Annotated in this window: 180 protein-coding genes and 1 tRNA gene (2 of these 181 running past the window's edge); 98 read left to right on the top strand and 83 right to left on the bottom strand. The window is 72.9% G+C overall.

The genetic code is table 11. The features are described 5' to 3' along the window. On the bottom strand, positions 1 to 169 hold the beginning of the coding sequence (locus tag OHT74_RS10190; RefSeq protein ID WP_266662864.1) for a DUF3093 domain-containing protein. It extends 287 nt beyond the left edge of the window; the window shows 169 of its 456 coding nt (coding positions 1-169); it begins with the start codon at positions 167 to 169; its stop codon lies off the left edge, out of view. 58 nt (positions 170 to 227) lie between these two features. Between OHT74_RS10190 and OHT74_RS10185 the strand changes: the two genes are divergently transcribed. The 7 genes from OHT74_RS10185 to OHT74_RS10155 all read left to right on the top strand — a co-directional run bounded on the left by OHT74_RS10185 (position 228) and on the right by OHT74_RS10155 (position 6779). After that, the gene (locus OHT74_RS10185; protein ID WP_266662862.1) at positions 228 to 812 is read left to right on the top strand and encodes a PaaI family thioesterase; all 585 of its coding nucleotides are present in this window, start codon (positions 228 to 230) and stop codon (positions 810 to 812) included. After that, a complete protein-coding gene (gene dut / locus OHT74_RS10180; protein WP_266633983.1) occupies positions 812 to 1348 on the top strand; it encodes a dUTP diphosphatase in 537 nt (178 codons plus the stop codon). The genes OHT74_RS10185 and dut overlap by 1 nt, the downstream gene beginning before the upstream one ends. 1 nt (position 1349) lies before the next feature. Continuing rightward, complete coding sequence (locus tag OHT74_RS10175; RefSeq protein ID WP_266662859.1) at positions 1350 to 2129, top strand: DUF3710 domain-containing protein; 780 nt, start codon at positions 1350 to 1352, stop codon at positions 2127 to 2129. 169 nt (positions 2130 to 2298) lie between these two features. Then, complete coding sequence (locus OHT74_RS10170) at positions 2299 to 4896, top strand: sensor histidine kinase KdpD (RefSeq protein ID WP_328620085.1); 2598 nt, start codon at positions 2299 to 2301, stop codon at positions 4894 to 4896. Next, positions 4893 to 5579 carry a response regulator gene (locus OHT74_RS10165; protein ID WP_266662855.1) on the top strand — a complete coding sequence of 229 codons (687 nt, stop codon included), beginning with the start codon at positions 4893 to 4895 and terminating at the stop codon, positions 5577 to 5579. Before OHT74_RS10170 ends, OHT74_RS10165 begins: the two co-directional genes overlap by 4 nt. Positions 5580 to 5603: 24 nt before the next feature. Continuing rightward, positions 5604 to 6023, top strand: coding sequence for an OB-fold nucleic acid binding domain-containing protein (locus OHT74_RS10160; protein ID WP_266662853.1), 420 nt, complete (start codon positions 5604 to 5606; stop codon positions 6021 to 6023). Between the two features lie 3 nt (positions 6024 to 6026). Then, complete coding sequence (locus OHT74_RS10155; RefSeq protein WP_266662851.1) at positions 6027 to 6779, top strand: DUF3159 domain-containing protein; 753 nt, start codon at positions 6027 to 6029, stop codon at positions 6777 to 6779. Between the two features lie 165 nt (positions 6780 to 6944). Here OHT74_RS10155 and OHT74_RS10150 read toward each other — a convergent pair whose 3' ends face one another. Next, positions 6945 to 7607: a potassium channel family protein gene (locus OHT74_RS10150; protein ID WP_266662849.1), complete on the bottom strand. Its 663-nt coding sequence runs from the start codon at positions 7605 to 7607 to the stop codon at positions 6945 to 6947. After that, a complete protein-coding gene (locus tag OHT74_RS10145) occupies positions 7604 to 8272 on the bottom strand; it encodes a potassium channel family protein (RefSeq protein WP_266662847.1) in 669 nt (222 codons plus the stop codon). Before OHT74_RS10145 ends, OHT74_RS10150 begins: the two co-directional genes overlap by 4 nt. Before the next feature lie 197 nt (positions 8273 to 8469). Between OHT74_RS10145 and OHT74_RS10140 the strand changes: the two genes are divergently transcribed. The 10 genes from OHT74_RS10140 to OHT74_RS10095 all read left to right on the top strand — a co-directional run bounded on the left by OHT74_RS10140 (position 8470) and on the right by OHT74_RS10095 (position 21248). Then, on the top strand, positions 8470 to 10518 hold the full coding sequence (locus OHT74_RS10140; protein WP_266662824.1) for an APC family permease: 2049 nt from the start codon (positions 8470 to 8472) through the stop codon (positions 10516 to 10518). 154 nt (positions 10519 to 10672) lie between these two features. Beyond that, on the top strand, positions 10673 to 12004 hold the full coding sequence (locus tag OHT74_RS10135) for a class I SAM-dependent RNA methyltransferase (RefSeq protein ID WP_328620084.1): 1332 nt from the start codon (positions 10673 to 10675) through the stop codon (positions 12002 to 12004). Between the two features lie 237 nt (positions 12005 to 12241). Beyond that, complete coding sequence (gene leuC, locus OHT74_RS10130; protein WP_328620083.1) at positions 12242 to 13645, top strand: 3-isopropylmalate dehydratase large subunit; 1404 nt, start codon at positions 12242 to 12244, stop codon at positions 13643 to 13645. A 14-nt stretch (positions 13646 to 13659) separates the two neighbouring features. After that, entirely contained in the window at positions 13660 to 14247 is a 588-nt protein-coding gene (gene leuD, locus OHT74_RS10125) for a 3-isopropylmalate dehydratase small subunit (RefSeq protein ID WP_266662786.1), read from the top strand. Between the two features lie 54 nt (positions 14248 to 14301). Beyond that, positions 14302 to 14892 carry a cysteine hydrolase family protein gene (locus OHT74_RS10120; RefSeq protein ID WP_328620082.1) on the top strand — a complete coding sequence of 197 codons (591 nt, stop codon included), beginning with the start codon at positions 14302 to 14304 and terminating at the stop codon, positions 14890 to 14892. A gap of 59 nt (positions 14893 to 14951) precedes the next feature. Beyond that, the gene (locus OHT74_RS10115; RefSeq protein ID WP_266662782.1) at positions 14952 to 15959 is read left to right on the top strand and encodes a TauD/TfdA family dioxygenase; all 1008 of its coding nucleotides are present in this window, start codon (positions 14952 to 14954) and stop codon (positions 15957 to 15959) included. 88 nt (positions 15960 to 16047) lie between these two features. Continuing rightward, complete coding sequence (locus OHT74_RS10110) at positions 16048 to 17235, top strand: LeuA family protein (RefSeq protein ID WP_328620081.1); 1188 nt, start codon at positions 16048 to 16050, stop codon at positions 17233 to 17235. Next, on the top strand, positions 17232 to 18098 hold the full coding sequence (gene pheA, locus OHT74_RS10105; protein WP_266662778.1) for a prephenate dehydratase: 867 nt from the start codon (positions 17232 to 17234) through the stop codon (positions 18096 to 18098). The genes OHT74_RS10110 and pheA overlap by 4 nt, the downstream gene beginning before the upstream one ends. After that, entirely contained in the window at positions 18095 to 20008 is a 1914-nt protein-coding gene (locus OHT74_RS10100; protein WP_328620080.1) for an FAD/NAD(P)-binding protein, read from the top strand. The genes pheA and OHT74_RS10100 overlap by 4 nt, the downstream gene beginning before the upstream one ends. 55 nt (positions 20009 to 20063) lie before the next feature. After that, the gene (locus OHT74_RS10095) at positions 20064 to 21248 is read left to right on the top strand and encodes a pyridoxal phosphate-dependent aminotransferase (protein WP_328620079.1); all 1185 of its coding nucleotides are present in this window, start codon (positions 20064 to 20066) and stop codon (positions 21246 to 21248) included. Between the two features lie 76 nt (positions 21249 to 21324). Here the strand turns inward: OHT74_RS10095 and OHT74_RS10090 are convergent, their stop codons facing one another. From OHT74_RS10090 to OHT74_RS10080, 3 genes are all read right to left on the bottom strand, one after another. Further along, the gene (locus OHT74_RS10090; protein WP_328620078.1) at positions 21325 to 22131 is read right to left on the bottom strand and encodes a response regulator transcription factor; all 807 of its coding nucleotides are present in this window, start codon (positions 22129 to 22131) and stop codon (positions 21325 to 21327) included. 235 nt (positions 22132 to 22366) lie between these two features. Then, positions 22367 to 23137: a helix-turn-helix transcriptional regulator gene (locus OHT74_RS10085; RefSeq protein ID WP_328620077.1), complete on the bottom strand. Its 771-nt coding sequence runs from the start codon at positions 23135 to 23137 to the stop codon at positions 22367 to 22369. Beyond that, positions 23127 to 24602: an MFS transporter gene (locus OHT74_RS10080; protein WP_328620076.1), complete on the bottom strand. Its 1476-nt coding sequence runs from the start codon at positions 24600 to 24602 to the stop codon at positions 23127 to 23129. Before OHT74_RS10080 ends, OHT74_RS10085 begins: the two co-directional genes overlap by 11 nt. 64 nt (positions 24603 to 24666) lie before the next feature. Between OHT74_RS10080 and OHT74_RS10075 the strand changes: the two genes are divergently transcribed. The 4 genes from OHT74_RS10075 to aroC all read left to right on the top strand — a co-directional run bounded on the left by OHT74_RS10075 (position 24667) and on the right by aroC (position 28629). Then, the gene (locus OHT74_RS10075; RefSeq protein ID WP_266662766.1) at positions 24667 to 25446 is read left to right on the top strand and encodes an ArsR/SmtB family transcription factor; all 780 of its coding nucleotides are present in this window, start codon (positions 24667 to 24669) and stop codon (positions 25444 to 25446) included. 204 nt (positions 25447 to 25650) lie between these two features. Continuing rightward, entirely contained in the window at positions 25651 to 26058 is a 408-nt protein-coding gene (locus OHT74_RS10070; RefSeq protein ID WP_266662764.1) for a cupin domain-containing protein, read from the top strand. Continuing rightward, complete coding sequence (locus OHT74_RS10065; RefSeq protein ID WP_328620075.1) at positions 26055 to 27389, top strand: class II 3-deoxy-7-phosphoheptulonate synthase; 1335 nt, start codon at positions 26055 to 26057, stop codon at positions 27387 to 27389. Before OHT74_RS10070 ends, OHT74_RS10065 begins: the two co-directional genes overlap by 4 nt. A gap of 28 nt (positions 27390 to 27417) precedes the next feature. Beyond that, entirely contained in the window at positions 27418 to 28629 is a 1212-nt protein-coding gene (aroC, locus tag OHT74_RS10060; protein ID WP_328620074.1) for a chorismate synthase, read from the top strand. Positions 28630 to 28649: 20 nt separating this feature from the next. Here aroC and OHT74_RS10055 read toward each other — a convergent pair whose 3' ends face one another. Beyond that, the gene (locus tag OHT74_RS10055) at positions 28650 to 29099 is read right to left on the bottom strand and encodes an Lrp/AsnC family transcriptional regulator (protein WP_266662758.1); all 450 of its coding nucleotides are present in this window, start codon (positions 29097 to 29099) and stop codon (positions 28650 to 28652) included. 132 nt (positions 29100 to 29231) lie between these two features. Here OHT74_RS10055 and OHT74_RS10050 point away from each other — a divergent pair, with 132 nt between their 5' ends. Continuing rightward, positions 29232 to 30236 (top strand): asparaginase, encoded by a 1005-nt coding sequence (locus tag OHT74_RS10050; protein ID WP_266662756.1) that lies wholly within the window; start codon positions 29232 to 29234, stop codon positions 30234 to 30236. A 78-nt stretch (positions 30237 to 30314) separates the two neighbouring features. On the opposite strand, the gene meaB is transcribed toward OHT74_RS10050, so the two are convergent. From meaB to OHT74_RS10035, 3 genes are read right to left on the bottom strand one after another with little or no spacing between them, the layout of a single operon-like run. Continuing rightward, positions 30315 to 31301 carry a methylmalonyl Co-A mutase-associated GTPase MeaB gene (gene meaB / locus OHT74_RS10045; RefSeq protein WP_266662754.1) on the bottom strand — a complete coding sequence of 329 codons (987 nt, stop codon included), beginning with the start codon at positions 31299 to 31301 and terminating at the stop codon, positions 30315 to 30317. 9 nt (positions 31302 to 31310) lie between these two features. Beyond that, positions 31311 to 33512 carry a methylmalonyl-CoA mutase gene (gene scpA / locus OHT74_RS10040; protein WP_266662751.1) on the bottom strand — a complete coding sequence of 734 codons (2202 nt, stop codon included), beginning with the start codon at positions 33510 to 33512 and terminating at the stop codon, positions 31311 to 31313. Continuing rightward, the gene (locus OHT74_RS10035; protein WP_328620073.1) at positions 33509 to 35386 is read right to left on the bottom strand and encodes a methylmalonyl-CoA mutase family protein; all 1878 of its coding nucleotides are present in this window, start codon (positions 35384 to 35386) and stop codon (positions 33509 to 33511) included. Before OHT74_RS10035 ends, scpA begins: the two co-directional genes overlap by 4 nt. A gap of 901 nt (positions 35387 to 36287) precedes the next feature. Here OHT74_RS10035 and OHT74_RS10030 point away from each other — a divergent pair. The 6 genes from OHT74_RS10030 (at position 36288) to OHT74_RS10005 (ending at position 42128) form a co-directional block, all read left to right on the top strand. Next, positions 36288 to 37223: a TauD/TfdA dioxygenase family protein gene (locus OHT74_RS10030; protein ID WP_328620072.1), complete on the top strand. Its 936-nt coding sequence runs from the start codon at positions 36288 to 36290 to the stop codon at positions 37221 to 37223. 58 nt (positions 37224 to 37281) lie between these two features. Continuing rightward, complete coding sequence (gene ssuE, locus OHT74_RS10025) at positions 37282 to 37845, top strand: NADPH-dependent FMN reductase (RefSeq protein WP_266662746.1); 564 nt, start codon at positions 37282 to 37284, stop codon at positions 37843 to 37845. 36 nt (positions 37846 to 37881) lie between these two features. Then, positions 37882 to 38913, top strand: coding sequence for an ABC transporter substrate-binding protein (locus tag OHT74_RS10020; RefSeq protein ID WP_328620071.1), 1032 nt, complete (start codon positions 37882 to 37884; stop codon positions 38911 to 38913). Positions 38914 to 38918: 5 nt separating this feature from the next. Further along, positions 38919 to 39764, top strand: coding sequence for an ABC transporter ATP-binding protein (locus OHT74_RS10015; RefSeq protein WP_266634081.1), 846 nt, complete (start codon positions 38919 to 38921; stop codon positions 39762 to 39764). Beyond that, entirely contained in the window at positions 39761 to 40699 is a 939-nt protein-coding gene (locus OHT74_RS10010; RefSeq protein ID WP_328620070.1) for an ABC transporter permease, read from the top strand. Before OHT74_RS10015 ends, OHT74_RS10010 begins: the two co-directional genes overlap by 4 nt. Before the next feature lie 97 nt (positions 40700 to 40796). Then, a complete protein-coding gene (locus OHT74_RS10005) occupies positions 40797 to 42128 on the top strand; it encodes an LLM class flavin-dependent oxidoreductase (RefSeq protein WP_266997503.1) in 1332 nt (443 codons plus the stop codon). Between the two features lie 75 nt (positions 42129 to 42203). Here OHT74_RS10005 and OHT74_RS10000 read toward each other — a convergent pair whose 3' ends face one another. Beyond that, positions 42204 to 43124, bottom strand: coding sequence for an NADP-dependent oxidoreductase (locus OHT74_RS10000; protein WP_266662740.1), 921 nt, complete (start codon positions 43122 to 43124; stop codon positions 42204 to 42206). Between the two features lie 36 nt (positions 43125 to 43160). Continuing rightward, on the bottom strand, positions 43161 to 43874 hold the full coding sequence (locus OHT74_RS09995) for a DUF2470 domain-containing protein (protein WP_328620069.1): 714 nt from the start codon (positions 43872 to 43874) through the stop codon (positions 43161 to 43163). 160 nt (positions 43875 to 44034) lie between these two features. Between OHT74_RS09995 and OHT74_RS09990 the strand changes: the two genes are divergently transcribed. From OHT74_RS09990 to OHT74_RS09975, 4 genes are all read left to right on the top strand, one after another. After that, complete coding sequence (locus OHT74_RS09990) at positions 44035 to 44430, top strand: cell division protein SepF (RefSeq protein ID WP_266662736.1); 396 nt, start codon at positions 44035 to 44037, stop codon at positions 44428 to 44430. Positions 44431 to 44497: 67 nt separating this feature from the next. After that, complete coding sequence (locus tag OHT74_RS09985) at positions 44498 to 45721, top strand: ATP-binding protein (RefSeq protein ID WP_328620068.1); 1224 nt, start codon at positions 44498 to 44500, stop codon at positions 45719 to 45721. Between the two features lie 23 nt (positions 45722 to 45744). Then, positions 45745 to 46113 (top strand): nucleotide pyrophosphohydrolase, encoded by a 369-nt coding sequence (locus OHT74_RS09980; RefSeq protein ID WP_328620067.1) that lies wholly within the window; start codon positions 45745 to 45747, stop codon positions 46111 to 46113. Between the two features lie 123 nt (positions 46114 to 46236). Further along, complete coding sequence (locus tag OHT74_RS09975; protein ID WP_328620066.1) at positions 46237 to 46722, top strand: DUF6099 family protein; 486 nt, start codon at positions 46237 to 46239, stop codon at positions 46720 to 46722. A 66-nt stretch (positions 46723 to 46788) separates the two neighbouring features. Here OHT74_RS09975 and OHT74_RS09970 read toward each other — a convergent pair whose 3' ends face one another. Beyond that, positions 46789 to 46935 (bottom strand): hypothetical protein, encoded by a 147-nt coding sequence (locus OHT74_RS09970; RefSeq protein ID WP_266662729.1) that lies wholly within the window; start codon positions 46933 to 46935, stop codon positions 46789 to 46791. Positions 46936 to 47132: 197 nt separating this feature from the next. Between OHT74_RS09970 and OHT74_RS09965 the strand changes: the two genes are divergently transcribed. Further along, entirely contained in the window at positions 47133 to 48056 is a 924-nt protein-coding gene (locus OHT74_RS09965) for an LLM class F420-dependent oxidoreductase (RefSeq protein ID WP_266662727.1), read from the top strand. A gap of 16 nt (positions 48057 to 48072) precedes the next feature. Beyond that, complete coding sequence (gene mmuM / locus OHT74_RS09960) at positions 48073 to 49008, top strand: homocysteine S-methyltransferase (protein WP_328620065.1); 936 nt, start codon at positions 48073 to 48075, stop codon at positions 49006 to 49008. Here the strand turns inward: mmuM and OHT74_RS09955 are convergent. Next, positions 48987 to 50003, bottom strand: coding sequence for a PASTA domain-containing protein (locus tag OHT74_RS09955; RefSeq protein WP_328620064.1), 1017 nt, complete (start codon positions 50001 to 50003; stop codon positions 48987 to 48989). The two genes, mmuM and OHT74_RS09955, sit on opposite strands and share 22 nt — an antisense overlap. A 212-nt stretch (positions 50004 to 50215) precedes the next feature. Here OHT74_RS09955 and OHT74_RS09950 point away from each other — a divergent pair, with 212 nt between their 5' ends. The 7 genes from OHT74_RS09950 to OHT74_RS09920 all read left to right on the top strand — a co-directional run bounded on the left by OHT74_RS09950 (position 50216) and on the right by OHT74_RS09920 (position 60770). After that, positions 50216 to 51679 carry a 3' terminal RNA ribose 2'-O-methyltransferase Hen1 gene (locus OHT74_RS09950; protein WP_328620063.1) on the top strand — a complete coding sequence of 488 codons (1464 nt, stop codon included), beginning with the start codon at positions 50216 to 50218 and terminating at the stop codon, positions 51677 to 51679. After that, the gene (locus tag OHT74_RS09945) at positions 51676 to 54222 is read left to right on the top strand and encodes a polynucleotide kinase-phosphatase (RefSeq protein WP_328620062.1); all 2547 of its coding nucleotides are present in this window, start codon (positions 51676 to 51678) and stop codon (positions 54220 to 54222) included. Before OHT74_RS09950 ends, OHT74_RS09945 begins: the two co-directional genes overlap by 4 nt. A gap of 271 nt (positions 54223 to 54493) precedes the next feature. Then, positions 54494 to 54961: a hypothetical protein gene (locus tag OHT74_RS09940; RefSeq protein ID WP_266997513.1), complete on the top strand. Its 468-nt coding sequence runs from the start codon at positions 54494 to 54496 to the stop codon at positions 54959 to 54961. Between the two features lie 100 nt (positions 54962 to 55061). Continuing rightward, positions 55062 to 56288 carry an arginine deiminase gene (locus OHT74_RS09935; RefSeq protein WP_266634105.1) on the top strand — a complete coding sequence of 409 codons (1227 nt, stop codon included), beginning with the start codon at positions 55062 to 55064 and terminating at the stop codon, positions 56286 to 56288. A 143-nt stretch (positions 56289 to 56431) separates the two neighbouring features. Further along, entirely contained in the window at positions 56432 to 57469 is a 1038-nt protein-coding gene (gene argF, locus OHT74_RS09930; RefSeq protein WP_266662715.1) for an ornithine carbamoyltransferase, read from the top strand. A 195-nt stretch (positions 57470 to 57664) separates the two neighbouring features. Next, a complete protein-coding gene (locus OHT74_RS09925; protein WP_266997516.1) occupies positions 57665 to 58492 on the top strand; it encodes an enoyl-CoA hydratase family protein in 828 nt (275 codons plus the stop codon). Between the two features lie 4 nt (positions 58493 to 58496). Continuing rightward, the gene (locus OHT74_RS09920; protein WP_328620061.1) at positions 58497 to 60770 is read left to right on the top strand and encodes a bifunctional salicylyl-CoA 5-hydroxylase/oxidoreductase; all 2274 of its coding nucleotides are present in this window, start codon (positions 58497 to 58499) and stop codon (positions 60768 to 60770) included. Between the two features lie 54 nt (positions 60771 to 60824). Here OHT74_RS09920 and OHT74_RS09915 read toward each other — a convergent pair whose 3' ends face one another. The 3 genes from OHT74_RS09915 to OHT74_RS09905 form a co-directional block, all read right to left on the bottom strand. Then, the gene (locus tag OHT74_RS09915) at positions 60825 to 61664 is read right to left on the bottom strand and encodes a GNAT family N-acetyltransferase (protein WP_266662708.1); all 840 of its coding nucleotides are present in this window, start codon (positions 61662 to 61664) and stop codon (positions 60825 to 60827) included. Positions 61665 to 61735: 71 nt separating this feature from the next. After that, a complete protein-coding gene (locus OHT74_RS09910; RefSeq protein ID WP_266662706.1) occupies positions 61736 to 62542 on the bottom strand; it encodes a PaaX family transcriptional regulator in 807 nt (268 codons plus the stop codon). A gap of 28 nt (positions 62543 to 62570) precedes the next feature. Beyond that, positions 62571 to 64199, bottom strand: a complete 1629-nt coding sequence (locus OHT74_RS09905; protein WP_266662704.1) for an AMP-binding protein — start codon at positions 64197 to 64199, stop codon at positions 62571 to 62573. 138 nt (positions 64200 to 64337) lie between these two features. Between OHT74_RS09905 and OHT74_RS09900 the strand changes: the two genes are divergently transcribed. From OHT74_RS09900 to OHT74_RS09890, 3 genes are all read left to right on the top strand, one after another. Beyond that, positions 64338 to 65459, top strand: coding sequence for an acyl-CoA dehydrogenase family protein (locus OHT74_RS09900; RefSeq protein WP_266662701.1), 1122 nt, complete (start codon positions 64338 to 64340; stop codon positions 65457 to 65459). Further along, the gene (locus OHT74_RS09895; RefSeq protein ID WP_328620060.1) at positions 65456 to 65881 is read left to right on the top strand and encodes a RidA family protein; all 426 of its coding nucleotides are present in this window, start codon (positions 65456 to 65458) and stop codon (positions 65879 to 65881) included. Before OHT74_RS09900 ends, OHT74_RS09895 begins: the two co-directional genes overlap by 4 nt. Positions 65882 to 65970: 89 nt before the next feature. Beyond that, entirely contained in the window at positions 65971 to 66471 is a 501-nt protein-coding gene (locus tag OHT74_RS09890) for a hypothetical protein (protein ID WP_328620059.1), read from the top strand. Positions 66472 to 66520: 49 nt separating this feature from the next. Here the strand turns inward: OHT74_RS09890 and OHT74_RS09885 are convergent, their stop codons facing one another. After that, a complete protein-coding gene (locus OHT74_RS09885; protein WP_328620058.1) occupies positions 66521 to 67918 on the bottom strand; it encodes an aminopeptidase P family protein in 1398 nt (465 codons plus the stop codon). Between the two features lie 173 nt (positions 67919 to 68091). Between OHT74_RS09885 and OHT74_RS09880 the strand changes: the two genes are divergently transcribed. The 16 genes from OHT74_RS09880 to OHT74_RS09805 all read left to right on the top strand — a co-directional run bounded on the left by OHT74_RS09880 (position 68092) and on the right by OHT74_RS09805 (position 86205). Then, positions 68092 to 70488, top strand: coding sequence for a collagenase (locus tag OHT74_RS09880; RefSeq protein ID WP_328620057.1), 2397 nt, complete (start codon positions 68092 to 68094; stop codon positions 70486 to 70488). A gap of 103 nt (positions 70489 to 70591) precedes the next feature. Then, positions 70592 to 71743 (top strand): NAD(P)/FAD-dependent oxidoreductase, encoded by a 1152-nt coding sequence (locus OHT74_RS09875; RefSeq protein WP_328620056.1) that lies wholly within the window; start codon positions 70592 to 70594, stop codon positions 71741 to 71743. A 199-nt stretch (positions 71744 to 71942) separates the two neighbouring features. Further along, positions 71943 to 72257 carry a (2Fe-2S)-binding protein gene (locus tag OHT74_RS09870; protein ID WP_266662689.1) on the top strand — a complete coding sequence of 105 codons (315 nt, stop codon included), beginning with the start codon at positions 71943 to 71945 and terminating at the stop codon, positions 72255 to 72257. Further along, positions 72238 to 73638, top strand: coding sequence for an FAD/NAD(P)-dependent oxidoreductase (locus tag OHT74_RS09865; RefSeq protein ID WP_328620055.1), 1401 nt, complete (start codon positions 72238 to 72240; stop codon positions 73636 to 73638). The genes OHT74_RS09870 and OHT74_RS09865 overlap by 20 nt, the downstream gene beginning before the upstream one ends. 75 nt (positions 73639 to 73713) lie before the next feature. Beyond that, positions 73714 to 74646: a dihydrodipicolinate synthase family protein gene (locus OHT74_RS09860; RefSeq protein ID WP_266662685.1), complete on the top strand. Its 933-nt coding sequence runs from the start codon at positions 73714 to 73716 to the stop codon at positions 74644 to 74646. A 16-nt stretch (positions 74647 to 74662) separates the two neighbouring features. Further along, positions 74663 to 75667, top strand: a complete 1005-nt coding sequence (locus OHT74_RS09855) for a proline racemase family protein (protein WP_328620054.1) — start codon at positions 74663 to 74665, stop codon at positions 75665 to 75667. Further along, positions 75664 to 76710: a proline racemase family protein gene (locus OHT74_RS09850; RefSeq protein ID WP_266662681.1), complete on the top strand. Its 1047-nt coding sequence runs from the start codon at positions 75664 to 75666 to the stop codon at positions 76708 to 76710. The genes OHT74_RS09855 and OHT74_RS09850 overlap by 4 nt, the downstream gene beginning before the upstream one ends. Beyond that, on the top strand, positions 76707 to 77669 hold the full coding sequence (locus tag OHT74_RS09845; protein WP_328620053.1) for an ornithine cyclodeaminase family protein: 963 nt from the start codon (positions 76707 to 76709) through the stop codon (positions 77667 to 77669). Before OHT74_RS09850 ends, OHT74_RS09845 begins: the two co-directional genes overlap by 4 nt. 55 nt (positions 77670 to 77724) lie before the next feature. Continuing rightward, positions 77725 to 78435, top strand: coding sequence for a GntR family transcriptional regulator (locus tag OHT74_RS09840; RefSeq protein ID WP_328620052.1), 711 nt, complete (start codon positions 77725 to 77727; stop codon positions 78433 to 78435). 162 nt (positions 78436 to 78597) lie between these two features. After that, the gene (locus OHT74_RS09835; RefSeq protein WP_328620051.1) at positions 78598 to 79314 is read left to right on the top strand and encodes a scabin-related ADP-ribosyltransferase; all 717 of its coding nucleotides are present in this window, start codon (positions 78598 to 78600) and stop codon (positions 79312 to 79314) included. Positions 79315 to 79583: 269 nt separating this feature from the next. Next, positions 79584 to 81326, top strand: a complete 1743-nt coding sequence (locus OHT74_RS09830) for an ABC transporter substrate-binding protein (protein WP_328620050.1) — start codon at positions 79584 to 79586, stop codon at positions 81324 to 81326. A gap of 22 nt (positions 81327 to 81348) precedes the next feature. Beyond that, on the top strand, positions 81349 to 82353 hold the full coding sequence (locus OHT74_RS09825; protein WP_266662671.1) for an ABC transporter permease: 1005 nt from the start codon (positions 81349 to 81351) through the stop codon (positions 82351 to 82353). Continuing rightward, positions 82350 to 83339: an ABC transporter permease gene (locus OHT74_RS09820; RefSeq protein WP_328620049.1), complete on the top strand. Its 990-nt coding sequence runs from the start codon at positions 82350 to 82352 to the stop codon at positions 83337 to 83339. The genes OHT74_RS09825 and OHT74_RS09820 overlap by 4 nt, the downstream gene beginning before the upstream one ends. Continuing rightward, the gene (locus OHT74_RS09815) at positions 83336 to 84403 is read left to right on the top strand and encodes an ABC transporter ATP-binding protein (RefSeq protein ID WP_328620048.1); all 1068 of its coding nucleotides are present in this window, start codon (positions 83336 to 83338) and stop codon (positions 84401 to 84403) included. The genes OHT74_RS09820 and OHT74_RS09815 overlap by 4 nt, the downstream gene beginning before the upstream one ends. Positions 84404 to 84501: 98 nt before the next feature. Continuing rightward, positions 84502 to 85437, top strand: a complete 936-nt coding sequence (locus tag OHT74_RS09810; protein ID WP_266672609.1) for an ABC transporter ATP-binding protein — start codon at positions 84502 to 84504, stop codon at positions 85435 to 85437. Positions 85438 to 85536: 99 nt separating this feature from the next. After that, positions 85537 to 86205 (top strand): HAD family hydrolase, encoded by a 669-nt coding sequence (locus OHT74_RS09805; RefSeq protein WP_266662665.1) that lies wholly within the window; start codon positions 85537 to 85539, stop codon positions 86203 to 86205. A gap of 14 nt (positions 86206 to 86219) precedes the next feature. Here the strand turns inward: OHT74_RS09805 and OHT74_RS09800 are convergent, their stop codons facing one another. Beyond that, a complete protein-coding gene (locus OHT74_RS09800) occupies positions 86220 to 88337 on the bottom strand; it encodes a prolyl oligopeptidase family serine peptidase (RefSeq protein WP_328620047.1) in 2118 nt (705 codons plus the stop codon). A gap of 97 nt (positions 88338 to 88434) precedes the next feature. Between OHT74_RS09800 and OHT74_RS09795 the strand changes: the two genes are divergently transcribed. After that, positions 88435 to 89982 (top strand): MFS transporter, encoded by a 1548-nt coding sequence (locus OHT74_RS09795; RefSeq protein WP_266662661.1) that lies wholly within the window; start codon positions 88435 to 88437, stop codon positions 89980 to 89982. Positions 89983 to 90029: 47 nt separating this feature from the next. On the opposite strand, the gene OHT74_RS09790 is transcribed toward OHT74_RS09795, so the two are convergent. From OHT74_RS09790 to OHT74_RS09775, 4 genes are all read right to left on the bottom strand, one after another. After that, positions 90030 to 91412 (bottom strand): cytochrome P450, encoded by a 1383-nt coding sequence (locus tag OHT74_RS09790; protein ID WP_328620046.1) that lies wholly within the window; start codon positions 91410 to 91412, stop codon positions 90030 to 90032. A gap of 115 nt (positions 91413 to 91527) precedes the next feature. After that, entirely contained in the window at positions 91528 to 92148 is a 621-nt protein-coding gene (locus OHT74_RS09785) for an excalibur calcium-binding domain-containing protein (RefSeq protein WP_328620045.1), read from the bottom strand. A 198-nt stretch (positions 92149 to 92346) separates the two neighbouring features. After that, on the bottom strand, positions 92347 to 93876 hold the full coding sequence (locus OHT74_RS09780) for a helix-turn-helix domain-containing protein (protein WP_266997556.1): 1530 nt from the start codon (positions 93874 to 93876) through the stop codon (positions 92347 to 92349). Positions 93877 to 94066: 190 nt separating this feature from the next. After that, positions 94067 to 95995 (bottom strand): amidohydrolase, encoded by a 1929-nt coding sequence (locus OHT74_RS09775; RefSeq protein ID WP_443047333.1) that lies wholly within the window; start codon positions 95993 to 95995, stop codon positions 94067 to 94069. A 104-nt stretch (positions 95996 to 96099) separates the two neighbouring features. Between OHT74_RS09775 and OHT74_RS09770 the strand changes: the two genes are divergently transcribed. From OHT74_RS09770 to OHT74_RS09750, 5 genes are all read left to right on the top strand, one after another. After that, positions 96100 to 97104 (top strand): LacI family DNA-binding transcriptional regulator, encoded by a 1005-nt coding sequence (locus tag OHT74_RS09770; protein ID WP_328620043.1) that lies wholly within the window; start codon positions 96100 to 96102, stop codon positions 97102 to 97104. A 184-nt stretch (positions 97105 to 97288) separates the two neighbouring features. Further along, a complete protein-coding gene (gene acnA / locus OHT74_RS09765) occupies positions 97289 to 100018 on the top strand; it encodes an aconitate hydratase AcnA (protein WP_328620042.1) in 2730 nt (909 codons plus the stop codon). 295 nt (positions 100019 to 100313) lie between these two features. Further along, positions 100314 to 101738, top strand: a complete 1425-nt coding sequence (gene ngcE, locus OHT74_RS09760) for an N-acetylglucosamine/diacetylchitobiose ABC transporter substrate-binding protein (RefSeq protein WP_053691397.1) — start codon at positions 100314 to 100316, stop codon at positions 101736 to 101738. A gap of 22 nt (positions 101739 to 101760) precedes the next feature. Further along, positions 101761 to 102705 carry a carbohydrate ABC transporter permease gene (locus tag OHT74_RS09755; protein WP_266662644.1) on the top strand — a complete coding sequence of 315 codons (945 nt, stop codon included), beginning with the start codon at positions 101761 to 101763 and terminating at the stop codon, positions 102703 to 102705. Between the two features lie 13 nt (positions 102706 to 102718). Continuing rightward, a complete protein-coding gene (locus tag OHT74_RS09750) occupies positions 102719 to 103654 on the top strand; it encodes a carbohydrate ABC transporter permease (protein WP_266662642.1) in 936 nt (311 codons plus the stop codon). Positions 103655 to 103722: 68 nt separating this feature from the next. Here the strand turns inward: OHT74_RS09750 and mgtA are convergent, their stop codons facing one another. Continuing rightward, positions 103723 to 106470: a magnesium-translocating P-type ATPase gene (gene mgtA, locus OHT74_RS09745; RefSeq protein ID WP_328620041.1), complete on the bottom strand. Its 2748-nt coding sequence runs from the start codon at positions 106468 to 106470 to the stop codon at positions 103723 to 103725. 584 nt (positions 106471 to 107054) lie between these two features. Here mgtA and OHT74_RS09740 point away from each other — a divergent pair. The 6 genes from OHT74_RS09740 (at position 107055) to OHT74_RS09715 (ending at position 115649) form a co-directional block, all read left to right on the top strand. Next, a complete protein-coding gene (locus OHT74_RS09740) occupies positions 107055 to 108257 on the top strand; it encodes an ROK family transcriptional regulator (RefSeq protein ID WP_266662638.1) in 1203 nt (400 codons plus the stop codon). 117 nt (positions 108258 to 108374) lie between these two features. Next, complete coding sequence (locus OHT74_RS09735) at positions 108375 to 109490, top strand: ABC transporter substrate-binding protein (RefSeq protein ID WP_266662636.1); 1116 nt, start codon at positions 108375 to 108377, stop codon at positions 109488 to 109490. A gap of 280 nt (positions 109491 to 109770) precedes the next feature. Continuing rightward, the gene (locus OHT74_RS09730; RefSeq protein WP_266662634.1) at positions 109771 to 110559 is read left to right on the top strand and encodes an ATP-binding cassette domain-containing protein; all 789 of its coding nucleotides are present in this window, start codon (positions 109771 to 109773) and stop codon (positions 110557 to 110559) included. Beyond that, the gene (locus tag OHT74_RS09725) at positions 110556 to 111848 is read left to right on the top strand and encodes a sugar ABC transporter permease (RefSeq protein WP_443047330.1); all 1293 of its coding nucleotides are present in this window, start codon (positions 110556 to 110558) and stop codon (positions 111846 to 111848) included. The genes OHT74_RS09730 and OHT74_RS09725 overlap by 4 nt, the downstream gene beginning before the upstream one ends. Positions 111849 to 112113: 265 nt before the next feature. After that, a complete protein-coding gene (gene dxs, locus OHT74_RS09720; RefSeq protein WP_266662632.1) occupies positions 112114 to 114030 on the top strand; it encodes a 1-deoxy-D-xylulose-5-phosphate synthase in 1917 nt (638 codons plus the stop codon). A gap of 131 nt (positions 114031 to 114161) precedes the next feature. Then, entirely contained in the window at positions 114162 to 115649 is a 1488-nt protein-coding gene (locus tag OHT74_RS09715; protein ID WP_266672605.1) for an amino acid permease, read from the top strand. An 87-nt stretch (positions 115650 to 115736) separates the two neighbouring features. On the opposite strand, the gene OHT74_RS09710 is transcribed toward OHT74_RS09715, so the two are convergent. Next, entirely contained in the window at positions 115737 to 116804 is a 1068-nt protein-coding gene (locus OHT74_RS09710; RefSeq protein WP_328620040.1) for an LCP family protein, read from the bottom strand. Between the two features lie 221 nt (positions 116805 to 117025). Here OHT74_RS09710 and OHT74_RS09705 point away from each other — a divergent pair, with 221 nt between their 5' ends. Beyond that, a complete protein-coding gene (locus tag OHT74_RS09705) occupies positions 117026 to 118078 on the top strand; it encodes a hypothetical protein (protein ID WP_328620039.1) in 1053 nt (350 codons plus the stop codon). 75 nt (positions 118079 to 118153) lie between these two features. Here OHT74_RS09705 and OHT74_RS09700 read toward each other — a convergent pair whose 3' ends face one another. The 12 genes from OHT74_RS09700 to OHT74_RS09645 all read right to left on the bottom strand — a co-directional run bounded on the left by OHT74_RS09700 (position 118154) and on the right by OHT74_RS09645 (position 133787). Then, entirely contained in the window at positions 118154 to 119755 is a 1602-nt protein-coding gene (locus OHT74_RS09700) for a glycosyltransferase family 2 protein (RefSeq protein ID WP_328620038.1), read from the bottom strand. 16 nt (positions 119756 to 119771) lie between these two features. Continuing rightward, positions 119772 to 120572: an Ig-like domain-containing protein gene (locus tag OHT74_RS09695; protein ID WP_328620037.1), complete on the bottom strand. Its 801-nt coding sequence runs from the start codon at positions 120570 to 120572 to the stop codon at positions 119772 to 119774. Then, a complete protein-coding gene (locus OHT74_RS09690; RefSeq protein WP_328620036.1) occupies positions 120569 to 121387 on the bottom strand; it encodes a rhamnogalacturonan acetylesterase in 819 nt (272 codons plus the stop codon). The genes OHT74_RS09695 and OHT74_RS09690 overlap by 4 nt, the downstream gene beginning before the upstream one ends. A 2-nt stretch (positions 121388 to 121389) precedes the next feature. Beyond that, positions 121390 to 122895: a bifunctional cytidylyltransferase/SDR family oxidoreductase gene (locus OHT74_RS09685; protein WP_266997576.1), complete on the bottom strand. Its 1506-nt coding sequence runs from the start codon at positions 122893 to 122895 to the stop codon at positions 121390 to 121392. Positions 122896 to 122988: 93 nt separating this feature from the next. After that, positions 122989 to 124983, bottom strand: coding sequence for a hypothetical protein (locus tag OHT74_RS09680; protein WP_266662618.1), 1995 nt, complete (start codon positions 124981 to 124983; stop codon positions 122989 to 122991). 170 nt (positions 124984 to 125153) lie between these two features. Next, positions 125154 to 126194 carry a phage baseplate protein gene (locus OHT74_RS09675; RefSeq protein ID WP_328620035.1) on the bottom strand — a complete coding sequence of 347 codons (1041 nt, stop codon included), beginning with the start codon at positions 126192 to 126194 and terminating at the stop codon, positions 125154 to 125156. 164 nt (positions 126195 to 126358) lie between these two features. Next, a complete protein-coding gene (locus OHT74_RS09670) occupies positions 126359 to 128488 on the bottom strand; it encodes a 3-hydroxyacyl-CoA dehydrogenase NAD-binding domain-containing protein (RefSeq protein WP_266662614.1) in 2130 nt (709 codons plus the stop codon). Beyond that, positions 128485 to 129711, bottom strand: a complete 1227-nt coding sequence (locus OHT74_RS09665) for a thiolase family protein (protein WP_266997582.1) — start codon at positions 129709 to 129711, stop codon at positions 128485 to 128487. Before OHT74_RS09665 ends, OHT74_RS09670 begins: the two co-directional genes overlap by 4 nt. 190 nt (positions 129712 to 129901) lie before the next feature. Continuing rightward, on the bottom strand, positions 129902 to 130645 hold the full coding sequence (locus OHT74_RS09660; protein ID WP_328620034.1) for a ferritin-like domain-containing protein: 744 nt from the start codon (positions 130643 to 130645) through the stop codon (positions 129902 to 129904). A gap of 119 nt (positions 130646 to 130764) precedes the next feature. Next, positions 130765 to 132036, bottom strand: a complete 1272-nt coding sequence (locus tag OHT74_RS09655) for a ribonuclease D (protein ID WP_266997586.1) — start codon at positions 132034 to 132036, stop codon at positions 130765 to 130767. 125 nt (positions 132037 to 132161) lie between these two features. Next, positions 132162 to 132824 carry a helix-turn-helix transcriptional regulator gene (locus tag OHT74_RS09650; RefSeq protein ID WP_007267191.1) on the bottom strand — a complete coding sequence of 221 codons (663 nt, stop codon included), beginning with the start codon at positions 132822 to 132824 and terminating at the stop codon, positions 132162 to 132164. Positions 132825 to 133130: 306 nt separating this feature from the next. Further along, on the bottom strand, positions 133131 to 133787 hold the full coding sequence (locus OHT74_RS09645; RefSeq protein ID WP_266634219.1) for a DUF3000 domain-containing protein: 657 nt from the start codon (positions 133785 to 133787) through the stop codon (positions 133131 to 133133). 91 nt (positions 133788 to 133878) lie between these two features. Here OHT74_RS09645 and hemE point away from each other — a divergent pair, with 91 nt between their 5' ends. After that, positions 133879 to 134982, top strand: coding sequence for a uroporphyrinogen decarboxylase (gene hemE, locus OHT74_RS09640; RefSeq protein ID WP_443047328.1), 1104 nt, complete (start codon positions 133879 to 133881; stop codon positions 134980 to 134982). Positions 134983 to 135075: 93 nt separating this feature from the next. On the opposite strand, the gene OHT74_RS09635 is transcribed toward hemE, so the two are convergent. Next, on the bottom strand, positions 135076 to 136473 hold the full coding sequence (locus tag OHT74_RS09635; RefSeq protein ID WP_328620033.1) for an FAD-dependent oxidoreductase: 1398 nt from the start codon (positions 136471 to 136473) through the stop codon (positions 135076 to 135078). Positions 136474 to 136533: 60 nt separating this feature from the next. Then, a complete protein-coding gene (locus OHT74_RS09630) occupies positions 136534 to 137526 on the bottom strand; it encodes a DUF4349 domain-containing protein (protein WP_328620032.1) in 993 nt (330 codons plus the stop codon). A gap of 192 nt (positions 137527 to 137718) precedes the next feature. On the opposite strand from OHT74_RS09630, the gene hemG reads away from it, so the two are divergent. Next, complete coding sequence (gene hemG / locus OHT74_RS09625) at positions 137719 to 139179, top strand: protoporphyrinogen oxidase (RefSeq protein ID WP_328623291.1); 1461 nt, start codon at positions 137719 to 137721, stop codon at positions 139177 to 139179. A gap of 23 nt (positions 139180 to 139202) precedes the next feature. Continuing rightward, positions 139203 to 139916, top strand: coding sequence for a hydrogen peroxide-dependent heme synthase (hemQ, locus tag OHT74_RS09620; protein ID WP_328620031.1), 714 nt, complete (start codon positions 139203 to 139205; stop codon positions 139914 to 139916). A 131-nt stretch (positions 139917 to 140047) separates the two neighbouring features. Here hemQ and OHT74_RS09615 read toward each other — a convergent pair whose 3' ends face one another. From OHT74_RS09615 to OHT74_RS09600, 4 genes are all read right to left on the bottom strand, one after another. Further along, complete coding sequence (locus OHT74_RS09615) at positions 140048 to 141730, bottom strand: alpha/beta fold hydrolase (RefSeq protein WP_328620030.1); 1683 nt, start codon at positions 141728 to 141730, stop codon at positions 140048 to 140050. A 165-nt stretch (positions 141731 to 141895) separates the two neighbouring features. After that, positions 141896 to 142978 (bottom strand): TIGR04222 domain-containing membrane protein, encoded by a 1083-nt coding sequence (locus tag OHT74_RS09610; RefSeq protein ID WP_328620029.1) that lies wholly within the window; start codon positions 142976 to 142978, stop codon positions 141896 to 141898. Continuing rightward, the gene (locus OHT74_RS09605; protein WP_443047327.1) at positions 142975 to 144279 is read right to left on the bottom strand and encodes a DUF692 domain-containing protein; all 1305 of its coding nucleotides are present in this window, start codon (positions 144277 to 144279) and stop codon (positions 142975 to 142977) included. The genes OHT74_RS09610 and OHT74_RS09605 overlap by 4 nt, the downstream gene beginning before the upstream one ends. A 103-nt stretch (positions 144280 to 144382) precedes the next feature. Then, entirely contained in the window at positions 144383 to 145174 is a 792-nt protein-coding gene (locus OHT74_RS09600; protein WP_328620028.1) for an aminoacyl-tRNA hydrolase, read from the bottom strand. A gap of 71 nt (positions 145175 to 145245) precedes the next feature. Between OHT74_RS09600 and OHT74_RS09595 the strand changes: the two genes are divergently transcribed. From OHT74_RS09595 to OHT74_RS09580, 4 genes are read left to right on the top strand one after another with little or no spacing between them, the layout of a single operon-like run. After that, positions 145246 to 145920: an AIM24 family protein gene (locus tag OHT74_RS09595; protein ID WP_266662595.1), complete on the top strand. Its 675-nt coding sequence runs from the start codon at positions 145246 to 145248 to the stop codon at positions 145918 to 145920. After that, positions 145917 to 146732 (top strand): ABC transporter ATP-binding protein, encoded by an 816-nt coding sequence (locus tag OHT74_RS09590; protein WP_328623289.1) that lies wholly within the window; start codon positions 145917 to 145919, stop codon positions 146730 to 146732. Before OHT74_RS09595 ends, OHT74_RS09590 begins: the two co-directional genes overlap by 4 nt. Beyond that, on the top strand, positions 146729 to 147382 hold the full coding sequence (locus OHT74_RS09585; protein ID WP_328620027.1) for an ABC transporter: 654 nt from the start codon (positions 146729 to 146731) through the stop codon (positions 147380 to 147382). The genes OHT74_RS09590 and OHT74_RS09585 overlap by 4 nt, the downstream gene beginning before the upstream one ends. A gap of 14 nt (positions 147383 to 147396) precedes the next feature. Next, positions 147397 to 147597, top strand: coding sequence for a hypothetical protein (locus OHT74_RS09580; protein ID WP_266662591.1), 201 nt, complete (start codon positions 147397 to 147399; stop codon positions 147595 to 147597). An 18-nt stretch (positions 147598 to 147615) separates the two neighbouring features. On the opposite strand, the gene OHT74_RS09575 is transcribed toward OHT74_RS09580, so the two are convergent. The 5 genes from OHT74_RS09575 to zapE all read right to left on the bottom strand — a co-directional run bounded on the left by OHT74_RS09575 (position 147616) and on the right by zapE (position 152986). Continuing rightward, a complete protein-coding gene (locus tag OHT74_RS09575) occupies positions 147616 to 148536 on the bottom strand; it encodes a polysaccharide deacetylase family protein (protein WP_328620026.1) in 921 nt (306 codons plus the stop codon). Between the two features lie 83 nt (positions 148537 to 148619). Beyond that, positions 148620 to 149582: a PPK2 family polyphosphate kinase gene (locus OHT74_RS09570; RefSeq protein ID WP_328623288.1), complete on the bottom strand. Its 963-nt coding sequence runs from the start codon at positions 149580 to 149582 to the stop codon at positions 148620 to 148622. 75 nt (positions 149583 to 149657) lie between these two features. Beyond that, positions 149658 to 151010 carry an alkaline phosphatase PhoX gene (locus OHT74_RS09565; protein ID WP_328620025.1) on the bottom strand — a complete coding sequence of 451 codons (1353 nt, stop codon included), beginning with the start codon at positions 151008 to 151010 and terminating at the stop codon, positions 149658 to 149660. A gap of 368 nt (positions 151011 to 151378) precedes the next feature. After that, positions 151379 to 151804: an OsmC family protein gene (locus OHT74_RS09560; protein ID WP_030154574.1), complete on the bottom strand. Its 426-nt coding sequence runs from the start codon at positions 151802 to 151804 to the stop codon at positions 151379 to 151381. A gap of 69 nt (positions 151805 to 151873) precedes the next feature. Beyond that, positions 151874 to 152986: a cell division protein ZapE gene (zapE, locus tag OHT74_RS09555; protein ID WP_443047325.1), complete on the bottom strand. Its 1113-nt coding sequence runs from the start codon at positions 152984 to 152986 to the stop codon at positions 151874 to 151876. Between the two features lie 36 nt (positions 152987 to 153022). On the opposite strand from zapE, the gene OHT74_RS09550 reads away from it, so the two are divergent. The 5 genes from OHT74_RS09550 (at position 153023) to OHT74_RS09530 (ending at position 160950) form a co-directional block, all read left to right on the top strand. Further along, positions 153023 to 153841 carry a pyrimidine reductase family protein gene (locus OHT74_RS09550; RefSeq protein ID WP_266997607.1) on the top strand — a complete coding sequence of 273 codons (819 nt, stop codon included), beginning with the start codon at positions 153023 to 153025 and terminating at the stop codon, positions 153839 to 153841. 148 nt (positions 153842 to 153989) lie between these two features. Next, positions 153990 to 154457 carry an indole-3-glycerol phosphate synthase gene (locus OHT74_RS09545; RefSeq protein ID WP_266662583.1) on the top strand — a complete coding sequence of 156 codons (468 nt, stop codon included), beginning with the start codon at positions 153990 to 153992 and terminating at the stop codon, positions 154455 to 154457. Positions 154458 to 154539: 82 nt separating this feature from the next. Next, entirely contained in the window at positions 154540 to 155937 is a 1398-nt protein-coding gene (murC, locus tag OHT74_RS09540) for a UDP-N-acetylmuramate--L-alanine ligase (protein ID WP_266662581.1), read from the top strand. A 21-nt stretch (positions 155938 to 155958) separates the two neighbouring features. Further along, positions 155959 to 156366, top strand: coding sequence for a peptide-methionine (R)-S-oxide reductase MsrB (msrB, locus tag OHT74_RS09535; protein ID WP_266997609.1), 408 nt, complete (start codon positions 155959 to 155961; stop codon positions 156364 to 156366). A gap of 339 nt (positions 156367 to 156705) precedes the next feature. Next, positions 156706 to 160950, top strand: a complete 4245-nt coding sequence (locus OHT74_RS09530; protein ID WP_328620024.1) for a serine protease — start codon at positions 156706 to 156708, stop codon at positions 160948 to 160950. Between the two features lie 26 nt (positions 160951 to 160976). Here the strand turns inward: OHT74_RS09530 and OHT74_RS09525 are convergent, their stop codons facing one another. The 4 genes from OHT74_RS09525 to OHT74_RS09510 all read right to left on the bottom strand — a co-directional run bounded on the left by OHT74_RS09525 (position 160977) and on the right by OHT74_RS09510 (position 163819). After that, positions 160977 to 161720, bottom strand: coding sequence for a hypothetical protein (locus OHT74_RS09525; RefSeq protein ID WP_328620023.1), 744 nt, complete (start codon positions 161718 to 161720; stop codon positions 160977 to 160979). Positions 161721 to 161739: 19 nt separating this feature from the next. Further along, entirely contained in the window at positions 161740 to 162669 is a 930-nt protein-coding gene (locus tag OHT74_RS09520) for a hypothetical protein (protein ID WP_328620022.1), read from the bottom strand. Between the two features lie 89 nt (positions 162670 to 162758). After that, a complete protein-coding gene (locus tag OHT74_RS09515) occupies positions 162759 to 163187 on the bottom strand; it encodes a helix-turn-helix transcriptional regulator (RefSeq protein WP_328620021.1) in 429 nt (142 codons plus the stop codon). Beyond that, positions 163184 to 163819, bottom strand: coding sequence for a helix-turn-helix transcriptional regulator (locus tag OHT74_RS09510; RefSeq protein ID WP_266662569.1), 636 nt, complete (start codon positions 163817 to 163819; stop codon positions 163184 to 163186). The genes OHT74_RS09515 and OHT74_RS09510 overlap by 4 nt, the downstream gene beginning before the upstream one ends. Before the next feature lie 322 nt (positions 163820 to 164141). On the opposite strand from OHT74_RS09510, the gene OHT74_RS09505 reads away from it, so the two are divergent. From OHT74_RS09505 to OHT74_RS09495, 3 genes are all read left to right on the top strand, one after another. Next, positions 164142 to 167369, top strand: a complete 3228-nt coding sequence (locus OHT74_RS09505; RefSeq protein ID WP_328620020.1) for a type 2 lanthipeptide synthetase LanM family protein — start codon at positions 164142 to 164144, stop codon at positions 167367 to 167369. Between the two features lie 41 nt (positions 167370 to 167410). Beyond that, positions 167411 to 167641, top strand: a complete 231-nt coding sequence (locus OHT74_RS09500) for a hypothetical protein (RefSeq protein WP_266634258.1) — start codon at positions 167411 to 167413, stop codon at positions 167639 to 167641. Positions 167642 to 167771: 130 nt separating this feature from the next. After that, complete coding sequence (locus tag OHT74_RS09495; protein WP_328620019.1) at positions 167772 to 170690, top strand: helix-turn-helix transcriptional regulator; 2919 nt, start codon at positions 167772 to 167774, stop codon at positions 170688 to 170690. A gap of 44 nt (positions 170691 to 170734) precedes the next feature. On the opposite strand, the gene OHT74_RS09490 is transcribed toward OHT74_RS09495, so the two are convergent. The 9 genes from OHT74_RS09490 to OHT74_RS09450 all read right to left on the bottom strand — a co-directional run bounded on the left by OHT74_RS09490 (position 170735) and on the right by OHT74_RS09450 (position 194839). Further along, positions 170735 to 172006 (bottom strand): MFS transporter, encoded by a 1272-nt coding sequence (locus OHT74_RS09490; RefSeq protein WP_328620018.1) that lies wholly within the window; start codon positions 172004 to 172006, stop codon positions 170735 to 170737. A gap of 22 nt (positions 172007 to 172028) precedes the next feature. Further along, positions 172029 to 173396: a cytochrome P450 gene (locus OHT74_RS09485; protein WP_328620017.1), complete on the bottom strand. Its 1368-nt coding sequence runs from the start codon at positions 173394 to 173396 to the stop codon at positions 172029 to 172031. Continuing rightward, complete coding sequence (locus tag OHT74_RS09480; protein ID WP_328620016.1) at positions 173393 to 180721, bottom strand: non-ribosomal peptide synthetase; 7329 nt, start codon at positions 180719 to 180721, stop codon at positions 173393 to 173395. The genes OHT74_RS09485 and OHT74_RS09480 overlap by 4 nt, the downstream gene beginning before the upstream one ends. A 52-nt stretch (positions 180722 to 180773) precedes the next feature. After that, complete coding sequence (locus tag OHT74_RS09475) at positions 180774 to 187118, bottom strand: non-ribosomal peptide synthetase (protein WP_328620015.1); 6345 nt, start codon at positions 187116 to 187118, stop codon at positions 180774 to 180776. A gap of 189 nt (positions 187119 to 187307) precedes the next feature. Then, the gene (locus OHT74_RS09470) at positions 187308 to 189608 is read right to left on the bottom strand and encodes a lantibiotic dehydratase (RefSeq protein ID WP_328620014.1); all 2301 of its coding nucleotides are present in this window, start codon (positions 189606 to 189608) and stop codon (positions 187308 to 187310) included. A 10-nt stretch (positions 189609 to 189618) separates the two neighbouring features. Then, positions 189619 to 189900 carry an acyl carrier protein gene (locus OHT74_RS09465; RefSeq protein ID WP_266662555.1) on the bottom strand — a complete coding sequence of 94 codons (282 nt, stop codon included), beginning with the start codon at positions 189898 to 189900 and terminating at the stop codon, positions 189619 to 189621. Between the two features lie 60 nt (positions 189901 to 189960). Beyond that, complete coding sequence (locus tag OHT74_RS09460) at positions 189961 to 190989, bottom strand: threonine ammonia-lyase (protein WP_266662554.1); 1029 nt, start codon at positions 190987 to 190989, stop codon at positions 189961 to 189963. Further along, positions 190986 to 192488, bottom strand: coding sequence for an amino acid adenylation domain-containing protein (locus tag OHT74_RS09455; protein WP_328620013.1), 1503 nt, complete (start codon positions 192486 to 192488; stop codon positions 190986 to 190988). The genes OHT74_RS09460 and OHT74_RS09455 overlap by 4 nt, the downstream gene beginning before the upstream one ends. Further along, positions 192488 to 194839: a lantibiotic dehydratase gene (locus tag OHT74_RS09450; RefSeq protein ID WP_328620012.1), complete on the bottom strand. Its 2352-nt coding sequence runs from the start codon at positions 194837 to 194839 to the stop codon at positions 192488 to 192490. Before OHT74_RS09450 ends, OHT74_RS09455 begins: the two co-directional genes overlap by 1 nt. Positions 194840 to 195088: 249 nt before the next feature. Between OHT74_RS09450 and OHT74_RS09445 the strand changes: the two genes are divergently transcribed. Beyond that, a complete protein-coding gene (locus OHT74_RS09445; RefSeq protein ID WP_266662551.1) occupies positions 195089 to 195292 on the top strand; it encodes an MbtH family protein in 204 nt (67 codons plus the stop codon). Between the two features lie 99 nt (positions 195293 to 195391). On the opposite strand, the gene OHT74_RS09440 is transcribed toward OHT74_RS09445, so the two are convergent. The 6 genes from OHT74_RS09440 to OHT74_RS09415 form a co-directional block, all read right to left on the bottom strand. After that, complete coding sequence (locus OHT74_RS09440) at positions 195392 to 196054, bottom strand: hypothetical protein (RefSeq protein WP_328620011.1); 663 nt, start codon at positions 196052 to 196054, stop codon at positions 195392 to 195394. A 156-nt stretch (positions 196055 to 196210) separates the two neighbouring features. After that, entirely contained in the window at positions 196211 to 197209 is a 999-nt protein-coding gene (locus OHT74_RS09435) for an NAD-dependent epimerase/dehydratase family protein (RefSeq protein WP_328620010.1), read from the bottom strand. Continuing rightward, on the bottom strand, positions 197206 to 198645 hold the full coding sequence (locus OHT74_RS09430) for a cytochrome P450 (protein WP_328620009.1): 1440 nt from the start codon (positions 198643 to 198645) through the stop codon (positions 197206 to 197208). The genes OHT74_RS09435 and OHT74_RS09430 overlap by 4 nt, the downstream gene beginning before the upstream one ends. Further along, positions 198642 to 200165, bottom strand: a complete 1524-nt coding sequence (locus tag OHT74_RS09425; RefSeq protein ID WP_328620008.1) for a class I adenylate-forming enzyme family protein — start codon at positions 200163 to 200165, stop codon at positions 198642 to 198644. The genes OHT74_RS09430 and OHT74_RS09425 overlap by 4 nt, the downstream gene beginning before the upstream one ends. After that, the gene (locus OHT74_RS09420; protein ID WP_266662546.1) at positions 200165 to 200911 is read right to left on the bottom strand and encodes a glycosyltransferase family 2 protein; all 747 of its coding nucleotides are present in this window, start codon (positions 200909 to 200911) and stop codon (positions 200165 to 200167) included. The genes OHT74_RS09425 and OHT74_RS09420 overlap by 1 nt, the downstream gene beginning before the upstream one ends. Continuing rightward, positions 200908 to 201930, bottom strand: coding sequence for a 3-oxoacyl-ACP synthase III family protein (locus OHT74_RS09415; protein WP_328620007.1), 1023 nt, complete (start codon positions 201928 to 201930; stop codon positions 200908 to 200910). The genes OHT74_RS09420 and OHT74_RS09415 overlap by 4 nt, the downstream gene beginning before the upstream one ends. 201 nt (positions 201931 to 202131) lie before the next feature. Here OHT74_RS09415 and OHT74_RS09410 point away from each other — a divergent pair, with 201 nt between their 5' ends. The 3 genes from OHT74_RS09410 (at position 202132) to OHT74_RS09400 (ending at position 204615) form a co-directional block, all read left to right on the top strand. Further along, a complete protein-coding gene (locus tag OHT74_RS09410) occupies positions 202132 to 203628 on the top strand; it encodes a hypothetical protein (RefSeq protein WP_328620006.1) in 1497 nt (498 codons plus the stop codon). Positions 203629 to 203653: 25 nt separating this feature from the next. Next, the gene (locus OHT74_RS09405; RefSeq protein WP_266662542.1) at positions 203654 to 203980 is read left to right on the top strand and encodes a hypothetical protein; all 327 of its coding nucleotides are present in this window, start codon (positions 203654 to 203656) and stop codon (positions 203978 to 203980) included. Positions 203981 to 204111: 131 nt separating this feature from the next. Continuing rightward, positions 204112 to 204615: a hypothetical protein gene (locus OHT74_RS09400; RefSeq protein ID WP_328620005.1), complete on the top strand. Its 504-nt coding sequence runs from the start codon at positions 204112 to 204114 to the stop codon at positions 204613 to 204615. Between the two features lie 60 nt (positions 204616 to 204675). On the opposite strand, the gene OHT74_RS09395 is transcribed toward OHT74_RS09400, so the two are convergent. From OHT74_RS09395 to OHT74_RS09360, 8 genes are all read right to left on the bottom strand, one after another. Continuing rightward, complete coding sequence (locus OHT74_RS09395; RefSeq protein ID WP_266662538.1) at positions 204676 to 206007, bottom strand: protein kinase domain-containing protein; 1332 nt, start codon at positions 206005 to 206007, stop codon at positions 204676 to 204678. Next, positions 206004 to 206897, bottom strand: coding sequence for a PP2C family serine/threonine-protein phosphatase (locus OHT74_RS09390; protein ID WP_328620004.1), 894 nt, complete (start codon positions 206895 to 206897; stop codon positions 206004 to 206006). The genes OHT74_RS09395 and OHT74_RS09390 overlap by 4 nt, the downstream gene beginning before the upstream one ends. Positions 206898 to 207001: 104 nt before the next feature. Then, a complete protein-coding gene (locus tag OHT74_RS09385) occupies positions 207002 to 207664 on the bottom strand; it encodes a vWA domain-containing protein (RefSeq protein ID WP_030294174.1) in 663 nt (220 codons plus the stop codon). 36 nt (positions 207665 to 207700) lie between these two features. Then, positions 207701 to 207829: a hypothetical protein gene (locus tag OHT74_RS09380; protein WP_266634302.1), complete on the bottom strand. Its 129-nt coding sequence runs from the start codon at positions 207827 to 207829 to the stop codon at positions 207701 to 207703. 57 nt (positions 207830 to 207886) lie between these two features. Further along, on the bottom strand, positions 207887 to 209563 hold the full coding sequence (locus tag OHT74_RS09375; RefSeq protein WP_328620003.1) for a TRAFAC clade GTPase domain-containing protein: 1677 nt from the start codon (positions 209561 to 209563) through the stop codon (positions 207887 to 207889). Next, the gene (locus tag OHT74_RS09370; RefSeq protein WP_328620002.1) at positions 209554 to 212091 is read right to left on the bottom strand and encodes a GTPase-associated protein 1-related protein; all 2538 of its coding nucleotides are present in this window, start codon (positions 212089 to 212091) and stop codon (positions 209554 to 209556) included. The genes OHT74_RS09375 and OHT74_RS09370 overlap by 10 nt, the downstream gene beginning before the upstream one ends. Continuing rightward, on the bottom strand, positions 212088 to 213398 hold the full coding sequence (locus OHT74_RS09365; protein WP_266662529.1) for a TRAFAC clade GTPase domain-containing protein: 1311 nt from the start codon (positions 213396 to 213398) through the stop codon (positions 212088 to 212090). The genes OHT74_RS09370 and OHT74_RS09365 overlap by 4 nt, the downstream gene beginning before the upstream one ends. Before the next feature lies 1 nt (position 213399). Next, entirely contained in the window at positions 213400 to 215547 is a 2148-nt protein-coding gene (locus OHT74_RS09360) for a hypothetical protein (RefSeq protein ID WP_328620001.1), read from the bottom strand. A 313-nt stretch (positions 215548 to 215860) separates the two neighbouring features. Here OHT74_RS09360 and OHT74_RS09355 point away from each other — a divergent pair, with 313 nt between their 5' ends. Continuing rightward, positions 215861 to 217921, top strand: a complete 2061-nt coding sequence (locus OHT74_RS09355; protein WP_328620000.1) for a phosphocholine-specific phospholipase C — start codon at positions 215861 to 215863, stop codon at positions 217919 to 217921. On the opposite strand, the gene OHT74_RS09350 is transcribed toward OHT74_RS09355, so the two are convergent. Continuing rightward, entirely contained in the window at positions 217908 to 218672 is a 765-nt protein-coding gene (locus OHT74_RS09350; protein WP_328619999.1) for a hypothetical protein, read from the bottom strand. The two genes, OHT74_RS09355 and OHT74_RS09350, sit on opposite strands and share 14 nt — an antisense overlap. Before the next feature lie 73 nt (positions 218673 to 218745). Here OHT74_RS09350 and OHT74_RS09345 point away from each other — a divergent pair, with 73 nt between their 5' ends. Further along, positions 218746 to 219501, top strand: a complete 756-nt coding sequence (locus OHT74_RS09345) for an alpha/beta fold hydrolase (RefSeq protein WP_266662521.1) — start codon at positions 218746 to 218748, stop codon at positions 219499 to 219501. 60 nt (positions 219502 to 219561) lie between these two features. Here the strand turns inward: OHT74_RS09345 and OHT74_RS09340 are convergent. The 3 genes from OHT74_RS09340 to OHT74_RS09330 form a co-directional block, all read right to left on the bottom strand. Further along, positions 219562 to 219634 (bottom strand) — tRNA-His (locus tag OHT74_RS09340). Positions 219635 to 219708: 74 nt separating this feature from the next. Further along, positions 219709 to 220452, bottom strand: coding sequence for a CTP synthase C-terminal region-related (seleno)protein (locus OHT74_RS09335; RefSeq protein WP_266662519.1), 744 nt, complete (start codon positions 220450 to 220452; stop codon positions 219709 to 219711). Between the two features lie 88 nt (positions 220453 to 220540). Further along, positions 220541 to 221059, bottom strand: a complete 519-nt coding sequence (locus OHT74_RS09330) for a hypothetical protein (protein ID WP_266662517.1) — start codon at positions 221057 to 221059, stop codon at positions 220541 to 220543. 98 nt (positions 221060 to 221157) lie between these two features. Between OHT74_RS09330 and OHT74_RS09325 the strand changes: the two genes are divergently transcribed. Then, positions 221158 to 222003, top strand: a complete 846-nt coding sequence (locus OHT74_RS09325) for a LysR family transcriptional regulator (RefSeq protein ID WP_328619998.1) — start codon at positions 221158 to 221160, stop codon at positions 222001 to 222003. A 39-nt stretch (positions 222004 to 222042) separates the two neighbouring features. Then, positions 222043 to 223164 (top strand): aminopeptidase P family protein, encoded by a 1122-nt coding sequence (locus OHT74_RS09320; protein ID WP_328619997.1) that lies wholly within the window; start codon positions 222043 to 222045, stop codon positions 223162 to 223164. Between the two features lie 18 nt (positions 223165 to 223182). Here OHT74_RS09320 and OHT74_RS09315 read toward each other — a convergent pair whose 3' ends face one another. Continuing rightward, positions 223183 to 223953 (bottom strand): class I SAM-dependent methyltransferase, encoded by a 771-nt coding sequence (locus OHT74_RS09315; RefSeq protein WP_328619996.1) that lies wholly within the window; start codon positions 223951 to 223953, stop codon positions 223183 to 223185. Between the two features lie 57 nt (positions 223954 to 224010). After that, a complete protein-coding gene (gene treZ / locus OHT74_RS09310) occupies positions 224011 to 225765 on the bottom strand; it encodes a malto-oligosyltrehalose trehalohydrolase (RefSeq protein ID WP_266662509.1) in 1755 nt (584 codons plus the stop codon). A gap of 111 nt (positions 225766 to 225876) precedes the next feature. Here treZ and OHT74_RS09305 point away from each other — a divergent pair, with 111 nt between their 5' ends. After that, positions 225877 to 226440 (top strand): DUF1707 and FHA domain-containing protein, encoded by a 564-nt coding sequence (locus OHT74_RS09305; RefSeq protein WP_266662506.1) that lies wholly within the window; start codon positions 225877 to 225879, stop codon positions 226438 to 226440. A 45-nt stretch (positions 226441 to 226485) separates the two neighbouring features. Next, positions 226486 to 226998, top strand: coding sequence for a GNAT family N-acetyltransferase (locus OHT74_RS09300; RefSeq protein ID WP_328619995.1), 513 nt, complete (start codon positions 226486 to 226488; stop codon positions 226996 to 226998). Here the strand turns inward: OHT74_RS09300 and OHT74_RS09295 are convergent. Together OHT74_RS09295 and treY are read right to left on the bottom strand one after the other, a co-directional pair. Beyond that, positions 226988 to 228298, bottom strand: coding sequence for a M14 family zinc carboxypeptidase (locus tag OHT74_RS09295; protein WP_266662502.1), 1311 nt, complete (start codon positions 228296 to 228298; stop codon positions 226988 to 226990). The genes OHT74_RS09300 and OHT74_RS09295 overlap by 11 nt on opposite strands. 227 nt (positions 228299 to 228525) lie before the next feature. Continuing rightward, positions 228526 to 230686, bottom strand: the 3' portion of a protein-coding gene (gene treY / locus OHT74_RS09290) for a malto-oligosyltrehalose synthase (protein ID WP_328619994.1). Its footprint extends 155 nt past the window's final position; only the last 2161 of its 2316 coding nucleotides appear in the window; its start codon lies beyond the right edge, outside the window; the stop codon is at positions 228526 to 228528.

The following is a 230686-nucleotide window of genomic DNA, read 5'->3' as shown; positions in this document are numbered from 1 at the left end:
TCACCAGCATCCCCGCCAGCGCGGTGCCCCCGACCAGCCCGGCCAGCAGCGGCAGCGTGCCCAGCGGCAGCAGCATCAACGCGCACGCGAGGCCGATGAGTACGGCGATGGCCCACCACGAGCGGGGGGCGGTCAGACGTTCGTCGTGGTGCGCGGGGGAGAGCTGCATGGCAGCAAGCCTGCCACGAGGCGACCCGCGGGTAGCGGCGCGGGTAAGGTCTGCGGCTGTGAGTGGACGAAACACAGCGTTGACGCCCCCGGCCGATGCCGCCGCGCCGGTCCGGCACCCCGACGCCCCGGCACCCGGCGAGCTGCTCGGTGCGCACTACGAGCACTGCTTCGGCTGTGGCGACGGCCAGGCCCACGGACTCCACCTGGAGGCCCGTGCGGGTGAGGGCGTGCGCGTCACCGCCGAGTTCACCGTCAAGCCCGCCCATCAGGGCGCTCCCGGCCTCGCCCACGGCGGCGTGCTCGCCACCGCGCTCGACGAGACGCTGGGCTCCCTGAACTGGCTGCTGCGCGTCATCGCGGTGACGGGACGGCTGGAGACGGACTTCGTGCGGCCGGTGCCCGTGGACACCGTGCTGTACCTGGAGGCCGAGGTGACCGCCGTCGCCGGGCGCAAGATCTACTCCACCGCGGTCGGCCGGATAGGCGGGCCCGAGGGCCCGGTCGCCGTGCGCGCAGACGCGCTCTTCATCGAGGTGAAGGTCGACCACTTCATCGACAACGGTCGGCCCGAGGAGATCCGGGCGGCGATGTCCGACCCGGACCAGGTCAGGCGCGCACGCGCCTTCGAGGTGAACCCCTGATGTCTGACAACAACCCCGCGCCCGTCGACGTGCTGATCCGCCGCGTCGACCCCGAGGTGCCCCTGCCCGCGTACGGCCACCCCGGCGACGCCGGCTGCGACCTGGTGACCACCGAGGCGGCCGTGCTGGAGCCCGGTGAGCGCACCGTGCTGCCCACGGGCGTGTCCATCGCCCTGCCCGACGGGTACGCGGCCTTCGTGCACCCGCGCTCGGGCCTGGCCGCCCGCTGCGGGCTCGCGCTCGTGAATGCCCCGGGGACGGTGGATGCCGGGTACCGTGGGGAGATCAAGGTGATCGTGGTCAATCTCGACCCGCGCGAGAGCGTCCGGTTCGAGCGCTTCGACCGCATTGCCCAGCTGGTTGTCCAGAGGGTCGAGAAGGTGCGCTTCCACGAGGTGGCGGAACTTCCCGGCTCGGCCCGGGCCGAGGGGGGTTTCGGCTCCACCGGCGGTCATGCGGCCGTGGCCGGATCCGGCGCTGGTCAGCAGGGTGGGAATGGCTACGCTTCGGTCGTATCCGACCGGGAAGGACAGTGACGTGTTCGGACGTCGCAAGAAGAACGACTCCGCCAAGGACGGCGGCGCGGCCGAGCAGGTCGTGGACGGCGTGGCTGCCGATGAACAGGACGGCGGCGAGGAGCAGGACTCCGCGCCCCGCAGGGTGAATCTGCCGCCCGCCCCGCGGCCCGACGGTCCCTGGGACGTCTCCGAGGTGCCCGGTGCGCCGGACGAGGGTCGCGTCGACCTGGGCGGCATTCTCGTACCGGGTGTCGAGGGCATGGAGCTGCGCGTCGAGGTCGCCGGTGACGCGATCGTCGCCGCGACGGTCGTCCTCGGTGACAGCGCCGTACAGCTGCAGGCCTTCGCGGCGCCCAAGAAGGAAGGCATCTGGGGCGAGGTCCGCGAGGAGATCGCCACGGGCATCACCCAGCAGGGCGGCATCATCGACGAGGTCGAGGGTCCGCTGGGCTGGGAGCTGCGCGCCCAGGTGCCCGTACCCATGCCCGACGGCCAGACCGGCGCCCAGCTGGTCCGTTTCGTCGGCGTCGACGGCCCCCGCTGGTTCCTGCGGGGCGTCATCTCCGGCCAGGGCGCGGTGCGCCCCGAGTCGGCGGGCGTGCTCGAGCACGTCTTCCGGGAGACCGTCATCGTGCGCGGCGACGGCCCGATGGCTCCGCGCGACCCGATCGTGCTGAAGCTGCCGAACGACGCCCAGATGGTGCCGGACGGCGTGCAGACCGAGGACCAGGAGGGCTCCCGCTTCTCCGGCGGCATGGGCCAGCTGGAGCAGGGCCCGACGATCACCGAGGTCCGCTGACCCGGCGGATCCCGGCGACGCCTGCTCGGCGACTGTTTCCGGCCGCGGGCCGTACCCCTTCGGGGGTACGGCCCGCTGTCGTACCCGCGGGGTGTCAGAGATCCGTCAGGGATGGGCGGACGGCCGGGAAAAGTGCATGATCGGCGGAAACGTCCCGGAGAATGGGCGCATGGGACGCGGCAAGCTACGGATCTACCTCGGCGCGGCACCCGGTGTGGGCAAGACCTACGCGATGCTCTCCGAGGGCCACCGCCGGGTGGAGCGGGGTGCCGATTGCGTCGTCGGCTTCGTCGAGCACCACGGGCGGCCGCGCACCGAGGTGATGCTGCACGGGCTCGAACAGGTGCCGCGCAAGGAGCTCTCGTACCGGGGCGCTGCATTCACCGAGATGGACGTGGACGCCGTACTGGCGCGCCGGCCGGCCATCGCGCTCGTGGACGAGCTCGCGCACACCAACGTGCCCGGCTCGCGCAACGCCAAGCGCTGGCAGGACGTCGAGGAGCTGCTGCAGGCGGGCATCGACGTCGTGTCCACCGTGAACATCCAGCACCTGGAGTCGCTCGGCGACGTGGTGGAGTCCATCACCGGCGTGCGGCAGCGGGAGACCGTGCCGGACGAGGTGGTACGGCGGGCCGACCAGATCGAGCTCGTCGACATGTCCCCGCAGGCGCTGCGCCGGCGGATGGCGCACGGGAACATCTACCGGTCCGACAAGGTCGACGCGGCCCTGTCGAACTACTTCCGGCCCGGCAACCTCACCGCCCTGCGCGAGCTGGCGCTGCTGTGGGTGGCCGACCGGGCCGACGAGTACCTCCAGCAGTACCGGGGCGAGCACGGCATCCGCTCCACCTGGCAGGCCCGCGAGCGGATCGTCGTCGGGCTCACGGGCGGGCCCGAGGGGCGTACGCTCATCCGCCGCGCCTCCCGGATGGCCGCCAAGGGCTCGGGCAGCGAGATCCTGGCCGTCTACATCGCCCGCAGTGATGGGCTGACCGCGGCCTCGCCGAAGGAGCTCGCGGTCCAGCGGACGCTGGTCGAGGATCTTGGCGGAACGTTTCATCATGTGATCGGCGACGACATCCCCGACGCGCTGCTCGAATTCGCCCGGGGCGTCAACGCCACCCAGATCGTGCTCGGCTCCAGCCGCCGCAAGGCCTGGCAGTACGTCTTCGGCCCCGGCGTCGGCGCCACCGTGGCCCGCGACTCGGGGCCCGACCTCGACGTGCACATCGTCACGCACGAGCAGGTCGCCCGGGGCCGCGGCCTGCCCGTGGTCCGCTCGGCGGCCCGGCTCGGACGGACCCGGATCATCGCGGGCTGGGTCGTCGGGATGGTCCTCCCCGCCCTGCTGGCCGTGCTGCTCACGCATGTGAACGCCGACCCGGGCCTGGCCAACGAGATGCTGCTGTTCCTCTCGCTGACCGTGGCCGCCGCGCTGCTGGGCGGGCTCTGGCCGGCGCTGGCCTCGGCCGCCTTCGGCTCGCTGCTGCTGAACTACTTCTTCGCCCCGCCCGTGCACCGCCTCACCATCTCCGACCCGAAGAACATCGTGGCCATCGCCGTCTTCTTCGGGGTGGCCGTCTCCGTGGCCTCGGTGGTGGACCTGGCGGCCCGGCGCACCCACCAGGCCGCGCGGCTGCGCGCCGAGTCCGAGATCCTCTCCTTCCTGGCCGGCAGCGTCCTGCGCGGCGAGACCACGCTGGACGCGCTGCTGGAGCGGGTGCGCGAGACCTTCGCCATGGAGTCCGTGGTCCTGCTGGAGCGGGCGGGCGACGTCGAGCCCTGGAAGCGGGCCGGCAGCGTCGGCCCGCGCCCGGTCGGCCGCCCCGAGGAGGCCGATGTGGACATGCCCATCGGGGACCACATGGCGCTGGCCCTCTCCGGCCGGGTGCTGCCCGCCGAGGACCGCCGCGTGCTCGGCGCGTTCGCCGCCCAGGCCGCCGTGGTCCTCGACCGGCAGCGGCTGGTCGGGGAGGCCGAGGAGGCCCGCCGGCTGGCGGAGGGCAACCGGATCCGGACCGCGCTGCTGGCCGCCGTCAGCCATGACCTCCGTACACCGCTGGCCTCCATCAAGGCCTCGGTGTCGTCCTTGCGCTCCGACGACGTGGACTGGTCCGAGGAGGACCGGGCCGCGCTCCTCGAAGGCATCGAGGACGGCGCCGACCGGCTCGACCACCTGGTGGGCAACCTGCTCGACATGTCCCGGCTCCAGACCGGCACCGTGACCCCGCTGATCCGGGAGATCGACCTCGACGAGGTGGTCCCGATGGCGCTGGGCGGCGTACCGGAGGACAGCGTGGTGCTGGACGTCCCGGAGACGCTGCCGATGGTGGCGGTGGACCCGGGGCTGCTGGAACGGGCCGTCGCCAACGTGGTGGAGAACGCCGTCAAGTACAGCCCGGCCGGGGAGCCGGTGGTGGTCGCGGGCAGCTCCCTCGGCGACCGGGTCGAGGTGCGCGTCGTGGACCGCGGGCCCGGGGTGCCCGACGAGGCCAAGGACCGGATCTTCGCCCCCTTCCAGCGGTACGGGGACGCCCCGCGCGGCGCCGGGGTGGGCCTCGGCCTCGCGGTGGCCCGGGGCTTCGCCGAGGCCATGGACGGCACCTTGGCGGCCGAGGACACCCCGGGCGGCGGCCTCACGATGGTGCTGACGCTGCGGGCCGTGACACGCGACAGTGGACCGGCGGACGGCGCGCCGGACGACGGAGCACGCACCACCGACCTCATGGATCTCGACCCGATACGACAGAAAGCAGGACCTCGATGACCCGGGTGCTCGTGGTGGACGACGAGCCGCAGATCGTCCGAGCCCTCGTGATCAATCTGAAGGCACGCAAGTACGAGGTCGACGCCGCGGCGGACGGGGCCGGCGCCCTGGAGCTCGCGGCCGCCCGCCACCCCGACGTGGTCGTCCTCGACCTCGGCCTGCCCGACATGGACGGCATCGAGGTGATCAAGGGCCTGCGCGGCTGGACCCGGGTGCCGATCCTGGTCCTCTCGGCCCGGCACACCTCCGACGAGAAGGTCGAGGCCCTGGACGCCGGGGCCGACGACTACGTCACCAAGCCCTTCGGCATGGACGAGCTGCTGGCGCGGCTGCGCGCCGCCGTCCGCAGGGCCGAGCCGTCCGCGGGCGCCGGCGAGGACGAGGTGATCGTGGAGACCGACGGCTTCACGGTGGACCTGGCCGCGAAGAAGGCCGTGCGCGAGGGGCGCGACGTACGGCTCACGCCCACCGAATGGCACCTGCTCGAGGTGCTGGTCCGCAATGGCGGCAAGCTGGTCAGCCAGAAGCAGCTGCTCCAGGAGGTCTGGGGGCCCTCGTACGGCACGGAGACGAACTACCTGCGGGTCTACATGGCCCAGTTGCGGCGCAAACTGGAGGCGGACCCTTCGCACCCGCGGCACTTCATCACGGAGCCGGGCATGGGATACCGCTTCGAGAGGTAGCGGGGGCGCCGGTACGCTTCCTGTATGAGTGCTGAACCGCGTCCCGAGAAGTCCGCCAAGCCGGTCAGGCCGGCGGGCCGGTTCCGGCGGATGATAGAGCGGCTGTCCACCTCGCAGGAGGAGCTGCATTCGGCGGAACTGCAGGAGGACGCAGAAGCCGCGGGGTGCACGCGGATCTGCGACTGCCACGACCGCCAGATAGTCAAGGTGACGGGAACCCTGCGTACCGTCACCCTTCGGCCGCGCGCGGGAGTGCCCGCCCTGGAGGCGGAGCTCTTCGACGGCTCGGCCGGGCTGGACGTGGTCTGGCTCGGGCGTCGCTCGATCGTGGGAATCGAGCCCGGCCGGCGCATGATCGCCTCCGGGCGCATCTCCATGAGCCACGGCCGCAGGGTCCTCTTCAACCCGAAGTACGAACTCCGACCGCTCGGACAGGAGCACTGACCGGTGACGTCATTCGACAAACCGACCACCCCGGACCCCGCGGGCGGGCCGTCCCCGGATCCGGCCTCCGACCAGAAGGCCGTGACCCAGGCGGCGCTCTTCGACGCCTTCGGCGGCGTCCGGGGCACCGTGGAGACGATGCTCCCCGGGCTGCTCTTCGTGATGATCTACACGGTCAACAAGGACGTGAAGATGTCCGCGATCGCGGCGGGCGCCGTCGCGGTCCTGCTCGTGATCGTGCGGCTGCTGCGCAAGGACACCGTGAAGCACGCCTTCAGCGGGGTCTTCGGCGTGGGCGTCGGCGTGGCCTTCGCCCTGTTCACGGGCACGGCCAAGGGCTTCTACCTGCCCGGCATGATCTACGGCGCCGGACTGGGAGTGGCCTTCACGCTGTCCGCGCTCGTCGGGTTCCCGCTGCTGGGCGTGATCCTCGGCCCGGTGTTCAAGGAGAACCTGTCCTGGCGCACCCGCAACCCCGGGCGTAAGAAGGCGTACACCAAGGCCAGTCTGGCCTGGGGGCTCATCTTCCTGGCGAAGTACGCGATCCTCTTCCCGCTGTACTGGTGGGGGGACGCGACGCAGCTGGGCTGGGTGCTCATCGCGCTGAAGCTGCCCCCGATGGTGCTCGCGGTGTACTTCACGTGGGTGTTCCTGGCGAAGGCGCCGCCGCCGATCGACGTGATCGCGGAGTGGGAGGCCAAGGACGCCGCCGAGGAGGCCGCCAAGGCCGCTGCCGCTCGGGAACACAGGTCCTGACCCGGTTCCGCCGGCTGGGTGCGGCGCCGTCGCCGGGGGCGCTGCCCCCGGACCCCCGCGCCTCGAACGCCGGTGGGGCTGGGTGGTTTGCCGGACTGTGACGCGAAAAGGGGCGGGCCCGACCATCGAATGGTCGGGCCCGCCCCTTCGTCGTGTCGCGTGCCGTCAGTTACGGGCCTGGAGGAGGTCCTCCAGCTGTTCCTCGCGGGCCTGGGCGGCCACGAAGAGCAGTTCGTCGCCCGGCTCGAGGGTCTCCTCCGCGTGCGGGGTCAGGACCCGGTTGCCGCGGATGATCGTGACCAGCGAGGTGTCCTCGGGCCAGGTGATCTCGCTGATCTGGGTCCCGGCGACCGAGGAGTCGGGGGGCAGGGTCAGCTCGACGAGGTTGGCGTCGCCGTGGCTGAAGCGGAGCAGCCGCACCAGGTCGCCGACGCTGACGGCTTCCTCGACCAGGGCCGACATCAGACGCGGCGTGGAGACCGCCACGTCGACGCCCCAGGACTCGTTGAAGAGCCACTCGTTCTTCGGGTTGTTCACGCGGGCCACGACCCGGGGGACCCCGTACTCGGTCTTGGCCAGGAGGGAGACGACCAGGTTGACCTTGTCGTCGCCCGTGGCGGCGATGACGACGTTGCAGCGCTGCAGCGCGGCCTCGTCGAGCGAGGTGATCTCGCACGCGTCGGCCAGCAGCCACTCGGCCTGCGGCACCCGCTCCACGGAGATGGCGGTCGGCGCCTTGTCGACGAGCAGCACCTCGTGCCCGTTCTCCAGCAGCTCGCCCGCGATGGAACGGCCCACCGCGCCGGCTCCGGCGATCGCGACCCTCATGCGTGTGCCTCCTCGGGGCCCTCGGTGAAGGCCGCCTCGACCTTGTCGATCTCGTCCGTACGCATCATCACGTGGACGAGGTCGCCCTCCTGCAGCACCGTCTGGGACGTCGGCAGCATCGCCTCGCCCAGTCGGGTGAGGAAGGCCACGCGGACGCCGGTCTCGTCCTGCAGCTTGCTGACCTTGTGCCCGATCCAGGCGGCGGAGGTGTGCACCTCGGCGAGCTGGACCCCGCCGCTCGGGTCGCGCCACAGCGGCTCGGCCCCGGACGGCAGCAGCCGGCGCAGCATCTGGTCGGCGGTCCACCGCACGGTGGCGACGGTCGGGATGCCCAGGCGCTGGTAGACCTCGGCGCGCTTCGGGTCGTAGATGCGGGCGGCGACGTTCTCGACACCGAACATCTCGCGCGCCACGCGGGCAGCGATGATGTTGGAATTGTCACCACTGCTGACGGCTGCGAAAGCGCCCGCTTCCTCGATCCCGGCCTCGCGCAGCGTGTCCTGGTCGAAGCCGACCCCGGTGACGCGGCGGCCGCCGAATCCGGCTCCCAGCCGGCGGAATGCGGTGGGGTCCTGGTCGATGACCGCGACCGTATGCCCCTGCTGTTCCAAGGTCTGCGCGAGGGCGGAGCCCACCCTTCCGCAGCCCATAATGACGATGTGCACGGCCGTCCTTCCGGCTGTCAGCGCTCGCTGGTTCCCAGCCTCATTGCATGCTCTGGCTTCACAGGGTCTCAGACCATGGCCCAAGCTACACACGGGCGGTCCCCGTTGTGACCTTTGCGGCGCAGACGACGACTCATTGCCCTGGAATACCGGCGGGGGGTTCGTCAGCCGGATTTCGAACGCATACGATCCTCTGCGTGTCCAAACTGACCGACGTGCCCAAACGGATCCTGATCGGCCGGGCGCTACGCAGCGACCGCCTCGGGGAAACGCTCCTCCCCAAGCGGATCGCCCTCCCTGTCTTCGCTTCCGACCCGCTCTCCTCGGTGGCATATGCCCCCGGCGAGGTCCTGCTGGTCCTGTCGATCGCGGGTGTGTCGGCGTACCACTTCAGCCCCTGGATCGCGCTCGCGGTCGTCGTGCTGATGTTCACCGTGGTCGCCTCGTACCGCCAGAACGTCCACGCGTACCCGAGCGGCGGCGGCGACTACGAGGTCGCCAACACCAACCTCGGGCCCAAGGCCGGACTCACGGTGGCGAGCGCCCTGCTCGTCGACTACGTCCTGACCGTCGCCGTATCGATCTCTTCCGGAGTCGAGAACCTCGGCTCCGCCGTCGATTTCGTCATCGAGCACAAGGTGCTCTCGGCGGTGATCATGATTCTTCTGCTCACGCTGATGAATCTGCGCGGCGTGAAGGAATCCGGGAAACTCTTCGCGATCCCGACGTACGTGTTCGTCGGCGCCGTCTTCGTGATGATCGCCTGGGGCGCCTGGCGCGGCCTCGTCGCCGGCGACACCATGGAGGCCCCGACGGCCCACCTGGAGATCAAGGCGGAACACCAGGGGCTGGCCGGCTTCGCGCTCGTCTTCCTGCTGCTGCGGGCCTTCTCCTCCGGGTGTGCCGCCCTGACCGGCGTCGAGGCGATCAGCAACGGCGTCCCCGCCTTCCGCAAGCCCAAGAGCAAGAACGCCGCCTCCACCCTCGCCCTGATGGGCGCCCTGGCGGTCACCATGTTCTGCGGGATCATCGGCCTGGCCATGGCCACCGACGTGAGGATGGCCGAGGCGCCCGCGACCAACCTGCTGGACAACGGCGTCCCCGTCGGCCCCGAGTTCGTCCAGCACCCGGTGATCTCCCAGGTGGCCGAGGCCGTCTTCGGCAACGGCAGCTTCCTGTTCATCGTCCTGGCGACCGCCACCGCGCTCGTCCTGTTCCTGGCCGCGAACACCGCGTACAACGGCTTCCCGCTGCTCGGCTCGATCCTCGCGCAGGACCGCTACCTGCCGCGCCAGCTGCACACCCGCGGCGACCGGCTCGCCTTCTCGAACGGCATCGTGCTGCTCGCCGGCGCGGCCATCCTGCTCGTGTGGCTCTACGACGCCGACTCCACCAAGCTGATCCAGCTCTACATCGTCGGCGTGTTCGTCTCCTTCACGCTGAGCCAGATCGGCATGGTCCGGCACTGGAACCGCCACCTGCGCACCGAGAAGGACCAGGCCGCGCGGCGCCGGATGCACCGCTCCCGGGCGATCAACACCTTCGGCGCGATCTTCACCGGGCTGGTCCTGGTCGTCGTCCTGGCCACCAAGTTCACGCACGGCGCCTGGGTCGCCCTGCTGGGCATGGTGATCTTCTACGGCACGATGACCGCGATCCGGAAGCACTACGACCGGGTCTCCGCCGAGATCGCCGCCGCGGAGGGCCCCAGCGACGACAGCGTGCGGCCCTCCCGGGTCCACTCGATCGTCCTGGTCTCCAAGGTGCACAAGCCCACGCTGCGCGCCCTGGCCTTCGCCAAGCTGACCCGCTCGGACACCCTGGAGGCGCTCAGCATCAGCGTCGACGCGGCCGAGACCAAGGCGCTGAGGGAGGAGTGGGAGCGGCGCGGGATCAACGTACCGCTCAAGATCCTCGACTCCCCGTACCGCGAGATCACCCGCCCGGTGATCGAGTACGTGAAGGGCCTGCGCAGCGAGAACCCGCGCGACGCCGTCAGCGTGTACATCCCGGAGTACGTCGTCGGCCGCTGGTACGAGCACCTGCTGCACAACCAGAGCGCACTGCGGCTCAAGGGCCGCCTGCTGTTCACCCCTGGCGTCATGGTCACCTCGGTGCCGTACCAGCTGGAGTCCTCGGAGCTCGCGAAGAGGCGGGCGAAGAAGCGGCAGGAGTGGAACGCCCCGGGCGCGGTGCGCCGCGGACCGGTGGACACCCCGCGCCCGAAGGACCGCGCGGGGAAGTAGGCCCGGGGAGGCAAGCCCGGGCGCCGAGTACGGCGTGGCAAACGGCCGGACAGGATCCACGTAAACTGGTGGGTCGGCTGTCCGGCCGTTGTACATGAAGCATGAACATGAAGCATGAACCTTGACGACCTTTGAAACTTGGAGTCTCCCCACCATGACCGAGCAGAACGAGAAGCAGTCACTGGTCGGGGAGGAGTACGAGGTCGAGGTCGGCCCCGTCGCGCACGGCGGGCACTGCATCGCCCGGACCTCCGACGGGCGGGTCCTGTTCGTCCGCCACACGCTGCCCGGCGAGAAGGTCATCGCGAAGATCACGGAGGGCGAGGCGGACTCCCGCTTCCTGCGCGCCGACGCGATCACCGTCCTGGACGCCTCCAAGGACCGCGTCGAGGCCCCGTGCCCGTACGCCGGACCCGGCAAGTGCGGCGGCTGCGACTGGCAGCACGCCAAGCCGGGCGCCCAGCGCCGGCTCAAGGGCGAGGTCGTCGCCGAGCAGCTGCAGCGGCTCGCCGGGCTCACCCCGGAGGAGGCCGGCTGGGACGGCACGGTCATGCCGGCCGAGGGTGACAAGCTGCCGGCCGGGCAGGTGCCGCAGTGGCGCACCCGCGTGCAGTTCGCCATCGACGAGGACGGCAACGCGGGTCTGCGCAAGCACCGCTCGCACGACATCGAGCTGATCGACCACTGCATGATCGCGGCGCCGGGCGTCAGCGAGCTGGGCATCGAGAAGCAGGACTGGCCCCAGATGGCCACGGTCGAGGCGATCGCCGCCTCCGGCTCCGGCGACCGTCAGGTCGTCCTCACCCCGCGTCCCGGCGGCCGTCTCCCCCTCGTGGAGCTGGACAAGCCGGTCTCGGTCCTCCGGGTCGAGGAGAAGGACGGCGGGGTCCACCGGGTCCACGGCCGCCCCTTCGTACGGGAGCGCGCGGACGGCCGTACGTACCGCGTCGGCATGGGCGGTTTCTGGCAGGTCCACCCGCAGGCCGCGGACACCCTGATCAAGGCCGTCATGCAGGGCCTGATGCCGCGCAAGGGCGAGATGGCCCTCGACCTCTACTGCGGCGTCGGCATCTTCGCGGGCGCACTGGCGGAGCGCCTGGGCGAGGCGGGCGCGGTGCTCGGCATCGAGTCCACGAAGCGCGCGGTCGAGGACGCCCGGCACAACCTGGCGGACTTCCCCCGGGTCCGCATCGAGCAGGGCAAGGTCGAGACGGTCCTCCCGAAGACCGGCATCACGGAGTGCGACCTGGTCGTCCTGGACCCCCCGCGCGCCGGAGCCGGCAAGCAGACGGTCCGCCACATCGCCGGCCTCTCGGCCCGCCGCATCGCCTACGTCGCCTGCGACCCGGCGGCCCTGGCCCGCGACCTGGCCTACTTCAAGGACAACGGCTACAAGGTCCGCACCCTCCGCGTCTTCGACCTCTTCCCGATGACCCACCACGTGGAGTGCGTCGCGATCCTGGAGCCGGTCCGCGACGACGTCTGAGAGGGCGACGGGTGCTCTCGTGCCCGTTGCATCGGAAGCCCTGGTGGTCCGGTCGTGTGTCTGCACGCGACCGGGGCGCCGGGGCTTGTTTCGTTGGTGGCTCCAGCGGTGCTCCGTCTGTTCTCAACCTCGGGAGGATCGGTTCTCCACCTTCGGGGGAGGGGCGGGGGTGAGGGGCGGGGGGTCTCAGCCAACGGCCGATGACCGGGGGGCCGGGACGAACCAGTGTTGGTGCACATGGGTTCGACACTGGCAAACAAGATCTGGGATGAGCACACCGTCCGACGGGGGGATGGCCGAGAAGACGACCTCGTATTCATTGACCTGCACCTGCTGCACGAGGTCAACACGCCTCAGGCGTTCGACGATCTGAGGGCGTCGGGCCGGCGCGTGCGCAGGCCGGACCTCACCGTTGCCACGGAGGATCACAACACTCCGACACTGTCCCTGAACAGGATGATCAGTGATGCGGCGGGGCGCCGGCAGTCGATGCTGATCCGGCAGAACTGTGCCGAGTTCGGCATCCCGCTGCACCGGCTCGGCGACCCGGGGCAGGGCATCGTACATGTCATCGGGCCCGAACTCGGGTTGATCCGGCCGGGAATGACCGTCGTCTGCTGCGATTCGCACACGACGACCCTGGGGGCCTTCGGGGCGCTCGCATTCGGTATCGGAACCAGCCAGGTCGAGCACGTGCTGGCCACCCAGACGCTGTCCATGCCGCGGCTCAAGGACATGGCGGTCACGGTCAACGGGCGGCTGGCCGACGGCGTGACCGCCAAGGACCTCGTGCTGACGCTGATCGCGCAGCTCGGCACCGCCGGAGGCCAGGGGCACGTCATCGAGTACCGGGGCGAGGCGGTCTCCGCGCTGTCCATGGAAGCCCGGATGACCCTGTGCAACATGTCCGTCGAGGCCGGTTCGCGGGCGGGGCTGATCGGGCCCGACCAGGTGACGTTCGACTACCTGCGCACGCGTCCCGGAATGCCCCAGGGGGCCGACTGGGAAGCGGAACTGGCGTACTGGGCGTCGGTGCGGACCGACGACGACGCGGTCTTCGACAAGGAAGTCGTCATCGACGCCGCGACCGTGGTGCCGTACGTCTCGTGGGGCACCAACCCGAGCCAGAGCGTGCCGATGCACGGCCGGGTGCCCGCCCCCGGCGACTTCGCCGATGCGCAGGCGCAGGTGGCCGCGGAACGCGCCCTGGAGTACATGGACCTGCGGCCCGGCACGGCGATGCGGGACATCGCCATCGAGACCGTGTTCGTCGGCTCCTGCACCAACGGGCGGATCGAGGACCTGCGCGAGGTCGCGTCCGTCCTCGAGGGGCGCCGGGTGGCGGACGACCTGCACATGCTCATCGTGCCCGGCTCGGCCGCGGTGCACCGGCAGGCGCTGTCCGAGGGGCTCGACCGGGTCTTCGCGGAGGCGGGCGCCGACTTCCGTGCGGTGGGCGGCTGCTCCATGTGCTGTGCGCTGAACGAGGACCGCCTGCGGCCCGGCCAGCGGGCCCTGTCCACCAGCAACCGCAACTTCGAGGGGCGGCAGGGCAAGGGGTCGCGCACCCACATCGCCTCCCCGGCCGTCGCCGCCGCCACCGCTGTGGCGGGCCGCATCGCCGGCCCCACCGACTTGTGAGGTTCCGTCACACCATGGAGAAGTTCACCGTTCACACCGGCACGGCACTCCCGCTGCGCCGCAGCAACGTCGACACCGACCAGATCATCCCGGCGCGCTACGTCCCGTACTTCAGCAAGACCGGTCACGCCAATGCGCTCTTCGCGGACTGGCGCGACGACCCCGAGTTCGCGCTGAACCTGCCGCAGTACCAGGGTGCCACCGTGCTGATCGCCGGCAACGAGTTCGGCACCGGATCCTCCCGCGAATCCGCAGTGTGGGCCTTGCAGAAGTTCGGCTTCCGCGTCGTGCTCGCACCCCGCTTCGGGGACATCTTCCGCGGCAATTCCCTGATGAAGGGACTGCTCACGGTCGAGTGCCCGGTCGAGACGATCGAGTACCTGTGGCAGCAGGTCGAAACGGATGCCTCGGTGCCCGTCGTCGTGGACCTCGAGGAGTGCGAGGTGCGCTGCGGGAAGGTCGTCCAGCCGTTCACGCTGACCGATGCCGCCCGGCAGCGGCTGCTGGAAGGCCTCGACCCGATCGACGTGACGCTGCAGTACGAGGACGACATCGCGGGGTACGAGCGAGCCCGCCGGCGCAGCCTTCCCGTCACCTTCTGAGTTCTCGGTTACTCCATTACTCCATTACCCCGTTACCCCACTTGTGAGGTTGTCATGAAGAGGATTCCTGCCCTTCTCGTACTGGACCTGATCAACGCAATCGCCCATCCGGACGGCGGCTACGCCGACGTGTGCCTTCCCCAGATCATCGAACGGGGGGTGATCGAGCGTACGGCCAAGGCCATCGAGCAGGCCCGCGAGCAGGGTGTTCCGGTGATCTACGTCGTGGTCGGGTTCTCCCCGGGCCATGCGGACTGGCCCGCGGGGTCGCCGCTCTTCGCGGAGGCACGGGACGGCGACCGGCTGGTGCTGGGCACGTGGAACACGCAGGTGGTCGATGCCCTGAAGCCGGCCGCCGGCGAGCCCGTCATCGAGAAGCGGCGCGTCAACCCGTTCCACGGCACCCACCTCGACCTGGTGCTCCGGGCGCACGGCGTGAACACCCTGCTGCTGACGGGAGCCACCACGGACCTGGTCGTGCTCTCCACCGCGCGTGAGGGCCACGACCGCGACTACCAGGTCGAGGTGCTCGAAGACGCCACGGTGACCGGGGACGCCGAGCTCCACGAGGCCGCGCTGAAGCTGCTGGCCCGTACCGCGACCGTCACCACCGTCGACCAGGCGTTCGCGGCGCCGGTGGCCTGAGCCTGCCCGGGCGCCGCCCAGTGTCCACGAATTCAACGTCTCTTCAGGAGTGATGGGAAATGCAGCCTTTTTACGTCATCTCGGATGCCGACCGGGACGCTCTGTACTCGGCACTTGAAAACACCAAGGGCAACCCCTACGACGACTACCCCGCGTTCTCCCGTTCCGTGGCGGACGTGATCGACCGCAAGGAGGTTCCGGACTTCTTCGTCGAGGTGGCCCGGCAGGTGCGGGCGGAGCGGGAAGCGGGCGTCTCCGACACCCACGTCCTGCGCAACTGCCCGCTCGACAAGGAGATTCCGGTACTCGGGCACGACGACCCGCAGGCCGACAAGCGTGCGCTGAAGAAGACCTTCATCAGCGAGGCCTTCCTGGAGCTCTTCGGACAGCTGACCGGGACACCGCTGCTGTCCTACGCCACGCGCTTCAACGGCGACTTCTTCACCGACGTCTTCGCCATCAACAAGTACAGCGGCAAGCAGACCGGTTACAGCGACGGCGAGCTCGTCTACCACAACGACCGTACGGCCCACCCCGTGCGGGCGGACTTCATCACGCTCCTCGGCATGCGCTGCCCCACCGAGGAGTTCACGTACACGAGCCTGGTCGAGGGCCGGACACTGCGCGCCGGGCTCACCGCAGACGAACAGCGGATCCTGCGCGAAAGCCACTTCGTCACGCCGTTCGACGTCGTCTCGCGCGACAACAACCAGGGCCTGACCGTCTCCGATCAGCACCCGATCCTCGAGGGCGACTACGGGATCCGCTACCTCGACACCCACACCACCGTCGCGCCCGGGGCGCCGACGGAGGCCAAGGACGCGCTCATCGCGCTGAAGAACGCGCTGACCCGGGCCGAGAAGAAGCGCCACCGCATCCTCGAGGGCGACCTGCTGGTGTTCGCCAACCAGAACGGCCTGCACAGCCGCGAAAAGATCGAGGTGATCGATCCGGAGCGCTCGCGCTCGCGCTGGCTGCTCAAGACGTACGCCTTCCGCGACCAGGCCGCCGCCGATCGGCACGCCGAACGCTGGGTCGACGGCGTCGCCGGCCGCGTCGGCGACTGAACCGCTTTCCGGCCCTGCCCCGCGGGACCACCGTCCCGGCGGGGCAGGGCCGGGCCAACCAGTGTCTTTCACTATGCATGGGGGAAATGTGAGCAAGCTGGCCGATCGCCGACGTATTTCCGTTTTCGATACGACACTCCGCGACGGGGAACAGGCCCCCGGCAATGCGATGTCGCCCGAGCAGAAGCTCGAATTAGCGCTGCGTATCGCCGAGTTGGGCGTCGACTGCGTCGAGGCGGGATTCCCCGCATCCTCTCCCAGCGATTTCGAGGCGACGCGGCTCATCGCCAAGCACCTTTCCGGTACCCGGTTCGCCACGTTCTCCCGGACCACCAGGAAGGACGTGGAGACGGCGGTCGAGGCCGGAGGCACGGCCAACCACGAGGTGCAGATGGTGGCCACCGGCAGCCGGATCCACCTCGAGAACAAGCGGGGCATCACGCGGGAGGCCGCGATCCGGGAGATCGTCGACACGGTCGCGTTCACCAAGTCCCTCGGCATCCAGCACATCTCGGTCGGTATCGAAGACGCCAGCCGCGGTGACGACGAGCTGCTCCGGGCGCTCACCGAGGCCGCGGTCGACTCGGGCGCGACCTGCATCATCCTGGCGGACACCACGGGGTGCCACACCCCGCAGGAGTACGGGGAGCTGATCGCCAAGATCCGCGCCTGGGCGCCGCCGCCGATCCGCGTGTCCACCCACTGCCACAACGACTTCGGCCTCTCCCTGGCGAATGCCCTGGCCGGCCTGGAGGCCGGCGCCGACGAGGTGCAGGCCACCCTCGGCGGCATCGGCGAGCGGGCGGGCAACACGCCGCTGGAGGAACTGGCCGCGCTGCTCGCGTACAAGCAGGACCGGCTCGGGATGTACACGGACATCAAGCTCGATGCGCTGTACGGGGTGTACGGCAGGCTCCGCGAGATCATCAAGCTGGAAGAGCCGCGCAACAAGCCGATCTTCGGCAAGTACGTCTTCGGCACCGCCGCCGGAATCCACCAGCAGGGCATCCTGAGCGACCCCGCGACCTACGAGTTCGTCGAACCGTCGCGGTTCGGCCGCGAGCGCTCCCTCCTGATCGGGCGCCACTCCGGCCGCGCCGTGCTGCGCCACATGCTCGGCGAGCTGGGCCTCCGGGTCGGCGAACAGGAGCTGGCCGAGTTGTACCGCGTCCACGTGAGCGAGCGCGTGGACGGCGACTGCGAGGACCTCCAGGTGGTCAAGCAGCGGCTCGCCCGCGAGCTGGCCGGACGCGTCCTGGAGCCGGTCGGCCGATGAGTTTCGGATATCTGGGCCCCCGGGGCACGTTCACCGAATCGGCGCTGCGCCTGGTCCCGGCCGCCTCGGGGCTGCCTTCCGTGCCGTACCCGACCGTCACCGCCGCACTGGCCGCCGTCCGCAGCGGTGACATCACGGGCGCGGTGGTGCCCCTGGAGAACTCCGTCAGCGGCACGGTGCCGGCCACCCTGGGCGAACTCGTCTCGCACGCGGGACGGCTGGCCATCGATGCCGAGGTCGAGGTGCCCGTGGTCTTCGCCCTCATGGCGAAGCCCGGTACGGCGCCGGGCGACATCAAGCGGGTACTCAGCCACCCGCACGCACTCCACCAGTGCCGCCGGTGGATCGCCCGGCACATCCCCCAGGCCGAGGTGGTGGTCTCCTCATCGACCGCGGCGGCAGCGCAGCACGTGGCCGAGTCGGGAGCGGTGTGGGACGCGGCGGCGGCCGCCCCCGAAGCGGCGCGCCGGTACGGCCTGAAGGTCCTGGCCGCGGGCATCGGCGAGCGGAACGACGCGGCGACCCGCTTCGTGTCGGTCCGCCGTGCCGGGCCCCCGCCGGGGCTCACGGGCCGGGACCGCTCCACGCTCGTGGTCACGGCCGACGACGCGGGGCCGGGCACGCTCGCGAGCGTGCTGGCCGAGCTGGCCGAGCGCAACGTGAACCTCGCCTGGATCCAGGCCTGGCCACTCGGTTCGCCCCGCGGCCGCTACAGCTTCGTACTCGAAGTGGACCGGCACATCGAGGAGGCACAGCTGTCGGAGGCGGTGGCGGTGCTCCGGCGCAGGGCCACCGTCGTGTCGCTCGGCAGCTATCCCCGGATCGTCCGGGCGTTCAACAGCACCAAGGAGGTGGCAGCATGACGGCCCGTCGGATCGCGGTGGTCGGCAGTGGACCGCGCGGCATGATGGTCGTGGAGCGGCTCGTCAGCCGGCTGGCGGCCGAACCCGAGGGGGAGGGCAGGGCGACGGAGCTGTATCTGATCGATGCGGTCGAGGTCGGCGCCGGCCGGGTCTACCGCACGGATCAGCCCGACTGGTTCCTGATGAACACCGTCGCAGGCCAGATATCCGCCTTCTCGGGACTGCCCGACACGGACCGGCCGCGGGCCGGATCCGGCCCCTCGTTCGTCGAGTGGTGGCAGTCCGTGGACCCGGACTGCCCCGGCCGCGACGGTTACGCGCCGCGCGCGCAGTACGGGCGCTACCTCCGCTTCGTGCTCGATGCGGTGGAGGCCGCCCTTCCCGCAGGCGTGAGCCTGCACCGCGTCCACGGCAGGGTGGACGACCTGGACCGCACCGGGACGACGTACCGGCTCACCCTGTCGGACGGCAGCCGGCTGGACGCGGACCGCGTCGTCCTCACCACGGGGCACTCCCTCAACAGTCCGAGCGGCTGGGAAGAGGAACTGGCCGGGTTCGCCGCCGGGCACCCCAGATTGCGCTACATCCGGGGGGACTCGGCGGCCGACATGCCGCTGTCCGCCATCGCCCCGGGCACCCCGGTCGGTGTCATCGGCCTCGGCCTGTCGTTCTTCGACGTGATGGCCGCGCTGACGGTGGGCCGGGGAGGACGGTTCACCGATCAGGGGAACGGGAAGCTGGCCTACCGGCCGAGCGGCGCCGAACCGGTGATCGTGGCCGGGTCCCGCAGCGGCCTGCCGCTGCCGGCCCGCGGACGGAACCAGAAGCCGCCCACCTACTCCTACCCGCCCGTCCTGTTCACCCCCGAGCGGGTACGGCGCGGCCACCCCGAAGGCCCGCTCGACTTCAGGAGCCAGGTGCTGCCCTGGCTGCGGGCCGAGATGGACCTGGTCTACTACGGGACGGCGCTGCGCTCCCGGTACGGGGCCGACGTACGCGAGCGCTTCATCGCGAAGGCCGCGTCGGCGGCGGCCGGGACCGAGGTGCCGGACGTGTCCGCCATCGCCGCCCGGTTCGGCGTCGGCGACCTGCCGCCGCTCGACCTCGACGCACTGGCCCGGCCGTTCGAGACCACGGAGTTCGCGTCACCGTCCTCGTACGACGACATGCTCAGGGCCGTGCTGGAGCGTGACCTCGGGCATGCGGTCCAGGGGAACGTCGACTCGCCGCTCAAGGCGGCGCTCGACGTGATGCGCGACTGCCGCTGGGTGCTCCGCACGCTGGTCGACTTCTCGGGCCTGGCCGGGGCGTCCCACCGGGAGGACTTCCTCGGCTGGTACGTGCCACGCGCTTCGTTCCTTGCCGCGGGGCCGCCGGAGGTCAGGATCCGGCAGGTCCTGGCGCTGATCGACTGCGGGCTCCTGCGGCTGGTCGGCCCCCGGACCGAGTTCCGGACCGACCCCGCCGAGGGCCGGTTCGTCCTGTCCTCCCCCCGGGTGGCCGGCTCGCAGATCGCGGTCGACACCCTGATCGACGCCCGCATCCCGAACCCCGACGTGCGCACCGACCTCAGCCCGCTCACCGGCGCGCTGCGCGAGCGCGGGGTGTGGACCAGCTACGTCAACGGCACGGGAGCAACGGCCTTCGACACGGGCGGCGTGGCAGTCGGCCGCAGCCCGTACCACCCGCTCGGCCGCGAAGGAGCTCCCGACCGGGGCCTGTACGTCCTGGGCATCCCGACCGAGCACACCCGCTGGTTCATGCAGGTGGGCAGCAGCCGGCCCGGCATGTGGAGCGACTTCGTGCACGACGCCGACCACATCGCCGCGGACGCGGTCGGCGCCGCGGCCGCGGACCGGGAGGTGCCGCGTACGCCGGCCGCGACGGGTTCCGCGGGCGGACAGACGTGACCGGCGGGCCGTCGACGGTTCACGCATCCCCACCACCGGCAAGGAGGTTCAGGCCGTGAGCCCGCGCATCGCACAGCGCCTTTCCCAGGTCGAGCGCTCGGCCACTGTCGCCATGCTCGACACCGTCCACCGTCTGCGGGCGACCGGCGTCGAGGTCCTCGACCTCGGCGGCGGGGAGCCGGACTTCGAGACGCCGCCGCACATCGGTGCCGCGGCGACGAGAGCCCTGCAGGAGGGCGACACCCACTACACGCCCAGCCGCGGGCTTCCCGAACTCCTCCGGGCGATCGCCGCGAAGCTTTCCGCGGAGAACCGGATCACCGTCGACCCCGCGGCGGGTGTCATCGTCACGCCCTCGGCCAAGCACGCGCTGTTCGTGGCCCTGATGACCGTGCTCGACCCGGGGGACGAAGTGATCGTCCCCACCCCCGCGTGGGTCAGTTACGCGGCCATGGCCGGCTTGGCCGGAGCCCGGGCCGTATCCGCCGAGCTGCGCGCCGAGGACGGCTTCCGCATCACCCGGCGGCTGCTGGAATCGTGCGTCACCGCACGCACCCGGGCCGTGCTGGTCACTACGCCGAACAACCCGACCGGGCGGGTGCTGGACCTCGCGGAGGCCGCGGACATCGTGGCGTTCGCCGTCGACCACGACCTCGTGGTGATCACGGACGAGATCTACGAGAAGATCGTCTACGACGGCCGCGAGCACCTCAGCATCGCAAGCCTCCCCGGGGCAGCGGACCGCACGCTGACGGTCAACGGCTTCTCCAAGGGGTACGCCATGACCGGCTGGCGGCTCGGTTACCTGGCCGGGCCCGAGGCACTGGTCACCCCGGCGCTGAAGGTCCACGAGCACACGGTCAGCTGCGCCTCCTCCTTCGTCCAGCGCGGCGGGATCGCGGCGCTCACCGGCCCCCAGGACGGCGTGCACGCCATGGCCAAGGAGTACGAGGCCCGCCGCGACCTCGTGGTCGGGGCGCTGAACGCCCTGCCCGGGGTGAGCTGCGCCCTGCCGGAAGGCGCGTTCTACGCGTTCGCCGACATCCGGGCCACGGGGCTCACCTCGGCGGAGTTCGCCCAGTGGCTGCTGGCGCAGACGGGTGTCGTGGTCGCGCCGGGCACGGCGTTCGGCGCCGGCGGCGAAGGGTGCGTCCGGCTGTCGTTCGCGGCGTCCCGGAGTGTGCTCGAGCGTGCGGCGGAGCGTATGGCGTCCGCACTCCCGGGCCTGCGCACGGGCTGAGCGACGAGAGAGAGCAGGGGCCACCCCGACAGGGGTGGCCCCTGCTCTCGTTTCTCGTGCTGCTCGGGCGGCATCCTCACGGATGGGCGCGCTGCTCCGGCTCGTAGTCGAGGGAGCCGGTCTCGCAGAACAGGGCCCGCTGCACCATGAGGACGGCCTCCACCCGGTTCCTGGCGCCCAGTTTGGTCAGCGCATGCGACACGTGGCTCTTGACCGTGGCGGGCGAGACACCGAGGCGCGCGGCTGCCTCGACCGTGGACACCCCTTCGGCGAGGACCCGCAGCACGTCCTGCTCCCGAGGGGTGAGCTGTGCGAGCAGGCGGGCGGGATCGGGCTGTCGGCCGTCCGCGGACGGCGTGGCGGAGGCGGGGCGACGGGGCGCTGCGTACAGGTGCCGCAGCTCGGGAGCGATCAGGGTGTGTCCGGCGGCGACGGCCCGGGCGGCGGTGCCCAGGCCGGCCAGCTTGGTGTCTTTGACGAGGCATCCTGCGGCTCCGGCGGCGAGCGCGTTCCGAAGTCCGGCCCGGGTCCAGTCGGTACCCATCAGCAGGACGGGGACGTCCTGGCCGCGCAGTTCGCGGATGACGGGAACAGGGTCCTCTCGGGGGCCGATCGCGAGCACCACCACGTCGACCCGGTTCAGCGGCCACTGCAGGGGCGGCTGCCGGCTGTCGAGCGAGTCGACGACGTCGAGACCGCAGGTGCCGCGCAGGACGCTGGCGAGCACGTGCCGGGATATCGGGTCGGGGTCCGCGATCAGCACGCGGATCTGGCGGTCCGATTCGATCAGGTCCCGCAAGCCCTGTTCGATGGATACGAGTGCCTCGCTCAGGTGCTCCGTGTCACCCGGCCGGCGAGGGAGCCCGGCCATCTGCCGGCTCACGTGAACTCCAGCCGGTCCTGCGGGCCGCCCTCTAAGTGGCATCTGATCGTAGCCATGGAGTCCCCCTCAATTCGGCATCACTTCTGCAATACTGCTGGCTGGTCGGCGGGTTCACCTCACCACCGTCACCCACGGAAACGCTAGTCGAAGCCCGCGGTTTCAAGATCATCGAGCCGGTGCATTTGCAAAGAAATTTAATTGATCTTGACTATCCTTTGGGTAGATTCGTCCGATGTCAACGATCTGCAACATGCGCCGTCACGTTCCGGGCCCGGCTGTCCGGGGAGGAAGTCTTCGCGATCACGGAGCGGTTCCATGTGCCGCGGTCGAGCCACCGCCGCATGAGAAGCACCGCCTCGAGGCGGTTGCGCACCCCCAACTTGGCGAGGATGTGCGAGACATGGCTCTTCACGGTGGCCGGCGCGACCTTGAGCCGCGCGCCGGCTTCTGCTGTCGAGGCCCCCTCCGCCAGCACGTGCAGCACCTGGAGCTCCCGGTCGGTGAGCGACCGCATCAACGTGCCGACGTCACGGCCGCCCCCGGCGGGCGGAGCGGCGGCGGACGTGCCGGGCCCCGTCATGTGGAGATCGTGCAGCTCCGGCGAGAGCACCGTGTGACCGGCGGCCACGGCGCGTACCGCCGCTCCCAGCGCGGCGATGTCGATGTCCTTGGTCAGGCACCCCAGCACTCCCGACGCGAACGCCTCGTCGAGCAGCTGCCGGGTCCACCCGGCGCCGACCACGAGCGTCCGGATCCGGCGGGCGGCCAGGGCGCGGACGACGGACGGGTCGCCGAGGGGGTGCGCCGTGAGCAGGGCGACGTCGATCCCCTCCAGCGGCCAGTACTCCAGCGGCTCGTCGGTACCGACCCAGGGCATGACGTGCAGCCGTACGTCGCGCCCGAGCGCATGGGCGACCCAGTGCCGGCAGACCGGATTGCGGTCCGCGAGGAGCACGCGGATCCGCCGGGGGACGGCCTCCCGGCGGGTTGTGGGATCAGCGTTCACTGCCGGTGCCCAGCCGTCGCACCGTGACGCCGGCGAGAACGGAGCCGATCAGGAAGGCCCCCGCCGCGATGAGGGCGGACACATGGAGGCCGGGGAGCCGGCCCGTGGCGCCGATGAGCGTGCCGAACAGGGCCACGCCGATCGCATTGCCCGCCTGGCGCGACACGTTGAACACGGCCGAGGCCACACCCGCGCCCTCGGCCGGAGCCGCCTCCATGATCGCCACGGTTGCCGCCACCACGGTCACCGGAGTCGCGAGGCCCGTCGCCATGAGGGCGAAGAGCAGTACGGGGTACGGGGTTTCCGGCCCGGCGGTGAGCCAGCCCAGGAAGCCGGCCACACCGAGCAGCAGCGCTCCGGTCATCGGGACGTACGGCCCGGTCCGGGCGGTGACGCGGCTCGACAGCGGCGCCGCGAGGAAGCCCATGCAGACGGACGGCAGCAGGGCCAGACCGGTCTCCAGTGCGCTGAAGCCGCGCTCCTGCTGGAAGTACAGCGTCGCGACGAAGAGCATTCCGTAGTAGCCGAGGCTGAGCAGCAGGCCGATGACGTTCGTCGTGGTGAGCCGGCGGTCCCGGAACAGGGAGAGCGGCAGCAGGGGCTTCCTGCCCTCCGGCCGCACGGCGAGACCCTTCTCCAAGTGCCGTTCCACCAGGACGAAGGCGATCAGCGCCGCGACGCCCAGGACGAAGGCGGTGACCACCCGGGGTGAGGTCCAGCCGGCCGAACCCGCCTCGTTGAGCGCGCCGGCCACCCCGACGAGTCCCAGCACGCCGAGCAGCTGGCCCGCCGGGTCCATGCGGCCGGTCTGCCGCTTGCGGGCCGGTGCCTGGACGTGGCGCAGCGTCATCGCCGCGGCGAGCGCCGCCACCGGCAGGTTCACCCAGAACACCCACCTCCAGTCCAGCCCGGAGACGAGCAGGCCGCCGACCGCCGGTCCGGCGCCGAAGGCTACGGCCGAGACCAGCCCCCAGATGCCCACCGCCCGGGCGCGCAGGGCGCGATCCGGGTAGGCCGCCTGCAGCAGGGCGAACGAAGCCGGTACGAGAAACGCCGCCCCGGCGCCCTGGGCGAGCCGGGCCGCGATCAGTACACCGTCCACCGGAGCCAGGGCGCAGCCGACCGAGGCCACGGTGAACACGGCCAGTCCGAAGAGGTAGAGGGGCCGGTGCCCGAAGCGGTCGCCGAGACCGCCCCCGAGAAGCAGCAGTCCGGCGAAGAAGGTGCTGTATCCGTCGACGATCCATTGCAGGCCGGAAGGCCCGACGTCCAGCGAGCTCTGGATGCTCGGCACCGCCACGTTGACGACGGTGACGTCGAGCATGACGAGGAAGTAGCCGAGGCTCAGCGCGACGAGCGGCGGCAAGGGCAGCTTCGGGCGCTTCGGAGCGGCTGCTGCGCCCTGCTGAACGAGGGCGTCCGATCCGTCGGGGACGGGTGAGGCTGAGAAGTCGGTAGAACTCATGCCGTCAGTCTCGACGCCGAACGCTTCGCCGGCCGGCGAAGTGTCACGCGCATAGCATGGGCCCATGCCCATCGCGAGCAAGCCCCACGGTGACCAGCTCAACCGCCAGCCCGACATCGCCCGTACGGCCGCCCTGATCGCAGATCCCTCCCGCGCGCGCATCCTGAAGTCACTGAGCGACGGCCGCGCCCTGTCGGCCAAGATGCTCGCCGCGGAGGCGGGGGTCGGCGCTCCGACGGCGAGCGTCCACCTGGCGAAGCTGGTCGAGGCCGGCCTGATCACGGTGGAGAGCATCGGGCGCAGCCGGTACTACCGGCTGGTCGGGCCCGAGGTCAGCCTCGCCCTGGAGGCCCTCGCGGTGATCGCGCCCCCGCTCCCCATCACGACCCTGCGCGAGAGCAGCAGCGCGAACGCGCTGCGCCGGTCCCGCACGTGTTACGACCACCTCGCCGGCCAGCTCGGTGTCGCCCTGATGGGCGCTCTGCTCGACCACGGCATCCTCACCGGGCACGACGGCACCCACCGTCAGGCGGAGGCGGTGCGCGACCAGGCGTCCGGCTACGGACACGACCGCGACTACCGGCTCACGCCGGCCGGCCGGGACGCGCTGAGCCGCTTCGGCGTCGAGGTGGCCGGACTGCCGGGACGCCGGCGGCTCGTCCGGTACTGCGTGGACTGGAGCGAACAGCAGCACCACCTGGCCGGGGCGGTGGGGGCGGCCATCACGGCGCGGCTGTTCCAACTCGACTGGCTGCGCTACGGGGTGAGCCCGCGCGTCGTCCACCTCACCGACGCCGGCGTCGGCGGGGTCGCCGAGTGGCTCGGACTGCAGCTGGACGGCTGACCGGGCTTCGCCGCCCGAGGTGGAGACGGCCGGGCGACCGGCCGGGGCGGGCTCCACTTTCAGCCGATGGACTACCCCTGCGGAGGAGGACGCGCTCGCCGTGTCCGCCGGTCAGCCGATGCCCCGGGCGGCCTCACCGGCGGAAGCTGGGCTCACTCCGGCCCATCTTCGACCATCCCCGTACAGGGGAGGGACAGGACGAGAATGTCTCTTCCAACGCCCGCATACGAACCGCAGGACCGCAGCGTGACAGTGGTCCGCAACCTGATGTCCGGCGAGGTGCTCGACTCCCTCGCGTGGCAGCGCTGGGACGAGCCCGGTCGCACCGGTACGGCGATCCACGCCCTCTACACCACCGAGGCACCCCAGCAGGCCTCGGCCCAGCTGATCCGATTCGACCCGGGAGCCCACGGGGACCTGCACGAGCACCTCGGGTACGAGCTGATGTTCGTACTGCAGGGGGAGTTGGTCAACGACAACGGCGACCGGTACACGGCGGGCGACCTGATCATCGAGGAGCCCGGCAGCATCCACCGGATCGGCACCCCGACCGGCTGCACGCTGCTCGGAGTCCGGGAGGCCCCGGTCGTGCCCAGAAGCCAGACGGCATGAGTGCTTCCGCCGTTCCCTCCTACCGCGGCCTTCCCGCTGCCCAGCAGCCGAGCTGGCCGGATCCTGCGGCCCTGCGCGGGGTCGTGGCCGACCTCGAGTCCTACCCGCCCCTCGTGTTCGCCGGTGAGTGCGACCTGCTGCGCGAGCGGCTCGCCGAGGTCGCCGAGGGCCGGGCGTTCCTGCTCCAGGGCGGCGACTGCGCCGAGGCCTTCGACGCGGTCACCGCGGAGCACATCAAGAACAAGCTGAAGACCCTGCTCCAGATGGCGGTCGTGCTGACCTACGCGGCATCGGTGCCGGTGGTCAAGGTCGGCCGGATCGCCGGCCAGTACTCCAAGCCCCGCTCGCAGCTCACCGAGGTGCGCGACGGCGTCGAACTGCCGGTGTACCGGGGCGACTCGGTCAACGGGCCGGAGTTCACCGCGCAGTCCCGCCGCCCGGACCCGGAGCGGCTCAAGCGGATGTACCACGCCTCTGCCGCGACGCTGAACCTGGTCCGCGCGTTCACCACGGGCGGCTACGCCGATCTGCGCCAGGTGCACGCCTGGAACCAGGACTTCGTGGCCCTCTCCCCGTCCGGAGAGCGCTACGAGAAGCTGGCCCGGGAGATCGACGGCGCACTGTCTTTCATGCGGGCCTGCGGCGCCGAACCGGAGGAGTTCGCGACGACCGAGTTCTTCGCCAGCCACGAAGCGCTGGTGCTGGACTACGAGTCGGCACTGACCCGGGTGGACTACCGCAGCGGCGAACTGTACGACGTGTCGGCGCACATGGTGTGGATCGGTGAGCGCACCCGCCAACTGGACGGCGCACACATCGAGTTCGCGTCCCGGATCCGTAATCCGATCGGCGTGAAGCTCGGCCCGGCCACCACGGCCGACGACGCCCTCGCGCTGATCGACAAGCTGGACCCGGACCGGGAGCCCGGCCGGCTGACCTTCATCACCCGGATGGGAGCCGGCAAGGTCCGGGACCTGCTGCCCACCCTGGTGGAGAAGGTCACCGCCTCCGGCGCCCGGGTGGTGTGGCAGTGCGACCCGATGCACGGCAACACCTTCTCGTCCGACAGCGGGTTCAAGACCCGCAGGTTCGACGACGTCCTGGGCGAGGTGAAGGGCTTCTTCGAGGTGCACCGCGGACTCGGCACCCACCCGGGAGGCATCCACGTGGAGCTGACGGGCGACAACGTCACCGAGTGCGTCGGAGGAGCCGACGAGATCACGGACGCGGACCTCAAGAGGCGGTACGAGACCGCCTGCGACCCGCGGTTGAACCGCAGCCAGTCGCTGGACCTGGCGTTCCTGGTCGCGGAGATGTACCGCGACCACTGATGTGCCGACCGGAGGAGCAGGGAACAGCATGGGTACGTTGCGGTGGCTGACCGCGGGGGAGTCGCACGGTCCCGCACTGGTGGCGACGCTGGAGGGGCTGCCGGCCGGTGTGCCGGTCACCACGCAGCTGGTGGCGGACCACCTGGCGCGCCGGCGGCTCGGCCACGGCCGTGGCACGCGGATGAACTTCGAGCGGGACGAGGTCACGTTCCTCGGCGGGGTCCGGCACGGCGCGACCCTGGGGTCGCCGGTCGCGGTCATGGTCGGGAACACCGAGTGGCCGAAGTGGGAGAAGGTCATGGCGGCGGACCCGGTGGACCCGGCCGAGGTGTCCGCGCTGGCCCGGAACGCGCCGCTGACCAGGCCCCGCCCCGGGCACGCGGATCTGGCGGGCATGCAGAAGTACGGCTTCGACGAGGCCCGGCCCGTTCTGGAGCGGGCCAGCGCCCGGGAGACGGCGGCTCGGGTGGCCCTGGGCGCGGTGGCCCGTTCGTTCCTCCGGGAGACGGCGGGGATCGAGGTCCTGTCGCACGTCGTGGAACTGGGATCGGTCACCGCCCCGTACGGGGTCCACCCGACGCCGGCGGACGTCGAGCGGCTGGACGCCGACCCGGTGCGCTGCCTGGACCTGACCACCTCGAAGGAGATGGTCGCCGAGATCGACGAGGCCCACAGGGAGGGAGACACGCTGGGGGGTGTCGTCGAGGTGCTGGCGTACGGCGTGCCCGTGGGACTCGGCTCGCACGTGCACTGGGACCGGCGGCTCGATGCCCGGCTGGCCGCCGCGCTCATGGGGATCCAGGCGATCAAGGGAGTGGAGGTGGGGGACGGGTTCGGCCTCGCGCGGGTGCCCGGCTCCCGGGCGCACGACGAGATCCTCGCAGCCGGGGACGGGGTGCGGCGGGCGACGAACCGCTCGGGCGGCACCGAGGGCGGTCTGACCACGGGTGGGCTGCTTCGGCTGCGGGCCGCGATGAAGCCGATCGCGACCGTGCCGCGTGCACTCGCCACCGTCGACGTCGCCACCGGCGAGGCCGCCACGGCGCACCACCAGCGGTCCGACGTCTGCGCGGTTCCGGCTGCCGGAATCGTGGCCGAGGCGATGGTCGCGCTGGTCCTGGCCGACGCGGTGGTGGAGAAATTCGGCGGCGACAGCGTCGCCGAGACCCGCCGCAACGTCCGGTCGTACCTCCGCCACCTGGCCGTCCGGTCCGCGGAACCCCGCCTTGCCGCGGTGTGATCAGGGCGTCCCCGTCCGGCTCAGACGGGCAGGCCGGTCGGTTCCTTGATGCGCTTCATGATGATCTGCGAGTTGACCTCGGTGACCCCGGAGAGGGCCGTCAGCTGCTCGATCCACAGGCGCTCGTACGCGCGCAGGTCCGCGACGGCGATCCGCAGCAGGCAGCCGGGGCTGCCGAAGAGGCGGTAGGCCTCGATGACGTCGGGGATGCCCTGGAGGGCGGCCTCGAAGGCCTCCACCGCGGCGCGGTCGCGGCGCACCTCCACCGAGACGAGCACCTCGAAGCCGCGGCCCACCGCCTCGGGGGAGATCACGGCGCGGTAGCCCTGGATCACCCCGTCCTGTTCCAGCTGGCGCACGCGGCGCATACAAGGGGAGGGGGTCAGGCCCACGCGCGCGGCGAGCTCCTGGTTGCTGAGGCGGCCGTCGGCCTGGAGCTCGCGCAAGATTTCACGGTCAATGGCATCCATGGCGCAATTATCGCCGAGCCTGTTTGAACGGATCGGCAGAAACTGGCAATCGTATTGCGCGTAGATCTCACTATCATTGCCACTTACGGCACATCTGTGCGATATATCGCCCGTACGTGAGAAAGGGTGGCCATGGGACGGATCGTCGTCATCAGCACCGGTGGGACGATAGCCAGCCGCTGGCAGGGCTCCGGCTTCGCGGCGGACGCCGACGGCAGCGAGGTCGTGGCCACGGCGCCGCTGCCCGAGGACATCACCGTCGAGGTGGTGGACCTGTTCAGCGTGAACAGCCCCCGGCTGACCACCGCCCACCAGCTCACCCTGCTGCGCACCGTGCACGAGGTGCTCGCCGACCCGGACGTGGACGGCATCGTCGTCACGCACGGCACCGACACCCTCGAGGAGTCGGCCTTCCTCGTCGACCTCCACCACCACGACGCCCGCTCCGTGGTGTTCACCGGCTCCCAGCGCCCCATGGGCACCGCCGACGGGGACGGACCGGGCAACCTGTACGACGCGCTGCTCACCGCCGCCACCACGAGGGGGCTCGGCGTACTGATCGCCTTCGGCGGGCGGGTCCACGCGGCCCGCGGGACGGTGAAGACCCAGGCGGTCGCGCTGGACGCGTTCGCCGACCCCTCCGCCGAGCTCTTCGGGAAGATCGGCTTCGGCAAGGTCACCATGCTGCGCACCCCGCAGCGCCCGGAGCCGCTGCCGCTGCCCGCGATGCCGGAGCTGCCGCCGCGGGTGGACATGGTGATGCACCACGCGGACGGCGACCCGGTGCTCCTGAACGCGGCGGTCGCGGCCGGTGCGCGGGGCATCGTCCTGATCGGCACGGGCGCGGGCAACGCCACGCCGGAGATCGTGGACGCGGTGAAGGACGCCGTGGCGCGGGGCGTGCTGGTCGCGCTGACCACGCGGGTTGCCGCCGGGCCGGTGACGGAGATCTACACCCACGGCGGCGCAGTGGACCTGGTGGCGGCGGGAGCGGTCCCGACGGGCACGCTGCGCGGCCCGCAGGCCCGCATCGCGGTCCTCTCGGCGCTGCTGGCCGCCACGGATCCGGCGGAGCAGGGGCGCGTCCTGCGGCGCACCCTGTCCTCGACGGACCCGGCCGCCCTGGTCACTGTCTGACCCCGGCCGGGTGCCGCTGCGGTCGCTGCCCGGCCTTGACCGGGTGCCGCTGCGCGCTGTCGTCCCCCCGCGCTGCGGCTACCCCCGGCCGAACGCCGAGAGGATCCGGTCCGCCGCCGACGTGGGGGTGACGCTGCCCGCGCGGACGGCGGCCTCCAGGCCCGGGGCCAGGTCCCGGACCGACGGATCGGCACGCAGCCGCTCCAGGAGCTCGTCCCGGACCATCGACCAGGTCCACTCCACCTGCTGCGCCGCCCGCTTGGCGGCCAGCCGGCCCCCCGCGTCCAGCAGCCGCCGGTGCTGCTCCAGCCGGTTCCACACCTCGTCCAGACCCGCCGACTCCCGCGCACTGCACGTCAGCACCGGTGGCGTCCACGCCGCGTCGGCGGGGTGCATCAGGCGCAGCGCGCCCGACAACTCCCGCGCCGCCGCCTTCGCGTCACGCTCGTGCGGGCCGTCCGCCTTGTTCACCGCGAGGACGTCCGCCAGCTCCAGGACGCCCTTCTTGATGCCCTGGAGCTGATCTCCCGTACGGGCCAGGGAGAGGAGGAGGAAGGAGTCGACCATGCCCGCGACCGTGGTCTCCGACTGGCCCACGCCGACCGTCTCGACGAGGACGACGTCGTAGCCCGCCGCCTCCATCACGATCATCGACTCCCGCGTGGCCTTGGCGACCCCGCCCAGCGTCCCCGCCGAGGGGGACGGGCGGACGAAGGCCGAGGAGTCGACGGCCAGCCGCTCCATCCGGGTCTTGTCACCCAGGATCGAGCCGCCCGTACGGGTGGAGGAAGGGTCCACGGCCAGGACCGCGACCCGGTGGCCCAGCCCCGTCAGCATCGTGCCGAACGCATCGATGAACGTGGACTTGCCGACGCCCGGCACCCCGCTGATACCGATCCGCCGGGCCCGCCCCGAGTGGGGCAGCAGCTCCGTCAACAGCCCCTGCGCGAGCGCCCGGTGAGCGGGCAGGGTGGACTCGACGAGCGTGATCGCGCGCGCGATGAACGCGCGCTTCCCGTCGAGCACCCCCTTCGCGTAGGCCTCGATGTCGATCTTCGGAGGCATCGGCCGCGCCTACAGCTCGTGGCCCAGATCCGCGGCCAGCCGCGTCACCAGGTCGTGGGCCGCGTCCGGGATCACCGTGCCGGGCGGGAACACCGCCGCAGCGCCCATCTCCAGCAGCGTCGGCACATCGGCCGGCGGGATCACCCCGCCCACCACGATCATGATGTCCTCGCGCCCCTCCTCCGCCAACTGCTCGCGCAGCGCCGGTACGAGGGTCAGGTGGCCGGCCGCCAGCGACGACACGCCCACCACGTGGACGTCCGCCTCGACGGCCTGACGGGCCACCTCCGCCGGGGTCTGGAACAGCGGGCCGACGTCCACGTCGAAGCCCAGGTCGGCGAAGGCGGTCGCAATCACCTTCTGGCCGCGGTCGTGGCCGTCCTGGCCCATCTTGGCGACCAGGACACGCGGACGGCGGCCCTCCGCCTCCTCGAACCGGTCGACCAGCGCACGGGTGCGCTCCACGTTCGGGGACTCGCCCGCCTCGGTGCGGTACACACCCGAAATCGTACGGATCTGGCTCGCGTGCCGCCCGTACACCTTCTCGAGTGCGTCCGAGATCTCACCCACGGTCGCCTTGGCCCGCGCCGCGTCCACCGCCAGCGCGAGGAGGTTGCCCTCCATGCCCTGCCCGGCCCCCCGCTCGGCCGCGTTCGTCAGCGCCCGCAGCGCGTCCTGCGTGACGGCCTCGTCGCGCTCCTCGCGCAGCCGCCGCAGCTTCTCGATCTGCTGCGTGCGCACCGAGGAGTTGTCGACCTTGAGCACGTCGATCAGCTCGTCGTTCGCCACCCGGTACTTGTTCACGCCGATCACCGGCTGGCGCCCCGAGTCGATCCGCGCCTGCGTACGGGCCGCGGCCTCCTCCACGCGCAGCTTCGGGATGCCCGCGTCGATCGCCTGCGCCATGCCGCCGGCCGCCTCGACCTCCTGGATGTGCTGCCAGGCCCGGCGCGCCAGGTCGTACGTCAGCTTCTCGACGTACGCGCTGCCGCCCCACGGGTCGATCGACCGGCAGGTCCCCGACTCCTGCTGGAGCAGCAGCTGGGTGTTGCGGGCGATGCGCGCCGAGAAGTCCGTCGGCAGTGCGAGCGCCTCGTCGAGGGCGTTGGTGTGCAGCGACTGGGTGTGCCCCTGGGTCGCCGCCATCGCCTCGATGCACGTACGCGTCACGTTGTTGAAGACGTCCTGCGCCGTCAGCGACCAGCCGGAGGTCTGCGAATGGGTGCGCAGCGACAGCGACTTGGCGTTCTGCGGGTCGAACTGCTTGACGAGCCGCGCCCACAGCAGCCGGGCGGCGCGCAGCTTCGCGACCTCCATGAAGAAGTTCATGCCGATCGCCCAGAAGAACGACAGGCGCGGGGCGAACGCGTCCACGTTCAGCCCGACGGCCTGTCCGGCGCGCAGGTACTCCACGCCGTCCGCGAGGGTGTACGCGAGCTCCAGGTCGGCCGTGGCGCCGGCCTCCTGGATGTGGTAGCCGGAGATCGAGATGGAGTTGTACCGCGGCATCTTCTGCGAGGTGAACGAGAAGATGTCGGAGATGATCCGCATCGAGGGCTTGGGCGGATAGATGTAGGTGTTGCGGACCATGAACTCTTTGAGGATGTCGTTCTGGATGGTCCCGGCGAGCTTCTCGGGGGAGACGCCCTGCTCCTCCGCCGCCACGATGTACAGCGCGAGGACCGGCAGCACCGCGCCGTTCATCGTCATCGACACCGTCATCTTGTCCAGCGGGATGCCGTCGAAGAGCTGCCGCATGTCGTAGATCGAGTCGATCGCCACGCCCGCCATGCCGACGTCGCCCGTGACGCGCGGGTGGTCGCTGTCGTAGCCGCGGTGCGTGGGCAGGTCGAAGGCGATCGACAGGCCCTTCTGGCCGGCCGCGAGGTTGCGCCGGTAGAAGGCGTTCGACTCCTCGGCCGTGGAGAAGCCCGCGTACTGGCGGATCGTCCAGGGCTGGTTCACGTACATGGTCGGGTACGGGCCGCGCAGGTACGGGGCCATGCCCGGGTAGGTCTGCAGGAAGTCCAGGCCCTCCAGGTCCCGGCCCGTGTACAGCGGCTTCACGCCGATGCCCTCGGGGGTCTCCCACAGCAGGTCGCCGGCGGCGGTCCCGGTGGACTCCTTCACCGCCGCACGCCACTGGTCCTCGGAGCCTGCCGCGCAGGCGCCGCCGCCCAGAGCGAGCGCGGAGAAATCGGGGATGCTCACAGCGCGATTCCCATCCGGTCGAGTACGGAGGACAGCACGGCGACCGCATCGCAGCCGGCGAAGACGTACTCGTCCACGGCGCCGGCCGAGGTGCCGGGCTTGCCCGCGAGGAACACGGTCGTCGCACCGGCCGCGCGCAGGGCCTCGGCCACCGCCTCGGCCTGCTCCTCGTACAGCGCGTCGCTGGAGCACAGCACGGCCATGCCGTCCGCGCCGCTCGCGGCGTAGGCCCCGGCGGCCGTCGCCGGGTCCACCGACACCGGGTCGTGCACCGCCTCGATGCCGCCCGCCTGGAACAGGTTCGCGGCGAAGGTGGCGCGCGCGGTGTGCGCGGCCGCCGGGCCCAGCGCGGCGAGGAAGATCCGCGGGCGGTTCCCGGTCGCGGCCAGGTGGGCGTCGCTGCGGGCGCGCAGCGCCTCGTACGCCTCGTCGCGCCGTACGCGGGGCAGCCCGCCGGTGGGACCCGCCGGGGCGGGCTCGCGGTCGAGGGGCTTCTCCGAGAGCAGCGGGAACTCGCTGACTCCCGTGATGGGTTCGCGGCGCTTGGCGAGCTTCTTGGAGCGCTCGGCCCAGGTCGCGGCGAGCCGGTCGGCGACCAGGCCGGAGCGCAGGGCGGCGGCCAGGCCGCCGGCCTTCTCGATCGTCTGGAAGAACTCCCAGGCGGCGTGCGCGAGTTCGTCGGTGAGCTGCTCGACGTAGTACGAGCCGCCGGCCGGGTCGATGACGCGGGCCAGGTGCGACTCCTCCAACAGGATGGTGGAGGTGTTGCGGGAGATGCGGCGCGCGAAGGCGTCCGGCAGGCCCAGCTCGTGGTCGAAGGGGAGCACGGTGACCGAGTCGGCCCCGCCCACGCCCGCCGCCATGCAGGCGACGGTGGTGCGCAGCATGTTCACCCAGGGGTCGCGGCGGGTCATCATCACCGGCGAGGTGACGGCGTGCTGGCGCTGGGCGCCGGCGTCGGGGGCCCCGCAGGCCTCGGCGATCCGGGCCCACAGGCGGCGGGCGGCGCGGAACTTCGCGATGGTGAGGAACTGGTCGGCGGTCGCGGCGTAGCGGAACTCGAGCTGGCCGAGGGCGGCTTGGACGTCGAGGGTGTCGGCCGTGCGTTCGCCGTCGGTCAGAGCGCGGAGGTAGGCGACGCCGGTGGCCAGGGACAGCCCCAGCTCCTCGGCTGCGCTACCGCCGGCCTCGTGGTACGGCAGGGCGTCGACGGCGAGGGCGCGGACGCCGGGCCAGTGCGCGGCCACCTCCCGGGCGAGCCCGACGGCGCCGGCCAGGTCCAGGACTTCACCCGTACGGGCCTCGTGGCCCAGCGGGTCGGCGCCGAGGCTCGCGCGGGCGGCCTCGGGGGCCACCCCGCGCTCGGCGTACAGGCGCAGCAAGGCGCGGGCGGCTCCGGCGTATTCGGCTCCGGCGTCCAGGGAGACGGGCGCCAGGTCGAGGTAGACGCCGTCGAGGGCGCGGGGGAGCGCGTCGACCGGGAGCCCGCCGGGTCCGCCCAGGGACAGCCAGATGGAGGTGACCCCGTTCTCGAGGTCGGTGAGAACGGCCTCGTTCACCCGTGCGGGATCACTGCCGAGGTGCCGCTGCCGCACGTCCCAGCCGCCGGCGGCACCGCCCGCGGGGCTGCCGCCCCGGACGAACGGAGCGAACCCGGGGAAACCGGTTTCGGCGGCCGTTTCGGGCGCGGTGTACAGCGGGCGGGTGGTGAGCCCGTCCTCGAGCTTTGTGGACAACGCGTCTTCTGCAGCATCGCCGGATACATCCTTGCCGGACTTGCGTAGAACGCCCTCTACCAGGCGCTGCCACTGCTCATGCGTCGCGTCAGGGAACTCGGCGGCCAAGGAGAGCCCGTCATCAGGCAGGACCGTCATGGCTCGAATGCTAGGGGGGTCACCTTGGGAACCACTATAACGACAGGGTGTGATCTCGCCCTCTCATGTGAGACGGGTCGGGTCACGAAAGAGCGCCCTGAGCGGGCGAGCGCCTGGCGGGTGCGGGCTCGGTCCCGAGGGCATCCGAACCGGCGGCAACGGACCGCGGTGTCGGCGAACGCGTGGCGGTCGCGTTGCAGGGGCATGAAATCCGGCCATGGTTTTCGGCCGTCGCGGAGTATGGCGCGACGCATTCCCGGGATGGCATAGGGCCAGGTCAGAGCCAGTGTGCCGCGGCGGGTGGGAGCTTCGGGCGGGGGTCGTTCCGGCCTGCCGGGCGGGGCTTGACCGCTGCCCGGGCCGCTGACAGTCTCCGAGCCATGACCGCGTTCGAGCTTCCCGCCCCGCGGCTCCACACCCCCGGCTCCTGTACCGCGCCGGGTTCGTGTCCGGGCCGCTGTCCGGCCCCGCGCCGCGCTTAGGCGCCGCCCCGGGCCCGGACCGATGACCGTTCGGCCTTCCCCCGAACCGGCCGTCGGCCATCCGGCCCAGAACTGCCCGGCTCCGCGCCGGCCTCTCCCCTCTCTCCTCTCGCCGACCGCCCTGCGGCCCTGGTCCACGAGCGTCCGGTCCGTACGGCCCCGGCCTACCGGCCACCGGCTCGATCCGGCCACCCAGCCCAAAGCTGACCCGGCCTCCCGCTCACCAGCCTCCGGCCGACCCGGCCCGGCCTCCGGCGCTCGCCTCGCCGTCAACCGGCGCAGGGCCGACCTCGCTCGCGGCACCTCTGTCCCTGTCCATGGCCTCGGCCTCGGTCAACCGGCCCGGCCCACGGTCCCCGGCCAACAGGTCTGCCCGTGCGTCCTTCCTCCACTACGGACACCAACCCCAGGGAGTTCCCATGAGCACTGCCACCCGTACCCAGCTCACCGTCACCCGGATCGGTGGGCGGATCGGTGCCGAGATCGGGGGTGTGCGGCTCGATGGGGAGCTCGGTGGCGATGTCGTCGCCGAGATCCGCGCCGCGCTCCTCGCCCACAAGGTCGTCTTCTTCCGCGACCAGGACCACCTGGACGAGGCCGGACACGAAGCCTTCGCCCGACTCCTCGGCACGCCCGTCGCCCACCCCACCGTGCCCTCCGCCGACGGCCGTTACGCCCTTGGCATCGACTCCCACCACGGCGCCCGCGCCAACCAGTGGCACACCGACGTCACCTTCGTCCCCGCCTACCCCGCCTTCTCCATCCTCCGCGCCGTCACGATCCCCCCGTACGGCGGCAACACCCTCTGGGCGAACACCGCCACCGCCTACGCCAACCTCCCCGAGCCGCTGCGCAGCCTCGCCGACAGCCTGCGCGCCGTGCACTCCAACGCGTACGACTACGCCGCCCTCAAGCCCGACGCCCTCCCCGAGGCGCTGGCCCAGTACCGCGAGGTGTTCACCTCCACCGAGTTCCTCACCGAGCACCCCGTCGTCCGCGTCCACCCCGAGACCGGCGAACGCACCCTGCTGCTCGGCAACTTCGTCCAGCGGATCAAGGGCCTCACCGGCCGCGACTCCCGTGCCCTCCTCGACCTCTTCCAGGCGCACATCGAGAGCCCCGAGAACACCGTCCGCCGGCAGTGGCGGGCCGGCGACGTCGCGATCTGGGACAACCGGGCCACCCAGCACTACGGCGTCGACGACTCCGACGAGCACGAGCGCACCCTGCGCCGCGTGACGGTGGACGGCGACGTCCCGGTCGGCCCGGACGGGGTCCCGTCCCGCCTGATCAGCCCGCAGACCGTGCCCGACCCGTCCTTCGGCATCCCCTCCGGCGCATCCGCCGACGCCTGACCCGCCGGCTCCCGACCCGCCCCGCCCGCCCGCTCGTACGACGCCCCAAGGAGGCCCCGTGCCCACCCTGCTCGCCCTCTCCGGCAGCCCCTCCCCGCACTCCCGTACCGCCGTCGTCGCCGACCACGTCCTGCGCCGCCTCTCCCACGCCGGCTACGACACCGCCCACCTCGCCGTACGGGAGCTCCCCGCCGCCGACCTCCTCTCCGCCCGCCGCGGGGAGCCGGAGATCCGCCGGGCCCTCGAAGCCGTCGCCGAGGCCGACGGGATCATCGTCGCGACCCCGGTCTACAAGGCCTCGTACACCGGCCTGCTCAAGGCCTTCCTCGATCTGCTCCCGCAGGACGGGCTGGCCGGCAAAACGGTTCTGCCGATCGCCACCGGCGGCAGCCTCGCCCACGTCCTGACCCTCGACTACGCCCTGCGCCCGGTACTCGCCGCCCTCGGCGCCCGGCACGTCACCGCCGGGCGGTTCGTCCTGGACTCCTCCGTGGAGCGCGGGACCGGCCCCGGCCGGCTGCGGCCCGAGGCGGAGCTGGACCTCTTCCAGGCCGTCGACGAGTTCGCCGAGGCGCTGAACGCCCGGTCCTCCGCCGCCCCCTTCGCGACGACCGCCCCGTAGCGGCCCCGAAACCCCCGATTCCCGACAAGGAACCCCATGTCCGCAGCCCTCGCCTCCACCCCCACCTCCCGACGCCAGTTCCTCACCCTGCTCGGCATCTCGGCGGCCGCGGTGAGCTGCGGCACGGCCACCGCCTCCGGCGGATCCGGCAAGCAGGTCACGTCCCTCAAGTACCAGGGCGCCGTCGGCACCGTCCTGCTCCCCGAACTGGCCGCGGACCTCGGCCATCTGGGCGGCCTGACCCTCGACTGGGTCGGCAACACCATCAGCGGTCCCCAGGACATCCAGTCCGCCGCCACCGGCCAGACCCACTTCGGCGGAGCCTTCAACGGCGCGATCGTCAAACTCGCCTCGAGCAAGGCCCAGATCCAGTCCGTCGTCTCCTACTACGGCTCCGACAAGGACACCTACCTCGGCTACTACGTTCTGGAGGACAGCCCGATCCGCTCGCCCCGCGACCTGATCGGCAAGAAGGTCGGCATGAACACCCTGGGCGCCCATGCCCAGGCCCTGCTGGACATCTACCTGGAGCGCAGCGGCCTCTCCAGGGCCGAGGCCGCGAAGGTCGAGTCCCTCGTGGTCCCGCCCGTCAACACCGAACAGGCGCTGCGCCAGAAGCAGATCGAGGTCGGGGTGCTCAGCGGCGTCCTGCGGGACAAGGCCCTCGCCGCCGGCGGCATCCGCCCGCTGTTCAAGGACTTCGAGCTGCTGGGCGCCTTCAGCGCCGGGTCGTACGTGATGACCCGGCGGTTCATCAAGGAGAACCCCGACACCGTACGGACCTTCACGACCGGTGTCGCCAAGGCCATCGAGTGGTCCCGGACCACCCCGCGCGAGGAGGTCATCGCCCGGATGACCGAGATCGTCAAGAAGCGCGGCCGCAACGAGGACACCTCCACCCTCCAGTACTGGCGCTCGTTCGGGGTGGCCGAGACCGGCGGCCGCATCGCCGACAAGGAGTTCCAGCTGTGGATCGACTGGCTCGGTGAGCGCGGCGAGATCAAGAAGGGCCAGCTCAAGCCCTCCGACCTGTACACGAACGAGTTCAACGACCAGGGGAAGGGCTGAGCACCATGGCGAAGATCGTGTTCGAGTCCGTGACGAAGACCTTCCCGAGGAAGCAGGCCAAGGGCAGGAGGGCCGGGGCCCTCGGCGACGGCGGCAGCTTCACCGCCCTCGACGGAGTGGACCTGGAGATCGGGGCCGGGGAGTTCGTGGTGGTCGTCGGCCCCAGCGGCTGCGGCAAGTCCACCCTCCTCGACCTGCTCGGAGGCCTGACCCGGCCCACCTCCGGCAGGATCCTGCTCGACGGCGAGCCGGTCACCGGACCGGGCCTGGACCGGGGCATCGTCTTCCAGCAGTACGCGCTGCTGCCCTGGCGCACGGCGCTCGGCAACATCGAGTTCGGGCTGGAGGCGACCGGCGTACCCCGCCGCGAACGCACCGAGCGGGCCCGGGAGTTCCTGGACCTCGTCGGCCTCACCGGCTTCGAGGACCGCCACCCGCACGAGCTGTCCGGAGGGATGCGCCAGCGCGTGGCCATCGCCCGGTCCCTCGCCTACGACCCGGACGTCCTGCTGATGGACGAGCCGTTCGCCGCGCTCGACGCGCAGACCCGGGAGTCGCTCCAGGACGAGCTGCGCCGGATCTGGCAGCGCACCGGCAAGACGGTCGTCTTCATCACCCACGGCATCGAGGAGGCCGTGTACCTCGGGCAGCGGGTGGCCGTGATGACCTCCCGCCCCGGCCGGATCAAGGAGGCCGTCCCCGTCTCCTTCGGCGACCGGGCCACCGGCGCCGGCGGGGAGGAGCTGCGCTCCAGCCCGGAATTCGCCCGCTACCGCCACGAGATCTGGACCCTGCTCCACGACGAGGTGGCCCGCGCCCAGCAACTGGAGAAGGAGGAGGCCACCGTATGAGCACCGGAACCGATACGAAGAGCACCGCGGCCGGGGCGGAAGCGGGTCCGCAGGACCCCGTACGCACCCCTGCGCCCGCGCCGGTACGCGAACCGGCGCCGGTACGCACACCCGCGCCGGCACCGCCCGCCCCCGCCCCGGCTCCGGCTGCCCCGCCCGCCCTGCGGGCCATCGCCCGGTGGCTGCGCGCGGCGGCCCTCCGCTCGGCGGCGATCGTCGCCCTGCTCGCGGTCTGGGAGGCGGCGCCCCGGCTCGGGCTGGTGGACTCCACCTTCCTCCCGCCGGTCAGCGAGGTCGCCGCGGCCTGGTGGGAACTGGCGGGCAACGGCCGGCTGGCCGAGCACACGCAGGCCAGCCTGATCCGCTCCTTCGGCGGCTTCGGCATCGCCGTCGTCGTCGCCGTCCCGCTCGGCCTGCTCATCGGCTGGTACCGCCCCGTCGCGGCGCTGCTCGGCCCGCTGTTGGAGGTGTTCCGCAATACGGCGGCTCTCGCGCTGCTGCCGGTGTTCGTACTGCTGCTGGGCATAGGCGAGACCTCGAAGGTCTCCATCGTCGTCTACGCCTGCGTCTGGCCGATCCTGCTGAACACCATCAGCGCCGTCGGCAACGCCGACCCGACGCTGGTCAGACTCGCCCGGTCCATGGACCTGTCCACACCGAGGCTGTTCCAGAAGGTGATCCTGCCTGCGTCCGTACCGGCCGTCTTCACCGGCATCCGGCTGGCCGGAGCCGTCTCGATCCTGGTCCTCGTCGCCGCCGAGATGATCGGGGCCAAGGCGGGGCTCGGCTATCTGATCAACGCCTCGCAGTACAACTTCGCGATACCGGAGATGTACGCGGGCATCGTCACCATCTCCGCCATCGGCGTGACCTTCAACCAGTTGCTGGTCGTGATCGAACGCCGCCTCAGCCTCTGGCGCGTGCCGGCCGCTTGACGCCCTACGGGCCCGGACTCCCAGCCCGCGCCTCGATCGCCGGCGGGGCTGGGCTCGGGCCCGGCACATCAGACTCACCGACCCGAGGAACACCACCATGACCGCACCCCGGACCCTCCACCTCAACGCCTTCCTCATGAACGCCGGTCACCACGACGCCGCCTGGCGGCACCCCGGCAGCAACCCCGAGCGGGTCACCGACCTGCGGTACTTCCAGGAGCTGGCGCAGACCGCCGAGCGCGGGCGGCTCGACTCGGTGTTCTTCGCCGACGGGCTCGCCCTCTGGGGCAAGGCCCGTTACAACGCCCTCGGCGGGTTCGAGCCGCTCACCCTGCTCTCCGCCATCGCCGCCGTCACCGAGCACATCGGGCTCATCGCCACCGTCTCCACCACCTTCAACGAGCCGTTCCACCTCGCCCGCAAATTCGCCTCCCTCGACCACATCAGCAACGGCCGCGCCGGCTGGAACATCGTCACCTCCGGCACCGTCGACGAGGCCCGCAACTTCGGCCGGGACGAGCACCTCGAGCACAGCCTCCGCTACGACCGCGCCCGCGAGTTCCTCGACGTCGCCACCAAGCTCTGGGACAGCTGGGAGGACGACGCGATCGTCCTCGACAAGGAGCGCGGCATCTACGCCGACACCGACAAGCTGCACCCCGCCGCCCACCGCGGCACGTACTTCGGCGTGGCCGGCCCGCTCAACGTGCCCCGCTCCCCGCAGGGCCACCCGCTCCTCGTGCAGGCCGGGTCCTCCGAGGACGGCAAGGAGTTCGCCGCCCAGTACGCCGAGGCCGTCTTCACCGCGCAGCAGACCCTGGCCGACGGGCAGACCTTCTACAAGGACCTCAAGTCGCGTCTCGCCAAGTACGGCCGCACCGGGTCCGACCTGCTCGTCCTCCCCGGCATCGCGCCCGTCATCGGCTCCACCGAGGCCGAGGCGAAGGCCCTGGAGCAGGAGCTCACCGACCTCCAGGTGCCGGAGTACGGGCTCGCCCAGCTCTCCGGCATGCTCGGCACCGACCTCACCGGCCACCCCCTCGACGGCCCGCTGCCCGAGCTCCCCGAGGAACGGGACATCAACGGCAACAAGAGCCGCTTCACCCTCGTCGCCGAACTGGCCCGCCGCGACGGCCTCACGCTGCGCGAGCTGATCGCCCGCCTCGGCGCCGGCCGCGGCCACCGCGTCTTCGCCGGCACGCCCGAGCAGATCGCCGACCAGCTGGAGGAGTGGTTCACCCAAGGCGCTGCCGACGGCTTCAACATCATGGCGCCCGTCCTGCCGACCGGGCTGACGGCCTTCGTCGACCACGTCGTGCCGATCCTGCAGAGGCGCGGCCTGTTCCGTACGGAGTACACCGGTACGACCCTGCGCGAGAACTACGGCCTCCCGCGCCCGGCGAACCGGTACGCGCAGGCCGCCTCGTGACGGACCCCGCGCCCTGACCCGCCCTGCCGCGGACCGCCGGAGACCCGTACTCCGGCGGCCCGCGGCGCAGCGCCGTCAGACCGTCAGTACGATCTTGCCGCGCGTGCGGCCCGCCGCGCTGAGTTCCCAGGCCTTCGCGGCCTCGGCGAGCGGCAGTGCGTGCTCCACGTTGACCGTGAGCTTCCCCGCGTCGGCCAGTTCCCCGAGGAACGTCAGGTCGGCGGAGTCCGGGCGCACCCACAGCTGGTGCGCGCCCTTGGCCGCGGCCTCGTAGTCGGCGATGGAGACCACCCGGCTGCGCTCCTTGACGAGCGACTGGAGGATCTCGACGGCGCCGTCTCCGAAGAAGTCCAGCCCCGCGTCGATGCCTTCGGGGGCGAGCGCGCGGATCCGGTCCGCCAGGCCCTCCCCGTACAGGACGGGCTCGGCGCCGAGCGAGCGCAGGTAGTCGTGGTTGTGCGCGCCGGCCGTGCCGATGACGCGCAGGCCGAGCGCTACGGCGATCTGCACGCCGAGGGAGCCGGTGCCGCCGGCCGCGGAGTGGATGACCACGGTCTCGCCGGCCTTGAGGCCCACGCGGACGAGGGACTGGTACGCGGTGAGGCCGGCCAGCGGGATGCCCGCGGCCTGCTCGAAGGTCAGCCCGCGCGGCTTGCGGGCCAGCGTCCGGACAGGGGCGCTGACCAGTTCGGCGTAGGTGCCGAGCTCGACCCACTCCTTGCGGACGTACCCGTAGACCTCGTCGCCGACCGCATGGTCGAAGGTGTCGGGGCCGACGGCCTCGACGACTCCGGCGACGTCCCAGCCGGGTATGACCGGGTAGCGGACTTCGAGGATCGGGTCGAGATATCCGGCGGCGAGCTTCCAGTCCACCGGGTTCACGCCGGCTGCCTTGACCCGGACCAGCACCTCGCCCGGGCCGACCTTGGGCTGCGGTACGTCAACGAGCGTGAGGTTCTCGGAAGTTCCATATGCGCTGTACGTGATTGCCTTCATGATCGTCCCCAACGGAACCCCGTACGGACGTATTCCTCAGGCGGGCAGGCTGTTGCGGTGCGAGCTCCGCCGGGCCGCGCTGAACAGGGCCTGGATCTGCACCCCGGACTGCTCGACGTCGTCGAGGGGCGAGGGGAACGGCAGCCGTACGTCGCGGTGTCCGCGCCGCTGCTCCAGGCGCAGGGTGATCCCGTACCGGTCCATGGCGAGCGGCAGTACGCGCAGGATCGCGCCGGTGGGCAGCGGCTGGACCAGGCGCAGCAGGAGGGTGACGAGTTCGGCGTGGTCGTCGAGGAGGTGTGTGAGCATCCCGGCCTCGAACGGCGCGAGCGGGTCGGGGCAGGCCGCGTCGAGCTCTTCGAGGCCGACGTACGAGCGGCCCTCCGCGGTCTCGAGGACGGCGCGGCCGAATTCCATGCAGGTGGAGTCGGCGCCTTCGTCCGTGTAGGGCGAGAGCAGCCGGCCCAGGATCGTGACGCGGGCGCGCACCCGGTCCCGTACGGGGGTGGGGGCGATGTCGGTGAACTCCAGCCGGATCGAAGGCCGGTACTCGCCGTCGCCGCCGGGCTCGCCGGGGTGCAGGTGCAGCCGGCCCATCGGGTCCGCCCCGTCGAGGTGGCGGACCTCGCTGCGCAGTCCGTCGGTGACCACGGTCATGGAGTGTGCGGCGACCAGGACCGACCGGACCCGCTCGGCGTCGGTGGGCCGGCCGGCGGCCGGGGTGGCAGGGGCAGCACCGGACATGCGCATGCGGGTCTCCATCGTCCTGGGCGAGTGACTTAGGCATGCCTAACCTAACCTATTCGCTTTCGCAGGAGTACCCTGCGTCGCTCGTGTCGTTGTTGGGCTGAACGGGTGAAACGCGAGAGGATGGCGGGATGCACATGAAGCGCACGGCCGAGGCGGCCCGGTGAGCAGGTACGACGTCACGGACGAACAGTGGGAGGGGCTCGCGCAGGTGGTCCCCCTGCGCAGTCGCAACGAGTGGCCCTCCCGGGTGGACCACCGCACGATCCCCACGGCGCCGGGAGCTGCCGCGGCGGAACAGCGGCGCTTCGTCGTGATCCGGGTCCAGATCTTCGCCGATGCCAGGGAGGTGGCCGAGTACCTGATCGCGCAGATCCCGGTGCTGCTCGACCTCACCGGCGCGGACGGCGAAGTGGCCAAGCGGATCCTCGACTTCAGCAGCGGCGTGGTCTTCGGACTGGGCAGCGGGATGCACCGGGTCGACCGGAACGTCTTCCTGCTGGCGCCCGTCGGGACCGAGGTCGAGGGGATCGCGGCCGCCGCCGTCCCCCGATCGTAGGAAGGTCGCCTCGGCGGAACGGTTCGCCGGGCCCACCAGGGGTCCGGCGGGCCGTACCGTCCGGCGCATGGACGCCACCTTGGACTTGGACGCGCAGGGAGCCACGGCTTCTGCGCGTGCCGGGTTATCCGCCGTACCTGCCGACCATGTGCTCCCGCCTGCCGTCGTGCACCACCGTCCCGCCGTCACCGAGTTGCGGCTCTCCGCCTTCGGGGCGCACCGCGCGGCCGTCTTCCCGCTCGGGCCCGTGACCTTCCTGACCGGGCCCAGCGGCAGCGGCAAGTCCCAGGCCTTCGCCGCCTACGAGGCCCTGGCCGGGCTCGGATCCGGGGCCACCCTGGAGGAGGCGTTTCCCGACCCGCGGGCCCGGATCCCCGACCGGGCCCTGCCCGACGGCGAGGGGCGGCGCGGATTCCGCATCGGCTGCACCGTCGACGGCCCGGCCGGGCCCGTCCGCCTCGACCTCGCCGTCCAGGCCGAACCCGCACTGCGGATCGTCGGCGAACGGCTCTCGGTGGGCGGGCAGATCCTGCTCAGCACCGCCCTGCGCGACCCCGGCCGGCGCTCCGTCCAGGCCTCTTGGCTGACCGGCGGGGCCATCGGCGTCACCCGGGCCCCGCTGCCCGACGACCGGCTCGGCACCGCCCTGCTCCCGCTGCGCGTGGCCGGCGCCACGGCCGGACAGCGGCAGGTCCTCGCCGCCGCCGAGCAGGTGGTGGTGGCCCTGCGCTCGGTGTTCCCCTGCGACCCGCGCCCCGATCGGATGCGGGCCCCCGTCCCGCCGGGCGCGGGCCGGCTGCTCGGCGACTGCGCCAACCTGGCCGACGTGCTGCGCCGGACCCGCCACGAATGCGGCACCCGCCATGCGCTGCTGGCCGCGGCGGCGCGGACCGGCTGTTCGGGCCCGGTGGCGGGTCTGGACGTACGGGCCCCCGCGCACGGCCCGGTCACGGCGCTGCTGGACCGCGGCTCCGCCGGGCCCGCCACGGAACTGGGCCGGCTGGGCGCGGGCGAGCTCCGGTTCCTCGCGCTGGCGCTGGTCCTGCTGACCGGTCCGGGGGTACTGGCCATGGATCCGGCCGCCGAACTGCTCTCCGCCCGGCAGACGCTGACCGTCCTCGCCGACGGCTTCGACCGCGGCCTGGACCGGCGGCAGAACGCCGAGCTGCTGCGGCTGGCCCTGCTGTGCTGCGGCCGCGGCCATGTCCGCCTGGTCGCCGCGGTGGGGGAGGAGACCGCCGCGGCCGCCCGTGTGACCCCGGGGGTGACGGTGGTAGACCTGACGCCATGAGCGATGAGCAGGACGTACAGCACGTGGACGAGCTGCACCCGGAGGAGCGGCTGCGGCAACTGCAGCGGCGGCTGGCCGAGTTCGCTGCCGTGCGCGGCTGGGAGCCGTACCACACGCCCAAGAACCTGGCCGTGGCGCTGAGCGTGGAGGCTTCCGAACTGGTCGAAATCTTCCAGTGGCTGACCCCGGAACAGTCGGCGAAGGTCATGGAGAAGCCGGACACCGCGCACCGCGTGGCCGATGAGGTGGCCGACGTGCTGGCGTATCTGCTGCAGTTCTGTGAGGTTCTCGGGGTGGATGTGCTGGATGCGCTCGCCGCGAAGATCGAGAGGAACGAGCTCCGCTTCCCGGTGACGGGGCCTCCGACATCGAATTGTCACTCTTCGGAGTGATGGCGTCGTCCACAACCATGTTTGTGTCCATAGATTTCCGAATACCCCTGGCTTTACTGGCTCATTGCCCTCACTCTGGGTAGTGGTGAGAACGGTGGATGTCGTGCGGACGGGGGACGGCATATGGATGCGGTACGGCTCATCGCGGCCGGCCGGCACGCGCTGGCACAGAGCGGGGCGGCGATGGACATCGTGGGCGAGGCCTGGCAGGCCCAGGCGCTCGCGCAGGGGATAGGGAGCTGGCTGGCGGTCACCGGGCCGCCGGAGCTGAGATCGGAGGCACGGGGACTGGGCGAAGCAGGGGGCAGAGGCTGCGGGGTGCTCGACAGAGCCGCCCTGCGCGGCGAGGGCAGCGCGCCCGACTATCCGCCGAGAGCGGCGCAGCTGACCGAGGTGGTGGATGTCCGCCAGGCTCTGCTCGGACTGCAGGCGTTGCTCGGCGAAGTGGGGATAGCCCTGGTCGGGGTGGCCTGTGCGACGGACGACGAAGGCCTGTACTGGCAGTGCATAGAGTCCATCGACGCGGCCGACGAATCGAGCGACCGGGTCCGGGCCGTCCTGCGGCGCCTGGCGGTCCGCGAACGGGGGTCCGCCTCGGGCGTGGCCTGACGGGAGCGGACGTACGACGGGAGAACGGGGTCGAGGGTCCCGCCGCGCGCGACGGGACCCGCACGGTCAGTACGACCGGTAGGACGGGCGCTCGCTCTCGGGGGTACGGCTGCCCGGGGCCGACGGCGCGCCGGGGGTGCGGTCCGTGGAGGACTGGAGGTCGGCGTCGAGCTGCGACAGGTCGGCGTTCAGCGCCGCCATCAGCTCTTCCATCTGCTGCAGCAGGCCCTTCGGCGCGCCGCCCTGGGCGGCCGTCGTGGGCTCCTGACGTGCGTGGTCGTGTAACGATCCCCGTCCGGGCCGGTCACTGGCCGGGTGCGGGGTGGACCGCCGGGTTGACGCAGATTCACCCCGCCGGGGTGGGACGGGGGCGCCTGCCGGAGGCGGCCGGGGGAGGCAGGATGGGAGGTATGGATCTCCGTATTTTCACCGAACCCCAGCAGGGCGCCAGCTACGACACCCTCCTGACCGTCGCGAAGGCCACCGAGGACCTGGGCTTCGACGCGTTCTTCCGGTCCGACCACTATCTGCGGATGGGATCGGCGGACGGCCTGCCCGGGCCCACCGACGCCTGGATCACCCTCGCGGGCCTGGCCCGCGAGACGCGGCGGATCCGGCTGGGCACGCTGATGACGGCCGGCACCTTCCGGCTGCCCGGCGTACTCGCCATCCAGGTGGCCCAGGTCGACCAGATGTCCGGAGGCCGGGTCGAACTGGGCCTGGGAGCGGGCTGGTTCGAGGAGGAGCACAAGGCGTACGGCATCCCGTTCCCGGCGGAGCGGATGGCCCGGCTGGAGGAGCAGCTGGCCATCGTCACCGGCCTGTGGGCCACCGATCCCGGCGCCACGTTCGACTACGCCGGTACCCACTACCAGGTGGAGAAGTCCCCGGCGCTGCCCAAGCCGGCCCAGGCCAAGGTGCCCGTGCTCATCGGCGGCCACGGCGCGAAGCGCACCCCGCGCCTCGCCGCCCGGTACGCCGACGAGTTCAACATGCCGTTCGCGTCGATCGCGGACAGCGAGCGGCAGTTCGGCCGGGTGCGCTCGGCCGCCGAGGAGGCAGGGCGCAAGGCCGACGACCTCGTCTACTCCAACGCCCTCGTGGTGTGCGTCGGCAGGGACGACGCCGAGGTCGCCCGCCGCGCCGCCGCCATCGGCCGGGACGTGGACGAGCTCAAGGCCAACGGCCTGGCCGGCTCCCCGGCCGAGGTCGTGGAGAAGATCGGCGCCTACGCGGCCGTCGGCAGCTCCCGCGTCTACCTCCAGCTGCTCGACCTCGACGACCTGGACCACCTGGAGCTGATCTCGGCCCAGGTGCTGTCCCAGCTCGGCTGAGGGAGGCGCACGACCGATGCCCCGCGCGTCCGGCCCGCTCGCCGAAGCCCTGGCCCGCAGGGTCGTGCTCCTGGACGGCGGGCTGAGCAACCAGCTCGCCGACCAGGGCTGCGACCTGTCCGGCGGCCTCTGGTCGGGCCGGGTGCTCGCCGAGCGGCCGGACCAGGTGGAGGCCGCCCACACGGCGTACGCGCGGGCCGGCGCCGAGGTGCTGATCACCGCCGGCTACCAGGTGGGGTACGAGGCCTTCGCCGCCCACGGCCACGACCGGGCCGCGACCACCGCCCTGCTGCAGCGCAGCGTCACACTCGCCGCCCGGGCGGCCGAGGCCGCGGACCACGAGGTCTGGGTCGCCGCCTCGGTCGGCCCGTACGGGGCGGTGCTCGCGGACGGCTCCGAGTACCGCGGGCGGTACGGGCTGAGCGTGCGCGAGCTCGCCGCCTTCCACCGCCCGCGCATCGAGGCACTGCTCGAGGCGGGCCCCGACGTCCTGGCCCTGGAGACCGTCCCGGACGCCGACGAGGCCGAAGCCCTCCTCACCGTCCTCGCCGGCACCGGCGTGCCCGCCTGGCTGAGCTACACCGTGGCCGACGCCCGCACCCGCGCCGGCCAGCCCCTCCCCGAGGCCTTCGCCCTCGCGGCCGGGACCCCGGAGATCATCGCCCTCGGCGTCAACTGCTGCGCCCCGGCGGACGTGCTGCCCGCCCTCGAGGCCGCCGCCTCCGTCACCGCCAAGCCGCTCCTGGCCTACCCCAATGACGGCTCCGTCTGGGACGCGGCCACCGGCGAATGGCACGCCCCCGCCGACCCCGCCCCCTGGCCCACCGCCGCCTGGACCCGCACCGGCGCCCGCCTCATCGGCGGCTGCTGCCGCATCGGCCCTGCGGGCATCGCCGAACTGGCCGCCGGGATTTCCCGGGGTGGGACCAATCAGGGGCGCCAGCGGGGCTGACCGGGACCCTTGCAGGTGTAGGAGGTGCCCTTCTTGCTGACGCCGGTCGCCCCGGCCGGGGAGCAGAACGCACCGGGCGTCACGGTGTTTCCGCCTCCGCCGCCGCTGTCGGACCCGCCGGAGGAGGAAGACCCCCCGGAGGAAGACCCTCCCGAGGAGGACCCCCCGGACGTGGATCCCCCGGAAGAGGAGCCGCCCGACGCGGAGCTGCCGGAGTCGTCGTCATGCGTCGGCACCGGCTCGGGGTGGAGCCGGGTGTTCGGTGCACCCGGGCAGGTGGTCCCGGGAGACACGAGCTTCAGGGAGGCCGAGGTGGTACCGGGCGCGCTGATTTCCTTGCCCTCTTCGGGCTCCTGGAAGCAGACGGCCCAGTCGTCCACGGCGGCCGACAGGGTGACGTCCGTGAACGCGCTCTGCGGCTCGATCTTCCGGAAGCCGATCGGCTTGAGCGTCTCGGACGCCTTGGCGAAGGTCAGGCCGACGATCTTGGGCATCTTCGGATAGAGGATCGGATCCCCGTCCTTCGCGGGGCACGGGGCGTCGGTGCGGACCACGCCGAAGTCGAGCGCGGGTATCGCACCGGCCTTCTCGGTGACCAGGCTCTGGAAGCACACCTTCCAGTCGTCCTCGGTCACTTGGGCGGCGCTCCCCTCGGACGCGTCGTGCGAGAGCACCTGGAATCCCGCGGCGAGCGCGGTGGCTCTCGCCTCCTTGAGGTTCCGGCCAACGAGAGCGGGCGGCTCGGTCCGGCTGGGGCTCGCACTGGGCGAGGCGGACGCGAGAGCGGCCGGCTTGGCGTCGGCCTCCGCCTTCTTCGGCGGGTCGCCCAGGAAGGGCGTGAGGAACCACAGACCGGCCAGGACCGTCGCCACGATCTTCTTGGCCTGCCCCCACCGGCTGGTCCAGGCGAGCGCGATGCCCGCGGGCGGGATCACGACCAGCAGGGCGATGATCAGGGCGGGATGCTGCCACCAGCGGCGCACGGGCGCGGGCATGGGTGGGTAAGGCTGCGGCGGGTACACGAGGGGAAGCCCTCCTGGGCGACGGGGCTGCGGGGACACGGGAACGACGTGTTCCGGGGACCGTACAGCGCCGTCCGCGCGGGCGTCGGGTACTTGGCCGGATCGGGATCCGAGGGTGGGGCGGGGGGTGGCCGAGGGGGAAATTCGGTGGCCCCCGACAACGGGCTGCATCCATGCTGAGCTGCATGTTCCTGACGATCTCCACCACTGGCAGTGCTGAGCACCCGGCTACCGACCTGGGCTTTCTGCTGCACAAGCATCCTGGGAAGGTGCAGGCGTTTTCCACCTCCCATGGCACCGCCCACGTCTTCTACCCCGAGGCCACGGATGCGCGGTGCACGGCGGCTCTGCTGCTGGAGGTGGATCCCGTCGCGCTCGTGCGGCGCGGGCAGGGCAAGGGGCGGGGCGGGGCGCCCGACGCAGCGCTCGCGCAGTACGTCAACGACCGCCCGTACGCGGCCTCCTCGCTGCTCGCCGTCGCGCTCAGTTCCGTCTTCCGCAGCGCGCTCAAGGGCCGGTGCACCGCCCGGCCCGAGCTGCCGGAGCAGGCCCGTCCGCTGCGGATCGAGATCCCGGCGCTGCCCGCCCGGGGCGGGGCGGCCCTCGTGCACCGGCTGTTCGATCCGCTCGGCTGGGACCTCGTACGGGCCGAACCCGTACCGCTCGACGAGCAGTTCCCCGAGTGGGGGGAGTCCCGGTACGTGCGGCTCGTGCTGGAGGGCGAGCTGCGGCTCGCCGACGCGCTGCGGCAGCTCTATGTTCTGCTGCCCGTGCTCGACGACGCCAAGCACTACTGGGTCGCCCCCGACGAGGTCGACAAGCTGCTGCGCGCCGGAGACGGCTGGCTGGCCGCGCACCCCGAGAACGGGCTCATCAGCGCCCGCTACCTGGCCCGCCACAAGCGGCTGACCCGCGACGCCCTGGAGCGGCTGGAGCTGGTCCGGCTGGCCGAGGCCGACGGCAGTGAGGTCGAGGAGCTCGACAACGCCGTGGGTGAGACCGAGGAGAAGCCCGTGCCGCTCGCCGTGCAGCGGCGCGAGGCGATCCTCGCCGCGCTGCGCACCGCAGGCGCGGCCCGGGTCCTCGACCTCGGCTGCGGACAGGGCCAGCTGGTGCAGGCGCTCCTCAAGGACGTGGCCTTCACCGAGATCGTCGGCGTCGACGTGTCCATGCGGGCCCTCGGCATGGCCGCCAAGCGGCTGCGCCTCGAGCGGATGGGGGAGCGGCAGAGCAGCCGCGTCCAGCTGCTCCAGGGCTCGCTCGCCTACACCGACAAGCGGCTGGCCGGGTACGACGCGGCCGTGCTCAGCGAGGTCATCGAGCACCTCGATCTGCCGCGGCTGCCCGCCCTGGAGTACGCGGTGTTCGGCTCGGCCCGCCCCCGCACCGTCCTCGTCACCACCCCGAACGTCGAGTACAACGTCCGCTGGGAGACCCTGCCCGCAGGGCACGTCCGGCACGGCGACCACCGCTTCGAGTGGACCCGCGCGGAGTTCCGTACCTGGGCCGGCGAGGTCGCCGAACGGTACGGGTACGCCGCCGAGTTCGTTCCCGTCGGCGACGACGACCCCGAGGTGGGGCCGCCCACCCAGATGGCCGTCTTTTCGCAGATCAGCACCGATATCCAGAAGGAGGGTGAGGTCGCATGACCACGACCGGCACGCGCGTACTTCCCGTCACCGACCTGTCCCTCGTCGTCCTGATCGGGGCCACCGGATCCGGCAAGTCCACCTTTGCCCGCAAGCACTTCAAGCCCACCGAGGTCATCTCCTCCGACTACTGCCGGGGCCTCGTCTCCGACGACGAGAACGACCAGAGTGCGAGCCGGGACGCCTTCGAGGTCCTCCACTACATCGCCGGCAAGCGGCTGGAAGCCGGCCGCCTCACCGTCGTCGACGCGACCAGCGTGCAGTCCGGGGCCCGCCGGCAGCTGGTCCAGCTCGCCCGCGCGCACGACGTACTGCCCATCGCCATCGTCCTCGACATGCCCGAGGAGGTCTGCGCCGAACGCAACGCCGGCCGCCCCGACCGGGCCGGGCTGCCCCGCGCCGTCATCCAGCGGCACCGCCGCGACCTGCGCCGCTCGCTGCGCGGACTGGAGCGCGAGGGTTTCCGCAAGGTGCACGTGCTGCGTTCGGCCGAAGAGGCCGACAGCGCGGAGGTGGTACGGGAGAAGAGGTTCAACGACCTCACCCACCTCACCGGCCCGTTCGACATCATCGGCGACATCCACGGCTGTTCCTCCGAGCTGGAGACCCTGCTCGGCAAGCTCGGGTACGAGGACGGCGCCCACCCGGAGGGCCGCACCGCGGTCTTCGTCGGCGACCTCGTCGACCGCGGCCCGGACAGCCCCGGCGTCCTGCGCCGCGTGATGGGCATGGTCGGGTCCGGCAACGCCCTGTGCGTGCCCGGGAACCACGAGAACAAGCTCGGCCGTTACCTCAAGGGCTCCAAGGTCCAGCAGACCCACGGGCTGGCCGAGACGATCGAGCAGCTCAGCCACGAGCCGGAGGAGTTCGTCCAGGAGGTGCGGGAGTTCATCCGCGGCCTCGTCAGCCACTACGTCCTCGACGGCGGCAAGCTGGTGGTCTGCCACGCCGGCCTGCCCGAGAAGTACCACGGCCGCACCTCCGGCCGGGTCCGCTCGCACGCCCTGTACGGGGAGACCACGGGCGAGACCGACGAGTTCGGCCTGCCCGTGCGCTACCCGTGGGCCGAGGACTACCGCGGCAAGGCCGTCGTGGTCTACGGCCACACCCCGGTCCCGAACACCGCCTGGATCAACAACACCATCTGCCTGGACACCGGCGCCGTCTTCGGCGGGAAGATGACCGCGCTGCGCTGGCCCGAGCGCGAACTGGTCGACGTGCCGGCCGAGAAGGTCTGGTACGAGCCGGTCAGGCCGCTCGCCACCGAAGCACCCGGCGGGCACGACGGGCGCCCGCTCGACCTGGGCGACGTCCACGGGCGCCGGATCGTCGAGACCCGGCACCTGGGCAACGTCACCGTGCGCGAGGAGAACGCGGCGGCGGCCCTGGAGGTCATGAGCCGCTTCGCGGTGGACCCGCGGCTGGTCCCGTACCTGCCGCCCACCATGGCGCCCACGGCGACCTCGCAGGAGGGCGGCTACTTGGAGCACCCGGCCGAGGCCTTCGCCCAGTACCGCAAGGACGGCATCGCCCAGGTCGTCTGCGAGGAGAAGCACATGGGCTCCCGCGCCACCGTCCTCGTCTGCAAGGACGCCGAGACGGCCCGCGAGCGCTTCGGCGTCGAGGGCCCGACCGGGTCCGTCTACACCCGCACCGGCCGGCCCTTCTTCCACGACCCCGAGGTCACCGAGGAGGTCCTCGCCCGGCTCCGCGGCGCCATCACCGACGCGGGCCTGTGGGAGGAGCTGGCCACCGACTGGCTGCTGCTGGACGGGGAGCTGCTGCCCTGGTCGCTGAAGTCCACCGGCCTGCTGCGCAACCAGTACGCCGCCGTCGGCGCGGCCTCCCGCGCCGTCTTCCCGGACGCCCTCGCCGCCCTGGCCGCGGCCACCGGGCGGGGCATCGACACCGGCGACCTGCTCGCCCGCCAGCAGGACCGGGCCGCCGACGCCGAGCGGTTCACCGACGCCTACCGGCGCTACTGCTGGACCACCGACGGGCTGGACGGCGTACGGTTCGCGCCCTTCCAGCTCCTGGCGGCAGCCGGGCGCTCACTGGCCGACGTAGCGCACGACGAGCAGCTGTTCTGGCTCGACCGGCTCGTCGCCGCCGACGAGGCGGCCGGCACCGGGCTGCTGCGCCGCACCGGCCGGATCCTGGTCGACACCGCCGACGAGGACTCCGTACGGGCGGGCACCGACTGGTGGCTCGCCCTGACGGCCGCGGGCGGCGAGGGCATGGTCGTCAAGCCGCTCCAGGCATACGCCCGGGACGGCAAGGGCCGCCTGGTCCAGCCCGGCATCAAGGTCCGCGGCCGCGAGTACCTGCGGATCATCTACGGGCCGGAGTACACGCGTCCGGAGCAGCTGGAGAAGCTGCGCCAGCGGTTCCTGGGGCACAAGCGCTCGCTGGCCCTGCGCGAGTACGCGCTCGGGCTGGAGGCCCTGGACCGGCTGGCGGCCGAGGAGCCGCTGTGGCGGGTGCACGAGGCGGTCTTCGGGGTGCTCGCCCTCGAATCGGAGCCGGTCGACCCCCGGTTGTGACGCAGCGGTGTTCCGAGGTGTGACGCGGAGGCTGTGACGCGGAGGCTGTGACGCGGAGGCTGTGACGCAGAGGGTGACAGCGCGTCGCACGCCGCCGTAAAGGTGAGGCCCCCGTACGGCCCCGAATTAGGTCGTATGGGGGAACTTTCCCGAAGAACGCCGGGAAAACCATCGGCGGGATCGTTCATCCAGGGCAGCGGAATGTCCGCGACCCTGGAAGGACGGAACGTCACCTATGAAGATGACCGCGCGCGGAAGCATTGCGGCACTCATGACCTGTATGGCTGCGGCCGGCGCGGCCACCCCGGCCGTGGCCGACTCGGTGCCGGTGGCCGTGCCCCTGGATGCGGTGAAGACCACGCTGGGCGTGGACACCCCGCGCGTGGCCACCGCGGTGCCGGTGCCGGTCGTCGGCGCCCCGGAGGCCCCCCGGTACCACACGGGCGATCTGCTCCCCAGCCCGATCCTCCCGGTGCTGCCGGTCAGCACCGAGCTCGGCAGCACCCTGGTCGGCACGCCGGTGCCGAACCTGCTCGGCGACCCGAAGACGGACGGCGAGGGCACGCTGGAGTCCCCGGCCACCGACCTGCTCGCCCGCACCCCCGGTGCGGTCGTCGGCGCCCCGCTGACGATGCCGAACGGCGACAATTTCGGGATCCCGGACCTGACCGTGCCCAAGCTCGGCCTGACCACCCCGGAGCTGATCGGGACCCCGACGGCACTCCTCGGTCTGCGCTGATCCCACGGGGGCTGCCGGGCCTGCAGGGGCTGCCGGTTCCGCTCGGTCTCCTGAGCGAACGCCACGTCAAAAAGCCGTCCGGTCTGCGAACGTGTACGCCATGGGATTCCATGTCGACTCCGAGACCGGGCGGCTTCGCCGCGTCATCCTCCACCGGCCCGACCTGGAGCTGAAGCGGCTCACACCCAGCAACAAGGACGCACTCCTCTTCGACGACGTGCTGTGGGTGCGCCGGGCCCGCCAGGAGCACGACGGCTTCGCGGACGTCCTGCGCGACCGCGGCGTGGAGGTGCACCTCTTCGGCGACCTGTTGTGCGAGGCCCTGGACATCCCGGAGGCCAGACACCTCGTACTGGACCGGGTGTTCGACGAGAAGGAGTACGGGCCGCTCGCCACCGACCACCTGCGCGCGGTCTTCGACCAGCTGCCGGCGACCGGGCTGGCCGAGGCGCTGGTCGGCGGGATGACCAAGCGCGAGTACCTGGAGCGGCACGCCGAGCCGGTGTCGGTCCGCTTCCACGCCATGGAGCTGGACGACTTCCTGCTGGGGCCGCTGCCCAACCACCTGTTCACCCGGGACACCTCCGCCTGGATCTACGACGGGGTGTCCATCAACGCGATGCGCTGGCCGGCCCGGCAGCGCGAGACGGTGCACTTCGAGGCGATCTACAAGCACCACCCGCTCTTCACCTCCTCGGGGGCCTTCCACTACTGGTCGCAGGGGCAGGCGGACTACCCGTCGACGATCGAGGGCGGCGACGTGCTCGTCATCGGCAACGGCGCGGTGCTGATCGGGATGAGCGAGCGGACGACGCCGCAGGCGGTGGAGATGCTCGCGCGCGGCCTCTTCGCGGCCGGCTCGGCGACCACCATCGTGGCGCTGGACATGCCGAAGCGGCGGGCGTTCATGCACCTGGACACGGTGATGACGATGGTGGACGGAGATACGTTCACCCAGTACGCGGGCCTCGGCATGCTGCGCTCCTACACGATCGAGCCGGGCGCCGGCCTGCAGGAGCTGAAGGTGACCGACCATCCGCCCGAGCACATGCACCGGGCGATCGCGGCAGCGCTCGGGCTGGACTCGATCCGGGTGCTGACCGCGACGCAGGACGTGCACGCGGCGGAGCGCGAGCAGTGGGACGACGGCTGCAACGTGCTGGCCGTCGAGCCGGGGGTGGTGGTGGCGTACGAGCGGAACGTGACGACCAACACACACCTGCGCAAGGAGGGCATCGAGGTCATCGAGATCCCGGGCAGCGAGCTGGGGCGGGGCCGGGGCGGGCCGCGGTGCATGAGCTGCCCGGTGGAGCGTGACCCGGCCTGACCCGGAGGGGGACCGGAGGACCGCGCAACCGAGGACCGGCGGAAACGGAGGCCGGCGGACCGGTGGATGGGGGGCTGTATATCAATGCAGGAGAACGTATACACTTCCAACATCCCCTGTCAGTGCGACCCTGGAGTACCCCGATGGCCACCGACCTCGTCGGCCGCAGTTTCCTCAAGGAGCTCGACTTTTCCGCCGCCGAGTTCCGCGGCTTGATCGAGCTCGCCGCCGACCTGAAGGCCGCCAAGAAGGCCGGGGCCGAGCAGCGCCGCCTCGAGGGCAGGAACATCGCGCTGATCTTCGAGAAGACCTCGACGCGCACCCGCTGCGCGTTCGAGGTCGCCGCCGCCGACCAGGGCGCCCACACCACCTACCTCGACCCGGCCAGCTCCCAGATCGGCCACAAGGAGTCGGTCAAGGACACGGCGCGGGTGCTCGGCCGGATGTTCGACGGCATCGAGTACCGGGGTGACAGCCAGGCGGCCGTCGAGGCGCTCGCCGCCCACTCCGGCGTGCCGGTCTTCAACGGGCTCACCGACGACTGGCACCCCACCCAGATGCTGGCCGACGTGCTCACCATGACCGAGCACTGCGCCAAGCCGCTGGACCGGATCACCTTCGCCTACCTCGGCGACGCCCGCTTCAACATGGGCAACTCGTACCTGGTGACCGGTGCGCTGCTCGGCATGGACGTACGCATCGTCGCGCCGAAGGCGTACTGGCCGGCCGAGTCGGTGGTGTCGGAGGCGCACCGGCTCGCGGCCGCCAGCGGGGCCCGGATCACGTTGACCGAGAACGTCGCCGAGGGCGTGGCCCAGGCGGACTTCGTCGCCACCGACGTGTGGGTCTCCATGGGCGAGCCCAAGGAGGTCTGGGACGAGCGGATCGGCGCCCTGGCCCCGTACGCCGTCACGATGGACGTACTGCGCGCGACCGGGAACCCGGACGTGAAGTTCCTGCACTGCCTGCCCGCGTTCCACGACCTGGGCACCAAGGTTGGCCGGGAGATCCACGAGCGGCACGGGCTGGAGTCGCTGGAGGTGACGGACGAGGTGTTCGAATCCGCGCACTCCCTCGTCTTCGACGAGGCCGAGAACCGGCTGCACACCATCAAGGCCGTGCTCGTCGCGACCCTCGCCCGGCCGGTCGGCGCCCAAGGGCTGTCCCGTAGTTCGGGCTGACACTGCGTGGCGCCGCATAGTCATGCGGGCCGGGTCGGCAGCTCGGTCGGGGCGTCGCCGTAGGCCACCCCGGCGCCCGCGGCCGCGGACGGCGGTCGGGGCGTTCGGGACTTCCGGCGAGCGTGGGGCGCATACCCTCACCCATGTGTCGCGCTTCTGTGACGGCAGTCACGATGCAGTGATACCGTCGATCGTGTGAGCCCCTTCATCGGTTCCACAGCAGCGACCGAACGGTGGCGCCACCTGCGGGTGACCCGGCAGGACGGCGTGGCCACCGTCACCCTCGACCGCCCCGAGAAGCTCAATGCCCTCACCTTCGGCGCCTACGCCGACCTGCGCGACCTGCTCGCCGAACTCTCCCGGGAGCGGTCCGTACGCGCCCTCGTGCTCGGCGGCGAGGGCCGCAGCTTCTGCTCCGGCGGGGACGTCGACGAGATCATCGGCGCCACTCTCGCCATGGACACCGCCCAGCTCCTCGACTTCAACCGGATGACCGGCCAGGTGGTGCGGGCCGTCCGCGAATGCCCCTTCCCGGTGATCGCCGCCGTGCACGGGGTCGCCGCCGGGGCAGGCGCCGTCCTCGCCCTCGCCGCCGACTTCCGGATCGCCGACCCCACCGCCCGCTTCGCGTTCCTCTTCACCCGCGTCGGCCTCTCCGGCGGCGACATGGGCGCCGCCTACCTGCTGCCCCGCGTCGTCGGCCTCGGCCACGCCACTCGGCTGCTGATGCTCGGAGAGCCCGTACGCGCGCCGGAGGCCGAGCGCATCGGCCTCCTCAGCGAGGTCACCGAGGAGGGCAAGGCCGGCGTACGGGCCGCCGAACTCGCCGCGCACCTCGCGGCGGGCCCGGCCCTCGCGTACGCGCAGACCAAGGCGCTGCTGACCGCCGAGCTCGACATGCCGCTGGCCGCGTCGGTCGAGCTCGACGCCAACACCCAGGCCCTGCTGATGAACGGCCGGGATTACGCCGAGTTCCACGCCGCCTTCACCGCGAAGCGGCCCCCGGAGTGGAAGGGCAGGTAGCGCCATGGCTGCGGGCACCACGCGGGTCGGCAGCGCATTGCGGGTCGCCGTCGTCGGCGGCGGCCCGGGGGGCCTGTACGCCGCCGCACTGCTGGCCCGCCGGGGCCACACCGTAGAGGTCTGGGAACGGAACGCCCCCGAGGACACCTTCGGCTTCGGCGTGGTGCTCTCCGACGAGACCCTCGGCGGCATCGAAGCGGCCGACACCGTGGTCTACGCCGCCCTCGGCGCGGAATTCGTGCGCTGGGACGACATCGACATCGTCCACCGCGGGCGGCTGCTGACCTCCGGCGGCCACGGCTTCGCCGCCATCGGGCGGCGCCGGCTGCTCGAGATCCTGCACGAGCGCTGCGCCGGGCTCGGGGTGAAGCTCCGCTTCCGCACCGGGGCGCCGGCCGCCGCGCTGCTGGCGGCCTCGTACGACATGGTGGTCGCGGCCGACGGGGTGCACAGCGCGACCCGGCAGAGCGGCGCCGCGCACTTCCGGCCGACCCTGACGAGCGGGCACTGCCGCTACATCTGGCTCGCCGCCGACTTCGCCCTCGACGCGTTCCGCTTCGAGATCGCCGAGACCGAGCACGGCGTCATGCAGCTGCACGCCTACCCGTACTCGGCGGACGCCTCCACCGTGATCGTGGAGATGCACGAGAAGGTGTGGCGGGCCGCCGGCCTCGACCTGTGCGACGAGGACGAATCGGCGGCCCGCTGCGCCAAGATCTTCGCCGAGGCCCTGCGCGGCCGGCCGCTGCACGGCAACCGCTCGGCGTGGACGGAGTTCCGTACGGTCGTCAACGAGCGGTGGTCCCACGGCAACGTCGTCCTGCTCGGCGACGCGGCGCACACCGCGCACTTCTCCATCGGCTCCGGCACCAAGCTGGCGGTGGAGGACGCGCTCGCGCTCGCCGAAGCCGTGGCCGCGCAGCCGGACGTGCCCGCCGCCCTGGCCGCGTACGAGGCCGCACGGCGGCCGGCGGTGGCCTCGACCCAGCGGGCCGCCGCCGCCAGCATGCGGTGGTTCGAGGAACTCGCCGGGTACGTGGACCAGCCCGCCCGGCAGTTCGCATTCAACCTGCTCACCCGCAGCCGCCGGGTGACCCACGACAACCTGCGGCTGCGCGACGAGCGGTTCACCCGGGCCGTGGAACGGGACTTCGGCTGCCCGGACGAGGACACCCCGCCGATGTTCACGCCGCTGAAGCTGCGCGGGCTGACCCTGCGCAACCGGGTCGTGGTCTCTCCGATGGACATGTACTCCGCCAAGGACGGCGACGGGACGCCCGGGGACTTCCACCTGGTGCACCTGGGCGCTCGGGCCCTCGGCGGGTCCGCCCTGGTGATGACCGAGATGGTCTGCGTGTCCGCCGAAGGCCGGATCACCCCCGGCTGCACCGGCCTGTACACGGCGGAGCAGGCCGCGGCCTGGACCCGGATCGCCGACTTCGTGCACACTTCCGCGCCCGGCACCGCGCTCGGCGTCCAGCTCGGCCACTCGGGTCGCAAGGGCTCGACGCGGCTGATGTGGGAGGGCATGGACGACCCCCTCCCGGAGGGCAACTGGCCGGTCGTGGCGGCCTCGGACGCGCCCTACCGGCCGGGCGTCTCGGCTGTCCCGCGCGCGCTGACGGCGCAGGACCTGGCGTCGATCCGCTCCGACTTCGCGGCCGCCGCGGTACGGGCCGCCGGCTGCGGGTTCGACCTGCTGGAACTGCACTGCGCCCACGGCTATCTGCTGTCCGGCTTCCTGTCCCCGCTCACCAACCACCGTACGGACGCCTACGGAGGCCCGCTGGAGAACCGCCTCCGCTTCCCGCTGGAGGTCTTCGACGCGGTCCGCGCGGTCTGGCCCGACGACCGCCCGATGACCGTCCGCATCTCCGCCACCGACTGGGCCCCGGGCGGCACCTCCGCCCGGGACGCGGTGGACATCGCGGCCGCCTTCGCCGCCCACGGCGCCGACGCGATCGACGTGTCGACCGGCCAGGTGGTGGCGGACGAGGCCCCCGAGTACGGGCGCTCCTACCAGACCCCGTATGCGGACCGGATCCGCAACGCGCTGGGCGTCCCGGTCATCGCCGTCGGCGCCATCTCCTCCTGGGACGACGTGAACTCGCTGCTGCTGGCGGGCCGCGCCGACCTCTGCGCCGTCGGCCGCCCCCACCTGTACGACCCGCACTGGACCCTGCACGCGGCCGCCGACCAGTCCTACGCCGGCCCGGCGGCCCCCTGGCCCGCCCCCTACCGGGCCGGCAGCCGCAAACCGCCGGCCGGCCGCGGCTGAGGGAGGCTCATCCAGCTGCCCTCATCCAGCCGCCCTCATACCGCTGCTGCCTTCTCAGAGGGCGGCCACCTCGATGCGGTCCTCGACCGGGGTGTAGCCCAGGCGCTGGTAGACGCCGTTGCTGGTGGGGTTGGCCAGGTCCGTGAAGAGCAGCACCTCCGAGGCTCCGGCCGCGTACGCCGCTTCGCTCACCGCGTACGTGACCCCGGCGGCGTAGCCGCGGCCGCGGAGCTCCGGCGGGGTGTACACCGGGCCGATACGGGCGGCCGAGCCGATCGGGCGGAAGAACCCGGCCATCGACACCGGAGTCCCGGCGTCCTCCCAGATCAGCATGCCCCCGTACGAGAGCCGGTCGCGCAGGAAGGCCTCGGAGGGGCCGCCCGGCTCACCGGTCTCCCGCTTGAAGGCGCCGGCCCAGTCCATCAGCAGCGGCAGATCGGCCTCGGTGGCGGTCCGGGCCCGCCCGGCCGGGACGGGATCCGGGGCGACGAGTCCGGCGAGCCGGTACAGGCGGTTCTCCTCGGTGACCTCGCTCGGCCTCCCCCAGGCCGCGGCCAGCGCCTCCGCGTCGCGGCGGCGGGCGATCAGTGCTTCGACCCCGGCGAGCAGCGGCTCGGCCGCGAGCGCGGCCCCCAGGCCCCGGACGGCCTCGTCCGGCAGCGCCCCGATCAGCAGCGGGTGCGGCGGGGTGCACAGCAGGGCGCCGGCGACGCTCCCGTCGGCGCCGGTCCACCAGCCGAAGAGGGGCTCGGCGGATCCGTACGCGTCCAGGCCGCGCCGCTCCAGCGCGTCGGTCACGGTCAGCAGGGAGGTGTTGGCGACGGGCTCGCCGGCCACGGCCGGGCCAGCCGCGGCCAGATAGGCCGCCAGGTCATGGGTGAAGGTCCAGGTCATGGCTCATGATGGCGCCGGATCGTTTCCCCACGCACATCAGTTTCTCCCTGAAGGATCGGACGACCGGGCACCTACGGTTCCACGAACCCCGCCCCGATGTCCCGCAGCCGGGCGTGCAGTTCGGCGAAGACCGCCGCCGCACGGTCGCCCGGCCAGTCCGCCGGCAGCAGCTCGCGCGGCAGGCCCGGGTCGGCGTACGGAAGGCGGCGCCAGGTGTCCAGGGCCAGGAGGTAGCCGCGGTAGGCCTCCTCCGGAGTGGGCTCCCGGCCCGACCGGAAGGCGCGCAGCACCGGCTCGTGGAGGTCGAGGAACTCCTCGTGCTGCTTGGCCAGCGAGGTCAGGTCCCACCACCGGGCCACCGCCTCGGTGGTCGGGGCGAAGCCGAGGTGGCCGCCGCGGAACAGCTCCACGTACGCCGTCAGGTGCAGCCGGTCCAGGGTGTGCCCGGTCTCCTCGTACAGGTGGGCCGGGGCGATCCAGACACCCGGCGCCACCGCGCCGAAGCCGAGCCGGGTGAGGCGCGAGCGCAGCAGGTGCCGCTTGCTCCGCTCCTGCTCCGGTACGGAGAACACCGCCAGCAGCCATTCCCCCGGCGGGTGCGCGTCGCGGTCCCCGTAGATCCGCCGGTCGCCGTCGTCCAGCAGCTGCCGCGCCTCCGCCGAGAGCTCGTACCCCGCCGAGCCGTCCGCGGCGCGCGCGGGCAGCACGAAGCCGCGCCGCTTCAGCCGGGACACCGACGAGCGGACCGACGGGGCGTCCACGCCGGCCGCGCCCAGCAGGCGGACCAGCGCCGACACCGGGACCGGGCCCTCGAAGGCCCGCCCGTAGGCTCCGTAGAACGTGACGATCAGGGATCGCGGGGTGTGCTGCTCGACCACGGGTTCACTGTAGGGGGCGTTTTGCCGGTCAGCCCGGGCTCGCGGCGTCGCGCAGCCGGAACCGCTGCAGTTTCCCCGTCGCGGTCCGCGGGAGCGCGGGGAGGAAGACGAAGGAGCGCGGGCACTTGTGCGGGGCCAGTTCCGCCCGCATGAACGTGCGCAGGGCCTCCTCCGTCAGCGCCGCGCCCGCCCGCAGGACGGTGTACGCCACCACGATCTGCCCGCGTCGCTCGTCCGGGCGGCCCACCACCGCGGCCTCCACCACGTCCGGGTGGCGCATCAGGGCTTCCTCCACCTCCGGGCCGGCAATGTTGTAGCCCGCAGAGACGATCATGTCGTCGGCGCGGGCGACGTAGCGGAAGTAGCCCTCCGGATCGCGGACGTAGGTGTCCCCGGTCAGGTTCCAGCCGTCCCGTACGTACTCCTCCTGCCGGGGGTCCGCCAGGTACCGGCAGCCCACCGGGCCGCGTACGGCCAGCAGCCCCGGCTCGTTGTCCGCGACCGGGCGGCCGGAGGCGTCCACCACCCGCGCCTGCCAGCCCGGCACCACGCGGCCGGTCGTACCCGGACGGATGTCCTCGTCGGCCGCGGAGATGAAGATGTGCAGCAGCTCGGTGGCCCCGATGCCGTTGATGATCCGCAGTCCGGTGCGCTCGTACCAGGCCTGCCAGGTGGCCGCCGGGAGGTTCTCGCCCGCCGAGACGCAGCGGCGCAGCGCGGACAGGTCGTACGCGCCCACGTCGTACGGGCCCAGGGCGTCCAGCATCGCCCGGTACGCGGTGGGCGCGGTGAACAGCACCGTGACCCGGTGGGCGGCGAGGGCGGGCAGCAGCCGGCGCGGGACCGCCTGGTCGAGCAGCAGCGCGGAGGCGCCGGCGCGCAGCGGGAAGACGACCAGGCCGCCGAGACCGAAGGTGAAGCCGAGCGGCGGACTGCCCGCGAAGACGTCGTCGGGGCGGGGGCGCAGGACGTTGCGGGAGAAGGTGTCGGCGACGGAGAGCAGATCGCGGTGGAAGTGCATACAGCCCTTGGGGCGGCCGGTGGTCCCCGAGGTGAAGGCGATCAGGGCCACGTCGTCGGCGGAGGTCTCGACGGCGCGGAACGGTTCCTCGTGCCGGTCGGCCAGCCGCAGCAGGTCGTCGGGGGCCTCGCCGCCGTACGGGGTGATCCGCAGGCCGGGCACCCCGGCCTTGGCCAGGTCGTCCAGCACGCCCACATGGCACAGCGCGTGCTGCACCCGGGCCATCGCACAGACCGTGGCCAGCTCCTGCGCCCGCTGCTGGGCGAGGACCGTCACCGCCACCGCGCCCGCCTTCATCACCGCCAGCCAGCAGGCGGCGAGCCACGGGCCGGTGGGGCCGCGCAGCAGCACCCGGTTGCCGGGGACCACGCCGAGGTCGGCCGTGAGCACGTGCGCGAGGCGGTCCACGCGCTCGCGCAGCTCCCCGTACGACCACACCTCGCCCGTGCCGCTGCGGAAGGCCGGGCGGTCGGGGCCGAACCGGGCGACGGTGGTGTCGAGCAGCTCGGCGCCGCAGTTGAGCCGGTCCGGGTAGGCCAGCTCGGGGAGCTCGAACAGCAGCCGCGGCCAGGCGTGGGGCGGCGGCAGGTGGTCGCGCGCGAAGGTGTCGGCGTGGGCGGAAGGCTTGAGCTCCAAGGCGGGTTCGCCCCCTTGCAACGGCAGCGGCCCCCGGGTGGGGGACCGAAGTGGCGGAGCAGGCCGTGCACGTGCGCTACGAGCGTATCGTGATGGTGACGGCAGTCAACAGGACGCGATAGAAGCGGGGATATTCGGATGACCGGATTCGCGCTCGGGGCGGAACAAGAGGAGTGGTGCGGGCACTTGCGCGCGCTGGCGGCGGACCGGCTGCGGCCGCTCGCCGACAAGGGGGAGCCGGGGCGGGTCAACCGCCCGCTGCTCGCGGCACTCGGTGAGCTGGGCCTGCTGGAGCGGGTGTTCACCTCGGGGGCGCTGGAGCTGTGCCTGCTCCGCGAATCCCTCGCGTACGGGTGCACGGAGGCCGAGACGGCCCTCGCCCTCCAGGGTCTGGGGGCGCATCCGGTGCTCAGCTCGGGGACACCGGAGCAGCGGGCGCGCTGGCTGCCGCAGGTGCGGGCCGGGCGCGCGGTGGCGGCCTTCGCGCTGAGCGAGCCGGGGGCGGGCTCGGACGCGGCGGCGCTGGCGCTGGAGGCCGTACAGGACGGTGGCGTCGGTGGGGGCGGCTGGCGGCTCAGCGGCGAGAAGTGCTGGATCTCCAACGCCCCCGAGGCCGACTTCTACACGGTGTTCGCCCGGACCGGCGAGGGTCCGGGCGCCAAGGGGGTCACCGCCTTCCTGGTCCCGGCCGACCGCCCCGGGCTGTCGGGGGAGCCGCTGGACATGCTCTCCCCGCATCCGATCGGCCGGCTGTCCTTCGACGGGGTCCCGGTGGGCCCGCAGGACCTGCTGGGCGAGCCCGGCCGGGGCTTCCGGGTGGCGATGGACACGCTGAACCTGTTCCGGCCGAGCGTGGGCGCCTTCGCCGTCGGCATGGCCAGGGCCGCCCTGGACGCGACCCTGGCCTACACGGCGGCGCGGCCCGCGTTCGGCGGGGTACTGGGCGACCTCCAAGCGGTGGGCCACCGGGTGGCCGAGATGGCCACCCGCACCGAGGCCGCCCGGCTCCTGGTCTACGCGGCGGCAGGCGCGTACGACGCCGGCTCGCCGGACGTCCCGCGCCGGTCGGCTATGGCGAAACTCCTGGCCACGGAGACGGCCCAGTACGTGGTGGACCACGCGGTCCAGCTGCACGGCGCCGTCGCCCTCCAGCGCGGCCACCTGCTGGAGCACCTCTACCGGGAGGTCCGGGCCCCGCGCATCTACGAGGGCGCGAGCGAGGTCCAGCGCACGATCATCGCGAAGGAGCTGTACCGGTGAGCCTCGAGCGGATCAACCCGGCGGAGCTCTCCCCGCCGGCGGGCTTCTCCCACGCCGTGGCCGCGAGCGGCTCCCGGCTGGTCTTCCTGGCGGGCCAGACCGCGCTCGACGCCTCGGGCAAGGTGGTCGGGGACACCCTGCCCGAGCAGTTCGAACGCGCTCTGGCCAACCTCCTGGCGGCCCTCGCCGCATCCGGCGGTACCCCGGCCGACCTGGCCCGCGTGACGGTCTACACGGTCGACGTGGATGCATACCGCACCCATGCGCCCGAACTCGGCCGTGTCTGGCGCCGGCTGGCCGGCCGCGACTACCCGGCGATGGCGGTCATCGGGGTCGTCCGCCTCTGGGACGAGCCCGCCCTGGTCGAACTGGACGGTATTGCCGTACTCGGTACGGCCGCAGCCGAGTTGCCGGATCGCTGACCAGGTGCTTTTGACAGCAAGCCAGGGAGGGGTGAGGGTGGAAATAACCTTTTTATAAGGAATGTCTCAATCCTCGGAGGTGCATGGTCATGCGCCGTGTCATCACCGCGACGATCGTGGCAGGAGCCGCGGGCGTCGCGCTCGGCCTGATGCCTGTCGGCGGGGCGTTCGCCGCGGGTCTCCCTCAGACCCAGCAGAACAACACGGGATGGTGCTCCGACGACTGGCGCGGGGACCACTGGCGTGACTGCTGCGACTCCTCGCGCTGGCACAACTGGAACGACCGCCCCAGCTGGTGCTGGGACAACGACTCCTGGAACGACGGCCGGCACAACAACGCCAACTGGAACGACAACTGGAACGACGGCCGCTGGAACGACAGCCGCTCCAACCATGACAACCGGAACGACAACTGGAGCGGTGGCCACGACAACGGCTGGAACGGCAACGGATCCGGTGACCGCGGCGGCGACGGTGGGGGCGGCGGACACGACGGCGGCGGGGGCGGCGGCGGGAACGGCGGAGGCGGGAACGGCGGCGGCCACGGTGGTGGCGGTGGCGGCGGAGGTGGCGGTGGCGGTGGCCACTAGCCACTCAGCCGCCGGCCTTCCGGCTTCACCGGTCACTGACCGTCCGGTTTCACCGGCTCTCCAGTAGGGACCCCATCCATTCCTCGATCCCCGCGACCGTGCGGGGCAGGGCGCCTGACATCAGTCGGGCGCCCTTCGCCGTGATGACCAGGTCGTCCTCGATGCGCACCCCGATGCCGCGCAGCTCCGGGGGTAGTGTCTCGTCGTCCGGCTGCAGGTACAGGCCCGGCTCGACCGTCAGGACCTGGCCCTCCTCCAGGACCCCGTCCAGGTAGGTCTCCGCGCGCGCCTTCGCGCAGTCGTGCACGTCCAGCCCCAGCATGTGACCGCTGCTGCACAGCGTGTACCGCCGGTGCAGGTCGCCCCGCGCGTCCTTCAGGACGCCCCACTCCGCCAGGCCCTCCGCGATCACCCGCATCCCGGCCCGGTGGAAGTCCCGGAAGCTCGCGCCCGGGCGCAGCGCCGCCATGCCCGCGCCCTGCGCCGCCAGCACCAGTTCGTACACCTGCCGCTGGACGGGGGAGAAGCGCCCCGACAGCGGGAGGGTGCGCGTGATGTCCGCCGTGTAGAGGCTGTCGGTCTCCACGCCCGCGTCCAGCAGCAGCAGTTCGTCCCGGTCGAGCCGGCCGTCGTTGCGGATCCAGTGCAGGACGCACGCGTGCGCGCCCGACGCCGCGATCGTGTCGTATCCGGTGCCGTTGCCCTCCGCCCGGGCGCGCAGGCCGAAGACCCCCTCGATCCACCGCTCGCCGCGCGGGTGCGCCAGGGCGCGCGGCAGCGCCCGTACGACGTCCTCGAAACCGGCCGCCGTGTGGTCGACGGCGAGCTGGAGCTGCCCGACCTCCCAGGCGTCCTTGACCAGGCGCAACTCGGAGAGCGCGGCGGCCAGTTCCCGGTCCGCCCCGGCGTTGCGGCCCGCCGGGGAGCCGAGGTCGTCCAGGTGGGCGCAGCGCAGGCCGGTCAGCCGCTGAGCCTCCGCCAGGTCGGGGCGGCGGCCGACCCAGAACTCCCCGTACCGGCGGTCCCGGTAGAACTCCTCGTTGCCGTCCGTGCGAGGGGAGCGGGGGCGCAGGTACAGCACGGCCTCGTGGCCGTGCGGGCCCGAGGGCTCCAGCACCAGGACGTGGCCCACTTGGTCCTCGCCCGTCAGCCCGGTCAGCCAGGCGTACGCGCTGTGCGGGCGGAAGCGGTGGTCGCAGTCGTTGGAGCGGACCTTGAGCTCACCGGCCGGGATGATCAGCCGCTCGCCCGGGAAGCGCGCCGAGAGCCGGGCGCGCCGGGCCGGGGTGACCTCGTACGCGGAGACCCGCGCGGCGGCGGGGAGGGGGGACGCCGCCCAGTCGGCGGCCATGAACCGGGACAACTCCGGCGACACCGGCAGGTCGTGGCTGCCGATGTTGAGGCGGGATTCGGCGCCGGGGGAGGCGCCGGAGGGGGTGTCGGTCATGGGGGCTCCCTCAAGAAGGTGCGAACTGGTGGGCGCACAGGCCTTGTCAGTGCAATTTCACATTACTATGTTACAGCTCACACCGCGGCACGTTAATCCCCGTCAAACGCCGCGTGACGCAGGGCAGTTCACGCACCACTTCCCCCACCTCCCCTCCCAGCCAGGAGTCTTTGGTGTCTCAGCACAGAGCTGTGCGTACGTCTCTCCTCTCCGCCGCCGTCGCGGTGACGCTGCTCGCCTCCGCGGGCCAGGCCGTGTCCCAGACCGCCGAGCGGCCCGCCCCCGCCGCCCCCGCCGCCGTGCCCGGCACCTTCACCTCGGGTGCGCCCGCCCCGAACCCCTTCGACGAGGTCGACCACCTCGCCTCGCCCAAGGAGGCCGCGCCCGCCACGGCCCAGGCCCCCGGCGGGCTGGCCGCCGACGGCCGCGTCCCCGGGGCCGCCCCGGCCGCTGCCGCTCCGGCCGAGCGCACCGAGCGCGCCGAGAAGAGCCGCAAGCTCGCCGCCGCCGCCCAGGCCGCGACCACCGCGCAGAGCGTCGCCGCGGGCGTCCCCTGCACCCTCGACGGGATCACGGGCCTGAGCCCCGAGCAGTTCGCCGACTTCCTGGCCGACCCGGCCGTCACCGCCGACGGCTGTCTGCGCGGTCTGATCTGGACCTGGGACGCCCGCCTCGTGCCCGTGATGTCGGACGCGCACGTCCAGGCCGTCTCCCGCCGGATATCCGGCCTGGCCGCCGCCCACGACGGCAAGGGCTCCTCGCACCTGGAGGAGATGTTCACGTACCTGCACGCGGCCATGTACCACGACTTCTCGCGCTCCGAGATCGACCTCACCGACGCCGCGACCGTCGGCGCCATGAGCAGGGCCGTCACCGACTTCGGCAATGCGGCCCGCACCTTCGACGCCACCGCCTCCAACGCCCGCACCCTGCGCGAGGCCCTCTACGCGACCGGCCCCGGCATGCGCCAGAGCCAGCTCGGCCTCGTCAAGAAGGTCCTGGCCACCCTCGACGCGTCGCACACCGCCACCAACACCGACGCGGCCTGGGGCGGCGCGGCCCTCGCCGCCCTCACCGTCAACTACCTCGGCGTGTACCCGGGCAACCAGGACAGCGCCTTCCACGCCGCGGCCAAGGCAGACTCCTCCTACCGGGCCGCTTTCAAGGCCTTCGCCGGATACACCCACCTCAAGGGCACCGCCAACGACTGGGCGGCCCGCGACGCGCTCGGCGAGTACGGCCGCTTCGGCCAGATCGACGGCCTCCAGGACCAGATCGCCGCCGACCTCGGCGCCCTCCTGGAGCCGGTCAAGGCCGGGTGGGGCAACGGCAGCGAACAGTGGGCCAAGATCGTCTCCTGGCTGAACACCTACAACGCGTGCAAGCAGTACGGGGTGTGCAAGGAGGACATCGAGAAGGTGCTCTTCCCGAACACGTACGCCTACGACAACGGCGCCATCAAGGTCCGCACGGCCCTCGACCGGGCCACCGTCGACCAGCTCTACTACGCGAGCAAGCAGGTCAAGACGCAGTTCCACCGGGTGCTCGGGACCGACCAGCCGCTGGCCGGCGACCCCAACACCACGCTGAACATCGTGCTGTACGCCTCTCGCGCCGACTACGTGACCTACCAGACGATGCTGTACGGCTACGGCACCAACAATGGCGGCATGTACATCGAGAACGGCGCCACGTTCTACACGTACCAGCGGCGCGTCCCGCAGGACTCCTCCCTGACCCTCGAGGAGCTCTTCCGCCACGAGTACACGCACTACCTCAACGGCCGGTTCGCCGTCCCCGGCTTCTTCGGCGAGGGTCCCTGGTACGAGGGAGACCGCACCACCGCCATGGACGAGGGCACCGCCGAGTTCTTCGACGGCGCCACCCGCGACAACGGCATCGCCGTCCGCAAGTCCCTGGTCAAGGGCATCATCGGCGACACCGCCGGCGGCGGCCCGCGGATGTCGGTCGAGCAGCTGCTGAACGCCACGTACGACGGCGACGGATTCCGCTTCTACAACTACGCGGGCACGTTCTTCGAGTTCCTGTGGACCGAGAAGCCCTCGCTGCTGCGCGAGATGTACACCCACCTGCGGGCCAACGACGTCGCCGGGTACGACGCGTGGCGCCACCGGATGGGCGCCGACACCTACCTCCAGCGCGACTACGACCGCTTCCTGGACGCGCAGATCGCCAAGGTCGACCAGCTCTACGTGCCGAACACGGTCTTCACGCCCAACGACCGGCTGCGGGACTCCGCGCTGGCGAACGTGAAGTCGGCCTTCGCGACGGCCACGTACAACACCCCGGACTGCGTGGAGAACGGGGACCCGGGCAAGCGCCGGTTCACCTGCACCGGCCGGATCTCCTCGAACCTGAAGAACTGGCGCAGCGACGACCAGAACTTCAAGGACATGTCGGAGACGGTGGACTACTTCATCCTCGACCGGGCGGGCGCGGCCTCGAACAACCTGGCCGACATGAACTGCTCCTTCGGCCCCGTGGAGATCTGGACCGACCACAAGGCGGGGACGTCGAGTTACAGCTGCGAGGGCCCGCTGCGCAGCTGATCCCGCGACCGTGCCGGTCCCTTCCGCAACGGGGGGAGGGACCGGCACGCGGACCGGCCCGGCCGACCTAGGCACCGACTGAAGAATGTGACATATTACTGCCGTGCCCAAGAGACATCCCCTGGACGTCGTGATCATCGGCGCCGGCGTCGTCGGAGCCGCGATCGCGTACTACGCGGCCCGCTCCGGACTCTCCGTGGCCGTCGTCGACCGCGGCCCCGTCGCGGGCGGCACGACGGGAGCCGGGGAAGGCAACCTGCTCGTCTCCGACAAGGAGGCGGGCCCGGAGCTCGACCTGGCCCTGCTGTCGGCCGGCCTGTGGCGCGAACTCGCCGCGGTCCTCCCGCAGGAGATCGAGTACGAGGCCAAGGGCGGGCTCGTCGTCGCCCCGGACGAGGCTTCGCTGGGGGCGCTGCGAGATGTCGCCGAAGGCCAGCGCGCCGTCGGGGTCGAAGCCCTCGAGGCGGGGGCCCGCGACCTCCGCGAGCTGGAGCCCCATCTGGCCCCGGGGCCGGCCGGCGGGTTCCTGTACCCGCAGGACGCCCAGGTCCAGCCGGCCCAGGCGGCGGCCAGGCTGCTCGCCGCGTCGGGAGCTTCGGTGTACCTGGGGGAGGAGGTGACCGGGATCCTGACGGGGCCCGGGGGTGTCCGCGGGGTCCGCACGCGCGGTGGTGAACTCCTCGCCCCGGCGGTGGTGAACGCGGCAGGCACCTGGGGCGGCCGCATCGCGGAACTGGCGGGGGTGTCCCTGCCGGTGCTTCCGCGCCGCGGGTTCGTCCTGGTGACGGAGCCGCTGCCGAGGGTGGTCCGGCACAAGGTCTACGCCGCCGACTACATCGCGGACGTCGCCAGCGGCTCCGCGGCGCTGCAGTCCTCGGCGGTGGTGGAGGGCACACCGGCGGGCCCGGTGCTGATCGGGGCCACCCGGGAGCGGGTCGGCTTCGACCGGTCCCTGTCGGTGGAGGCCCTGCGCCGCCTCGCCGCTCAGGCGGCGGCACTGTTCCCCGTCCTGGCCGACGCACGGATCCTCCGCACCTACCACGGCTTCCGCCCGTACCTCCCGGACCACCTCCCGGCGATCGGCCCGGACCCCCGGGTCCCGGGCCTGCTGCACGCCTGCGGCCACGAGGGCGCGGGCATCGGCCTGGCTCCGGCCACGGGCGTCCTGATCGCCGCGACCTTGACGGGGGCCGAACCCCCGCTCCCCCTGTCGCCGTTCCACCCCGCCCGCTTCGACCGGGACCCGGCCCGATGACCGGCCCGGCCGCCGAATCCGGGCTGTGCGAGATTCAGCCCCGCCGGCGTTTGAGGCGTGGGGGTACCCCCGGACGGAGTCTGGGTGGGGTCCGGGGCGGAGCCCCGGGAAACGGAGAAAGGGCGGGGCGGGGAGAAGGCCCGCGCAGCGGAAACCGGTACCGCCCCGCCACCCGCACCACGCCGAAGGAGAACCGCCGATGAGCCGGACCCCCCGCACCCTGGTCGGCGGAGCCCCCTCGGCCACGTACGTCCTGCGCTTCGACGGCCGCGAGCTCACCGCCCAGGCGGGGCAGAGCATCGCCGCCGTGCTGTGGGGCGCCGGGATCCTCGCCTGGCGGACCACCCGCGAACGCGGCGCCCCGCGCGGGGCGTTCTGCGGGATCGGCAGCTGCTACGACTGCCTCGTCACCGTCAACGGCCGCCCGAACCAGCGCGCCTGCCTCGTCCCCGCCCGCCCCGGGGACACCGTCACCACCCAGGAGGGAACCGGCCATGCCGAGCTCGGCGTCTGACGCGGCCCCGTCCGACCTCGCCGTCGTCGGTGCGGGCCCCGCCGGGCTCGCCGCCGCCGTCACCGCGGCCGGGCTCGGGCTGCGGGTCGTCCTTCTCGATGCGGGGGAGCGGCCCGGCGGGCAGTACTACCGCCACCCCGCGCCGGGGCTCGGGGCGGACCGTCCCGAAGCCCTGCACCACGGGTGGGCCGCCTTCGCCTCCCGCGAAGCCGCCCTCCGGGCCCACGAGGAGGCCGGCCGCATCACGTACCTCCCGGCCCACCACGTCTGGACCGTCGTACCGGACGGCCCCGGCTGGACCCTGCACGCCGTCGCCGGCCCCGACGAGGCGGCCGCCACCCTGCACGCCCGGGCCGTACTCCTCGCCACCGGGTCCTACGAGCGGCAACTGCCCTTCCCCGGCTGGACCCTGCCCGGGGTCGTCGGGGCCGGCGGGGCGCAGGCCATGCTCAAGAGCGGGCTCGTACTGCCGGGCAGGCGGGTCGTCGTCGCCGGGAGCGGGCCGCTGCTGCTCGCCGTCGCCGGGTCGCTCGCCGCCGCCGGGGCCCGGGTGCCGGCCGTCGTCGAAGCCGCCGCGTACAGCGGTTACGCCGGCCACGTCCCCGCTCTGCTGCGCAACCCCGGCAAGCTCGCCGAGGCCGCCACGTACGGCAGCGCACTGCTCCGCCGCCACATCCGGCTGCTGACCCGGCACGCCGTGACCGAGGCCCACGGCACCGACCGCGTCGAGGCCGTCACCGTGGCCCGCCTGGACCGGCACTGGCGGCCCGTGCCCGGCACTGCCCGCCGGATCCCCTGCGACGCCCTCGCCGTCGGCCACGGGCTCGTCCCCCAACTGGAGCTGGCGACCGGCCTCGGCTGCGCCACCCGCCGCAGCGCCGATGGCACCGCCGCCCTGGCGCTGGACGCCGAGCAGCGGACCTCCGTACCCGGCATCTGGTCCGCCGGTGAGACCGGCGGCATCGGCGGTGCCCAACTGGCCCTGCTCGAAGGGGAGATCGCCGCCCACGCCATTGCCGGACGGGCCGTCCCCGCCGACCTGGCCCGCCGCCGCGGCCGCCTCCGCGCCTTCGCCGAGGCCATGGGCGCCGCCCACCGCCCGGGCGCCGGCTGGACCGACTGGCTCCGCGACGACACCGACGTGTGCCGCTGCGAGGAGGTCCCGGCCGGCCGGATCCGCGAGGCCGTCGCCGACCTCGGCGCGCGGGACGCCCGTTCGGTCAAACTCCTCACCCGGGCCGGAATGGGCTGGTGCCAGGGCCGGATGTGCGGACCGGCCGTCGCCGCCCTGGCCGGGGAGGACCCCGCCCCCGACCGGCGGCCGCTGTCCTGCCCGGTCCCGCTGCGCCACCTCGCCGAACTGCCGTCGGCGGACGGCTGATCCACCGGGTCAGAGCCCTTGTGGCCACCTCACACCCACTAGTAAAATGTCACACATCACCTAGGGAGCTCTCACATGACCGACGCGCACACCCCCGCGCCCACCACCGGTACGGACACCCGCACCCGCCCCTGGCACGGCATCATGGTCGCCACCGCGCTGCCCCTGCGCGAGGACCTCGGCGTCGACTACGACGCCTACGCCGAGCACGTCGCCTGGCTCATCGCCAACGGCTGCGACGGCGTGGTCCCCAACGGCTCGCTCGGGGAGTACCAGACCCTCACCGACCAGGAGCGGGCCCGCGTCGTGCGTACCGCCGTCGAGGCCGCCGGCGACGGCGCCCGCGTCATGCCCGGCGTCGCCGCCTACGGCAGCGCCGAGGCCCGCCGCTGGGCCGACCAGGCCGCCGAGGCCGGGGCGGGCTCCGTGCTCCTGCTGCCCCCCAACGCCTTCCGGGCCGACGAGGCGACCGTACGCGCCCACTACGCCGAGGCCGCCCGCGCCGGGCTGCCCGTCGTCGCGTACAACAACCCCATCGACACCAAGGTGGACCTGACCCCCGCCCTCCTCGCCCGCCTGCACGGCGACGGCAGCATCGTCGCCGTCAAGGAGTTCAGCGGGGACGTCCGCCGCGCCTACGAGATCGCCGAACTCGCCCCCGGCCTCGACCTGCTCATCGGCGCCGACGACGTCCTCCTCGAACTCGCCCTCGCCGGCGCGGTCGGCTGGATCGCCGGCTACCCCAACGCCCTGCCGCGCTCCTGCGCCGAGCTCTACCGGGCCGCCGTCGCCGGAGACGTCGCCACCGCGCTGCCGCTGTACAAGTCCCTGCACTCCCTGCTGCGCTGGGACTCCAAGACCGAGTTCGTCCAGGCCATCAAGCTCTCCATGGACCTCGCAGGACGCCCCGGCGGCGCCACCCGCCCGCCCCGCTTCCCCCTCACCGGGGAGACCGAGGCGGCCGTCCGCGCCGCCACCGAGAAGGCCCTCGCCGAGGGCCTCAACTAGTCACAGGGGGAGCGGAATGCGTACGCGCCACATCTACCACGCAGTGGACTCGCACACCGAGGGCATGCCGACCCGGGTGATCACCGGCGGCGTCGGGGTGATCCCCGGCGCCACCATGGCCGAGAAGCGGCTCCACTTCATCGAGCACACGGACCACGTCCGGACCCTGCTCATGTACGAGCCGCGCGGCCACTCCGCGATGAGCGGCGCCATCCTCCAGCTCCCCACCCGGCCCGACGCCGACTTCGGCGTCCTCTACATCGAGGTGTCGGGCCTGCTCCCCATGTGCGGGCACGGGACCATCGGGGTCGCCACCGTCCTGGTCGAGACGGGCATGGTGGAGGTCGTCGAGCCGGTCACCACCGTCCGGCTCGACACCCCCGCCGGGCTGGTCAGCGTCGACGTCCGCGTCGAGGACGGGGCGGCCACCGCCGTCACCCTCACCAACGTCCCCTCCTTCTGCGTCGGACTCGACCTCAAGGCCGAGGTCCCCGGCCACGGCACGGTCACCTACGACCTCGCCTACGGCGGGAACTTCTACGCATTCGTCGAACTCGACTCCCTCGGGCTCCCTTTCGACCGGGACCGCAAGGACGAGCTGCTCGCCGCCGGACTCGCCGTCATGGACGCGATCAACGCCTCCGGCGACCGGCCCGTCCACCCCGAGAACCCCTCCATCGCCGGGGTCAAGCACGTCTACCTCGCCGCCCCCGGCTCCGACGCCCGCCGCTCCCGGCACGCCATGGCCATCCACCCGGGCTGGTTCGACCGCTCGCCCTGCGGTACGGGGACCAGCGCGCGCATGGCCCAGCTGCACGCCCGCGGCCTCCTCGAGCTCGGCGCGGACTTCGTCAACGAGTCCTTCATCGGCACCGAGTTCACCGGCCGGCTGATCGGGGAGACCACCGTGGGCGGGCTCCCGGCCGTCGTCCCCACCGTCACCGGGCGGGCGTGGATCACCGGCACCGCCCAGTACTTCCTCGACCCGTCCGACCCCTTCCCCGCAGGGTTCCTGCTGTGAGCGCCGCGAGCGCCGCCGTCCGCACCGTGGACTACCACACGGCCGGGGAGCCCTTCCGGATCGTCGACGTCGCCGCGGCCGGCCTGCCGCCCGTGCCCGGGGACACCGTCGCCGAGCGCTGCGCCACCGCCATCGGCCCCGGAGGCTCCGGGACGGCACCGCGCCGGAGCCCGCTGGACGACGTACGGCGGCTCCTCGTGCAGGAGCCGCGCGGACACGCCGGGATGTACGGCGGGTTCGTCGTGCCCCCGGACGACGACGGGGCCCACTTCGGCGTGCTGTTCTGGCACAAGGACGGCTACTCCACCGCCTGCGGCCACGGCACGATGGCCCTCGGCGCCTGGGCCGTGGACACCGGCCGGGTCGCCGCCCCGGACGACGGGGACGTACAGGTGCGGATCGACGTGCCTTCGGGCCGGGTCGCCGCGACCGTGCACCGCGGCGGCGGCCGCACCACCGGGGTCACCTTCCGCAACGTCCCGGCCCGGGTCAGCGCCCGCAAGGTGCCGGTGGCGACCACCCTGGGCATGGCGGAGGTGGACCTCGCGCACGCCGGCGCCTGCTACGCGTCCGTCGCCGCCCGGGACCTCGGCCTGGCGGTCTCCCGGGCCGCGCTGCCCGAACTCGTCCGGGCCGGGCAGGAGATCCGGGCCGCGCTGGCCGCCCACCCGGGGACCTGGCACCCCGGCGGGCCGCTGCTCTCCGGGGTCTACGGGGTGATCCTCCACGAGGAGCTGCCCGACACTCCCTTCGGGCCGCACCAGCGCAACGTCACCGTGTTCGCCGACGGGCAGATCGACCGCTCGCCCTGCGGCTCGGGAACCTCGGCGCGCCTCGCGCTGCTCGCGGAGGACGGGCGGCTCGGGGCGGGCGAGGACCTGCTCCACGAGTCGGTGGTGGGCACGGTGTTCACCGGCCGGGTGGTGCCGGGGGGCTCCCGCGACGGCCTCGTCACGGAGGTCACCGGCGCGGCGTACCGCACCGGCGAGCACACCTTCGTACGGGATCCGCAGGACGCCCTCGGCCCCGGATTCCTGCTGTGATCCCGCAGTTCGAGGCCGAGGAGACGGCGGCGCTGCTCACCCCGGCCGCAGCCGCCGACGCGCTGGCCGACGTACTGCGGGCCGGGCTGGACCCGGAGGCCTGTCCGCAGCGCTCGGCCGTGCCCGTACCGGGCGGCGGCGAGCTGCTGCTGATGCCGGCCGCGGCGGGGGCGTACGCCGGGGTGAAGATCGCCGGGGTGGCGCCCGGCAATCCGGCTCTCGGCCTGCCCCGCATCACGGGCTCGTACCTGCTGCTGGACGGGCCGACCCTGCGCCCGCTGGCCCTGTTCGACGGCGCGGCGCTGACCGCCCTGCGCACCCCGGCGGTCTCGGCGCTCGCCCTGCGCCACCTCGCGCCGGCCGGGCGGGCCCTGCGGCTGGTGCTCTTCGGCGCCGGCCCGCAGGCGTACGGGCATCTCGAAGCGGTGCGGGCCGTACGGGAGTTGGCGCAGGCCGTGATCGTCGGCCGCGATCCCGTCGCCGCGGAGAAACTGGCGGAGCACGCCCGAGCCCTGGGCGTGCGGGCCCGTACGGGCACCCCGGCGGACGTGGCCGGCGCGGACCTGGTGCTGTGCTGCACCACCGCCCGCGAACCCCTCTTCGACGGGCGGCTGGTGGCCCCGGGCGCGACGGTCGTGGCCGTCGGCTCGCACGAGCCGGACGCCCGGGAGACCGACACCGCCCTCGTGCGGCGGGCCGCCGTGTACGTGGAGTCGCGGGCGGCGGCACTGCGCGAGGCGGGGGACCTGCTGGTGCCGGAGGCGGAGGGGGCGATCGGACCCGGTCATATCAGCGGCACCCTGGCCGACCTGGTGACGGGCCGGATGCCGGTGGCCGGACCCCCGAGTTGTCCACAGCTCTTCAAGAGCGTGGGCATGGCCTGGGAAGATCTCGCTGTGGCGGTGGCGATGTATCGCGCCGCGGGAGACACCACCGCTCGGGGATCAAGCGCAACGTGACATTGTACGCTGTCCCTCTGCACTCGGTGGTGCGAAGGTGTTCGGAGGAAGAGCAATGGGTGACCTGAAGCAGCACAGTCTCATCAAGGCCCAGGAACGGCTCCGCGACCAGGTCGGCCACGCCCTTCGAGCAGCCCTGATAGCGGGTGAACTGCGCCCCGGCAGCGTCTACTCGGCGCCCGGCCTGGCCGCCGAGCTCGGGGTCTCCGCAACGCCCGTCCGCGAGGCGATGCTCGACCTGGCCCGCGAGGGCCTGGTGGAACCCGTACGCAACAAGGGCTTCCGGATCACCGAGGTCAGCGAGCGCGACCTGGACCAGTACACCGAACTGCGCACGATGATCGAGGTGCCGACCATCGGCCGGATCACGAAGATCGCCACGGCGGAGCAGCTGGAGGCGCTGCGGCCCATCGCGGAGGAGATCGTCACCAGCGCCCGCGAGCACAACCTCATCGGCTACCTGGAGGCGGACCGCCGCTTCCACCTGTCGCTGCTCGCCCTGGCCGGCAACGACCGGCTGGTCGAGACGGTCGGCGACCTGCGCAAGCGTTCGCGCCTGTACGGACTGACGGGCCTGGACGAGGCCGGAAAGCTGGTCTCCTCCGCCGAGGAGCACATCGAACTGCTCGACCTGATGATCGCCGGGGACGCGGAGGCGGCGGAAGCCTGCACGGTCCGCCACCTCGGCCACGTCCGCTCCCTCTGGGCCCAGGGCCGGGACGAACCGGTGGGCCGCACCCCGGGAGGCCTCGGCTCGGGCATCTAGCGCTGTCGGACCGGCGAGGGGGAGGGTGCGCCGGGCGGGTGGACTCCGTGGTGCCTGCGGGTGACGGCTGCGGACGGAGGTTGTTCCCGCCCGGAATCGGTCTACCAACACAGAGTCCTGTACACCGACTGATGGGTTGTACCGACTGTGTTGAAGACTGCATTGCGGATCGCTTCCGCCACCGCCCTGGTCACCGTCTCGTTGGCGTTCGGCTCACCCGCCGGCGCCGCGGCGGATCCGTACCCGGGCACCCCGCAGCAGATCCGTGATACCGGCCCCTGCGGCCCGACCGGCGGCTACCGTGCGTCGGAGTGGCTGCAGACCACGACGGACCCCTCGATCCGGGCGGCCGTGGACCTCGCCGCGGTGCGCGAGGCCTGGTACTGGCGGCACGACGGGAACACGCTGTGGCGCGGCGACTCCCGGGCCCCCCAAGAGATCTTCGCCAGCGGCTTCAAGCCGCGGGGCACGAACCTCATCCCGCTGTCGCAGTGGATCATCGGGGGCGCCCAACAGCCGGACGCCGCGCACGTGAGCACCACGTGTGAGCGGTGGGTGGCGCAGGAATTCGCCACGGGGAGCGGGGACGGCTGGGTGTACGCGATCCAGGCTCCCGGCGGGATCGACATCAACGCCACCGCACGACAGACCGGCCTCGTGTCGACCTTCCTGTGGAACAAGGAGATCGACTTCCCCGGCGGCGTCGAAGGCAGGTTCATCGAGGGGGCCTGCAAGTACCACTTCGTCGGCCGGGACCCGCAGACGAACGACCGCATCTACCAGAACCTCGGTTGTGAGACGAACAGCAACTTCCATCCGGTTCCGAGCAAGCACAAGGACAAGGGCAAGGAAAAGCAAACGGCCGGTTCGCCGCATTGAGCTGATCCCCGGCCGGAGCGGGTGCCGCTCCCGCCGTTCGTCGTGACGCGCAGCGCCAGGTGGTGACGGGTCGACGACCCACGGCCGCCTGGCGCTGCGCGTCGTCGGGCAGTCGCCGCACTCGGGCTGCCCGGCAGCTTCAACTCGCTTTTGAGGGGCCGGATTTGGACACGGCTGGGTAACGGCGGCACCAACCCCTTGTCAGTGCAATTTCACATTACTATGTTACCGGTCACATCATAGAGCGCGGCCCTTCACTGGAGTGACCCATGACCAAGCGCACCCAACTCGCCCTCGCCACCGCCCTGGTGGCCGCACTCGCACTCGGTGCCTCGGGCTGCTCCGACCCCAAGAAGGGCTCCACCGGCGCCGGCGCGAGCAACCCCGCCGCCGCCAACGACGGCAAGATCCTCGGCGGCGCCCCCGTCAAGGGCGGGACCCTGACCGTCCTGTCCAACCAGGACTTCGCCCACCTCGACCCCGCCCGCAACTGGGTCATGCCGACGATGGACTTCGGCACCCGCCTCCTCTACCGCACGCTCGTCACCTTCAAGGCCGAGCCAGGCAAGGCCGGCAGCGAGCTCGTCCCCGACCTCGCCACCGACCTCGGCACCCCCTCCAACGGAGGCAGGACCTGGACCTTCACCCTCAAGGAGGGCGTGAAGTACGAGGACGGCTCGCCGATCAAGGCGCAGGACGTCAAGTACAACGTCGAGCGGTCCTTCGCCCCCGACCTCACCGGCGGTCCCGACTACGCCGCCCAGTACCTGGCCGGCGCCGAGGGCTACAAGGGCCCGCTCCAGGGGCAGCACCTCGACTCCGTCAAGACCCCCGACGACCGCACCGTCGTCTTCGAACTCAAGCGCCCCGTGGCCGAGTTCTCCGCCACCGCCACCCTCCCCACCTTCGCGCCCGTCCCGCAGTCCCAGGAGAAGGGCACCCAGTACGACGCCCGCCCGTTCTCCTCCGGCCCGTACAAGATCGAGTCGTACGACCGCGACAAGAAGCTCGTCCTCGTCCGCAACGAGCACTGGGACCCGAAGACCGACACGGTCAGAAAGGCCTACCCCGACAAGTTCGTCGTGGTCATGGGCCTCAAGGGCGGCCAGATCGACGACCGCATCATCGCCGGCGAGGGCGCCGACGCCTCCGCCGTCCAGTACGCCGACATGCGCCCCGAGAGCGCCCCGAAGGTGCTGCCGAAGCCGGACGTCAAGGCGCGCCTGCTCGCCGAGTCCCAGGGCTGTACGGAGATGCTGCACCTCAACAACTCCCGCGCCCCCTTCAACGACCCGAAGGTCCGCGAGGCCCTCCAGTACGCCGTCGACAAGGAGGCCATCGTCACCGCGGGCGGCGGCCCGGCCCTCAACGAGGTCGCCACCGCCTACCTGCCCCCGGCGCTCTCCGGGGGCAAGCAGGCCGACACCCTGAAGATCGCCCCGGCGGGCGACCCGGCCAAGGCCAAGGAACTCCTCAAGGCCGCCGGCAAGGAGACCCTGAAGGTCTCCCTCGCCGTCTCCACCGGCGACAAGGGCAAGGCCGAGGCCATCCAGCAGGGCCTGTCCCGCGCGGGCATCGAGGTCGTCATCGACACCGTCGACCCCGGCGCGTACTACGACGTCATCGGCGACCTCTCCACCACCCCCGACATGACCCTCGCCGGCTGGTGCCCCGACTACCCCTCCGGCTCCACCTGGATCCCCTTCGTCTTCGACGGACGCACCATCAAGGACAAGGGCAACCAGGGCAACTACAGCCAGTTCCGCGACGAGGCCACCATCAAGCGGATCGACGAGATCAACGCGATGACCGACGCCAAGCAGGCCAACCAGGCCTGGATCGACCTCGACGCCGAGATCATGAAGAAGTCCCCGTCCGTCCCGATCCTGCTCGAGCGCAAGCCGCTGCTCGTCGGCCCGAACGTCGCGGGCGCCTACGGCCACCCCGTGTGGACCGGCACCATCGACTACGGCACGGTCGGCCTCAAGGACCCCTCGAAGAGCCAGGGCTGAGGAAGACGGAACCCCTGACACCATGACCACCACCGCACCCGGTGCCGGCGGCCATGCGGCCCCGGCCCCGGCTCCGGGCGGGGCACCGGCCCCCGGCGCCGCCAAGGACGGTTCCGCGGCGACAGCCACCGGCAGCAGCCCCTGGCAGCTCGCCCGGCGGGAGCTCCGCCGCCGCCCCGCCGTCCGCGTCAGCCTCTGCGTCGTCCTCCTCTTCGTCCTGATGGCCGTCACCGCCCCCTGGCTGGGCGCGCTCGGCGGCTGGTCCCCCGAGGAGTTCGACAAGTCCGCCATCGACCCCTACCTCGGCGGCCAGCCCCTCGGCTCCCTCGGCGGGATCAGCCCCGAGCACTGGCTCGGCGTCGAACCCGTCACCGGCCGCGACCTGTTCGCCCGCGTCGTCCACGGCGCCCAGGTCTCCCTCCTCATCGCCTTCGCCGCCACCGCCATCGTCGTGGTCACCGGCACCGCCGCCGGGATCGCCGCCGGCTACTTCGGCGGCCGCACCGACGCCGTCCTGTCCCGGCTGATGGACCTGACCATGTCCTTCCCCTCCCTCATCTTCATGATCGCGATGCTGTCGGTGGCCAAGGACGTCAACCGGATCGTGCTCATGACCGCCGTCATCGGCGTCTTCGGCTGGCCCGGTGTCGCCCGCGTCGTCCGCGGCCAGGCCCTCTCCCTCAAACACCGCGAGTACGTCGACGCCGCCCGCGTCGGCGGCTCGAGCTCCTGGCGGATCCTGACCCGCGACATCCTCCCGGGCGTCTCCGGCCCGGTCATCGCCTACACCACCCTGCTCATCCCCGGCATGATCAGCACCGAGGCCGCGCTCAGCTACCTCGGCGTGGGCGTGCGCCCGCCGACCCCGTCCTGGGGCCAGATGATCGCCGAGTCCGTCGCCTTCTACGAGACCGACCCCATGTACTTCGTCATCCCGAGCACCTTCCTCTTCCTCGCGGTACTCGCCTTCACCCTGCTCGGCGACGCCCTGCGCGACATCCTCGACCCGAGGGGCGGCCGCACGTGATCCTCTACCTCGGCCGCCGGCTGCTCGCCCTCGCAGGCGTCCTGCTCGCCATCGCCGCCGTCACCTTCCTCATCTTCTACGTCCTGCCCTCCGACCCGGCCGCGGCCGCCTGCGGCAAGACCTGCAGCGCCGAACGGCTGGCCGACGTACGGGAGTACCTCGGCCTCGACCAGCCGGTGTGGCGGCAGTTCGCCGACTTCCTCACCGGGATCTTCACCGGCCGCACCCTCGGCACCGGCCAGTACGCCGTCCAGTGCGACTTCCCGTGCCTGGGCTACTCGTACGAGAACTCCCTGCCCGTGTGGGACCTGCTGATGGACCGCCTCCCGGTCTCCGCCTCCCTCGCCGTCGGCGCCGCCGCGCTGTGGCTCGTCCTCGGCCTCGGCGCCGGGGTCACCGCGGCCCTGCGCAAGGACACCGTCACCGACAAGGCCCTGATGGTCGGCGCGGTCGCAGCCGCCTCGCTGCCGGTCTACTTCACCTCCGTGATGCTCATCTACGGGGTCATCCGCGTCGCCGGGCTGCTGCCCTACCCCACCTACCAGGCCTTCACCGAAAACCCGGGCGCCTGGGCGGCCAACCTGCTGCTGCCCTGGACCGCGCTCGCCCTGCTCTACGCGGCCATGTACGCCCGCCAGAGCCGGGGCTCGATGATCGAGGCCATGGCCGAGCCGTACATCCGTACCGCCCGCGCCAAGGGCATGCCCGAGCGCACGGTCGTCGTCAAGCACGGGCTGCGCTCCGGGATGACCCCGATCCTCACGATCTTCGGCATGGACCTCGGCGGGCTGCTCGCCGGAGCCGTCATCACCGAGTCCATCTTCGGACTCCCGGGCATCGGGCGGCTGTTCTACGGGGCCCTGGTCAGCTCGGACCAGCCGGTGGTCCTCGGGGTCACGCTGCTCGCCGCCTTCTTCATCGTCGTCGCCAACCTCGTCGTCGACCTCCTGTACGCCGTGATCGACCCGAGGGTGAGGTACTCATGACCGCTCCCCTGCTGGAAGTGCGCGACCTGCGCGTCACCTTCACCACCCCGCGCGGCTCCGTACGGGCCGTCGACGCGCTCGGCTTCACCGTGGAGGCCGGTCGGACCCTCGGCATCGTCGGCGAATCCGGGTCCGGCAAATCGGTCACCTCGCTCGCCGTCATGGGCCTGCACCGGGGCGCCGAGGTCGGCGGCTCCATCGCACTGGCCGGGCAGGAGCTCACCGGGATGTCCGAGAAGGAGCTGTCCCGGCTGCGCGGCCGGAAGATGGCCATGATCTTCCAGGACCCGCTGTCCAGCCTGCACCCCTACTACACCGTCGGCGAGCAGATCGCCGAGCACTTCCGGGTGCACTTCAAGTCCGGCCGGGCCGCCGCGCGCCGGCGCGCCGTCGACATGCTCGGCGAGGTCGGCATCCCGGAACCGGCCCGCCGGGCGGGGGAGTACCCGCACCAGTTCTCCGGCGGCATGCGCCAGCGCGCGATGATCGCCATGGCGCTGGCCTGCGAACCCGATCTGCTGATCGCCGACGAGCCCACCACCGCCCTCGACGTGACCGTGCAGGCGCAGATCCTGGAGCTCATCGCCCGGCTCCAGCAGGAGCGCGGCCTCGGCGTCGTGATGATCACCCATGACCTCGGAGTGGTCGCCCGCGTCGCGCACGAGGTTCTGGTCATGTACGGCGGCCGGGCCGCCGAACAGGCCGGCGTCGACGAGCTGTTCGCCGACCCGGCGCACCCGTACACCCGGGGCCTGCTCGACTCGCTGCCCCGGCTGGACGACGCCGACGACGAGCCCCTGCGGGCCATCCCCGGCTCCCCGCCCTCCCTGCTCGCGCCCGCCCCGGGCTGCGCGTTCGCCCCGCGCTGTCACCTCGCCGCCGCGGGCACCCCGGAGCAGCAGCGCCGCTGTGCCACCGAGCGGCCCGAGCCACGGCCCTACGGGATCGCCGGGCGCACTGCCGCATGCCATTTCACGGGGGCCGACGCCGTGCCGGGCACGGCGACCGCCCCGGCTGCCCTGTCCGCCCCGACTGCCCCGACCGCCCCGGAGGCGTCCCGATGACCGTAGAGGCCCGCTCCCCGGACACCACCGCACGGCCGGACCGGGCCGGGGCGGATCCGGCGCCGCCCGATCCGCTGCTGTCCGTACGCGATCTCACCATGGCCTTCCCCGGCAGACGCTCGGCGTCCGGGCGCCGGGGGGCGCCCGTGCGCGCCGTCGACGGGATCTCCTTCGATCTCGCGGCGGGCGAAACCCTCGGCCTGGTGGGCGAGTCGGGCTGCGGGAAGTCCACCACCGGCCGGATGCTGGTGCGGCTGCTGGAGCCCACCTCGGGCAGCATCGCCTTCGACGGACGGGACATCACCCGGCTCCCGCAAGGCAGACTCCGTCCGCTGCGCCGCCACCTCCAGATGGTCTTCCAGGACCCGCACTCCTCCCTCAACCCCCGCCAGACGGTGGCCCGGATCATCTCCGACCCGCTGCTCGTGCAGGGCTGGTCGGCCTCCGACGCGCGCCGCCGGGCGGCCGAGCTGATGGACCTGGTCGGGCTGATCCCGGAGCACATCGACCGCTACCCGCACGAGTTCTCCGGCGGCCAGGCCCAGCGCATCGGGATCGCCCGCTCACTGGCCACCAGCCCCCGGCTGATCGTCGCCGACGAGCCCGTCTCCGCGCTCGACGTCTCCGTCCAGGCGCAGATCGTCAACCTGATGGAGCGCCTGCGCCGCGAACTCGGCCTGGCCTACGTGTTCATCGCGCACGACCTGTCCGTGGTGAAACGGGTCAGCGACCGGGTCGCCGTCATGTACCTCGGCCGGATCGTCGAGATCGGCGAGAAGCGCAGCTTGTACGAGAACCCCCAGCACCCGTACACCCGGGCCCTGCTGTCCGCCGTACCGCTGCCCGACCCGGCGGCGGAACGGCGGCGGGAGCGGATCGTGCTGCTCGGCGACCCGCCGAGCCCGGCCGCTCCGCCCCCGGGCTGCACCTTCCACCCGCGCTGCCCCAAGGCGCAGCAGATCTGCCGGACGGAGCGCCCGCTGCTCCACATCGCCGCCTCGCGCGAGGTGGCCTGCCACTTCCCCGGTGACTGACGGGGATCCAGGGGAAGGAGGAGGACCCCGGAGCCGACACGATCGGCCCGGGGTCCTCCCGCCGTCCGCCAGGCGCGGGGCTGATGGCATGATCACGGCGTGACCAGCGAACCTACCCGGCCGGGCTCCGCGCGGTACGTCCTCTTCGATGTCGACGGGACCTTGATCGACGCGGTGGCCAACCAGCGACGAGTCTGGGAGACATGGGCGGCGCGGTACGGACTCGACCCCGGGGCCGTCCATCAAGTGGCGCTGCGGACGCGCCCCATGGAGACCTTCGCGGCGGTGGCCCCGGAGCAGGACCCGCACACATGCCTGGCCGCGCTGCACGAACTGGAGGACGAAGACGTCCGGTCCGGTGTCTATGCGGCCTTCGACGGCGCGGCGGAGCTGCTGTCCGGCCTGCCCCCGGGGCGCTGGGCACTGGTGACCTCGAACTACGGGCACCGGGTGCGCGGGCGGTTCGCCCGGACCGGGCTGCCGGTTCCGGGCGTGCTCGTGGACGCCGCCGCCGTCGCCGAGGGCAAGCCGTCGCCGGTCCCCTACCTGCTGGCCGCGGAGCGTCTCGGCGCCAGGCCGGAGGACTGCCTGGTCATCGAGGACGCCCCGTCCGGCGTCGAGTCCGGGCTGCGGGCCGGCATGACGGTGTGGGGAGTCAACACCGCGGTCCCGGTGGACGGAGTGCACCGCCACTTCGCGAGCCTGCACGAGGCGGTGCCCGACATCCTCGCCTTCGCGACGGGACCGCACCGGGACTCCGCGGTCTGAGCGATTCGCAACCGTCAGGCCAGTTCGCGGCGGAAGAACTCCAGTTCCAGGGCCATGAGCTTCTCCTTCGTGCCGTTCGGGGTCATGTGGGTGACGCCGGGCAGGGCCAGGAGCTGGTGCGGGCGGCCCGCGTCCGTCAGGGCCTGGGAGAGGCGCAGGGTGTGCGAGGGGTGGACGTTGTCGTCGGCCAGGCCCGTGACCAGCAGCAGCGGCCGGATCAGGTTCGGGGCGTCGGGGATGAGGGAGTCCCGCTCGTACACCTCGGGGTTGTCCTGTGGGAGCCCGAGGTAGCGCTCGGTGTACGCCGTGTCGTAGTGCCGGAAGTCGGTCGGCGCGGCCCCGGCGGCCGCCGCGTGGAAGACGTCCGGGCGGCGCAGCACCGCCATCGCGGACAGGTAGCCGCCGTACGACCAGCCGCGTACCCCGACCCGGCCGAGGTCCAGGTCCGGGTGGCGTTCGCCGAGTGCGTGCAGGGCGGCGACCTGGTCGTCCAGGGTGACCTCGGAGAACCCGCGGTACACGGCGTGGGTGAAGGCGGGGGAGACGTACGGGGTTCCGCGGTTGTCGACGGTCACCACCGCGAAGCCCCGGTCGGCCCACCACTGGCGGTGCTGCCAGCGGCGCGGCTCGGCGGACACGTCCTGGAAGCAGGGGCCGCCGTAGCTGTCCATGAGGACGGGCAGCTGCCGGCCGGGGACGTGGCCGCGGGGGAACACCACCGAGGTGGGGACGGCGTGCTCGGTGACCCGCTCCAGCAGCGGGACCACCCGGTAGGGCAGCGGCGCGGACAGGTCGGCGGGCTCGAACTCACGCCCGTCGGCGGTGCGTACGGTCCGCCGGATCCCGTCGGCGTCGGCGGAGGTCAGCAGCAGGGTTCCGGCGGAGGCCTGGACGCTGTGCACCCCCGGTCCGTCGGCCAGCGGGGTCAGCTCCCCGGTGGCGGGGTCGAGGAGCAGGACCTGCTGTTCGGCGGGGTCGCGCTGCCCGGCCTCGATCAGCAGCCGGTCGCGGTGGGTGCCGGCCACCCGGCGGACCTGGATCCCGTCCCCGGTGAGCGGTTTCCCGTCGACGGCGAGGCCGCGGGCGGCGCCGCCGGGGGTGTCGGCGGCGGTGAGCATCCGGCCGTCGGCGAGCCGGGCCGGGGTGCCGGGCAGCATCGGGTCGACCCAGTGGGGGTGGGTGGTGCGGGACAGCTCGCGGGTACGGCCGGTGGCCGGGTCGGCGGTGAGCAGCAGGACGCAACTCTGGAGCCGGTCCTGGACGGTCAGCAGGATCTCCCGTTCCGCCGTGTCATCGGCGGGCCAGCCGACGTCGGAGACGTACGGGTACGCCTCGGCGTCCCAGTCGAGCCGTACCCGGGCGCCGTCGGGGCCGAGCACCCACAGCTGGACCTCGGCGTTGGGCCCGCCCGCCTCGGGATACGCGAAGTCCTCCGGCGGCAGCTCGGGGTGCGCGGGGTCGGCGAAGTGGCGCCGCTGGAGGGCGGATTCGTCGACGCGCGCGGCCAGCAGGGTCTCCCCGTCCGGGGACCACCAGTGGCCCCGGCCCCGGCCGAGCTCCTCGGCGGCGGCGAACTCGGCGACGCCCCAGCGGGCTCCGTCGGCGGGGCTGACCCGGCCGCCCGGGTGGGTGTACAGGGCGTCGTCGGTGACGTAGGCGGTGCGGGAGCCGTCGGCGTCGAGCCGCGGGTCGAGGGCGGGCCCGGCGGCCGGAATCTCCTCGGGCCGGCCGGCCGGCTTCCCGGCGGACTGCCCGGTGCCGTCGACCGCGACCGCGGCGGTGCTCTCGTACCTGACCCGGTACAGCCGCCCGTACAGCGGGAACACCGCGCTGCGGCCGTCGCCGGAGAGCGCGTACGAGCCGATCCCGGCGGCGACCAGCCGGATCCGCTCCCGCAGCCGGCGCTCGGCGGCCGGCAGGGTGCCCGGCTCGGGGGACAGCTCGCGGGGGTCGGCGAGGCGGGTCTCGGTGCCGGTGGCGGTGTCCAGGACCCAGAGGCTGTCGAAGGCGTCGGCGGGGCCGGTGGAGCGGAGGAACCAGAGCAGCTGGCCGTCGTCCCCGAAGGAGAACGCGCGCGGGGCGCCGTACGTGAAGCGGCCGGTGCTCGCGGAGAGCCTGAGGAAGTCATCCATGATCCGTAGTGTGTCATGTGAAATGGCACACTGTACATGTCATGCGGCCTAGGCCATTCGAGTGGTGTACCCCCGGTAGCAGGTTTAGCGTCGAAAGGTGGACCGGAACGCAACGCCGACCAGCAAGGGGACCGACGGCAAGGTCCGGGGCAGCGGCAACGGGCTGGCGCTGTTCGTCATCGCCTCGTGCCAGCTCATGGTCGTTCTCGACATCACCATCGTGAACATCGCGCTGCCGCACATCCAGACCGCCCTCGGCTTCTCCACCGAGAGCCTGTCCTGGGTGGTCAACGCCTACACCCTCACCTTCGGCGGACTGCTCCTCCTCGGCGGGCGCACCGGCGACATCCTCGGCCGCAAACGCGTGTTCATCTTCGGCATCCTGCTCTTCGGCCTGGCCTCACTGCTCGGCGGTCTCGCACAGAACGAGGGCCAGCTGATGGCAGCCCGGGCCCTGCAGGGTGTCGGCGGCGCCATCGCCTCCCCGACCGCGCTGGCACTGATCACCACCACGTTCCGCGAAGGCCCGGCGCGCAACCGGGCGTTCGGCGTGTTCTCCGCCGTCTCGGCGGGCGGCGGCGCGATCGGGCTGCTGGCCGGCGGCATCCTGGTCGAATGGCTCAACTGGCGCTGGGTGCTCTTCGTCAACGTCCCGATCGCTCTGGCCATCGCCGTGATGGCCAGGCGCGTCATCCACGAGTCCGAGCGCCATCCCGGACACTTCGACCTCGCAGGCGCGCTGTTGTCCACCGCGGGCATGGTCGCGCTCGTGTACGGCTTCATCCGCGCCTCCCAGGAAGGCTGGACCGACCCGATCACCCTCGGCTCCTTCGGGGCGGCCGTGGTCCTGCTCCTGCTGTTCTTCCTCAACGAGCGGCGCTCGCCGCAGCCGATCACCCCGCTGCACATGTTCGCCGACCGCAACCGGGCCGGGTCCTACGGCATCATGCTCTTCCTCGCCTGCGCGATGTTCGGCATGTTCTTCTTCCTGACCCTGTTCGTGCAGAACGTGCTGGGCTTCAGCCCGATCCAGGCCGGCCTCGCGTTCCTGCCGGTCAGCGTCGTCATCGCCGTCGGCGCGGGCATCACCTCCCAGCTGCTGCCCAGAATCGGGCCGAAACCCTTCATGGTGACGGGCGCCCTGTGCTCGGCGGCCGGCCTGGCCTGGCTGACGCAGACCGACGTCCACTCGACGTACCTGGGCAGCATCCTGGGCCCGGTGCTCGTGTTCAGCCTCGGCATGGGCATGCAGTTCGTCTCGCTGACCCTGATGGCCCTGTCCAATGTCGCCGACCGGGAGTCGGGCGCTGCCTCCGGACTGCTCAACACGACGCAGCAGGTGGGCGGATCGCTCGGCCTGTCCATCCTGGTCACGGTCTTCGGTACGGCCAGCCGCAACGAGGCGCACGATCAGGTCCCGGCCTTCCTGAGCCAGGCCGGCCCCGTCCAGAAGGCCCTCTTCCTGCGGACCGGCCAACTACCGGACCCATGGGGCGACCAGGTGCTCACCTCGGGCGTGAGCGCCGCGTTCATCGTCGCGGCCGCCTTCGCCCTGATCGCCGCGGTCATCGCGCTGTTCGTGATCCAGGTCCGCCCCTCGGACCTGGAACGCCTCAAGGGCCACCATGCCCCGGCGGCCGCCTGAGACGCGCAGGCGGCGGAAGCCGGCCGCTGTCCGGAGCTGTCCGGCCGCTAACCGGCCGTGCCCCGGACCCGGCAGCGGATCGGGCCGTCCGCCTGCAGGGTGATCCCGGCGCTGAGCGGGATGTCGGTGTCCACGGCCTCGAACTCGTACGCCCGCAGGATCATCGCCAGCGCGATCACCGACTCCAGCATCGAGAAGTGCTGCCCGATGCAGGCGCGCGGGCCGCCGCCGAACGGGAACCAGGCGTAGCGCGGGCGGCCGGCCTCCGCCTCCGGGGTGAAGCGGTCCGGGTCGAAGCGGTCCGGATCCGGCCAGTACCGGGGATGCCGGTGCGTCACCCACGGAGCCAGGATCACGTCCGAGCCCGCCGGGATGGTCCGTCCGCCGACCTCGGTGGCCGCGACCGAACTGCGGCCGATGACCGGGGCGGCCGGGTAGAGCCGCATCGCCTCCTTGAGGACCTGCGTGAGGTACGGGAGCCGGTCCAGGTCGGCGGCCTCCGGCGTACGGTCGCCCAGCACGCGGGAGATCTCCTCCCGGGCCCGCGCCTGCTGCTCGGGGTGCCGGGCCAGCAGGTGCAGGGAGAATGCGAGCGAGGTGGCCGTCGTCTCGTGGCCGGCGAGCAGGAAGATCAGTACCTGGTCGCGCAGCTCGGCGGCGTCGAACTCGCCGTCGTCCGTGCTCGTTGCGGCGGCCAGCAGGCTCAGCAGGTCCTCGCCCCCGGCCGTGGCGCCGCTGCGCCGTTCGGCGATGATCTTGTCGCACACCGCGTACAGCTCGTCCATCGCGGCGGCCGCCCGCTTGTTGCCCGGCGTGGGCCAGGTGCGCGGGATGTTGGCGGGGGAGTAGCCGCGGCGCAGCACGTAATCCGTGATGACCGGAAAACACCGGTCGACGACGTCGACGGTGGCCTCCACGTCGGTGCCGAAGAGGATCCGGGCGACCGCGCGCAGGGCGAGTTGCATCATCTCCTCGCCGACGTCGACCACTGCGCCGGGGGCCTGCTCCCAGCCCGCGATGACCGCCTGGGTCTCGGCCGCGACGGCGTCGGCGTACCCGTCCACCCGGCGCTTGGTGAACAGCGGCTGGACCAGCCGCCGCTGGCGCAGGTAGTCCTCGTCCTGGCTGGTCAGCAGGCCGTTGCCGAAAGAGTCCCGGAGCTCCTGGTAGAAGGCGTTGTCCTTGCGGAAGTTGGCCGACTCCGAGGCCAGGACCTGCTGCGCGCCCTCCGCGGAGAAGACGCAGTACAGCTCGGCGCGCAGCCCCGGGGGGCCGGCGGTGATCCGTACGACGTCGCCGTGCTGCTGCTGGGCGCGCAGATAGGTCCCGAGCGAGTCCGACTTCAGGTCGAACAGGGAACCGAGCAGGGGGATCCCGCCGAGCGCGGGTACCTCCGTACCGGTTTCCGTCCTTGTATCCACTGCTGCCATGGCCGCCCCCTCGACACCGTACCGACGGGGCCGATTCTGCCCGGCCCGCGCCGGGGGCGCCGAGGATCGCCCCGCCATGCGGCTGAAACCCATCGGTCGGCTCACCTTTTTGTCACTACTTGTCGCAGGCGATGCCGTCCTTGTCGCGGTCGAGGGCCTCGCGGTAACCGGGCCGGCCGCGCCGCATGGGCGCCGCCCCGGCGGCCTTGGCCTCGGCGCAGCTCTTGAAGTAGACGCTGCTCCCGCCGCTGCCGCCGCCGGTGCCGCCCCCGTCACCGCCGGTGGAGCCGCCGTCGGTCGGGGGCGAGGTCTTCGGCTTCGGCAGTGCGGGAGTCCGGCTCGCCGCCGGGGCCTTGGAGGGGGCGAGGGCGGCGCCGGCCTTGTCCGGGCACGGCCGGCCGGGCGCGACGAGCGAGAGCTCGACGGCGGACGCCGGCTCGAGGGGGCTCCCGGCCGCCGGGGTCTGGAAGCAGACCGCCCAGGTGCCGTGGTCCGGGGCCAACGGGACGTCGCCGTAGGCGCTGCGGGCCTCGACGGCTCTGCTGACCAGCTTTTTGACGGCGGCCTCGGCGTCGGTGAACTTCTGCCCGACGAGCGCGGGCATGGCGGGCGCAGTGGGCGAGGCCGAGGGTGCGGCACCGGTCGTGGCAGCGGCCGGCTTGTCCGCCCCCTTCTTCGGCGCGGCATCCTCGCATCCGCTGCCGAGCAGGACCACCGCCCCGACGAGCGCTGCCACGGCGAATCCCCGACGCTGGAACATGAATGACCCCCCAGACGAACACTGTGCAGAACCGCCGCAGCGTACGCGTGTCACTCCACCACGTGAACCGGTTTCACGCCGGGCCGTCGTCGGTGTCTTTCGCGGGGCGGAGACACCGACGACGGCCCACAGACGGCCCCGGAGGACGCAATGGCGTCCTGACCTGCGGCTGAGTTAGATGTCGCGGAAGATTTCGATCTGGGCGCCCACCGAGTTGAGGCGTTCCGCCAGTTCCTCGTAGCCGCGGTTGATGACGTAGACGTTGCGCAGGACCGAGGTGCCCTCCGCCGCCATCATGGCCAGGAGGACGACCACCGCCGGGCGCAGGGCCGGCGGGCACATCATCTCCGCCGCGCGCCAGCGCGTCGGGCCCTCGACCAGGACGCGGTGGGGGTCCAGGAGTTGGAGGCGGCCGCCGAGGCGGTTCAGGTCCGTCAGGTAGATGGCCCGGTTGTCGTACACCCAGTCGTGGATCAGGGTCTGGCCCTGGGCGGCGGCCGCGATGGCCGCGAAGAACGGGACGTTGTCGATGTTCAGCCCGGGGAACGGCATCGGGTGGATCTTGTCGATCGGCGCCTCGAGCTTCGAGGGGCGGACCGTCAGGTCGACCAGGCGGGTGCGGTTGTTGTCCGCCGTGTACTCCGCCGAGCGGTCGTGGTCGAGGCCCATTTCCTCCAGCACCGCGAGCTCGATCTCCATGAACTCGATCGGGACCCGGCGGATCGTCAGCTCCGACTCCGTGACGACCGCGGCGGCGAGCAGGCTCATCGCCTCGACCGGGTCCTCGGAGGGGGAGTAGTCCACGTCCACGTCGATGTTCGGGACGCCGTGAACGGTCAGGGTGGTCGTGCCGATGCCGTCCACGCGCACGCCCAGCGCCTCCAGGAAGAAGCACAGGTCCTGGACCATGTAGTTGGAGGAGGCGTTGCGGATGACCGTGACGCCGTCGTGCCGGGCGGCGGCCAGCAGGGCGTTCTCGGTGACCGTGTCCCCGCGCTCGGTCAGGACGATCGGGCGGCCCGGGGAGACCCCCGCCTCGACCTTCGCGTGGTAGATGCCCTCGGTCGCGGTGATGTCCAGGCCGAAGCGGCGCAGGGCGATCATGTGCGGCTCGATGGTGCGGGTGCCGAGGTCGCAGCCGCCGGCGTACGGCAGGCGGAACTGGTCCATCCGGTGCAGCAGCGGGCCCAGGAACATGATGATGCTCCGGGTGCGGCGGGCCGCGTCCGCGTCCATGGCGTCCATGTCGAGGCGGACCGGCGGGACGATCTCCAGGTCCACGCCCTCGTTGATCCAGCGGGTGCGGACACCGATGGAGTTCAGGACCTCGAGGAGCCGGTAGACCTCCTCGATGCGGGCGACCCGCCGCAGGACCGTGCGGCCCTTGTTGAGCAGCGAGGCGCACAGCAGTGCCACGCACGCGTTCTTGCTCGTCTTGACGTCGATGGCGCCGGACAGCCGGCGCCCGCCGACGACCCGCAGATGCATCGGGCCGGCGTAGCCCAGGGAGACGATCTCGCTGTCGAGAGCTTCACCGATTCGGGCGATCATCTCAAGGCTGATGTTCTGGTTGCCGCGCTCGATCCGGTTCACGGCGCTCTGGCTGGTGCCGAGCGCATCCGCGAGCTGACTCTGCGTCCAGCCCCGGTGCTGCCGGGCGTCACGGATGAGCTTGCCGATGCGTACGAGGTAGTCGTCTGCCATGGATGCACCGTATCTCAGATATGAGATGACCCCTGCGTCGGGTGTGGCAGACGGGTGTTACTGACCGTCAGTTCCGCCTGGTTCCATGGCCGGACCGGCGGGTGCGTGGTGCGCGACGACCCGGCGGAGGAGGCGGGTGAGCTGTTCCCGCTCTTGTGGGGACAAAGGGGGCGAAAGGTCCTCTTTGGTGTCAGTGCCCGCAGGCGTGGTGGCGGCCCCCGTGCACCGCCGCGTACGTCGCCGGGCGCGGACCGGATCCCGCCCGGGCTGCGCGGCCCGCCGCGGCCCGGCCCGCCGCCGAGTCCGCGTCGTGCACCACCCGGCCGCCGACCAGGGTCATCCGTACGCCGGTCCCGCTGATGTCGGCCACCGGACAGCGGGTCACATCCCGGTCCAGCACCACCAGGTCCGCCGCCTTGTCCGGCTCCACCGTCCCCGTCAGCCCCTCCTGCCTCAGCTGCCACGCCGTCCCCGACGTATGCATCCGCAGCACCGAGGTCCGGCTCAGCCCCTCCAGCTCCCGGTGCAGCTCGCCCGTGCCGTACGCGCCCTGCCGGTCGATCGCGGTCCGCAGCTGGTTCCACACCTGGAGCGCGTCCACCGGCCAGTCCGAGCCGCCGGTCAGCCGGGCCCCCACCCGCTCCAGGCTGCGTGCCGGGTACATCCACCGGTGGCGCTCCGGCCCGATGTACGGAAGCAGTGCCTCCATCGTCCAGGTGTCCTCGGCGGCCCACTGGAGCTGCATGCACGCCGCGACGCCCAGCTGCGCGAAGCGCCGCAGGTCCGCCGGGTCCACGATCTGCAGATGCGCCACGGCATTGCGTGCGTCCCGCTGCCCCGTCACCCGGCGGGCGTACGCGTATCCGTCCAAAGCCGTCCGTACCGCCCGGTCTCCGAGCCCGTGGGCGTGCATCTGCCAGCCGGCCTTGTTGAACGCCGCCGTCAGCCGGCCGTAGTCCGCCGCCGAGGTGTACAGCTCGCCCCGGTTGCCGGTCGGCTTCCCGTTCCCGTCCAGGTAGGGCTTCAGCAGCGCGGCCGTCTGCGCCGGGTACTCGATGACCCCGTCCAGGAACACCTTGACCATCCCGAACCGCAGGCCCCCCACCCCCTCGAACTCCTTCCGCAGCCCGCGCGCGTACGCCAGCGCGCCCGCGGGGTCCTTGGTCTGCTCCGCGTCCAGCCGGATCGCCGGCACGATCCGCTGCGGCAGCTTCCCCGCCGCCGACAGGGCCTGGTAGAGCTCCAGCTCGTGCCGCCCCACCAGGGCGTCCATCATCGTGGTGACCCCGGACGCGGCCGCCAGCTCCAGCACCTTCGCGCAGGCCGCGACCAGTTCGGCCCGCGAGGGCTCCGGGATGTGCCGCTTCACCAGGTCCTGGGCGTCGTCCTTCAGGACGCCCGAGGGCTGCCCGTCCGGGCCCTTCACGATCCGGCCGCCGACCGGGTCGGGGGTGGCCGCCGTGATCCCGGCGATCTCCAGGGCCCGCCGGTTCACCCAGAGGTTGTGCCCGTCGCCGCCGACCAGCGCGACGGGTCTGCGGGTCGCCAGCGCGTCCAGCATCGAGTGGTGCGGCACGCTCCCGGTCGGCAGCAGCCCGACCGGATTCCAGTCCTCCACCACCAGCCAGGCGTCCGGCTCCGCGCCCGCGCCCCCGGTGTCGGCGAGGAAGCCGGCCAGCAGCTCCCGCAGCTCGGGCAGGGTGGTCTCCGCCCCCTCCAGCGAAGGCCGCAGGGAGCGGTCGCCGGCGCCCAGCGGGTGCACGTGCCCGTCGTGGATGCCGCTCATCACGGTGTTCCCGTGTGCGTCGACGACCTCGGTGTCCCGCCCGATGTGCCGGCGCAGCGCCGAACCGCTCCCGGTGGCCAGGATCTTCCCGTCCCGGCCGACCGCGACGGCCTCCACCGGCCCCCCGCCGCCAGCGGTCCCGGTGAACACCCGGGCGTTGTGGATCACCAGGGCGGCCGAACCGCGCCCGCCGGAGGCGGTGGCCGCGGCCGCGGCCGCGGGCCCCGCGCCCAGCAGACCGGCCGCGCCCGCCGCGCCGACGGCCCCGAGAAGGCCCCGGCGGGAGAGCGGAGAAGACAAGAGGGGGGAGGACAAAGGAGAAGTAGAGGTCATGGCCACTCCAAACGTCGGTGTGGCCAGGACACTGTTTGATTAACCCCTTAACCAGAACCCGCCGCCACCGACGAAATCCGCACCGCCGTCCGTACGATGGCCCCGTGCCCGGGCCCGGACCGACCATCGCCGACATCGCGCGCGCCGCGGAGGTCTCCACCGCGACCGTCTCGCACGCGCTGGGCGGCACGGGCCGCGTCGGCGAGTCCACCCGCCGCCGGGTCCGCGAGGTGGCGGCCGCCCTCGGCTACAGCGCCCGCCGCGGCCCCCGCACCCGTACGCTCGGCCTCGCCGTCACCACGTACGCGGGCTCCGCCTGGAACTTCGTCGAGATCGCCTACTTCTCGCGCCTGCTGACCGCAGCCACCGCAGCCGCCCACGCCCGCGGCTACGCCCTCACCGTGCTGCCCGCCGACCGGGGCGCCGAGCCGCTCTGGCACACCCTCGCCGTCGACGGGATGCTCCTGCTCGACAGCCCGGCCGGCGACCCGGTGCTCCGCGCACTGCGCGCACGCGGCCTGCCGGTGGTCTTCGACGGCCGGCCCCCGGACCCGCGGCCCGCGGACGTGTGGGTGGACAACGACCACGAGGCCACCACCCGCGAGGTCCTCGACCACCTCGCCTCCTCCGGGGCCCGGCGGATCGCGCTGCACTCCGCGTACGGCCGGGAGTACTACACCGAGGCCGTCACCTCCGCCTACACCCGCTGGTGCGCCGCGCGCGGGGCGGCCGCGCTGGTGGTCCCCTTCGACCCCGAGGACGCCCAGGGGCACGCCTTCGACGCCGCCTTCGCCGCGCCCGGCCGCCTCCGCCCCGACGCCGTGTACTGCGTGTACGACCCCGGCGGCCGCCAGGTGCTGGCCGCCGCCGCCCGGCACGGGCTGCGGATACCGAACGAGCTGCGGCTCGTCTGCGCGAGCGAGGACCCCTCGTACGCGACTCGAGACCCGGCGGTGAGCACCGTGACCCTGCGGCCGGAGGTGATCGGGGAGAACGCCGTCGCCGCGCTGGTCGCGCTGCTGGAGTCCCCGCAGGGCGCGCTGCCGGGCCAGCTGACCGTCCCGGCCGCGCTGACCGTGCGTACGTCTTCCGGTACGCCTTCCCTGTGATCTGCCCCATGCCGTGCATGACCAGGGCGCGGCAATGCACTAGAGTTATCTCGACATCGAGATATCTGCCGAAGGCGTACCGCAGCCGCCCCTGCTGGTAAGGACTACCTAACTTAGCCTTACCTTAGCGGATTGGCCACAGGGCGTGGCGGCAGGATTGCGGTAAAACGCGCGAATTTCATGCATGAAGGAGACTGTCGTGTCGGCGAACAGCTTCGACGCCCGCAGCACGCTGCAGGTGGGCGACGAGTCGTACGAGATCTTCCGGCTGGACAAGGTTGAGGGCTCTGCCCGCCTTCCCTACAGCCTGAAGGTGCTGCTGGAGAACCTGCTCCGCACCGAGGACGGCGCGAACATCACCGCCGACCACATCCGGTCGCTCGGCAACTGGGACTCGCAGGCCCAGCCCAGCGAGGAGATCCAGTTCACGCCGGCCCGCGTGATCATGCAGGACTTCACCGGCGTCCCCTGCGTCGTGGACCTCGCCACCATGCGTGAGGCCGTGAAGGCCCTCGGCGGCGACCCGGCGAAGATCAACCCGCTCTCGCCCGCCGAGATGGTCATCGACCACTCGGTCATCGCCGACAAGTTCGGCACGAAGGACGCCTTCGCGCAGAACGTCGAGCTGGAGTACGGCCGCAACAAGGAGCGCTACCAGTTCCTGCGCTGGGGTCAGACCGCCTTCGACGACTTCAAGGTCGTCCCCCCGGGCACCGGCATCGTCCACCAGGTCAACATCGAGCACCTGGCCCGCACGGTCATGGTCCGGGGCGGCCAGGCGTACCCCGACACCCTCGTCGGCACCGACTCGCACACCACGATGGTCAACGGCCTCGGCGTGCTGGGCTGGGGCGTCGGCGGCATCGAGGCCGAGGCCGCGATGCTCGGTCAGCCGGTCTCCATGCTGATCCCCCGCGTCGTGGGCTTCAAGCTGACCGGCGAGCTGCCGACCGGCACCACCGCCACCGACCTCGTGCTGACCATCACCGAGATGCTGCGCAAGCACGGTGTCGTCGGCAAGTTCGTCGAGTTCTACGGTGAGGGCGTCGCCGCCACCTCCCTCGCGAACCGCGCCACCATCGGCAACATGTCGCCGGAGTTCGGTTCCACCGCCGCGATCTTCCCGATCGACGACGAGACCCTGAAGTACCTGCGCCTGACCGGCCGCGACGCCCAGCAGGTCGCCCTCGTCGAGGCGTACGCCAAGGAGCAGGGCCTGTGGCTGGACCCGGCCGCCGAGCCGGACTTCTCCGAGAAGCTGGAGCTCGACCTCTCCACGGTCGTCCCCTCCATCGCCGGCCCGAAGCGCCCGCAGGACCGCATCGTCCTCGCCAACGCCTCGCAGCAGTTCGCGCAGGACGTGTGCAACTACGTCGAGGATGACGACGAGGCGGGCAAGGAGTCCTTCCCGGCCTCCGACGCCCCGGCCTCCGCCAACGGCGTGCCGACCCGCCCGACGCTGGTCACCCTGGCCGACGGCACCTCCTTCGAGATCGACCACGGCGCCGTCACCGTCGCCGCGATCACCTCCTGCACCAACACCTCGAACCCCTACGTCATGGTCGCCGCGGCGCTCGTGGCGAAGAAGGCCGTCGAGAAGGGCCTGACCCGCAAGCCCTGGGTCAAGACCACCCTGGCTCCGGGCTCGAAGGTCGTCACCGACTACTTCGACAAGTCCGGCCTGACCCCGTACCTCGACAAGATGGGCTTCAACCTCGTCGGGTACGGCTGCACCACCTGCATCGGCAACTCCGGTCCGCTGGACGAGGAGATCTCGAAGGCGATCAACGAGCACGACCTCGCGGTCACCTCGGTGCTTTCCGGCAACCGCAACTTCGAGGGCCGGATCAACCCCGACGTCAAGATGAACTACCTGGCCTCCCCGCCGCTGGTCGTCGCGTACGCCATCGCGGGCTCCATGAAGGTGGACATCACCAAGGACGCCATCGGCACCGACACCGAGGGCAAGCCGGTCTTCCTCGCGGACATCTGGCCCTCCGAGGCCGAGGTCAACGACGTCGTGGCGAACGCCATCGGCGAGGACATGTTCAGCAAGTCCTACCAGGACGTCTTCGCGGGCGACGCCCAGTGGCAGGCGCTGTCCATCCCCACCGGCAACACCTTCGAGTGGGACCCGCAGTCCACCTACGTCCGCAAGCCCCCTTACTTCGAGGGCATGACGATGGAGACCACCCCGGTCTCCGACATCGCCGGCGCCCGCGTCCTGGCGAAGCTGGGCGACTCGGTCACCACCGACCACATCTCCCCGGCCGGTGCGATCAAGGCCGACACCCCGGCCGGCAAGTACCTCACCGAGCACGGCGTCGAGCGCCGCGACTTCAACTCGTACGGTTCCCGCCGCGGCAACCACGAGGTCATGATCCGCGGTACGTTCGCCAACATCCGCCTGCGCAACCAGATCGCGCCGGGCACCGAGGGCGGCTTCACCCGCGACTTCACGGCCGAGGGCGCGCCGGTCGCGTTCATCTACGACGCCTCGCAGAACTACCAGGCCGCCGGCATCCCGCTGGTCATCCTGGCGGGCAAGGAGTACGGCTCCGGCTCGTCCCGCGACTGGGCCGCCAAGGGCACCGCGCTGCTCGGCGTCAAGGCCGTCATCGCCGAGTCCTACGAGCGCATCCACCGCTCCAACCTGATCGGCATGGGCGTCCTGCCCCTGCAGTTCCCCGAGGGCGCCACCGCGGCCTCGCTGGGCCTCACCGGCGAGGAGACCTTCTCCTTCACCGGTGTGGAGGAGCTGAACAACGGCACCACCCCGCGCACGGTCAAGGTCACCACCGACACCGGTGTGGAGTTCGACGCGGTCGTCCGCATCGACACCCCGGGTGAGGCGGACTACTACCGCAACGGCGGCATCATGCAGTACGTGCTCCGCAACCTCATCCGAGGCTGAGCGCCTTAGCGGCACCAAAGGGCCGTATCCCCGTTAAGGGGGTACGGCCCTTCCGCTTTTCCAGGCCCGGGCCAGGTTTCGGGGAGGTCTCAACTCGGAAAAGCTGATGGACAACCGTGTGCATGATCTTGCTCACACGAGCGGAAGTGGACTATACCTGTGCCCGTCCGGATCACCGCGTTACGAGCGGCACCGGACCGGGGGATGGCGGGGACCTGCGGTGATGTCCGCATGCGCGGTGACCGTCGCGATTTCCGGCCTCCTTCACACTTCTGACGAAGGCGAGGACATGAGCATGGGATCCACTGGTGAGGGCATCGGCCGCCGTGACCTGATCAAGCGCTCCGCGGCACTGGGACTGATCTCGGTGCCCACGATGAGCTTCCTGTCCGCCTGCGCCTCCGGCGGCGAGGACACCACGAAGGGGCCGGACAAGGGTGCGGTGACCAAGGAGAACCCCTTCGGCGTGGCCAAGGGCGGCAAGCTCGACGTCGTCGTCTTCAAGGGCGGGTTCGGCGACGACTACGCGAAGGCCTGGGAGGCCGCCTTCGACAAGAAGTGGGGCACCACCAGCTCCCACCTGGGCACCCAGGAGATCGCGGCCAAACTCCAGCCCCGCTTCAACGGCGGCAACCCGCCGGACGTCATCGACGACTCCGGCGCCCAGCAGATCAAGGTCGACGTCCTCGCCAAGGGCGGCCAGCTCGCCGAGCTCACCCCGGTGCTCGACGCGCCCTCGCTCGACGACCCGGCCAAGAAGGTCCGGGACATGCTCATCCCCGGCACCGTCGAACAGGGCACCCAGGGCGGCAAGTTCGTCGCGCTCTACTACGTCTACACGGTGTTCGGCTTCTGGTACTCGGGCAAGCTCTTCAAGGAGAAGGGCTGGGCCGAGCCGAAGACCTGGGACGAGTTCCTCGACATCTGCACCAAGGCCAAGGCCGCCGGTATCGGCGGACTCGCCCACCAGGGCAAGTTCCCGTACTACATCAACGTCGTCATCATGGACCTGATCGCCAAGAAGGGCGGTCTGGAGGCCATGAAGGCGATCGACAACCTCGAGCCGAATGCCTTCGAGGGCAACCCCGCCGCCCTCGCCGCCGTCGAGGCGGTCTACGAGGTCGTCGAGAAGGACCTGCTGATGGCCGGTACCAACGGCCTCACCCACACGGAGTCCCAGACCGCCTGGAACCAGTACAAGGCCGCCTTCATCCCCTCCGGCTCCTGGCTGGAGAACGAGCAGCTCAAGCAGACCCCGGACGACTTCGACATGAAGTTCCTGCCGGTCCCCACCCTCGCCGACAGCAAGCTGCCCTTCGAGGCCATCCGGGCCGGCGCCGGCGAGCCCTTCATCGTCCCGGAGAAGGCCGCCAACAAGGCCGGCGGCCTGGAGTTCCTCCGCTCGATGCTGTCCCGCGAATGGTCGACCCTCTTCGCCCAGCAGGCCAACTCCCTCACCGTGGTCAAGGACGGCGTCGACCCGAACGTCAAGCTGCGCCCGGGCACGGCGTCGGCTGTCGCGGCCGTCAAGACGGCCGGGACGAACACCTTCAACTACCTGTACCCCGACTGGTACAGCGAGATGGACACCGAGATCCAGAACGCGTCCAATGAGCTGATGGCCAAGCGGATCCAGCCAAAGGAATGGATCAAGCGGGCCCAGGCTGCGGTAGACAAGGCTGCCAAGGACCCGAACGCCAAGAACAACCACCGCAGCTGACATCGTCCAAGGGACGGACACCATGAGCCAAGTAGCCCAGGGCAAGGGAAGGATCGGCTTCATCGTCGGCTTCCTCATCCTGCCGCTCGCGCTGTACCTGACTTTCGTCATCTGGCCGTACATTCAGACGTTCGGCTACTCCTTCACCAACTGGTCCGGACAGTCGCCCACGTTCGACTTCGTCGGCCTGGACAACTACGCGGCGCTGATGAAGGACGAGGTCTTCCGCGGCGCCCTGTGGCACAACCTGCTGCTCCTGGTGTTCGTCCCGACCATCACGATCCTGCTGGCCCTCTTCTTCGCCTTCATGGTGAACGCGGGAGGGCGCAGCGGGGCGGGCGGGGTGCGGGGCGTCCGCGGCTCCTCCGTCTACAAGATCGTCTACTTCTTCCCGCAGGTCCTCTCGCTGGCCATCCTCGCCGTGCTCTTCGGCGCGGTGTACCGCAGCGACGAGGGCGGCCTGCTCAACGGATTCCTCACCAAGCTGGGCCTGGTGGACCCGGCCCACCCCGTCGAATGGCTCAACCAGCCGAACCTCGTCCTGTGGTGCCTGCTCCTGGTGGTGGTCTGGCACGGAGTCGGCTTCTACCTGGTCCTCTTCTCGGCCGCCATGCAGTCCGTACCCAAGGACATCTACGAGGCAGCCCTGCTCGACGGCGCGGGGCGCGCCCAGACCTTCCTCAAGGTCACGCTGCCCCTGCTGTGGGACTCCGTGCAGACCTCCGCGGTCTACCTGGGCATCGCCGCGATGGACATGTTCGTCCTGGTGTCGACCATGACTTCCGGCCAGTTCGGCGGCGGACCCGACCACCACAGCGAGGTCATGGCCACGGTGCTGATGCGCAACTTCCTGTACTTCGGCAAGAGCGGCTACGCCTGCGCCATGGGCGTGGTCATGCTCGTCCTGACCATGATCCTCTCCGTCATCACGCTGCGCGCCACCCGCCGCGAGCGCATCGAGTTCTGAGAGGAGATCCCCGATGACCGCAGAGTCCACAGTGATCAAGGCACCGGGCGAGGCCTCGGCCGAGCGGTCCGGCGGCAGCGGCCGCTCCAAGGAGGGCGGGAACACCGGCTCCGACGGCATGGTGCTGAACGTCTTCTCGCACGGGTTCCTCGCCGTCTGGGCGATACTGATCGTCCTGCCCCTGATCTGGCTGGCGCTCGGCTCGTTCAAGACCGACTCCCAGATCGGCGGATCGGCCCTCAGCTGGCCCTCCAACTGGCACTTCGACGCCTTCTCCCGGGCCTGGGACAAGGGCATCGGCGACTATTTCGCCCACACGCTGATCGTGATGGCGTTCTCGGTGCCGCTGACCATGCTGCTCGGCTCGATGGCGGCGTACGTACTGGCCCGCTACCCCTTCCCGGGGAACCGGCTCTTCTACTACTTCTTCGTCAGCGGGGCGATGTTCCCCGTCTTCCTGGCGCTCGTCCCGCTGTTCTTCATGGTCAAGCGCCTGGACATGCTCAACACGTACCAGGGTCTGGTCCTGGTGTACGTGGCCTATTCGATGCCCTTCACCGTCTTCTTCATGCACTCGTTCTTCCGCACGCTGCCGACGGCCGTGCACGAGGCGGCGGTGATCGACGGGGCCTCCGACACCCGGATCTTCTTCCAGGTGATGCTGCCGATGGCCAAGCCCGGCCTGATCAGCGTCGGGATATTCAATGTCCTGGGGCAGTGGAACCAGTACATCCTGCCCTCCGTGCTGATGCAGCCGCAGACCGGATCGGACCCCGAGCGCTACATGCTCACCCAGGGCCTGATCCAGCTGCAGTACCAGATGGGGTACGAGACGGACCTGCCGGTGCTGTTCGCCGGCGTGACCATCGCGATGATCCCGATGCTGGTGGTCTACCTGTCCTTCCAGCGCCAGATCCAGGCCGGCCTCACCTCCGCCACCCTCAAGTAGCGGGGCGGCGACGGCCGGGGGCGACGCCGATCGCCCCCGGCCGTCCGTTCGGCCGTCGTGCCGGGCGCCTACAGCCAGCTGCCGAATGTGCGGATGTACAGGGTCTTCAGGAGCTGCGTCAGCGTGCAGTACGCCAGCAGTACGCCGATCAGCCACGGGAAGTAGCCCGCCGGCAGGGGCACGAAGCCCAGCGACCCGGCCAGCGGCGAGAAGGGCAGGTACAGCCCGGTCAGCACCGCGAGGACGGTCATCATCATCACCGGCCAGGAGGCCCGGGACTGGATGAAGGGGATCTTCCGGGTGCGGATCATGTGGACGATCAGGGTCTGCGAGAGCAGGCCCTCGATGAACCAGCCGGACTGGAACAGCGCCTGGTTCGCCTCGCTGTCGGCGCCGAACACGTTCCACATGATCACGAACATCGCGATGTCGAAGATCGAGCTGATCGGGCCGATGCAGACCATGAACCGGCCGATGCCCTTGGCGTCCCAGTTGCGGGGCCCCCGCAGGTACTCCTCGTCCATCCGGTCCCACGGCGTCGCCAGCTGCGCGATGTCGTAGACCAGGTTCTGCACCAGCAGCATGATCGCGAGCATCGGCTGGAAGGGGATGAACGCGCTCGCCACCAGGACCGAGAAGACGTTGCCGAAGTTCGACGACGCCGTCATCTTGATGTACTTGATCGTGTTGCCGAAGGTGGTCCGGCCCTGGATCACGCCCTGCCCCAGGACGGTCAGGTCCTTCTCCAGCAGGATGATGTCCGCCGACTCCTTCGCGATGTCGACGGCGGTGTCGACGGAGATGCCGACATCGGCGTCGCGCAGCGCCGCGGCGTCGTTGATGCCGTCCCCGAGGAAGCCGACGGTGTGGCCGTCGGCCTGCAGGGCCCGTACGATCCGGGCCTTCTGGACCGGGTTGACCTTGGCGAAGACCGCCGTACGGGCGGCCAGCGCGCGCAGCGCCGGGTCGTCGAGGGTGTCGATCTCGCTGCCGAGCACCACGTGCCCGACGTCGATGCCGACGTCCGCGCAGACCCGGGCGGCGACGAGGTCGTTGTCGCCGGTGACGACCTTGGCCGCGATGCCCTTGTCGGCCAGGCCCTGGAGGGCCCGGGCGGCGTCGGCCTTCGGCGGGTCGAGGAAGGCGAGGAAGCCGACCAAGGTCAGCTCGTCCTCGTCCGCGACGGAGTAGGTGTCGCGCGCAGTGCTCATCGTGCGGGTGGCGACGGCGAGGACGCGCAGGCCCTGGCGGTTGTCGTCCTCGGCGATGCGGGTGACGTGCCGGCGCAGCTGCTCGGTGAGTTCGACCTTCCGGCCGCGGTCCGTCATGTGGGTGCAGAGGTCCAGGACCTCCTCCACCGCACCCTTGGTGATCATGATGTGCTCGGAGCGGCCGAGGTCGCCCACGATGCTGTTGCGGCCCAGTACCACGGACATCCGCCGGCGGGCGAAGTCGAAGGGGATCTCGTCGACCATCGAGAACCGTGCGTCGACGACAACCTCCTCGGCCTCGTTGACCCGGTTGATGACCGCCTGGTCCATCAGGTTCTTCAGGCCGGTCTGGAAGTGGGAGTTGAGGTAGCCGTACTCCAGGACCTCGTGGTCCTCGTTGCCGTGCACGTCCAGGTAGCGGTCCAGGACGATCCGGTCCTCGATGAGGGTGCCGGTCTTGTCCGTGCAGAGCACGTCCATCGCGCCGAGGTTCTGGATCGCGTTGAGGCGCTTGACGACGACCTTGCGCTTGGACATGGCGACCGCGCCGCGCGCCAGGTTGGCGGAGACGACCATCGGCAGCATCTCGGGGGTCAGGCCGACAGCGACGGCGATGCCGAAGAGGAAGGCCTCGTCCCAGTCGCCCTTGGTGAGGCCGTTGACCGCGAACACGACCGGGACCATGACCAGCATGAAGCGGATCAGCAGGAAGCTGACCTTGCGCACGCCGTCGTCGAAGTTGGTCTGCGGGCGCTCGCCGACCAGCGAGCCGGCCATCGAGCCGAAGTAGGTGTCGGCGCCGGTGGCGACGACCACGCCGGTGGCGGTGCCGGAGGTGACCGAAGTCCCCATGAGGACCATGTTGTCGGCCTCGACCGGGTCGGTGGTCTCGAACCGACCGGAGTCCTCGGTGCCGGGGGTCCCCCCGGCGGAGCGAGGGGGAATGTCGGCCTTGGCCACCGGCAGGGACTCGCCGGACAGCGCGGCCTGGCCGACCATCAGGTCCTTGGAGGTGATCAGCCGCAGGTCGGCCGGGATCAGATCACCTGCGGCCAGCTTCACCACATCGCCCGGGACCACCCGGTCCATGGGCACCTCGAGGGTGGTCGGCCCCGCGCCGCTGCCGGCCCGGCGCTGCACCGCACAGGTGGTGGTGACGAGCTTCTTCAGTGCGTCGGCGGCGCGGCCGGAGCGGAACTCCTGCCAGAAGCGCAGCAGTCCGCTGATCCCCACCATCACCGAGAGGATGACGACACCGGGATCGGCCGGGTCCTGCCACCACATGACGGCGGCCAGGAGGACCAGGACGGCGATGAAGGGGTTCCGGAACGCCTTCGCCAGCTGGACCCACCAGCGCGGGGCGCGCTCGTGGGCGACGACGTTGGCGCCGTGCCGCTCCAGGCGGAGCGCCGCCTCCGTGTGCGTGAGGCCGTTGCGGGTGGCGGAAAGGTCCTGCAGGACCTGGGCGCCGGGGCGGGCGCTGAATCCGGCGAGCTGCTCGCCGGCGAGCCGGGTACGGGACTCCAGCTCGGCGGCCTTGCGCTCGCGGCGGCCCTTGCCCGGCGGCGCGAGCTTGGCCGGGGTGCGGGGGGTGAGCATGGTCATGACGAATACCTCCCTCCACTGCGTCCGGGCAGCACGGAGCCGCGCGGTCACGTGGAGTGATCACGGGTCGGCGCAGGGCGGCGCGAAGCGCCGGCGGACACGCCGATGGGCATGGATGACGCACGCCCGGCGGAAGGGCCGGGGCATGCGGAAGGAAAGGCGGGGAGGGGAAAGAAGGAATGCCGAAACGCACGGGGACGGCGGTGGTGTACCGCAGCCGTGCGCACTCAGGGAAGGATCAGCTGATCAAGGTCAGCCGACGAGAGCGCTGCAAGGACTTCGATCGGGACTCATCCCGAACACCTCCTTGCGTAGCGCCGTCATTGCAGGGCGCCCGATCCGGCCGGAAAGGCCGCAGAGGACCGGCGCCTCGGCGACCGTAGCACGATCTAGAGGGATGTCTTTCATACTTATGACCGGTAGAGGTCGATTCGTTCTGTGTCAGCCTCTTGACGTCTGGAGGGCCAAAGGCTCGACTTAAGGTTCACAAGTTGGAGAGACGCCGGGGTCTCGGAGCACCAAGCCGCGATGCCGGCTCGGGGGGCGACGGTCGGCCGTCGCTTATGGGCAGGAGTGGATGAGTCGTGCAGACTCCCGGATCGCAGTCTTCACTGCACCGCGCGAATCTCGAACGGGTCGTGCGGGCGGTGCGGCTCGCGGGTTCGCTGACCCAGGCGGAGATCGCCCGGTCCACCGGACTGTCGGCGGCCACGGTCTCCAACATCGTCCGCGAGCTCAAGGACGGTGGGACCGTTGAGGTCACGGACACCTCGGCCGGCGGGCGGCGGGCGCGCAGCGTCTCGCTCAGCGGCGACGCGGGCATCGTGATCGGCGTGGACTTCGGCCACACCCACCTGCGGGTGGCGGTCGGCAACCTCGCCCACCAGGTCCTGGCCGAGGAGTCCGCCCCGCTGGACGTGGACGCCTCGTGGGCGGACGGCTTCGACCGGGCGGAAGCCCTGGTCGGAGAGCTGATCGCAGGCATCGGGGTGGGCCTGGACAAGGTCATCGGAGTGGGGCTCGGCGTCCCCGGCCCCATCGACGTGGAATCCGGGACCCTCGGCTCCACCGCGATCCTGCCGGGCTGGGCCGGGATCAACCCGCGCCAGGAGCTGTCGCAGCGCCTCGGCGTGCCCGTGTACGTGGACAACGACGCCAACCTCGGAGCGCTCGGGGAGCTGGTGTGGGGGAGCGGCCGCGGGGTCAAGGACCTCGCGTACATCAAGGTCGCCAGCGGCGTCGGCGCCGGTCTGGTGATCAACGGCCAGATCTACCGGGGGCCCGGCGGCACTGCCGGCGAGATCGGGCACATCACCCTCGACGAGTCCGGCCCGGTCTGCCGCTGCGGCAACCGCGGCTGCCTGGAGACGTTCGCCGCGGCCCGGTACGTGCTGCCGCTGCTGCAGAGCACGCACGGGCCCGAGCTCACCATGGAGCGGGTGGTCGAACTCGCCCGGGAGGGCGATCCGGGCTGCCGCCGGGTCATCGCCGACGTGGGCCGCCATGTGGGTAGTGGTGTCGCGAACCTGTGCAATGTTCTGAATCCGAGCCGCGTGGTGCTCGGTGGTTCGCTGGCGGAGGCCGGTGAACTGATCCTGGCCCCCATACGTGAGTCGGTGGGGCGGTACGCGATCCCTAGCGCGGCACGGCAACTGTCCGTGCTCACCGGGTCGTTGGGCGGCCGGGCCGAGGTGCTGGGCGCGCTGGCCCTGGTGCTGAGCGAGATGGGCGATTCGACCCTTCTGGCCGGTTCGCCGACCCTCAAGCTCTTGCCTTCAGTTAGATAACGGATGGCACCGTTGTCATCTCGTTAAGGATTCACTCCTTGACGGCAAACTGCGGCCGAGGTTGACTCACGTCCACCTCGGCCGCAACGCTGCGGCCTCGTCAGGGAGGTTCAAGAAATGAACACGCGCATGCGTAGAGCCGCCGTAGCCGTCGCCGCCACCGCCATGGCCGCTTCCCTTGCTGCCTGTGGCAGCGCCAAGGAGGCCGGTGAGAAGCCGAAGGAGTCCGGCTCCGCCGCCGCGGGTGGCGCGATCAAGATCGGTCTGCTCCTGCCGGAGAACCAGACCGCGCGCTACGAGAAGTTCGACAAGCCGCTCTTCGAGAAGAAGGTCGCCGAACTCACCGGCGGCAAGGCCGAGGTGGTCTACGCCAACGCCAAGCAGGACGCGACCACGCAGAACTCGCAGGTCGACACGATGATCACCAACAAGGTGAACGTCCTGGTCATCGACGCCGTGGACTCCAAGGCCATCGCCGGATCGGTGAAGAAGGCCAAGGAGAAGGGCATCCCGGTCGTGGCGTACGACCGCCTCGCCGAGGGCCCGATCGACGCCTACACCTCCTTCGACAACGAAGAGGTCGGCAAGGTCCAGGGCAAGGCCCTGCTCGAGGCCCTGGGCGACAAGGCCAAGGCCGGTGAGATCGTCATGATGAACGGGTCGGTCACCGACCCGAACGCCGCCCTCTTCAAGAAGGGTGCGCACTCCGTCCTCGATGGCAAGGTGACCATCGGCAAGGAGTACGACACCAAGGAGTGGAAGCCGGAGAACGCCAACACGAACATGGCGGGTGCGATCTCGGCGATCGGCAAGGACAAGATCGTCGGCGTCTACTCCGCCAACGACGGCATGGCCGGCGGCATCATCACCGCCCTCAAGGCGGCCGGCATGGACCCGCTGCCCCCGGTCACCGGCCAGGACGCGGAACTCGCCGGTGTGCAGCGGATCGTTGCGGGCGAGCAGTTCATGAGCGTCTACAAGCCGTACGCCCCCGAGGCCGAGGCCGCCGCGAAGATGGCCGTCGCGCTTGCCAAGGGCGAGAAGCTGGACGGTGTCACCACCTCCAAGGTCGACAGCCCGACCGACAAGGGCATCCCCTCGGTCCTGGTCCCCGTCGTCTCGCTGACCAAGAACAACATCAAGGACACTGTCATCAAGGACGGTGTCTACACGGCCGACGAGATCTGCACCGACAAGTACGCGGCCGCCTGCACCACCCTCGGCCTGAAGTAGGCCGACCGGGCCTCACACAGGCCCTCTGTAGGCCATCCCGGCCCCGAAACGGGCCGGTCCCGGCCGCACGCAGGTCCCCCCGGGCCTGCCGAGGCCCCAGCGTCCTGCCGGCCGGAGGCCCGCCCCCGCGGCCTCCGGTCCACCAGGACCACCACGCCTGCCCGGCGCCCCGCCCTTCTTCCCCCGCCACCCGTGGGGCGCCGGGCAGGAACGATTTCCCCAGTCCACCCCGCTCCTGCACTTACTGCACGACATCCCCGCCGGTCAGGCGGCGAAGGAGATGGTTCATGTGTCCGCTGCGCCCGTGCTGGCGTTGCGAGGGGTCTCGAAGCGATTCGGTGCCGTCCAGGCGCTCACCGACGTAGAACTCGAGATCCACTCCGGCGAGGTGGTCGCCCTGGTCGGCGACAACGGCGCCGGCAAGTCCACGCTCGTCAAGACGATCGCCGGCGTCCACCCCATCGATGACGGAGTCATCGAGTGGCAAGGCAAGCCGGTCTCGATCACCAAGCCCCACGACGCCCAGAACCTGGGCATCGCGACGGTCTACCAGGACCTCGCGCTGTGCGACAACATCGACGTCGTCGGCAACCTCTTCCTGGGCCGCGAGCTCAAGCGCCGCGGAGTCCTGGACGAGGTGGAGATGGAGCGCCGCGCCCGCGAGCTCCTGACCACCCTGTCCATCCGGATCCCCAGTGTCCGCATCCCCATCGCCTCGCTCTCCGGCGGTCAGCGCCAGACCGTGGCGATCGCCCGTTCGATGCTCGGCGAGCCCCAGCTCGTCATCCTCGACGAGCCCACCGCCGCCCTCGGCGTCGAGCAGACCGCACAGGTCCTCGACCTGGTGGAGCGGCTGCGCGAGCGCGGCCACGCCGTCATCCTCATCAGCCACAACATGGCCGATGTGAAGGCCGTCGCCGACAAGGTGGCGGTCCTGCGGCTGGGCCGCAACAACGGCGTCTTCACCGTCAAGGACACGTCGCAGGAAGAGATCATCTCCGCCATCACCGGAGCCACGGACAACGCCGTGACCCGCCGTGCGGCCCGTACCGGGGAGGCCCGCAAGTGAGCACCGAACACCACACCCATGCGGAAGAGGTGGCCCAGCTCGCCAACCCCGCCGCCCCGGCGGACGCCATTCCCGCGGTGGACCCGCGCCTGCTCGTGCGCGAGCAGGGGCTGGCCGGCTACCTGAGCGAGTTCGGCCGCAAGATGAAGGCCGGCGACCTGGGCTCCGTCCCGGTCGTCATCGGCCTGGTCATCATCTGGGCCATCTTCCAGGGGCTGAACGAGAACTTCCTGTCCCCGGAGAACCTCACCAACGTCGCGATCACGATGGTCGCCACCGGCATGATCGCCGTCGGCATCATCTTCGTGCTGCTGCTGGGCGAGATCGACCTCTCCGTCGGCTCGGTCAGCGGTGTCTCGGGCGCGATCGTGGCGGTCCTCGCCGTCACCCACGGCGTCAACGAGTGGCTGGCGATCCTGGTCGCCATCGCCGGCGGCGCCCTGATCGGCTCCATCCACGGCTTCTTCTTCGCCAAGATCGGCGCACCGGCCTTCGCGGTCACCCTGTCGGGCCTGCTCTTCTGGTCCGGCGCGATGCTGCAGATCCTCGGCAGCAACGGCACGATCAACCTCGACTCCGACGGGGTCGTGGGCCAGCTCACCACGTACTTCTTCTCGGACGTGGCCGCGGGCTACGGCCTCGCCGCCATCGCCGTGGTGGGGTACTTCCTGGCCTCGTTCTTCGACAGCCGCCGCCGCCAGGCCGCGGGTGTCCCGTCCCGCCCGATGAGCGAGATCGTGCTGCGCACGGGCCTGCTGGCGCTGTTCACCTTCGGCCCCGCCGCGGTGTTCAACCAGTACAAGGGCCTCCCGCTCGCGGTGGTGCTCTTCGTGGTGGTCCTGGTCGGCACGGACTTCCTCCTGCGCCGTACCTCGTTCGGCCGGAACATCTTCGCGCTCGGCGGCAGCGTCGAGGCCTCCCGCCGTGCGGGCATCAACGTCACCGGGATCCGCATCGCGGTCTTCGCCATCTCGGGCACCTTCGCCGCAGTCGGCGGGCTCTTCTGGGCCTCCAAGATCGCGGCGGCCAACCAGAGCGCCGGCGCCGGCGACCTGCTGATGAACGTGATCGCGGCGGCCGTGATCGGCGGCACCAGCCTCTTCGGCGGCCGGGGCCGGACCTGGAACGCCCTCCTCGGTGTCATGGTCATCACCTCGATCCAGTACGGTCTGGCTCTCGAGGGAATCGCCACGCCGATCCAGTACATGATCACCGGTGCGGTGCTGCTGGCCACCGTGGTGATCGACTCGGTCACCCGCAAGACCCAGAAGACGGCCGGACGCGCCTGACACCGCGTCCGATGCGGTAAGACCGGTCACAGTGCCCGGTGCCACCCCGTGTGGCACCGGGCATCCGTGCGTACGTCTGCACGTACATCTGTGCGTACGCCTGTGTGGGTATACGCCCGAATGTGAGGTGTGACATCGGGGTGATCTGCACAGGGATGTCTACAGCCATGACAAAGCTGTGACCCGTGTGCGGCAGCCCGATGACCGCGGTCGCCGACGGAACATTAGACTCGACAGACCAGCAAGCAACTGCAAGGAGGCACGGGTGCTGCTGACCCGCATCAAGGGACCGCGCGATCTGGACCGGCTCAGCCAGGAGGAGCTCGACCAGCTCGCCGCCGAGATCAGGTCCTTCCTCGTCGACGCCGTCTCCAAGACCGGCGGGCACCTCGGCCCCAACCTCGGGGTGGTCGAACTGACGATCGCTCTGCACCGGGTCTTCGACTCGCCCAAGGACAAGGTCCTCTTCGACACCGGCCACCAGGCCTACGTCCACAAGCTGCTCACGGGCCGCCAGGACTTCGCCGGCCTGCGCACCAAGGGCGGCCTCTCCGGCTACCCCTCGCGCGCCGAGTCCGACCACGACGTGATCGAGAACTCCCACGCCTCCACCGTGCTGGGCTGGGCCGACGGCCTCGCCAAGGCCAACGAGGTGCTCGGCCGGGAGGACCACCACGTCGCCGCCGTCATCGGCGACGGCGCGCTGACCGGCGGCATGGCCTGGGAGGCGCTGAACAACATCGCCGCCGCCAAGGACCGCCCGCTGGTCATCGTCGTCAACGACAACGAGCGCTCGTACGGCCCCACCATCGGCGGCCTCGCCAACCACCTGGCCACCCTGCGCACCACGGACGGCTACGAGCGCTTCCTGGCCCGCGGCAAGGAGCTCCTGGAGCGCACCCCGGTCGTCGGGAAGCCGCTCTTCGAGACCCTGCACGGCGCCAAGAAGGGCCTCAAGGACTTCATCGCCCCGCAGGGCATGTTCGAGGACCTCGGCCTGAAGTACATCGGGCCCATCGACGGCCACGACATCGAGGCCCTGGAGTCCGCCCTGCAGCGCGCCAAGCGCTTCAGCGGCCCGGTCATCGTGCACTGCCTCACCCAGAAGGGCCGCGGCTACACCCCGGCCCTCGAGCACGAGGCGGACCGCTTCCACGCGGTCGGCGTGATCCACCCGGACACCGGACTGCCGGTCAAGACCGCCGCCGCCAGCTGGACCTCCGTCTTCGCCGACGAGATGGTCAAGCTCGGCCACGAGCGCGCGGACATCGTCGGCATCACCGCCGCCATGCTTCACCCGGTCGGCCTCAACAAGTTCGCCGAGGCCTTCCCGGACCGCATCTACGACGTGGGCATCGCCGAGCAGCACGGCGCCACCTCGGCGGCGGGCCTCGCCACCGGCGGGGTCCACCCGGTCTTCGCGGTGTACGCGACCTTCCTCAACCGCGCCTTCGACCAGGTCCTGATGGACGTGGCCCTGCACAAGTGCGGGGTCACCTTCGTCCTGGACCGGGCCGGTGTCACGGGCGACGACGGCGCCTCCCACAACGGCATGTGGGACATGTCCATCCTCCAGGTCGTACCCGGCCTGCGGCTCGCCGCCCCGCGCGACGCCGAGCAGCTGCGCGCCCAGCTCCGCGAGGCCGTCGAGGTCAAGGACGCCCCGACCGTCGTGCGCTACTCCAAGGGCGTCGTCGGCCCGGCCGTCCCGGCCGTCGGCCGGATCGGCGGCATGGACGTCCTGCGCACCCCGGCCCCCGAGGTCACCCGTCCGGACGTACTGCTCGTATCCGTCGGCGCGCTCGCCCCGATGTGCCTGGAGATCGCCGACCTGCTCGACAAGCAGGGCATCTCCACGACCGTCGTCGACCCCCGGTGGGTCAAGCCCGTGGACGAGGCCCTGGCCCCGCTCGCGGACCGGCACCGCGTGGTCGTCACCGTCGAGGACAACGGCCGCACCGGCGGCGTGGGCTCCGCCGTCGCGCAGGCGCTGCGCGACGCGGGTGTCGACGTGCCGCTGCGCGACTTCGGCATCCCGCAGCGCTTCCTCGACCACGCCCTCCGCAAGGAGATCATGGCCGAGATCGGGCTGACCGCGCCGGACATCGCCCGCCAGGTCACCGGCCTGGTCGCCAAGCTGGACGGGCGGTTCGACACCGAGCCGGCCGCCGCCGTCGACTAGGACGGGTACCGGCCACTAGATCGCCGCGCGGTTGCACGTCACGGGCCGGGAGATCACCCTTGAAGGGGTGGGCCTCCCGGCCCGTTCGCGTGCGTCGACACCTGTTCGGAGGTGCGTCGGTGAGTAGGGATATGAACAGCCCCTTCCGCACCAAGACGGTGGAGCAGTCCATCCGTGACACGGAGGAGCCGGAACACGCGCTCCGGAAGTCGCTCTCCGCCTGGGACCTGACGGTTTTCGGTGTGGGTGTCATCATTGGCACCGGCATCTTCGTCCTCACGGGCATCGCGGCCCGGAACAACGCCGGACCCGCCACCTCTCTCGCCTTCGTGGCGGCGGGCATCGTCTGCGCTCTCGCGGCGCTCTGCTACGCCGAGTTCGCGTCCACCGTGCCGGTGGCCGGATCCGCGTACACCTTCTCGTACGCCTCGATCGGTGAGCTGCCCGCCTGGATCATCGGCTGGGACCTGGTGCTGGAGTTCGCACTCGGCACGGCGGTGGTCGCGGTCGGCTGGTCCGGGTACGTGCGCCACCTCATGGACACCAACCTCGGCTGGACCCTGCCGACCTCCCTGTCCGGCCCCGATGCCGGCGGCCACTTCGACCTGCTGGCGTTCCTGCTGGTCCTGGTGCTGACGTGGATCCTGGTCGTCGGGACGAAGCTCTCGGCCCGCATCACTGCGGTCGTCGTCGCCATCAAGGTCACGGTCGTGCTGCTGGTCATCGTCGCGGGCCTGTTCTTCATCAAGGCCGACAACTACTCGCCGTTCATCCCGCCGGCCCAGCCACAGGCCGAGGGCGTCAGCGGCTGGCACTCGCCCCTGGTCCAGTTGCTCTTCGGCTACGCGCCCACGAACTTCGGCGTCATGGGCATCTTCACGGCGGCCTCGCTCATCTTCTTCGCCTTCATCGGCTTCGACGTGGTGGCGACGGCGGCCGAGGAGACCAAGAATCCCCAGCGGGACATGCCGCGCGGCATCCTCGGCTCGCTGCTGGTCTGCACCGTGCTCTACGTCGCCGTGACCCTGGTGGTCACCGGCATGCAGAAGTACTCGGAGATGTCCCCGACCGCGCCGCTCGCCGAAGCCTTCAAATCGGTGAACCAGCCATTCTTCTCGGGCGCCATCAGCCTCGGCGCGGCCGTCGGTCTGATCACCGTGTGCATGATCCTGCTGCTCGGCCAGACCCGCGTATTCTTCGCGATGAGCCGTGACGGACTGCTGCCGCGGGTCTTCTCCGTGACGCACCCGAAGTACCGCACCCCCTACCGGGCGACCCTGCTGCTCGGCGGGATCATCGCGATCGTCGCGGGCTTCACCAGCCTGGAGACCCTCGCGGAACTGGTGAACATCGGCACCCTGTTCGCCTTCGTGGTGGTCGCACTGGGCGTGATCGTCCTGCGCAAGACCCGCCCCGACCTGCACCGGTCCTTCCGCACCCCGTGGGTGCCGTTCGTCCCGATCGTGTCGATCGCGGCCTCGTTCTGGCTGATGCTCAACCTGCCGGCCGAGACCTGGCTGCGCTTCGGCATCTGGATGGTCATCGGCATCATCGTCTACTTCGCCTACGGCTACCGCAACAGCCGGCTGCACAAGGTCGGCCAGAACGCGGAGTTCTGAGCGCCGGCCGTACCCCGCACATGACGCGGCGGGCCCGTACGGGAGTGATTCCCGTACGGGCCCGCCGCGTCGTACGACGGCCGGGGCTCAGCCCTTGGCGGGGGACTTCTTCGCCTCCGCCGGGATCTTCTGGTCGGTGCGCAGGGCCTCCCAGAGCTGGCCCGCCTGCGGCTCGGCGACGACCACGCGGTTCGGGTCCACTTTGTCGTAGGCGACCGGAAGCATGATCGTCTCCATGGTGTCCGGGTCCACGCCCTTCATGCTCTGGGCGAAGTCGGCCAGGGAGGTGAGGGAGGCGAGGTCGGAGTCGGTGGTCAGCGACTTCGTGCCGGCGTCGGCGAGCTTGTAGAGCCGGGCCGGGTTGCCGAGCGCGTCCTGCTTCTTGATCTCCGACAGCATCGCCATCATGAACTGCTGCTGGAGCCCTATGCGCCCGAGGTCGCTGCCGTCGCCGTAGCCGTAGCGGGTACGGACGAACTTCAGCGAGTCGGCGCCGTTCAGGCGGTGCGTGCCGGCGTCGAGCTTGAGGCCGCCCTTCGCTCCGCTCATCGGCTTGTCCAGGGTGACGGTGACCCCGCCGAGCGCGTCCACCAGGCCCTTGAACCCGGCGAAGTCGACCTCGACGAAGTGGTCCACGCGGACCCCGGACATCTGCTCCACGGTCTTGACCACGCAGGCCGGTCCGGCCAGCGAGTAGACCGAGTTGAACATGACCCGGTTCGCGGCCTTGACGGTCTTGCCGTCGGCGTCCTTGCATTCGGGCCGGCTGATCAGGGTGTCGCGCGGGATGCTCACCGCGGTGGCCTTGGACCGGCCCTCGGGTATGTGCACCAGCATGGCGGTGTCCGAGCGGGCGCCGCTCACATCGCCGTGGTCGAGGTCCGCGTTGGCCCCGGCGCGCGAGTCGGAGCCGAGTACGAGGACGTTCTGCGCACCCGCGACGACCTTCTTCGGGCGGTTGTCGCCGATCGCCTGGTCCAGGTCGACGCTGTCGATGTTGCCGTTGAGATGGCTGTAGGCCCACCAGCCCGCGCCACCGGCCGCGAGGATGAGCACGGCCACCGTCAGCAGCACGATTCGCAGGGCACGTCGCCTGCCGCCGCGCCGCGGCTTGCGCCGGGACGGGGGGGTGGTGGCCGAGGGCCGGTCGGTCATGGAGGCAGAGCCCTTCTATTATCGATGGGGTGCATCATAAGACACACTTTCGAGTGGCTGGTTCTTTCCGGTGAAGAGCCCCGTCACGTGAGCAGGACATACTCGGCAGAAGGGTGGACAGTGGCGTGATCCGAGGCAAAAGCGGTAGCCGGGGCGCCACTTCCGACGGCACGACGCAGGATGCGGCCCCGGGCGGACCAGGTTCCCGCCGGTCACCGTCGGTGGCCGGAAACTGGCTGTTCAATGGCGGCGACGGCCGCCTGACGGCCTACGCGTGCACCCCGCACGGCCTGCTGCGCTGGACCGAGGCCGCGGCCCCCCGCGCCGGCTGGACCGGCCCCGACGTGTTCGAGATCCCGGGCTGGCTGGGCACCGTCTCGATGGCACAGAGCCGCGAGGGGTACGTGCACTTCGTCGCCCTGCGGACCGTCCAGGACGGCTCGGAGGGGCCGGAGGTCATCGTCTCCACCCAGTTCCAGCCGGGCCGGGGAATGATCGACTGGCACAGCCTCGGCACCCCCGGCCTGCGCGGCGGCCCCGCCGACGAACGGCTGGCCGGCCCGCCGCGCATCGCCGTCAACCAGCGCTCGGGCTCCACGCACGTCCTCGTCTCCCTGCGCCACGGCGGCGTCCTGCGGCGCAGCCGCAACGCCGAGGGCGCGTGGGGCGGCTGGAAGCAGGTGGCGCCGGAGCCGTACGCGGGCGACGTGGCCCCGCTCATGTCGGTGGGCGGGCCGCTCGAGCTGCTCGCCCTCGGCCGGGCCGGAGCCGACCGCTGGGTGGGTGTCGGCCAGGGCCGCTTCCAGCTCGCCGACCGCATCCCCACGCCGGTCGTTCCCGGCACCCCGGTCCTGTGCGAGACGGGCCCGCGCAGGGTGACGTACTTCTGGCGCTACCCGGGCGACGGCTCGCTGGTCGCCTGGCGGGCCGGGCAGCCGGGCGCACAGGGCGGCGGCCTGATGGCCCTCGGCGGCGCCGGCGGAACGGGCGCGCCGGGCGTGGTCCGGGCCGTCATCGGCGGCTACGACTGCACGGTGCTCGCGCAGACCGGCGCCGAGGGGGACATCGAACTCACCGCCTACGTCACCGAGAACGAGGGCTACGGCACCTGGTGGGCCTCCCTCGGCGGCCATGGCGCGCACGCGCCCCAGGTGGCGGTCGACGCGGCAGGCCGCATCGTCGTGGCCGCCCTCGACGCGGACGGCGCACTGATCTGCACCCGGCAGGACACGACCCAGCAGGGGCTGGTCTTCGGCCCCTGGGACGCCGCCTGAGGCGGACGCGGGCGCGGGGCGGGTAGGCCGCGGGACGGGCGGGCAGGCCGTCCCGGCCGTCCCGCGGCCCTGCCGTCAGGCGTGCCGCGGCAGCGGCGTCCGCTGCGACACCTCGATGCTGAGACCCCCGGACTCCGTGTAGTACGGGGTGGCCGCCAGCTCGAAGCCCTGCGTACCGGGCGCGGCCGCGATCCGCACCGGCATCCGGGCCGTCGTGTCGAGCTCCTCGGCGCGCCGCGGGCCGAGCCGCACCTCCTGGGTCACGCCCTCGAAGCCGACCGCGAGGTGCAGGTCCCAGGTGCCCGGCGGGAGCGGCCAGCCGCTCGAGGTCTGCGCCAGGTTGACCCGGCAGGAGAAGCGGCCCATCGCCCGGGGCCTGCCCTTGGCATTGGTCAGCTCGTCGTCCCTGCGGGCCGTGACGGGGCAGCTCTCCATCGCACCGCTCGTCCGCTCGCGCAGCACCACCCGGGTGGCGCGGTCCTTCGTCGACAGCTGCTCGAAGAACGCGAAGCCCTCCAGCAGCAGCATCGGCCCGTCCCAGCGGGCCTTCTCCAACTGGTGGGTGACCGTCATGTCGCCGGTGATGTCGAACAGCTCGTCCGGCAGGGCGACCTGCGGGTCGCGGAAGAACGGCAGCGTCGTGTACACCCGGCCGTTCTCCACCGTCTTGCGGACGGCCGGACGCTCCTTGTCCGCCTCGAAGGCGGCCATGCGCTGCGCCTCGGCGAAGCGGCCCTGCGCCAGCAGGGCGAACCGTACGGCCACCATGCGCGGCAGCAGCGCCAGCGCCCCCGGGGACGCCTGGGTGCGCAGCACCTCGGCGGCGGCCCACAGCGCCTGGTCCCGCTCCGCCGCATCGGTGGCGGACATCAGCGCGGCCGCGGTCGCCTTGCCGAGCTCCACCTCCAGGTGGCGGGACTGGAGCTTGTCCCGGCGCGGCCCCTCGGGCAGCTGCGAGCCGACCAGGGCCAGCATCCGGGAGACCAGGGCGACCCGGTCCGGCAGCGTCGCCCGCTCCGCCGGCGAGGGGCCCTTGACCACGCAGGTCGCGTCGCCGACGACCGAGACGTTGTCGGCCCCGATGAAGGCGCCGGCCGTGAAGGCCTGGTCGTCGCCGATCACCATGTCGGTGGGGAAGGCCAGCCCGCGGCGCTGCAGCAGGCTGGTGCGGAACAGCTTGTCCGGCGTCAGCGACCAGTAGACGCGCGAGGCGTACACATCGGTGTAGGCCTGGTTCTTGCGGAACATCGACGTCGCGACCGCATGCCGGCCCGAGCTCTCCAGCTTGCCGAGCACGACATCGGCCTCGTTCGCGTCGGCCGCGGCGACCATCCGCTCCAGTGCGTCGGGCGCCAGCCGGTCCGTGGCGTCCAGGAAGATGACGTACCGTCCGCGCACCTGGCTCAGCGCCCAGTTGCGGGCGGCCGCCGGACTCAGCCCGTGCGACACCTGCCCCACGCGGACGAAGGCGGGGTACTGGTGCGCCGCGCGCGCGAGCACGGACCCGCTCTCGTCGGTCGAGCCGTCGTCGACGCCGATGATCTCCAGTCGCTCCGTACCGATGGACTGCACGAAGACGGAAGCCAGGCAGGCGTCGAGCGCCGCGGCCTGATTGCAGACCCGGACGGCGACCGTCACGTCCTTGACGTCGGTGGGGCCGACGACGGCGGTGTTCATGATGTCGGGATCCTCGTCAGTTCTGCGGAGCGGCGGGGCGGGGCCACGGCATCTCCCCGGTGAGTTCGGGCCATTGCCAAGGACGCGGGGCGCTGTCCGACGGATGCTGCGGGAAGGCGCCCGGGATGTGCTCCAAGGAGCCCACGAAGACGTTCACGTGCGAGGTCGGCTTGGCGGCCGCAGCCGTGCTCACCGTGTACTCGAACCGGTCGTAGCCGGTGAAACCGGGGGCGGGCGCGTACGTGACCCAGCCGTCCTGCGACAGCTGCGCCCGGCCGCCCCGCGGCTGTGTCACGGAGACGGCCGTGCTTCCCGCCGGCGCGGCCGAGAGCACGTTGACGGTGCCCGGCCGGTCCGGTTCGGTCGTGATCCGCAGGCCACGGGCGGTGGCCGGCCGCAGCGGCAGGGGCTCGGCGGCGAGTTTCCCCGTCCGTACGAGCTTGCGGCCCGAGGCGTCCGGGATGCCCACGAGGATCCGGGGCCGGATGCTGCGTGCCGTGGCCGAGTCGCCGACGCGCAGGTGCAGGACCCCCGTCGTCTGCTCCCCGGCGTCGGCGCGGGCCCGGAACCAGCGCTGGCGGGGGAAGTACTCCAGTCCCTGCACGCCGACGATCTCGCCGACGGCGGTCAGCGGTTCCTCCGCCAGGTAGGCGCAGCCGCGCGAGGCGCCCTGATCGGGTGCGACGGACAGGCCGAACTGGACGGTCTCGCCCGGGGAGACACCGCGGCGCGGGTCGGCGGAGCTGTAAAGGGCCGCGTACACGGCGCCCAGTGACGGGGTGTCGCCGACGGCCTGCCCGCGGCGGAGGAGGTTCACGCGCTGGACTCCTTGCGTGCCGCGGGCTCGGACACCCGGGACTTCGTACGGTGCGAGAACGTCTCCTCGTCCAGCCAGCCCATCTCCTCGTAGGAGAACCGGCGGCGGTCGAGGTCGCGGACCCACGGGGAGGGGATGACGCCCTGCTCGGCGAGGCTGCGGGCGACGAACCGGGCGCACTCGATCGCGCCCTCCGCGCGCAGGTGCACGTTGTCCCCGTCCTGGACGTTCTCCAGCAGCGGCTCACCGGGCCGCAGATAGGTGAAGACGAGCTTGGACGGCTCCGGCCCGAGCTCCTCCCACCACTGCACGCTCTGGCCGTACAGGTCGACGACCGGAACGTGCTCGTCCTCGGCCAGCTGCCGGGCCGCGAGCGGGTAGTCGCCCAGGAAGCGGGCGACGTTGCCGTGCGCGTCCATGCGGCGCCGTTCGTACGGCAACAGGATCACCGGGTGGGCCTGGCGCTCGCGCGCGCCGTGCACGAAGGCGGCCATGTTCTCCTGGAACGTGGAGAACGGCTTGGTGTGCAGGCCGGGGTCGGTCTTCCAGTCGATCTGGCCGAAGCCGAACAGCAGGTAGTCGCCGGGCTCCAGGTTGTCGAGGATCCACTGGAGCCGGCCGCGCTCGCGGAAGCTCTTCGAGCTCGCGCGGGCGCGGGCACAGTTGACGACCTCGACCGCATCGGTGAGGAAGAGGGGCAGTGCCTGGGCCCAGCCCACCATCGGCAGATAGCTGTACGGCCGGGTGACCGCCTCGGAGTCGCCGGCCACGAAGATCCTCCGCGGCGGCTGCTGCTGTCCGGGTGTGTACGTCACGCCTAGACCCCCTGGTCCTCCGTGGTCTGGATCAGTACGGACGCCAGCGCCGCCTCGAAGCCGGAACGCTGCGCCGGCGTCGTCGTCGGGTCCTGCTTGCGTACGTCGATCACGTGGCCGGTCATCTCGGACAGCAGCACGTCCAGGGAGGTCAGGGCGACCGACTCGGACGTGAGCAGCGAGGCCGAGGGCTCCTGGCCGAACGCCTTCGTGCGCATCGGGGTGGCCGTGCGCTCCGGGTTCACGCAGTTGACGCGGATGCCGTCCTCGGCCCACTCGTCGGCCAGCGCCTGGGTCAGGTTGACCATGGCGGCCTTGGTCGAGGAGTACAGGCTGTACTCGGCGCGGCCGCGGGTGTAGCTGCTGGAGGTGAAGAGCAGCAGCTGGCCCTGGGTCTCGCTCAGGTACTTGTACGAGGTCCGGGCGATGTTCACGGGCGCGAGGTAGTTGACCTCGAGCGCTTCGCGGATCGTGTCGTTGTCGGTCGCGTCGAGGCGGCCGACGCGCAGCACGCCGGCGGTGTTGACGACGTAGTCGATGCGGCCGGTCTCGGCGTAGGCCTTGGCCAGGGCCTCCTCGACGTGGTCGAGGTTCTCGACGTGCGTGCCGGTGGTGGAGCGGCCCAGGGCGAAGACGCGGGCGCCGAAGCCCTCCGCGATGCGGGAGATGTCGGCGCCGATGCCGTACGAGCCGCCGAAGACCACCATCGTCTTGCCGGCCAGCTGCTCGCGGTACGCGGCCTCGCCGGCCTGGGCGGGCGCGGCGTGGGAGGCGAGCTGGAACAGCTTGTCGGCGATGAAGACGTCGACGGGCTGGGTGACCTTCATGTTGTAGTCGTCGCCGGTGACCACGTGGACCGGGACGTCGGGCAGGTACTTCACGACGACGGAGCAGTCGTCGGTGGCCTGGAAGGAGGGGTCCGCGGCCGCCCGCTCGTACGCGGCGCGGATCGTGGAGAGCCGGAAGCCCTGCGGGGTCTGGCCGCGGCGCAGCCGGGAGCGGTCGGGGACCTCGGTGATGAACTCGCCGTCGTCGCCGTGGGTGCGGGTCACGATGACGGTGTCGGAGGACGGGATGGCGACGTCGACGGCCTGGTAGCGCTCGAGGGACTCGACGCATTCGCGCACCACGCGCTGCGAGAGCAGCGGGCGCACCGCGTCGTGGAACAGGAGGTTGCAGTCCTCGCCCTCGCCGAGCCCGGCGGCCGCGGCCTCGATGGCGATCCGGGTGGTCTCGCTGCGGGTCGAGCCGCCGGCCAGGACCCGGGTGACCTTGCCCAGCCGGGCCCGCTCGACGATGCGGCGGGCGTCCTCCACGAACGCGGGCGTCATGAGGAGGATCACCTCGTCGACGTCCGGCGCGTTCTCGAAGACGTGGAGCGTGTGCTCCAGGATCGGCTTGCCGGCGATCTTGAGCAGCTGCTTCGGTATCTCGAGACCGATGCGCTGGCCGGTGCCCCCAGCGAGAACGACGGCGACGGTGCGGTGGGGGACGGGCCTGGAGGACAAGGCTCCTTCTTCCTGAGCTGAGGGGTGCGGCACGGCGGTCGGGCAGGGCGGTGGGTGGACGGGCGGTGCGACTCGAGCACCGGGGAGGCCCGCCTACACGGGGTAGGGGGCCTGCTCCGGGTACTCGATGGGGAAGTCGCGCAGCCCCCGCCGGTAGAGGTTGTTGGCGGCCGCGTTGAAGCGGACGATCGACGGCGGGTACTCCTCGCCGAGGAGGTACTCCTTGAGCTGCTCGCGGTACGGGGCCATGAGGTCCTCGCGCGGGTTCAGCGTGGCCTCGATGGCCTCGGCGAGACCGTTGCAGTCCCCGTCCAGCAGGTACGAGGCGTACGCCGTCCGCTGCTCGTTGCGGAACTGGTCGTCCGGCAGGCCGTCGAGGTTGAAGATCGCGTACGGCTTCAGGGTCGCGACGAAGTCGGAGACGACGCTGGACATGTCGCCGATGAGCAGGTCGGACTGGTTGAAGCAGTCGTACAGGGCCGGGATCCGCTCGGTCACCACGTGGTGCGCGCCGTCGGGAACGGCGCTCCAGTACAGGGCGCCGGCCTGGTTGCGGCTGCGCCGGATGCGCGCGGTCCGCTCCTCCTCGGTGAGGTCCGGGTACTTGGAGCGGACGCCGCGCTCGGAGAGGTCGGCGATGCGCTGGTCGATCCGGGCGAGCTTCTTGGCGGCGGCCTTGGAGTCGGTGAGGTTGCGGCCGAAGCGCCGGGCGTTGTCCTCCTCGAGGAGGGCGATGACGCGGCGGTGGGCGGCGGCGGCCTCGGCGGAGCGCGAGCCGGTGAGCGGGTGCGGCTTGTAGATGATGCGGATGTCGCGCTCGTAGTCGAGCAGCGCCTTGATCAGCTTCTCGCCGGCCGGGATGACCGAGGTGTAGCAGGCGTCGTCGGTCCAGCCCTCCCAGGTGGGGGCGTAGATGACGGTGGGCACGGGGCCCGCGACCCGGCCGGTCCAGCGGTGCAGGGGCATCAGCTGGGGTCGGCCGACCTCGACGATCTGGTGGTGCGACACGGCGTGCTTGATGCGCTCGTAGCGGTCGCGGCCGGCCCGGCCGGCCACCCAGATCTCGTCGAAGACCTTGCTGACCCGGTTGCTGCTCGCGAGCTTGTCGCTGTCGCCGTGGCCGATGAAGACGTGCTTGACCTCGGCGCGCTGCAGCATGTGCACGTTCTTGCCGGCGTTGCCGGGGTAGAGGGCGACACGGAGTTCGTTCATCTCGATACGTGCGAGATTGTCCGCCTTCGGAATGCAGATGACGGGAACCGAGGTGGCGTCCAGGTAGCGCAGGGTGGCTCGCTCGCGCAGCACGATGATGGGCCGCAGCTCCAGCGACTCCAGCGACTCCAGCCACATGTTCACCTGGTACATGAAGTCTTTGGAGACGGCGGCGAAGGTGAAGTAGAGCGCGACCTGGGGGCGGTATTCCGCCAGCTGGTGGTTGAGCTCCTCGATGGCCTCGTCGGTGGTGGGCAGCTTGAGCGCGTTGCGCGCATCGGGCACCAGCACCAGCAGCGAGAAATAGGCGAGGAAGACGGTGGTGATCATGCCGTACGTGACGAAGCGCCAGTCGTCCGTCGCGATGGTGGTGAGCGAGCCGGCCACCAGCGGGATGTCCAGGTGCAGCGTCTTGCGGACGTGCTTGTTCATCAGGAACGGGTGCGGCATGCGGCGGATGCCGAGCGCCTCCAGGTCCAGCCCGCGCGTGGTGAACGGAAGTTCGTTGCGCATCTTGCGGACGTGCTTGAGGAGCGCCCCGTACGCGAGCTGCAGGATGAACAGGAGGAGCAGGCCGATGGTCGTCATCTGCGCCACGAACGACTCGATGTCGGCGATGGCGCCGCACAGGCCCAGCAGCAGGAACTGCCGGATCAGGAAGCGCATGGTGAGGCCGAAGCGCGAGTCGCGCAGCTTCTCCAGCGTCGGCGACTCGGTGTTGTGGAGCATCAGGTCGGCGACGTAGCTGAGCGCGGCGCAGCCTGCGAACAGGGGGAGCGAGACGAAGGCGACGGCGACCAGCATCCCGACGAAGCTGAGGATGAGCCCAGCCGTGATCAGAACGCCGAGCACGGCTCGCAGCCGCTTGGAGCCCATGGTGCGGTGCCTCCCCCGTGGAGGTATAAGGATCCTGTGAAGTGTCGCAGTAGTATAAGCAGCCTCATGGATGGCTCTAGAACGCCTGGTGAACCACAGGCCAATGATTTAGGGCATCTTCACAAATACATGTGACATCAGTCCCTCTTGAGCCCCTCCTGCACGGATCCTCAGAGGGTGTAGCGATACAGCGCCAGCTCGCGCCGGTCCTTCGCCTTCACGGAAAATCCGACGCACAATGCCGGCCGTCCGCCGGCCAGGCTGACCGCGATTCCCTCCGGCTCCCGGTAGGCCAGATCCGGTGCCACGGTCACGAGGTGACGTCCTTGTGCCTTGCCGGTGCGGACGTCAATTGCCGAGACATATGTATTTCCGCCGGACTTCCGCGGATTGTCCCCGTTCTGCCCGGTATACGGGTTGCCGGTCAGTACGTAGACGAAGTCCCCGTACAGCGCGCAGCCCTGGAACCACTCCTCTTCCTGGACCTGCACCCCGGCCTTGATGACCTGTGCGGGGTTGAAGCTCCCGGTCAGGAAATCCGCCATCCCGTACACCGAGAACCGGTGCACGCCCTCCTCCTCGTGGCTCACCAGGACCCGTTCGCCGGGCAGGTCGAGCGCGGGGGAGACATCGGTGGATCCGGGAACCGGATCGAAATGGTGGACGGATTCGTCGGAACTGTCGAGGACCGAACCGTCCTTGAACGGCACCCGGACCACCGTGCGGCCGTAGCCGCTCTCGGCGTCGGCCCTGCCCTCCACCCATATGTACGTGCGCTGGCCCGTCGGCTCGACGCCGCAGGAAATTCCGTGGCCGAAGCCGCGCAGATACATGTGCCCGAGCGTTTTCCCGGAACTGCTCAGCCGGGTCAGGCACATATCGCCGGAGGTCTTGCGGCCGCCCGAGTCGACCGCGTCCTCCTCGTCGTCGAGCCGGATACCGGCCTGGACGGTCTGCAGGGTGTAGACCTGACCGTTCGTGTCGTCGAACGCGAACGACTGAGGACCCGTCGTATTGAACAGCGGAGTCGAAGCGAGCAGCTCTGCACCGGTCGACATGTCGAACTCGCCGACCACCGGCCGGGAATCGTCCTGCTCGCCGGCCCCGGCGCGCAGCGCCCAGGACAGACCGCTCGTGGTGAGGCCGGCGGCCACAGCGCCGCCCGCGAACAGCAGGGTCCGGCGGCTGAAAGGTGTCTTGCCATCCGCCATGGACCTTATTCTGCCAGCCCGGACGGGCGGTTTCCGCGCCGGGCCCCGCTGCGGGTCCCGCCCCGCCCCGCAGAACGGCGGACGCCCGCCCCCACGAGGGGGGCGGGCGTCCGCGGTGCTCACGCACCGCCCGGGGTACGGGCGTACGTACGGGCGTACAGGCCTCAGGCCGGGACGCTCGCCAGACCCGGGGCGAGGAACTTCTTGCCGTTCACGCGCTCCGAGACACCCTCGCGGTCCAGGTACGGCGTCACGCCGCCCAGGTGGAAGGGCCAGCCGGCGCCCGTGATGAGGCAGAGGTCGATGTCCTGGGCCTCGGCCACGACACCCTCCTCCAGCATCAGGCCGATCTCCTGCGCCACCGCGTCCAGGACGCGGTCGCGGACCTGCTCCTCGGTCAGGACGACATCGCCCTGGACCAGGAGCGCGGCGACCTCGGGGTCCAGCTCCGGCTTGCCGGAATCGTAGACGTAGAAGCCGCGCTTGCCGGCCTTGACGACCGCAGCGAGGTTCGGGGAGACGGTGAAGCGCTCCGGGAAGGCGCGGTTCAGGGTCTCCGAGACGTGCAGACCGATCGCCGGGCCCACGAGCTCCAGCAGCACCAGCGGGGACATCGGCAGGCCGAGCGGCTCGATGGCCTTCTCCGCCGTGACCACCGGGGTGCCCTCGTCGATGACGTTCTGGATCTCGCCCATGAAGCGGGTCAGGATGCGGTTCACGACGAACGCCGGGGCGTCCTTGGTGAGGACCGCGGTCTTCTTCAGCTTCCGCGCGACACCGAAGGCCGTGGCCAGCGAGGCGTCGTCCGTCTGCTCACCGCGGACGATCTCCAGCAGCGGGAGGATCGCGACCGGGTTGAAGAAGTGGAAGCCGACCACGCGCTCCGGGTGCTGGAGCTTGGAGGCCATCTCCGACACCGACAGCGAGGAGGTGTTGGTGGCGAGGATCGCGTGCGCCGGGGCGACCGCCTCGACCTCCGCGAACACCTTCTGCTTGACGGACATCTCCTCGAACACGGCCTCGATGATGAAGTCCGCGTCCGCGAAGCCCTCGGCCTTGTCCAGGACACCGGTCACCAGGGCGGTCAGGCGGTTGGCCTTGTCCTGGTTGATGCGGCCCTTGCCGAGCAGCTTCTGGATCTCGGCGTGGACGTAGCCCACACCCTTGTCCACGCGCTCCTGGTCGATGTCGGTGAGGACCACCGGCACCTCCAGGCGGCGCAGGAAGAGCAGCGCCAGCTGCGAGGCCATCAGGCCCGCGCCGACGACGCCGACCTTGGTGACCGGACGGGCCAGCGACTTGTCCGGGGCGCCGGCCGGGCGCTTGGCGCGCTTCTGGACCAGGTTGAAGGCGTAGATGCCCGAGCGCAGCTCGCCGCCCATGATGAGGTCGGCCAGGGCCGTGTCCTCGGCGTCGAAGCCGGCCTGGAGGTCGCCGTCCTTGGCCGCGGCGATGATGTCCAGCGCGCGGTAGGCGGCGGGAGCGGCGCCGTGCACCTTGGAGTCCGCGATGAAGCGGCCCTTGGCGACGGCCGCGTCCCAGGCCTCGCCGCGGTCGATCTCGTCGCGGACGACCTCGGTGGTGCCGTTCAGGACGTTCGCGGTCCACAGGAGCGACTGCTCCAGGAAGTCCGCGCCCTCGAACAGCGCGTCGGCGATGCCCAGGTCGAAGACCTGCTTGCCGCGCAGCTGCTTGTTCTGGTTGAGCGAGTTCTCGATGATCACCGAGACCGCGCGCTCGGCGCCGATCAGGTTCGGCAGGATGGCGCAGCCGCCCCAGCCGGGAACCAGGCCGAGGAAGACCTCGGGCAGCGAGAAGGCCGGGATGGCCTTCGAGACGGTGCGGTAGGTGCAGTGCAGACCGACCTCGACACCGCCGCCCATCGCCGCGCCGTTGTAGTACGCGAAGGTGGGGACGGCCAGCGCGGACAGACGCTTGAAGACGTCGTGGCCGCCCTTGCCGATGGCGAGCGCCTCGTCGTGCTGCTTGAGCAGCTCGACACCCTTGAGGTCGGCGCCGACCGCGAAGATGAACGGCTTGCCGGTGATGCCCGCGCCGACGATGGAGCCCGCGAGGGCCTCCTGCTCGACCTGGTCGATCGCCGCGTTCAGGTTGGCGAGGGACTGCGGGCCGAAGGTGGTCGGCTTGGTGTGGTCGAAGCCGTTGTCCAGCGTGATGAGCGCGAAGCGCCCGGCGCCGAACGGCAGGTCCAGGTGGCGGACGTGCGCGGACGTGACGACCTCGTCCGGGAACAGCTCGGCCGCGCCCTTCAGGAGCTCAGCGGTGGTGCTCACTTGGAGTCTCCCTCGGCGTTGAAGTTGGGGTTCTCCCAGATGACCGTGGCGCCCATGCCGAAGCCGACGCACATGGTGGTCAGGCCGTAGCGGACGTGCGGCTGCTCCTCGAACTGGCGGGCCAGCTGCGTCATCAGACGGACGCCGGAGGAGGCCAGCGGGTGGCCGAACGCGATCGCGCCGCCGTACTGGTTGACGCGGGCGTCGTCGTCGGCGATGCCGTAGTGCTCCAGGAACGCGAGGACCTGGACCGCGAAGGCCTCGTTGACCTCGAACAGGCCTATGTCCTCGATGGACAGGCCGGCCTGGGCGAGGGCCTTCTCGGTGGCCGGGATCGGGCCGTAGCCCATGACCTCCGGCTCGACACCCGCGAAGGAGTACGAGACGAGGCGCATCTTGACCGGGAGGTTGTTCTCGCGGGCGAAGTCCTCGGACGCGATGATCGCGGCGGTGGCACCGTCGTTGAGACCGGCGGCGTTGCCCGCGGTGACCCGGCCGTGCGTACGGAACGGGGTCTTCAGGCCGGCCAGGTTCTCCAGCGTGGTACCCGGGCGCATCGGCTCGTCGGTGGTGACCAGGCCCCAGCCCGTCTCACCGGCCGCCTCGTTGGTGTTGCGCACCGAGATCGGGACCAGGTCCTGCTGGATCTTGCCGTCGGCGTACGCCTTGGCGGCCTTCTCCTGCGAGCGCACGGCGTACTCGTCGGCGCGGAGCTTGGTGATCGTCGGGTACCGGTCGTGCAGGTTCTCGGCGGTCATGCCCATGAAGAGGGCGGACTCGTCGACCAGCTTCTCGGAGACGAAGCGCGGGTTCGGGTCGACGCCCTCACCCATGGGGTGGCGGCCCATGTGCTCGACACCGCCGGCGAGGGCGACGTCGTACGCACCGAAGGCCACGCCGCCCGCGACGGCGGTGACGGCGGTCAGCGCGCCGGCGCACATGCGGTCGATGGAGTAGCCCGGGACGGACTGCGGGAGGCCCGCGAGGATGCCGGCGGTACGGCCCAGCGTCAGGCCCTGGTCACCGATCTGCGTGGTCGCGGCGATGGCGACCTCGTCGATCTTCTTGGGGTCCAGGTCCGGGTTGCGGCGCAGCAGCTCCCGGATCGCCTTCACGACGAGGTCGTCGGCGCGGGTCCCGTTGTAGATGCCCTTCGGGCCCGCCTTGCCGAACGGGGTGCGGACGCCGTCGACGAAGACGACGTCCCTGACGGTACGAGGCACGTTGGCTCTCCTCCAGGTGCGGGTGTGCACTGCTGCGCGGGGGCGCGGTCGGCCGGTGGCTGAGCGCCCGCTCACCCGGTCATGCTACTTGCCGGTAACCGGCGTGCACACCCCCTCCGGGAGGAGCGGCGAAGGTCACACTCCGGCGGCGCCGTTGCCGGGGGCTCCGCCCCCGGACCCCCCCCGCGCCTCAAACGCCGACAGGGCTGGATTCGGCGGTGGCGGGGGCGGGAGTCGTGGACATCGCCCTGGCCAGGGGGCCGGAGGAGCGGATCACGTCCGCGGTGAACCGGCGGCGCCGGATGCCGAGGTGGCGCAGTGCCGGGCCGTGGTCCGCGACGACGACCACGGCCGCGCCCGCGAGCAGGGCCTGCCAGGTCAGGGTGGCGGCCCGGCGGGCCGGCGCCGGGAGGGGTGCCAGTGCCTCGCGCAGCCGCCGGCAGTGGAAGGGGACGTGGCGCTCCTCGTCCGCGAGGATCCGCCCCGCCACCTCCGCCGCCAGGGGATCGGGGGCCCCGTCCCGCACCGCCCGGTAGTACCCCAGGGCCACGGCCTCCGCCACCATCAACACCAGCAGTTCCACCCGCAGCCCCAGCAGCCTGCGCAGCCGTACGAACACCGCGTCGCTCCAGTGCCCGTCCAGGGTTCCGGCCCCGCCCGCCGCCAGCAGCAGCGCCAGCATCCGGGCGTGGTTCTGCTCCTCGGCCACGAAGAGCCGTACCGCCTGCGCGTACACCGGGTCCCCGGCCCGGTCCGCCTTGCCGATCAGGGCCGAGCCGTCCCCGTCCTCACCGACCTGGAACCGCTGCAGGCTCCGTACGAGCGCCGGATCGAGCTCGGCCCCCCGGTCCCACTCCGGATCCCCGACCGCCGCGCGGCGCTCCCGCTCGGCCTCGAAGTCGCGTACCCATGCCTCGTACCCGTCGTTGATCATGTTCAAAAAGCTAGCTGGGTTTGAGCGTGTTCAAAAGCGGCTCCGGGTCCCTGTTGCGGAACCGGGACAGAAAGAGCCCCCGGCCGGTGGGGCCGGGGGCTCTCTCGGAAGCCGGGGCGTCAGGTGGTCGCGGCCAGGGCCGTGACCAGCGCCGGCGTCACCTGTTCGATCTGCCAGGGACGGGCGCCGTGGACCGCGAGGGCCTGCGCCACCGCGTCCGCCTCGAGCCGCTGCGGCGGCTCCCAGCACAGCCGGCGGACCGTGTCCGGGGTGATCAGGTTCTCCTGGGGCAGGTTCAGCCCCTCCGCGAGCGCCGAGACGGCGGTGCGCGCCGCAGCCAGCCGCGCCGCGGCCGCCGGGTCCTTGTCCGCCCACGAACGCGGCGGCGGGGGACCCGCCGGGGTCGCCCCCGGCTGCGGCAGCGCGCTCTCGGGCAGGGCCTTCGCCCGGTCCACGGCGGCCATCCACTGCTCCAGCTGGCGCCGGCCCATCCGCTGCCCGTACCCGGGCAGGGCCGACAGCGCGTGCAGGTTCGCCGGCAGCGCGAGCGCGGCCTCGACGATCGCGGCATCCCCCAGCACCTTGCCGGGCGACACGTCACGCCGCTGCGCGATCCGGTCCCGGGACTCCCACAGCTCCCGCACGACGGCCATCTGACGGCGCCGGCGCACCTTGTGCATGCCGGACGTACGGCGCCACGGATCCTTGCGCGGCGGCGCGGGCGGGGCGGCGGCGATGGCGTCGAACTCCTGCCGGGCCCATTCCAGCTTGCCCTGCCGGTCCAGTTCCTTCTCCAGCGCGTCCCGCAGGTCCACCAGCAGCTCCACGTCGAGCGCGGCGTAGCGCAGCCACGGCTCGGGGAGCGGGCGGGTGGACCAGTCGACGGCGGAGTGGCCCTTCTCCAGCGCGTAGCCGAGCACGCTCTCGACCATCGCGCCCAGTCCGACCCGCGGGAAGCCGGCGAGGCGGCCGGCCAGCTCGGTGTCGAACAGGGAGGTGGGAACCATGCCTATTTCGCGCAGGCACGGCAGGTCCTGGGTGGCGGCGTGCAGGATCCACTCGGTGCCGGACAGGGCCTCGCCCAATGCGGACAGGTCGGGGCAGCCGACCGGGTCGATCAGCGCGGATCCTGCGCCCTCGCGGCGCAGCTGCACCAGATAGGCGCGCTGGCCGTAGCGGTATCCGGAGGCGCGCTCGGCGTCGACGGCCACGGGCCCGGTGCCCGCGGCGAAGGCCGCGACCACGCGGGCGAGTGCGTCCTCGTCGGCGACCACCGGAGGGATCCCCTCACGGGGCTCGAGCAACGGAATCGGCGCCTTTTCGACGTCGTCCGGGGGGCCGCCCCCGGTGGTGGTGCGCAGGTCTGCTGCGGTCTCTTGGGCGTCGGTCACCGCTCAAGGGTATCCGCGGATACGGCGCGCCCGTCGCCGGAACGTTCCGTCGACGGGCGCGAGGTGGAGGCTCGGGTGTTTCCCCGGCTTCCCCGGGAGTTTCCCCGGGAGCCGCCGGGCGGGTGTCAGTGGATGATCCCGGTCCGCAGGGCAACGGCGACCATCCCGGCCCGGTCGCCGGTGCCCAGCTTGCGGGCGATCCGGGCGAGGTGGGACTTGACGGTCAGGGCGGACAGGCCCATCGAGACGCCGATGGCCTTGTTGGACTGGCCCTCCGCGACGAGGCGCAGGACCTCGACCTCGCGGCCGGAGAGCTCGCGGTAGCCGCCCGGGTGGCTCGGGGCACCCGGGGGGCGGCGGTGCATACGGGCGGCGGCAGCGCCGATGGGGGCGGCGCCGGGCCGGGTGGGGAGCCCGATGTTGGTCCGCGTGCCGGTGACGACGTAGCCCTTCACTCCGCCCGCGAGGGCGTTGCGTACGGCGCCGATGTCGTCGGCGGCGGACAGGGCCAGGCCGTTCGGCCAGCCGGCGGCCCGGGTCTCGGACAGCAGGGTGAGACCGGAACCGTCGGGCAGGTGTACGTCGGCCACGCAGATGTCGCGCGGGCTGCCGACGCGGGGGCGGGCCTCCGCGATGGACGACGCCTCGATCACGTCACGGACTCCGAGGGCCCACAGATGGCGGGTCACGGTGGAACGCACGCGCGGGTCGGCCACGACGACCATGGCCGTCGGCTTGTTCGGGCGGTAGGCGACCAGGCTTGCGGGCTGCTCGAGAAGAACGGACACCTAGGCCTCCTGGGGGAGTGGCGGGACGGCCGGCTCGGGGAAGGAAGCCGGTGCGAACCGTGCGGATGGTCACTGACTCCTTCGGCACGTCACCCGCCCGGCTTTAGGGAATGATCACGATTTGGTGAGTAACAATTCGGGCAATTCGGACGCACGATCGATCATCGGGTGATCAGAAGCCCACAACGGGCGCCCGGTTCCGACACCCCGCCTCCGGCGCTCGATCGGCCGTTCTACGGGGCGCGGTGCATTCGGACGAAGTGCAGACCCGTTGGACCGCCCGGGTGGCGCCGTACGGCGCTACGGCTACGGGTGGTGCGGACCGCGCCGCTGTGGCAGGGAGACCACACCCGTCCCCGAGTCCGTCGGCCCGACCGGCGGGAGCCCCGCGATCTGGCACAGCAGCTCGCACCACGCCGACAGGTGCGCCGAGGTGTCCGGCACCCCGCCCACGCCCTCGCGCGGCGTCCACGAGGCTCTGATCTCGATCTGCGTGGCCGGCCGCCGCTCCGCGAGTCCGCCGAAGTAGTGCGAGCTCGCCATGGTCACGGTCCCGCTCGCCTCCCCGTACGCCAGGCCGCGCGCCTCCAGCGCCCCGGTCAGCCAGGACCAGCACACCTCGGGGAGGAGGGGGTCGGCGGCCATCTCGGGCTCGAGCTCGGCGCGTACCAGCGTCACCAGCCGGAAGGTCCCGTGCCAGGCCTCGTGCCCGGACGGATCGTGGAGCAGGATGAGCCGGCCGTCGGCCAGGTCGTCCTCGCCGTCCACGACCGCGGCCTCCAGGGCGTAGGCGTGCGGGGCCAGGCGCTGGGGCGGTCTGGTGGGGTCGATCTCGATCCCCGGACGCAGGCGCGCCTTCTTCAATCCGTCGACCGCGCGTCGGAACGGGAGCGGGACGGAGCTCTCCTTCGCGCTGTCCACACCGTCAGCGCCATCTGAAAATCGTCCCTGAGCCGCAGCCATGCGGGGAAGACTAGGCGGAACGAGCGTCGGTGCGGCGCAGGGACACCCGCGCCGGGCCGGGCACTTCTTCATACGTGCGAAGATTTGGCGCGTGAGCGCCAACGACCTTCCCCTCGCGCACGGCTCCGCCGGCGCCGGGGAGACCCCATTCCAGGGCCAGCCGAGTCAGACGTACGATTCCGCCTTCCTGAAGGCGTGCCGGCGGGAGCCGGTGCCGCACACCCCGGTGTGGTTCATGCGGCAGGCCGGGCGCTCGCTCCCCGAGTACCGCAAGGTGCGCGAGGGGACCCAGATGCTGGAGTCGTGCATGCGGCCCGACCTGGTCACGGAGATCACGCTCCAGCCGGTCCGCCGCCACAACGTGGACGCGGCGATCTTCTTCTCCGACATCGTGGTCCCGCTGAAGGCCATCGGCATCGACCTGGACATCAAGCCGGGCATCGGCCCGGTCGTCGCCCAGCCGATCCGCCGCCGCGAGGACCTCGCACAGCTGCGCGACCTCACCCCGGAGGACGTCTCGTACGTCACCGAGGCGATCGGCATGCTCACGGGTGAACTGGGCGCCACGCCGTTGATCGGTTTCGCCGGTGCGCCTTTCACCCTCGCGAGCTACCTGGTCGAGGGCGGCCCGTCGAAGAACCACGAGCACACCAAGGCCCTCATGTACGGCGACCCGGAGCTCTGGGCCGACCTGCTGGACCGCCTCGCGGAGATCACCTCCGCCTTCCTGAAGGTCCAGATCGAGGCCGGCGCCTCCGCGGTGCAGCTCTTCGACTCCTGGGTCGGCGCGCTGGCCCCGGCGGACTACCGCCGCTCGGTGATGCCGGCGTCGGCGAAGGTCCTGGAGTCCGTCGCCTCGTACGGGGTCCCGCGCATCCACTTCGGGGTGGGCACGGGCGAGCTGCTCGGCCTGATGGGCGAGGCCGGTGCGGACGTCGTGGGCGTCGACTACCGAGTCGCGCTCGACGAGGCCGCCCGCCGCGTCGGCCCCGGCAAGGCGCTCCAGGGCAACCTGGACCCGGCGGTGCTCTTCTCCACCGAGGAGGCCGTGCGCGCGAAGACGGACGAGGTCCTCGCGGCGGCGTCGGGCCTGGAGGGCCACGTCTTCAACCTGGGCCACGGCGTCCTCCCGACGACCCCCCCGGACGCCCTGACCCGCCTGGTGGACTACGTCCACACCCGGACGGCCCGCTGATCCGGACAGGCTCGACAAGATCGCGCAACTGGGCCGGCCGCCTGCTGGAGCCGGTCCGGTCCGAACTGCGCTCCGCGGGCCGGGGCCAGGGCCTCAGGTAGCTGCCCGCACCGCCGAGACGGCCTTGCGGGCGGCCACCAGGACGGGGTCCCAGACCGGGGAGAAGGGTGGGGCGTAGCCCAGGTCCAGGGATACGACCTGGTCCACCGTCATGCCCGCCGTCAGGGCGACCGCCGCGATGTCCACCCGCTTCGCGGAGCCCGCGCCGCCGACGATCTGGACACCGAGCAGGCGGCCCGTGCGGAGTTCCGCCAGCATCTTGACCGTCATGTCCGCAGCCGTGGGGTAGTAGCCCGCCGTCGTCGTCGAGCTGATCGTCGCCGTGACGAACCGCAGGCCCGCTGCCAGGGCGTCCTTCTCGCGCAGGCCCGTACGGGCGATCTCCAGGTCGCAGACCTTGCTCACCGCCGTGCCCACCACCCCCGGGAACGTGGCGTAGCCGCCGCCCACGCCCGAACCGATCACCTGGCCGTGCTTGTTGGCGTGCGTGCCCAGCGGGATGTGCCGCATCCGGCCTGCCACCAGGTCCAGGACCTCGACGCAGTCGCCGCCCGACCAGATGTTCTCGTGGCCCCGGACCCGCATCGAGAGGTCCGTCAGGACGCCGCCGGACTCGCCGAGCGGCAGTCCCGCCGCGCGGGCCAGCGCCGTACGGGGCTCCACGCCGATGCCGAGGACCACCACGTCCGCCGGGTATTCCCCGCCCTCCGCCGTGGCCACCGCGCACACCCGGCCCGCCTCGTCCGTGAGGATCTTCGTGACCTCCGCCCCGGACTCCGTACGGATCCCCATCCGGTTCATCGCGGCGTGCACCAGAGCGCCCATGTCCGGGTCCAGGGTCGCCATCGGCTGCTGCCCGCGGTGCAGGACGGTGACCTCGTACCCCCGCGCGACCAGCGCCTCCGCCATCTCCACGCCGATGTAGCCCGCGCCGACGACGACCGCCCTGCGGCCCTCCGTACGCTCCGGCCCCTCGGTGAGTTCCAGAGATGCCATCAGGCGCTGGCCGTCGTCCAGGGTCTGGACGCCGTGCACCCCGTGCGCGCCGATCCCGGGCAGCCGGGGCCGGATCGGGCGGGCCCCCGTGGCCAGGACGAGCTTGTCGTATCCCGTCCAGGATTCGGATCCGGATTCCAGATCGCGGGCACGGACCCGGCCCCCGGCCACGTCGAGCTCCACCACCTCCGTGCGCATGCGCAGGTCGATGTCCCGGGCGCGGTGCTCCTCGGGCGTACGGGCGATCAGCTCGTCCCGCCCGGGGACCTGCCCGCCGATCCAGTACGGGATCCCGCACGCCGAGTACGAGGTGAAGTGCCCGCGCTCGAAGGCCACGATCTCCAGCTCCGCCGGGCCCTTCAGCCGCCGGGCCTGTGACGCGGCGGACATCCCCGCCGCGTCACCGCCGACCACCACCAGTCGTTCCGTCGCCATCGTCCGCCCCGTCCTCCGCACCGCCGTCTCGTACCGAACACGCTACGGCCGAATGCGTGTTCAGTCCGGGACGTGGGTCTTTTCCGTCGGGTCCGCGGACCGCGCCCCCGGTACGGCCGGGACCTTCTTCGGCGCCAGTCCCGCCTTCGGCTTCGCCGGACGCAGCCGCCGGTACACGCGGAAGCACAGCAGTGCCACCGCGGCCGTCACCGCGAAGGGCAGCAGGACGGCGACCACGAGGGTCAGGTACTGCACGATCGTCGTGAAGACGTTCCAACCGCCGCTCAGGGCGCCCAGGAAGGTCGGCTCCTCGTCCTTCGGCTTCTCCGCCGCCTTGGGCGCCGGCTCCGAGACCTCCATCGTGATCGTGCCCATCGAGGTCTGGTCCTTCAGCGCCGTCTGCTGCGCGAGCAGCGACTCCAGGTCCGACTGGCGCCTGCTCAGCTCGCTCTCCAGCATCACCACGTCACTGAGCGCCGAGGCCTTGTCCATCATCTCCCGCACCCGGGCCACGCTCGCTTGCTGCGACTTGACCCGGCTGTCGACGTCCGCGACCTTCTCGGTCACGTCCTGCGCCTCGACCTTGCGGTTGAGCAGCTTCCCGCTGCCCTCCATCGCGCCGAGCACCGCGTCGAAGCGGTCGCCCGGCACGCGCAGGGTCAGGGTGGACGTCATCCGGCCGTCCTCGCCGCGCTTGGTGGACTCGTTGCCCACGTACCCGCCCGCGCCCTCCGCCGCCGTACGGGCCGCGGCCAATGCCTTCTGCGCGTCCGCCGTCTCGAGGGCGAGCGTCGCCGTACGGATGACGTGCGGGCGTACGGCGGCCGGCTGCTGCCCGTTCTTGGCCGCATCGGAGCCCGAGGTCCCGGCGGCCGCCGGGGGAGCCGCCGCGGCCGCCCCCGGCTTGCCCTGGGCCGCGCCCTCCGGGGCGCCGACCGCGGCCTTGTCGGCCGAGGCCGAGCCGGCGGTGTCCTGGCCGGCGCCGCAGCCGGTGAGCGCGAGCACTCCGGCCAGGGACAGGGCGGCCAGGGCGGCCGCGCTGCGGTGTCTCACAGCGGTGCCTGTATTGCTGGTGCGCATCGGTGGTACCCCCCGAGGATCGGCTGATGTCGCCGTTGTGACGTACAGGGTCCCGTCGTGGGTTTCGCTCTGGCGGTCCCGAGCCGGTCCCGATGCGGTCACGGTCCGGCCTCGGTGATCGGCCGGTGAACGGTCTGAGACGATGTGTCCATGCACGAAGCGGACATGCGTACGGACGACGCAGCAGGCGCGGCGGCCCCGGCGGCCCCGCCTCGCCATGCCGTCGTCATCGGCGGTGGCATCGCCGGCCTCGCCGCGGCCCACCGGCTGCTCGCCGACGGCCTGCGCGTCACGCTCCTGGAGGCCGGGCCGCGGCTCGGCGGCAAGCTGCTCGCCGGCGAGCTCGCCGGCGCCCCCGTCGACCTCGGCGCCGAGTCCGTGCTCGCCCGCCGCCCCGAAGCCCTGGAGCTGGCCCGGGCCGTGGGCCTCGGCGAGGCCCTCCAGCCGCCCGCCACCGCCACCGCCCACCTGTGGACCCGCGGCGCGCTGCGGCCCATGCCGCGCGGCCATGTCATGGGCGTCCCCGGCGACCTGGCCCCGCTCGCCGCCTCCGGGGTGCTCTCCGCCGAGGGCCTGGCCCGGATCGAGGCCGAGCGCGAACTGCCGCCCGCCGAGATCGGCGAGGACGTCGCCGTCGGCGAGTACGTCGCCGCCCGCCTCGGCCACGAGGTCGTCGACCGCCTGGTGGAGCCCCTCCTCGGCGGGGTCTACGCCGGCAACGCCTACCGCATCTCCATGCGCGCCGCCGTCCCGCAGCTCTTCGAGGCCGCCCGTACGCACGCCTCGCTGGGCGACGGCGTACGCGAACTCCAGCACCGGGCGGCCGCGCAGCAGCCCCAGCAGGCCGGGCGGCCCGTCTTCTCCGGCATCGACGGCGGCATCGGACGGCTCCCGCAGGCCGTGGCCGAGGCATGCCGGGCGGCCGGGGCGCGGATCAGCACCGGTACTCCCGTGCGCGAGGTCCTGCGTACCGCCGGGGGCTGGAGGGTCGTCACCGACGCGGAGGCGATCGACGCCGACGCCGTGGTCCTCGCCGTCCCGGCCGGGCCCGCCGCCCGGCTGCTGGACGGGCTCGCGCCGGCCGCGGCCGCCGAGCTGCGGTCCGTCGAGTACGCCTCGATGGCCCTCGTGACGATGGCCTTCCGGCGCTCCGAGCTGCCCGCCGCGATCACCGACGGCGGCGCCAGCGGATTCCTCGTACCGCCCGTCGACGGCCGGACGATCAAGGCCTCCACCTTCTCCAGCAACAAGTGGGCCTGGGCGGGCGCCGACCCCGAGCTCTTCCTGCTGCGCACCTCGGTCGGCCGGTACGGCGACGAGGGCGACCTGGGGCGCGAGGACTCCGAGCTGGTCGGGGTATCGCTGCGCGACCTCGGCGAGGCCGTGGGCCTCGCGGCCCGGCCGGTCGCCTCCACCGTCACCCGCTGGGACGGCGGCCTGCCCCAGTACCCGGTCGGCCACCTCGCCCGCGTGGCCCGGATCCGCGGCGCCGTCGCGGCGCTGCCGGGCCTCGCGGTGTGCGGGGCGCTGTACGACGGCGTGGGCATCCCGGCGTGCATCGCGAGCGCCGGCAAGGCCGCCGACGTGGTGATGGCCACGTTGGGCACCCCTGGCACCGACCACTGATCAGCACACGGGACAATGGACACATGACTGCACCAGAGAAGATTCCCAACGCGGGGAAGAAGGCGAAGGACCTCAACGAGGTCATCCGCTACACCCTGTGGTCCGTCTTCAAGCTGAAGGACGTCCTGCCCGAGGACCGCACCGGCTACGCCGACGAGGTCCAGGAGCTGTTCGACCAGCTGGCCGCCAAGGACATCACCGTCCGCGGCACCTATGACGTCTCCGGCCTGCGCGCCGATGCGGACATCATGATCTGGTGGCACGCCGAGACCTCGGACGAGCTGCAGACCGCGTACAACCTGTTGCGCCGCACCAAGCTCGGCCGCGCGCTGGAGCCGGTGTGGTCGAACATGGCCCTGCACCGCCCGGCCGAGTTCAACAAGTCGCACATCCCGGCCTTCCTGGCCGACGAGGTTGCGCGCGACTACGTCAGCGTCTACCCGTTCGTGCGCTCGTACGACTGGTACCTGCTGCCCGACGAGGACCGCCGCCGCATGCTCGCGGACCACGGCAAGATGGCCCGCGGCTACCCCGACGTCCGCGCCAACACGGTCGCGTCCTTCTCGCTGGGTGACTACGAGTGGATGCTGGCCTTCGAGGCCGACGAGCTGTACCGCATCGTCGACCTCATGCGTCACCTGCGTGCCTCCGAGGCCCGTATGCACGTCCGTGAAGAAGTGCCCTTCTACACCGGACGCCGCAAGTCCGTCGCCGATCTGGTGGCCGGGCTCGCCTGATACCTCCCCTGGGGGGAAGGAACCGGAGTACCGCTCCCTTGACTGGGGAGCGGCCTCCGGTGGATCGGGAGGCTGGTCCGGATGACGGCCTGACCCCCGAAACGACGCAGCCGGAGATCCCGCCCGGAAGTTCAGACGACTGGCGGCAGCAGAGCCCTGGGTACCTTCCCGGGGATTTGTGCTGCCCGGTCGTCCAACGACACCGGTGCGGGCTCCGGATGCGGCGCACACGTGACACGCCACCCCGAGGTGTCACCCGTCAGCAAGTACCGCTCCACGTGACGGTCCACGCAGTCATTGCGTCCGCCGACCACTCCGTGGGCCCCGGCCCCCTCCTCCGTGACCAGCGCGGCCCCGCTGCCGAGCCGCCGTTGCAGCTCCAGCGCGCCCGGGTACGGGGTCGCCCCGTCCCGCTCCGCCGCGACGACCAGCGTGCGGGGGATCGCCTGCGGCTGCTCGCCGACCGCCACCGGCTGCTGCCGCTCGCCGACCGGCCAGTACGCGCACGGCAGGTTCAGGAAGGCGTTGGCCCAGGTCTCGAAGGGCGCCCGGCGTGCCAGTTCGGTGTTGTCGCGGTCCCAGGTCTCCCAATCCGCCGGCCAGGCGGCGTCGTTGCACAGCACCGCCGTGTACACCGCCCGCGCGTTCTCGCGCTCGGCCGCCGACCGAGGGTCCGGGCGGGCCTGTTCGGCCAGCGGGCCCGGATCGCCGGCCAGGAAGGCGCTGAGCGCGGCCGCCCGCTCCTGCCACACGTCGTCGTAGTACGCGGCCTGCAGGAAGGCGGCCTGGAGCTCGCCGGTGCCGACGGTCCCGTCCGCCGGAGTGCGCGCCACCGCGTCCCGCACGCGCTCGTAGCTCGCCTGCACGGCCGCCGGGGTCGCGCCGAGCCGGTACGTGGCGTGGTGCCGGGCCGCCCAGGCGCGGAAGTCGTACCAGCGGCGCTCGAACCCCGGTGCCTGGCCGAGGTTGTCGAGGTACCAGATGCGGCGCGGGTCGGGGTCGACCGCGGAGTCGAGGACCATCCGGCGGACGTGGCCGGGGTGGAGCGTGGCGTAGACGGCGCCCAGGTAGGTGCCGTACGAGGCGCCCATGAAGGTCAGCTTCTCCTCGCCGAGGGCGGCGCGGAGCACGTGCAGGTCGCGGACGTTGTCGAGGGTCGAGTAGTACGGCAGGGCCGCGCCGGCCCGCTGCGCACAGCCGCGGGCGTAGGCCTGGGCGGCGGCGATGCGCTGCTGCTTGTACGCGGCCGAGGGCTCCGCCGGGACCTGGGTGGGGCCCTTCGCGCGGACGGCGGGGTCCTCGCAGGACAGCGGGGCGGAACGGCCGACTCCGCGCGGGGCGTAGCCGACGAGGTCGTAGGCGGCGCCGATGCGCTCCCACTCGGGGAGGCCGCCGACGAGCGGGAAGAACATCCCGGATGCGCCGGGGCCGCCGGGGTTGTAGACGAGGGCCCCCTGGCGCGCGGCGCCGCCGTGGCCGGTGGCGGCGACCCGGCTGACGGTGAGGGAGATCTGCGGCCCGTCGGGCCGGGCGTAGTCGAGCGGAACCCGCAGGCTCGCGCACTGCACGGTGGAGGGCAACTCCTCGACGGAGGCACACCGCCGGAAGCGGAGCCCGCCGGCTCCGGAGGCCCCGGAGGCTTCGGCGGCGCGGCGGGCGACGAGTTCGGCGCCGGCGTTCGCGGCGGCCGCCCTCGCGGCGGAGCCGGCGGTGTTCGGGCCCGGGGTGGTCGCCCGGGCGGGTGGGGACGGGGTGCACAGGGTGAGGGAGAGCACCGCCGCGGCGACTCCGCAGCGGGCGAGCGGAGTCTGCATCACGGGCCACCTTCATCTCTTCGGATGAACCGATGAGATGCGCTGAGCGGGGCCTTGTACAGGATCACCTCCGGGTGTCGGCCGCATTCCCCCCGTTGCCCAGGCCAATGCCGCCCGTAGAGCGGGGTCCGCGAGCACGCGGACCCCGCTCAGTGCCACCGCAGGTCAGGAACTGCTGCTGCCGCAGCTCGACCCGGACGAACTGCTGCAACTCGAACTGCTGGAACAACTGGAGCTGCTGCTCGCGCAGCTGCTGCCCGACGAGGACCCGCAGCCCGAGCCCGAGCCGGAGGAACAGCTCGACCCCGACCCCGAGGACCCGCAGCCGGATCCGGTGGACCCGCAGCCGGACCCGGAGCCTCCCCCGCCGTCGCTGCTGCCCGCGCACCACACGACGGGCAGGACCGCGGCGGAAGACCCGCAGGAGTCCGCCGAGGACGAGGAGGAGGACGACGAGGACGAGCCGCGGCGCGCGGAGCGCGACTGCGCGGCCGCCAGCCTGGTGCTGCGCGCAGCCGGTACCAACTGCTCCCGCAGGTACGGGTCCCGCAGGCCGCGCAGCCCGTACAGGGCGGTCTGCACGTGCGGGGTCTGGTCGTTCAGGTAGTGCGTGCGGATCTCGCGCAGCGCCGCCTGCCCCGCCGGGGTGAGCCGCTGCCTGGCCCGGGCGGCGAGTGCGCAGCCCATGACGATCCCGCCCACCAGGGCAGGGAACACCTTGATGGCGAACGGCACCTGCGGGCCGGACTCGAGCGCCAGCGCCACGAAGGTGAGGGGCAGCGAGAACACCACCCACACCGCGCACACCACCACCTGGATCAGCGCCCAGCGCCGCCACTTCGCCCCCGAGCCGGGAGCGGCGAGCAGCCCGCGGGCGGCCAGCGCGTCGCCGGTCTCCTGGACGGCGGGGTCGAGCATGGCGGCGTACCGCACCTGGTACAGCCAGCCGGACGGGGCCTGCCGAAGGGCCTCGAGCACGGCCCGCTCGGCGGTGTCGCCGGCCCGCGCCCCGGGGTGCACCTGGACGATCCCGGGACCGCCGACCACCAGCCGGCCGTCCCCGAGCAGCGAGACGAGCGCGGAGTCCACGACCGCGCCGGGGCCGCCGGCCATGAACGCGGCCTCGGACAGGTCGTGCAGGCGCGGTGCCGGACCGGCCGACGGCGGGCGGGAGCGCCGCAGGCCGCGCAGCAGCAGGACGGTGGAGACGACGACGGCGATCCAGATCGCGACGGCGAGTACGTTCATGCCGCACGCCCCACGAGGGTCCGGGCCCAGCGCACGATCCGGCGCGGCGGCCGCGCCCCGACCCGGTCCCGCCACCATGAGGTGAGCCGGCGCCGGGCCGCGGGGTCGGCGGGCAGGTCCTGGATCAGCAGGTGCTCGGCGAAGTCGAGGGCGTCCCGCCGGTATCCGGCGGTCATGGGCCGGTTGCGGGCGTACCCGAGGAAGGCCTCGCGGTACGGGTCCTCACCGCCCAGGATCCCGGGCAGCTCGGGCGCGAGCTTTGCGACGACTTCGGCCCGCTTGGCGGCCAGCGCCCGCGCCTGCACCCGTACGCGCTGCCGGTCGAACCCCTCGGGCACGGGCGTCCCGCCCACCAGCGCCGACAACAGCGCCGCCTGCTCCAACGCCACCCGCACCCGGGCCCGCTCCAGCCCCGCCGACGTTCGAGGCGCGGGGTCCGGGGCGGAGCCACGCGGAACCGGGGAAGGGCGGGTGGGGGACAGCCCCGCAGGGCCGACCACATCCCGGATCGCGGCCAGTTCCCCGGCCAGCTCCGCTTCCGCCGGGAAGTCGTCGTCCCGCTCCAGCAGCACCCCCGCCGGCTCCACCCGCCTCCGCAGCTCCGCCAGGATGTCCAGCACCACCGTCGGCACCGGATGCGCATGCGTGTCGTGCCACACCCCGCCCCGCTCCACGCCCCCGGCGACGTGCACGTACGCGAGCGCCTCCAGCGGGATCGCGTCCAGCACGGCGAACGGGTCCTCGCCCCGGTTCACCCGGTTCGTGTGCAGGTTGGCGACGTCGATCAACAGCCGGACCCCGGTCCGCTCCACCAGCTCCGTCAGGAACTGCCCCTCCGTCAGCTCCTCCCCGGGCCACGAGATCAGCGCGGCGATGTTCTCCAGCGCCAGCGGCACGGGCAGCGCGTCCTGCGCGATCCGGACGTTCTCGCACAGCACGTCCAGCGCGTCCCGCGTCCGCTGCACCGGCAGCAGGTGCCCCGCCTCCAGCGCCGGCGAGGCCGTCCGTACGAACGCGATGTGCTCGGTGACGAGCGGCGCCCCCAGCGCCACCGCCCGCTCCCCGAGCGCGGCCAGCTTCCCCGCGTCGGGCCGCTCGGCACCGCCGAGCCCCAGCGAGACCCCGTGCGGCACGACGCGCACCCCGCGCTCGCGCAGCCGCAGCAGTGATGCGGGCAGGTGGCCGGGGCAGATGTTCTCGGCCACCACCTCGACCCAGTCCAGGCCCGGCAGCCGCTCCACCGCGTCAGCGATCTCCGGCCGCCATCCGATGCCCACCCCCAGGTGCGCCATGGTCTTCATGTCCCCTCGCCCCCTCTCATCGGTCGTGTGCCGATGTCATCGCCCCGACGGAGTCAGGCCAACCGCGCAAAGGGACGTTCAGAGCAACATTTGAGGTTCCGGGTCAGCGCGGAATTCCGCCGGCGAGCCGCGCCCGCAGGGCCGGATGATCCGCGACCACCGTCGCCGAACCAGGTGCGATCTCCGTGAATCCGGCATCCCGGACCACCGGCAGCCCGCTCCCGCTCAGCTCCGCCCACCGCTCGCGCGCTGCCGTCCGTACGGCCAGCCGGAAACCGGAGTCCTGCCAGGCGGTGCGCTCGGGGCCGGTCAGCTCCCACCACGCCAGCTGTGCCGCGTGCCCGGCCTGGGCCATCGCCTTGCCGGCGGACATCTCCAGGTCCGGGTTGAGCCACAGCACCGCAATACCCGCGGCTGCCGGAGCGACCGGCTCCGGGTCGTCCAGATCGGTACCCGAGACCTGGAGCTTCGCGAGCTCCTTGGGCCAGCCGTCCAACGGCACAGGCGGGAAGACCCGTACCTCCGACATGTCACCGTGCACCGTGACGCCGGGCAGGGTGCCGGCCTTGCGCCACTCCGCCCCGCGCGCCCGCCGCACCACCTTCCGGATCCGCGCGTCCTGCCAGTCCCGGACCGCCTCGGCCCACTCGCCCTCGCCGTGCGCCCGCTCGTCCGTCAGCAGGACCAGCACCGCCCGGGCCGCCGTCTCCAGCGCGTCCGTCCGGGAGGGCGGCCCGGCCTTCTCGATCCGCACCACCAGGGGCAGGACGAACTGCGGTGCCTCGTCGCGGGCGATGTGCGCCTGCCGGAACGGGCTGTCCGCCCCGACTGCGGGTACGTGCGCGGGGCCCTCTGCCGGTACGTCTGAAGTGTGGTTCTGGTGCTGGCTGCTCATCCCGCCAAGGATGCCAGCCTCCAACTTGAGGATGATGCCGCGGGGTCCTGGGCCGGGTGAGGATCGGGGTCATGAAGAGCGATCTTTTTGCGTCCGAGAACCTGGCCCAGCCGTCGGCGGCTCCGGGCATGACCCTGCAGAACGCCAAGTCCGTGAAGTACACCGTCAACGGTGAAATGCTCGCCCGTCAGGGCTCGATGGTCGCCTTCCGGGGGAACCTCCAGTTCGAGCGCAAGGGCCAGGGCATAGGCGGCATGCTGAAGCGCGCCGTCACCGGCGAGGGCCTCGCGCTGATGTCCGTACGCGGGCAGGGCGAGGCCTGGTTCGCGCACCAGGCCGAACAGTGCTTCATCATCGACTTCGAGCCCGGTGACTCGCTGACCATCAACGGCCGCAACGTGCTCTGCTTCGACCCCACGCTCTCGTACGAGATAAAGATGGTGAAGGGCGCCGGCATGACCGGCGGCGGCCTCTTCAACAGCCTCTTCACCGGCACCGGCAAGCTCGCCGTGGTCTGCGACGGCCACCCGATCATCATCCCGGTCACGGCGCAGAACCCCGTGTACGTGGACACCGACGCGGTGGTCGGCTGGAGCGCCCAGCTGGAGACGGGCCTGCACCGCTCCCAGTCGGTCGGCTCGATGATCCGCGGCGGCTCCGGCGAGGCCGTCCAGCTGATGCTGCGCGGCGAGGGCTTCGTCATCGTCCGCCCCAGCGAGGTGACCGAGACGGCGGCGGCCCACTGAAACTCGACGGTGTCGGCCGCCGCTACGGACTGCGGCGGCCCTGGGTGCTGCGCGGGGTCGGCCTGGACCTGCCGCCCGGCGCGCTCGTCCGCATCGAAGGCCGCAACGGCGGCGGCAAGTCCACCCTGCTGCGGATCGTCGCCGGGATCGACACCCCGTCCGAGGGGCGGATCACGGGCCGGCCGCGCCGCACGGCGTATGTGCCCGAGCGCTTCCCCGCGGCGCTGCCGCTCACCGCGACGGCCTACCTGACCCACATGGGCCGGGTGCACGGCCTCCGGCGCGCGCAGGCGGCTGAGGCGGCGGCCCACTGGCTGGAGCGGTTCGGGGCCGCCGCGTACGCGCGCACCCCGCTGGCCGAACTCTCCAAGGGCAGCAGCCAGAAGGTGGCCGTCGCCCAGGCGCTGCTGGCCGAGCCCGGGCTGCTCGTCCTCGACGAGGCCTGGACCGGGCTCGACACCGCCGCCCGCGCCGAGCTGGACCGGGCCGTCGCCGAGCGGACCGACGCCGGGGGCACGGTGGTCTTCGTGGACCACGACCCGGCGCGGCTCGCCGGTGCGGCCGACGCGCACCACCGGGTCGAGGGGGCCGCGCTGGTTCCCGTACGGGAGCCCGCCGACGCGGGGGCGTACGTACGGATCGAGGCCGCCGGGCCGCCCGGCTCCGAGCCGCCCCCGGGGCTGGCCGCCGCGCCCGCGCCCGGCGGGGGTCTGCTGCTGACGGTGCCCGCCGCCCGCTCCGACGCGGTGCTGCGCGAACTGCTCACCGCGCCCGCGCCCTGGCACATCCGCGCCGTGGAGGAACTGCCGTGACAGGCCTGCTGCGTTACCAGTGCGCGCTGCTGCTGCGCTCCCAGCGGTGGATCGCCCCGTTCCTCCTGTACGCGGCCTTCCTGGCCGCCGGGGTGCGGCCGGGCGACCCGCTGCTGGACTCGCTGGGCTTCGCGGCCGCCGGGCTGGTGCCGATCACGGCCTGGCTGGTCCGGGTCTGCGTGACCAACGAGCCCGACGCCGCCCGCGACTGCGCGGCCGCCGCGGCCGGTCCCGTACGGGTGCACGCGGCCGCCCTGCTGGTCGCGCTGGGCGGGGCGCTGCTCGCCGGGGCCGCGGGCGCGGTGGTGGTGCTGCTGATCGGCAACCCCGGGCGCAAAGTGGAGCCGGAGGACGCCGCCCTGGCCGGGGTGCTGGCGGTCCTCGCGTGCGCGCTGACCGGCGCGGCCGTGGGGGCGCTGTGCAGCCGGCCGCTGCTGCGGTCGACGGGGCTCGCGGTCCTGGCGGGCGGCCTGGGATCCCTGCTGGCCTGGGGCATCGCCGGCTCCCCGGCGCGCAGTGCGGTGACCGCACTGGTGGAGGGTTCCCGGGTGGAGGCCGTGACGCTGCCGCTGGCGGCCTTCGCGGGGTCGCTGGTGCTGGCCTGCGGGGCGGGTGCGGTGGCCTGCCTCGTCAGCGCGCGCCGGGGCTGAGTACGCTCGTGGGCATGGACGAAATGGACCGGCAGGCCGAGGCCGAGTCGTACTGCCCAGCCCCGGCGGCGCCGGCCGGGAGGGTGGCCGGGCCGCCGTACGCCGACTGCCTGGAGTGCGGCAAGCCCACCGAGTACGGGGTCGCGACCCCCGGCCGGGTGCTGTGCCCGGTGTGCGAGTGGCAGGACGCGCAGCGCACCGCCTGCTCCGGCTGAGGCGCGGCCCGGCCCGGCCTACTTCCCGATGAGTTCGGACACCTTCACGAAGCGGTAGCCGCGCTTGCGCAGCTCCGGGACGATCTTCCGGATGGCCTCCTCGGTGACCGGCGCGGCGCTGCGCGTGCAGTGCATGACCACCACCGAGCCGGGCTTCACCCCGGCGAGGACCTGCTCGGCCACCGCGTCGGGGTCCTTGGCGAAGGCGTCCCCGCTGACCACGTCCCACTGGACGGCAGTGACCTTGGCCGTGGACACGGTCCGCAGCGCCTGGTCGTCGTAGCAGCCGCCCGGGAAGCGGAAGTACGGGACGGTGTTGACCGCGCCGGCCGTGCGGAAGGCGGCGAAGGCCCGGTCCACGTCGGCCCGCGCGGCGGCGGTGTCGAGCGCGGGGAGCCCGTAGCAGGGCGACGTGAAGGCGTGGTGGCTGTACGAGTGGTTCGCGATCTCGAAGTTCGGGTCGGTACCGATCGACTTGGCCTGGTCCGGGTACTGCTCGGCCCAGCGGCCCGTCATGAAGATCGTCGAGGGCACCTGGAGCTTGCGGAGGGTCGCGATCAGCTGGGGGTTGTCGAAGTGCTCCCCGTCCGCGGCCCGCTGCCCCTGGTCGGAGGTCATGTCGGCGTCGAAGGTCAGCGCGACGGTCTTGTCGGTCTGCTGCTTCGCCCGCTCGAAGACCGGGGTCAGGCCGTTCGGGCCGGGCGCCAGGGTCGGGGCCTTGGCGGGCGGCGGGGCGGCCGCCGGGGAGGAAACGGCTGCCTGCGGCGAGGCGGGGGAGACCGGCGGCGCGGAGGCCCCGGGGGTGCCCATACGGGCCTGGCCGCCGGGACCGGCAGCGGAGCCGGAGGTGCCGCTGCCGCCTCCGCAGCCGGCGAGGGCGGTGCAGAGAGCGGCACCGAGGGCGGCCGCGACCGCCACATTGCGCACAGAAAGGGTCACGCAGGCAAAATATATGACCATCTGCCAAGCGGATCGCAGCGGCGCGGGGGCGGGCCCGGGAATCGCCCGCCCGCCACGCCTCGTCAGGTTTCGAGCAGCCGGGCGCGGCACGCCTCGACGTCGAAGCCGGCCTCGGGATAGCGCGGACCCATCTCCTCCAGGTGCTCCAGCAGCAGCTTGCCGACCGCCCAGTTGCGGTACCACTTGCGGTCCGCAGGGACGACGTACCAGGGTGCGGCATCGCCGGAGCAACGCTCCAGGGCCAGCTCGTACGCGTGCCGGTACTCGGGCCACAGGCCGCGCTCGTCGATGTCGGCCGGGCTGAACTTCCAGTGCTTGTCGGGGTTGTCGAGCCGCTCCAGCAGCCGCTTGCGCTGCTCCTCGTAGCTGATGTGCAGGAGCACCTTCACCACGGTCACGCCGTCCTCCGCGAGGGACTCCTCGAACCGGTTGATCTGGGCGTAGCGGCGGTTCAGCTCGCTGCGCGACACCAGCTCGCGGACGCGGGCGATGAGGACGTCCTCGTAGTGCGAGCGGTCGAAGATCGCGATCTCGCCCGGCTGGGGGAGGGCCTGCTTGATGCGCCAGAGGAAGGGGTGGCTCTGCTCCTCGGGGGTGGGCGCCTTGAAGGCCCTGACGCGGCAGCCCGAGGGGTTGAACAGGCAGGTCACGTGTTTGACCGTACCGCCCTTGCCGCTGGTGTCCATGCCCTGGAGGACGAGCAGGACGCGGCGGCGGTCGCCGGCCGTGCTGGCCGCGTACAGCCGTTCCTGGAGGGAGGCGAGCGGCCCGGCCAGCTGCGCGGTGGCGGCCAGTGCGGCGGCCTTGCCGGCGGGGCCGCCGGGGGTCGCGGCGGGATCGAAGGCGCCGAGGTCGATTCTCCCCCGGCCACCGCCGGGAGGTACCCCCACACCGGAGGGGACGCGGAGCAGCGGACGCAGCGGGGCGTCCGGGGCGGGCGGCTCGGCCCGCCCGGCCGGCTTCGGGGCCTTGCCGCCCTTCCCGTCCTTGTCGCTCTCGTCCTTCTTCTTGGTCTTCTTGGCCACCGTCACCTACCCCGATCCGGTCGATTCCCCCCGATCCTCCACCACATCGGACGGGGTCGCGAGGGCGCGGCCGGTTCAGCGCCAGGGGCCCGTCACGGCGAAGGTGGTCCCCGGCGCGTAGGCGTTGACGTACATCGTTCGCCCGTCGGGGGAGAAGGTGACCCCGGCGAACTCCCCCCACTCCGGGGCCCCGAGCCGGCCGATGTCGTCGGCGTTGCGGGCCATCGGGTAGACCTCGCCGGCCGGGGTGACGCCGAAGACGTACTGGGCCCCGCCGCCGTCCTCGCACACCATCAGGCCGCCGTCCGGGGCCAGGCAGATGTTGTCGGGGGAGTCCCCGGGCAGCTGGACGTCGGCGGCCGGGCCGAACAGCACGTCCAGGCGGATCGTGGCGCGCCGCGGGTCGTGGAACCACACCTGGCCGTGGTGGTCGGCGGCCGCGCCCTCGAGGGTGCGGGCGTAGCTGGAGACGAAGTGGACGCCGCCGTCGCCCCAGTAGCAGCCCTCCAGCTTCTGCGCGTGGGTGATCCCGCCCGGCCCGAAGTCCTGGAACCGGATCGGGGTGTCGGCCGCGGAGGGGTCCGGTACGGGGACCCACTCGACCGGGAACTCGGCGCCGGGCTCGTCCACGACGGAGAGGTCCGGGACGCCGGGGACGCGCATGGCGTGGAGGGCGCCGCCGGCGCGGAGGGAGCCGGGGCCGCGGAGGGGCTGCGCGGGCAGGAAGCGGTAGAAGAGACCGAAGGGCTCGATGAAGGCGTCCTCGGTCTCGTAGACGGTCCCGCGGTACGGGTCCACGGCGACGGCCTCGTGCGCGAAGCGGCCCATCGCGGTGAGCGGGACGGCGCCGGAGCGGTGCGGGTCGGCGGGGTCGACCTCGAAGACGTAGCCGTGGTCCTCGGTGTACCCGGAGGTCCCGGCCCGGTCCTCGGTCTCCTCGCAGCTGAGCCAGGTGTTCCAGGGGGTGCGGCCACCCGCGCAGTTGACGGCGGTGCCGGCGAGGGCGACGCGCTCGGCGGTGACGCTGCCGCTCGGGTCGAGGTCGAGGAGGGTGCAGCCGCCGAGGGCGTGGGGGTCGTACGTGAGGCCGCCGACGGCGGGGACGCGGAGGGCGGCGGTGGTGCGGTTCTCGTGGTTGCGGACCAGGCGGACGCGGCCGGAGCCCGCGTCGAAGGCGGCCATGCCGTCGCAGTTGGCCGGTACGGCGCCCTCGCCGGAGCGGAGGGGGTCGCCGGCGCGGGAGAGCACCCGGTAGCGGAACCCGGCGGGGAGGTCGAGCAGCTTGTGGGGGTCGGGGAGCAGCGGCCCGTACCCCTGCCGGGGCGGGGTGGCGTGGGAGCTCCCGGCGAAGAGGGCGCCGAGGGCTCCGGTGAAGGCGATCCCGATGCCGGTGCCGGCGGCGAGCAGGGTGCGGCGGGTGACGGACATCGGCGGCTCCCGGGGCGAGGGGGTGACGGGGCCGTGTTACCACGCGGCCCCGCGCCCCGCGCCCGGACGCGCCGAGCCGCGGCCCCGCTGTCGGGGACCGGCCCCCCCGCGCCTCGATCGCCGGCGGGGCCGGAATTCGGCTCGTCGCCGTGCAGCGGCCGGCCCCCCGGGTGGGTACAGCCGGCCCCGCCGGCGCTTGAGGCGCGGGTCCGGGCAGAGCCCGGGGAACGGTGGAAGGGCGGGCAGGGGACTGCTCCGCGCAGCGGCTGCGCCTGCCGCCGTCGGGCGAACCGCCGGGCCGTCAGGTGGGCGCCCGCCCCGGCGGGCCCGGGCGAGGCGCCCCGCCAGGGGCCCCGCCGGGGCCGGCGTCAGATCAGCTCTGCGCTCAGGGTGATCGTCGTGCCCGTCAGGGCCTGGCTGACCGGGCAGTTCTTCTTCGCGTCCTCCGCGGCAGCGGCGAAGCCCTCCGCATCCAGGCCCGGGACCTCGGCGCGCACCGTCAGGTGGATGCCCGTGATGCCCTCACCCGGCTGGAAGGTCACATCGGCCTTGGTCTCCACCCGGGTGGGCGGGGTGCCGGCACCGTCCAGGCCGTGCGAGAGCGCCATCGAGTAGCAGCTGGAGTGCGCGGCGGCGATCAGCTCTTCCGGGCTGGTCTTGCCGTTCGCGGCCTCGGCGCGCGAGGGCCAGGAGACGTCGAACGAGCCCCGACCCGAGGAGTCGAGGGTGACGACACCGGAGCCCTTGAGCAGGTTGCCTTCCCAGTTGGTGTGCGCGGTACGCGTGGTGGCCATGGTGGATCCCTTCGGAGGAAGTGGGAACGGCCGGACCGTCCCCACAGGGAACGGCCGGCGCCTCCAAACCTACTGGGACACCAGGGGTTTCGCGTCGCGTGCCAGTGCGGTGAGCCTCGAGATGGCCCGGAAGTACTTCTTGCGGTAGCCGCCGTTCAGCATTTCTTCACTGAAGAGCTTGTCGAAGGGGACGCCCGATGCCAGGACCGGTATCTCGCGGTCGTACAACCGGTCCGCCAGGACCACGAGGCGCAGGGCCGTCGACTGGTCCGGGACCGGGCCGACGTCGGTCAGGCAGACCGCCGATATGCCGTCCGTGAGGGCGCCGTACCGGCTGGGGTGGACCCGGGCCAGGTGTTCGAGGAGGCCCGGGAAGTCGTCCAGGCTCGCGCCCTCGGTCGCGTACGCGGCCTTGGCCACCTGCTCGTCCGAGAACGGCGCCGGTGCCTCCGGCAGGCCGCGGTGGCGGTAGTCCTGGCCGTCGATGCGCAGGGGGCGGAAGTGCGCGGAGAGCCCCTGGATCTCCCGCAGGAAGTCCGCGGAGGCGAACCGGCCCTCGCCGAGCTTGCCGGGCAGGGTGTTGGAGGTGGCGGCGAGCGCCACGCCCTGCTCGACGAGGCGGCTGAGCAGCGAGGAGACGAGGACGGTGTCGCCCGGGTCGTCCAGTTCGAACTCGTCGATGCACAGGAGGCGGTGGCCGCCGAGGGTCTGGACCGTCTGCTGGAAGCCGAGCGCGCCGACCAGGTTGGTCAGCTCCACGAAGGTGCCGAAGGCCTTCAGCGCGGGCTCGGCCGGGGTGGCGTGCCACAGGGAGGCCAGCAGGTGGGTCTTGCCGACGCCGTAGCCGCCGTCGAGGTAGACCCCGCGCGGGGCGGTCGGAACCGGGGCCTTCTTCGCGAACCAGCGGCGCTTGCCGCCGCCGCTCGCGTGGGCTCCGCCCAGCCCGGCGGCGAAGCCGCTGAGCACGGTGACGGCCTCGGACTGGCTCGGCTGACCGGGGTCCGGGTTGTACGTGTCGAAGCGCACCGAGTCGAAGCGGGGCGGCGGCACCATCTCGGCCACCAGCCGTTCGGCGGGCACCCGCGGCTCGCGGGCGCACAGGGCCTGCGGGCCGACTTCGGCCGGGCCGGCTATCGGGGGTCGCCCGTAGGTGGATCCGGAGGTGGAGAGTGATGTTGACACAGCTCTTAACTCTACGGGGCGTGGCACACTGCACCGATGCGACGCCTGTTCCCTGTGACCGATCAGACATCAGCCGATCAGACACCAGCCGGTCGGACATCGGCCCCGGCGGCTCCCACGGACCGCGGTGACCGCGAGTGGTCGCTGGACGAGCTGGCGGATGCGTACGCGTACCCCGAGCTCGGCCCGGAGGGCCACTGGCTACGGGCCAACATGGTCTCCACCCTGGACGGCGCGGCCCAGCACGACGGGCGCTCGCAGCCGATCTCCGGCGAGACCGACATGCGGATCTTCGGCACCCTGCGGGCGCTGGCCGATGTGGTGGTCGTCGGAGCCGAAACGGTTCGCCAGGAGGGCTACCGCCCGGCCCGGGCCCGGGAGGCCTTCGCGGCCCGGCGCGCTGCCGCCGGGCAGGGTCCCGCGGCCGCCATCGCGGTGGTCACGGCCAGTCTCGACCTGGACTTCTCGCTTCCCCTCTTCACCTCCCCCCTGGTGCCCACCCTCGTGGTGACCGGGGCGACCGCGCCCGCCGACCGGGTGGCCGCGGCCGCCAAGGCCGGGGCCGAGGTCGTGGTGGCCGGCAGCGGGGCCGGCGCGGATCCGGCCCGGGTGGTGCGGGAGCTCGCGGACCGGGGGCTGCGCCGCCAGCTCACCGAGGGCGGGCCCCGGCTGCTGGGGCAGTTCGTGGCCGCCGACGCGCTGGACGAGCTGTGCCTGACGATCTCGCCGATGCTGGCTGCGGGCGGTGCCCAGCGCATCTCCGGAGGGCCTTCGGTCGCCGTGCCGCACCGGCTGGCGCCCGCCTCCGTACTGGAGGAGGCCGGGTTCCTCTTCACGAGCTACCGTCGGATCTGAGCAAGGGGCGGAATTTCTTGTTCCGCTTAGCTTCCGGTGGGCACATACCTGGGCAACATATCCCCGCAAGGCCCCGTGTGAGAGCGGGGCAGGATGGTTTCCGCAGGGGCCGGCCGACCGGCCCTGGCCCATGAAGGAGAGGGCGTCCGTGTTCACGAGCGTATTGATGATCGAGCAGCCGCTGACCAGCGTCGACGTGGACTTCGTCACCAGCCTGCACGGGGACGACCCGGTCTCCTTCCTTGTCCTCATGCAGCCCCGGGGCGACCAGGACCGGCTGCTGCGCGCCATCGACGACGTGGCGCTCGGCGAGCTCCCCGAGGCGCTCCGCGAGGGCGACGTACCCGAGGGCCACGCCGCCCGAGGCCCGGCCGAGCAGGCCCTCGTGCTCTCTCTGGAGGCCCTGCGCAAGAAGGGCGCCAAGGCCAGCGGGCAGATCATCGAGGACCACCCGCTCGACAAGCTGAAGAGCGTCGTGGAGGAGTCGAACGCCGACGAGGTGATCGTTCTGACCGCCCCGCACTTCGTCGAGGAGTTCTTCCACCGGGACTGGGCCTCCCGCGCGCGCCACAAGGTCGGGGTTCCGGTGCTCAAGCTCTTCGCCCACAACGAATAGGCTGGCGTCCGACACACGCGCCGGGACGGTCCGCACCGCCGAGACCCCCGACGTACCGACCCGCACCTTGGGGAGATCCCGTATGACGCCGCCCGGCCTGCCGAACGCCATGGAACGCCCGCACTTCATCGGCATCGGCGGCGCCGGGATGTCCGGCATCGCGAAGATCCTCGCCCAGCGCGGCGCGCAGGTCGCCGGCAGCGACGCCAAGGACTCCGAGACGGCCGGGGCGCTGCGCGCCCACGGCGCCACGGTCCACATCGGGCACGCGGCCGGCCACCTCGCAGACGACGCCACCTGCGTCGTCGTCTCCAGCGCCATCCGCGCCGACAACCCGGAGCTGGCCCGCGCCGCCGAGCTCGGCATCCCCGTCGTGCACCGCTCCGACGCCCTGGCCGGCCTGATGGACGGCCTGCGGCCGATCGCGGTCGCCGGTACGCACGGCAAGACCACCACCACCTCGATGCTGGCGGTGTCCCTGTCGGCCCTGGGCCTGGACCCCTCGTACGCCATCGGCGGGGACCTGGACGCCCCCGGCTCCAACGCCCACCACGGCGGGGGCGACATCTTCGTGGCCGAGGCGGACGAGAGCGACCGCAGCTTCCACAAGTACACCCCGCAGGTCGCGATCATCCTCAACGCGGAGCTCGACCACCACGCGAACTACGCGTCGATGGACGAGATCTACGAGTCCTTCGAGACCTTCGTCGGCAAGATCGTGCCCGGCGGCACCCTGGTCGTCGCCCACGGCCAGGCCGGCGCCGCCGAGATCGCCGGCCGGGTCCGCGGCACCGAGGGCCTGAACGTCGTCACGTACGGCGAGGAGGAGGGCGCCGACGTCCGGATCACAAAGATCACCCCGCGTGGTCTGACCAGCGAGGTCACCGTGGTCATCGACGGCCGGATGCTCACCTTCACCGTCTCCGTGCCCGGGCGCCACTACGCGCACAACGCCGTCGCGGCCCTCGCCGCCGGTGTCGCCCTCGGCATCCCGGCGCACAACCTGGCCTCCGCCCTCGGCAAGTACACCGGCGTCAAGCGCCGCCTCCAGCTCAAGGGCGAGGCCGCGGGCGTGCAGGTCATCGACTCCTACGCGCACCACCCGACCGAGATGACCGCCGACCTCGAGGCCATCCGGGGCGCCGCCGGGGACTCCCGGATCCTGGTCGTCTTCCAGCCGCACCTCTTCTCCCGCACCCAGGAGCTGGGCAAGGAGATGGGCCAGGCCCTCTCCCTCGCCGACTCCGCCGTGGTCCTGGACATCTACCCGGCCCGCGAGGACCCGATCCCGGGCATCACCAGCGAGATCATCATCGCGGCGGCCCGTACCGCGGGCGCCGACGTCACCGCCGAGCACGACAAGGGCGCCGTCGCCGACGTCATCGCGGGAATGGCGAAGCCCGGTGATCTCGTTCTCACCATGGGCGCGGGTGACGTCACGGACCTGGGTCCGGCGATCCTCGCCCGCCTGACGGACTGAGAACGAGGGAGCGGAAGAGTCATGTCGTACGAGGTCGAGAAGACGGACGAGCAGTGGCAGGCGGAGCTGACGCCGTCCGAGTACCAGGTGCTGCGCCTGGCCGGCACCGAGCCGGCGTTCCGCGGTGAGTACACCGACACCAAGACGGCCGGCGTCTACTCCTGTCGCGCCTGCGGCTCCGAGCTCTTCCGCTCCACCGAGAAGTTCGAGTCGCACTGCGGCTGGCCGTCCTTCTTCGACCCGAAGGACTCCGACGCCGTCGAGCTGAAGGCGGACGTCTCGCACGGGATGGTCCGCACCGAGGTGCTGTGCGCGAAGTGCGGCTCCCACCTGGGCCACGTCTTCGAGGGCGAGGGCTACCCCACGCCCACCGACCAGCGCTACTGCATCAACTCCATCTCGCTGCGGCTGACCCCCGACGAGAGCTGAGCACACCTCCGGGCCTGCGCCCCACCCTGCGCACGATGTCGCCCCGCCGGGCTGTTGCCCGGCGGGGCGACGGCTTCCGATCGGGGCGATCCGGTGGAAACCCTGCGCGGCACCGGGGGCCGGAGGTACTTTCCGACCACCTGTCAGACGTGCACCTGTCAGATCCGGCCGGTGGGCGAAGGCACGTGGAGGCGGGGCCGGGTGCCCCGGAGGGGGAAGCATGGCGTACCTCGTGGAGTTGCCCGTGTCGGTCGTGGACGGCGCCACCGCTCCACCGCCGCCCCCGCCGCCGGCTCCCTCGGATGCGGCGGATGCAGCGGAGCCCGGGGAGTCCGCGCCGTGAGCGACGCAGCGCCGTTAGCAGGGGAGAGGCCCGGGCCCAAGGCCCTCGATGCGGCCCTGCTGCGGATCCGCGACGCCCGGGGCGAACCCGTCGGCCTGGGCTTCCTGGTCTCTCCCGGACTCGCCCTCACCTGCGCTCACGTGGTCTCGGCCGCGCTCAGCACGCCGCACGGCGCCGAGCCGCCCCCCTCGGCCCGCCTCCACGTCGACCTGCCGCTGCTTCCCGGCGGGCAGCGCGGCGGTAGCGGCGGCGTGACGGCGAGCGTCGCGAACTGGGTGCCGCCGCAGCAGTCCGGCGCCGGCGACATGGCCGTGCTGCGACTGAGCGCGCCGCTGCCCGGGGGCCGGCCCGTCAGGCTGGTCGAGACCCAGCACGAGGACGTGTGGGACCACCCGGTGCGGGCCTTCGGCTTCCCGGCGGGCCGCCCGGACGGGGTGTGGCATTCCGCCGTCCTGCGGGAGGGGCAGGCCACCGGATGGATCCAGGCGGATCCCGCCTCCCGGGAGGGATATCGGGTCACCCGGGGATTCAGCGGCAGCCCGGTGTGGGACGACCGGCTCGGGGGCGTGGTCGGCATGATGGTGCAGGCCGAGGCCGCAGAGCCCGGAGTGAGCTATCTGATCCCCACGACCGGTCTGCTGGCCGCGTGGCCCGGACTGGCCGAGCTGGCCCTGCCGCCCTCGCCGTTCCGCAGCCTCTCGGCCTTCCAGGAGTCCGACGCGGCCGTCTTCCACGGCAGGAGGCCGGAGAGCAAGGCCCTGGCCGCGGAACTCACCGGCCGGCGGTGGATCACCCTCGTGGGCCCCTCCGGCTCGGGCAAGTCCTCACTGGCCCTGGCCGGGATCGTGCCGCGCCGACGCGCAGCCGGCGACGCGGTGGTCGTCCTGCGCCCCGACTCCGGCCGTACTCCGCTGACCGCCCTGGCCGCCGTACTGCTGCCCCTGCTGGAGCCCGGTCTGTCCGAGACCGAACGACTGACCCGGCTTCCCGCCGTGGCCGGGGCGCTGGCCGACGGCGGCCTGGCCGACATCGCGGCGGCGCTCACGGCCCGGGACCACACCCGTCGACTGCTCGTCGTGGTCGACCAGTTCGAGGAACTGCTCGCGCGTGGTCCGGCGGCCGTGGACCAGCTGGCCGCCGTGCTCTACCACGATGCCCTGCCGTCGGACGTCAGGGTGCTGACCACCCTGCGCGCGGACTTCCTGGAAGCCGCACTGGACCACGAGGGCCTGGGGGAGGTCCTCAGGAGCGGAATCCACTACCTCGCCCCGCTCGGACCCCGGCAGCTCCGCGAGGCCGTGACCGCTCCGGTCGCCGCCGTGCCCGGCGTACGGTACGAGGCAGACCTCGCCGACCGCATCCTGGCCGACACCGGCACCGGGCACGGGGCCCTGCCCCTGCTGGGTTTCACCCTGGACCAGCTGTGGCAGCGCCAGAACGGCGGACTGCTGACCCACGGGGCGTACGGGGCCCTCGGCGGTGTCACCGGCGCGCTGTCCGCCTACGCCGAGGAGGTGTGGGAGGCGTACGTGCCGGCCTCGGACGCCGGGGCGGCACGGCGGCTGTTCACCCGGCTCATCCGGGTACCGATCGGCTCGGCGGCCGCGACCCGCCGCACCGCGGCGCGCCGGGAGCTGGGGGAGGACGAAGCGCGGATCGCGCAGGCCCTCGCCGCCACCCGGCTGCTGGTCGCCGCCACCGATGCCGAAGGTACCGAGACCGTCGAACTCGCCCACGAGGCACTGATCACCGGTTGGACGAGGCTGGCGGGGTGGGCGGCGGTCGACCGGTCCTTCCTCGGCTGGCGCGAGTCCCTGCGGCACGACATGGACCGCTGGGAGTCCGGCGGCCGTGCCCCCGAGCTCCTGCCGTCCGCCTCCGCGCTGGCGGGCGCCCGGCAGTGGCTGGAGGCGCGCGGCGCCGAACTGACCGAAACGGAACGCGACTACCTGGAACGGGGCCACACGCACCACCGCTCCCGCACCCGCATCCGCCGGGTGTTGGTCTCCATCGGCGTGAGCAGCTTGGTGCTGGCCCTGGTCTTCGCGGGGATGTTCGCGTACGCCAGCGATCAAAGCCGCAAACGCGACGCACTGGCCGGTTCCCGCGCCCTGGCACAGGTCGCGCAGGACGAGGCGGTCAACGACCCGGTCCGGGGCGTCATGCTCGCGATCTCCGCGTACGACACGGCGCCGACGGAGGAGGCGCGCAACCAGCTGCTGCGCCAGTACCTGACGTACTCGGACGCGGACCGCGTGCTGTCCGGACCGTCGGGACCGATCGCGCAGTTCGACACCAGCCGGGACGGCGAGGTGGTGTTCGCGCGGTCGACCGCGGGCCGCGCCGTGATCATCGTGCACGCCGCCTCGGGCACGGTGCGCAGCGAACTGCTCGACGTGAAGCAGGTGGTCACCGCCTTGGTCTCGCCGGACGGCAGCCGGGCCGCGTTCGTCGCCGACAACGGAAGCGGCGGCTGGTTCGAGGTGCACGCCGACGGGGACCGGATCAGCGGGCCCGTGCACCGGCTGCCGAGGGTGGCGGGCGCGCAGCAGTTCGGCGACCCCGCGCGAGGAATGGCGATGTCGGCGGACGGCCGCCGGGTCGCCGTGACGACGGAGAACAGCCTGGTCTGGTGGGACCTGGACACGGGCGCGCAGGGCGGATCGGTACCGCTCCCCGGCCGGCCGAACGGAAGCGTGTGGTTCGCGCCTGACAACCGGACGCTGCTGGCGGGACTCTGGCGGGGCGAGGACATCGACCAGGGGCAGCGCCTCGTCGCCCTCGACCCGGCCGGCGGTGCGCCCCGTGAAGTGGTGGGCGAGGCGTACGAGTTCGTCCCCTCCGGCGACCGGGCCAAGGTCATCGTCTGCCGGAAGCAGGGTGACGGCTCCGTCTTCAGCCGGCTCCGGCTCTCCGACGGCGCCCAGGAGGGCGGCCAGTACGTCGCGAAGAACTTGTGCCCCGACGGGGTAGTCGACGAGACCGGGCGCAGGATCGCACTCAAGGGCATCGACGGCCTGGTATTGGCCGACCTGGACGAGCAGAAGGAGATCGCCCGCGCCACGGCCCGCGACGGGACCAGCTCCAACTCCCTGCACCTGGTGTCCCGGGAGGGGAAGCTGTACCTCGCGACGATGAGCAACAGCACCCCGTGGATCGCCCACACCCGGATCTGGCCCGCGCCGCAAAGGCTCGATGCGAGCGAGCAGCGGCTGACCTCCGACGGCAGCAGGACGATCACCCTGCTCAAGGGCGGCGCGTCCCTGCAGCTGCGGCCCGCGGCGGTGGACGACGACCGGCTGCTCGCCGAGGCGCCGCGGCCGCAGCCGTACTTCGAACCCAAGAACCCCAGACTCCTGCTGCGCCGGGACGGCAGGCTCCTCGCCGACCGGGACGGGAAGAACACGGTCTCCGTCCGCGAGGTGTCCACCCTGCGGCAGACCGTCCGGATATCCACCGCGATGCCACCGTCCGACGACGCGTTCGGATACTACTTCCACCGGGACGGGAAGCTGGTGACCTACGCGGGGACGAAGGTGCAGCAGTGGGACCCGGAGACGGGGAAGGAGCTCGCGCACTTCGATGCCAAGGACCTGCTCCCCGCGAGCGGCACCGCGGACAGGGCCCCGGCCGTGAGCGTCGTCCCCTATCCGGTCGCGAACCAGGTGTTCGTGTTCGTCCCCGGCGATCCGGTCGTGCGCATCGCCGACGTCACCACGGGCCGCACGGTCGCGACGGTTCAGGTCGCCGAGGACGCGATCGGCGTCCAGTTCGAGCCCAGCGGCCGCTACTTCGCACTGATGAGGAGCGGCGGGATCATCGAGTTGTGGCGAAGGGACCCGCTGCGCAGGGAGCTGGGACCGCTGCCCAGCGTCGGTGACTCGGCCGGCACGCAGTTCGTCGCATGGTTCGTCGACAGCGACGGCCGCTACGTGGTGGCCGCCAACAGCACCATCCGCACCTTCCGGGTCGGGGCCCAGGCCTATCTGGACTCCTACGATTTCGGCCAGACCAAAGACCGCTTGGGCGGCCGGGGCGGGTACCAGTTCATGGATCTCTCGGACGACGGCAAAACAGTGATCTACCTCGACCCGAAGGGCAGCGGCGGCCCGCTGCGCCTCGACCCCGGCTTCTGGCAGCGCGAACTGTGCAAGCTCATCGGCGGCCGCGAGTTCACTGCCGAAGAGCGGCGGACCCTGCCGGTCCGCGTGCCGACCCGGCCGGTCTGTGAAGGCCGGTAGCCGAGGTGGCTGCGCGGGCTACCGGGTCAGACCGCGACGCGGTCCACGGCGGGGAGGAACTGGTCGTAGAAGCGGGTCTTGAGCTGGAGGGCCCGCTCCTCCAGCTCCCTGAAGCAGTCGGTCGACTCCTCCTGGGCGAGGAGTTCGGTCACCCGCGTGGCCAGGCGGTCGGAGTGGGAGCCGGACAGCAGGGAGAGCGTCGCCAGGGAGTGCGTCTTCGCATCGTGGACGTGGTGCGGGTAGTAGAAGCGGGAGCGGTTCCTGCCCTCGTCGGTCAGCAGGGGAGCCATCCGCTCCCACAGCCGGCCGTACTCGACGGAGACGAGCACCTCGCCCCAGAACCGCAGGACCGTCAGCAGCCGCAGGTCGGCATTCGCGTGGCCGCCCGCGTCGGCGATCAGCTCCAGGGTGTCCTCGATGGCCTGCCGCGTCTCCGCCGTGGGCCGCGAGGCCACCAGGGCGGAGCGGGAGATCCCCAGCCGGCTCATGTCCTGCGTCATGTCCTCCCGGTGCGAGGGCGTCCGGCCGCTGCCGTCCGGATACTCCTCGCGCAGGATGACCCGGGCGATCCGCAGCCCCGCCTCGTCGCGCAGCAGGTCGATCGCGAGGTCGTAGGAGGGGGTGAAGGCGAGCGAGACGAAGCGCCGCTGGAGCAGGAGCTCGGCGAAGTCCTCGTCCGGGAGCCCGGTCACGTTCGCCAGGACCGGATGCTCCTTGAACCGCTCGATGAGAGCGTCCTCGAACCGGTCCAGATCGTGCAGATCGTGCATGGCCGTACCTTTCCGTGGATCACAGGCTGATGTTTGCCACCGACGTGCGCCAGTCGAGGAGATCCACGTCCTTGCCGATGCTCCACAGCGTGCGCAGCTCCTGCTGGACCTCTTCGCCCATGACGGTGTCGCCGCCGTCGATCTCGATCTGAGTGGAATCGATGGCGAGTTGGCCGTGCAGGAACGAGCTGACCAGCAAATGCTGGTCGACCTTGAACACGGCGATGGAGGGCAGGGAGTTGTAGAGCCGCACCTTGAGCCGTGCCCGGCTCTCGGCAGGAATGTCCCCGTTCAGCTGGGCGAGTCCGGCGAGGCAGGATTCGACGCTCGCCTTCACGTTCACCGCGAGTGCCGGATCGCGCACCGCCCTGAGCGCCTCGTCACGCAGCCCCGCCACCGGCGAGGAGGGATGCAGAAGCAGGATGCGTACGCTGACCTGCTGATCGACGAGCGCCTTGCGCAAGGCGGCCCTGAGGTGGTGCAGGTTGGGAATCCACGTCTGCAGGATCACCAGCTCGTCCCCGGCGCGCTCCAGGAACCCGGTGAACGCTTCCTCGGGGAAGCGGCTGTGGACCCCGACCACGCCGCCGTAGTGCTGCCGCTTGAGGCGCTGGGCGATGGCGTCGACGTCGAGCTTGGAGAGGTGCGCCTCGACGTTTTCGTTCAGGGTGTCGATCTTCGTCCGGACGCTGGTGTCCAGGGCTTTGACGTCGTCCTGTACGTCGTCGAGCCGTTTCAGGCGGTCGAGTTCCAGCAACAGGAACACCGTGACCGTGCTCAGGATGAGCAGGGTGACTTTGGGGAGCGCGCCTCCGGGGGCGAGTGCGTCGAGCCAGCCGAAGAGGTCCGCCAGCAGGACCACCACACCCGACGTGGCCAGCAGGCCGAGCGCGATCTGCTCCACCCTCCGGCGGACGTCCGCGCTCCGACGGCGCGTTTCGTTGCTCATGTCACCCCAACCCCCGGCCCGATCCGCCTACTTGATCGCGACCGTACACCCGCGGCGCGATGGGCAAGGGCGGCTTTCCGGCCAACACCTCAGATGAGGCTGTGGCGGACCGCACAGGCCACGGCGTGGGCGCGGTTGCGGGCCTGGAGACGGGACATCAGCTCGTAGATCACGTTCTTGATCGTGTGCTCCGAGCAGGACAGGGTGCGGGCGATCACCGCGTTGCCGTGGCCCTCCGCCATCAGTGTGAGCACCGCGGTCTGGCGGGCCGTGAGCCGGGGGGCGTCCGGCGGGGTCGCGGACCGGGGCCCCGGTGCGGCCCCGGCGGTGGGTCCGGCGGCGGTGCCGGTGCCGATGCCGATGGCCGTGCCGGCGGTCGTGGCCGCGCCGAGCAGGCGGACCAGGGCCGGGTACGGCATCCGGCCGTCCCCGGCCTGACGCAGCAGGCTCAGGCGGTCCGGCGCCGCCGGGACCCGTACGGGCGCGCTCTCGCGCGTGAGTTCGGCGACGGCGCTCACAGCAGGCCCACCCGGAGGGCGTAGGCGACCGCGTGCGCGCGGTTGCGCAGCCGGAACCGCTGGGTGATGTCGTGGACGACGCTCGTCACGGTGCGCGGCGAGTAGCACAGCTGCTTGGCTATCTCGTTCGTCTCGTGGCCGTCGGCGACCAGGCGCAACACGCTGCGCTCCCGGTCGCTCAGGCCCGCCGCCGCCCACGGATCCGTACCCCCGTCGGACCCGCTGCCCGCCCGGCCGCCGGCGCCGGAGCGCTCCAGCAGCCGGTCCAGCAGATCCGGCGGCAGCGTGCAGTCGCCGCGGGAGGCGGCCAGTACGGCGCGCGAGAGCCGATTGACGTCCGCCTCGCGGCGGCGCAGCAGCCCGCGGGCGCCGGCCGCTATGGCGTGCAGGGCGCCGTCGGGCGCCAACTCGCCCGCCACCAGCACCACATCGGGGCGGGCCGGGGCGTCGCGGACGGTGCGCAGCACGTCGAGCTCCGGCCGGCCGACCTGGTCCACGGTCATGACCACGACCCGCGGTGCGCCGCCGGGCGCCGTCAGGCACACCTCCGGGCAGGCGAACAGGGTGCTCTTGGTTCCGGCTTCCAGCACGGGGTCGAATGCGACGACGTCGACAGGGACGGGTACTCCCACCAGGTCCTCCGATGATCATCCGCCGGCCGGGGTAGCCGGACGGGCGGAAGGGGCACTGGACACAGGCTGCCGGGCGCCGGCCGGGTGGGGCATCGGGCCCCGGCCCCCACATTTCCTGAACGTGCCCCTCCGCAGGCACGGATCCTGCGCAGGCAGCCCCCGAGTCGGCCCGCGACCTGCCGGAACCGGTGCGCCGCCGCCCCGCCCGACGGCCGCCGCACCGCCCCGTACGCAGGGCCCGCAGGGGCCATGGGGGCGGCTCCGCGGAATATGGGGGATCGGCCCCCATGCGCGCGGCCCCGCGCTCTGCGAGTTTTCTCCTGTGACTGACACCGCCACCACCGCCGAAGAAACCCAGGTCGGCGGCCTGGCCCCCTCCTGGTGGGCCCGGGCCCTGAACCTGCGGGAGCGGCTCGCCGCCCCGGGTGCCCCGGTACCCGCGCCGGCCGACGCCCCCCAGAGCCGACCGGCTTCGTGGTCCCTGGGGGACACGGAGGGCTTCGCGGCCCGGCTGGCGGGCCTGGGAGCCGGCGAGGACGTGGCGTACGCCCTCGCGGCGGAGGCCCCCGGCCGGCTGGCCGCCCGTACGGCCAAGCCGCAGTGGGCCCGGTACATCGAGCAGATGGTGGCCGCGGCCCCCGCACAGGCCGGCCTGCCGGTCCCCGCGGCGCCGGACGCGGACGGCGCCGCGGTGTTCCTGCCCGCGCTGCGCCCCCTGATCGCAGCCGCCTGGGCGGAGGCGGCCGCACGCATCGAACTCGCCGCGGACGAACTCGGCGCCGTGCGGGCCGGGTTCGAGGAGCGGCTCGGTGACCGGCTGATCCGGCAGTCCGCCCGCACCTTGGTCCGGGAACTCCACCGGGCCCGTACGGAGGGCCTGCTGGCGGGGGAGACCCCGCGGGAGCGGTTCGCGGTCTTCCTGGCGCGGCTCGGCACCCGGCAGGGCCTCGCCGAACTGTTCACCCGCTACCCGGTGCTGGCGCGGATGCTGGGCCAGACCTGCGGCCTCGCGGCCTCGGCCACGGTGGAGCTGGTGGACCGATTCACCGCCGACCGGGCGGCGATCGTCGAGGGGCTGCTGCACGGCTGCGACCCGGGCGCCCTCGTACGGGTGGACCTCGGCCGGGGTGACGTCCACCAGGGCAACCGGTCCGTGGCCCTGCTGGGCTTCGCCGACGGGGCGACCGTCGTCTACAAGCCCCGGCCGCTGGACCAGCACGTCCTGCTGGACCGGGCGGTGGGCTGGGCCAACGGCAAGGTGCCGGGCCTGGGCCTGCGGACCCCGCGCTCGGTGCGCGGCGACGGGTACGGGTGGCTGGAGTTCATCGAGCACGGCTGGTGCGCCACGCCCACCGAACTGGACCGGTTCTACCGGCGCCAGGGCGCGCTGCTCGCCCTCCTCTACGCGGTCGACGGCGTGGACATGCACTACGAGAACGTCATCGCCTGCGGTGACCAGCCGGTGCTGGTGGACGCCGAGACCCTGCTCCACTCCGGTCTGCCGGCTGCCGTGACCTGCGGGTCCGACCCGGCGGCGGACGCCCTGGCCTCCTCGGTGTACCGCACCTGCCTGCTGCCGAGCCTGCTGATCGGCGAGAACGGCGCCATGGACATCTCGGCGCTGGGCGGCGGGGACGGCGGCTCGTACCCCAGTGACGGGCTGCGCTGGGAGGCCGCAGGGACGGACGGGATGCGGCTGCTGCGCGGCCCGGTGGCCAGCGCGGCCGGGCAGAACCGGCCGGCGCCGCAGGGCCGGGCGGCCGGGCACGCCGACCACCGGGCGGCGCTGCTGGAGGGGTTCCGGGCCGGGTACGACGCGATCGCCGAGCACCGGGCCGAACTCCTGGGCGGCGCAGACGCAGACGGCGAGGGGGGCGGCGCCGACGGCGGTCTGCTGGCCCGCTGGGCCACCAGCCCCGGGCGCCTGATCGCCCGCTCGACCCGCCTCTACACGACCCTGCTGGACGAGTCCACCCACCCCGACGTGCTGCGCGACGCCCTGACCCGTGACGCGGTGCTCGCCGTGCTCTGGGCGGAGTCCGAGCACGACCCGGCCCGCCAGCGGCTGATCGAGGACGAGATCGCCGACCTGTGGACCGGGGACGTGCCGCTCTTCTTCCACCACCCCGCCGACACCGTGCTGCGCACCTCCCGGGGCACCCGCCTCGAAGGGGTGCTGCCGGCCCCCAGCCTGCGCTCCGCCCGCGACAAGATCGCCGCCATGGGGGAGGTGGACCGCCACGACCAGGAGTGGATCATCTCGGCGACGCTCGCCGTCACCGGGGCCAACCTCAGCGTCGGCGGCCCTCGTTCCACCCTCGCCGGCCGCGCCGCGCCGGCCGTCGTACCCGAGCCGTCGCGGCTGCTGGCCGCGGCCTGCGGGATCGCGGACGAGATCGCCGCCCGGGCGGTGCACGGCGGCGGGCGGGTCAACTGGCTCGGCCTGGAGCAGGTGGCCGGCGAGCACTGGGCCGTCCTGCCGATGGGCGGCGGGCTCGCCCAGGGCTACTGCGGGGTGGCGCTGTTCCTGGCCCAGCTCGGCGCCCTGACCGGTGCCGAGCGGTACACCGCGCTCGCCCGGCAGGCCGTACGGCCGCTGCCCGCGCTGCTCGCGACGCTGGCCGCGAACCCCGGGCTGGGCGCCGCGGTCGGACCCGGCGCGCTGCACGGACTCGGCGGCATCGTCTACACCGTGGCCCGGCTGGCCCCGCTGCTCGGCGAGGGCCTGGGCGACTGCCTGCCCGACGCCCTCGCCGCCCTGGAACGCGCCGCCGAGGCCGACGCCGAGGAGGGCGCCGAAGGGCCGGCCGATCTGGCCGACGGCCTCGCCGGAGCCCTGGCCGCCGCGGTCGCCGCGCAGCGCACGTACGGGGCCGAGGCGGGAGCAGTGGCCCGGCGGCTCGCCGACCGGCTGCTGGTCCGGGCCGAGAAGCGGCTCGCCGAACAGCGCCCGGCGGCCCCCGGTTTCGCCCACGGCGACGCCGGGATCGGCTGGGCCCTGCTGCGCCACGCCGCCGCCTCGCAGGAGGCGGGGCAGCCGGATGCCGCGTACGCCCGCACCGGTGCCGCGCTGCTGCGCACGGCACTGGACGAAGCCCTGCGCCGTCCCACCGACCTCGGCTGGCACACGGGTCTCGCGGGCACCGCGCTGGCCGCCGCCGACGCACTCGGCCCCGACGCACTCGGCGCCGACGTGCCCGTGGCAGAACTCGACCGGTGCGCCGCCCTGTCGGGTGCGCCCTTCGAATCCCCCGACCTCAGCCTGCAGCACGGTGCCGTCGGCTCCCTGGAGCTGCTCGGCGTCCTGGCCGGGCAGGGCCACGAGGGGGCCCGGGCCGCACTCGGCCACCGCGCCGGGGAGGTCCTCGGCCGGCTCGAGGACCACGGCCACCGCTGCGGCACCCCCGACCACGTACCCTCCCCCGGTTTCCTCACCGGGCTCTCCGGGATCGGATACGCCCTGCTCAGGCTGGGCTTCCCGGAGGCCGTCCCGTCCGTCCTGCTGCTCGAACCCGATCGGCACCTCTGCACCGCAGCACGTCAGCACTGAGCGCCACTCCCCATCAGGCAACGAGAAAGGTACTCACCACCATGCAGAAGTCCCAGGTCAACGCCCAGTCCGTCACCGCCGCCGACGAGGCCGCCGCCGACGCCGCGGCCGAGGCGCGGATCGAGGACCCGGCCGGCGGGATCACCCTGTCGGGTCGGAACAAGGCGTGCGCCCGGGCCCGTGCTCTGGCCGGTGTGGTGCTCACCAGCGGCATCGTGATCACCCTGAGCTCGATCGACACCAGCGTCTCGGCCCCGAACGTCACCTGGTAGTCCGTCTCCCGTCACCCGAAGGTCCGTGTCCGATCTTCTCCGGATCTTTCCCGGATCTCCACGCCGCCCTTGTTCGAAACGGCCAACTTTCGTCGCACAATGAGCCGTTCACATGAACTAGATTGCGGACATGCGTTCCCGTTCGCGGTACATGGTCGGTCGTGACTCGCAACTGCGGGAGATCAAGCAGGCACTGACCGACGCGGGCGAAGGGCGCGGCGGGGTCGTCTTCCTCGTCGGCGAGGCCGGAATCGGAAAGTCCCGCCTCGCCGCCGAAGCCGTGGGCATGGCCTTCGGCATGGGCATGCGGGCCCTGCGGGGCCGGAGCAGCACCACCGGCCCCACCGTCCCTTTCCGGCCACTCACCGAAGCGCTGATGTCGCTGTTCCGCAGCGGCGAGCCCTTGGACGATCTGCCGCTGGGCCCCTACCGGCCCGCGCTCGGCAGGATCATCCCGGACTGGAGCAGCGACGCCGAGAACAACAGCTCCATGGTCATCCTCGGCGAGGCCGTACTGCGGCTGCTCATCGCCACCGGCAAGGAGCACGGCCAGCTCCTGCTGCTGGAGGACCTGCACGACGCCGACCCCGAGACGCTCGCGGTCGTCGAGTACCTGGTGGACAACCTGGAGTACACCAACGTGGTGCTCCTGGCCACGATCCGTACGGAGCCCTGCGACGCGCTCGACATGGCCGACTCGGCCCGCCGGCGCGGCGTGGGGACCGTACTGGAACTCGCCCCGCTCACCCGCCCCGAAGTCCGCGCGGTCATCGCCGCCCAGCTGGACACCGAACCCGAGCTGGTGCCGCAGGCGGCCCTGGACCGGCTCTGGGACGACAGCGCCGGCAGCCCCTTCCTCGTCGAGGAGCTGCTCCAGGGCATGATCGGCAGTGGCGCCCTCGTCCGCTTCGAGGACGGCTGGCGCGTCGTCGGCGACCTGCGCAGCGACGTGTCCACCGCCCTCGCCCGCGGGATCCTGCGCCGCATCGACCGGCTCGGCCCGCAGGGGCTGACCCTGCTGTCCGCGGCCGCCGTGATCGGCCGCCGCTTCCCGCTGACCGTGCTCCAGCGGATGACCGGCATCGACGACCGCGGGCTGCTCAGCCACTTGCACGCCGGCGTCGCGGCCCAGCTCGTCGTCCCCGACGAACCCGCCCCGGACTGGTACGCGTTCCGCCACTCGCTCACCGCCGAGGCCCTGCTCACCCAGCTCACACCGGGCAACCGGGCGACGATGTCCGGCCGTGCCGCGGACGCGGTGCAGGCGCTCTACCCGGACCTCGAGGGCGACTGGTGCCCCCTCGTCGCGGAGCTGCGCTCCCAGGCGGGCGACGAGGCCGAGGCCGGCCGCCTGTTCACCGACGCCGGCCTGCGCGCCCTCGCAGCCGGCGCGATCGGCTCCGCGATCACCCTGCTCAGCCGCGCCGAACGGCTGCTCGCCGCCAGCCAGGACCCCGCCGGGCGCACCGACGCCCTGGAGGCCCTGCTCCCCGCGCTCGCCGAAGCCGGGGACTTCGCCCGGGCCTTCGGCTTCGCGGAGAACCTGCACACCCTCGGCGGCAGCGGCCTGAGCGCCTCCCGGCTCGCCGCACTGCACACCCGGCTCGCCAAGGTGGCCCACACCGCGGGCCGCTGGGAGGACGGCAACAGACAGATATCCCAGGCCAGATCCCTCCTGGGGCCCCGGCCCGACGAACGCTGCACCGCCTCGATCGATGTGACCGCCGCGTACCTCGCACTCGACACCCCCGGCCCGGACCGCACCCAACTGGCCGAGAAACTCGCCCACTCCGCGCTCCAGGCAGCGCAGCGCCACGGCCTGGCGACCGTCGCCTGCCAGTCCCTGGAACTCCTCGCCACCCTCGCCCGCGAACGGGACTTCGACGAGGCCACCGCCCTGCTGGAATCGGCCCTGCAGACCGCCGAGCAGCACCAGCTCCCGCTCCAGCGCATGTACGCGCTCACCCGGATCGGCGGGAACTACTGGCTCACCGAGGGCGCCACCGCCCCGCTGCTGGCCGCCCGCAGCGAGGCCCAGCGGCTCGGCTCGGCCACCATCGTCTACACCATCGACGGCATCATGATCCTCGACGCCGTCCTGCGGGCCGAGTTCACCGCCGCCCAGCAGTCCGCCGAGGAGTGCCTGGCCGTCGTACAGCGCCTCCGGCTGGCCCCGGCCACCCGCTACGTCCTGATGGCCCGGGCGGCGATGGCCGCCCACCGGGGCGACCGGCCCGCGATGGAGAGCGCCCTCGCCGCGTTCGCCGACTGCGACGGGGCCGGCTCCCAGGAGGAACCGCTGACCCGCGGCCTCGCCCGGGCCTTCTGCGCGCTGACGGAGGAGGACCGGCCCGGCGCCGTCCGCGAACTGCGCGCCGTCGCCGCCCTCGAGGACATCAACCCCAGTACGTACTACCTCAGCGGGCGGTACGGCATCGGCCTGCTCCTGGACGTGCTGTCGGGGGAGGCCGACCGCGCCGCGTACGAGGAGATCGCCGCCACCGCACCCGGCCGGATGCGCTGGAACCGGCAGTTCGTCCTGTTCGCCGGCGCCGTCCTGCTGGGCCGCGAACGCCGCCCCGAGGAGGCCGCGGCCGCCGCGGCCGAGGCCCTGCGCGCCGCGGCCCCGTACGCCACCGCGCTCCACCTGGGCCTGCGGCTGATCGCGGAAGCGGCGTACGAGGACGGCTGGGGCGAGCCGGTGGCCTGGCTGCGCCGCGTCGAGGAGCACTTCCACCAGGGCGGCGTGGCCGCGGTCGCGGGCGCCTGCCGCGCGGCCCTGCGCCGGATGGGCGCCCCGGTCCAGCAGCGCCGCACGGGTTCGAGCACGATCCCGGACGTCCTGCGCTCCCAGGGCGTCACCGTCCGCGAGTACGAGGTCTTCCGGCTCCTCGCGGAGCGCCTGGGCAACAAGGACATCGCCGACCGCCTCTACATCTCCCCGCGTACGGTCGAGAAGCACATCGCCGCCCTCGGCACCAAGACGGGCCGCACCAACCGCGCCGCCCTCTGCGAACTCTCCGCGTCCCTCGCCTCGTCGGCGCCCTGACGTCCCTGCCCCCGCGCCGGGACGACGCGGGGGCCGGTGCCCGGTCAGCGCATCTCGCGGACCGTCCGCGAGCTGAGGATCCCGATCGCCGTCACCGCGAGGACCGCCGCCGAGAGGGCGAACATCGGGCCGGTGCCCGACTGCGCCATGGCTCCGCAGAGGATCAGGGAGAGCGGGGCCACCGCGTAGCCGATGACCATGTCCACCGAGATCACCCGGCTCAGCACCGAGCCGTCGATGGTGCGCTGGATCCAGCTGAGGCCGAAGACCCCCTGGAAGCCCATCCCGAAGCCCATCGCCAGGACCGTCGCGAGCGCCCCGGCCGTACTGCCGATCAGGCCGAGCAGGCCGGTGCCGATCGCGAGCCAGCCCGCGAGCGCGGCGATCAGCAGGCCGATCCGGGGGCGGCTGCTCACGGCGCCGCCGACGAGGGTGCCCAGCATCGCCCCGCCGGCCAGCGCGCCGTTGAGCAGGCCGAGGGTGGTCGAGCCGCCGTGCAGGTCGACCTTGGCCAGGGCGGCGAAGCCGACGGTGAACGGGCCCGCCTGGCAGAAGGTCACCGCCGCGTCGACGGCCAGGATCGTACGGATCCGCGGATCCTCGAACGCGTACCGCAGCCCGGCGCGGATCCGGGCGCCCAGCGAGAGCCCGGCCGCCGGCGCCCCCGCGGCCCCGGCCGGTGCGTCCGGCGCCGGGCCTTCCGCCGGGCGGGGCAGCGGGCGGATCCTCGCGACGCACATGCCGCAGAGGGCGAAGCACACCCCGTCGACGAGGAAGGCGACCGGGGCATTGGAGAAGGCCACCACCATGCCGCCGACGGCCGGGCCCAGCACCGCCGACACCTTGGCGGCGACCGCGAGCAGGGCGTTGGCCGGGGCGAGCTGCTCCTTGTCCACCACCGACGGCAGGATCGACGCCCGGGCGGGCTGGAAGAACGCGTCGACCGCGCCGAAGGCCGCGGCGGCGCAGCACAGCATCCACACCGTCAGGGATCCGGCCAGGCCCGCCAGGCCCACGGCGGCCATCAGGCCGGCCCTGGCCCAGCTGGAGAGCGTCATCAGCGTCCGGGAGGACCACTTGTCGCTGAGGGAGCCGCCGACCAGGGTGAGCAGGGCCCGCGGCACCGCCTGGAAGGCGAGGACGTAGCCGAGGGCCAGGGTGGACTGCGTGAGGCCGAGCGTGATCCAGGAGAAGGCGATGTAGCTGAACCCGTCGCCGAGCAGGGACAGGGACTGCCCCAGCCACAACAGGCGGAACGACGGCAGCCGGGCCGGGGCGCTCAGCCGGGACCGCGCGTCCACCAGGGTGGAAGCCATGAAAGGAATCCCTTCGCCGGGGTCAGTAGCGGACGGGCAGGGCCGTCAGCGCGCGGTTGAGGAGGGAGAGCTGCCAGGTGTGCTGCTGCCGGTCGAGCAGCTCCAGGCCCGGGTACTCGCGTACGAGTACGTCCACCACCGCGCCGGCGACCAGCCGGGCGAACGCCGCGCCGATGCAGAAGTGCGCGCCGAAGCCGAACCCGAGGTGCGAGGCGCTGCCGCGCCGGACGCTGAAGAGGTCCGGATCGGCGAAGCGCGCCGGGTCCCGGTTGGCCGCCGCCGTGACCAGGAACAGCCGGTCCTCCGCGCGGACGGCTCGCCCGTCGAGGTCGAAGTCCCGGGCGGCGGTACGGATCGACATCTTCGACGGGCCGTCGAAGCGCATGGCCTCCTCCACCGCCATCGACACCAGCTGCGGGTCCTCCCGTACCGCCGCCAGCTGCTCGGGGTGCTCCAGCAGGGCGAGTACGGCGTTGACGATGAGGTTGCTGGTGGTCTCGCCGCCGGCGAACGCCATCTGCGTCAGCATCCCGACGAACTCCTCCTCGCTGACCGACTTCCCGATCTGGCCGCCCGCCAGCACGGCGCTGATCAGATCGTCCTTGGGTTCGGCGCGGCGCTGTTTCACCAGGTCGGCGAGGTAGTCGTCCAGGTTGACCAGGGACTGGAGCGAGGTGCGGTACTCGCGCTCCTCCTGGGCCGCGCCCAGGACGAGGTCGCCGACCCGGGCGTTCCAGTACCAGAAGGACGGGCCGTGCGCCTGGGGGACGCCCAGCCAGCGGGCGAAGACCAGCGCGGGCAGCGGCCGGGCGATGTCGGCGACCAGGTCCCCGATCCGGCCGGGGACGGCCCGGCGGGCGAGCATGGCGCGGGTGGCGCGCTCGACGAAGGCCCGGTAGCGGCCGATCGAGCGGGCCGCGAACTGCTCCTGGAACACCTGGCGCAGCCGCCGGTGCTGCGGGGCGTCGTTGAACACCATCCAGCGGGACAGGATCGCGAAGGCCCGCTCGGCGTCCTCGCGGGCGCCCTCCGGCACGGCGTCCATCAGCGGGCGCACCCGCTCGGCGGAGACCGCGGGGTCGCGCAGGCAGTGCATCAGCTGGGCGTGCCCGGTGACGAGCCAGGCCCGGTGCATGGCGGACCAGTACACGGGGTCGTGGTCGCGCAGGGAGCCCAGGTACCCGTACGGATCCGCATTGACGGCGGGGTCGAGGAGGTACCGCTCGGTGAAGGCGGCCGGCGGGCTCGTACGGGTCACCGGAGCCGGCGGGGCGGCCGGCGGCGCCGTCCTCCCGGTGATCGGGCACACCAGGGCGGACGGGTCCGCGCTCATGGCCGCGCTGATGGCCGCGTTCGAGGTCGTGTTCGTGTTCGTGGTCAGGACGGTCATCGGCGTGCCTCCGACTGGATCCGGCCGAGCACACCAGGGGTCTTGTGCATCAGCCGTTCGGACATCATGGACATGTGGTCGCCTTCGGTGACGTGGACGGTCAGCCCGCCGAGCGCGATCTCGCGCCAGCGCTCGACGTAGGTCCGGAAGTCCACGTCCAGACCGGGCATCGGTTCGCCGTCGGGCAGTTCGGCCGCCGCGCTGCCCACCAGGAGGTGGACGTGGCCGGGGTAGGGGCGCAGTGCGTAGCCGGCCAGAGCGGTGAGCAGCGAGTGCCACACCTCGATGGGGGCGTGCTCCACCAGGGACGCCTCGCCGGGGCTCATGCCGGCGCCCAGCAGCAGGGCGGTCAGCTCGGCCACGGCCGCCTCCCGCTCCGCGGACGGAGCCAGCGCGCGGACGCGGTCGCGCATCCGCAGCCCCTGCTCCATGTCCCGGCCGACCGCGGCGAGGCGTTCGCGGGCCGCCGGGTGGGGCAGGTACGGCTCGATCAGCGTGAGCGGTGCGACGGTGTGACCGGCCTCGTGCAGCTGGGTGGCCATCTCCAGGGCGATGTTGGCGCCCATGGACCAGCCGAGCAGGTCGTGCGGCCCGTGCCCGCCGTGGGCGGCCATCTCGGCGGCGTAGTTGGCCGCGATGCCGGCGATCGTGGTCGGGTCCACCCCGCCGAGCAGGCCCCGGGCCTGGAAGGCCCGGACCGGCTGCCCGGGCGGGAGGGCCCGGGCGAGCGGTACGTACCAGGCGCCGCTGCCGCCGCTGGGGTGCACGCACCACAGCGGGGCGCCGTCGCCCTCGCGCAGCCGGACCTCCGAGGTGACGGCCCGGGCCTTCGCCCCGGCCGGCATCTCCCCGGCCGCCTGCGCCGCCGCCTCCGTGGCGCGGGCGGCGAGCCGGGCGATCGTCGGCAGTTCGAGCAGGTCCCGTACGGAGACGCTCAGGCCCCGGGCGGCGGCCTGCGCGGCGACCCGGACGGTGGAGAGCGAACTCCCGCCGAGGGCGAAGAAGTCGTCGTGGACACCCACCTGGGAGATGCCGAGCACCGTGCGCCACACCTCGGCGAGCACCACCTCGGCCGGCGTGCCCGGCGCGACGTAGTCGGTGGCGCTGTGCACGCGGTCGGCCGAGGGCAGCGGCAGCGCCTTCTTGTCGATCTTTCCGCTGCTGTTGACCGGCATCGCGTCGAGGAACACGAACCGCGCGGGGACCATGTACGCGGGCACCCTGGCCCGCAGCGCATGGCGGAAGGGCTCGACGACGGGCTCCACGCCCGCCTCGGGCACCACGTACGCCACCAGGGCCGGCTCCGGCAGGTCGCGCCGCAGCAGGACACCCGCCTGCTGCACTTCGGGCAGTTCCCGCAGCCCGTGCTCGATCTCGCCCAGCTCGATGCGGAATCCGCGCAGCTTCACCTGGCTGTCGCGGCGGCCGAGGACTTCCACGGCTCCGTCGGGCAGCTGGACGCCGATGTCGCCGGTGCGGCACAGCCGGCCGCCGGGGGCGCCGTACGGGTCGGGGACGAACGCGGCGGCGGTCAGGTCGGGGCGGTTCACGTAGCCCCGGCCGATGGCGCGCCCGCCGAGGTAGACCTCGCCCTGCACCCCGACGGGAACGGGCTGGAGGTCCTCGTCGAGTACGTAGACCTGGGTGTTGCGCATCGGCCAGCCGATCGGCGGCCGCTTGCAGTCGGGCTTGAGGAGGGTGGAGACGGACCACACCGCCGTCTCGGTGAGCCCGTAGACGTTGTAGAAGCGCCGTCCGCGCGCCCACTTCTGGGCCAGTTCGGCAGGGCACGCCTCGCCGGCCACCTGGAGGATCCGCAGTGCGGGGAAGCGGTCATCGCCGAGGGCCGCCAAGGCGCTCGGGGCCAGCATCGCGACGGTGATCCCGTAGTCGAGCAGGGTGTTCGCCAGGTCGGCGCCCGCGCGCAGGGCCTCCCGGGGCGGTGTGCACAGCTGGGCGCCGTTCGCCAGGGCCCACGTCAGGTCCATGATCGAGACGTCGAAGCTGAGGGAGGCGAACTGGAGCACCCGGTCGGCCGGGGTCACGGGGAACAGGTCGCGCTGGCCCTCCAGCATGTTGGTCAGGCTGCGGTGCTGGATGGTGACGCCCTTGGGCGTGCCCGTGGAGCCGGAGGTGTAGAGGATGTAGGCCGCGTTGTCCGCGGTGACGGCGCGCGCCGGGGCCGGGACCTCGAGGGGAGCCCCCCAGGCCGCCGGATCGTCCACGACCAGGGTCGGGCCGTCGAACGGCACCTTCCCGAGCAGCGAGGACTGGGTGATCAGCACCGGCATCCCGCTGTCCTGCACGATGAACTCCAGCCGGTCGGCCGGGTGCGTCGATTCCAGCGGCAGGAAGGCCCCGCCCGCCCGGAGCACACCGAGCACGGCCCGGACCATCTCCGGACCCCGGTCGAGACAGATGCCGACCGGCACCTCGGGGCCGACCCCGAGCGCGCGCAGCCGTGCGGCCAACTGCCCTACAGAGTTGTCGAGTTCGGCGTACGTCACCTCCTGGCTGCCCTGGCGGACGGCCACCGCGTCCGGCGTGCGCACGGCGTGTTCGGCCACGCACTCGTGGAACATCAGCGGGGTGTTGGGCAGTTCGGGCCCGCGGCCCCACTCCTCCAGCGCCCGCATCCGCGCCTCGCCGGCCAGCACCGGCGGCGCGACGGGCGCCTCCGGCTGCGCGGTCATCGCCTTCAGGACCCCGCACATCAGGTCGGCCAGCTGCTCGGCGGTGGCCGGGGCGAGGTGGTCCGGGTCCACGTCGAGGGTGAAGGACTCCACGCTCGCGTTGAGCATCAGCGGGAACGCGGTACGGGCGATCTCCAGCGAGTCGTCCCAGCTGTCCCCGGACAGCCGGTGGAAGTTGACGTAGTTGAACAGGGTGTCCGCCAGGCTGGGCTCACCCGGCCGCAGTTGCGCCAGCCGGGCCAGCGGCACCCTGCGGTACGGGAGCATCTCCTGCTCGGCGGCGAACGACGCCTTCAGGTACTCCAGCCAGCTGCCCCGTGGCCGCCGGACGCCGAACGGCACGGTGTTGAGGAACAGCCCGCGCATCCGGTCGGCGCCGGGCACCTCGGGCCGGCCGTTGGTGACCAGGCCGACCGAGTGCCCCTCGGCCGAGCCGTCGCGCTCGGCGAACAGGCTCATGGTGTGGTGGAACGCGGAGAGCAGGACGGTACGGCGGGGCACCCCGGCCAGCCGGGCGAGCCGGCCGATCGGCTCGGCGAGGGAGGCGTACGAACGGCGCACCTCGTGGACGAACTGCCCGCCGTCGGCGGCCTCCGTACCGCGCCGGGTGAACCGGATCGGGCTCAGGTCGCTCAGCGCCGAGCGCCAGTACGCCAGGCCCTCCTCGTCGACGAGCGCGGCCCGCTCCAGCGCGACGTACTCGGCGTACGGGGGCGCCGCCGGCAGCTGCGGGGTCCGGCCTTGCGCCACGGCCTGCCGGTGCAGGTCGAGCAGGTCCGCGATGAGCGAGGTCAGGCTCCAGCCGTCGAGCACCACGTGGCAGTCGGTGAGCGTGAGCCGCAGCTCCTGGTCGGTGAGCCGGTGCAGGTGGATGCGGACCAGGGGCGGGGCGGCCAGGTCGAAGCGCCGGGCGAACTCCGCGTCGACGTAGCGCCGGACGGAGGCCCACTGCTCGTCGTGGGGCAGGCCGCGCAGGTCGCTGTAGCCGACGGGGAGTCCGGCGGCGGCGTGCACCAGCTGGAGCGGCTCGGAGAAGGAGACCAGGTCGATGGAGGACCGCAGGATGCTGTGGCCGCGTACGACGGTGTCCACGGCCGTCTGGAAGGCGGCGAGGTCGAAGCCCTCCGGCACGGTGATCTTGAGGTCGGTGACGTTGTGGTAGGCGCCGCGGCTCGGGTCGGCCAGCATCTCGTGCAGCATCCCGGCCTGGAGCATGGTCAGCGGGTACGCGTCGTCGAGCCCCTCCGGCAGCCGGGCCGCGTCGGCCGCGTCCAGCTGGGAGAACGGTTCCACGGGCGCGGGCCCGGTGTCGTCGGCGGCCTCGGTCGCCAGCGCCGCGAGGTCGCCCAGGGTGCGGGCCCGGAACAGGTCCGGGACGCTCAGTCCCAGCCCGGCGGAGCGGGCCTGGCCGATCACCCGCAGGGCCAGCATCGAGTCGCCGCCCAGGTCGAAGAAGTTCGCCGTCCGGCTGATCCGCTCGGCACCCAGGACGTCCGACCAGATGCGGGCCAGCGCCTCCTCGGCCGCACCGGCCGGCGGGACGTGCCCGGCGGGCGCGGCGGCCCCGTCGGCGGCCACCGCCACCAGGGACTTGCGGTCCACCTTGCCGTTGGCGGTGATCGGCAGCTTCGGATGCCGGACGAACAGCGCGGGCACCATGTACTCGGGCAGCGTGATCCGCAGCCGGTCGCGCAGGTCCGGCGCGTCCAGCGGCCGGCCCTCGGTCAGCACCACGTGGGCGACCAGGCGGGCGCCGCCGTGCGCATCGGGCCGGGCCACCACAGCGGCGTCCCGTACGCCGGGCAGGGCGCGCAGCGCGGTCTCGATCTCGCCGGGCTCGATGCGGAAACCGCGGATCTTCACCTGGTGGTCGGCCCGGCCGGCGTACGCCAACTGCCCGTCGGGCAGCACCCGTACCAGGTCGCCGGTGCGGTACATCCGGGTCCCGGCCGGACCGAACGGGTCGAGGGGGAAGCGCTCGGCGGACAGCTCCGGCCGGTTGCGGTAGCCGCGGGCGACGCCCCCGCCGGCCACGTACAGCTCTCCGACCGTGCCGTGCGGCACCAGCCGGCCCGCCCGGTCCAGGACGTAGCCGTGCTGGCCGGCCAGGGGGCGGCCGATCGGCGAGTACACGGGGGAGACCGTGTCCGCCTCGGTGATCAGCCGGTAGGTGACGTGCACGGTGGTCTCGGTGATCCCGTACATGTTCACCAGCGCGGGCCGTTCGCCCTCGGGCACGGCGAACCAGTCGCGGTAGTCGCGGGCGTCGAAGGCGTCACCGCCGAAGACCACGGTGTGCAAGGCGAGCGCGCCGAACTCCTCGCCCTGCTGCGCCAGATGGGCCCGGAGCCCCTTGAACGCGGCCGGGGTCTGGCTGAGCACGGTGACGCGCTCGTCGCGCAGGACGGCGTGCACCGCGGCGGGGTCGCGCACCTCGTCCTCGGTCAGCACCACCACGCGGCCGCCGGAGGCCAACGGCGCCCACAGCTCCCAGACGGAGAAGTCGAACGCGGGGGAGTGCAGGAGCGTCCACACGTCGTCGGCGGAGAAGTCGAAGTGGCGGTCGGCGGCGCCGAGCAGCCAGGCGAGGTTGCCGTGGGTGATCTCGACGCCCTTGGGCTGCCCGGTCGACCCCGAGGTGTAGATGACGTACGCGAGGGTCTCCGGTCCGGGGAGCACGGCGGAGAGCGGGTCCCCGGTGTCGTCGGCCGTGTCCTCGGCGGGGCCCTCGAGCGGGATCACGCCCACCGCCAGCCCCTCCACCGCGGCCCGGCCGACGGCGTCGGCGACCACCCACTCCACCCCGGCGTCGCCGACCGTGAACTCCCGCCGGGCCCGCGGGTGCGCGGGGTCCAGCGGCAGGTACGCCGCACCCGCCCGCCATACGCCGAGCAGCGCGACGGCCAGGTCGACCGAGCGGCCCAGGCAGACGCCGACCAGGGACTCCGGGCCGATGCCCGCCGCCCGCAGCCGCCGGGCCAGGGCGAGCGAGGCCGCGTCGAGTTCGGCATACGTCAGGCTGCGGCCGCCGCCGGAGACGGCCACGGCGGTGGGGGCCAGCCGGATGTGCTCGGCCAGGCGCTCCATCGCGAGCCGCGGAGCCGGCTCGGGGCCGGTGCCCGCCGGCGGGCGGTTCGCCGGGCCGTCGGGGCCGAGCAGCGCGGCCCGCTCGCCGGCGGTGAGCAGGTCGGCCATGCCGAGCGGCACGTCCGGGGCCTCGGCGAACGCCCGCAGCACCGCGACGGTGTGCTCGGCCAGCCGGGCCACCGAGGCCGCGTCGAACAGGTCGGGGCGGTAGACGAACTGGAGCCGGATGCGGTCCGCGTCCTCGCTGACGTCCAGCGTCAGGTCGAACTTCGCGGTGGTGAGGTCGATGGGGAACGCCGTGCCCGTCGCCTCGCCGAGGGCGTACGCACCCTGCCGCGCGGCGGCGGAGTGCGAGAACAGCACCTGGAACAGCGGGTTGCGCGAGAGGTCCCGCTCGGGGCTCAGCTCGTCGACGACCCGCTCGAAGGGCAGGCCCTGGTGGGAGAGGGCGCCCAGGACGCTCTCCCGGGTACGGGCGAGGAGCTGCGCCGAGGTCGGGTCGCCCGACAGATCGGTGCGGATCACCAGCGTGTTCACGAAGAACCCGACGAGCTGTTCGATCTCCGGGCGCTCCCGGTTGGCGACGACGGTGCCGATCGCGATGTCGTCCTGGCCGCTGTGGAAGGCCAGCGCCGTCTGGAAGGCCGCCATCAGAGTCATGTACGAGGTGGTGTCGGCCCGGCGGCCGAGCTCCGCCAGGGCGGCCGTCAGCGCCTCGGGGAGCTCTACCGAGTGCACGGCGCCGGCGGAGGTGCGCACGGCCGGCCGCGGGTGGTCGGTGGGCAGTTCGAGCGGGGTCAGGCCGGAGAGGGCGGTACGCCAGTAGTCCAGCTCGGTGCGCTCGTCGGCCCCGCGCTGCCAGTGCGCGTAGTCGGTGTACTCGACCGGTGGCGCGGCGAGGTGCGGGGGCCGGCCTTGGGTTCTGGCGCGGTAGCAGGCGCTCAGGTCGCCGGTCAGGATGTCCAGCGACCAGCCGTCCGAGACGATGTGGTGCATGGCCAGGACGAGCACGTGGTCCTCGGCCGTGATCCGCAGCAGGGTGGCCCGGAACGGGGGCGCGGCCGCCAGGTCGAAGGGGCGCAGGGCCACCTCCCGTACGGCCTCGGCAACCGCCTCGGGGCCGCCGCCCGGGACCGCCGGGGGCAGGTCGACCACGTCCAGGGCGGGTGCCTCGGCGGCGGCGAGCACGTGCTGGGCCGGCACGCCGTCCTCGTGGGTGAACACCACCCGCAGCTGCTCGTGGCGGGCGACGAGGTCCCCGATCGCGGCGCCCAGCGCGGCCGCGTCCAGCGGCCCGGTGAACCGCCAGGCCGCGGGCATCAGGTACTCGACGCCGCCGGGGTCGAGCTGGTCGAGGAAGTACAGGCGCTGCTGGGCGGCCGACAGCGGGGCCTGCGCGGGGCGCGGATCGAGCCGGGGGATGCCGGCGGGCGCGGCGGCGGCCTTGCCGCGCAGGCGCATTTCGAGGAGCCGGCGGGCCGCCGGGGAGAGACCGCCGGGCTTCGTGGAAGACGTGGTGGAGGGTTCGACCTGTGCAGTGGTCATCGCAAGTGCCGTCCAATCAAGGCTGGGATCGAGGCCGGGATCGCGGCGGCGATCAGAACTCGGAGGTCAGGGACAGGTCGATCTCGTCGTCGCTCATCGAGGAGATCTGGTCGATGAGCTGTCGTTCCACTTCCATGGCGAGCAGTTCCACCGTCGGGTGGTCGAACAGGTCGCGTACCTGGATCGGGCAGTCGAACGCGGTGCGCAGGCGGGACGCGGCCGCCACGGCGCGCAGCGAGTGGCCGCCGAGGGCGAAGAAGTCCTCCCGGATCCCGACCTCGGGCAGGCCGAGGACCTCGGCCCAGATCTGGGCCGTCACGACCTCGGTGGGGGTTCGCGGCGCCACGGACGCGGCGGGCGCGGCCAGGACCGGATCGGGCAGCGCGGCGGTGTCGGTCTTGCCCTGCACGGTCCGGGGCAGGGCGTCGAGCAGGACGAACGCGGCGGGCACCATGTAGCCGGGCAGCAGGGTCCGGCACCAGGCGGCCAGCACGTCGGCGTCGAGCCCCCGGCCGGCGGCGTAGCCGACGAGGGCGCGCTCCCCGCGCAGTTCCCGGACCAGTACGGCCGCGCCGTGCACGCCCGGGTGCTGTTCCAGGACGGCCTCGATCTCGGCCGGTTCGATGCGGAAGCCGCGGATCTTGACCTGGTCGTCGGTGCGGCCGAGGAACTCCAGTTCCCCGCTGGGCAGTCGGCGGACCAGGTCGCCGGTGCGGTAGAGCCGCCCGCCGGCGGCGCCGTACGCGTCGGGTACGAACCTCTCGGCGGTGAGCGCGGGCTGCCCGAGGTAGCCGCGGGCCAGTTCCGGGCCGCCGATCAGCAGTTCGCCGGGCACCCCGACGGGTACGAGCTGCCCGAGGGTGTCCACGACGTACGCCCGGCGGGAGCCCAGCGGCCTGCCGATCGCCACCCGGCCCTCGACCGGCGCGGTGACGATGTGGGCGGTGGCCGAGATGACCGACTCGGTCGGGCCGTACGTGTTGACGACCGGCACGTCGGGGAGGTGTGCGAACCAGCGGGCCAGCGGCGCCGAGGGCAGTGCCTCGCCGCCGGTGACCAGCAGCCGCAGGCTCCCCAGGTCCCCGGCGACCGTGTCGAGGCGGGCGGCGATCTCCTCCCAGTAGGCGGGGGTGGCCTCCATGACCGTGACGCCCTGGGTGCGGACGGCCTCGGCGAGCTCCTCCACCGACCACACCTCGTCGGGGCGGACCACCACCGAGGCTCCCGCGCCGAGGGCGGGCAGCACCTGCTCCAGGGAGGCGTCGAAGGAGAAGGAGGCGAAGGCGAGGACGCGGTCCTGCGCCGTGATGCCGAAGAGCTCGCGGGCCGCGGCGGCGTGCGCGCCCAGCGCATGGTGTTCCACGCCGACGGCCTTGGGGCGGCCGGTGGAGCCCGAGGTGAAGATGACGTAGGCGAGGTCGTCGGGAGCGGGGGTGTGGTGCGGCGCGTCCGGGTCGGGCACGACGGTGTCGACGGGGACGGTCCGCGGCCCGAGGGCGGCGGCCAGCGCGTGGGTCGAGTTGTCGCTGAACACGCTGTGCACGCCCGCCTCGGCGCACATGAACCGCAGCCGGTCCTCGGGCAGCCGGGGGTCGAGCGGTACGTAGACCCCGCCGGCCCGCCAGATCGCGGCCATGGCGGCAACCGAGCGGATACCGCGGCGCAGGCACACGCCGACCGGCGTGCCGGGCCGGACGCCGGCAGCGGCCAGGGCGCGGGCCAGCCCGCCGGTCAGGCCGTCCAGTTCGCCGTACGTCAGGCTCTCGTCCCCGCAGAGCAGCGCCACCGCGTCCGCCGCGCCCGACACCGTGAACGTCGTCGCCGGTGCGGCCGCTTCGGAGCCCGCAGCCCCGGCCAGCTCCGCGTACTCCGCGGCGGACAGCAGCTCCAGCCGCCCGACGGCCTGCTCCGGATCGGCCACCACCGACTCCAGCACCCGGCCCACGTGCCCGGCGAACCGGGTGACCGTGGCGGCGTCGAAGAGATCGCTCGCGTACTCCACGTTCAGCGCGAAGCGGTCCGGATAGAGCAGGAAGGTGGCGGTCAGGTCGAACTTGGCGGAACCCCACGGCAGGACGAAGTGCTCCACGTCGAGGCCCTCGACCCGCGGCCCGCCGGCGGCGCTCTCCTGTACGTCGAACATCACCTGGAACAACGGGTTGCGGGACGGGTCCCGCTCCGGCCGCAGCTGCTCCACCAGCCGCTCGAACGGAACCTCCTGGTGGTCGAAGGCCCCGAGCACCGACTCCCGGACCCGGCCCAGGAACTCCGTGAACGAGGGCTCGCCGGACAGATCCCCGCGCAGCACCACCGTGTTCACCAGCAGCCCCACCAGCCGCTCCAGCTCCAGCTGGCCGCGGCCCGCCACCGGGGTGCCCACCGCCACGTCCTGCTGCCCGGACCAGCGGCCCAGCACGATCTGCACCACGGCCAGCAGCACCGTGAACCGGGTCACCCCGTGCCGCCGGGCCAGCTCGCCGAGCGCGCTCTCCAGCTCCTTCGGCAGGTCGATCTCGACCGCTCCGCCCCGGCCCGACCACCCCGCCGGGCGGGGCCGGTCCGTCGGCAGCTCCAGTACGGGTACGCCGGCCAGGGCCTGCTCCCAGTACGCCAGCTGCCGCTCCAGCACCTCGCCGGCCATCCGGTCGCGCTGCCAGACGGCGAAGTCCCCGTACTGGATGGGGACGGGCGGCAGTCCGGCCGGGCGCCCTGCCACCCGGGCTGCGTACGCCTGCGCCAGCTCGCCGATGATCACGTCCTTGGACCAGCCGTCGGTCGCCACGTGGTGGAAGGCGATGACGGCGACGTGGTCCTCGGGGTCCAGCTCCCACACCCCGGCCCGCAGCAGCGGCGGCCCGGCCAGGTCGAAGCGGCGGGTGGCGTACGGGACGGCCACCTCCCGGAGCCTGGCCAGCCGTACGGCCTCGCCGTCGCCGGGCGGGGCCGACTGCCACACCAGCGGTACGCGGACCCCGTCGACCACCCGCTGCGCCGGGCGGCCGTCCACCTCGACCAGGGCGGTCCGCAGCGCCTCGTGCCGGGCCACCACCTCGTTGAGGGCGCCCTGCCAGGCGTCCCGGTCGAGCCCGCCGCGCATCCGCCACGAGAACCAGAGCACGTACTCGTCGCCGACGTCGGACATGCGGTCCAGGAACCACATCCGTTCCTGCGCGAAGGAGAGCGGCAGCGGCCCCGAGCGGTCCACGGGGACGACGGTGGCGGCGCCCGCCTGCCGGGCGGCGGCCACCAGCGGGCCGAACTCGCGGATGCGGGGGTTCTCGAACAGGGTCCGCAGCTCCACCTCGCGGCCGAGCCGCTCCGCGATCCGGGACACGGCCATGGTGGCGAGAAGGGAGTGCCCGCCCAGGTCGAAGAACCCGTCGTCGATGCCGACCCGGTCGACGCCCAGCACCTCGGCCCAGATCTCGGCGACCACCTGCTCGGCGGTATCGCGCGGCGCGATGAACTCGGCGCCGCCCGCGGCCGCCCGGTCCCGCTCCGCCCGCTCCCCGTCCGGCCGGGCGGCGGGCAGGGCGGCCCGGTCGAGCTTGCCCGAGGCGTTCACGGGCAGCGCATCGAGCGCCACGAAGTCCGCGGGCACGGCGTAGTGCGGCAGCCGGCCGGCGCAGAAAGACCGCAGTACGGCGGGCGCCACCGGGCTGCCGGGGCCGGCCACCACATAGCCGGTCAGGCTCTTGCCGCCCTGGGCGTCCGCCCCGACGGCCACCGCGGCGGCCACCACGCCGGGGCACTGTGCCAGGGCCGCCTCCACCTCGCCGAGTTCGATGCGGAAGCCGCGGATCTTGACCTGGTCGTCGGCGCGGCCGAGGAACTCCAGTTCCCCGGAGGGCAGCCGGCGGACCAGGTCGCCGGTGCGGTAGAGGCGTCCGCCGTCTGCGCCGTACGGATCCGGCACGAACTTCTGGGCGGTGAGGGCCGGCTGGCCGAGGTAGCCGCGGGCCAGTTCAAGGCCGCCGATCAGCAGCTCGCCGGGTTCGCCGACAGCCGCGAGCTCGTCGTGCGCGTCGACCACGTACATCCGGCGGGAGCCCAGCGGCCGCCCGATCGGCACCCGGTCGGTGTCCCCGGCCGAGCCGATCTCGTGCGTGGTGGCGGTGACGGTGGTCTCGGTCGGGCCGTACGCGTTGAGCACCCGTACGTGCGGGGCCCGCGCCAGCCAGGCCGCCAGCGCCGCGGCCGGTACGGCCTCCCCGCCGAGGACCAGCAGGCGCAGCGGGGCGAGCAAGGCCGCGGTCCGGCCGGTGAGCGAGAACGCCAGCTCGGCCCAGTACGTGGGCGGCAGGTTCAGGACGGTGATCCCGTGCCGCTCGACCACCGAGGGGAGCTGCGCGGGCAGCCACTGCTCGTCCGGCCGCACCACCAGGGTGGCCCCGCAGCCGAGGGCGGTCAGCAGCTGGTCCAGCGAGGCGTCGAACGAGAAGGACGAGAAGGCGAGCACCCGGTCCCGGGCGGTGATCCCGAACTCCTCACGGACGGCGGCCACATGAGCCGCGATCGCCCCGTGCTCGATGCCGACGGCCTTCGGGCGGCCGGTGGAGCCCGAGGTGAAGATGACGTACGCGAGGTCCTGCGGGTCGGGGGTGTGGTGCGGGGCGGCGGCGTCGGGCCCGGCGTCCTCCACCCGGAGCGCCCGCGGGCCGAGCGCGCCGGCCAGTTCCGCGGTCGCGGCATCGGTGAGCACGCAGTGCAGACCGGCCTCGGCGGCCATGAACCGCAGCCGCTCCTCGGGGAGCGCGGGATCCAGCGGCACGTAGACTCCGCCGGCCCGCCAGATCGCGGTCATCGCGGCCACGGACCGGATCCCGCGCCGCAGGCACACGCCCACCGGGGTCCCCGGGACGACGCCCGCCGCGCGCAGGGCCGTGGCCAGGCCGCCGCCGAGCGCGTCCAGTTCGCCGTAGCGCAGGGTCTCCTCCCCGCAGACCAGGGCCACCGCGTCGGGTGCGCCCGCGACGGTGAACGGTTCCGCGGCCGGCGCGGCGCGCTCCGAGCCCGCCATGGCGACCAGGCGCCGGCGCTCCTTGCCGGGCAACGGCTCCAGCCGACCGGCGAGTTCGGCCACCGGGGTCCCGGGCGAGGCCGTCACCGCGCGCAGGAGTTCGACGTAGCCCTCGGTGAAGCGGACCATCGTGCTCTCGTCGAACAGGGCCGTGGAGTACTGGAGACGGGCCGCGATGCCGCCGTTGGCGCGCAGGCTCAGGTCGAGGAACACGTCCAGCGGGGTGCCCGTCAGCGGGGTCCGTACCAGCGCCACGTCCAGCTCGTCCAGACGGGCCGCCGAGGGGACGGTGTTGAGCAGCGTGAAGGAGGCCTGCGCCAGGGGGTGGCGGGACAGGTCGCGCTCGGTGACCACCTCGCCGACCACCCGGTCGAACGGGGCCTCGGCGTGGGAGAAGTCCCGCAGGGCCCCCGACCGGACCCGGCTCAGCAGGGCGGCGAAGGTCGGATCCCCGGACAGGTCGGTGCGCAGCACGATCGTGTTCACGAACGGGCCGATCAGGCCGGCCACTTCGGCGCGCCCGCGGTCGGCCAGGGTGGTGCACACGGCGATGTCGGCGCGGCCGGAGTAGCGCCCCAGCAGGGCCTGGTAGACGGCGAGCAGCAGCATGTAGCGGGTCGCGCGCTGCTCGCGGGCCACCCGGTCGACCTCGGCGACCAGCTCGGCCGGCAGCTCGAAGCGGACCACGTCCCCGGAGCCGTCCCAGAACGCCGGCCGGGGCCGGTCCGCGGGCAGCGCGAGCGGGGAGACCCCGGCCAGCCGCTCGCGCCAGTACCCGAGCAGCCGCTCCATGCGCGGCCCGCCCAGCCGCTCGGCCTCGGTGCGGGCCACGTCGGTGTACTGCAGGGCGGGTGCGTCCACCGCCTCGCCCCGGTAGCCGGCGTCCAGTTCGCGCAGCAGCACGTCCCACGACCAGCCGTCCACGGCGATGTGGTGGACCACCAGCAGCAGCACGTGGTCCTCGGGCCCGAGGCGGGCGAGCGTGGCCCGCAGCGGGTGCTCCTTCGCCAGGTCGAGTGGGCGCGCGAGCTCCCGGTCGAACAGCTCGGCGGTGCTGCCCGCCGCCACCCGCGCCAGCCAGGTGCGGCCCGCCGGGTCCACCACGGGTACGGGCTCGCCGTCGACGGCGGTGAAGCGGGTGCGCAGCACCTCGTGCCGGTCCACGATGCCGGTCAGCGACCGCTCCAGGGCCGAGACGTCGAGGGCGCCGCGGATGCGCAGGGCCAGCGGGAGCAGGGACTCGGCGGAGCCTCCGGTGAGCTGGTCGAGGAACCACAGCCTCCGCTGCGCGAACGACACTCCGGCACCGTCACGGACGACGTCGCCGGCTTCGCTGCCGTGCCTCGCCGCTCCGCCGTGCGCTGCGACAACCTTCACTGTGGGCCTCCAAGCGGTGTTTTCCTCAACACTGCTGGCTGCGGAGATCCGTCAGTAGGGAAGAAGACGCAGCCGCGCACGCAGCCGCCGGGGGGTAAAAAGCGCAACGGCGGCACCGCACGGTGTTGGTCTGCCGTGCGGTGCCGCCGTCGTACGCGTCGCTCCACCTGTGCGGCCGGGCCGCTGCGGTCAGCCCTCGTCCACCGCCACGAAGCGCAGCTCGGAGGTGTACGCCTCGCCCTGGTCGTCGGTCAGCCAGGCCTGTTCGGGGCTCGGCAGCATCTCGGTGAACACGGCCCGGCCCTCGGGCTCCTTGCGGGCCATCCTGCGGACCGCCTTGGCCAGGATGTTGACGTACACCGGGCTGTCGAAGTCCACGTAGAACGGCCGGGTCTCGGTCGGCAGCACCACGAACACGAACCGCGGCAGCTCACGCCGCTCCCGCCACTGCCGGGCCCGTACGAACCGGCGCGCCTCGTCCTTCTCCTCCGCGAAGTCCATGTCCGACGGGGGCAGCCGCCAGGTCTCGCGGGCCACGACGAGGCGGTCCACCGTGACCCGGGGGGAGTGGTCGGCCGCGTCCGGCAGGATCTGGAACAGGTCCATCGCCAGGGTGGTCAGCACGTGCGAGAACACGTCCACGGCGGGGAACTCGGACCCGTCGGGCAGCACCACCGCCAGCTCGCCGTCCGTCCGTTCGGTCACCGCCACGTCGGCGCTGAGCACCGTACGGGGCCGGCCCGGATCGGCGGTGAAGTCGACGAGGGCGACGTAGTAGTCCTCGGGGCGGACCAGGACCTGCCGGGTCCGCGCGGAGAGCCGGGAGCGGTGCTCCTTGGGCAGCAGCGGCAACAGCCGGGGACCGGGGTGGTCCCGGCCGGTCAGGGCGAGCAGCTCTCCGGCGTCCGGGTGCTGGTTGACGAACAGCGAGGAGCCCAGGGTGTTGGCGGCGACGTGCAGTTCGCCGAGGACCAGCTCGAAGTCGCCCCGGGCGAGGGCCTGTTCCCCGGACGCGGCGATCATGATGTCGGGGCTGAGGTACCGGGCGGCGGTCCAGCCGCCGCCCGGGCCGCCGAACTGCTCGGCGACGGGCCCCGCGACGGCCTCCAGCGGCAGCCTGACGCGGCGGGTGCCCGGCGGGGGCGCCAGGATCGCGTCCCAGCGCCGGCGGAACTCCTGCTGGAGCCCGGCGGACTCCGCCCGGGCGGCGCCGTGCAGGATCGGCATGCAGGCGAACCAGAACGCGGCCAGGTCGACCGGCCCCTGCCCGGCCAGCCGGCGGTACACCTCCCGCGCCCGCGCCATCACCGCGTCGGCGAGCCGGGCGGTGAGCCAGCCGGCGCTGGTCAGCAGCGGGTCCAGCGGGGCGAGGGCCTCGTGCACGGTCCGCCCGAGGGCGGCGGTCGCCGCCCGCCGGCAGTCGGAGTACACCAGGGCCCGGCAGGGAGCCGTACCGGCCGCCTTCTCGCGTACGGCGGCGGTCTCGCTCAGCGAGACGAACTCGCCCTCCAGCTCCGTCAGTGCGGCCACCAGGGCCTCGGGCCCTGCCGCCTCGCCCACCCGGTCCCGGCCCCGCTCCAGGGCGTCCAGGGCGGCCAGGCCGGGTGCGCGCAGCTCCGCGTCCCCGACCCGGTCCAGCCAGGCCCGCAGATGGCGCTCGGGGCGGGCGTCGGCGGGCACCTCCAGCTTCCACACCACCCACCGGCGGGCGACCAGGTCGGCCAGGACCGCGGACACGTCCACGCCCGGCAGCGCGGCGCGGATCTCCCGCGCGGGGCGTACGCCGTCGCAGAGTGCGAGCACTGCGCGCCCCTCCTCGCCGAGGGCCTGGCGCGGGCGGCCCGGCACCGTCACGTCCATCCCGGACTGGCGGACGAACGGCACGCGCCGGGGCGCCACCCACTCCCGCAGCTCCGGGCCGGTGTCGATCCGCGCGGCCAGGGCGTCGATCGCCCAGCTGGCGAAGTACACCTCCGAACCGGCGATCAGGCCGGTGCCGGGGGCGCCGGCGTCGACGCGGACGCCCTCCGCGGACAGGTCCCAGCGGCCCCAGCCGACGGGGCCGAAGAACCCGATGGTGTCGTTCTTGACGCAGAACCGCTGCCAGTAGTGGGCGACCAGTTCCTCGCGCTGGCGGGGCATGCTGGTACGGCCCGCCGCGGTCGGCGTCCAGTTCAGGAAGGGTGTGATCCCGGAGCCGAGGACCGGGCGGTTCTGCCAGGCCACCGCCTCCCGGAAGGCGGGCATCCGGGCGATCTCCTGGAGCGTGTGCGCCACTTCCACCTGGGCGTCGGCGAACAGCGCGGTGAACTCCCCCCACCGCTCGCCGGCCAGGGCGGCCGGGCCCTCGGCGGGCTCGAACTTGTCGGCGGCCGCGGCCAGCCCGTCCGGGGCCAGCCGCAGCACGCCCCCGGCCGGAAAACCCGCCCCGCGCAAGGCGAATTGGTCCCACAGCCGCCAGCGGCCGCCGGGCACGTAGGTATCGGTCATGGCCGGCTCCTCATGCCTGGACGAAGTCGGCGTGGACGACGTCGGCGAGGTCCGCGGGCGAGGGGTAGGCGAAGACCAGGGCCACCGGGACCTCTGCCCCGAGTGCCTCCTCGAGCCGTGCGGTGATCCGGAACGCGGTCAGCGAATCGCCGCCCCATTCGTAGAAGTCGCTCTGCTCGTCGAGGTCGGCCACCCCCAGGGTCTCGCGGTAGATGGAGACGACCAGCTCGGTCAGGGCGGCGCCGGTCAGCTGCGTGGTCAGGTTCGCGGTCTCGTTCGCGGTCATGGTCATGAGTTCTCCTCGAGGAGCGGACGTACGGGTGGCGTGTGTGGCGTGTGTGGTGCGTGTGGTTCAGGTGGTGCAGTGGGTACGGGAAGGGGTGGCGGCCGCGGCGGCCGCCGTCAGGGCCGCCGAGGTGTTGCCGCCGGAGACGACGGCGACGGCGCGGCCGGTCCCGCGACCCGCGCGCATCGCCCCGGCCAGCGCGACGGCGCCGGACGGCTCGGCCTCGATCCCGCGCCGCCGCAGCAGCGCGGCCGCGGCGAGGATCTCCGCGTCGGACACGGTGACCAGGTCGTCGACCCGGTCCCGGATGACCGGATAGGGCACCGCCCCCGGCTGCTGGCCGCGCAGCCCGTCGGCGACGGTGTCACCGGGCGCCAGCCGTACGGGGTGCCCCGCGGCCAGGGACCGGGCGTAGCGGGGAGTGCCGGCGGGCTCGACGCCCACCACCCGTACCGGATGCCCGTACGCGGCGAGGCACACCCCCGCGAGCAGTCCGCCCCCGCCGGTCGGCACGTACACGGTCTCGGCGTCGGGCGCCTCGGCGAGGATCTCCAGGCCGACCGTGCCCTGCCCGGCGACCACCAGTTCGTGGTCCGAGGAGGGCACGAGGACCGCGCCCGTCTCCTCGGCCAGCGCGTGCGCCCGGGCGTCGCGCTCCGCGACGCCGCCCGGCACGCCGACCGTCCGCCCGCCGAGCGCCCGGATCAGGGCGATCTTGGCGGGGTGCGCCCCGCCGGCCAGCACCACGGTCACCTCGGCGCCCAGGGCGGCCGCCAGCCGGGCCAGCGCGATGCCGTGATTGCCCGAGGAGCCGGTGACGATCCGCCGGGCCCCCAGCGCCAGGACCGCGTTGGCGGCCCCGCGCAGCTTGAACGACCCGCCGTACTGGAGGTGTTCGGCCTTCAGCAGCAGCCGCCGGCCCGTCCGGTGGCGGTCGGGCGCGGGCGGCCCCGGCAGCAGCGGGGTACGCCGGACATGGCCGGCGATCCGCGCGGCGGCGGCCTCCACATCGGCCGGGCCGAGCGGGACGTGCACGGCGCCGGCCGGTCCGCCGGACGCGACGGGTGCGGCGGGCGCCGCGGGTGCGGTGGTCATGACCGGCCTCCTGTCTGCGAGAGGGCACGGCGGTCGGCCTTCCCGCCACGGGTGGTGGGCAGCTCCGCCAGCCGCACGAACCGGCGCGGCATCAGGTGCGGGGGCAGGCCGGCGGCCAGGTGCGCGCGCAGCGCGGCGTCGGTGGTGCCCGCCAGGTCCCCCGTGACGTGGGCGACGAGGAACACCCGCCCCTGCGCGTCGGTCTCGCTGGTGACGACCGCCCCGGTGACCCCGGCGTGGGACAGCAGAGCCCCCTCGACCTCGGCAGGGTCGACGCGGTACCCGCGGATCTTCACCTGCCGGTCGCCTCGGCCCAGGTACTCCAGCCCGTCGGGACCCGTCCGGGCCAGGTCGCCGGTCCGGTACAGCCGCGCACCCGGCGGACCGAACGGGTCCGGTACGAAGCACTCGGCCGTACGGGCGGGCCGCCCGCGGTAGCCGCGGGCCACACCCGCCCCGCCGATGTAGACCTCCCCGGCGTCCCCGTCGGGCACCGGGGACATCCCGGCGTCCAGGAGCCGTACGACCACGCCGTCGATCGGGGTGCCGACGGTGTCGGTCAGGACGTCCGGCCGGGCCGGCACGGCGTACCGGGTCGAGGTCATCGTGCACTCGGTCGGGCCGTACTGGTTGACCAGGTCCCCCCGGACCAGCGGCCGCCCCCCGGCCGCCAGGAACGGCCGCAGCGACTCGCCGCTGGAGACCACCAGGCGGACCCCGGCGAGGAGCCGGGCCCCGTTCGGCTGCCCGGCCAGGAACGACAGGAACGACGGGGTCGTGCTCAGCATCGCGGTCACGCCGTGCTCCCGGACCACGGCGCCGAACTCCTCGGGCCGCAGCAGCGCCGAGCGCGGCACCACCACCAGCCGCCCGCCCGCCAGCAGCGGGGCGAAGGTGTCCCGCAGGGACGCGTCGTAGCCGAGCGGGGCGAGCTGGAGGGCCACGGTGTCGGGCCCCAGCCCGTAGTCGCGGGCGATGAAGCGCAGGTACGAGTCCAGCCCGCGGTGCTCGACCAGGACGGCGCTGGGCTCCCCGGTGCTCCCGGAGGTGTGGCTGACGTACGCGAGCGAGCGCTCGCCGAGCGGCCGGCCCGGTCCGTCCGCGCCGACCGCGCTCCCGGGCCGGTCCAGCAGGACGGGCGGCCCCGGGATCGGCAGGTCGAGCCCGCCCGCCAGGGCCGAGGTGGTCACCAGCAGCTCCGCGCCGCCGCTGCGGGCCAGCGCCGCCAGCCGGGCCGGCGGCTGCTCCGGGTCCAGGCCGAGGAACGCCGCGCCGCAGCGCACCACGGCCGCCGGCGCCACCACGGCGTCCACACCGCGCTCCACGGCCACCGCGCACACCGTCTCCGGGCGGGCGCCGCGGGCCCGCAGCACCGCCGCCAGGGCGTCGATGCGGGCGGTGAGCTCCGCGTACGTCACCTCGCCGGCGGGGGTGGTGACCGCGACCCGGTCCGGGGCGAGGGAGGCGTGCCCGGCGATGTCGTCGACGAAGGTCCGCATCACGCACTCCCGTCCGCGGGCCGCGCGACGCCGGTGACGGCCTGCTCGACGACCGTCCGGTCGACGGCCACGAAGCGCAGTTCCGAGGTGAACGTGTCGCCCTGGTCGTCGGTCAGCCAGGCCTGCTCCGGGGTCGGCAGCATCTCGCTGATCTTCAGCTTGGCCCCGGGGTCCTTGCGGGCCAGCCGGCGCGCGGCCTTCGCGAGGATGGTCAGGTACACCGGGCTGTCGAAGTCCACGTAAAACGGCCGGGGTTCGGTCGGCGAGACCACGAACACGAACCGGGGCAGGTCGTGTTCCTCGCGCCAGTGCCGGGCCCGTACATACCGCCTGGCCTCGGACTTCTCTTCGGCGAAGGCCAGTTCGGACGCCGGGAAGGCCCAGGTCTCGCGCGCCACCACCATCTTGTCGATGCTGATCCGCGGCGTGTGGTCGCCCTCGGGGCGCAGCGTGAACCGGTCCATGACGCGCTGCGTCAGGGTGTTCGCGTACACGTCGAGCAGGTCGAACGCGGCCCCGTCGGGCAAAATCGCCATCAGCCGGCCGTCCCGGTCCTCCACCGCGACGTCGCCGCACAGGACGGTGCGCGGGCGGTGCGGGTCGCCGGTGTCGTCGACCAGCGAGACGTAGTAGTCCTGCGGCCGGTCCAGCGAAGGCCTGCTGCGCGTCGACCACTTCAGCGGCAGCTCCTTGGGCAGCATCGGCAGCAGCCGCGGCCCGGGGAAGTCGCGGGTGGTCTCCGCGATCAACTCGTCGCGGTCGGGATGCTGGTGGACGAAGAGCGAGGCGCCCATCGTGTTGAGCGCACTGTGCATCTCGCCCAGCACCATCTCGAAGTCGCCGCGGGCCACGGCGTCCGCGTCATCGGCCAGCAGCAGCACGTCCGGGCTGAAGTAGCGGGCCAGCGACCAGCCCGCGCCGGGCTCCTCGAACTCCGCCCGCACCTGCTCGGCGATGTCCGCCGAGGAGACCCGGACCCGGCGCGCGCCCTCGGGCACGGCCAGGATCCGCGCCCATTTCGCGCGCAGCTCCGCCTGGACGGCGTCGAGGTCCCGGCCCGCCTCCGGGTACGGGGAGGGCAGGCAGCCCAGCCACATCGCCCCCAGGTCCACCGGGCCGGCCTCCCGCAGCCGCTCGTACACCTCGCGGAGCCGGGGCCGGACCCGGTCGGCGAACCGGTTCGTCATCCAGCGCGCCGCGGTCAGGCACTGCGCGAGCGGGGTCAGCTCGTCCAGCAGGGCGGTGCCGAGGGTGGCCGTCGCCGCGCGCCGCGCGTCGGAGTACACGAGCCCCCGGCAGGGCGCGGTCCGCTCGCCCTTGGAGCGCTGGGCGTCGGTGGCGGTCAGCGCCGCGAAGTCCGCCTCCAGGGCGCCGATCGCCGAGGTCAGCGCCTCGGCGTCCAGGCCGGCCGCCTGGACGGCGTCCCGCCCGCGCTCCAGGACGGCCAGCTTCTCCAGGGCCGGCTCCCGCAGGGCCGGATCGCCGATCCGCTCCAGGACGGCCCGCAGCTCCCGCTCCGGGTAGGTGCCGGTCGGCACGTCGAGGCGCCAGTGCACCCACCGCTTGGCCAGCAGCCACTGCACGGTCTCGGCCGCCTCCGCCACCGGGATCCCCAGCGCCTCGGCGATCGCGGCCACGGGCCGGGTCCCGTCGCACAGGTCCAGTACGGCGCGGGCGGTCTCGCCGATGGGCTGCGGCGGCCGGCCCGGCAGATGTACGGACAGGCCCTCGGCCCGTACGAAGGACACCCGGCGCGGGGGTATCCACGCCCGCAGAGCGGGGTCGGCGTTCAGTGACTTGGCCAGGGCGTCGATGGCCCAACTCGCGAAGTAGACCCGCGAGTCGGCGAGGAACCCGCCGGGACCGGGGTCGACGCGCACCCCGTCCGTGGCGAGATCCCAACGCCCCCACCCGACCGGTCCGAAGAACCCGATGGTGTCGTTCTTGACGCAGAACCGCTGCCAGTAGTGGGCGACCAGCTCCTCGCGCTGGCGGGGCATGCTCGTACGACTCGCCGCGGTCGGCGTCCAGTTCAGGAACGGCGCGATGCCGGTGCGCAGCACGGCCGGGTTCTGCCAGGCCACGGCGGCCCGGAAGCGCGGCGAGGCCGCGATGTCCTGGAGCAGCTCGGCGGTGCGGACCGCGCCGGTGTCGAAGGCCCCGGTGAACGCCTCCCAGTCCGGGCCGGCGAGGGTGTCGCCCGGCCCGAACTTGTCGGCGGCCAGGGCGAGTCCGGGCGGAGCCATGCGCAGGACCCCCTCGGCCGGGAAACCCGGACCGCGGAGTGCGAAGTGCTCCCACAACCGCCACCCGCCGGTGGGCAGGTGCACGGTCTCTGGGGTGTCCGACATGGCGGAGCTCCTTCCAGCCTGATGGGGTGGCGTGGCCGGCGGCGCTGTACCTCTCGGACACCACCCTGGCTGCCCCGAACACTGCCGCCGCGCAGGCCGGCGTCACCAGGGAAGGAGCGGCAGCACCGACCGCCGGTCCTTCTGCGCGTTTGTCCCTATGGCGGCCCGGGCCGGGGCGGCACGCTGTGGTCCATTGACGGAAAGGCCGGATGACACCGGATGACCGACTGACTGCGGAGGACCGAAGCGATGACTGACACCGACGAGAGTGGCTACCGGGTCGTGCGCAACGACGAGGAGCAGTACTCCATCTGGCGTGCGGACCGCGAGCTGCCGGCGGGCTGGCACGCCGAGGGCACGACGGGCACGCGGCAGGAATGCCTGGACCACATCGGCACGGTGTGGACGGACATGCGCCCGCTGAGCCTGCGCCGCAGGATGGCGACGGCCTGAACAGGGACCCGAACGGGGGCCTGAACGGGGGCCTGAACGCCGGTCGGCGAGGCTGAGGCGCGGGGGGACCGAGCCCCGCCGACCGGTCCCCTGCGGTCCTCAGCGAGGACTGCGGACCTCGACGCCCAGGGCGCGGACCCGGTCCTGGGCCTGCGGGTGCATCTTCAGCAGCAGGTCCTCGTCGACGACGCCGCTGCGCTGCCAGATGGTGCAGAGCGTCTCCAGCGCCGCCTCGGCGACTTCCGGCTCTTCGTCGGCAGAGGCATTCACCAGGGCTTCCCGTACCGGCCTGGTGCCGAGTCCTGCGACCGCCCGTGCAATCCGGGCCCGGTGCGCGGCAGGGACGGCCCGGTCGGCGAGCGAGTGCAGGACGTCCGCGGTGTCACGGGAATCCTGGCAGGGCAACACCCCCAGCACGTAGACGATCTGCGTGCCCACGATGATCAGGTACTGCAGCGGCATGAGCAGCGCGACCGGCAGCAACGGGGCCAGCGGAAGCACGACCATCCAGCCGCCGCGTATCCGCTCGACACCGCCGGTCGGCGGTTCGTACCGCCGCTGTGCCAGCAGGGTGATCACGAGCATGGTCGCGATCGTGAGGAGGGGCACCCCCACCAGCCCCGTTGCCATCCCCACGGCGAACGTCCCGCCGAAGGAATCCTCGTCCAGGCGGGGCAGCAACGCCGCCGCACCTGCCCACCCCAGACTGGCGGTCAGGACGTAGCGCCGGAGAGAGACGAGCAGCCACTTTCCCGTACTCACTGAGCATCCCCACTTCAGCCGGCTGTTTTCACTCGCCGTGACCCTCCTTGACGGTCACGGCGCAGCGCATGTGAGGGCAAGTCTGACGCGCCGACAGGACATGCCCGCAGGGCGCCCCCGCGAAGTCCCGCTCGGCCGTCGGCGCCTGGACAGCCCTCAGTTGCCGGGGACGGGCCGGCTGCCCGGGGCGAGCGTGGCCAGGTAGTCGTCCAGCGTGCGGTGCGGGGTCCAGCCCTGGGACCGGGCCCGGGTCAGGTCCAGGACCACCGGGTGGGCCAGCTGGTCCACCGCGTAGCGGCTGAGGGCCGGTTCGCCGGCGCGCGCGAGCACCTCCGCCGCGCGGGCCGCCGTACGGGCCACCCCCACCGGGAGGTGGCGGATACGGGCGGCGATGCCGTGCGCGTGCAGGACCCGGCGTACGGCGGCGTCGCGCGCGTAGGGCGCCGCGTCGGCCACGTTGTACGCGCCCGGGGCCCAGCCGTCGGCCGCCGCGAGCGCGGCATCGGCCAGGTTCTCCACAGCCGTCAGGCTGAGCGGGACGTCCGGACCCGGCAGCAGCAGGGTCCCGGACCGGACCCGGGAGAGCAGCCGCGGCAGCAGGGTGCCGTCGCCGGGGCCGTACACGGCCCGCGGCCGCAGCACGACCGCCCCCGCGGCCAGCGCGAGGGCCTCGCCCGCCGCCTTGGTGCGGCCGTACGCGTTCAACTGCCCGGCGCGCGGGTGGTCCTCGCGGACCAGGGCGCGGTCCCGGCGCGGATCGTAGACGCTGGCACTGCTCACCCAGACCACGGGCCGGTCTCCGGCGGCCCGCAGCAGCCGTTCGGTGCCGGTGACGTTGACCGCGTACATCTCCGCCTCGGCGGGGGAGCCGGGAGCCGGGTCGCCGACCGCTGCCGCGCAGTGCACGACGACGTCGACCCCGGCCAGGTCCGGCAGTTCGCGGGCCGCGTCCCAGAACCGGTGCTCCCCGACGGGTCCGGGCCGCCGCCCCAGGCACACCACCTCGGCACTGCGCGCCACGGCGGCCCGCGCCACGTGCCCACCGCAGAACCCGCTCCCCCCGGTCACGGCGACCCGCAGCCCCCCGACCCCCCGGCCGTCACCGGCGGAGCGGTCCGCTCCGGCTGCGGTCCGGCCGGTCCGGTCGGCGTTCATGAGGTGGCCTTCACGGTCAGCAGGCGCCAGCCCGGCAGGGCGGCCCGGCGGTCGACCCGGGCGCGGGTCACCACCGGTCGGTACGGGGCCAGGGCCGCCAGGGTGTCGGCCAGTTGGATGCGGGCCAGGCGGGCGCCGGGGCAGGCGTGCGGGCCGGCGCCGAACACCAGGTGGGCCAGGGCCGGATCGGCCGGGGCGAGGGCGTCCGGGTCGCGGCGGTGTGCCTCCGCAGCATGCCGGGCGACCAGCAGCAGCCGGTCGCCGCTGCGGACCGGGCAGCCGCCGACCGTCCCGTCGGCCGCCGCCACCCGGGGCAGCAGCGGCGAGGCCGCAGTGACCCTCAGCAGCTCGTCGGCCAGCCGGAGCCGCAGCACCGGGTCTGCGGCCTGCTCCCACAGACCGGCGTCGGCGCACCACGCCACCGCCCGCGGCAGCGCGGCCACGGTGGTGTTGACGGCGGCCACCGCCACCATCGCACCGAGCGCATCGCCCCCACCCGCCCGGCTGCCGGGCGGCGAGGCGGCGCGGCCCGGCACCTCGGCGCCGGCTGCCGTTCCGCCCTGAGGGCACCGGGCGGCAGCCCCATCGGCGCCCGGGACGCCGTGGGCCGCCGCGGCATGAGGGCAGCCGGGCACGGGCGTGGGGAGCGGCGTGGCGAGAGGGCGGCTCAGGAGGGACTGGAGCCTGCGCGCCGTGTGGGCGGCAGCCGCCTTCGCGCCCGGGCGGTGCGGGCCCGGCAGATGGGTGCGCACCGACGCGGCCGCGGCGTCGGCGGCGGCCTGTGCCACCTCCACCGGGCCGGCTTCCGCGCCCAGCAGCCGGCAGACCACCGTGCCGGCCAGCTCCCGCGCGAGCGCGACCGCGTCGACCTCGCCGCCCTGTGCGAGCGGCGCCAGCCGGCGGGCGAGCAACGGCTGCCACACCGCGCGCAGTTGTTCCACGCCGGCCGCACCGAGCTCCTGCGCGAGCCCCCGCCGGTCCGCGCGGTGCCCGCTGCCCTCCTGATCGAACAGCACGCCGCCGGCGATGCCGCCCGCCGCAGGGCCGAGCTCCGCCGAGCCCGCGCGCGGGGTGTGTGCCGCGCCATCGGTGGTGCCGGCCGTCGTCCGGCCGGGCTCCGCCGACCCGGTGAGCACCGCGCGTGCCGCGTCGGCCGTCCTGCGGTCGGGCTCCGCCGGACCGGTGGGCGCCGGGCGGTCGGGCTCCGCCGACCCCGCCAGTGCCGTGCGGGCCGCGGCGCCCGTGGTGCCGGGGGCCGTGCGGTTCAGGGGGAGGCGGGTCAGGGCTTCGCGGTAGGCGGACGCGTCGTGGACCAGCAGCGTGCCCCCGAGCCGGCGTACGGGGCGGCCGCGGGTGGCGGCGAGCAGGGCGAACAGCAGCGGGTGGCTGCGTACGTACACCCGGCGGTCGCGCCGCCGGGCCCTGGCCTGGCTCATCGGGTCCCCCTCAGGCGGGCCGCCGCGAGCGCCGCAGCCGCTGCCCTGTCGGGTTTGCGGGAGCGCCCCGCCAGCGGGATCTGCGCGAACATCACGGCGTCGGGGCGGGCGGACCCCATCCGCCCCAGCGGCCCCGCCAACGCGGCGCGCAGCCTCGGCTCGGCGGCCCCGGGCTGCGGCTGTACGAGGGCCACGAGCCGCTCGTCGCCCGCGGACTCGGCGCCGCGGCCCGCCGGGATGCCGACGAGCACGGCCAGCTCCACCCCCGGCACGTGCAGCGCGGGCTCGTACAGGCCCGGGTAGATGTTCTCGGCCCTGCGCAGCACCATGTCCTTGCTCCTGCCCTCGAGGACGATCCGCCCCGCGCCGTCCAGCCGCGCCCGGTCACCCGTACGCACCCACGGCTCGGGCTCCTCGCCCAGGTAGCGGTGCCGGGCCGCGGCCCCCGCCAGCAGCAGCTGACCGTCCCCGTCCGGCTTCGCCGTGACACCGGGCAGCGGGGCCCCGACCAGGTCGCCGGGACCCTCGTAGGCAGCCTTCTCCCGCGCCTCGACCGCGGCGGCCGGGAACAGTTCCGTGAGCGCGTACACGCCCCATGCCTCCTCGGCACCCGCGCCGCGCACCCGGGACAGCAGCTCGGCGCTCGCCGGCGCCGAGCCCGTCCACACCCGCCCCCGGAAGCGCGCCCCCGCGCCCAGGGCGTCCCGCAGCTGCGGCGGGGTCAGATACGTGTCCCGCGGCCGCAGCCGGCGCAGCTGCCGGGCCAGGACCGCCGGGGACCGGGCCGGGAGGGCCACCGGGGCGCCGTGCGTGAGGGAGGGTACGAGCACGAAGAAGGTGCCGCCGAGCACCGGATCGCCCGCCCGGTCCGGATCCGCTGCCCCGAACAGCGCGGAGACGGACGCCATTCCGGCGGCGAGGCTCCCCCGGGTGTGCACCACGGCCCGGGGCCGCGAGGTGGTCCCGGAGGTGAAGACGATCACCGCGTCGGCGTCGGCGTCCCCGTACGCCGGGCGGCGCCCCTGCCCGGGCACCCCGGAGCGCGCCGCTCCGAGGTCCAGCGCGGGTGCGCAGCCGGGCAGCCGGGGCCCCACGGTGGCCACGGGGGCGCCCAGCGAGGCCAGGTCCGGCAGGGCGAGCCGGACCCGGCGGGCCAGCGGGCGGGCCCAGCCCGCGACGGCCTGCGCGGCCGCGTCGGCGAGGACGAGCGAGGGCTCGGCCAGCGCGAGCCGGGCGCGCAGTACGTCGGGCCCCGCGCCGGGGTCGAGCACGGCCCCGCGCAGCCCGAGCCGCCACAGCGCGAGCATGACGGCCAGTGCCCGCGGCCCGGGCCGGACGGCGACCCCGACGGTGTCCCCGGCGCGCAGCCCGTGCGCATGCAGGCCCGCAGCGAACGCGTCGGCCAGCTCGGCGAGTTCGCCGCGCGTGGCGCGGACCCGAGTGGCTCCGGTGCGGGTGGCGGTGAGTACGGCGGCCCGCTCGGGGCGGGCGCGCAGCGCGTGGTCGAGTCGGTCGAGCATCAGCGGGGGTCCGTTCCGTGGGTGCCGCTGCCCTGGTCGAGGTACCAGCGGGCCGTGCCGGCGATCCCGTACGCCTTCAGCCGGCGGGTGGAGTTCTCCACGACCATCCGCCGGCAGTGCGTGATCCGGTCGGTGTGCCGGCGTACGGCGTTGAGGAAGAGCCGATCGGTGGGCGAGGGACGCCGCGGCATCCCGCCGACTGCGAGGTACAGATCGGCGGTGATGGCCATGTTGTTCCCCGCGTGCATGCGGTACGGCGCCTTGAAGCCGCCCCGCCGGGCGGCGTGCTCCGGCCGCAGCCGCCCGAACAGCGCGGCCAGCCGGACCAGCCCCGCGAAACCGGCCCGGCCGAGCGGCCCGTGCTCGTCGCGCCGGGCGGTGATCCGCCCGCACACCAGGCCCGGGCGGGCCGTGAGTGCGGCCCGTGCCGCGGCCGTCCAGCCGGGCCTCGGCAGGCAGTCGGCGTCCGTCCGCGCGAGCAGGGTCGCGCCCCGGCCGATCGCGTACCGGAACCCGGTGTCCACGGCAGAGCCGACCCCCTTCTCCGGCTCCTCGATCACCTCCACCGCGAACGGCGCGACCGCGGCGAACTCCCGTGCGATCGCAGCCGTGTCGTCCGCCGAGGCGTTGTCGACGACCAGCAGGGTGAAGTCCCGGTCGCGCTGGGCCGCGAGCGCGCGCAGGGTGTCGCCGAGGCGGGCCGCCTCCTGATGGGCGGGCACGACGACCCACAGCCGCCCGGTCACGACTTCTCCCAGACCATCGTCATGATGCTGATCCCGCCGCCCAGCCCGACACACAACACCCGTTCCCCCGGTTCCAGTTCCCCGAACACCCGGTCCAACTGCACACCGATGCTCGCGCTCGCGATGTTCCCGAGCTCCGGCACGGTGACCACCAGCTTCCCGGCCGGCACCCCGGTCAGCTCCGCGAACCGCTCCAGGTACGGCACCGTCACCTGGTGCACCAGCACCTTGGCGAAGTCGTCCCAGTCCATCCCCGTACGGTGCAGCGTCCGGTCGATGACCGCGGTGCCCACCTTCTCGAAGACGCCCCGCAGTTCGTGCCCGTCACCGCGGAAGTACGTGTACGCATCCCCGCGCGGGTGCCGCGAACCGCCGCCCGGGATGCCCCCGACCTCCCAGTGCTCGGAATGCGTCTCGGTGTCCACGTCGAGGATCCCGCCGCGCTCCACCGCCTCCACGACGACGGCCGCCCCCGCGTCCCCGAACGTGTACCCGGCGAAGCCCTCGCGCAGCTCCGCGAGGCCGGCCGGCGCGTACTGCACGGCCCGGCTCGGGGTCTCCCCGGTCACGACCAGCACCCGCCGGGCCCGCTCGGCCAGGATCATGGCCCGGGCCAGGTCGATGCCGTTCACGAAGCTGTTGCAGGCGTTGGTGACGTCCAAGGCGTGGGCCCGGGAGCCGAGTTCCGCCTGCACGATGTGCGCGGTCGCAGGCTCGACCATGTCGCGCGACGCCGAGGCGAACACCAGCAGGTCGATGTCCATCGGGGTGAGCCCGCCGGCGGCCAGCGCCCGGCGCGCGGCGCCCACGGCGAGCGTCGAGGCGTACACGCCCTCGCCCGCGACCCGGCGCGAGACGATCCCCGTGGCCTGCGTCAGCAGCCTCGGCGGCAGGACGAGGCCGCTGCGGCGGGCCACCTCCTGCTGGAGGTCCTCCGAGGAGCGGACCTCCTCGGGCAACAGGCTGCCGACGGCGGTTATCCCGGCGCGCGGCGACGGATCACACGACTGAATGAGCATGCCCCCACGATGCGACCCCGCGAGCGGCCGGACCTGAGTACGGATGCTCAGATCGGCCCCACGCGCTGCACACCCGGCATGAGTACGTGCGCCTCCCGCCCCGCCCGGCGTCCCCCGGCTGATCATGCCCAACGGCGGGACAGCCAGGGCCCGTTTCCGTAGGGTGTGCCGAAGACCGAGGGGGACACGGGGGAGGGGCACATGGCAGCACGCCGGTTACCGGCGCTGGCGCAGTACCGCACCGATGCGGTGACCCGCCAACTGTGCGCAGGGGCGCACCTGGACGAGGACTTCGCCCGCGACGTGGACCTGGAACTCACCGCGGACGGGCTGCGCGCCACCGGCCTCTCCCTCGGCATCGACCTGGTGGCGCTGGCCCGCCACGCGCGCGCCGCGGTCCGGCGGATCGACGTACGGGACCGGCGCCTGGCCTGGATCTGCGCCGTCGGCGTATGGGCGGCGCTGCCGCTGCTGCTGTACGCGGCGGCCACCGCCCGGTGGGTGCTCGCGTACGCGGCCGCCGCACTGGTCCTCCTCGCGTACGGCAGCGCCTGGTGGCTCGTCCACCAGGCCGAGAGCCGCTCCCGTACGGCGGCCCTCGCCGTCGAGCACGGCGCGGACCGCCCGGCAGACCTGGCCCCGGCCGTCGAACCGGAGGTGGAGCAGCGGCTGCTGGCGACGAAGCGGGCCAACGTGGTCCCGTACACGGCGAGCGCCGAGCGCACCAACCCCTTCGTCGGCAGCGGCTCCAAGCTCAAGGAGATGGTCTGGCAGCCCATCGACGTCAGCCGCCCCGCCGACGACCCGGCGGGCAACGGCGGCAAGCTGCCCATCAAGCCGTTCGACGCGGTCGACCTGCACACCTATGTGGCCCGCGAGATGGAGAACATCGCCGGCCTCAAGGGCCTCCAGGTCCGCAACAGGCTCTATGTCATAGGGACCAACGTCCCGTACGTGGGGGCGGAACTGCTGCCGGACCGGCTGCGCCGGCCGAGCGCCCAGATCCCCAGGCAACTCGTCCAGGCGGGCCTGATGCAGTCCGGCGCAGGCATGCGCACCTACCTCAGCCTGGTCCGGGCCGGCGAGGGCGGCCGCGCCATCGTCTCCATGCACCTGCGGGCCCGCCTCCACCACCCCAGCCTCACCTGGGAGGTGTCGGCGTACGGCATCCCCCCGCTCCAGGCGCGCTTCGACCGGGTGAACCGGCTGCCGCTGGACGGGCTCGAGCGCTGGTGGAGCCTGGTCTCCTTCGCGACGTCCCGGACCGGGACCGCCCTGCTCAAAGCCTCCTCCCGGCTCATGCAGCGGGCCTCCGAGCAGCGCAGGCGCGCCCGCTCCCTGGAGAAGGTACGGCGCGAGATCGACAAACGGCACGCGCTGTACGACTACGGAGCCGTGGACAGCATCCGTGAGCGTGTCGCGGACTGGGATCAGTTGGGATTCAGCGAGCGCACCGATTCCCAGGACTTCCTGCAGCGGCTCCAGCAGGGTGTGCTGATAGCGACGGAGCGGTTCCTGAAGGACCACAACATCGACACCAGCTCCTACGACCAGGCGCAGCAGGTCATCAACACGCACACCTACACCTTCCAGGGCAGCGTGCAGGCGGGCGTCATCGGCGACAACGGCACGGTCAACCACCACAACGGGCCCGGTGCACAGGCCGGGCACCCCGGACAGGGCCGAGGGACGCCCTGACCGTCACCACCATCGGGAGGGACAGATGGGCACCTTCAACTTCAACGAGAAAGTCACCGCCGGCATCATCGGCGACAACGGCACCATCAACATCGGACAGCAGGACACCGCCGCCGAGACCCTGCGGCTGGCCGCCGAACTCTCGCAGTGGCTGCGCGACCAGGGCGCGGCCCAGGAGCGGATCGCCGCGGCCGAGACCCTGCGCGGCGAACTGGACCGGGCCGCACAGGAGCGGCGCGCCGCCGAGCCCGGGGTGATCCGCCGCTCGCTGGAGACCATCACCCTCGGTCTCGGCGCCGGCAGCGGCGGACTCGCCCTGGCCCAGGAGATCAGCCGCCTCCTGGCCAACTGACCCCGGCCCTCCCGGTCGGGGGCCCACGCCGCCCCGGGCCCACTTCGGACCGTCCGACTCCGCGCGCAGAGAACGCGCTGGAACCCGGATACGCGAGCAGGACCCTCCAGGGCCTTCTGGCCTGGCTCGCCGTGGCGATCCTGATGACGGGGTTCCTCGACGCGCCCCTGCCGCTCGCCGCGCTGCTCGGATTCCTCGCGTTCCTCGGGCTGTGGCCGCAGGACCTGGCCGCACGGAAGGAGCAGGCACTCCTGACGCTCCGGCAGGAGCCGTGGCAGGTGTGGCCGTGCCGCCTGGACGGGGAGGCCAGCGCGGACCACAAAGCGATGGTCGGGGCACAGGTCCGGCTGCTGGCACCGGACCGGACCCCGGTCGCCGCGTTCCGCGGGTCGATGTCCGAGGAGTTCTGGCTCTCGGTGCGCGACGGGCGGGGCGTGGTCTGGTTCTGCGGCGACCTGCGGGTCGGCGGCTGGATCGCGCTGCCCGGCAACCCGGCGGCATCCCTGTTCCGCGCCGTCCCGGCGCCCGAACTCCTCGGTGCCGCAGCGTCGACCGGCGCCCTCGTCGGGCTGGAGGAGGCGGCGATCCGGGCGGCCGCCGACGAGACCCTGTGGACGTGGATCACCGAGGAGTAGACGCCCCCCGGCCCGGGGCCGGACCCGAGCCGGGGCCCGGGCCCGGCCCGGCGGCCCCGCCTACTTCGACCGTACGACGGCCCGCGCGCCGCCGAAGTCCAGCTCCAGGCCCGAGCGCAGCGGCACCGTCTGCCCCGGGTCGATCCGCTGGGTGGAGCCGTCCGCGCGGGTTCCCGTCCACGCCGAGGACGACCGGTTCGCCAGCCCGAACCGGCCCGGCTTCTGCGGGTGTTCGGTCAGCTGCGCCACCAGCGTGGCATCGCCGTAGTCGTGCCGGGCCGGCTCCGGGGCCAGATGGTGCGCCTGCACCCGCGAGGACCGGTGCAGCAGGATGTGGTGCTCGGTGCGCGGCGGCGGAGTGGTCAGCACCAGCCGCGGCGGCAGCACCAGCGTGCTCCCGCAGCTCCAGCACGTGCCCGGATCGGCGGCCCGCGGCTCGGTCATGTTCTGCTTCCCGCACTGCGCGCATTCCACCACCGCGTCGAGCGCGGCCCGCAGGGTGTCCCGCCACTGCGACTCCCGGACCCGGGTCGTGGGATCTTGCAGGCCCGTCGTGAAGTTCTTGGTGAACAGGTCCCGCAGGGATGCCGGGGCCACCGCCCAGGTGGCCAGTACCGTCGCGTGCTCGGTGGGATCGGGCGCGTTGGACCGGTCCTGCGGGTCGAAGACGAACAGCGGCTGCTTCCCGTACAGCTTGCGCTCCGCGGCCTCGTCGAGGCAGTGGATCGCCAACTCGCGCTTCCCCTTGAGCGGGTGGTGGTTCATCAGCAGCATGAACAGGAGCACGGACAGCGAGTGCAGATCGCTCTGGGTGCCGGGGGAGACCCCCGGATCACCCCGCACCAGCTCGGGCGCCATGAACTCCATCGTCCCCGAAATGCCGGTGCTGTCGCCCTCCACCACCGCGTTGTCGTTGTCGCAGACCAGCACGTCGCCGGTCGCCGGGTCGAAGAAGATGTTGCCCCAGGAGATGTCCCGGTACGCGATCCCGCGCGAGTGCAGGGCCTGGTACGCCTCGACCGTGTACAGGCAGGCCGTCAGCAGGGCCCGGGGCGTGGTGTGCAGCTGCCGCCGGAACAGCAGGGGCAGGCCCTTGAACCGGTCCGGGCGGATGTCCATCAGGTACCCGAACCCGCCGCGCCCGTCGGCCACGAAGTCCAGGGGCCACAGGAAGCGGTCGTCGTCGAAGCCGCGGCCCACCAGCTGGCGGACGATGTCCTCCTGCGCGGGGGTCGCGCAGGTCGGGTAGTACCACTTGAGCGCCTGGTACCCGGCGGGGGTCCGCACCCGGTAGACCTCCCCCTGGCCGCCGGCCCCGAGCAGGTCGAAGACCTCCACGCCCATGCCGCTGTCGGTCGTCAGCAGGGTTCCGCTGTCGAGCATGCCGCTCATTCGTCTCTCCCGTACGGGTCGGTCGGTGGTGCCGCGTCAGTGGTCGTCGCCCCGGTGGCCCCGTAGGTCCCGGCAGCCCCGCAGGTCCCGTACGCCCCGGTGGCTGCCGGCGGTGCCGGGTGCCAGGCCGCCACCAGAGTCGTGTCGTCCCCCGAGTGCTGCGAGGCCTTGGCCAGCCATTCCGGCAGGACGGCCCGGACGGTGTCCGCGCCCTCCGCCGACAGCCGTTCGTCCAGCCCGGCCATGAACTGCAGGAAGCCCCGGTCCGAGGCGAAGCTCTTGGACAGCCCGTCCGTGGAGACCGCGACCAGCCGGGGCGCCCGCGAGGGGGCGGTCACCGGCGCCCAGTGCGTCCGTACGCGCAGCCATGCCGCCGGGCTGCACAGCGACTCGGTCTCGTCCCCCAGGTCCGCCTCGGCGGGCGCGAGCGGCACGGTCACCCGCCCGTCGTCGTCCACCACCGTCAGCTCGCCGTCGCCGAGCTGCCAGGCCGCGAACACCCGGGGCGTGAGCACCGCGCCGACCAGCGTGCTCCCGTACAGCAGCAGCTTGTGCTCCTCGGACAGGCCGGGCTCCTCGTGGGAGCTGGTCCGCTCCCAGTTGCCGAGGACCTTCTCCCGCCAGGCGTTGACCAGCTGGCGCGGGAAGGTGTGCCCGGCATAGTGCATCAGCCAGGCCAGGCTCGGCGGCCTCTCCTCGCCGCGGGGCTGGGCGAGCGCCCCGAACCGCCGGGCCTCCTCCACGAACAGGTCCACCGCGAAACGGGAGCCCAGATGGCTGCGGGCGTGCACCGCGGAGCCGTGGCCGTCGGCCACCGCCATGATCAGCGGCTCCTCGGCGGTGCCGCGGCCCGCGACCTCGCAGTAGTCCTGGTTGCGGGTCTTGTTCACACCCTGGATGCTCTCCCGGAGCGTGGCCCAGGGCGGAACGGGCGCCGGTGCGTGTGGCGGTGCGTGCGGCGGTACGGGTGGTGGTTCCGGTGACACGGGCCCGCTCACCACACGTCGTCATCGTCGTCGTCGAGCACCGGCGGAGCGTACGGCGGCTGCTTCGCCATCGCGTCCGCGGAGCCCGCCACCGGCTGCGAGGCCGCCTTGACCGCGGCCGTCGAGGCCCAGCGGATCGCCGCCGCCAGCTGCTTGGGGCTGTTCGCGTCCAGCGGCTGGAGCTCCGGATTGCCGAGGAACTCCTGGAGCACGGTGCGGTCGGCGTCCGCGCCGATCGCGATGGCCACCCGTACGGCCTTGCGCCCCCACGGGGTCGCGTCGACCGCCCGCAGCCCCGCCTTCCAGTCGTCCGTGGGCACCCCGTCGGAGACCAGCGCCAGCACCGGCTTCAGTGCCCGCTGCGGCATCGGCGGGGTGTCCAGCTCCCGGGCCGCCAGCTGGAGGGCCTCGCCCAGATTGGTCATGCCGTCCACCTGGACGTCCTGCCAGGTGAAGTTCTCCACCGGAACCGGGTCCTGGTGGTGCCAGCGGGCCGTGGTGGAGAACGTCATCGTGCGCAGCAGCAGTTGGGCCGCCGGATTGTCCTGCGCCACCGAACGCATCTCCGGAACGGCTTCTCTGATCGCGTAGTTGAGCTGGCCGATCTTCTCGCCCTGCATCGAGTACGAGCAGTCGAGCAGCCAGATGAAGTGGACGGGCCGGTTCGCCATCGGCCCGCCGGGGATGTCACTCACCGCTAATCTCCTTCAACTCCCGAGCCATTGCGGTACGTACCGCACGAGCGCCGCCAGCCCGGCGGCCGCCGTCATCACGACCGCCACCACGAACAGGACCAGCATCAGCAGCCGCCCCCGCGCGATCTGCGGTGTCACCATGGGGTGTTGCTCCTCTTCTCGATGACTCTTGGACCCTAGCCCCCGGCCCGGGCCACGTCACAGGCTTGATCGATCTGCTGCCGTCCGGCCGGTGCGGCCCCGCGGCCGGGGTAGCCGGGGCAGGCGCGGCTCCTCGGCCGCGGCCGCCGCTCCGCCGATCCGCAGCCCCGTACGGGACAGCAGCCACAGCACCGGCTCCGCCGCCCGCCGCTGCTCGGACGCGAGGGCGCCCGCCCCGGTGGCGGCATGGGCGCTGACCGCCCAGTAGCGGGCCGCCGCGAAGTCGTGGCCCAGGGCGCGGACCAGCTCGCCCAGCCCGATCTCGGCCAGCCAGGCGTCGACCGCACCCCCCTCCGGCCGCGGCAGCGAGTCCAGCCGGTCCAGCACGTCCCGCTTGGTCACCACCGCCGCCACGCCGAGGCGCCGCCGCCGGCCGCCGAGGCCCTGGAGCTCCCCGGTGAACCCCGCGTACGTCTCCACCGGACCGAGGTCGGCTGGCCGGGCGGCCACCGCCAGCTGCCCGTCGCCCCCGCGCAGGGTGCGCCGTACGGCGGGCGAGGCCAGCACGTCCGCGACCAGCAGGACCCCGTCCGCGTGGGCGAGGTACTCCTGGCGCCGGGTGGTGTCCGCATCGCGCAGCGACTCGCCCATCGGGTCGTACAGGTACAGCAGCCGCTGCCGCCGCAGCAGTCGCAGCCGGCCGTGCCCGCGCCCGACGAGCAGCATCAGCGCCCTGGGCTGCCCGCCCTGCGTCTTCAGCGCCCACCCCGTCGACTCCACCTGCCGGCCCAGCGTGTTGGCCTCGCGCCGGTCGGCGGGGGACGCGAACTCGACCGTCAGCGCCGACTCGTGCGACCAGGCCCGCAGCCCGTCGAGCATCGCCGCCATCAGCATGGTCTTCCCCGCGGAGGTGCCCCCGATCAGCGGCACGTGCACCACCCGCGTGGTGCCCACGGCCGGCGGCAGCCCCTGGTCGCAGTGCGGGCAGCGGGCAGTGAGCTTGCGCCTCCCGGCGAGCGCGGTGGTGGGCAGCGCCCGCCCGCAGCGGCAGACGTGCCGCAGCGCCCCGTACCGGCCGGGCCGCAGCTCGCGGTGGGCGGCGCCGCAGCCCGGGCAGATGTGCACGGCCAGGGGGAACGGCCGGTAGCAGCCGGGGTACGGGCATTTCATGCGAATGCCGCGGGCCAGCTTCCACAGCCGCTCCGCGCTCCGCCCGGCCAGCACCCCGGCCAGCGCCACGCCCGAGACCAGCAGCAGCTGGGCGGCGAACGCCAGCGCGATGCCGAGGAGCAGGACGCAGGACAGCAGGGCGGACAGCAGCGCGGCCAGCGCCGTCGCCGGTGCGAGCAGCCGCAGCAGGAGCCGCCCGAGCACGTGCTCGGCGCGGTCTCCGGTCGATCCGTTGCGGCCGCTCAGCAGCCGGTGGCGGACGATCTCGTCGAGCCAGTGGTGGACCAGCAGGTACCGGACGGTGTGCGCGGCCGCCCGCGCCGCGGCCACGGCGTCGATCCACATCTGCCGTGCCCAGTAGGCGGGTTGCCCCGGCTCCGTACCGCCGTACGAGCCGACCCGCGGGTCGGGGGTCCCGGGCGTGCGCGGCCCCAAGGCGGTCCAGGCGGCCCCCAGCGCCAGTCCCAGGAACCGCCACAGCCCGTACCCGAGGCAGACGGCCGCCCCGATCACGCCGGTGGCCACGCCGAGGATCTGCAGGACGAGCCCCGCGTTCACGGCCACCGCCCCTCCTCGGCGGAGTCGCCCGGGACGATGGGCCCACCGGAGCCGCCCCGCAGCGGCGGGCCGCCGGGCGCGGGCTTCGCGCCGCGGCGCCCGGAGCCGCCGAAGCGGTCGCGGAGCCGTCCGAAGGCGCCGGGCCGCTGCCAGCCGCGGAAGTCCTCCGCCCAGCGGCCGCCGAGCCGGCCCAGCGCCTCCTCGAGCGCGTTGAGCTCCGCCGGCGCCAGGCCCCGTACGACCGGGCGCAGCACGCCGTCGAGCAGGTCGGTGCGGGCCTCCTGCCACAGCGGGCCCGCCTGGGGCTGGGAGGACCAGGTCGCGAAGCACTCCGCCGCGTACCGGGGGTCGCGCCTCAGCCGGTCCGAGACCTGCGGCTGCCGGGCGGCCCGCCGGTACGCGGCCAGCAGCTCCGCGTCGTTGCTCTCGACCAGGGCCCGCAGCTCGCTCCCGGGCCGGTCCTCGGCGAGCAGCCGGTCGGCCACCGCCGCGTAGGCGTGTTCCCGCGCCGTCGGCGTGGGGTCCAGCGAACGCAGGTCCAGGGCCTGGCGGACCCAGCCCGCCCCCGTCTCCCCGGCCCGCAGGTTCCGGGCCAGCTCCAGCAGCAGCAGCGAGGACCGCAGCGGGGCGGGGAGTTCGGCGGAGAACCGCCGCAGCAGCTCCAGCGCCAGCTCCTCCGCGTACCGGTCGCCGGCCGGGGCGCGGACCGCCGCCTGCGCGAGCAGCTCCCAGGTGCCGGCCTCCCGGTGGGCCCGGTCGCCCAGCGCGGACAGGGCCAGCCAGGCCTCGCCCGCTCCCGGCGGCTCGCCGCCCCACACCAGCCGCATCGCCGTGCGCAGCACCAGCGGCTCCTCCTCCAGCGAGGCGCCGGAGTGCTCCACGAGCCGGGTCAGCGTCTTCACCCGGTCCCCGCCCGCCCCGGCAGCCCCGCCCGCCCCGGCCACCGCGGGCGCCTGTGCGCACATCCGCAGATGCGGCAGCGCCTCGGCCCCGGTCAGCCGCAGCGGGGTCAGGGCGAACAGCCGGGCCCCCGCGGCCGGATCGCCTGCCGCGAGCGAGTCGAGCCGGTCGAGCACGAGGCCCCGCAGACCGGCCTGCTCCCGCAGCTGCGCCGGCTCCGCCAGCGCGGCCCGTACCGCCTCCCCGTACGCCCGCTCGGGATCGGCGATCAGGGCGCGCGCCAACTGCCGTGCCACATCGGGCAGGAGATCCGCGGTGCCCACCCCGAGTTCGGCGGCGACCCGCAACAGCCCCACCCGGTCGTCCGGTTCGCGCTCCGTGTCGGTGAGCGCCGCCCGCAGCTCCGGCCCCAGCTCGGCCGCGAGCCGGGCCCGGGCATCCTCGCCCAGCGCCCCGGCGGGCGGGACGGCGCCGCCCGAGCGGACCGCCCCGGCCAGGGCCAGCTCCACCAGCGGCTCGCTCACCGCCGGGGGTGCCCAGCCGGCCAGGGCCGTCAGCAGGCGCCCGCTCGCGGCGGCCTCCTCGGGCCCCCGGTCCCCGGCCGGGCTGCCCAGCGCCCGGGCCAGCGCGTGCAGCCGTACGCCGTCCAGCGACTCCCGGTGTCCGGCGGCCCAGTCGGCGGCCGCGGTCCGGCCCGCCGAGTCCAGCCCGATGCCCGCAGCGAGGGCGAGCGCGGCCAGCGGGCCCGCCTCGTACGGCCCGGACCGCCGGCCGGGCAGCCGCCGGACGTCCGCGAAGAGGTCCTGCCGCTGCGCCCGCCAGATCAGCGCGGCGGTCTGCGCCCAGGGGTCGGGGCCCGGTGCGGGGGCCGCCGCACGGGCGGCGTCGTACACCCGGTAGCGGTGCTCCTGCCCGGAGAGGCTCAGGCCGTCCTCCGGCACCACGCCGATGATCTGCTGCCGGGCGAGCTGCGGCCGCCGGGTGTAGGTGGTGAAGGTGAGCCACTGGCCGCGCCGGTGCGGCAGCACGCTGCACGCGAGCAGGATCCACCAGGCCACGGCCTCGCTGTCCTGCTCCACCAGGACGAGCTGCGGGGCGGCCGGGTCCTCGACGAGCCGCCGTACATCGGCGAAGAACCCGGCGAGCCAGCGCCCCCGAGCGGTCACGAAGGCCGCCAGCGCGCCGACGTCGAGCGGGCCCGGGGCCGGCACCGACGCCAGCGGCGGTACGGGCGCCCCTACCGGCGGGGAATCGGCTGCCCACTGCCGGGAGCCCCAGGAAGTGATCGGCAGCGGCCATTCGGCGGGCCGGTCCGGGTCGGCGGGCTGCGGCAGATGGACCGCGTGGGCGTGGAAGTTGCCCCAGCGGCCGCTGTAGTCGGCGCCCGTGTACACCGAGCGGGCCAGCAGCCGGCTGCCGTCGGCGAGTACGTTCAGGCTCAGGGCCTGCGGGAAGGCATCCAGTTGGTCCGGGCTCGGGCGCGGCGGCGCGTCCCGGGGCGGCTCGTACCCGATCAGCTGCTCGGCCTCGCGCAGCAGCGAGGCGGGCACCCCGGGGCTGACGGCCGTGAACCGGAAGCCCGATCCGTCGGGACCCGGCGGCGCCGAGGTGTAGTGCATCTGCGCGAGGTTCATGCCGCTCCTCCCGACGCGTGCGACCGGTCCGCCGTCGCGCCGGCGCCTGCGGCCGCCGCCGTACGCCGGCCCGCGCCGCCGGTCCCGGTGCGCGGCAGCAGTCCGCCCAGCCCCAGCAGCCACAGCAGCGGGTCCTCGACCCGCAGCGGCTGCGGCCCCGACTTCGGGGCGTCCGCCGGGGCGTGCGCGGGCGGCGGCGAGCCGAGCGCCGAGAGCCCGAACAGCGACAGCCGGGCGAAGTCCCGGTCCAGCTGGCGGTACAGCGCCCCCGAGTCCCAGCCGTCGAGCAGCCCCCGCATCTCCTCGTGCACCGCCAGCCGGTCCTCGTCGTCCACCGTGCCGCCCGCGTGCCCGGCATTGCGCCGCAGCGGGGAGTGCGGCCCCACCAGTGAGAACAGGGAGTCCGTCTTGGTCACCGCGACCGCCACGGGCGTGGTGACCCGGCCCCGCGAGGTGCCCCGCCCGTGGGCCCGCAGCTGCGCCGCGAGGTCCGCCGCGATCTGCTGCGGCGGGGTCTCCACCGTGGGCAGCGGCAGCCCCGCGTCCACCGGCAGCTGGTCCCGTACGGCCCGCATCTGCAGCGGGTCCACCAGCAGGATGATCCCGTCGGCGGCCGCCAGGTAGTGCGTGTACCGGTCCATGGCCTCGGCGCTGCCGAGGTCCTCGCCCGCCGCGTCGAAGAACACGAGCGCGGTGTGCCGGCTGCCGTCCCCGCGCAGCCGGCGGCGCAGCGGCAGGCTGAGCCGGTACAGCAGCGGGTCGTTGAAGCCGAGCGCCGCCGGTCTCGTCGCCTCCGGCAGCCGCAGCCGGTCGTACAGGTCCTCGGCCATCTCCCGGTCCCGGCGCTGGGTCTCGCCGCCCATCGCCGTGATGGAGGCGCCGTACGCCCGGCCCACCCGGTTGCGCAGCTCGTTGATCAGGACGGAGACGTACGTGCTCTTGCCCGAGGCCTTGGGGCCCAGCAGGGCGATGATCCGGGTGTCCTGGTCGGTGTAGTCGCTCGGGAAGTCGCTGTGGCAGCGCAGGCAGACCCGGACGGGGGTGGACACCCCGCAGTGCGGGCAGTCCGCCCGCGCGGCGCCGCCGCTGCCGAGGCGGCCGGCGAGGCCGCGCGGGGCGGTGAAGACCGGGCCGCGCATCTTCAGCGCGGGCGGCACGCTCGGTCCCATGAACTCCGCCCATATGCCGTCGAGTTCTGCAGTGCACGGCTTGCCGCCGCGCACCCCGGTGGCGGACATCTGGCAGCGGAACGGCAGCCGGGCGGCGGCCGAGCGGTCGAAGCAGTAGGGGCAGACGACGGAGGTCATGTCAGCGGACCACCAGGGAGGTGAGGGAGGGCTCGTCGAGCCGGACGGAGGCGGCACGGCCGCCGAGGAGGAAACCGCGCACGGCGTACGGGCCGCCGGGCGCGCGGGGGACGATCTCACGCTCGACGGTTCCCGAGGCCGCGAGCTCGGCGCCGGTCACCCGGCACAACTCGGCGCCGTCGACCGGCCGGTGAGGGCGGGCCGCACCGCCGCCCGCTCCGGCGACGAGGACGAAGTCGGGCAGCCCGGATCCGGGATCCCCGCCGGGCGCGAGGAGGGTCACCCGGAGCACGGCGGGACCGCGGCGCAGCATTCGCCGCGGCCCGGGCAGGAGTTGGTACGCGATGGCCACATCGGCCGGGAGGACGGCCTGCTCGGCGTCGCGGGAGGCGGCCGCGGTCGCGAGCGCGCTGCGCGGGGCGGCGTACGCGGTGACGCGGACGGCGCCGGGGCCGACCGGCAGCTCCAGCCCCTCGCGCAGGAACACGGCCCGTACGACGGGGTGTTCGGTGCGCTCGCCGCCGGACTCGGGGGTGACGGCGACCGTGACCCGGCCGGCGCCGTCGGGCCAGTCGAAGCTGATCCGGGCCCGCCCGGCGGTGGTGCGCCGGACCGTGAGCCCGGTTACCGCCTCCGGGGCCTCGACCGCCACGCCCGGCCCGGCCAGCGCCCGGTCGCCCAGGACGGCCACGGCGCTGACGGTGGCCAGCGTGCCGGGCGGAGGCTCGGCGATGCCGTCCGCATCCACCCAGGGCAGCGCAGCCGGCAGTGCGCCGACCGCCAGCTCGGCCCCCTCGGCGGGGACCGCCCCCGGCCACTGCACGAGCCGTACGTCGGCCCCGGCGCCCCCGGCCAACCGGAACTCCAGCCCGCCGGCGTCGCGGGCGACCGCGCGGAGCCCGACCACCGGCTCCGGCCAGGGATGCACGGTGACGGCGGCCTCGACCCCGCCGGACGCCACCTCGCCCCCCGCGCCCGCATACCGACACCGCACCCGCACCACGTACGCCCCGGGCCCCAGCCCCTCGGCCCGTACGGCTTCCCGTCCACCCGCCGCGTCGGACGGCGCCGTGGGGCCGAGGTTCGTCGTGCGGCCCTCGGGGTCGGTCAGGGTCACCCGTACGCCGGTCGCGCCGGGCGGGCGGAGCCAGGCGGCTTCGATGCGGGAGCGGCCGTCGGTGAGGCGGAGCTCCGCCACCTCGGGGGCCACGAGCAGCGGGGCACTGACCAGGGGGGCGCCGTCCTCGGCCGGGAGGGCCACGTACCGGACCTCGCGCCCGAGCGGGGCCCGGCGGTCCGTCAGCGGTCCCGCGCCGAGCGGGCCCGGCACCTCCGGGAGCGGTGTGGTGAGCGGCTCGCGCCGGGTCAGCCGGACCACCCGCCAGGTCCCGTCCGGGTCGGCGCCGGGCGGTCTGCGCAGGGCCGCCCCGCCGGGTACGGGCCAGGCCTCCAGCGGCCCGGGGTCCCCGTCGGCCGGGCGGTGGGTGCGGACCAGCCCCCGCACCGCGCGCGGGCAGTCCCAGGCCAGCCGGGCCGCCTGCGCGTAGGCCGCGGCGGCCTGCTCCGGATCCTCGCGGTCCTCGTATGCGCGGGCCTCGTCCAGCAGGGCGTCGGCGGCCCGTACCCGCCCGGCCAGCTCGGCCAGCCGCCCCGCCAGCAGCGGATCCCCGCCGGCCACCGGCGGCGGCAGTACGGCGGCGCTCCGGGCGGCGGCGCGCACCCGCCCGGCCAGCCACGCGTCCTCCAGCCCCTCGGCGGCCGCCCGCTGCGCCGGATCCAGCCGGGGGCTCCCCGCGGCGGCGTGCACCAGGGCCGCCGCCTCGTCGGGGTCGACCCCGAACCCGGCGGCCGTGTCCGGCAACTCCCCCCGGGGGTGGTCGTGGAGCAGCTGCACCAGCTGGTACAGCAGGATCCGCCGCAGCGCGGCCGGATCCCGCTCCTGGATCCCGGCCAGCCGCTCCAGCAGCGCACCGGCATCGGCACCGGCGCCGGAACCCGCGCCGGCCCCGCCTCCAGCAGCCCCCCGGGAAGCCCGCAGCCCCCGCAGGGCCCCGGCCCCCACATGGCGCCGCCGCCCCGGCCCTTCGACGGTGAAGATCCCGTCGAGGACCCGGAACCGCCCGCCGGCCGGAACCAGTAACTCGCCCAAGTGGCGTAAGCCCAAGGCCTGTTGCAGCGCAACGAGTTCCCCGTACCGTGCCACCAGCGGAGCAGCCGGCAGGCCGGAAAGCGCGCGGGACCGCCCCAGGGCATGCCCGAACTCGGTCCCCGCCATCTGCTCCGCACCCCCCGTGCAGTGTGTTTGGGAGGTCATTTCAGCAGATGCGCGGACCGTCCGGGAGGTCTTTCCGTTCTCCAGCTGTACCGCGCGGTGTCACGAACTGATCTCCGTCCGGTACCCCGGGACCGCTGTCCTTGGGTCGCCCCTCGACATCCCCCCTCACTCGCAGAGGTCGTCCCCCATGGCTGAGCTCAATCGCCGCAGGTTCCTGCAGATCGCGGGCGGAACCGCCGCAGCCGCGATGCTGAACGAGAGCATCGCGCGCGCGGCCGCCATCCCGGCACAGGGCAGCACCGGCACCATCCAGGACATCGAGCACATCGTGGTCCTCATGCAGGAGAACCGGTCCTTCGACCAGTACTTCGGCTCGATGAAGGGCGTCCGGGGCTTCGGCGACCCGCGTCCGGTGCTCCAGGACAACGGGAAGTCCGTCTTCTACCAGTCCAACGGCACGAAGGACATCCTCCCCTTCAACCCGCAGGTCAACGACCTCGGCATGCAGTTCGTCGAGGGCCTGAACCACGACTGGGCCGGCGGTCACGCCGCGTACAACAACGGCAAGTACGACAAGTGGGTCCCGGCCAAGACGGCCACGACCATGTCGTACATGACGCGGAACGACATCCCGTTCCACTACGCGCTCGCCGACGCCTTCACCGTCTGCGACGCCTACCACTGCTCCTTCATCGGCGCGACCGACCCGAACCGCTACTACATGTGGACGGGCCACACGGGCAACGACGGCACCGGCGGCGGCCCGGTCCTCGGCAACCAGGAGGCCGGCTACGGCTGGAAGACCTACCCGGAGCGCCTGGAGGCGGCCGGGGTCTCCTGGAAGATCTACCAGGACATCGGCGACGGCCTGAACGCGGCCGGCTCGTGGGGCTGGATCAGCGACGCCTTCCGCGGCAACTACGGCGACAACTCGCTGCTGTACTTCAACAACTACCGCAACGCCGCGCCCGGCAGCCCCCTGTACGAGAAGGCCCGTACGGGCACCAACGCCAAGGCGGGCGACGGCTACTTCGACAAACTGCGCGCGGACGTCGTGAACGGCACGCTGCCCCAGGTCTCCTGGATAGCCGCCCCCGAGGCCTTCAGCGAGCACCCGAACTGGCCGGTCAACTTCGGCGCCTGGTACATCTCGCAGGTCCTGGACGCGCTGACCGCGAACCCGGCGGTGTGGGCGAAGACGGCCTTCTTCATCACCTACGACGAGAACGACGGCTTCTTCGACCACGTCGTCCCGCCGTACCCGCCGGCGTCCTCGGCGTGGGGCCTGTCGACGGCCGACGTCTCGAAGGACCTGTACGCCGGGGGCGGCGGCTACGCGGCCGGCCCGTACGGCCTCGGGCCGCGCGTCCCGATGATCGTGGTCTCCCCGTGGAGCAAGGGCGGCTACGTCTGCTCCGAGACCTTCGACCACACCTCGGTGATCCGCTTCATGGAGAAGCGCTTCGGCGTGCAGGAGCCCAACATCTCGCCGTGGCGCCGCGCCGTCTGCGGTGACCTGACCTCGGCGTTCGACTTCTCGAAGGCGGACGCCTCGCCCGCCGCCCTGCCCTCCACGGCGGGCTACATCCCGCCGGACCACAACGCCCACCCGTCCTACCACCCGGTCCCGCCGGCGACGGGTGCCCTGCCCAAGCAGGAGGCGGGCGGCAAGCCCACGCGCGCGCTGGGCTACGCCCCGTACGTGGACGGCAAGGCCACCGTCTCCACGGGCAAGTTCACCCTGACCTTCTCCTCCGGCCCCACCCTCGGCGCCCACTTCCACAGCACCTCGGGCAACCGGACGGACGGCCCCTGGCCCTACACGGTCGAGGCGGGCAAGACCCTTGCCGACACCTGGAGCACCAGCAGCTCCACCGGCAACCAGGTCAACCTGACGGTCTGGGGCCCGAACGGCTTCCTGCGCACCTGGAAGGGCCCGGCGAATAAGGCCGGCCCGGAGGCCACGGCCCGCCACGACGCAGCAACCGGCAACCTGGAGCTGACGCTGACCAACTCCGGCTCGGCGGCGGTCAACCTGACGGTGACCAACACCTATGGAGGCGCGGCCCAGACCCTCCGCGTCGCGGCGGGCGGCACGGCCACGTACACGGCCGACCTGAGCACGACGGGCCGCTGGTACGACGTGAAGGTCGTCTCCGACGCGGACAGCACCTTCCTCCGCCGCTTCGCGGGCCACGTCGAAACGGGCGCGCCCGGCCTCTCCGACCCGGCGATCAAGACCGTCTGACGCGGTCGTCCGGTGTGCGCAGCAGCCGCCGTTCCAGGACCGGGAGGTCGGCGGGGCGGTGGCTGCGGGCGTGCCGGAGCAGGAGGTCGCGGGCGGTGTCCGGGACGCGGCGGCGCTTGGGGTGGCGGGTGGTGAACTCCTCGCTCGCGAAGAACCGTACGGCGGCGTCCAGCCCGCCGCGGTCCGTCTCGCGCACCGCCCACGCCAGCTCCGCCGTGCCCGCTCCGGTCAGCAGGCGCAGCGGGGCCGCGTCCGCGAGGAAGGACGCCGCGTCCGCGGGGTTCTCCCGGGCGGCCCCCTGCCAGGCGAAGGCGGTCGACAGCGCGATGCCCGCCGGGGGCTCCGGCTCCTCGCCGCGGGCCATCGCCTCGGCGTAGCCGCGGAGCCCGCCCGGCGCGGCGGCCGCCCACCGGGCGCGGTGCCGGGCCGGGATGCCGTCCGGGGCCCTGCTGTCGAGCAGCCGGGCGAGCGGCTGCGGCCGCATGACGTTCGGCAGCTCGCGGATCCGCGGGTCGTCGCTGCCGCCCGGCTCGTGTTCCCAGCACATGCAGGTGAGGAACTCGATGCCCGGATCGGACGGTTCGTGCGTCCCGGCGGCTGCGGGCTCGTCGGGCCAGAGGGCGAGTACCTCCGCGATCTCCTGCGGATCGACGATCTCGTAGTACGCGGGGTGGTGCGGGTGGCCGGTCCCGGTCCTCGCGTCGCGGATCCTGATGCACTCCACGGGCACGGAAGGAGGTGTCGGTATCACGGTGTGATGGTAGGTCCGCTGGGCAGGAGGTACGGCGTCCGGCTCCGCCACCCCCGCCACCGAGGGAGAAAGCATGGCCATCGCCCACCGCAGGATCGGCACCGGCCCCGTCCGCGTCATCGTGCTGCACGACTGGTTCGGCACCTCCGCCAACTGGGGCTCCGTACTGGACTACTTCGACCCCGAGGGGTTCTCGTACGCCTTCCTCGACTACCGCGGCTACGGTGACCGCAGGGACGTCGCCGGCCGCCACACCGTCCCCGAGATCGCCGACGACGTGCTCGCGCTCGCCGACGAGATCGGCTGGGACACCTTCTCCCTCATGGGCCACTCCATGGGCGGCAAGGCGATGCAGCAGGTCCTGGTCCGGGCCCCCGAGCGGATCGAGAAGCTGATCGGGATCAACCCGGTCCCCGCCGGCCCGTACGAGATGGACGACGCGACCCACGCCCTCTTCCACGGCGCCGCCCACAGCGCCGAGAACCGGCGGATCATCCTCGACCTCGTCACGGGCCACCGCGCGAGCCGCCACTGGCTGGACCGGATGGTCGCCCACTCCCTCGCCGTCTCCCGCCCGGAGGCCTTCGCCGCGTACCTCGCGAGCTGGCAGCCGCTGGACCTGTCCGCCGCCGTGAAGGGCAGTACGGTCCCGGTGCTGGTCCTCGTCGGGGAGTACGACCTGGCCCTCACCCCCGCGGTGATGCAGGCCACCTGGCAGGTCTCGTACCCCAACTGCCGGGTCCACCCCGTCCCCGGCGCCGGGCACTACCCGCCGCACGAGACCCCGGTCGCCTTCGCCGCGGCGGTGGAGGCGTTCCTGCGGGGGTAGCGGGAGGACGCGAAAAAGCCCCTGGGGGTACGAGGAGACCTCGTACCCCCAGGGGATCAGGGTGAGTGACGGGACTTGAACCCGCGGCCACCTGGACCACAACCAGGTGCTCTACCAACTGAGCTACACCCACCACGAAGGGCGGCGGACCGCCCGTTCGATGTGCATGCACAGCATAGCTGATCAGGAGGGTGGTCCCGCCACGCGTTATCCGGCCGCGGCGTGCGCGACGGCCGCCGCCGCGAGCGCCTTCACGACGGGGTGCGGGCGCCTTCCGTCCCCGGACAGCTCGGGCTGGAACAGCGTGGCCAGGAAGAAGGGATGTCCCGGCAGCTCCGCGATGCGCGCCTGCCCGTCCTCGTCGTGCCCCGACAGCCGCAGCCCGTGGGCGGTGAGCACCGGCAGGTACCGCGGCTCCGGACCGTAGCTGCAGTGGTAGCGCTCCATGGACCGCTCCGCGCCGAGCACGGACTCGGCGAGCGACCCGGGCTCGGTCCGTACGAGGCCCTCGTGGCCGACGAGCGAACAGGCGAGCGGGGCGATCAGCAGCTCCTCGGCCCCGGGGTCGTTCTCGGCGTGCGCGACGCCGGCCAGCCCGCAGACCGAGCGGGCGTACTCCAGCAGTGCGTGCTGGAATCCGCCGCAGGTCCCGAGGAACGGGATGCCCTCCTCCCGCGCGACCCGGATCGCGGCGAGCGCCCCCGCCTCGCTGGCGTACGGGCTGCCGGGCAGCAGCCAGACCGCGTCGAACCGGGCCAGGGCCCCGGAGGCGGCCTCGGCCGCGGCGTCGCCCGTGGGGATCCAGTACGCATCGAGGACGAGCCCGTCGCGGGAGGCGAGGGCGTCGAGGAGCCCGGGGACGCGGGTGTGGGACTTCACGTGCGGGGAGCGGTCGCCGACGAGGGCGACCCGTGCGGGCCGGGTGGTCCGGGTGGTCCGTGCAGTGGTCATACCGGTCATCCTGCGACCCGGCCCCGGTTCAGCGCCAACGATTGTTCCTGCATGTTCCATCAGCAGATCTGATCGCTGTCTCAGTGCTTCAGTGCTTCAGTGCGGCCTTGGTGGCCACGAGGATCAGGCCGAGGACGAGGTTGACGACCCCCTCGGTGGCCAGCTGGCCGCGGGTGGCACCGGCGCGGGCGGCGCCGAGGCACGCCCAGATGACCTGCTGCGCCACCGCCACGCTCATGGCCAGCCACGCCGTCCCCACGTAGTCCAGTCCGAGGAGACCGCTGAGGGCCACGGCGGCCGCGGGCAGGGCGGCGGCCTCGACGATGGGCCACTCGTGCAGGGCGACCCGGCGGATCTCGTGCCGGCTCCACGGCTGCCCGACCAGCCGTTCCCCCGCGAGCTCGGCGTACACGTGGGTGGCCCAGAACACCAGACCCGTGATGAGCAGGAGGAGTACGAGGTGAAGCCGCGGACGGTCGCCGACGGTACTCGCGGTGGCCACCACGGAGGTGGCGAGGAGGGAGCCGTACACGGCGCCGGCGGAGTCGGTCCGGGATGCGCGCCGTGGCCTGCTGCGGCCTGCGGACGGGCCACTGGGGATGCTCACCCCGTCCACGATAGGGACGCCGCGTCCCACCGCCGGCCGGGCGCGCCGGGCGGCGGACCCCCGGGCGCGGGCCGCCCGGGCGGTGGCACGCTGGCGCCATGGATCCGCACCTGCTCCGTACCTTCGTCGCCGTCGCCCGGCTGTCCTCCTTCTCCGCCGCCGCCCGCGAGCTCGGCTACACCCAGTCCGCCGTGTCCCAGCACATCGCCGCCCTCGAGGGCGACCTGCGCGCCGAGCTCCTCACCCGGCGGCCCGTGGAGCCGACCCCGGCCGGGGTGCGGCTGCTGGAACACGCCGGGCCGCTGCTGCTGCGGCTCGAAGCGGCCCGGGCCGACGTGCTGCGGCTGGCCGCCGCGCCGCCCGGGCAGGTCACCCTCGCCGCGTCCCCGCTCTGCGTCGGGCCCCGGCTGCTGGCCGCGCTGCCGGCCACCGGGGTGGCGCTGCGGGTGCTGCCGGCCGCCGAGGTGCCGGCCGCCGTCGCCACCGGCGGCTGCGACCTAGGCCTGGTCGACGGCCTCGCCGCGCCCAGCGACCCGCTGCGGCTGCCCGACGTGGCCCCGCTCACCGTGACCGGCGTCGGCGAGGAGGAGCTCGCCGTACTGCTCCCGGCCGGGCACCCGTTCGCCGGCCGGGCCGCGTTCCGGCTGGACGACCTCGCCGACGCCCGCTGGATCGACGCGCCCGGCGCGGTGCCGCTGCCCGCCGCCGTACGGACCGCTCCGGCCCTGCGCTACGAAGGCACCGACCTGCACGCCCTGTGCGCCCTCGCCGCCGCCGGGCACGGCCTGGTCCTGCTGCCCCGCCGGGTGGCCCAGGCCGCCGGGGCCGGGGCCGCCGTACCGCTGTCCGACCCGCGCCTGGTGCACCGTACGGAACTCCTCGCCCCCGGCTCCCCGCCCCCCGCAGCGGCCGCCCTCGCCGCCCGTCTCACCGCGGTGCGGTAACCACTCGCGCGCGGCCCGGCGCGGCGGCAGGATCGCAGCATGGACCTCGAACCCGATCCGTTCACGCACGCCGACTACGCCGCCCGGATGGCCGCCGCCGCGCAGAGCGCCGCCGATGCCGGGCTGGCCGGGCTGCTCATCGCCCCCGGGCCCGACCTCGCCCACCTCACCGGCTACCGGCCGGCCGACACCGAGCGGCTGACCCTGCTCGTGCTCGCCGCCGGGCAGGAGCCCGTCCTCGTCGTGCCCGCCCTGGAGGCCCCCGACGCGGCCAAGGCACCCGGGGCTCCCGCGCTGACCCTGCGCGACTGGGCCGACGGGAAGAACCCGTACGGCGTCACCGCGCCGCTCCTCGACGCCGGCGGACGCTTCGGGGTCAGCGACAACACCTGGGCGCTGCATCTGCTCGGCCTCCAGCGGGAGTTGCCGGCCACCTCGTACGCCCCGCTCACCGACGTCCTGCCGATGCTCCGCGCGGTCAAGGACCAGCGGGAGCTGGAACGGCTCGCGGCGGCCGGCGCGGCGGCCGACGCCGCGTACGCGCAGATCCTCAAGGTCCCCTTCGCCGGACGCCGGGAGACCGACATCGCCGCCGACCTGGCCGCGCTGCTGCGCGAGCACGGCCACTCCCAGGTGGACTTCACGGTCGTCGGCTCCGGCCCCAACGGGGCCAACCCGCACCACGAGGTGGGCGAGCGCACCATCGGGCACGGCGACATGGTGGTCCTCGACTTCGGCGGGCTCAAGCACGGCTACGGCTCCGACATCTCGCGCACCGTGCACGTCGGTGAGCCGAGCGCCGAGGAGCAGCGCGTCCACGACATCGTCCGCGAGGCCCAGCAGGCCGCCTCCGCGGCGGTCCGCCCGGGCATCGCCTGCCAGGACGTGGACCGGGCGGCCCGCGCGGTGATCACCGAGTTCGGCTACGGCGACCGGTTCATCCACCGCACGGGCCACGGCATCGGCGTGACCACCCACGAGCCCCCGTACATGGTCGAGGGCGAGGAGCAGCCCCTGGTCCCCGGGATGTGCTTCTCCGTGGAGCCGGGCATCTACCTGCCCGGCCGCTTCGGGGTGCGCATCGAGGACATCGTGACGGTCACCGAGGACGGCGGCCGCAGCTTCAACAACGCCCCGCGCGAGCTGGCCGTCGTCGAGTAGAGGCAGGAGTCCGAGCGGTCACGACTCCCCGGCGACGACCAGGCGGTAGCCGTAGTCCACGCTCTCCTGCCCGAGCAGGTGGGCGTGGCGCCGCTCCCAGGCCCCGGAGGCCAGGTCCGCGCGGAGCCGTTCCATCGCCGGCTCCACGACGGAGGGCGGCAGCGTCGCGAAGGTCGAGCTGGCCGCCCGTACGGCCGGGTCGAGATAGGCCTCCGGCCGGCGCCAGTAGGCGGTCTGGAGCCCGTCCGTGAAGTCGTGCGGGATCGGGAACGGCAGCACGGTGTGCGCGTCCAGCGCCTCCGCGACCTGCGTCACCGGCGTGAAGCGCGAGGCGTCCAACTCCCGGATCTCCGGCAGGTATTCGTCCACGAGCCACAGCTCGGGGCGGTGCTCGGGATCCCAGGTGAAGACGGCCTGCCGCCGCGAGACCCGGCGCAGCTCGCCGAGCCCGCGGTGCAGATCCTTCCAGTGGTGCACGGTCAGGACCGCCATGGCGGCGTCGAAGGCGCCGTCGGCGAACGGCAGTTCCTCCGCGCCCGCCTTCACCTTCCGGGGGCCGGGATGCTGGTCGAGCATCACCTGCGACGGGTCGACGGCCGTGACCTCGGCGTCCTGCGGCTCGTACGACCCGGCCCCGGCACCGACGTTGACGACGGTGCGCGCGCCGCCCAGCGCCTGCCGGATCAGCGCGCCCAGCCGGGGATCGGGCCGCCGTACCTGCTTGTAGCCGATCCCTATGCGGTCGTACGCGGCCGTCGGTCCGTCGCCCTCATCCAGTACCTGTTCCATGGGCCGACTCCATCAAATCGGGCCCGTCGTGATCAAGTGATTCCCCAGTGAGGTGAGTTACGGCCCCAGCAGCACCACCGACTCGCCCGGTACGTGGACGCGCCCGTCCGGGCCCGGGTGCTCGACGGGTTCCCAGGAGGCCAGGACCCGGACCCCGTTGCGGCCGAGGGCGATGGTCACCGGGTCGGGCGAGAGGTTCACGGCCACCCGTACGTCGCCCCGCCGGAACGTCACCCAGCGGCGCTCCTCGTCGTACGCCACGCGGACCGCCGCCAGGTCCGGATCCCGCAGGTCCGGGTGGGTGCGCCGGAGGGTGATCAGGGTCCGGTACCAGGCCAGCAGCCGGTCGTGCGGTGCGCGCTCCGGCTCCGCCCAGTCCAGGCACGAGCGGTCCCGGGTGGCCGGGTCCTGCGGGTCGGGGATCTCCTCGGCCTTCCAGCCGTGCGCCGCGAACTCCCGGCGCCGGCCGCTGCGTACCGCCTCGGCGAGCTCCGGGTCCCCATGGTCGGTGAAGTACTGCCACGGCGTGCCCGCGGCCCATTCCTCGCCCATGAACAGCATCGGCACGAACGGCCCGGTCAGCGCCAGCGCCGCACCGCAGGCCAGCAGCCCGGGGGAGAGCGAGCCCGCGAGCCGGTCGCCGAGGGCCCGGTTGCCGATCTGGTCGTGGGTCTGCGTGTAGCCGAGGAAGCGGTGCGCGGGCGTGCGGCGCCGGTCCACCGGGCGGCCGTGGCTGCGGCCCCGGAAGGAGGACCAGGTGCCGTCGTGGAAGAAGGCCCGGGTCATGGTCTTGGCCAGGGCGGCGAGCGGCGCCTCGGCGAAATCGGCGTAGTACGCCTGGGACTCACCGGTCAGCGCACAGTGCAGGGCGTGGTGGAAGTCGTCGTTCCACTGGGCGTGCAGGCCCAGGCCCCCGGCGGCGCGCGGGGTCGTGGTGCGCGGATCGCACCGGTCGGACTCCGCGATCAGGAACAGCGGGCGGCCGCTCTCGGCGGCGAGCTCGTCCACGGCTGCGGACAGCTCCTCCAGGAAGGTCAGCGCCCGGCCGTCGGCGAGCGCGTGCACGGCGTCCAGCCGGAGCCCGTCGATCCGGTAGTCCCGCAGCCAGGCCAGGGCGCTGCCCAGGAGGTACGCGCGCACCTCGTCGGAGCCGGCGGCGTCCAGGTTGACCGCCGCCCCCCACGGGGTGTGGTGGGTGTCCGTGAAGTACGGGCCGAAGGCCGGGAGGTGGTTGCCGGAGGGGCCCAGGTGGTTGTGGACCACGTCCAGCACCACCCCGAGCCCGGCCGCGTGGGCCGCGTCCACGAACCGGCCGAGCCCGGCCGGGCCGCCGTACGGCTCGTGCACCGCCCACGGCGCGACCCCGTCGTACCCCCACCCGTGCCGGCCGGGGAACGGGCAGACCGGCATCAGCTCCACGTGCGTGACCCCGAGCGCGGTGAGGTGCCCGAGGCGGGCGGCGGCCGCGTCGAAGGTGCCCTCGGGGGTGAACGTGCCGATGTGCAGCTCGTAGAGGACCGCGTCCTGGAGCCGCGTCCCGGGCGCCGGGGCCTGCGGGGTGAGTGGCTCGAAATCCACCACCGCCGAGAGGCCGTCGGGCCCGTCCGGCAGCCGCCGACCCCGCGGGTCGGGTCGTACGAGCCCCTCCCCGGGGGCCACGCCCAGCAGGAATCCGTACCGGTCCCCGTCGGCTGCCGGGGCCTCGGCGAGCCACCAGCCGGCCCGGTCGGGATCGCGTGCCATCTCGTACGTCGCGTCGCCGAGCCGCAGCGCGACCCGGTCTGTCAGCGGTGCCCACACCTCGAACTGCACGGACGGTTCCCCTCGTCTGCTGCGGTACCCGGAACGTGTGCCTGCCCCATCATCGCGGGACGGCCGGAGGAGTTCTGGACACTCCGGCCCTGACGGGCCGACAATCACCCTGTGACGTCGAGTTTCGAGTTCCCCGCCTTCCCGGTACCGCGCCTGTCCGACGCGGAGCGCGACCGGGCGCTGGAGCAGCTCCGCGAGGGTGCGGCCCTCGGGAAGCTGTCCCACGACACGTTCCTGCGCCGTATGGAACTCGCCCTGGTCGCCCGCCGCTCCGAGGACCTCGTGGTCCTCACCGCCGACCTCGAGAACCGCGGGAGCGGCGAAGGCCCGTGGACGCGTCGCGTCTTCGCCTGGGTGGGCCGCGCCTCGGCCGTGTCCGCCGGCGTCCGGCGGGCGTGGACCGCCGAGCGGCTGCCCAAACTGCTGCTGCCGCACCCGAGCGCGCGGGCCCTGCGGATCGGCCGCGACCCCGGCAACGGGCTGCGGCTCACCGACGAGACCGTGTCCCGCGTGCATGCCGAGCTCGGGCTGCGCGACGGGGTGTGGGTGCTCACCGACCTCGGCTCCTCCAACGGCACCACGGTCAACGGACGCCGGGTGACCGGCTCGGTGGCGGTCCGGGCCGGTGACCAGATCGGCTTCGGCCGGATGAACTTCCGACTGTCCTCGAGCTGAGGGCTGCCCGGCTCCGGGATCTTGCCTGGGCCGATGATGGGGTCCATGGAACACGGAGACCAGAAGGACCCGAAGGAACACCCGCCCGTCGTGCGCCCCGCGCGCCCCGAGGACCTGCCCCGCCTCGTCGAACTCGTCCACGAGCACGTCGCCTACGAGAAGTCCGCGCCCCGGCCCGCGGACCTGGCCGACCGGCTCGGGCCGCAGCTGTTCGCCGAGGGCGCCCGCCTGTGGGTGCTGCTGGCCGAGGCGCCGGACGGCTCGGTCGCCGGATATGCCGCCTGCTCCGCCGAGTTCGCGTTCTGGGACGCCCGGCACTACCTCCACATGGACTGCCTCTACCTTGCCGAGGAGGCCCGCGGGCACGGCCTCGGCGCCGCCCTGATGGACGGCGTGGCAGGCCTCGCCCGCGAGCTCGGCCTCGACCAGGTCCAGTGGCAGACCCCGGACTGGAACGAGGGCGCGATCCGCTTCTACGACCGGCTCGGCGCCACGGGCGCGCCCAAGCGCCGGTACACCCTGTCCGTACCCGCCGCGGCGGCAGCCTCTACGCATTGACCGTCCCGGCCGCCACGAGCCGTTCGTAGGCCGCCAGGACGGTACGGGTCTGGTGCTCGACCTGGTTGGCCACCGGGACCCGGCGCGCCTGGAACCGGGCGGCGAACTCCTCGCACCAGCCGGTGACGAGCCGGTCCAGCCCGGGAGCCGCCGGGTGGCCCTGGGCCCGGAGCACCCGCAGCAGCATCGCGGCGGCGCGCAGCGACAGGCGCCGCCCGAAGGCGTCGATGCTGCCGATGGAGGCCGCCGTGGCCTCGGTGGGGGCCCCGGGGCCGGTCCACTCCACGGTGATCCGGGGGATCAGGGCGAGCGTCCAGTCGACGGCGCGCAGCAGCGCGGCCGCATCGGGGTCCCCGCCGGAGCCCGAGCCGGGGCCCCCGCCGGGCTCCGAGGCCCCAGGTACCCGGTCCCGTACGCGGGCCACGAGCGCGGCGTCGGCGGTGAGCCGCCCCGCCAGGAGCCGCAGGGCGCCGCGCGGGTCCGGATGCGGGGCGGGGTCGTCCACCAGGTCCGAGGCCCACATGGGGACTTCGACGATGGCGGTGGTCCCGGCGTACCGGTGGGCGTGGTACCAGGTGCTGAGCCGGGTGTCCTCCGGGTGGAACGCCCCGGCGGGGTCGGCCCCGGGCTGCGGCATCACGAAGATCCCGGGCCCGGGGGAGGGCCAGCCGGTCGCGTCCGAGGCCCCGGTCTCCACCGGGATCCGCAGCTCGGCCGCCGATTTGGCGAACGGCTCCGCGAGGCCCGGTATGTCCCGGGTCAGCTGAACCCAGGACCCGCCGAGGTCGGTGCCGTGGAGCGAGACCTGGAGGACGGGCCGCAGCTCGTCGATGAGGGCCGTCAGGGCCAGGGTCTCGGGCGGCAGCCGGTCCGGAGGCAGTAAAGACGGCGCCCACTCGGGCTGTTCCGGACCGGGAGGCCGGAAGAAGTTCCGGTGGTAGTCGAGCAGGGAGTACGGGCGGGGCGTGCGGTGCAGGGCCGCCCCGTCGGGGTCGGCGCACAGCAGGAAGTGCCAGCCCCGCCCGGCGCGGATCGCCGGTTCGTGGAGGACGCGCCGGGCCAGCGCGAGCGCGGTGGCACCGCCGACGGGCTCGTTGGCGTGGGCTCCGGCGACGACGAGCACGCCCGCGCGCTGCGGGCGGCCGCTCGGCTCGACGGAGAGCAGCCACAGGGGCCGGCCGCCCCGGGAGGTGCCGGCCTGGCGGAGCCGGGCCGGGCCGGGGTGCTCGTCCGCCAGCGCGCGGGCGGCCAGCGCGAGCTCGGACGGTGTGGGGTAGCACATGTCACGGAGGAGGGTCACGTCTGATGCAATGCCCGCCGCGCACGCCCCCTACTGCTCCGCACGCCCCACACTTCCCGGAAACCCCTGGCCAACGCCTTCCCGGACATCCCCGCGCGCACCCCGCACGGTGGCCCTTACGCCCCCGCCGGGGAGCCGCTCGGCGACTTCCGGCCGGGCCCCGGTCCGTACGTCGATCCCGCGCCTCCCTGGTCCCGCTGACCGGCGCGGCCGAGGCCTTCGCCGGGCTACTCGTCTCCCAGGCCGCCGTCGCGCACTAGGACGGAGACCGGGCGGGCCGAGAGCAGGTCCGACAGTCGCACCTCGCCCTCGTACGAGGCCCCCCGGTCCAGGAGCGCCGTCCACCGTCCCGGCGGGAGGGCCAGGGCCGTGTCCCGCCAGCCGCCGGCCGCGGCCAGCCGGTACGAGAGCCGGGTGGCCGCCGCGACCAGCCCGGCCGGGCGGGCGAAGGCCAGGCAGTGCTCCGCCGCCGGGCCCCGGGCGGCGAGGGGGGCGTAGCCGGTGAACAGCTCGGGCCGGTCCCGGCGGAGCCGCAGCAGGGCGGCCGTCAGCGCGAGCTTCTCCTCCGCCTGCCCCTGCGGTACGGCTCCCGCGTCCAGCCGGGCCAGGGCCTCGCGGGGGAACCGGGCCGGGCGCCGATTGTCGGGGTCGACCAGGGCCCGGTACTCCGTCTCGGCGCCCTGGTAGACCTCCGGGACCCCGGGCATCGCCAGGTGCAGCAACGCCATGCCGAGCAGGTTCGCCCGGGCCGCCCCGGCCAGCCCCGCCGGCTCCGCGGGCTCCTCCGGATCCGGGAGGTATCCCGCCACGGAGGCTTCGTACGCCGGGTCCTGGTCGGTCCAGCTGGTGTGCAGGGCCGCCTCGCGGACGGCCTTGAGGAGTGCCTGTACGAGGCGCTCGGCGCGCTCCGGGGCCTCCCCGAGGCCGAGCGCCGTCTGCCGGGCCACCCAGGCCAGTTGGGGATCGGCACCGGCGGGCCGGCCCATGAGCTCGGGAGCCTGGGAGAGTGCGGAGATGCGGGCCCGGACGTCCGCGCTGCGCTTGGTGTCGTGCGTGGACAGCACCGTCCCGGAGCCCGGCCAGTCCCGGTCGAGCGCGGCGCAGTACGCGTGGAACTCGGCGGGCGAGACCGCCGGTTGCCCGGGGTCCCCGCCGACCTCGGTGGCCGACAGCAGCGGGGCGTGGCGGTAGAAGGCCCGGTCCTCCAGCGACTTGGCCCGCAGGGCCGCCGAGGTCTGGGCGAAGCGCGCCGCGAAGGCGGGATCGCCCAGTACGAGGTCCCGTACGCCGGCCACCGCGCCCGGACCGGCCGGCGCGGCGGCCTCCGCCAGGGCCTGCGGGTCGAGCTCGGGCTCGCCGGGGTACGGCCGGTAGACCGGATAGGCGATCAGCAACTCCCGTACCCCGGCCGCGAGTTCCGGACCGGCGGCGCGCTCCAGGGCCGCCAGCTCGGCGGCCAGGTCGCCGGTCAGCACCTCCCGCGCACACGCCCGGGCCGTCTGCTCCCAGTCCGGCGTCCCGGTGAACTCCACGTACTGCCGGGCCAGTTCCGGGGCGCCCGCCGGGTCGGTGAACACCCCGTCCACCCGGCGGAGCGCGTCGTACCCGGTGGTCCCCGCCACCGGCCAGCCGGGCGGCAGCCGCTCCTGCCGGGCCAGGATCTTCTCCACCACCACCCAGCAGTCCCCGCCCACGGCCGCCCGCAGCCGCCGCAGGTACCCCTCCGGATCCGCCAGGCCGTCCACGTGGTCGATCCGCAGTCCCCCGGCCACCCCGTCCCGCACCAGCTCCAGCACTTTGGCATGCGTCGCCGCGAACACCTCCGGGTCCTCCACCCGGACCCCGATCAGCTCCGAGATGGTGAAGAACCGCCGGTAGTTGAGGCCCGTCCGGGCCTCCCGCCACCAGGCCGGCCGGTACCACTGCGCGGCCAGCAGCTCCGGCGCGGCCAGCCCCGCCGTGCCCTCCCGCAGCGGGAACTCCAGCCCCCCGTGGCGCAGCACCCCGCCGTCCCGGTCGACCGTGAACGCGCCGGGCTCGGGCGGCTCCGGGAGCACCGGCAGCAGCACCTGGCCGCCGCCCGCCTCCCAGTCGATGTCGAACCAGCGCGCGTACGGCGACCGCGGCCCCTCCCGCAGCACCTCCCACAGGGGCCGGTTCAGCCGCAGCGGGGACGGGACCGCCATGTGGTTCGGCACGATGTCCAGCACCAGGCCGATCCCGTGCCCCCGGGCGGCCGCGGCCAGCGCCCGCAGCCCCGGCTCGCCGCCGAGCTCGGCCCGCACCACGGAGTGGTCGGTGACGTCGTACCCGTGCGCCGAGCCGGGGACCGCCTCCAGCACCGGCGAGAGGTGCAGGTGCGACACGCCGAGCGAGGCGAGGTACGGT

Source organism: Streptomyces sp. NBC_00354 (genome assembly GCF_036106915.1).
Taxonomy (GTDB): Bacteria; Actinomycetota; Actinomycetes; order Streptomycetales; family Streptomycetaceae; genus Streptomyces.
The sequence above is the reverse complement of the archived record's forward strand: the minus strand, read 5'-3'. Positions and strand labels throughout refer to the sequence as shown.

Excerpts from the sequence above, each read along its gene's own strand:
- hemG (WP_328623291.1), top strand. The coding sequence starts at position 137,719 with ATGCGTACGGACGACGCAGCAGGCGCGGCGGCCCCGGCGGCCCCGCCT.
- OHT74_RS09635 (WP_328620033.1), bottom strand. The coding sequence starts at position 136,473 with ATGGCGACGGAACGACTGGTGGTGGTCGGCGGTGACGCGGCGGGGATG.
- OHT74_RS10075 (WP_266662766.1), top strand. The coding sequence starts at position 24,667 with ATGCCCATCGCGAGCAAGCCCCACGGTGACCAGCTCAACCGCCAGCCC.
- OHT74_RS09865 (WP_328620055.1), top strand. The coding sequence starts at position 72,238 with ATGCCGAGCTCGGCGTCTGACGCGGCCCCGTCCGACCTCGCCGTCGTC.
- OHT74_RS10170 (WP_328620085.1), top strand. The coding sequence starts at position 2,299 with ATGGGACGCGGCAAGCTACGGATCTACCTCGGCGCGGCACCCGGTGTG.
- acnA (WP_328620042.1), top strand. The coding sequence starts at position 97,289 with ATGAAGGAGACTGTCGTGTCGGCGAACAGCTTCGACGCCCGCAGCACG.
- mmuM (WP_328620065.1), top strand. The coding sequence starts at position 48,073 with ATGCCCCGCGCGTCCGGCCCGCTCGCCGAAGCCCTGGCCCGCAGGGTC.
- OHT74_RS09830 (WP_328620050.1), top strand. The coding sequence starts at position 79,584 with ATGACCAAGCGCACCCAACTCGCCCTCGCCACCGCCCTGGTGGCCGCA.
- OHT74_RS09380 (WP_266634302.1), bottom strand. The coding sequence starts at position 207,829 with ATGGTGACACCGCAGATCGCGCGGGGGCGGCTGCTGATGCTGGTCCTG.
- OHT74_RS09355 (WP_328620000.1), top strand. The coding sequence starts at position 215,861 with ATGGCTGAGCTCAATCGCCGCAGGTTCCTGCAGATCGCGGGCGGAACC.
- OHT74_RS09465 (WP_266662555.1), bottom strand. The coding sequence starts at position 189,900 with ATGACCATGACCGCGAACGAGACCGCGAACCTGACCACGCAGCTGACC.
- OHT74_RS09335 (WP_266662519.1), bottom strand. The coding sequence starts at position 220,452 with ATGACCACTGCACGGACCACCCGGACCACCCGGCCCGCACGGGTCGCC.
- OHT74_RS09490 (WP_328620018.1), bottom strand. The coding sequence starts at position 172,006 with ATGGCTTCCACCCTGGTGGACGCGCGGTCCCGGCTGAGCGCCCCGGCC.
- OHT74_RS09970 (WP_266662729.1), bottom strand. The coding sequence starts at position 46,935 with ATGGAAGAGCTGATGGCGGCGCTGAACGCCGACCTGTCGCAGCTCGAC.
- OHT74_RS10005 (WP_266997503.1), top strand. The coding sequence starts at position 40,797 with ATGACCGCACCCCGGACCCTCCACCTCAACGCCTTCCTCATGAACGCC.
- OHT74_RS09890 (WP_328620059.1), top strand. The coding sequence starts at position 65,971 with ATGCGCCGTGTCATCACCGCGACGATCGTGGCAGGAGCCGCGGGCGTC.
- OHT74_RS09600 (WP_328620028.1), bottom strand. The coding sequence starts at position 145,174 with ATGAGCAGCCAGCACCAGAACCACACTTCAGACGTACCGGCAGAGGGC.
- OHT74_RS09995 (WP_328620069.1), bottom strand. The coding sequence starts at position 43,874 with ATGCGCATGTCCGGTGCTGCCCCTGCCACCCCGGCCGCCGGCCGGCCC.
- OHT74_RS09710 (WP_328620040.1), bottom strand. The coding sequence starts at position 116,804 with ATGACCGACCGGCCCTCGGCCACCACCCCCCCGTCCCGGCGCAAGCCG.
- OHT74_RS10010 (WP_328620070.1), top strand. The coding sequence starts at position 39,761 with ATGAGCACCGGAACCGATACGAAGAGCACCGCGGCCGGGGCGGAAGCG.
- OHT74_RS09810 (WP_266672609.1), top strand. The coding sequence starts at position 84,502 with ATGGCCTTCCCCGGCAGACGCTCGGCGTCCGGGCGCCGGGGGGCGCCC.
- OHT74_RS09750 (WP_266662642.1), top strand. The coding sequence starts at position 102,719 with ATGACCGCAGAGTCCACAGTGATCAAGGCACCGGGCGAGGCCTCGGCC.
- argF (WP_266662715.1), top strand. The coding sequence starts at position 56,432 with ATGGCCACCGACCTCGTCGGCCGCAGTTTCCTCAAGGAGCTCGACTTT.
- OHT74_RS09455 (WP_328620013.1), bottom strand. The coding sequence starts at position 192,488 with ATGCGGACCTTCGTCGACGACATCGCCGGGCACGCCTCCCTCGCCCCG.
- OHT74_RS09775 (WP_443047333.1), bottom strand. The coding sequence starts at position 95,995 with ATGACCTCTACTTCTCCTTTGTCCTCCCCCCTCTTGTCTTCTCCGCTC.
- OHT74_RS09885 (WP_328620058.1), bottom strand. The coding sequence starts at position 67,918 with ATGACCGACACCCCCTCCGGCGCCTCCCCCGGCGCCGAATCCCGCCTC.
- OHT74_RS10165 (WP_266662855.1), top strand. The coding sequence starts at position 4,893 with ATGACCCGGGTGCTCGTGGTGGACGACGAGCCGCAGATCGTCCGAGCC.
- OHT74_RS09935 (WP_266634105.1), top strand. The coding sequence starts at position 55,062 with ATGGGATTCCATGTCGACTCCGAGACCGGGCGGCTTCGCCGCGTCATC.
- OHT74_RS09425 (WP_328620008.1), bottom strand. The coding sequence starts at position 200,165 with ATGCTCGACCGACTCGACCACGCGCTGCGCGCCCGCCCCGAGCGGGCC.
- OHT74_RS09860 (WP_266662685.1), top strand. The coding sequence starts at position 73,714 with ATGACCGACGCGCACACCCCCGCGCCCACCACCGGTACGGACACCCGC.
- OHT74_RS09325 (WP_328619998.1), top strand. The coding sequence starts at position 221,158 with ATGGATCCGCACCTGCTCCGTACCTTCGTCGCCGTCGCCCGGCTGTCC.
- OHT74_RS10065 (WP_328620075.1), top strand. The coding sequence starts at position 26,055 with ATGAGTGCTTCCGCCGTTCCCTCCTACCGCGGCCTTCCCGCTGCCCAG.
- OHT74_RS09495 (WP_328620019.1), top strand. The coding sequence starts at position 167,772 with ATGCGTTCCCGTTCGCGGTACATGGTCGGTCGTGACTCGCAACTGCGG.
- dut (WP_266633983.1), top strand. The coding sequence starts at position 812 with ATGTCTGACAACAACCCCGCGCCCGTCGACGTGCTGATCCGCCGCGTC.
- OHT74_RS10115 (WP_266662782.1), top strand. The coding sequence starts at position 14,952 with ATGCAGCCTTTTTACGTCATCTCGGATGCCGACCGGGACGCTCTGTAC.
- OHT74_RS09605 (WP_443047327.1), bottom strand. The coding sequence starts at position 144,279 with ATGAAGACCATGGCGCACCTGGGGGTGGGCATCGGATGGCGGCCGGAG.
- OHT74_RS10160 (WP_266662853.1), top strand. The coding sequence starts at position 5,604 with ATGAGTGCTGAACCGCGTCCCGAGAAGTCCGCCAAGCCGGTCAGGCCG.
- OHT74_RS09840 (WP_328620052.1), top strand. The coding sequence starts at position 77,725 with ATGGGTGACCTGAAGCAGCACAGTCTCATCAAGGCCCAGGAACGGCTC.
- OHT74_RS10150 (WP_266662849.1), bottom strand. The coding sequence starts at position 7,607 with ATGAGGGTCGCGATCGCCGGAGCCGGCGCGGTGGGCCGTTCCATCGCG.
- OHT74_RS10015 (WP_266634081.1), top strand. The coding sequence starts at position 38,919 with ATGGCGAAGATCGTGTTCGAGTCCGTGACGAAGACCTTCCCGAGGAAG.
- msrB (WP_266997609.1), top strand. The coding sequence starts at position 155,959 with ATGTCGTACGAGGTCGAGAAGACGGACGAGCAGTGGCAGGCGGAGCTG.
- OHT74_RS09580 (WP_266662591.1), top strand. The coding sequence starts at position 147,397 with ATGGACGAAATGGACCGGCAGGCCGAGGCCGAGTCGTACTGCCCAGCC.
- OHT74_RS09715 (WP_266672605.1), top strand. The coding sequence starts at position 114,162 with ATGAACAGCCCCTTCCGCACCAAGACGGTGGAGCAGTCCATCCGTGAC.
- OHT74_RS09595 (WP_266662595.1), top strand. The coding sequence starts at position 145,246 with ATGAAGAGCGATCTTTTTGCGTCCGAGAACCTGGCCCAGCCGTCGGCG.
- OHT74_RS09450 (WP_328620012.1), bottom strand. The coding sequence starts at position 194,839 with ATGTCGGACACCCCAGAGACCGTGCACCTGCCCACCGGCGGGTGGCGG.
- OHT74_RS09550 (WP_266997607.1), top strand. The coding sequence starts at position 153,023 with ATGCGACGCCTGTTCCCTGTGACCGATCAGACATCAGCCGATCAGACA.
- OHT74_RS09315 (WP_328619996.1), bottom strand. The coding sequence starts at position 223,953 with ATGGAACAGGTACTGGATGAGGGCGACGGACCGACGGCCGCGTACGAC.
- ngcE (WP_053691397.1), top strand. The coding sequence starts at position 100,314 with ATGGGATCCACTGGTGAGGGCATCGGCCGCCGTGACCTGATCAAGCGC.
- OHT74_RS09920 (WP_328620061.1), top strand. The coding sequence starts at position 58,497 with ATGGCTGCGGGCACCACGCGGGTCGGCAGCGCATTGCGGGTCGCCGTC.
- OHT74_RS09565 (WP_328620025.1), bottom strand. The coding sequence starts at position 151,010 with ATGTCCGTCACCCGCCGCACCCTGCTCGCCGCCGGCACCGGCATCGGG.
- meaB (WP_266662754.1), bottom strand. The coding sequence starts at position 31,301 with ATGCCTCCGAAGATCGACATCGAGGCCTACGCGAAGGGGGTGCTCGAC.
- leuD (WP_266662786.1), top strand. The coding sequence starts at position 13,660 with ATGGAGAAGTTCACCGTTCACACCGGCACGGCACTCCCGCTGCGCCGC.
- OHT74_RS09385 (WP_030294174.1), bottom strand. The coding sequence starts at position 207,664 with ATGGCGAACCGGCCCGTCCACTTCATCTGGCTGCTCGACTGCTCGTAC.
- OHT74_RS09660 (WP_328620034.1), bottom strand. The coding sequence starts at position 130,645 with ATGATCAACGACGGGTACGAGGCATGGGTACGCGACTTCGAGGCCGAG.
- OHT74_RS09430 (WP_328620009.1), bottom strand. The coding sequence starts at position 198,645 with ATGAGCCAGGCCAGGGCCCGGCGGCGCGACCGCCGGGTGTACGTACGC.
- OHT74_RS09470 (WP_328620014.1), bottom strand. The coding sequence starts at position 189,608 with ATGACCGATACCTACGTGCCCGGCGGCCGCTGGCGGCTGTGGGACCAA.
- OHT74_RS09320 (WP_328619997.1), top strand. The coding sequence starts at position 222,043 with ATGGACCTCGAACCCGATCCGTTCACGCACGCCGACTACGCCGCCCGG.
- OHT74_RS10055 (WP_266662758.1), bottom strand. The coding sequence starts at position 29,099 with ATGGATGCCATTGACCGTGAAATCTTGCGCGAGCTCCAGGCCGACGGC.
- leuC (WP_328620083.1), top strand. The coding sequence starts at position 12,242 with ATGGGTTCGACACTGGCAAACAAGATCTGGGATGAGCACACCGTCCGA.
- OHT74_RS09480 (WP_328620016.1), bottom strand. The coding sequence starts at position 180,721 with ATGACCACTGCACAGGTCGAACCCTCCACCACGTCTTCCACGAAGCCC.
- OHT74_RS09755 (WP_266662644.1), top strand. The coding sequence starts at position 101,761 with ATGAGCCAAGTAGCCCAGGGCAAGGGAAGGATCGGCTTCATCGTCGGC.
- OHT74_RS10070 (WP_266662764.1), top strand. The coding sequence starts at position 25,651 with ATGTCTCTTCCAACGCCCGCATACGAACCGCAGGACCGCAGCGTGACA.
- OHT74_RS09645 (WP_266634219.1), bottom strand. The coding sequence starts at position 133,787 with ATGGCTGCGGCTCAGGGACGATTTTCAGATGGCGCTGACGGTGTGGAC.
- OHT74_RS09680 (WP_266662618.1), bottom strand. The coding sequence starts at position 124,983 with ATGGGCTCCAAGCGGCTGCGAGCCGTGCTCGGCGTTCTGATCACGGCT.
- OHT74_RS09790 (WP_328620046.1), bottom strand. The coding sequence starts at position 91,412 with ATGGCAGCAGTGGATACAAGGACGGAAACCGGTACGGAGGTACCCGCG.
- OHT74_RS09485 (WP_328620017.1), bottom strand. The coding sequence starts at position 173,396 with ATGACCGTCCTGACCACGAACACGAACACGACCTCGAACGCGGCCATC.
- OHT74_RS09345 (WP_266662521.1), top strand. The coding sequence starts at position 218,746 with ATGGCCATCGCCCACCGCAGGATCGGCACCGGCCCCGTCCGCGTCATC.
- murC (WP_266662581.1), top strand. The coding sequence starts at position 154,540 with ATGACGCCGCCCGGCCTGCCGAACGCCATGGAACGCCCGCACTTCATC.
- OHT74_RS09800 (WP_328620047.1), bottom strand. The coding sequence starts at position 88,337 with ATGGATGACTTCCTCAGGCTCTCCGCGAGCACCGGCCGCTTCACGTAC.
- mgtA (WP_328620041.1), bottom strand. The coding sequence starts at position 106,470 with ATGACCATGCTCACCCCCCGCACCCCGGCCAAGCTCGCGCCGCCGGGC.
- OHT74_RS09415 (WP_328620007.1), bottom strand. The coding sequence starts at position 201,930 with ATGCTCATTCAGTCGTGTGATCCGTCGCCGCGCGCCGGGATAACCGCC.
- OHT74_RS10035 (WP_328620073.1), bottom strand. The coding sequence starts at position 35,386 with ATGACGGTCCTGCCTGATGACGGGCTCTCCTTGGCCGCCGAGTTCCCT.
- OHT74_RS09825 (WP_266662671.1), top strand. The coding sequence starts at position 81,349 with ATGACCACCACCGCACCCGGTGCCGGCGGCCATGCGGCCCCGGCCCCG.
- OHT74_RS09965 (WP_266662727.1), top strand. The coding sequence starts at position 47,133 with ATGGATCTCCGTATTTTCACCGAACCCCAGCAGGGCGCCAGCTACGAC.
- OHT74_RS09610 (WP_328620029.1), bottom strand. The coding sequence starts at position 142,978 with ATGAACGTACTCGCCGTCGCGATCTGGATCGCCGTCGTCGTCTCCACC.
- OHT74_RS10000 (WP_266662740.1), bottom strand. The coding sequence starts at position 43,124 with ATGAAGGCAATCACGTACAGCGCATATGGAACTTCCGAGAACCTCACG.
- OHT74_RS09915 (WP_266662708.1), bottom strand. The coding sequence starts at position 61,664 with ATGACCTGGACCTTCACCCATGACCTGGCGGCCTATCTGGCCGCGGCT.
- OHT74_RS09365 (WP_266662529.1), bottom strand. The coding sequence starts at position 213,398 with ATGACCTCCGTCGTCTGCCCCTACTGCTTCGACCGCTCGGCCGCCGCC.
- OHT74_RS09460 (WP_266662554.1), bottom strand. The coding sequence starts at position 190,989 with ATGACCACCGCACCCGCGGCGCCCGCCGCACCCGTCGCGTCCGGCGGA.
- OHT74_RS09985 (WP_328620068.1), top strand. The coding sequence starts at position 44,498 with ATGGACGCCACCTTGGACTTGGACGCGCAGGGAGCCACGGCTTCTGCG.
- OHT74_RS09370 (WP_328620002.1), bottom strand. The coding sequence starts at position 212,091 with ATGAACCTCGCGCAGATGCACTACACCTCGGCGCCGCCGGGTCCCGAC.
- OHT74_RS09300 (WP_328619995.1), top strand. The coding sequence starts at position 226,486 with ATGGAACACGGAGACCAGAAGGACCCGAAGGAACACCCGCCCGTCGTG.
- OHT74_RS09735 (WP_266662636.1), top strand. The coding sequence starts at position 108,375 with ATGAACACGCGCATGCGTAGAGCCGCCGTAGCCGTCGCCGCCACCGCC.
- OHT74_RS09815 (WP_328620048.1), top strand. The coding sequence starts at position 83,336 with ATGACCGCTCCCCTGCTGGAAGTGCGCGACCTGCGCGTCACCTTCACC.
- OHT74_RS09940 (WP_266997513.1), top strand. The coding sequence starts at position 54,494 with ATGACCTGTATGGCTGCGGCCGGCGCGGCCACCCCGGCCGTGGCCGAC.
- OHT74_RS09615 (WP_328620030.1), bottom strand. The coding sequence starts at position 141,730 with ATGCAGACTCCGCTCGCCCGCTGCGGAGTCGCCGCGGCGGTGCTCTCC.
- pheA (WP_266662778.1), top strand. The coding sequence starts at position 17,232 with ATGAGTTTCGGATATCTGGGCCCCCGGGGCACGTTCACCGAATCGGCG.
- OHT74_RS10050 (WP_266662756.1), top strand. The coding sequence starts at position 29,232 with ATGGGACGGATCGTCGTCATCAGCACCGGTGGGACGATAGCCAGCCGC.
- OHT74_RS09445 (WP_266662551.1), top strand. The coding sequence starts at position 195,089 with ATGACTGACACCGACGAGAGTGGCTACCGGGTCGTGCGCAACGACGAG.
- OHT74_RS10100 (WP_328620080.1), top strand. The coding sequence starts at position 18,095 with ATGACGGCCCGTCGGATCGCGGTGGTCGGCAGTGGACCGCGCGGCATG.
- OHT74_RS09520 (WP_328620022.1), bottom strand. The coding sequence starts at position 162,669 with ATGAGCAACGAAACGCGCCGTCGGAGCGCGGACGTCCGCCGGAGGGTG.
- OHT74_RS10120 (WP_328620082.1), top strand. The coding sequence starts at position 14,302 with ATGAAGAGGATTCCTGCCCTTCTCGTACTGGACCTGATCAACGCAATC.
- OHT74_RS09500 (WP_266634258.1), top strand. The coding sequence starts at position 167,411 with ATGCAGAAGTCCCAGGTCAACGCCCAGTCCGTCACCGCCGCCGACGAG.
- OHT74_RS09730 (WP_266662634.1), top strand. The coding sequence starts at position 109,771 with ATGGTTCATGTGTCCGCTGCGCCCGTGCTGGCGTTGCGAGGGGTCTCG.
- OHT74_RS09395 (WP_266662538.1), bottom strand. The coding sequence starts at position 206,007 with ATGAGCGGCATGCTCGACAGCGGAACCCTGCTGACGACCGACAGCGGC.
- aroC (WP_328620074.1), top strand. The coding sequence starts at position 27,418 with ATGGGTACGTTGCGGTGGCTGACCGCGGGGGAGTCGCACGGTCCCGCA.
- OHT74_RS09975 (WP_328620066.1), top strand. The coding sequence starts at position 46,237 with ATGGATGCGGTACGGCTCATCGCGGCCGGCCGGCACGCGCTGGCACAG.
- OHT74_RS09870 (WP_266662689.1), top strand. The coding sequence starts at position 71,943 with ATGAGCCGGACCCCCCGCACCCTGGTCGGCGGAGCCCCCTCGGCCACG.
- OHT74_RS09780 (WP_266997556.1), bottom strand. The coding sequence starts at position 93,876 with ATGGCAGACGACTACCTCGTACGCATCGGCAAGCTCATCCGTGACGCC.
- OHT74_RS09950 (WP_328620063.1), top strand. The coding sequence starts at position 50,216 with ATGTTCCTGACGATCTCCACCACTGGCAGTGCTGAGCACCCGGCTACC.
- OHT74_RS10135 (WP_328620084.1), top strand. The coding sequence starts at position 10,673 with ATGACCGAGCAGAACGAGAAGCAGTCACTGGTCGGGGAGGAGTACGAG.
- OHT74_RS09410 (WP_328620006.1), top strand. The coding sequence starts at position 202,132 with ATGGCAGCACGCCGGTTACCGGCGCTGGCGCAGTACCGCACCGATGCG.
- OHT74_RS09405 (WP_266662542.1), top strand. The coding sequence starts at position 203,654 with ATGGGCACCTTCAACTTCAACGAGAAAGTCACCGCCGGCATCATCGGC.
- OHT74_RS09945 (WP_328620062.1), top strand. The coding sequence starts at position 51,676 with ATGACCACGACCGGCACGCGCGTACTTCCCGTCACCGACCTGTCCCTC.
- OHT74_RS09525 (WP_328620023.1), bottom strand. The coding sequence starts at position 161,720 with ATGCACGATCTGCACGATCTGGACCGGTTCGAGGACGCTCTCATCGAG.
- OHT74_RS09675 (WP_328620035.1), bottom strand. The coding sequence starts at position 126,194 with ATGGCGGATGGCAAGACACCTTTCAGCCGCCGGACCCTGCTGTTCGCG.
- OHT74_RS09560 (WP_030154574.1), bottom strand. The coding sequence starts at position 151,804 with ATGGCCACCACGCGTACCGCGCACACCAACTGGGAAGGCAACCTGCTC.
- OHT74_RS10030 (WP_328620072.1), top strand. The coding sequence starts at position 36,288 with ATGAGCACTGCCACCCGTACCCAGCTCACCGTCACCCGGATCGGTGGG.
- OHT74_RS09855 (WP_328620054.1), top strand. The coding sequence starts at position 74,663 with ATGCGTACGCGCCACATCTACCACGCAGTGGACTCGCACACCGAGGGC.
- OHT74_RS09700 (WP_328620038.1), bottom strand. The coding sequence starts at position 119,755 with ATGAACACCGCCGTCGTCGGCCCCACCGACGTCAAGGACGTGACGGTC.
- OHT74_RS10020 (WP_328620071.1), top strand. The coding sequence starts at position 37,882 with ATGTCCGCAGCCCTCGCCTCCACCCCCACCTCCCGACGCCAGTTCCTC.
- OHT74_RS09955 (WP_328620064.1), bottom strand. The coding sequence starts at position 50,003 with ATGCCCGCGCCCGTGCGCCGCTGGTGGCAGCATCCCGCCCTGATCATC.
- OHT74_RS09435 (WP_328620010.1), bottom strand. The coding sequence starts at position 197,209 with ATGAACGCCGACCGGACCGGCCGGACCGCAGCCGGAGCGGACCGCTCC.
- OHT74_RS09900 (WP_266662701.1), top strand. The coding sequence starts at position 64,338 with ATGACCGGATTCGCGCTCGGGGCGGAACAAGAGGAGTGGTGCGGGCAC.
- OHT74_RS10080 (WP_328620076.1), bottom strand. The coding sequence starts at position 24,602 with ATGAGTTCTACCGACTTCTCAGCCTCACCCGTCCCCGACGGATCGGAC.
- hemQ (WP_328620031.1), top strand. The coding sequence starts at position 139,203 with ATGACTGCACCAGAGAAGATTCCCAACGCGGGGAAGAAGGCGAAGGAC.